164 protein-coding genes, 3 tRNA genes and 1 pseudogene (1 of these 168 cut by a window edge) are annotated in these 194,970 nt (G+C 71.9%); 52 read left to right on the top strand and 116 right to left on the bottom strand.

The features are described from left to right. Nucleotides 1-114 precede the first annotated feature (114 nt). The 5 genes from ACH34S_RS36325 to ACH34S_RS36305 all read right to left on the bottom strand — a co-directional run bounded on the left by ACH34S_RS36325 (nt 115) and on the right by ACH34S_RS36305 (nt 3,437). A tRNA-Ala gene (locus ACH34S_RS36325) sits at nt 115-187 on the bottom strand. 78 nt (nt 188-265) lie between these two features. Further along, a complete protein-coding gene (locus ACH34S_RS36320) occupies nt 266-928 on the bottom strand; it encodes a histidine phosphatase family protein (protein ID WP_395957427.1) in 663 nt (220 codons plus the stop codon). Then, the gene (gene rsfS, locus ACH34S_RS36315; protein ID WP_395957426.1) at nt 921-1,334 is read right to left on the bottom strand and encodes a ribosome silencing factor; all 414 of its coding nucleotides are present in this window, start codon (nt 1,332-1,334) and stop codon (nt 921-923) included. Before rsfS ends, ACH34S_RS36320 begins: the two co-directional genes overlap by 8 nt. 169 nt (nt 1,335-1,503) lie before the next feature. After that, on the bottom strand, nt 1,504-2,097 hold the full coding sequence (gene nadD, locus ACH34S_RS36310; RefSeq protein WP_395957425.1) for a nicotinate-nucleotide adenylyltransferase: 594 nt from the start codon (nt 2,095-2,097) through the stop codon (nt 1,504-1,506). Between the two features lie 53 nt (nt 2,098-2,150). After that, nucleotides 2,151-3,437 (bottom strand): phenylacetate--CoA ligase family protein, encoded by a 1,287-nt coding sequence (locus ACH34S_RS36305; protein ID WP_395957424.1) that lies wholly within the window; start codon nt 3,435-3,437, stop codon nt 2,151-2,153. Nucleotides 3,438-3,529: 92 nt separating this feature from the next. On the opposite strand from ACH34S_RS36305, the gene ACH34S_RS36300 reads away from it, so the two are divergent. Next, the gene (locus ACH34S_RS36300; RefSeq protein ID WP_395957423.1) at nt 3,530-4,564 is read left to right on the top strand and encodes a M48 family metallopeptidase; all 1,035 of its coding nucleotides are present in this window, start codon (nt 3,530-3,532) and stop codon (nt 4,562-4,564) included. Nucleotides 4,565-4,681: 117 nt separating this feature from the next. Here the strand turns inward: ACH34S_RS36300 and ACH34S_RS36295 are convergent, their stop codons facing one another. The 19 genes from ACH34S_RS36295 to ACH34S_RS36205 all read right to left on the bottom strand — a co-directional run bounded on the left by ACH34S_RS36295 (nt 4,682) and on the right by ACH34S_RS36205 (nt 28,471). Continuing rightward, entirely contained in the window at nt 4,682-6,415 is a 1,734-nt protein-coding gene (locus tag ACH34S_RS36295) for a TIGR03767 family metallophosphoesterase (RefSeq protein ID WP_395957422.1), read from the bottom strand. Nucleotides 6,416-6,513: 98 nt separating this feature from the next. Beyond that, nucleotides 6,514-7,770, bottom strand: coding sequence for a glutamate-5-semialdehyde dehydrogenase (locus tag ACH34S_RS36290; RefSeq protein WP_395957421.1), 1,257 nt, complete (start codon nt 7,768-7,770; stop codon nt 6,514-6,516). Beyond that, complete coding sequence (proB, locus tag ACH34S_RS36285; RefSeq protein WP_395957420.1) at nt 7,770-8,906, bottom strand: glutamate 5-kinase; 1,137 nt, start codon at nt 8,904-8,906, stop codon at nt 7,770-7,772. Before proB ends, ACH34S_RS36290 begins: the two co-directional genes overlap by 1 nt. Continuing rightward, nucleotides 8,903-10,300: a GTPase ObgE gene (gene obgE / locus ACH34S_RS36280; protein WP_395957419.1), complete on the bottom strand. Its 1,398-nt coding sequence runs from the start codon at nt 10,298-10,300 to the stop codon at nt 8,903-8,905. Before obgE ends, proB begins: the two co-directional genes overlap by 4 nt. Before the next feature lie 82 nt (nt 10,301-10,382). Continuing rightward, nucleotides 10,383-10,640, bottom strand: coding sequence for a 50S ribosomal protein L27 (rpmA, locus tag ACH34S_RS36275; RefSeq protein ID WP_395957418.1), 258 nt, complete (start codon nt 10,638-10,640; stop codon nt 10,383-10,385). Between the two features lie 12 nt (nt 10,641-10,652). Continuing rightward, a complete protein-coding gene (rplU, locus tag ACH34S_RS36270; protein WP_132178495.1) occupies nt 10,653-10,967 on the bottom strand; it encodes a 50S ribosomal protein L21 in 315 nt (104 codons plus the stop codon). Between the two features lie 323 nt (nt 10,968-11,290). Beyond that, nucleotides 11,291-14,317, bottom strand: a complete 3,027-nt coding sequence (locus ACH34S_RS36265; protein ID WP_395957417.1) for an Rne/Rng family ribonuclease — start codon at nt 14,315-14,317, stop codon at nt 11,291-11,293. A gap of 207 nt (nt 14,318-14,524) precedes the next feature. Beyond that, nucleotides 14,525-15,385, bottom strand: a complete 861-nt coding sequence (locus ACH34S_RS36260; protein WP_395957416.1) for a TIGR03936 family radical SAM-associated protein — start codon at nt 15,383-15,385, stop codon at nt 14,525-14,527. A gap of 198 nt (nt 15,386-15,583) precedes the next feature. Beyond that, entirely contained in the window at nt 15,584-15,925 is a 342-nt protein-coding gene (locus ACH34S_RS36255; protein ID WP_395957415.1) for a hypothetical protein, read from the bottom strand. A 444-nt stretch (nt 15,926-16,369) separates the two neighbouring features. Then, nucleotides 16,370-18,292 (bottom strand): TIGR03960 family B12-binding radical SAM protein, encoded by a 1,923-nt coding sequence (locus tag ACH34S_RS36250; protein ID WP_395957414.1) that lies wholly within the window; start codon nt 18,290-18,292, stop codon nt 16,370-16,372. Nucleotides 18,293-18,348: 56 nt separating this feature from the next. Next, entirely contained in the window at nt 18,349-19,533 is a 1,185-nt protein-coding gene (gene rodA / locus ACH34S_RS36245; RefSeq protein ID WP_395957413.1) for a rod shape-determining protein RodA, read from the bottom strand. Beyond that, nucleotides 19,530-21,605, bottom strand: a complete 2,076-nt coding sequence (mrdA, locus tag ACH34S_RS36240; RefSeq protein ID WP_395957412.1) for a penicillin-binding protein 2 — start codon at nt 21,603-21,605, stop codon at nt 19,530-19,532. The genes rodA and mrdA overlap by 4 nt, the downstream gene beginning before the upstream one ends. Then, the gene (gene mreD / locus ACH34S_RS36235; RefSeq protein ID WP_395957411.1) at nt 21,602-22,201 is read right to left on the bottom strand and encodes a rod shape-determining protein MreD; all 600 of its coding nucleotides are present in this window, start codon (nt 22,199-22,201) and stop codon (nt 21,602-21,604) included. The genes mrdA and mreD overlap by 4 nt, the downstream gene beginning before the upstream one ends. Before the next feature lies 1 nt (nt 22,202). Beyond that, entirely contained in the window at nt 22,203-23,216 is a 1,014-nt protein-coding gene (mreC, locus tag ACH34S_RS36230; protein WP_395957410.1) for a rod shape-determining protein MreC, read from the bottom strand. A 110-nt stretch (nt 23,217-23,326) separates the two neighbouring features. Further along, nucleotides 23,327-24,361 carry a rod shape-determining protein gene (locus ACH34S_RS36225; protein WP_117401930.1) on the bottom strand — a complete coding sequence of 345 codons (1,035 nt, stop codon included), beginning with the start codon at nt 24,359-24,361 and terminating at the stop codon, nt 23,327-23,329. A 348-nt stretch (nt 24,362-24,709) separates the two neighbouring features. Then, a complete protein-coding gene (ndk, locus tag ACH34S_RS36220) occupies nt 24,710-25,120 on the bottom strand; it encodes a nucleoside-diphosphate kinase (RefSeq protein WP_132171694.1) in 411 nt (136 codons plus the stop codon). 45 nt (nt 25,121-25,165) lie between these two features. Next, complete coding sequence (locus ACH34S_RS36215; RefSeq protein WP_395957409.1) at nt 25,166-26,623, bottom strand: hypothetical protein; 1,458 nt, start codon at nt 26,621-26,623, stop codon at nt 25,166-25,168. Nucleotides 26,624-26,750: 127 nt separating this feature from the next. Next, nucleotides 26,751-27,095 (bottom strand): DUF4233 domain-containing protein, encoded by a 345-nt coding sequence (locus ACH34S_RS36210; RefSeq protein WP_395957434.1) that lies wholly within the window; start codon nt 27,093-27,095, stop codon nt 26,751-26,753. 5 nt (nt 27,096-27,100) lie between these two features. Then, complete coding sequence (locus ACH34S_RS36205) at nt 27,101-28,471, bottom strand: bifunctional folylpolyglutamate synthase/dihydrofolate synthase (protein ID WP_395957433.1); 1,371 nt, start codon at nt 28,469-28,471, stop codon at nt 27,101-27,103. A gap of 107 nt (nt 28,472-28,578) precedes the next feature. Here ACH34S_RS36205 and ACH34S_RS36200 point away from each other — a divergent pair, with 107 nt between their 5' ends. Beyond that, nucleotides 28,579-29,781 (top strand): hypothetical protein, encoded by a 1,203-nt coding sequence (locus tag ACH34S_RS36200; RefSeq protein WP_395957408.1) that lies wholly within the window; start codon nt 28,579-28,581, stop codon nt 29,779-29,781. On the opposite strand, the gene ACH34S_RS36195 is transcribed toward ACH34S_RS36200, so the two are convergent. Together ACH34S_RS36195 and ACH34S_RS36190 are read right to left on the bottom strand one after the other, a co-directional pair. Then, the gene (locus ACH34S_RS36195; protein WP_395957407.1) at nt 29,753-30,730 is read right to left on the bottom strand and encodes a hypothetical protein; all 978 of its coding nucleotides are present in this window, start codon (nt 30,728-30,730) and stop codon (nt 29,753-29,755) included. The two genes, ACH34S_RS36200 and ACH34S_RS36195, sit on opposite strands and share 29 nt — an antisense overlap. A gap of 27 nt (nt 30,731-30,757) precedes the next feature. Then, nucleotides 30,758-33,391: a valine--tRNA ligase gene (locus ACH34S_RS36190; RefSeq protein WP_395957406.1), complete on the bottom strand. Its 2,634-nt coding sequence runs from the start codon at nt 33,389-33,391 to the stop codon at nt 30,758-30,760. A gap of 153 nt (nt 33,392-33,544) precedes the next feature. Between ACH34S_RS36190 and ACH34S_RS36185 the strand changes: the two genes are divergently transcribed. Both ACH34S_RS36185 and ACH34S_RS36180 read left to right on the top strand, forming a co-directional pair. Next, nucleotides 33,545-34,339 carry a sensor histidine kinase gene (locus ACH34S_RS36185; RefSeq protein WP_395957405.1) on the top strand — a complete coding sequence of 265 codons (795 nt, stop codon included), beginning with the start codon at nt 33,545-33,547 and terminating at the stop codon, nt 34,337-34,339. Continuing rightward, nucleotides 34,340-35,002: a response regulator gene (locus ACH34S_RS36180; RefSeq protein WP_395957404.1), complete on the top strand. Its 663-nt coding sequence runs from the start codon at nt 34,340-34,342 to the stop codon at nt 35,000-35,002. 63 nt (nt 35,003-35,065) lie between these two features. On the opposite strand, the gene clpX is transcribed toward ACH34S_RS36180, so the two are convergent. From clpX to tig, 4 genes are all read right to left on the bottom strand, one after another. After that, on the bottom strand, nt 35,066-36,340 hold the full coding sequence (clpX, locus tag ACH34S_RS36175) for an ATP-dependent Clp protease ATP-binding subunit ClpX (RefSeq protein ID WP_395957403.1): 1,275 nt from the start codon (nt 36,338-36,340) through the stop codon (nt 35,066-35,068). Nucleotides 36,341-36,514: 174 nt separating this feature from the next. Next, the gene (locus ACH34S_RS36170; protein WP_395957402.1) at nt 36,515-37,198 is read right to left on the bottom strand and encodes an ATP-dependent Clp protease proteolytic subunit; all 684 of its coding nucleotides are present in this window, start codon (nt 37,196-37,198) and stop codon (nt 36,515-36,517) included. A gap of 87 nt (nt 37,199-37,285) precedes the next feature. Further along, the gene (locus ACH34S_RS36165) at nt 37,286-37,918 is read right to left on the bottom strand and encodes a ClpP family protease (RefSeq protein ID WP_395957432.1); all 633 of its coding nucleotides are present in this window, start codon (nt 37,916-37,918) and stop codon (nt 37,286-37,288) included. Between the two features lie 206 nt (nt 37,919-38,124). Further along, nucleotides 38,125-39,636, bottom strand: a complete 1,512-nt coding sequence (tig, locus tag ACH34S_RS36160) for a trigger factor (RefSeq protein WP_395957401.1) — start codon at nt 39,634-39,636, stop codon at nt 38,125-38,127. A 309-nt stretch (nt 39,637-39,945) separates the two neighbouring features. Between tig and ACH34S_RS36155 the strand changes: the two genes are divergently transcribed. Beyond that, nucleotides 39,946-41,112: a hypothetical protein gene (locus tag ACH34S_RS36155; protein ID WP_395957400.1), complete on the top strand. Its 1,167-nt coding sequence runs from the start codon at nt 39,946-39,948 to the stop codon at nt 41,110-41,112. Here the strand turns inward: ACH34S_RS36155 and ACH34S_RS36150 are convergent. Continuing rightward, on the bottom strand, nt 41,109-43,613 hold the full coding sequence (locus tag ACH34S_RS36150) for a Tex family protein (protein ID WP_395957399.1): 2,505 nt from the start codon (nt 43,611-43,613) through the stop codon (nt 41,109-41,111). The two genes, ACH34S_RS36155 and ACH34S_RS36150, sit on opposite strands and share 4 nt — an antisense overlap. Before the next feature lie 16 nt (nt 43,614-43,629). Then, nucleotides 43,630-44,073: a DUF6210 family protein gene (locus ACH34S_RS36145; protein ID WP_395957398.1), complete on the bottom strand. Its 444-nt coding sequence runs from the start codon at nt 44,071-44,073 to the stop codon at nt 43,630-43,632. A 156-nt stretch (nt 44,074-44,229) separates the two neighbouring features. Between ACH34S_RS36145 and ACH34S_RS36140 the strand changes: the two genes are divergently transcribed. Both ACH34S_RS36140 and ACH34S_RS36135 read left to right on the top strand, forming a co-directional pair. Continuing rightward, nucleotides 44,230-45,540: a sensor histidine kinase gene (locus ACH34S_RS36140; RefSeq protein WP_395957397.1), complete on the top strand. Its 1,311-nt coding sequence runs from the start codon at nt 44,230-44,232 to the stop codon at nt 45,538-45,540. After that, complete coding sequence (locus ACH34S_RS36135) at nt 45,492-46,136, top strand: LuxR C-terminal-related transcriptional regulator (RefSeq protein WP_395957396.1); 645 nt, start codon at nt 45,492-45,494, stop codon at nt 46,134-46,136. Before ACH34S_RS36140 ends, ACH34S_RS36135 begins: the two co-directional genes overlap by 49 nt. 5 nt (nt 46,137-46,141) lie before the next feature. Here ACH34S_RS36135 and ACH34S_RS36130 read toward each other — a convergent pair whose 3' ends face one another. Beyond that, a complete protein-coding gene (locus ACH34S_RS36130; protein WP_395957395.1) occupies nt 46,142-46,561 on the bottom strand; it encodes a cupin domain-containing protein in 420 nt (139 codons plus the stop codon). Nucleotides 46,562-46,622: 61 nt separating this feature from the next. On the opposite strand from ACH34S_RS36130, the gene ACH34S_RS36125 reads away from it, so the two are divergent. Next, on the top strand, nt 46,623-47,117 hold the full coding sequence (locus ACH34S_RS36125) for a MarR family winged helix-turn-helix transcriptional regulator (protein WP_395957394.1): 495 nt from the start codon (nt 46,623-46,625) through the stop codon (nt 47,115-47,117). Between the two features lie 192 nt (nt 47,118-47,309). Then, the gene (locus ACH34S_RS36120; protein ID WP_395957393.1) at nt 47,310-49,121 is read left to right on the top strand and encodes a glycosyl hydrolase family 18 protein; all 1,812 of its coding nucleotides are present in this window, start codon (nt 47,310-47,312) and stop codon (nt 49,119-49,121) included. A 219-nt stretch (nt 49,122-49,340) separates the two neighbouring features. On the opposite strand, the gene ACH34S_RS36115 is transcribed toward ACH34S_RS36120, so the two are convergent. Together ACH34S_RS36115 and ACH34S_RS36110 are read right to left on the bottom strand one after the other, a co-directional pair. Next, the gene (locus ACH34S_RS36115; protein ID WP_395957392.1) at nt 49,341-51,935 is read right to left on the bottom strand and encodes an ATP-binding protein; all 2,595 of its coding nucleotides are present in this window, start codon (nt 51,933-51,935) and stop codon (nt 49,341-49,343) included. A gap of 116 nt (nt 51,936-52,051) precedes the next feature. After that, nucleotides 52,052-52,630, bottom strand: coding sequence for a YceI family protein (locus ACH34S_RS36110; RefSeq protein WP_395957391.1), 579 nt, complete (start codon nt 52,628-52,630; stop codon nt 52,052-52,054). 122 nt (nt 52,631-52,752) lie between these two features. On the opposite strand from ACH34S_RS36110, the gene ACH34S_RS36105 reads away from it, so the two are divergent. Beyond that, on the top strand, nt 52,753-53,139 hold the full coding sequence (locus tag ACH34S_RS36105) for a winged helix-turn-helix transcriptional regulator (RefSeq protein ID WP_395957390.1): 387 nt from the start codon (nt 52,753-52,755) through the stop codon (nt 53,137-53,139). Nucleotides 53,140-53,148: 9 nt separating this feature from the next. On the opposite strand, the gene ACH34S_RS36100 is transcribed toward ACH34S_RS36105, so the two are convergent. Then, nucleotides 53,149-53,595 carry a hypothetical protein gene (locus tag ACH34S_RS36100; RefSeq protein ID WP_395957389.1) on the bottom strand — a complete coding sequence of 149 codons (447 nt, stop codon included), beginning with the start codon at nt 53,593-53,595 and terminating at the stop codon, nt 53,149-53,151. Nucleotides 53,596-53,800: 205 nt separating this feature from the next. On the opposite strand from ACH34S_RS36100, the gene alaS reads away from it, so the two are divergent. Continuing rightward, entirely contained in the window at nt 53,801-56,413 is a 2,613-nt protein-coding gene (alaS, locus tag ACH34S_RS36095; RefSeq protein ID WP_395957388.1) for an alanine--tRNA ligase, read from the top strand. 24 nt (nt 56,414-56,437) lie between these two features. On the opposite strand, the gene ACH34S_RS36090 is transcribed toward alaS, so the two are convergent. After that, a tRNA-Pro gene (locus tag ACH34S_RS36090) sits at nt 56,438-56,514 on the bottom strand. 140 nt (nt 56,515-56,654) lie between these two features. Between ACH34S_RS36090 and ACH34S_RS36085 the strand changes: the two genes are divergently transcribed. Then, nucleotides 56,655-56,725 (top strand) — tRNA-Gly (locus tag ACH34S_RS36085). A 56-nt stretch (nt 56,726-56,781) separates the two neighbouring features. On the opposite strand, the gene ACH34S_RS36080 is transcribed toward ACH34S_RS36085, so the two are convergent. The 16 genes from ACH34S_RS36080 to ACH34S_RS36005 all read right to left on the bottom strand — a co-directional run bounded on the left by ACH34S_RS36080 (nt 56,782) and on the right by ACH34S_RS36005 (nt 72,344). Continuing rightward, the gene (locus tag ACH34S_RS36080) at nt 56,782-57,351 is read right to left on the bottom strand and encodes a thiamine pyrophosphate-dependent enzyme (RefSeq protein ID WP_395957387.1); all 570 of its coding nucleotides are present in this window, start codon (nt 57,349-57,351) and stop codon (nt 56,782-56,784) included. Then, entirely contained in the window at nt 57,348-57,863 is a 516-nt protein-coding gene (locus tag ACH34S_RS36075; protein ID WP_395957386.1) for a thiamine pyrophosphate-binding protein, read from the bottom strand. The genes ACH34S_RS36080 and ACH34S_RS36075 overlap by 4 nt, the downstream gene beginning before the upstream one ends. Continuing rightward, the gene (locus ACH34S_RS36070; RefSeq protein WP_395957385.1) at nt 57,845-58,354 is read right to left on the bottom strand and encodes a hypothetical protein; all 510 of its coding nucleotides are present in this window, start codon (nt 58,352-58,354) and stop codon (nt 57,845-57,847) included. Before ACH34S_RS36070 ends, ACH34S_RS36075 begins: the two co-directional genes overlap by 19 nt. Continuing rightward, entirely contained in the window at nt 58,351-59,313 is a 963-nt protein-coding gene (locus ACH34S_RS36065) for a nucleotidyltransferase domain-containing protein (RefSeq protein WP_395957384.1), read from the bottom strand. The genes ACH34S_RS36070 and ACH34S_RS36065 overlap by 4 nt, the downstream gene beginning before the upstream one ends. Then, entirely contained in the window at nt 59,310-60,272 is a 963-nt protein-coding gene (locus ACH34S_RS36060; RefSeq protein ID WP_395957383.1) for an isocitrate lyase/phosphoenolpyruvate mutase family protein, read from the bottom strand. Before ACH34S_RS36060 ends, ACH34S_RS36065 begins: the two co-directional genes overlap by 4 nt. 55 nt (nt 60,273-60,327) lie before the next feature. Then, the gene (locus ACH34S_RS36055; protein WP_395957382.1) at nt 60,328-61,338 is read right to left on the bottom strand and encodes an SDR family oxidoreductase; all 1,011 of its coding nucleotides are present in this window, start codon (nt 61,336-61,338) and stop codon (nt 60,328-60,330) included. Then, complete coding sequence (locus ACH34S_RS36050) at nt 61,335-61,775, bottom strand: type II toxin-antitoxin system RatA family toxin (RefSeq protein WP_395957381.1); 441 nt, start codon at nt 61,773-61,775, stop codon at nt 61,335-61,337. The genes ACH34S_RS36055 and ACH34S_RS36050 overlap by 4 nt, the downstream gene beginning before the upstream one ends. A gap of 87 nt (nt 61,776-61,862) precedes the next feature. Beyond that, entirely contained in the window at nt 61,863-62,471 is a 609-nt protein-coding gene (locus ACH34S_RS36045) for a hypothetical protein (RefSeq protein ID WP_395957380.1), read from the bottom strand. Beyond that, nucleotides 62,468-63,445: a hypothetical protein gene (locus ACH34S_RS36040; RefSeq protein ID WP_395957379.1), complete on the bottom strand. Its 978-nt coding sequence runs from the start codon at nt 63,443-63,445 to the stop codon at nt 62,468-62,470. The genes ACH34S_RS36045 and ACH34S_RS36040 overlap by 4 nt, the downstream gene beginning before the upstream one ends. Continuing rightward, nucleotides 63,442-64,725, bottom strand: a complete 1,284-nt coding sequence (locus ACH34S_RS36035) for an aspartate aminotransferase family protein (protein ID WP_395957378.1) — start codon at nt 64,723-64,725, stop codon at nt 63,442-63,444. The genes ACH34S_RS36040 and ACH34S_RS36035 overlap by 4 nt, the downstream gene beginning before the upstream one ends. Then, nucleotides 64,722-65,906: a hypothetical protein gene (locus ACH34S_RS36030; protein ID WP_395957377.1), complete on the bottom strand. Its 1,185-nt coding sequence runs from the start codon at nt 65,904-65,906 to the stop codon at nt 64,722-64,724. Before ACH34S_RS36030 ends, ACH34S_RS36035 begins: the two co-directional genes overlap by 4 nt. After that, complete coding sequence (locus ACH34S_RS36025) at nt 65,903-66,976, bottom strand: hypothetical protein (protein ID WP_395957376.1); 1,074 nt, start codon at nt 66,974-66,976, stop codon at nt 65,903-65,905. The genes ACH34S_RS36030 and ACH34S_RS36025 overlap by 4 nt, the downstream gene beginning before the upstream one ends. A gap of 84 nt (nt 66,977-67,060) precedes the next feature. Continuing rightward, entirely contained in the window at nt 67,061-67,846 is a 786-nt protein-coding gene (locus ACH34S_RS36020; protein ID WP_395957375.1) for a class II aldolase/adducin family protein, read from the bottom strand. Nucleotides 67,847-68,302: 456 nt separating this feature from the next. Beyond that, a complete protein-coding gene (locus ACH34S_RS36015; RefSeq protein ID WP_395957374.1) occupies nt 68,303-70,678 on the bottom strand; it encodes an MMPL family transporter in 2,376 nt (791 codons plus the stop codon). A gap of 35 nt (nt 70,679-70,713) precedes the next feature. Beyond that, complete coding sequence (locus ACH34S_RS36010) at nt 70,714-71,475, bottom strand: ABC transporter permease (protein ID WP_395957373.1); 762 nt, start codon at nt 71,473-71,475, stop codon at nt 70,714-70,716. Further along, the gene (locus tag ACH34S_RS36005) at nt 71,472-72,344 is read right to left on the bottom strand and encodes an ATP-binding cassette domain-containing protein (protein WP_395957372.1); all 873 of its coding nucleotides are present in this window, start codon (nt 72,342-72,344) and stop codon (nt 71,472-71,474) included. Before ACH34S_RS36005 ends, ACH34S_RS36010 begins: the two co-directional genes overlap by 4 nt. A gap of 63 nt (nt 72,345-72,407) precedes the next feature. Here ACH34S_RS36005 and ACH34S_RS36000 point away from each other — a divergent pair, with 63 nt between their 5' ends. After that, nucleotides 72,408-72,992, top strand: a complete 585-nt coding sequence (locus ACH34S_RS36000) for a TetR/AcrR family transcriptional regulator (protein ID WP_395957371.1) — start codon at nt 72,408-72,410, stop codon at nt 72,990-72,992. A gap of 101 nt (nt 72,993-73,093) precedes the next feature. Here the strand turns inward: ACH34S_RS36000 and ACH34S_RS35995 are convergent, their stop codons facing one another. Next, nucleotides 73,094-73,657 (bottom strand): dihydrofolate reductase family protein, encoded by a 564-nt coding sequence (locus ACH34S_RS35995; protein WP_395957370.1) that lies wholly within the window; start codon nt 73,655-73,657, stop codon nt 73,094-73,096. 595 nt (nt 73,658-74,252) lie between these two features. Here ACH34S_RS35995 and ACH34S_RS35990 point away from each other — a divergent pair. Next, nucleotides 74,253-75,173 carry an alpha/beta hydrolase family protein gene (locus ACH34S_RS35990; protein ID WP_395957369.1) on the top strand — a complete coding sequence of 307 codons (921 nt, stop codon included), beginning with the start codon at nt 74,253-74,255 and terminating at the stop codon, nt 75,171-75,173. A 162-nt stretch (nt 75,174-75,335) separates the two neighbouring features. Here ACH34S_RS35990 and ACH34S_RS35985 read toward each other — a convergent pair whose 3' ends face one another. The 4 genes from ACH34S_RS35985 to ACH34S_RS35970 all read right to left on the bottom strand — a co-directional run bounded on the left by ACH34S_RS35985 (nt 75,336) and on the right by ACH34S_RS35970 (nt 84,850). Next, entirely contained in the window at nt 75,336-75,617 is a 282-nt protein-coding gene (locus ACH34S_RS35985) for a hypothetical protein (RefSeq protein WP_395957368.1), read from the bottom strand. A 551-nt stretch (nt 75,618-76,168) separates the two neighbouring features. After that, entirely contained in the window at nt 76,169-81,136 is a 4,968-nt protein-coding gene (locus ACH34S_RS35980; protein ID WP_395957367.1) for a class I SAM-dependent DNA methyltransferase, read from the bottom strand. Beyond that, nucleotides 81,133-83,967 carry a DEAD/DEAH box helicase gene (locus ACH34S_RS35975; RefSeq protein WP_395957366.1) on the bottom strand — a complete coding sequence of 945 codons (2,835 nt, stop codon included), beginning with the start codon at nt 83,965-83,967 and terminating at the stop codon, nt 81,133-81,135. Before ACH34S_RS35975 ends, ACH34S_RS35980 begins: the two co-directional genes overlap by 4 nt. 229 nt (nt 83,968-84,196) lie before the next feature. Further along, the gene (locus tag ACH34S_RS35970; RefSeq protein ID WP_395957365.1) at nt 84,197-84,850 is read right to left on the bottom strand and encodes a DUF4360 domain-containing protein; all 654 of its coding nucleotides are present in this window, start codon (nt 84,848-84,850) and stop codon (nt 84,197-84,199) included. A 438-nt stretch (nt 84,851-85,288) separates the two neighbouring features. On the opposite strand from ACH34S_RS35970, the gene fdh reads away from it, so the two are divergent. Then, a complete protein-coding gene (gene fdh, locus ACH34S_RS35965; RefSeq protein WP_395957364.1) occupies nt 85,289-88,540 on the top strand; it encodes a formate dehydrogenase in 3,252 nt (1,083 codons plus the stop codon). On the opposite strand, the gene selA is transcribed toward fdh, so the two are convergent. Next, nucleotides 88,537-89,847, bottom strand: a complete 1,311-nt coding sequence (gene selA / locus ACH34S_RS35960) for an L-seryl-tRNA(Sec) selenium transferase (protein ID WP_395957363.1) — start codon at nt 89,845-89,847, stop codon at nt 88,537-88,539. The two genes, fdh and selA, sit on opposite strands and share 4 nt — an antisense overlap. Before the next feature lie 66 nt (nt 89,848-89,913). On the opposite strand from selA, the gene ACH34S_RS35955 reads away from it, so the two are divergent. The 4 genes from ACH34S_RS35955 to ACH34S_RS35940 all read left to right on the top strand — a co-directional run bounded on the left by ACH34S_RS35955 (nt 89,914) and on the right by ACH34S_RS35940 (nt 93,582). Beyond that, nucleotides 89,914-90,444, top strand: a complete 531-nt coding sequence (locus ACH34S_RS35955) for a MarR family winged helix-turn-helix transcriptional regulator (protein WP_395957362.1) — start codon at nt 89,914-89,916, stop codon at nt 90,442-90,444. Next, entirely contained in the window at nt 90,441-91,283 is an 843-nt protein-coding gene (locus tag ACH34S_RS35950) for an EamA family transporter (protein WP_395957361.1), read from the top strand. Before ACH34S_RS35955 ends, ACH34S_RS35950 begins: the two co-directional genes overlap by 4 nt. A 161-nt stretch (nt 91,284-91,444) precedes the next feature. Further along, complete coding sequence (locus ACH34S_RS35945) at nt 91,445-92,653, top strand: family 2 encapsulin nanocompartment cargo protein terpene cyclase (protein ID WP_395957360.1); 1,209 nt, start codon at nt 91,445-91,447, stop codon at nt 92,651-92,653. Between the two features lie 74 nt (nt 92,654-92,727). Next, nucleotides 92,728-93,582, top strand: coding sequence for a geranyl diphosphate 2-C-methyltransferase (locus tag ACH34S_RS35940; protein ID WP_395957359.1), 855 nt, complete (start codon nt 92,728-92,730; stop codon nt 93,580-93,582). Here the strand turns inward: ACH34S_RS35940 and ACH34S_RS35935 are convergent. After that, the gene (locus tag ACH34S_RS35935; protein ID WP_395957358.1) at nt 93,560-96,547 is read right to left on the bottom strand and encodes a BTAD domain-containing putative transcriptional regulator; all 2,988 of its coding nucleotides are present in this window, start codon (nt 96,545-96,547) and stop codon (nt 93,560-93,562) included. The two genes, ACH34S_RS35940 and ACH34S_RS35935, sit on opposite strands and share 23 nt — an antisense overlap. Before the next feature lie 80 nt (nt 96,548-96,627). On the opposite strand from ACH34S_RS35935, the gene ACH34S_RS35930 reads away from it, so the two are divergent. Further along, the gene (locus ACH34S_RS35930) at nt 96,628-97,497 is read left to right on the top strand and encodes an NAD(P)-dependent oxidoreductase (RefSeq protein WP_395957357.1); all 870 of its coding nucleotides are present in this window, start codon (nt 96,628-96,630) and stop codon (nt 97,495-97,497) included. Between the two features lie 7 nt (nt 97,498-97,504). Here ACH34S_RS35930 and ACH34S_RS35925 read toward each other — a convergent pair whose 3' ends face one another. Continuing rightward, the gene (locus ACH34S_RS35925) at nt 97,505-98,239 is read right to left on the bottom strand and encodes a hypothetical protein (RefSeq protein ID WP_395957356.1); all 735 of its coding nucleotides are present in this window, start codon (nt 98,237-98,239) and stop codon (nt 97,505-97,507) included. 181 nt (nt 98,240-98,420) lie between these two features. Here ACH34S_RS35925 and ACH34S_RS35920 point away from each other — a divergent pair, with 181 nt between their 5' ends. Further along, a complete protein-coding gene (locus tag ACH34S_RS35920; protein ID WP_395957355.1) occupies nt 98,421-99,872 on the top strand; it encodes a hypothetical protein in 1,452 nt (483 codons plus the stop codon). Between the two features lie 19 nt (nt 99,873-99,891). On the opposite strand, the gene ACH34S_RS35915 is transcribed toward ACH34S_RS35920, so the two are convergent. After that, nucleotides 99,892-100,686: an IPT/TIG domain-containing protein gene (locus tag ACH34S_RS35915; protein WP_395957354.1), complete on the bottom strand. Its 795-nt coding sequence runs from the start codon at nt 100,684-100,686 to the stop codon at nt 99,892-99,894. Between the two features lie 185 nt (nt 100,687-100,871). Here ACH34S_RS35915 and ACH34S_RS35910 point away from each other — a divergent pair, with 185 nt between their 5' ends. The 3 genes from ACH34S_RS35910 to ACH34S_RS35900 all read left to right on the top strand — a co-directional run bounded on the left by ACH34S_RS35910 (nt 100,872) and on the right by ACH34S_RS35900 (nt 104,016). Next, nucleotides 100,872-102,566, top strand: a complete 1,695-nt coding sequence (locus ACH34S_RS35910) for an ExeM/NucH family extracellular endonuclease (RefSeq protein ID WP_395957353.1) — start codon at nt 100,872-100,874, stop codon at nt 102,564-102,566. 104 nt (nt 102,567-102,670) lie between these two features. Beyond that, the gene (locus tag ACH34S_RS35905) at nt 102,671-102,982 is read left to right on the top strand and encodes a hypothetical protein (RefSeq protein WP_395957352.1); all 312 of its coding nucleotides are present in this window, start codon (nt 102,671-102,673) and stop codon (nt 102,980-102,982) included. 38 nt (nt 102,983-103,020) lie between these two features. Then, entirely contained in the window at nt 103,021-104,016 is a 996-nt protein-coding gene (locus ACH34S_RS35900; RefSeq protein WP_395957351.1) for an LLM class flavin-dependent oxidoreductase, read from the top strand. On the opposite strand, the gene ACH34S_RS35895 is transcribed toward ACH34S_RS35900, so the two are convergent. The 7 genes from ACH34S_RS35895 to gabT all read right to left on the bottom strand — a co-directional run bounded on the left by ACH34S_RS35895 (nt 104,017) and on the right by gabT (nt 112,489). Continuing rightward, complete coding sequence (locus ACH34S_RS35895; RefSeq protein ID WP_395957350.1) at nt 104,017-104,808, bottom strand: SDR family NAD(P)-dependent oxidoreductase; 792 nt, start codon at nt 104,806-104,808, stop codon at nt 104,017-104,019. Between the two features lie 10 nt (nt 104,809-104,818). Then, entirely contained in the window at nt 104,819-105,523 is a 705-nt protein-coding gene (locus ACH34S_RS35890) for an ABC transporter ATP-binding protein (RefSeq protein ID WP_395957349.1), read from the bottom strand. Continuing rightward, on the bottom strand, nt 105,520-107,217 hold the full coding sequence (locus tag ACH34S_RS35885; RefSeq protein ID WP_395957348.1) for an ATP-binding cassette domain-containing protein: 1,698 nt from the start codon (nt 107,215-107,217) through the stop codon (nt 105,520-105,522). Before ACH34S_RS35885 ends, ACH34S_RS35890 begins: the two co-directional genes overlap by 4 nt. Beyond that, a complete protein-coding gene (locus tag ACH34S_RS35880; RefSeq protein ID WP_395957347.1) occupies nt 107,204-108,061 on the bottom strand; it encodes a branched-chain amino acid ABC transporter permease in 858 nt (285 codons plus the stop codon). Before ACH34S_RS35880 ends, ACH34S_RS35885 begins: the two co-directional genes overlap by 14 nt. After that, the gene (locus ACH34S_RS35875; protein WP_395957346.1) at nt 108,054-109,235 is read right to left on the bottom strand and encodes an ABC transporter substrate-binding protein; all 1,182 of its coding nucleotides are present in this window, start codon (nt 109,233-109,235) and stop codon (nt 108,054-108,056) included. Before ACH34S_RS35875 ends, ACH34S_RS35880 begins: the two co-directional genes overlap by 8 nt. A gap of 1 nt (nt 109,236) precedes the next feature. Next, nucleotides 109,237-110,943, bottom strand: coding sequence for an amidohydrolase (locus ACH34S_RS35870; protein WP_395957345.1), 1,707 nt, complete (start codon nt 110,941-110,943; stop codon nt 109,237-109,239). A gap of 184 nt (nt 110,944-111,127) precedes the next feature. Then, nucleotides 111,128-112,489 carry a 4-aminobutyrate--2-oxoglutarate transaminase gene (gene gabT, locus ACH34S_RS35865; protein WP_395957344.1) on the bottom strand — a complete coding sequence of 454 codons (1,362 nt, stop codon included), beginning with the start codon at nt 112,487-112,489 and terminating at the stop codon, nt 111,128-111,130. A gap of 91 nt (nt 112,490-112,580) precedes the next feature. On the opposite strand from gabT, the gene ACH34S_RS35860 reads away from it, so the two are divergent. Both ACH34S_RS35860 and ACH34S_RS35855 read left to right on the top strand, forming a co-directional pair. After that, nucleotides 112,581-114,062, top strand: a complete 1,482-nt coding sequence (locus ACH34S_RS35860; RefSeq protein ID WP_395957343.1) for a PucR family transcriptional regulator — start codon at nt 112,581-112,583, stop codon at nt 114,060-114,062. A gap of 4 nt (nt 114,063-114,066) precedes the next feature. Next, nucleotides 114,067-115,494, top strand: coding sequence for an aldehyde dehydrogenase family protein (locus tag ACH34S_RS35855; RefSeq protein ID WP_395957342.1), 1,428 nt, complete (start codon nt 114,067-114,069; stop codon nt 115,492-115,494). On the opposite strand, the gene ACH34S_RS35850 is transcribed toward ACH34S_RS35855, so the two are convergent. Both ACH34S_RS35850 and ACH34S_RS35845 read right to left on the bottom strand, forming a co-directional pair. Beyond that, a complete protein-coding gene (locus ACH34S_RS35850) occupies nt 115,491-116,519 on the bottom strand; it encodes an alpha/beta hydrolase (RefSeq protein ID WP_395957431.1) in 1,029 nt (342 codons plus the stop codon). The genes ACH34S_RS35855 and ACH34S_RS35850 overlap by 4 nt on opposite strands. A gap of 1 nt (nt 116,520) precedes the next feature. Further along, nucleotides 116,521-117,963, bottom strand: coding sequence for an MFS transporter (locus ACH34S_RS35845; protein ID WP_395957341.1), 1,443 nt, complete (start codon nt 117,961-117,963; stop codon nt 116,521-116,523). A gap of 130 nt (nt 117,964-118,093) precedes the next feature. Between ACH34S_RS35845 and ACH34S_RS35840 the strand changes: the two genes are divergently transcribed. Beyond that, a complete protein-coding gene (locus ACH34S_RS35840) occupies nt 118,094-119,071 on the top strand; it encodes a sigma-70 family RNA polymerase sigma factor (protein WP_395957340.1) in 978 nt (325 codons plus the stop codon). Nucleotides 119,072-119,081: 10 nt separating this feature from the next. Here the strand turns inward: ACH34S_RS35840 and ACH34S_RS35835 are convergent, their stop codons facing one another. Together ACH34S_RS35835 and ACH34S_RS35830 are read right to left on the bottom strand one after the other, a co-directional pair. Continuing rightward, a complete protein-coding gene (locus ACH34S_RS35835) occupies nt 119,082-120,335 on the bottom strand; it encodes a cytochrome P450 (protein ID WP_395957339.1) in 1,254 nt (417 codons plus the stop codon). Between the two features lie 20 nt (nt 120,336-120,355). Continuing rightward, nucleotides 120,356-121,699 carry a glutamine synthetase family protein gene (locus tag ACH34S_RS35830; protein WP_395957338.1) on the bottom strand — a complete coding sequence of 448 codons (1,344 nt, stop codon included), beginning with the start codon at nt 121,697-121,699 and terminating at the stop codon, nt 120,356-120,358. A 158-nt stretch (nt 121,700-121,857) separates the two neighbouring features. Between ACH34S_RS35830 and ACH34S_RS35825 the strand changes: the two genes are divergently transcribed. The 3 genes from ACH34S_RS35825 (at nt 121,858) to ACH34S_RS35815 (ending at nt 124,301) form a co-directional block, all read left to right on the top strand. Next, on the top strand, nt 121,858-122,643 hold the full coding sequence (locus tag ACH34S_RS35825; protein ID WP_395957337.1) for an acetoacetate decarboxylase family protein: 786 nt from the start codon (nt 121,858-121,860) through the stop codon (nt 122,641-122,643). Between the two features lie 105 nt (nt 122,644-122,748). Beyond that, nucleotides 122,749-123,324, top strand: a complete 576-nt coding sequence (locus ACH34S_RS35820; protein WP_395957336.1) for a MarR family winged helix-turn-helix transcriptional regulator — start codon at nt 122,749-122,751, stop codon at nt 123,322-123,324. A 38-nt stretch (nt 123,325-123,362) separates the two neighbouring features. Further along, nucleotides 123,363-124,301: a TIGR03619 family F420-dependent LLM class oxidoreductase gene (locus tag ACH34S_RS35815; RefSeq protein WP_395957335.1), complete on the top strand. Its 939-nt coding sequence runs from the start codon at nt 123,363-123,365 to the stop codon at nt 124,299-124,301. Between the two features lie 44 nt (nt 124,302-124,345). Here the strand turns inward: ACH34S_RS35815 and ACH34S_RS35810 are convergent, their stop codons facing one another. From ACH34S_RS35810 to ACH34S_RS35800, 3 genes are read right to left on the bottom strand one after another with little or no spacing between them, the layout of a single operon-like run. Next, entirely contained in the window at nt 124,346-125,191 is an 846-nt protein-coding gene (locus ACH34S_RS35810; RefSeq protein WP_395957334.1) for a fumarylacetoacetate hydrolase family protein, read from the bottom strand. Further along, nucleotides 125,191-126,093: a 3,4-dihydroxyphenylacetate 2,3-dioxygenase gene (locus tag ACH34S_RS35805; protein WP_395957333.1), complete on the bottom strand. Its 903-nt coding sequence runs from the start codon at nt 126,091-126,093 to the stop codon at nt 125,191-125,193. The genes ACH34S_RS35810 and ACH34S_RS35805 overlap by 1 nt, the downstream gene beginning before the upstream one ends. Next, a complete protein-coding gene (locus ACH34S_RS35800) occupies nt 126,081-127,529 on the bottom strand; it encodes an aldehyde dehydrogenase (RefSeq protein WP_395957332.1) in 1,449 nt (482 codons plus the stop codon). The genes ACH34S_RS35805 and ACH34S_RS35800 overlap by 13 nt, the downstream gene beginning before the upstream one ends. 107 nt (nt 127,530-127,636) lie before the next feature. Between ACH34S_RS35800 and ACH34S_RS35795 the strand changes: the two genes are divergently transcribed. Next, on the top strand, nt 127,637-129,106 hold the full coding sequence (locus ACH34S_RS35795; RefSeq protein WP_395957331.1) for an aldehyde dehydrogenase family protein: 1,470 nt from the start codon (nt 127,637-127,639) through the stop codon (nt 129,104-129,106). After that, nucleotides 129,103-129,786, top strand: coding sequence for a gamma-glutamyl-gamma-aminobutyrate hydrolase family protein (locus tag ACH34S_RS35790; RefSeq protein WP_395957330.1), 684 nt, complete (start codon nt 129,103-129,105; stop codon nt 129,784-129,786). The genes ACH34S_RS35795 and ACH34S_RS35790 overlap by 4 nt, the downstream gene beginning before the upstream one ends. On the opposite strand, the gene ACH34S_RS35785 is transcribed toward ACH34S_RS35790, so the two are convergent. Further along, complete coding sequence (locus ACH34S_RS35785; RefSeq protein ID WP_395957329.1) at nt 129,758-130,477, bottom strand: type 1 glutamine amidotransferase; 720 nt, start codon at nt 130,475-130,477, stop codon at nt 129,758-129,760. The two genes, ACH34S_RS35790 and ACH34S_RS35785, sit on opposite strands and share 29 nt — an antisense overlap. Before the next feature lie 189 nt (nt 130,478-130,666). On the opposite strand from ACH34S_RS35785, the gene ACH34S_RS35780 reads away from it, so the two are divergent. After that, entirely contained in the window at nt 130,667-130,942 is a 276-nt protein-coding gene (locus tag ACH34S_RS35780) for a hypothetical protein (RefSeq protein WP_395957328.1), read from the top strand. A gap of 9 nt (nt 130,943-130,951) precedes the next feature. Here ACH34S_RS35780 and ACH34S_RS35775 read toward each other — a convergent pair whose 3' ends face one another. Both ACH34S_RS35775 and ACH34S_RS35770 read right to left on the bottom strand, forming a co-directional pair. After that, the gene (locus ACH34S_RS35775; RefSeq protein WP_395957327.1) at nt 130,952-131,569 is read right to left on the bottom strand and encodes a class I SAM-dependent DNA methyltransferase; all 618 of its coding nucleotides are present in this window, start codon (nt 131,567-131,569) and stop codon (nt 130,952-130,954) included. Further along, on the bottom strand, nt 131,566-133,041 hold the full coding sequence (locus ACH34S_RS35770; RefSeq protein ID WP_395957326.1) for a carboxyl transferase domain-containing protein: 1,476 nt from the start codon (nt 133,039-133,041) through the stop codon (nt 131,566-131,568). The genes ACH34S_RS35775 and ACH34S_RS35770 overlap by 4 nt, the downstream gene beginning before the upstream one ends. Nucleotides 133,042-133,076: 35 nt before the next feature. On the opposite strand from ACH34S_RS35770, the gene ACH34S_RS35765 reads away from it, so the two are divergent. After that, nucleotides 133,077-134,540 (top strand): amidase, encoded by a 1,464-nt coding sequence (locus tag ACH34S_RS35765; RefSeq protein ID WP_395957325.1) that lies wholly within the window; start codon nt 133,077-133,079, stop codon nt 134,538-134,540. Between the two features lie 10 nt (nt 134,541-134,550). Here ACH34S_RS35765 and ACH34S_RS35760 read toward each other — a convergent pair whose 3' ends face one another. Then, nucleotides 134,551-135,921, bottom strand: coding sequence for a sensor histidine kinase (locus ACH34S_RS35760; protein WP_395957324.1), 1,371 nt, complete (start codon nt 135,919-135,921; stop codon nt 134,551-134,553). 453 nt (nt 135,922-136,374) lie between these two features. Between ACH34S_RS35760 and ACH34S_RS35755 the strand changes: the two genes are divergently transcribed. Further along, nucleotides 136,375-137,484 (top strand): serine/threonine-protein kinase, encoded by a 1,110-nt coding sequence (locus tag ACH34S_RS35755; protein WP_395957323.1) that lies wholly within the window; start codon nt 136,375-136,377, stop codon nt 137,482-137,484. Here ACH34S_RS35755 and ACH34S_RS35750 read toward each other — a convergent pair. Then, complete coding sequence (locus ACH34S_RS35750; RefSeq protein WP_395957322.1) at nt 137,468-138,586, bottom strand: PP2C family protein-serine/threonine phosphatase; 1,119 nt, start codon at nt 138,584-138,586, stop codon at nt 137,468-137,470. The genes ACH34S_RS35755 and ACH34S_RS35750 overlap by 17 nt on opposite strands. Before the next feature lie 141 nt (nt 138,587-138,727). Between ACH34S_RS35750 and ACH34S_RS35745 the strand changes: the two genes are divergently transcribed. Continuing rightward, nucleotides 138,728-138,961: a hypothetical protein gene (locus tag ACH34S_RS35745; RefSeq protein WP_395957321.1), complete on the top strand. Its 234-nt coding sequence runs from the start codon at nt 138,728-138,730 to the stop codon at nt 138,959-138,961. An 18-nt stretch (nt 138,962-138,979) separates the two neighbouring features. Here the strand turns inward: ACH34S_RS35745 and ACH34S_RS35740 are convergent, their stop codons facing one another. From ACH34S_RS35740 to ACH34S_RS35705, 8 genes are all read right to left on the bottom strand, one after another. Then, entirely contained in the window at nt 138,980-139,447 is a 468-nt protein-coding gene (locus ACH34S_RS35740) for a ribose-5-phosphate isomerase (RefSeq protein WP_395957320.1), read from the bottom strand. A gap of 47 nt (nt 139,448-139,494) precedes the next feature. Beyond that, nucleotides 139,495-140,562: a hypothetical protein gene (locus tag ACH34S_RS35735; protein ID WP_395957319.1), complete on the bottom strand. Its 1,068-nt coding sequence runs from the start codon at nt 140,560-140,562 to the stop codon at nt 139,495-139,497. Nucleotides 140,563-140,605: 43 nt separating this feature from the next. Further along, nucleotides 140,606-141,577 carry an ATP-binding protein gene (locus ACH34S_RS35730; protein WP_395957318.1) on the bottom strand — a complete coding sequence of 324 codons (972 nt, stop codon included), beginning with the start codon at nt 141,575-141,577 and terminating at the stop codon, nt 140,606-140,608. Between the two features lie 247 nt (nt 141,578-141,824). Continuing rightward, nucleotides 141,825-142,610 (bottom strand): energy-coupling factor ABC transporter ATP-binding protein, encoded by a 786-nt coding sequence (locus ACH34S_RS35725; RefSeq protein WP_395957317.1) that lies wholly within the window; start codon nt 142,608-142,610, stop codon nt 141,825-141,827. Then, nucleotides 142,607-143,383, bottom strand: coding sequence for a cobalt ECF transporter T component CbiQ (cbiQ, locus tag ACH34S_RS35720; protein ID WP_395957316.1), 777 nt, complete (start codon nt 143,381-143,383; stop codon nt 142,607-142,609). Before cbiQ ends, ACH34S_RS35725 begins: the two co-directional genes overlap by 4 nt. Further along, nucleotides 143,383-143,733, bottom strand: coding sequence for a PDGLE domain-containing protein (locus ACH34S_RS35715; RefSeq protein WP_395957315.1), 351 nt, complete (start codon nt 143,731-143,733; stop codon nt 143,383-143,385). The genes cbiQ and ACH34S_RS35715 overlap by 1 nt, the downstream gene beginning before the upstream one ends. A gap of 11 nt (nt 143,734-143,744) precedes the next feature. Then, the gene (locus tag ACH34S_RS35710) at nt 143,745-144,458 is read right to left on the bottom strand and encodes an energy-coupling factor ABC transporter permease (RefSeq protein ID WP_395957314.1); all 714 of its coding nucleotides are present in this window, start codon (nt 144,456-144,458) and stop codon (nt 143,745-143,747) included. A gap of 136 nt (nt 144,459-144,594) precedes the next feature. After that, complete coding sequence (locus tag ACH34S_RS35705) at nt 144,595-145,209, bottom strand: DsbA family protein (protein WP_395957313.1); 615 nt, start codon at nt 145,207-145,209, stop codon at nt 144,595-144,597. A 219-nt stretch (nt 145,210-145,428) separates the two neighbouring features. Between ACH34S_RS35705 and pepN the strand changes: the two genes are divergently transcribed. Together pepN and ACH34S_RS35695 are read left to right on the top strand one after the other, a co-directional pair. Further along, nucleotides 145,429-147,966, top strand: a complete 2,538-nt coding sequence (gene pepN, locus ACH34S_RS35700) for an aminopeptidase N (protein WP_395957312.1) — start codon at nt 145,429-145,431, stop codon at nt 147,964-147,966. A gap of 113 nt (nt 147,967-148,079) precedes the next feature. Beyond that, nucleotides 148,080-149,078 (top strand): hypothetical protein, encoded by a 999-nt coding sequence (locus tag ACH34S_RS35695; protein WP_395957311.1) that lies wholly within the window; start codon nt 148,080-148,082, stop codon nt 149,076-149,078. On the opposite strand, the gene malQ is transcribed toward ACH34S_RS35695, so the two are convergent. Continuing rightward, nucleotides 149,059-151,212, bottom strand: a complete 2,154-nt coding sequence (malQ, locus tag ACH34S_RS35690; protein WP_395957310.1) for a 4-alpha-glucanotransferase — start codon at nt 151,210-151,212, stop codon at nt 149,059-149,061. The genes ACH34S_RS35695 and malQ overlap by 20 nt on opposite strands. Nucleotides 151,213-151,240: 28 nt before the next feature. Then, the gene (locus ACH34S_RS35685) at nt 151,241-152,665 is read right to left on the bottom strand and encodes an amidase (RefSeq protein ID WP_395957309.1); all 1,425 of its coding nucleotides are present in this window, start codon (nt 152,663-152,665) and stop codon (nt 151,241-151,243) included. Between the two features lie 324 nt (nt 152,666-152,989). Here ACH34S_RS35685 and ACH34S_RS35680 point away from each other — a divergent pair, with 324 nt between their 5' ends. From ACH34S_RS35680 to ACH34S_RS35670, 3 genes are all read left to right on the top strand, one after another. Further along, the gene (locus ACH34S_RS35680) at nt 152,990-153,757 is read left to right on the top strand and encodes a nuclease-related domain-containing protein (RefSeq protein ID WP_395957308.1); all 768 of its coding nucleotides are present in this window, start codon (nt 152,990-152,992) and stop codon (nt 153,755-153,757) included. Between the two features lie 323 nt (nt 153,758-154,080). Next, nucleotides 154,081-155,943 (top strand): dihydroxy-acid dehydratase, encoded by a 1,863-nt coding sequence (gene ilvD / locus ACH34S_RS35675; protein ID WP_395957430.1) that lies wholly within the window; start codon nt 154,081-154,083, stop codon nt 155,941-155,943. Nucleotides 155,944-156,028: 85 nt separating this feature from the next. Continuing rightward, nucleotides 156,029-156,379 (top strand): DUF1330 domain-containing protein, encoded by a 351-nt coding sequence (locus tag ACH34S_RS35670; RefSeq protein ID WP_395957307.1) that lies wholly within the window; start codon nt 156,029-156,031, stop codon nt 156,377-156,379. On the opposite strand, the gene ACH34S_RS35665 is transcribed toward ACH34S_RS35670, so the two are convergent. Further along, nucleotides 156,376-156,597 carry a zinc ribbon domain-containing protein gene (locus ACH34S_RS35665; protein ID WP_395957306.1) on the bottom strand — a complete coding sequence of 74 codons (222 nt, stop codon included), beginning with the start codon at nt 156,595-156,597 and terminating at the stop codon, nt 156,376-156,378. The genes ACH34S_RS35670 and ACH34S_RS35665 overlap by 4 nt on opposite strands. A gap of 149 nt (nt 156,598-156,746) precedes the next feature. Beyond that, the gene (locus ACH34S_RS35660; protein WP_395957305.1) at nt 156,747-157,256 is read right to left on the bottom strand and encodes an HNH endonuclease; all 510 of its coding nucleotides are present in this window, start codon (nt 157,254-157,256) and stop codon (nt 156,747-156,749) included. Between the two features lie 278 nt (nt 157,257-157,534). On the opposite strand from ACH34S_RS35660, the gene ACH34S_RS35655 reads away from it, so the two are divergent. Together ACH34S_RS35655 and ACH34S_RS35650 are read left to right on the top strand one after the other, a co-directional pair. Further along, the gene (locus ACH34S_RS35655) at nt 157,535-159,637 is read left to right on the top strand and encodes a prolyl oligopeptidase family protein (RefSeq protein ID WP_395957304.1); all 2,103 of its coding nucleotides are present in this window, start codon (nt 157,535-157,537) and stop codon (nt 159,635-159,637) included. Beyond that, nucleotides 159,634-160,410 carry a class I SAM-dependent methyltransferase gene (locus ACH34S_RS35650; protein ID WP_395957303.1) on the top strand — a complete coding sequence of 259 codons (777 nt, stop codon included), beginning with the start codon at nt 159,634-159,636 and terminating at the stop codon, nt 160,408-160,410. The genes ACH34S_RS35655 and ACH34S_RS35650 overlap by 4 nt, the downstream gene beginning before the upstream one ends. A 92-nt stretch (nt 160,411-160,502) precedes the next feature. Here ACH34S_RS35650 and ACH34S_RS35645 read toward each other — a convergent pair whose 3' ends face one another. Together ACH34S_RS35645 and ACH34S_RS35640 are read right to left on the bottom strand one after the other, a co-directional pair. Next, nucleotides 160,503-161,114 (bottom strand): GNAT family N-acetyltransferase, encoded by a 612-nt coding sequence (locus tag ACH34S_RS35645; RefSeq protein WP_395957302.1) that lies wholly within the window; start codon nt 161,112-161,114, stop codon nt 160,503-160,505. Nucleotides 161,115-161,120: 6 nt separating this feature from the next. After that, nucleotides 161,121-162,767, bottom strand: coding sequence for an XRE family transcriptional regulator (locus ACH34S_RS35640; RefSeq protein WP_395957301.1), 1,647 nt, complete (start codon nt 162,765-162,767; stop codon nt 161,121-161,123). 374 nt (nt 162,768-163,141) lie between these two features. On the opposite strand from ACH34S_RS35640, the gene ACH34S_RS35635 reads away from it, so the two are divergent. The 4 genes and pseudogenes from ACH34S_RS35635 to ACH34S_RS35620 all read left to right on the top strand — a co-directional run bounded on the left by ACH34S_RS35635 (nt 163,142) and on the right by ACH34S_RS35620 (nt 166,794). Continuing rightward, nucleotides 163,142-163,423, top strand: a complete 282-nt coding sequence (locus tag ACH34S_RS35635) for a hypothetical protein (protein WP_395957300.1) — start codon at nt 163,142-163,144, stop codon at nt 163,421-163,423. 308 nt (nt 163,424-163,731) lie between these two features. Beyond that, nucleotides 163,732-164,775 carry a mechanosensitive ion channel family protein gene (locus ACH34S_RS35630; protein ID WP_395957299.1) on the top strand — a complete coding sequence of 348 codons (1,044 nt, stop codon included), beginning with the start codon at nt 163,732-163,734 and terminating at the stop codon, nt 164,773-164,775. Between the two features lie 60 nt (nt 164,776-164,835). After that, nucleotides 164,836-165,201: pseudogene (locus ACH34S_RS35625) on the top strand (globin); the annotation flags it as partial. 24 nt (nt 165,202-165,225) lie between these two features. Further along, nucleotides 165,226-166,794 (top strand): glycoside hydrolase family 13 protein, encoded by a 1,569-nt coding sequence (locus ACH34S_RS35620; RefSeq protein WP_395957298.1) that lies wholly within the window; start codon nt 165,226-165,228, stop codon nt 166,792-166,794. Between the two features lie 96 nt (nt 166,795-166,890). On the opposite strand, the gene ACH34S_RS35615 is transcribed toward ACH34S_RS35620, so the two are convergent. The 19 genes from ACH34S_RS35615 to ACH34S_RS35525 all read right to left on the bottom strand — a co-directional run bounded on the left by ACH34S_RS35615 (nt 166,891) and on the right by ACH34S_RS35525 (nt 188,145). Further along, nucleotides 166,891-168,297, bottom strand: coding sequence for a S28 family serine protease (locus tag ACH34S_RS35615; protein ID WP_395957297.1), 1,407 nt, complete (start codon nt 168,295-168,297; stop codon nt 166,891-166,893). Nucleotides 168,298-168,460: 163 nt separating this feature from the next. Then, nucleotides 168,461-168,682, bottom strand: a complete 222-nt coding sequence (locus tag ACH34S_RS35610; RefSeq protein ID WP_131967403.1) for a hypothetical protein — start codon at nt 168,680-168,682, stop codon at nt 168,461-168,463. Between the two features lie 143 nt (nt 168,683-168,825). After that, nucleotides 168,826-169,425 (bottom strand): GNAT family N-acetyltransferase, encoded by a 600-nt coding sequence (locus tag ACH34S_RS35605; RefSeq protein WP_395957296.1) that lies wholly within the window; start codon nt 169,423-169,425, stop codon nt 168,826-168,828. Continuing rightward, nucleotides 169,422-169,859 (bottom strand): acyl-CoA thioesterase, encoded by a 438-nt coding sequence (locus tag ACH34S_RS35600; protein ID WP_395957295.1) that lies wholly within the window; start codon nt 169,857-169,859, stop codon nt 169,422-169,424. Before ACH34S_RS35600 ends, ACH34S_RS35605 begins: the two co-directional genes overlap by 4 nt. An 86-nt stretch (nt 169,860-169,945) precedes the next feature. Then, nucleotides 169,946-170,647, bottom strand: coding sequence for a hypothetical protein (locus tag ACH34S_RS35595; RefSeq protein WP_395957294.1), 702 nt, complete (start codon nt 170,645-170,647; stop codon nt 169,946-169,948). Beyond that, on the bottom strand, nt 170,644-171,192 hold the full coding sequence (locus ACH34S_RS35590; RefSeq protein ID WP_395957293.1) for an RNA polymerase sigma factor: 549 nt from the start codon (nt 171,190-171,192) through the stop codon (nt 170,644-170,646). The genes ACH34S_RS35595 and ACH34S_RS35590 overlap by 4 nt, the downstream gene beginning before the upstream one ends. A gap of 483 nt (nt 171,193-171,675) precedes the next feature. Next, nucleotides 171,676-173,340 carry an energy-dependent translational throttle protein EttA gene (ettA, locus tag ACH34S_RS35585; RefSeq protein ID WP_395957292.1) on the bottom strand — a complete coding sequence of 555 codons (1,665 nt, stop codon included), beginning with the start codon at nt 173,338-173,340 and terminating at the stop codon, nt 171,676-171,678. 372 nt (nt 173,341-173,712) lie between these two features. Next, entirely contained in the window at nt 173,713-175,002 is a 1,290-nt protein-coding gene (locus ACH34S_RS35580) for a GGDEF domain-containing protein (protein WP_395957291.1), read from the bottom strand. A 285-nt stretch (nt 175,003-175,287) separates the two neighbouring features. Further along, nucleotides 175,288-175,752 (bottom strand): single-stranded DNA-binding protein, encoded by a 465-nt coding sequence (locus ACH34S_RS35575; RefSeq protein WP_395957290.1) that lies wholly within the window; start codon nt 175,750-175,752, stop codon nt 175,288-175,290. An 88-nt stretch (nt 175,753-175,840) separates the two neighbouring features. Continuing rightward, the gene (locus tag ACH34S_RS35570; protein WP_395957289.1) at nt 175,841-177,541 is read right to left on the bottom strand and encodes a GTPase family protein; all 1,701 of its coding nucleotides are present in this window, start codon (nt 177,539-177,541) and stop codon (nt 175,841-175,843) included. Beyond that, nucleotides 177,538-179,769, bottom strand: a complete 2,232-nt coding sequence (locus tag ACH34S_RS35565; RefSeq protein ID WP_395957288.1) for an AAA family ATPase — start codon at nt 179,767-179,769, stop codon at nt 177,538-177,540. Before ACH34S_RS35565 ends, ACH34S_RS35570 begins: the two co-directional genes overlap by 4 nt. After that, a complete protein-coding gene (gene cobA, locus ACH34S_RS35560) occupies nt 179,766-181,004 on the bottom strand; it encodes a uroporphyrinogen-III C-methyltransferase (protein ID WP_395957287.1) in 1,239 nt (412 codons plus the stop codon). Before cobA ends, ACH34S_RS35565 begins: the two co-directional genes overlap by 4 nt. Before the next feature lie 150 nt (nt 181,005-181,154). Then, nucleotides 181,155-182,405 carry a nicotinate-nucleotide--dimethylbenzimidazole phosphoribosyltransferase gene (locus tag ACH34S_RS35555; RefSeq protein ID WP_395957286.1) on the bottom strand — a complete coding sequence of 417 codons (1,251 nt, stop codon included), beginning with the start codon at nt 182,403-182,405 and terminating at the stop codon, nt 181,155-181,157. 27 nt (nt 182,406-182,432) lie between these two features. Continuing rightward, nucleotides 182,433-183,491, bottom strand: coding sequence for an Rv2231c family pyridoxal phosphate-dependent protein CobC (gene cobC, locus ACH34S_RS35550; protein WP_395957429.1), 1,059 nt, complete (start codon nt 183,489-183,491; stop codon nt 182,433-182,435). Nucleotides 183,492-183,578: 87 nt separating this feature from the next. Further along, nucleotides 183,579-184,859: a precorrin-6Y C5,15-methyltransferase (decarboxylating) subunit CbiT gene (locus ACH34S_RS35545; RefSeq protein ID WP_395957285.1), complete on the bottom strand. Its 1,281-nt coding sequence runs from the start codon at nt 184,857-184,859 to the stop codon at nt 183,579-183,581. A gap of 19 nt (nt 184,860-184,878) precedes the next feature. Continuing rightward, nucleotides 184,879-185,397, bottom strand: coding sequence for a hypothetical protein (locus tag ACH34S_RS35540; protein ID WP_395957284.1), 519 nt, complete (start codon nt 185,395-185,397; stop codon nt 184,879-184,881). Further along, nucleotides 185,394-186,053, bottom strand: coding sequence for a GNAT family N-acetyltransferase (locus tag ACH34S_RS35535; RefSeq protein ID WP_395957283.1), 660 nt, complete (start codon nt 186,051-186,053; stop codon nt 185,394-185,396). The genes ACH34S_RS35540 and ACH34S_RS35535 overlap by 4 nt, the downstream gene beginning before the upstream one ends. Continuing rightward, a complete protein-coding gene (locus tag ACH34S_RS35530) occupies nt 186,050-187,471 on the bottom strand; it encodes a cobyrinate a,c-diamide synthase (protein WP_395957282.1) in 1,422 nt (473 codons plus the stop codon). The genes ACH34S_RS35535 and ACH34S_RS35530 overlap by 4 nt, the downstream gene beginning before the upstream one ends. A gap of 80 nt (nt 187,472-187,551) precedes the next feature. Continuing rightward, a complete protein-coding gene (locus tag ACH34S_RS35525) occupies nt 187,552-188,145 on the bottom strand; it encodes an ATP-binding protein (RefSeq protein ID WP_395957281.1) in 594 nt (197 codons plus the stop codon). Nucleotides 188,146-188,335: 190 nt separating this feature from the next. On the opposite strand from ACH34S_RS35525, the gene ACH34S_RS35520 reads away from it, so the two are divergent. From ACH34S_RS35520 to ACH34S_RS35505, 4 genes are all read left to right on the top strand, one after another. Next, nucleotides 188,336-189,181 (top strand): helix-turn-helix domain-containing protein, encoded by an 846-nt coding sequence (locus tag ACH34S_RS35520; RefSeq protein WP_395957280.1) that lies wholly within the window; start codon nt 188,336-188,338, stop codon nt 189,179-189,181. Then, nucleotides 189,178-189,378, top strand: coding sequence for a DUF397 domain-containing protein (locus ACH34S_RS35515; RefSeq protein ID WP_395957279.1), 201 nt, complete (start codon nt 189,178-189,180; stop codon nt 189,376-189,378). The genes ACH34S_RS35520 and ACH34S_RS35515 overlap by 4 nt, the downstream gene beginning before the upstream one ends. Before the next feature lie 173 nt (nt 189,379-189,551). Next, entirely contained in the window at nt 189,552-190,571 is a 1,020-nt protein-coding gene (locus tag ACH34S_RS35510; RefSeq protein WP_395957278.1) for an LLM class F420-dependent oxidoreductase, read from the top strand. Nucleotides 190,572-190,690: 119 nt separating this feature from the next. After that, on the top strand, nt 190,691-192,415 hold the full coding sequence (locus tag ACH34S_RS35505) for an acetolactate synthase large subunit (RefSeq protein WP_395957277.1): 1,725 nt from the start codon (nt 190,691-190,693) through the stop codon (nt 192,413-192,415). 14 nt (nt 192,416-192,429) lie between these two features. On the opposite strand, the gene ACH34S_RS35500 is transcribed toward ACH34S_RS35505, so the two are convergent. Continuing rightward, the gene (locus tag ACH34S_RS35500; RefSeq protein WP_395957276.1) at nt 192,430-193,227 is read right to left on the bottom strand and encodes a methyltransferase domain-containing protein; all 798 of its coding nucleotides are present in this window, start codon (nt 193,225-193,227) and stop codon (nt 192,430-192,432) included. A 139-nt stretch (nt 193,228-193,366) separates the two neighbouring features. Next, nucleotides 193,367-193,582, bottom strand: a complete 216-nt coding sequence (locus ACH34S_RS35495; RefSeq protein WP_395957275.1) for a hypothetical protein — start codon at nt 193,580-193,582, stop codon at nt 193,367-193,369. Nucleotides 193,583-194,000: 418 nt separating this feature from the next. Here ACH34S_RS35495 and ACH34S_RS35490 point away from each other — a divergent pair, with 418 nt between their 5' ends. After that, nucleotides 194,001-194,970, top strand: the 5' portion of a protein-coding gene (locus tag ACH34S_RS35490; protein ID WP_395957274.1) for a sensor histidine kinase. It continues 221 nt past the right edge of the window; 970 of the gene's 1,191 nt are visible here — the first part of the coding sequence; it begins with the start codon at nt 194,001-194,003; its stop codon lies off the right edge, out of view.

The raw sequence follows: 194,970 nt of genomic DNA, 5'->3' as shown, positions 1-194,970 counted from the left end.
ATGTGGGGGGCGGAGCCCCCCACATCGGGGGTCCGGGGGTCGCCCCCGGGTCAACATGACGAAGGAGTGGCGGGAAGGAGCCCCGGCTCCGACCACACCACTCCCAACTCCGAGTGGAGCTATGGGGATTCGAACCCCAGACCTCCTCCATGCCATGGAGGCGCGCTACCAACTGCGCCATAGCCCCGCCGCTGCGTGGACGTTCATCCCGCAGCGCCCCGCCAGTGTATCGGACGGGGCGGGCGCGGCTCGAATCGTTTGCGGGTCAGGTTCCGGCTTCGGGGCGGTCGTCGCTGAGGACGGGTTCGGGCAGGGTGCCGGCGTTGTGTTCGGCGAGGCGCCAGCCGCCGTCGCGCATCTCGGTGACGACGGACCAGCAGCAGTTGGCGAGGCCGCCGAGGCGTTCCCAGGTCTCTTCGGGGAGGCCGAGGAGGTGGGACATGCCGAGGCGGAGCGCAGCGCCGTGGGAGGCGACGACGAGCTGCCCGGTGGGCGGGAGGTCGTCGAGGGCGCGTTCGAGGGCGGCGCCGACGCGTTTGGCGACCTGGGCGCTGGTCTCGCCGCCGGGTGGCTGCCAGGCGGCGTGTTCGGCCGGGTACCGTTCGCGGATCTCGCGGTTGGTCAGGCCCTCCCAGACGCCGCCGCCGCGTTCGATGAGGTCCCGGTCGTAGCGGACGGGGAGTCCGGTGATGTCGGCCAGGGCCTGGGCGGTGTCGGCGGCCCGGCGGAGCGGGGAGGCCAGGAGGGCGGTGGGGCGGAGCCCGGCGAGGAGGCGTGCCGCTCGCCGGGCCTGCTCCAGCCCGGTGTCGTCGAGGGGGACGTCGGTCTGGCCCTGGAAGCGGTGTTCGAGGTTCCAGGTGGTCTGACCGTGTCGCCAGAGCACGAGCCGCCGTTTCCCCGGCTGGCGGGTGGGGCCGGCGTCACTCACTCGCGCTCCCGACGGCCCGGGCGCGGTGGTCCTGGTGGGCGGTGACATGGTCCGGCAGGTCGATGAGGGGGCAGTCTTTCCAGAGCCGTTCGAGCGCGTAGAACATGCGGTCTTCTTCGTGCTGGATGTGCACGATGATGTCCGCGTAGTCCAGCAGCACCCAGCGGCCTTCGCGCTCGCCTTCGCGGCGGACGGGCTTGGCGCCGGCGTCCTCGCGGAGGCGTTTCTCGACTTCGTCGACGATGGCGCGGACCTGGCGGTCGCTGGGGGCGGAGCAGAGCACGAAAGCGTCGGTGATGACGAGCTGCTCGCTCACGTCGTAGGCAAGAATGTCGTCGGCCAGCTTGTCGCCCGCCGCCTCTGCGGCGATCCGGACGAGCTGTGCCGCCCTCTCGGATGCGGTCACGATGCGCTCGCGATCCTCCCTGTAGGGGTCGTCTCCGCTACCACCTTCTCACGCGCGGCGGACAACGGCCCCCCATGTTTTCGTTCGGCCGCATCGGTCCCGCGGCCCTTCCCCTACCAGGGTATGTCCCAGGACCGGGCGTCCGTTTCGTCCCGCGCCGCGACCGGGGTCAGCTCCGGTAAAGGTCGCGTTTGTTGATGTACTGGACGATCCCGTCCGGGACGAGATACCAGATGGGCTCGCCGGAGTGGACGCGGTCGCGGCATTCGGTCGAGGAGATCGACAGGGCGGGGACCTCCATGAGGGAGACCCGCCCGTTGGGCAGGCCGGGGTCGGCGAGCCGGTGGCCGGGGCGGGTGACGCCGATGAAGTGCGCGAGCTCGAACAGCTCGTCGGTGTCGTGCCAGGTCAGCATCTTCTCCAGGGCGTCGGCGCCGGTGATGAAGAACAGGTCGGCGTCGGGGCCCTGGATCCGCCGCATGTCGCGGAGCGTGTCGACGGTGTAGGTGGGGCCGGGACGGTCGATGTCGACGCGGCTGACGGAGAAGCGCGGGTTGGACGCGGTGGCGATCACGGCCATGAGGTAGCGGTCCTCGGCGGCGGCGACCTTGCGTCCCTCCTTGTGGGACGACAGGCCGGTGGGCACGAACACGACCTCGTCCAGCGAGTAGAAGTGCGCGACCTCGCTCGCGGCCACGAGGTGCCCGTGGTGGATCGGGTCGAACGTGCCGCCCATGATCCCCAGCCGGCGCTTTTGCGTCATGGCGACGAGAATAGTCAGCGGGGCCGGGGCGCGGAACGGCCGGGCCCCGAAGCTCAGCCGAGGCCGGGGAGGGGCGCGGCGCCGTCCTCCCAGGTCACGACGCGGACGGCCTTGCCGACCTCGACGCGCGGCACGGTGCCGCCGGGCAGCACGAACACCTCCGCGGTGAGCCCGAGCGTCTCGTGCAGGGCGTGGACGAGCTCGGTCCGGGGGTTGCCGGCGAGGGCCTCGCAGGCGACCAGGAGGCGGACGGCGGGGCTGCGGCGGTCGACGATGAGCTGGTAGTGCGGCCGGACGAGCCCGGACCCGAGCAGGACGCGCTCGACCTCGCTCGGGTACACGTTGACGCCCCGGACGACGAGCATGTCGTCGGCGCGCCCGAGTACCTTGCTCATCCGGACGAGCGTCCGCCCGCAGTTGCATTCGCCGCGGGTCAGGGACGCGATGTCGCCGGTGCGGTAGCGCAGCAGCGGCAGCGCCTGCTTGGTCGGGGTGGTGAACACCAGCTCGCCGGGCGTGCCGTCCTTGACGGGCTCGCCGGTGGACGGGTCGACGGTCTCGACGATGAAGTGGTCCTCGTTGACGTGCAGGCCGTCCTGTTCGAGGCATTCGGTGGCGACGCCGGGGCCGATGACCTCGGACAGGCCGTAGATGTCCATCGCCTTGATCGGCAGGACGTTCTCGATGGCGGTGCGCAGCTCCTCCGACCAGGGTTCGGCGCCGAAGAGGCCCGCCTTCAGCGCGGTCGGTTCGACCCCGGCGTCCGCGAGCGCCTCGCCGAGCCGGAGGGCGTAGGCGGGGGTGCAGGTCAGGACGTCGGCGCGGAGGTCGGCGAGCATCCGGACCTGCCGGTCGGTCATGCCGCCCGACATCGGCACGACGGTCGCGCCGAGCGCGACGGCGCCCTGGTGGATGCCGATCCCGCCGGTGAACAGGCCGTAGCCGTAGGCGTTGTGGACGATGCTCCCCGGCGAGGCCCCCGCGCACGACAGCGAGCGCGCGCACATGGCCGCCCACAGGTCGAGGTCGGCCTTGGTGTAGGAGACGAGGGTGGGGCGGCCGCGCGTCCCGCTGGAGCCGTGCACGGCGGCGACCTGGTCGCGCGGGACGGCGAGCATCCCGAACGGGTAGTTGTCCCAGAGGTCCTGCTTGGTGGTGAACGGGAGGTTCGGGAGCCCGGCGAGGGTGACGTCGGCGCCGCCGCCGACGCCGGCGTCCTTCAGCCGGCGGCCCTGGACGCCGTCCGCCGCGAGAAGCCGGTCGACCAGCCCCCAGAGACGGTGCCGCTGCAGCGCGGCGCGCTCGTCGAGGGACATCGCCTCGGCTTTCGGGTCGAACATGGATCGCCTCCCGGGCGCGGCCGGAGCCGGTCGAGGGATCCACGGCGGGGAACCCAGCGACACGGTGGTTCGTCGGAACTACCATGCCAGACATGACGGAGAACACACCGGATCGAGCACGGACGCGGTTCCCGGGGATCAGTTCCCGGGCCTACGAACACCCGGCGGACCGATCGGCGCTCGTGGCGCTGCGCTCGCTGTCCGGGTTCGATGTCGTCCTGCGCAAGCTGTCGGGGCTGATCAACGAGCGGTCGCTGCGGCTGATGTTCCTCGGCGGGACGGTACGCGTCGGCGAAGACCAGTTCCGCAACATCTATGACATGGTCCGCGACGCGGCGTACGTCCTGGACATGCCTGAGGTGCCGGAGCTGTACGTCCGGCAGGACCCGACGCCCAACGCGATGGCGCTCGGTTCCGACCACCCGTTCATCGTGCTGAACACCGGCCTGATCGACCTGCTGGACGACGAGGAGCTGCGGTTCGTCGTCGGCCACGAGGTCGGGCACATCCTGTCCGGGCACGCGGTGTACCAGACGATGATGCAGATCCTGCTGCAGCTCGGGTCGCGGCTGGCGTGGCTGCCGCTCGGCAACATGGGCATCGCGGCGATCATCATCGGGCTGCGGGAGTGGTTCCGGAAGGCGGAGCTGTCGTCCGACCGGGCGGGGCTGCTCGCCGGGCAGGACCTCGACGCCGCGAAGCGCGTGATGATGAAGCTGGCCGGCGGGACGCGGCTCGGCGAGATGAGCAGCGAGGCGTTCCTGGCGCAGGCCCGCGAGTACGACGCGGCCGGCGACGTCCGGGACGGGCTGCTGAAGTTCCTGAACCTGCTCGGGCAGTCGCACCCGTTCGCGGTGATCCGGTTCGCGGAGATCGACCGGTGGGCGCGCAGCGGCGAGTACGAGCGGATCCTCGCCGGCGAGTACCCGCGCCGCGACGACGACGGCCGCGCCTCGGTCACCGACGAGGTCAGGGAGGCGGCCAGGTCGTACCGGGAGTCGTGGGAGCGGACGGCCGACCCGTTCGTGGGCAAGGTGCGCGACATGGCGGACGCGGCGGCCGGTGCGGCCGGCGGGATCTTCGACCGGTTCGCCCGCCGCGACAACGGCCCGACCGACGGCAACTAGCCCGGCAGACGGCGACCAGCCGAAGCAACGACGACCAGCTGGAGCAACGACAACGGGGAGCGACCGCCAGGCCGCCGCGACATGGGCGCGGCGGCCTTTCTCGTTCTCTGCGCGGTGCTAGAAGGGGGCGGGCAGGAGGAGTTCGACGTTGCGGTCCTCGGCGTCGCCGCGGCGGTCCTCCTCGCGGGACTGCCAGTCGTTGCCCGCCAGCTCGCGGGACAGCGACGCCAGCCGGACGGGGTCGTCGAGGCGGCCACCGTAGGACGCGGGACCGGCCGAGTCGAGGATCGTCCCGAAGATCGACAGGGTGCCGTCGCCGTTGTCGGCGAGTTCGATGATGCGGCTCTGCTGCGGGAAGTCGATGTGCGCGGCCGTGTTCACCTCCCAGAACCCCCCGCCACTCGTGCGGGTGTGCGGGATCACATGGTTGCGGTGCGTGTGGCCGTTCACCCACAGGATCACGTTCGGGTAGCGCAGCAGCAGCGCCTTGACCTCGTCGCCCAGGACGCGGTCGCCGCCGAGGCCGTTGTCCAGGGAGCCGATCGGGTGGTGGCTGAACAGGACGAAGAGCCGGTCCCGCACCCGCTGCCCGACGACGGAGCCGTCCGGGGCGAAGTAGCGGCTGCTGCCCGCCTTCAGCTCGGATTCCAGCCAAGCGAGCTGCTGCCTGTCGAGCGAGCCCTCGGGCTGCCCGTTCGGGTTGACGGTGTCCAGGACGAGCCCGCGGACGAGGCGCCTGCCGAACGCGTAGTAGGCCGTCCCTTCGCGGAGGTTGCCCCGGGTGAAGCCGTGGCCGCGCAGCCGCGCCGCCGTGTTGAAGTGCTCGGCGACGACCTCCTTGCGCGACAGCATGCGGCGGTCCGGGTCGGGCGTCACGCGGCGGAACAGGCCGTCCGCGGTGCCATGCTCGCGGATGAGCTGCAGGAGTCCCGCGGCGTCGCCCGTGGCCAGGATCCGGGCGAGGGCCTGGGCCTGGGCCTCGTTCGCCGGGACGCCGACTTTGATGTCGCCGGTGGCGAGGCCCGAGATGAGCGGGTTGACGGGCATGTTCCCCTGGGCGAGGCCGTCGTGGTTGCCGAACACGGCGAGCCATGGGGCGTCCAGCCCGGTCGCCTCGAAGGGCCTGCGCGCGGCGTCGATCAGGCCCTGCACGCGCGGGAAGCCGAACGCGGTGATCGGGATGTCGGCGTCGGCGCCGGGCGGCGGGCCTTCGGGATGCCAGAACGCGCGGTCGTAGGACGCCCAGTCCATGACGCCCTCGTACCGGCCCGGGTCGCCGGAGTCGGGGCTGATGCGGCGGCCGTCCAGCAGGTCGATGATCCAGCGGGTCTCGTTGAACTGGACGTTGTCGGCCGCGTCGCCGGTGTTGATGGCGAACGCGAGCGGCAGCCCGGTCGCCGGGCCCCGCCCGACACGGTTCATCGCCCGGACCATCGCCTCGGCGACCTGCATGGACAGGATCTCCTGCGGCCGGTACGCGCTCTGCACGGGCACGTTCATGACCTGCTTGAAGCGGTCGAGGAACTCGACGCGGGCCGGGGACTGCGCGTCGACGACGTGCACGTCGGTGAGCTGGCCGAACGCCAGGAGGGGACGGCGCCGCACGGCGCGCCGCGCGGACGCGGCGCCGCCGAGGTCGCGGCGGAGGATGTGCGGCTCGCCCGGCCCGGTGATCACCGGACGGTAGCCGCCGGCTCCGGCGGCACCGAGCAGGTACGTCCGGGCGAGGGTGGTGCCGTCGACGGGTCCGCGGAGTGCGGGGGCTGCCGCTGGTGCGGCGGAGGCAGGGCGCGAGGGGAACGCCACGAGTCCGGTGGAGGCGAGCCCTGCGCCGAGGGCGGCCCCCTTCAATACGCGGCGGCGAGTGTACTCACGAGTCACAATCGCGAATCACACCACGCCCCACGACGTGACATCAATGGTCAAATTGTCACAGATCGCCCCTTGCGCTAGCCGCGCAGGTGGCCCTCGCCCGTCACCACGTACTTGGTGGACGTCAGCTCCGGCAGCCCCATCGGGCCGCGGGCGTGCAGCTTCTGCGTCGAGATGCCGATCTCCGCGCCGAAGCCGAACTCCTCGCCGTCGGTGAAGCGCGTGGACGCGTTCACCATCACCGCGGCCGAGTCCACCAGGGCGACGAAGCGCTTCGCGGCGGGCTGCGACGTCGTGACGATCGCCTCGGTGTGGCCCGAGCCGTACTCGCGGATGTGCGCGACGGCGTCGTCCAGCGAGTCGACGACGCGGGCGGCGATGTCGAGGGACAGGTACTCCGCGCGCCAGTCGTCCTCCGTCGCCGCGACGACGTCGTCCCCGTACGACCGGATGCGGTCATCGCCGTGGACCGTGACACCCGCGTTACGGAGCGCCTCAAGCGCGCGCGGGACGAACACGTCGGCCACGTCGGCGTGCACCAGGAACGTCTCCGCCGCGTTGCACACCGACGGGCGCTGCGTCTTCGCGTTCAGCAGGATCTCGACGGCCATGTCGACATCGGCGGCGGCGTCCACGTACACCGCGCAGTTCCCGACGCCCGTCTCGATCACCGGGACCGTCGACTCCTGCACCACCGAGTTGATCAGCGAGGCGCCGCCGCGCGGGATCAGCACGTCCACCAGGCCGCGCGCCCGCATCAGGTGCTTCACCGACTCGCGGGACGTGCCCGGGACGAGCTGCACCGCCTCCGCCGGGACCCGCGTGTCCGCCAGAGCCCGCTGCATCACCCTGACCAGCGCCGTGTTCGAGTCGTGCGCCGACGACGAGCCGCGCAGCAGCGCCGCGTTCCCGCTCTTCAGGCACAGCGCGGCGGCGTCCACGGTCACGTTCGGGCGGCCCTCGTAGATCATCCCGACGACGCCGAGCGGCACCCGCACCTGCCGCAGCTCCAGCCCGTTCGGCAGCACGTTCCCGCGCACGCTCTCCCCCACCGGGTCCGGCAGCGCGGCGACCTTCCGGACGGCGTCGGCGATCGCGGCGATCCGGCCCTCCGACAGGCTCAGCCGGTCGATCATGTACTCGGACGTGCCGTTCTCCCGGGCCCGCGCCACATCGGCCGCGTTCGCCTCGACGAGCTCCGGGACGGCGGCGAGCAGGGCGTCGGCGATGCGGTGCAGCGCCGCGTCCTTCGCCGTCCGCGGCAGCGGGGCCAGCCCCGCCGCGGCCTCCCGGGCGCGCCGCGCCACCCGCACGAACTCCTCGGCCTCGCTCATCACACGTCCCCTTCGGATAGAACCACCAGGTGATCGCGGTGGATTATCTCGCGTTCGTATTCGGCGCCGAGCTCCCGGGCCAGCCATCGGGTCGAGCGGCCCATCAGGTCGGGGATCTCAGCGGCGTCGTAGTTCACCAGCCCGCGCGCCACGACCCGGCCCGCGGTGTCGCACAGGTCGACGGGGTCGCCCGCGGCGAAGTCGCCGGACACGCCGGTCACCCCTGCCGGGAGCAGCGACTTGCGGCGCCCCACGACCGCGTCGACCGCGCCGGGGTCGAGCGTGACGCGGCCCTGCCCGGTGGTGGCGTGGGCGAGCCACAGGTTCCGGGTGGACATGCGGCGGCCGCCGGCCGGGTGGAACAGCGTCCCGACGCCGTCGCCCGCGAGCGCCTGCGCGGCGGACGCGGCGTTCGTCAGCACGACCGGGATGCCCGCGATCCGGGCCGCCTCGACCTTGGTGACCATGCCGCCGGTGCCGACGCGTCCGGACCGGCCGAGCTTGACGTCCTTCAGGTCGTCCGGACCGTGCACGTCGGTGATGCGGCGGGCGCCGGGACGGCGCGGGTCGCCGGTGTAGAGGGCGTCGACGTCCGACAGCAGGATCAGCGCGTCCGCGCGGATCAGATGGGCGACCAGCGCGGCGAGCCGGTCGTTGTCGCCGAACCGGATCTCGTCGGTGGCGACGGTGTCGTTCTCGTTCACGATCGGCATGATGCCGAGGGCGAGGAGCTGCGCGAGCGTGCGCTGCGCGTTGCGGTGGTGGGAGCGGCGCATCATGTCGTCGGCGGTGAGCAGCACCTGCCCGGCCGTCAGCCCGTGCCGCGCGAACGCCGCCGTGTAGCGGGCGAACAGCAGGCCCTGGCCGACGCTCGCCGCCGCCTGCTGGGTGGCGAGATCGCGCGGCCGCCGGGTCAGGCCCAGCGGCCCGAGACCCGCGGCGATCGCGCCGGACGACACGAACACGATCTCGGTGCCGTCGGCGCGGCGGGCCGCGAGGACGTCCACCAGCGCGTCGATGCGGCCGGCGTCGATCGTCCCGTCCGGGGTGGTCAGCGACGACGAGCCCGCCTTCACCACGATCCGGCGGGCCTTCGCGATCGCCTCGCGCTCGATGCCGACGCCGTGGTCGCTCATGGGCGTCCGCCCAGGCGTCGGTCGGTGCCGCGCGGTCCGGGGGCGCCGTCGCCCGCCGCGACCTCGGGCTCCCAGTCGAAGACGACCGACTCGTCCGGCGTGCCGATCAGGACCGTGGCGCCCGCGGCCGCGCCCGCCTTGGCGAGCGCCTCCTCGACGCCGAGCCGCGCGAGCCGGTCGGCGAGGTAGCCGACGGCCTCCTCGTTGGCGAAGTCGGTCTGCCGCAGCCACCGGACGGGCTTCGTGCCGGTGATCAGGTAGGTGTTGTCGCCGAGGTCCCTGACCTCGAAGTCGGTGTCGCCGCCGACCGGCTCGGGCCGGATGACGATGCGGGTCGGCTCCGCCTGCGGCAGCGACGCGCGGTACTCGCCCACCATCGCCGCCATCGCGAACGACAGCTCCCGCAGGCCCTCGCGCGTCGCGGCCGACACCTCGAACACCTTCAGGCCGCGCGCCTCGAACTCGGGGCGGACCATCTCGGCGAGGTCGCGCCCGTCCGGGACGTCGATCTTGTTCAGCACGACGATGCGGGGCCGGTCCGACAGCGGCCGGTCGCCGAGCACCCGGTCGTAGGCCTGCAGCTCGCGCTCGATGACCTCGAAGTCGCTGACGGGGTCGCGTCCCGGCTCCATCGTCGCGCAGTCGAGGACGTGCGCGAGCGTGGACGAGCGCTCGATGTGGCGCAGGAAGTCCAGGCCGAGGCCGCGGCCCTCGCTGGCGCCCTCGATCAGGCCCGGGACGTCCGCGACGGTGAACGTCGTGTCGGCCGCCTCGACCACGCCGAGGTTCGGGATCAGCGTCGTGAACGGATAGTCGGCGATCTTCGGCTTGGCGGCGGACAGCGCGGCGATCAGCGACGACTTGCCCGCGCTGGGGAAGCCGACGAGCGCGACGTCCGCGACGCTCTTCAGCTCCAGGACGACGTCGCGCGCCTCCCCCGGCTCGCCGAGCAGCGCGAACCCGGGGGCCTTGCGCTTGGCCGTCGCGAGGGCCGCGTTCCCCAGCCCGCCGTTGCCGCCGCGCGCGATCACGAACCGGGTGCCCTCGCCGACCAGGTCGGCGACGACCTCGTCGCCCTCCTTGACGACGGTGCCGTCCGGGACGGGCAGGACCACGTCGCCGCCGTCCGCGCCCGTCCGGTGGCCGCCCTGCCCGGGACGGCCGTTGCCCGCCTTGCGGTGCGGGCGCCGGTGGTACTCCAGGAGGCTCGCGGCGTTCGCGTCGACGACCAGGACGACGTCGCCGCCCCGCCCGCCGTTCGCGCCGTCCGGGCCGCCGAGCGGTTTGAACTTCTCCCGGTGGATCGACGCGCAGCCGTTGCCGCCGTTGCCGGCGGCGACGTGCAGCACCACCCGGTCGACGAACTGCGCACCCGATCCCGCTCCAGCGGCCACGGTGATCTCCTCGATGGAAACGGCGAAAGGGCGGACCGACGACGGTCCGCCCTTTCGACAAAAAGTCTCTGTACCCGGCGGACTACTCCACCGGGGGGACGACGCTCACGGCGTTGCGGCCGCGGTAGCGGCGGAACTTCACCGAGCCCGCGACCAGCGCGAACAGCGTGTCATCGCCGCCGCGCCCGACACCGGGACCGGGGTGGAAGTGGGTGCCGCGCTGCCGGACGATGATCTCGCCGGCGTTGACGACCTGGCCGCCGAACCGCTTCACACCGAGGCGCTTGGCGTTGGAGTCACGGCCGTTGCGGCTGGACGACGCGCCCTTCTTGTGTGCCATGTGACCGCTCCCTTACTTCCCGGCCTTGATACCGGTGATCTTGACCTCGGTGTACGGCTGACGGTGCCCCATCCGCCGCTTGTACCCGGTCTTGTTCCGGTAGTGCATGATGTTGATCTTCGGGCCCTTGACCGCGCCGAGGATCTCGGCGGTCACCTCATAGCGCGCGAGGTCGGCCGAGCCGCTGACGACCGTGTCACCGTCGACGACCAGCACGGCCGGGAACGTCACGGTCGAGCCGACATCGCCGGCCAGCTTGTCGACGGTCAGCACGTCATCGACGGCGACCTTCTCCTGCCTGCCGCCTGCGCGGACAATCGCGTACACCGCGGAAACCCTTCGTCTTCGCGCGCTTCCGGACTGAACCGGTCCCGCGCGTGGCTACACCAGCCCCCGGATGGGGGCCTACCTCCGGCTCCGGGCCGAAGGCGGCACACCAGAGAAACCCTGGTGCTCTCTGCTGGACCCCACCGGATCGGCGAGGTGCGCACCGAACGCCCCCGGAGGGATTCGCGGTGCAGATCGAGACGGCCTGTACAAGACGCGCCGATGTACAAGCCTACCGGATGCCTCAGCTGGAACGCACCCTGACTCAGAAGGGGCGCCCCCGGCGGGCGGGCGCGGGACGCGCCTGCCCGCCGGACGGGTCGCTACTCGGCTTCCGCTTCGGCGGTCTGGGCCGCTGACGCCGCGGTGGTGCGGCGGGCGCGGCGCCGGGTGACCGGCGCTTCCTCGTCCTTCGCCTCGGGCTGGGCGGCGTCCGCGGGGGCGCCGTTCGGCTCGGGGGCGGCGGGCGCGGAGCCGTTGAGGTCCTTGCCGGCCGGCTCGGTGCCGTTGGACGTGACCGGGACCGGCTCGGCGGAGTCGAGCGCGGCCGGGGACGTCCCGGCGGTCTCGGCCTCGGCTTCGGCCGCCTCGACGGCCGCCTGCGCCGGGGACTCTTCGGCGTCGAACTCCGGCGGCGGACCGGCGGGCCGCTTGGCCGGGCCCGACCTGCGACGGCGCGCACGCACCACCGGCTCGGCGGGCTCGGGGGCCTCGACGGGCTCGGACGCCACGGTCGGCTCCGGCTCCGTCGGCTCCGGCGCGGGCGGTTCGGCGGGCTCCGCCGAGCGCGTCTCGTGCTCGGCCAGCTTCTCCTCGACGGCCCTCTCGACCTCGCCCTTGCGCCTGCGGCGGCGGCCGCTCTCCTTGCCCGCCGCCTTGTCCGCCTTCGGCTCGACCGGCGACAGGTGGACGTGGATGCCGCGTCCGCCGCACGACTCGCAGGTCTCTGAGAACGCCTCCAGCAGGCCCTGGCCGACGCGCTTGCGGGTCATCTGCACCAGGCCGAGCGAGGTGACCTCGGCGACCTGATGCTTGGTACGGTCCCGCGACAGGCATTCCACGAGGCGGCGCAGGACCAGATCGCGGTTGCTCTCCAGCACCATGTCGATGAAGTCGATCACGACGATGCCGCCGATGTCGCGGAGCCGGAGCTGGCGGACGATCTCCTCGGCCGCCTCCAGGTTGTTGCGGGTGACGGTCTCCTCCAGGTTGCCGCCCTGCCCGGTGAACTTGCCGGTGTTGACGTCGATGACCGTCATCGCCTCGGTGCGGTCGATCACCAGGGAGCCGCCGGAGGGCAGCCACACCTTGCGGTCGAGGGCCTTGGCGATCTGCTCGTCGATGCGGTACGCGGTCAGGGCGTCCTGCTTCCCCGTCCAGCGCTCGACGCGCTCGGCGAGGTGCGGCGCGACGTACTCGACGTACTCGGAGACGGTGTCCCAGGCGCCCTCGCCGGACACGACGAGCTTGGAGAAGTCTTCGTTGAAGATGTCGCGGACGACGCGGATCGTCAGGTCGGGCTCGCCGTACAGCAGGGACGGCGCGGAGGCCGTCTTCACCTTCTTCTGAATGTTGTCCCACTGGGCGGCCAGGCGCGAGACGTCCCGGGACAGCTCCTCCTCGGTGGCGCCCTCGGCGGCGGTCCGGACGATCACGCCGGCGTTCTCCGGCATGACCTTCTTCAGGATCGCCTTGAGGCGGCTGCGCTCCTTGTCGGGGAGCTTGCGGCTGATGCCGGTCATCGAGCCGTCCGGCACGTACACGAGGTAGCGGCCGGGCAGCGAGACCTGGCTGGTGAGACGGGCGCCCTTGTGGCCGAGCGGGTCCTTGGTGACCTGGACGAGCACCGACTGGCCCGACTTCAGCGCCGACTCGATGCGGCGCGGCTGGCCCTCCAGGCCGGAGGCGTCCCAGTTGACCTCGCCCGCGTACAGGACGGCGTTGCGGCCCTTGCCGATGTCGACGAACGCCGCCTCCATGGACGGCAGGACGTTCTGCACCTTGCCCAGGTAGACGTTGCCGACGTAGCTCTGGTGGGTGGCGCGGTTGACGTAGTGCTCGACGAGGACGTCGTCCTCCAGGACGGCGATCTGCGTGCGCTCGCCCTCCTGCCGCACGACCATGACGCGCTCGACGGCCTCGCGGCGGGCCAGGAACTCGGCCTCGGTGATCACCGGCGGGCGGCGGCGGCCCTGCTCGCGGCCCTCCCGGCGGCGCTGCTTCTTGGCCTCCAGCCGGGTCGAGCCCCGGACGGACTGGACCTCGTCCTCGGCGGCGGCACGGGCCTCGCGGGCGGTGCGGACGTGGACGACGGTGTTCGGCGGGTCGTCGGTGGTCCCGCCCTCGCCGTCGGTCCCGGAGCGGCGCCTGCGACGGCGCCGGCGGCGGCTCGACCCGCCCTGCCCGGCATCGTCGTCGTCCTCGTCGTCGGCGGCCTCGCGCTCGCCCTCCTCCGCCTTGGGCTCCTTCTCCTTGCCCTTCTTGGCGGACTTGGTGTCCTTCTTGGGCGCTTTGTCCTTCTTGACGGCCTTGGCGGGCTCCTCGTCCTTCTCCTCGGGCTCCGCCTCGTCGCCCTGTGCCTCGTCGTCGGCGCCTTCCTTGCCGCTCCGCCCGCGGCCGCGGCCGCCACGGCGACGGCGGCGGCGGGACGGGCGGTCGTCGGACTCGTCCTCGTCGGAGCCCCGCTCGTCGCTCTCCTCGTCGGAGTCTTCGGCGGGCTCGTGCTTCGGCTCGTCCTTGGGCCGGGTGGAGGTCTCGGCCGGCTTCGGCTGCGGCGGCTGGAACACGACCATCGGCGGCTGGAACGTCACGCCCGGGACGCCGACACCGCTGGCGGGCTCGGTCTCCGACACCTGCGCCTGCTCGGCGGAGGGCACGTCCGGCACCTGCGGGACGGCGGGCACGGCCGCCTCCGCGGACGCGGCCGGACGGCGGGTGCGCGTCCGGGTCCGGGTACGCGGCGCGGGCGCCTCCTCGGCGGGCTGCTCGGTCTCCGGCGCGGCCGGGGGCTCGGTCTCGGTGTCCGGGGAGATCTCGGCGCCGGTCATCGGGACGGGCTCGGGCGTCTCGGCGGCCTTCCCGCTCCTGGTGCGCGTGCGCGTCCTGGTGGTGCGCTTCGGCGGCTCGGGGGCCTCCTCGGCCGACGCGGCCTCCCCCGCCTGCTCGGCGGGCTCCGCCGCAGCGGAAGCGGCCTCCGGCGGCGGTCCCGCCGGACGGCTGGCGCGCCGCGCGCGCGACGTCACCGCCGCGCCGTTCCCGCCCTTCGCGTCCGCGCTCTCCGTGCCGGTGTTCTCGGCGTTCTCGTTCTCTGTGCCATCGGCGTTGGCCGAATCGGCTTCGTTCTCAAGCATCCGGGCAATCTCCCGTCAGGCTCCCGGGCGCGTCCGCACGCTCCGCCGAGGGGCGAATCGATGCGGTGCGCCGCACGGGAGCACTCCATCAGTCGTCGGTGCCGTCACCGCCGGACGGTGGTCCGGCCATGACGACGAAGTCGTCGGGGGTGCGCCCGCCGTACCCTGCGGGACCGGTTCCGTGTCGCCACGGCTTCGGTCTCACGGTCAGGCGCTGACGGCATCCACGCTCGCGGCGTCCCCGGGCAGCGGCCGCTCCTGGCCGCGGGCCGTATCGGCGTCTTCGCCGGACGGCGGTCCGATCTCCCGGTCGGGTCCCAGAGGATCCGCGAGGCCACCGGAGTCCGCGTCGAGGGGCCCCTGCGCCAGCCTGGTCACCAGTGGAGGTGACGGCGGCGCGAGGTCGGCGACCTGGCGCAGTCCGGTGAGGATGTCGTCGGGTCGTACGGCAGGTGTGGTATGCCGAACAACCATTCGAAGTATCGCACAAGGGGCATCCACCGCGTCCGCGGCGCGCCGGTCCAGCTCACAGGAGGACACGGCGGCGCGCACGTCGAAACGGCGCAGCCCCTTCTTCGTGAGGCGTTCCACCTCGACCTCGTCGGCGCCCATGAAGGCGGCCACGGCGGCGGCTGCATCGTCGGATGACACGCCGTCCAGCCGGATCCGCCACTCGGACGCCTCGAGCCGATCGGCGAACGCGCCCGCCTTCGGCTGCGCGTCGCCGTCGCGTCCCGCTCGTACCGGCACGACATCGACGATGTCGAGCCCGGGAGGCAGGGCCGCGTCGAGATCGGCCCGCACCCGCGCAGGGTCGCGCGGCGCGGTGAGCCCGATCTCCAGGTATTCCGCCTCACTGGCCACCCCTGTCGCCGCCGCACCCGAATACGAGATCTTCGGGTGAGGCGTGAACCCGCCGCTGAACGCGACAGGGATCCCGGCGCGCCTGACGGCGCGTTCCACGGCCCGGGAAATGTCGCGGTGGCTCGTGAACCGCAGCCTGCCCCGCTTGGCATAGCGGACGCGCAGTCGCTGGGTCACGGGGGCCGGCGGCGGACCCTCCGGCATGGGTGCCAGGGTTCTGGTCCTTCCTACTCGCGTCGAGTCGAAATCAAAGGTCTCCCTATAGAGTACGTCCCCCCGCCCACCCCCGCGCCCACCCCATGCCCCAGCAGCCCCGCATCCCCTACACCAGAGGCCTTCCCGCCCCGCCGCCCCTGGCCACGCGATGGTCGAGCGGCCGCCCCGGAGAAGCTCGGGCCCCGGCTAGCAGTCGAGCGCGATCCAGCCTGCGTCGATGCAGGCGAGGAGGAGTTTCGCCTCCTTCTTCCGCGTGCCGAGCTCGTCCACGATCGCCTGGAGCATCGGCCTGGCCGCGCTCACTCGCTCCATGATCGCCGGCACGGTCTGCATGACGGTGCCGTCCGGAAGTTCGAACTCTTCAAAGCCGGGCTCTGCCTGAAACGTGCCCCACCAGTCCAGGATGATGTTCAGCGCCAGCTCACGAGGCGGCCCGGGGACGTCCCGGACGATCTCCAACAGCCGCTCTACCGCCATGACGGCGGCCGGATAGAGCGTCCCACCGTGATCATTCCCCACCACCGTCATCAGATCGGCGCCTCGACCACGACCGGAGCCACTGGTATTACGCACGCTCAGCAGAGCGTCCTCAACCGCCCCCGGGTCATAAAATTCAGGACCGGGAAAATCGTCCCACCGGCATTGTCGTAGCATTTCCCGTCATCCCTGCCGCAGTTCTCGGGAAGGTGGGCTGCCGCCATGGCAACGGCCGCCTGCGGGCTGAGGCCGTCGCCCAGCACCTCTTTGTAGCTGTTTCCTCCCAGAGCGAGAGGACCAGGGCGTACAGCGCCGGTTGCCTTGGGTCCGGATCAGTTGCCGTAGGCGGTTTCTACGGATTCCTCGATCATCTGAAACCAACTCACCGGGTATGGGAGCGGATGAGGGCGCAGAGTGTGTCATAGGCTGCCCCGCCATTTCGGTATGGCGCGCAGCGTTACCGCGTGAGGCAGGGGCCGGAGGGCGTCGTCGGGGTTATACGACTGATAGGGGGAGGAGTTTCTTGCCGGTGGGGCCTATCTGGATTTCGGTGCCCATGGTGGGGCAGACGCCGCAGTCGTAGCAGGGGGTCCAGCGGCAGTCTTCGACCTCGGTCTCGTCCACGGCGTCCTGCCAGTCCTGCCAGAGCCACTCGCGGTCTAGGCCCGCGTCGAGGTGGTCCCACGGGAGGACTTCTACCTCGTCGCGTTCGCGGATGGTATACCAGGCCAGGTCTACGGGTTCCTCGGCCAGTGCCTTCTCGGCGGCGGACGTCCAGCGGTCGTAGGAGAAGTGCTCGCTCCAGCCGTCGAAGCGGCCGCCGTCCTCCCAGACCGCGCGGATGATCTTGCCGACGCGGCGGTCGCCGCGGGAGAGGAGGCCCTCGACGATGGACGGCTGGCCGTCGTGGTAGCGCAGGCCGATGGCGCGGCCGTACTCCTTGTCGCCGCGCAGGGCGTCCTTGAGGGCGTGCAGGCGGCGGTCGACGGTCTCGTGGTCGCACTGGGCGGCCCACTGGAACGGGGTGTGCGGCTTGGGGACGAAACCGCCGATGGAGACCGTGCAGCGGATGTCCTTGCGGCCGGTGGCGTCGCGGCCCGCCTGGATGACGCGTTTCGCCATGTCGGCGATGGCGAGGACGTCCTCGTCCTCTTCGGTGGGCAGGCCGCACATGAAGTAGAGCTTGACCTGGCGCCAGCCGTTCTCGTAGGCGGTGGTGACGGTGCGGATCAGGTCGTCCTCGGTGACCATCTTGTTGATCACCTTGCGCATGCGTTCGGAGCCGCCCTCGGGCGCGAACGTCAGGCCGGAGCGGCGGCCGCCGCGGGAGAACTCGTTGGCGAGGGTGATGTTGAACGCGTCCACGCGGGTGGACGGGAGCGAGAGGGAGGTGTTCGTGCCCTCGTAGCGGTCGGCGAGGCCCTTCGCGACGTCGCCGATCTCGCTGTGGTCGGCGCTCGACAGGCTGAGCAGGCCGACCTCCTGGAAGCCCGATTCCTTGAGGCCCTGCTCGACCATGTTGCCGATGGTGGTGATCGACCGCTCCCGGACCGGACGGGTGATCATCCCGGCCTGGCAGAACCGGCAGCCGCGGGTGCAGCCGCGGAAGATCTCCACGCTGAACCGTTCGTGGACGGTCTCCGCGAGCGGGACCAGGGGCTTCTTCGGGTACGGCCACTGGTCGAGGTCCATGACCGTGTGCTTCTCCACCCGCCACGGGACGCCGGGGCGGTTCGGCGCGACGCGCTGGATGCGGCCGTCGGGCAGGTAGGTGACGTCGTAGAAGCGCGGGACGTAGACGCCGCCGGACGCGGCCAGGCGGTGGAGGAGTTCGTCGCGGCCGCCGGGTTCCGACTCGGCCTTCCATTCGCGGATCACTTCCGTGATCGCGAGGGCGATCTCCTCGCCGTCGCCCAGGACGGCCGCGTCGACGAAGTCGGCGATCGGCTCCGGGTTGAACGCGGCGTGCCCGCCCGCGATCACGATCGGGTGGTCGTCCGTGCGGTCGGCGGCGTCGAGGGGGATCCCGGCGAGGTCGAGCGCGGTCAGCAGGTTCGTGTAGCCGAGTTCGGTGGAGAACGACACGCCGAGGACGTCGAACGCGGCGACGGGGCGGTGCGCGTCGACGGTGAACTGCGGGATGCCGTGCTCCCGCATGACGGCCTCCATGTCGGGCCACACCGAGTACGTCCGCTCGGCGAGGACGCCGTCGCGCTCGTTCAGGATCTCGTAGAGGATCTGGACGCCCTGGTTCGGCAGCCCGACCTCGTAGGCGTCCGGGTACATCAGCGCCCAGCGGACGTCGGCCTCGTCCCAGTCCTTGATCTGGGAGTTCAGCTCGCCGCCTACGTACTGGATCGGCTTCTGTACGCCCGGGAGCAGCGGTTCCAGGCGCGGGAAGAGCGACTCGACCGGCATGACGGAATCCTCCGGGCAGGGGACGTGGAATGAACATCCACTCTACCGGCGCGGGACTAATCGAATGGTCGGCGGCGGACGTGCACGGCCTGCAGAAGGCCGAACGCGATCATGTTGGCGAACGTCGCGGAACCGCCGTAGGACACGAACGGGAGCGGGAGGCCCGTGATCGGCATGATGCCGATCGACATGCCGACGTTCTGGAACGTCTGGAAACCCATCCAGCACACGACGCCGGTCGCGACGAGCGTCCCGAACAGGTCGGCGGCCTGGGTGGCGATGCGCAGGCCCCGCCACAGCACGACGCCGAGCAGCGCGATGATCACGGCGCCGCCGACGAAGCCGAGCTCCTCCCCCACGACCGTGAAGATGAAGTCGGTCTGCTGCTCGGGGACGAAGTGCCCGCCTGTCTGCTCGCCCTGGAACAGGCCCTTGCCGAACACGCTGCCCGACCCGACCGCGATCCGCGCCTGCTGAGCGTTGTAGCCGGCGCCGCGCGGGTCGGCCTCCGGGTCGAGGAACGCGGTGAACCGGTCGATCTGGTAGTCCTCCAGCAGGCCGAAGAACCACACCGCTGCGGCCGCGGCCGCGCCGCCGCCGACCAGGCCGAACAGCCACCGCTTCTGCGCGCCGGAGATCGCCAGCATGCCGAGGACCACGGCGATGAACACCAGCGTGGTGCCGAGGTCGGGCTGCATCATGATCAGCACCGCGGGCACCCCGGCGAGGACGAGCGCGAGCAGCACGTCGCGGCGGCCGGGGCCGATCTCCCCGTCGCGCGGCTCGCCGAGGATCATCGCGAGCAGCACCACCAGGCCGACCTTCGCGAACTCCGACGGCTGCACCTGGAAGCCGCCGCCGAGCACGATCCACGAGTGCGAGCCGTTGATCGTCTCGCCGAGCGGGGTCAGCACGGCGACGAGCCCCACGCACGCGACCCCGTACAGGATCGGGACGTACGCGCGCAGCAGCCGGTAGTCGAGGACGGTGACCAGGCCGCCGAGCGCGAACCCGATGAACAGGTTCAGGACGTGCCGCTTGACGAAGCCCTCCGGGTCCTTGCCCTGCTCGGTCAGCAGCTGGAACGTGGCGGAGCGGACGAGCAGCGCGCCGATGACCGACAGCGCCAGCACGGCCAGGAACAGCGGCCAGTCGAGCCGCCGCAGCCCGCCGAGCCGGCTGCGCACCCCGCGCCGGGACGCGTACGCCTCGACGCTCCCGGCGCCCGTCCCGGTGATCACGGCGCGGTTCCCTCGACGCCGGGCAGCGCGGGCAGCTCGGACGGGAGCCTGCCGTCCTTGAGGAGGGGCGGGCGGTCCTTCGTCCCGTACATGGCCTCCCAGATCTCCCGGACGGCCGGCGCCGCCGTGGACGCGCCCGTCCCGCCCTGGGAGACCATCGCCACCACCGCGAACCGCGGCTTCTTCATCGGGCCGATCGAGGCGAACCAGGAGGTGTCCTCCTTGCCGTACACCTCGGCGGTGCCGGTCTTGCCGCCCACCTCGACGGTCTTGGTGTCGAACCCGCCGAACGCGCCCGCGGCCGTGCCCTGCTTGGTGACGTCGCCGAGCGCCTTGCGGATGTACTTGATCACCTTCTGGTCGACGGGCAGCCGCGGGGCGGGCGGCGCCTCGATCCGCTGCACGACGGTGCCGTCCGGCCGCATCACCGCGACCCCGAGCCGCGGCACGACCAGCCTGCCGCCGTTGGCGATGGCCGCGTACGCGCGGACGAGCTGCAGCGGCGTCACCAGCACGTCGCCCTGCCCGACGGAGAAGTTCGCGGCGTCACCGGGACGCCACACGAACCCCTCGGTGCAGTTCTCCGTCGCGACGGCCTTCAGGTACGCGGCGCGCCCGGGGTCGGTCTTCGCGACCTGCGGGTAGCCCTCCTTGGCGCCCTTGCAGTTGGCGGCCTTGGTGGCCTCCCAGTAGTCCTTCTTCCACGCCCGGTCCGGGATGCGGCCCTCGCTCTCGCTGGGCAGGTCGATGCCGGAGCGCGAGCCGAACCCCCACTCGCGCGCCATCTTCACCATCGGGTCGGACGGGTTCTTCTTCGGCTTCATCCCGCCGTCGCGCTGCCACTCCTGGTACGCGAACCGGTAGAAGATCGTGTCGCAGGACACCACGAGGGCCCGGTGCAGGTTCATCGGGCCGTGGCCCTGGCCCTCGAAGTTCCGGAACGCGCGGTTCCCGACGTTGTACGAGCCGGGGCACGGGTAGATGCCGTTGAGGTCGTTGCCGTCCTTCACCGCGGCGGCGACCGAGGAGACCTTGAACGTGGAGCCGGGCGCGAACTGCCCCTGCGTGACGCGGGAGATCAGCGGCTCGCCCTTCTTCTTGCCGAGCAGGGCCTCGTACTGCTCCTGGGAGATGCCGCCCGTCCAGATGGCCGGGTCGTAGGTCGGGTAGCTGGCCATCGCGACCATCCGGCCGGTCTGGACGTCCATCACGACCGCGGCGCCCGCGTCCGCGGGACGGCCCGCCTTGCGCGCGCCGTCGATCGCGTGCTTGAGCGCGTTCTCCGCGGCGCCCTGCACGCCCGCGTCGATGCTGGTGACGAGGTGGTTGCCGGGGATGGGCGCCTGCTCCTCGGCGGTGCCGGTGACACGTCCCTGGCTGTCGACGAGGACCTTGCGGAACCCGGTCTCGCCGCGCAGCACCGCGTCGTACTGCGCCTCCAGCCCGGCGCGTCCGACGAGGTCGACGCCGCTGTAGCCGGTGACCTTGAGGCCGGTGCGCTTGTCCATCTCCTCCTGCGTGATCGGCTGGAGGTAGCCGAGGACCTGCGCGGGCTTGGCGCCCTCCGGCTCCGGGTAGTGCCGGATGGCCTGGACCTGCGCCGTGACGCCGGGGAACTCCTCCTGCCGCTCCATGATCTGGAGCGCGCGCTTCGGGTCGACGTGGTCTTCGACGGGGATCGGCTGGTACGGGGAGCCGGGCCAGCAGGGCCGCTTGATGCCGGGCCCGCACAGCCGGATCCGTTTGGTGATCTCGTCTTGGCTGATGCCGAGGACGGCGGACAGCTTCTTCAGGATGTTCTCGCCGCCGTCCTTCTGCCGCGACAGCGTCGTCCGGTCGACGGACACGACCAGCGCGCTGGTGTTGCGGACGAGGGGCTTCCCGCGATCGTCGAGGATCATGCCGCGGACGGCCGGGACGACGATGTCGCGGGTGCGGTTCTGCGCGGCGATCCCCCGGTAGTGCTCGCCCTCCAGGACCTGGAGCGTCCACAGGCGTCCGACGAGGACGAGCAGCAGCGCGCCGACCAGCACGTACAGAACGACGAGGCGGAAGTGGGTGCGCGGGTTCACAGGCTCCCGCCCCGTCCCGACATGGCCCGGTAGCGGGCGGCGGGCACGGAAAGGGTGTCGCTTCGGGGACGTTCCCCGCGTTCGTAGCGGCGGGTGGCGCGCAGCACCGCCCAGACGACGAACGGGCTCGCGATGACGTCGTACAGCACCTGCAGCGGCACCATGCTCGACACCGTCGCCCACTCGGCGCGCGGGTCGCCGAGGATCATGCCGGTGCCCGCGTACAGGACGGTCCCGGCGAGCGCCCCGGCGGCGACGGCGAAGAACGGCACGACCGACTGCCGGTCCATCTCGTCGGACGCGACGCCGCACAGGTAGCCGATGAGGCAGTAGACCAGCGCGTACCGGCCGATGGTGTGGTCGGCGGGCGGGATGATGTCGGCGGCGAGGCCCGCGAGGAACCCGGTGACCATGCCCGTCATCGACCCGGCGACGAGCGCCAGCGCGACCACGACCAGCAGCACCAGGTCGGGTTGGACGCCGCCGGGCAGCGGCAGCCGGTTCGCGACCGACACCTGGAGGATCAGCGTCACGGCGATCACGACGGCGGCCACCACGCTGCGGCCTGCCGGCGACGCCTCGGGCGGGTTCAGCACGTCAGTCCCCCCGGCTCGGATTCGTGGACGGGCTTCCCGAGCCGCTCGGCCGCGCGTCCGGGCGCCCGCTGCCGGACGGGCTCGCGGACGGGTTCGGGCTGGTGCTCGGCGTCGGCGTCGGCGTGGGCGGCGGTTTCGGCTTCGGCGGCAGCACCGCGTCGCGCGGGTCGGTCTTAGGCGGGGCGACGACGACGGCGACGACGTCCAGGCTGGTGAACTTCACGAACGGCCGGACGTAGGCGGTGCGGGTCAGGCCGCCGGAGGAGCGGTCGATCCGCTCGACGACGCCGATGGGGACGCCCGGGACGTAGGGCCGCTGGCCCTGCGAGCCGAGCGTGACGAGCCGCTGCCCGACCTGGACGGGGGCGGCGGCGTCCAGCAGCTGGAGGCGCAGCGGCGTGGTGCCGTGCCCGCCAAGGCCGCGGCGCCCGCGGCCCTGCACGATCCCGATCTCCTTGGAGCCTTCGAGCCGGGACCCGATCGACGAGGTCTGGTCGGTGGCGAGCAGCACGGTCGCCGTCGCGGGCCCGACGCGGGTGACGCGGCCGACGAGCCCGTCCGCGCTCATCACGGTCATGTCCCGCTTGATGCCGCTGCGGCTGCCGGCGTCGATGGTGACGGTGTCCTCGAAGCCCTGCCCGGCGGAGATCACCTGCGCGGCGAGGATCTCGTAGCCGCCCATCCCGGCGGTGCCGAGCAGCCGCTGCAGCTGGGCGGACTTGTCCTGGTCGAGACGCATGGAGCGGAGCCGCTCGCGGAGCTGCTGGTTCTGCCGTTCGAGCCGGTCGGCGCGGCGCCGCTCGCCCGGCGCGTCGGTGATCGCGTCGAGGGTGTTGCTCACCGGCCGGACGACGGACGCCGACACCCGCTCCACCGGCCCGAACACCGACGCGCCGAGGCTGCGCAGCCCGCGCAGCGGCGACTGCGATCCGCCGCGGTAGTCGATGGTGATCATCGCGAGCGCCACGACGAGCAGCACGCCGAGCATGACGCGGGTACGCCGGGTGTCCTTCACCCCGCCGACCTCCCGTTCCCTAGTCCGCCGGGGGGTATCTCAAGTGAATAACTTTCATCCTCGGTCCCACCACAAGTCATGCCACAGCGAACAGGCCGGATGAAAACTATTCAGTGTCGCGGCTCCGGCACCAGCACCTGCCGGAGTTCCTCGAAGTCTTCGACGCACTTGCCGGTGCCGAGCACCACCGAGTCGAGCGGGTTGTCCACCAGGTGGATGGGCATCCCGGTCTCCTCGCGGAGCCGCTCGTCGAGGTTCTTCAGCAGCGCGCCACCACCGGTGAGCGCGATCCCGCGGTCCATGATGTCGCCGGACAGCTCGGGCGGGCACTTGTCGAGCGTGGTCTTCACCGCGTCCACCACGGCGTTGACCGGCTCCTCGATGGCCCGCCTGACCTCCTCGGCGGAGATCACGACGGTCTTCGGCAGCCCGCTGACGAGGTCGCGGCCGCGGATCTCGGCATGCGGCTCCTCGTCGCCGCCGGGGTAGGCGGACCCGATCGCCATCTTGATCTCCTCGGCCGTACGTTCCCCGAGCATCAGGGAGTACTCCTTCTTGGAGAACGAGATGACGGCCTGGTCGAGCTCGTCGCCGCCGACGCGGACGGACTGGCTGGTGACGATCCCGCCGAGCGAGATGATCGCGACCTCGGTGGTACCGCCGCCGATGTCGACCACCATGTTCCCGGTCGGCTCGTAGACGGGCAGCCCGGCGCCGATCGCGGCGGCCATCGGCTCCTCGATGATGTACACCCGGCGGGCGCCGGCCTGGTAGCCGGCCTCCTTCACCGCGCGCTGCTCAACACCGGTGATGCCGCTCGGCACCGCGACCACGATTCGCGGCTTGGCGAAATGCCGACGTTTGTGCACCTTCTGGATGAAATAGCGGAGCATCCGTTCGGTGACGTCGAAGTCGGCGATGACGCCGTCCTTCAGCGGGCGGACCGCGACGATGTTGCCCGGCGTGCGGCCGATCATCCGCTTCGCCTCGATGCCCACCGCGACGATCTTCCCGGTGTTGGTGTTGATCGCAACCACGGACGGTTCGTTCAGGACGATGCCACGCCCGCGCACGTACACCAGGGTGTTGGCGGTACCAAGATCGACCGCCATGTCACGGCCGAGAAACGACAGCTTGTTACCCATGAAGAAAGGGAGCCCTTCAAGATTGACGGGCGTGTATAGCGGCGCGTCCATCGTAACGTGCACGGACGCCCCCGGGCAGTCACCCGGGCCCCGCAAGTCGATCAAAAACGACCCTGTGAGCGGCCTGCATTCACCAAAAGCCGAGCGGGCGGCGGATCAACCGCCTCGGCCCCGGCGGGACGAACCTCAGCCGGGGCCACGGGTCGTGCGGCCGGAGGGCGCCCAGCGCCCGGAGGTCGCACGACCCGACGGTCGGCGGGCCGTTTCACGAGACGCGCCAGCGGCTCGGGAAACGGCCCACCGACCGCAACGGGGGTTCCAGGGGGTCGCCCCCCTGGGTAAACAGGGCTAACCGAGTTCGGGGAAGAAGAGCTTGATCTCGCGGTCGGCGGAGTAGGTCGAGTCGGAGCCGTGGACGATGTTCTCGCCGATCTCCAGGGCGAAGTCGCCGCGGATGGTGCCGGGGGTGGCGCTGACCGGGTCGGTGGCGCCGGCGAGGGCGCGGAAGGCCTCGATGGCGCGCGGGCCCTCGACGACCATGGCGACGAGCGGGCCGCCGGTGATGAACTCGACGAGCTCGCCGAAGAACGGCTTGCTCGCGTGCTCCTCGTAGTGGGCCTCGGCGGTCTCGCGGGCGAGGGTGCGGAGTTCCAGCGCGACGAGCTTCAGGCCCTTGCGCTCGATCCGGGAGATGACCTCACCGATGACACCGCGGCGGACGCCGTCGGGCTTGACGAGGACGAGAGTGCGCTCGGACACGGGTGGTTCTCCTTGGGAAACTTCGGAATATGCGGCCCGCGAATCTTACCGGGCTCCCGGGCCTGCGGCGCTCTTGCGGGACGGTCGCGCCGTGGCGGCGGCGAGGAGCACGGCGGCGGCTCCGGCGGCGATGAGCCAGACGTCGTAGCCGTCCCGCAGCGCGTCGATCCGGTCGGCCTCGGTGACCGGGCGCAGCCGTTCCAGCCGCGACGCCTGCAGGGACAGGACGAGGAGCTGCCCGGCCAGCACGGCGGGGAAGCAGAGGGACAGGCCGAACAGCGCGGCGCCGACGCCCGCGTCGCGGAGTGAGGCGGCGAGGGCCAGTCCGGCGCCGGTGCCGAGGAGGGTGAGCGGGACGAGCATCGTCCAGCGGCCGTCGAGGTGGGTGAGCAGGCCGAGCGGCAGCGCCGCGATCACCAGGGCCTGGCCGGTGTGGACGGCGTGGCGCGCTGGGGCGAGGACGGAGGCGAGCGCCCCGGCCATCGCGGCGAGGGCGGCGGCGGCGAACGGGAGCAGCGGCACGACGGCGGCGCCGCCCCGGTCGTGGGCGTCGGCGGCGGCGAGCCCCGCGAGCGGGCCCGCGACCGGGTAGCAGAGCAGGCCGGTGGCGATCATCACGGCGGCGCAGCCGAGCGGGCTGCCCGCGATCGAGTCCCGGCCGGCGGCGAGGGCCAGGCCGAGCAGGGCGGGCAGCGCGAAGGCCGCGACGATGAGCCGGGCGCCGGGCGACCAGCCGGCCGCCGCGACGACCGCGAGGAACGCGAAGCCCGCCGCCGGGACGAACGGGAGGAGCAGCTGGCCGCGTTCGGTGTGCCGGGACACGGGCAGCGACGACGGGCCGCGTCCGCGCAGGAGCACGTGGGCGAGCGCGGCCACGGCGGCGGCCACGGCGGCCCACGGGAACGGGACGAGCGCGACACGCCAGTCAGGGACGGCCAGCTCGTCGGCGGGCATCGGGACGGCCGTCAGCGCCAGGGGCATCGCCAGGAGAAGCGCGCCGACGAGCGTGCCCGCGAAGGCGGCGGCCAAGGTGTGGTTCCGGCGTTCCCAGACCAGGATGAGGCAGGCGGGGAGCATCATCCCCGCGCCCACGCCCTGGACGGCGCGGACCGTCCCGACCAAGGGCACGGTGTCGGCGAAGGTGACCGCGCCGAGCCCGGACAGCAGGACGGCGAGGCCCGCGGCGAGGACGGGCCACGCGGAGAACCGGCGCGCGGCCACGGCGGCGAGCGGCACCGCGACGACGAGCGCGGGCAGCGACAGCCCGGTGGCGCGCAGCAGCCCGCCGATCCCGGAGTCGCCGAGGTCAAGGGCGCTCGCGACGGCGGGAACGACGTTGACGACGGCGTCCGGCACCGTGAGGACGGCGGCGGGCACGGCGGTGAGCGTCAGCAGCAGCGCGCCGGCCGCCGCGAGCCGGCGCCGTGCGCGGCTCTCCGGGCGCGCTGCCGGAGGTGCCTGGACGGGGACGCCGGGTGCATGTCCGCGTGCGTGCAGGGACACGGCCTGCTCCTTCGCAGGGTCGTCATCCACCGCACGAGCATTTCCCAAATGAGAATAATGTCGGATTCAGGGAAAAGGCTGGAATTGCACAGGATCGGCAGATGAATGAATGCGTTCCCTCGCGAACTTAGCGCGGCCGGGCGCGTTCCGCCTTGCGTCCCAGCCAAAATGCCGTCGCCCAAAGCGCCCCGAACACGACGCCGAGGAAGAACATGGCCGGCACCATGAACCCGGTCGCGACGATCGCCAGCTGCAGGACGCTGCCCGCCGCGAACGCCCACGGGAACCGCAGCAGGCCCGCCATCAGCAGGCACGCGACGGCCAGGCCGCCGCACACGGCGCCCGCGGTCGCGCCGTCGACGTCCAACGTGGTCACCGCCACCGGGATCGCGAGCGCGATCACGATCGCCTCGCAGCCGAGGACGGTCGCGAACAGCCTCCGGGCCGGATTCGCGGCGGCGCCCGCGCTCATACCGGTCACCGGCCTTCCCCGACGCGCAGCAGGATCCGGGCGTCGCCCGCGGTGACGACCGAGCCGGTGATCAGGACCCCGGCGCCGCGGTACTCGCCGGTCTCCTCGGCGAGGCCGATCGCCCGGTCGATCGCGTCGTCCAGGCGCTCCTCGACATGGACGCGCTCCGGGCCGAACACGCTCTCGGCGAGCTCGGCGAGCTCCTCGGGCGGCATCGAGCGCGGCGAGGAGTTGCGCGTCACGACCAGCTCGGCGAGGACGGGTTCGAGCTGGTCGAGGACGCCGGCGACGTCCTTGTCCGCGGCGATCGCGAGAACCCCGGCGAGCCGGGTGAACCCGAACGACTCGGTGACCGTGTTGACGGTCGCGGCCATCCCGGCCGGGTTGTGCGCGGCGTCCAGCAGGACGGTCGGGCCCGTCCGCACGACCTCAAGGCGGCCGGGCGAGGCGGACTTGGCGAGGCCGCTGCGCACCAGCGCCGGGTCGAGCTGGCCCTCGTTCCCGCCGAGGTAGGACTCGCCGGGCGCGATGCGGGTCGCGGCCTCCAGGTTGGGCTCTCCCCTGGTCGGCGTGCCGCTGGCGAACGCCTCCACGGCGGCGAGGGCCGTCGCGGCGTTGCTCGCCTGATGGTCGCCGAACAGCGGCAGGAAGACCTCGTCGTACACGCCGTGCAGGCCCTGGAGGCGCAGCTGCTGGCCGCCGAAGGCGACGTCGCGGCTGAGCACGCCGTACTCGATGCCCTCGCGCGCCGCCGCGGCGCCGGTCTCCGCGACCCGCCGCAGCAGCACCTCGGCCGCCTCGACCGGCTGCTGCGCCAGCACCACGACCGACTCCGGCTTGATGATCCCCGCCTTCTCGGCGGCGATCTCCTCCAGGGTGTCACCGAGGTAGCGGGTGTGGTCGAGCCCGATCGGGGTGATGACGGCGACGGCGCCGTCGGCCACGTTCGTCGCGTCCCACGCGCCGCCCATGCCCGTCTCGATCACGGCGACGTCGACGGGCGCGTCCGCGAACGCGGCGTACGCCATCGCGGTGAGGACCTCGAAGAACGACAGCCGCGCCTCGTGCTTGCCGTCGACCAGCTGCGCGAACGGGAGGACGTCCTCGTACGCGGCGACGAACCCCTCCTCGCTGATCGGCTCGCCGTCGATCGCGATCCGCTCCCGCAGCGTGGTCAGCTCCGGGCTGGTGAACAGGCCCGTGCGCAGGCCGCGCTCGCGCAGCAGCGCCTCGATGAGCCGGGCGGTGCTGGTCTTGCCGTTGGTCCCGGCGATGTGGATCACCGGGTAGGCGCGGTGCGGCTCGCCCAGGACGTCGACGAGGTCGCGGACGCGGTCGAGGGTGGGGTCGATCTCCCACTCCACCCCGCGGGCCATGATCGCGCCGACCGCGCGCCGGTAGTCGGACGCCTCGGTTACCTGGTTCACGATCTCAGAGCCTACTCGGCGGTCCGGGGGGTTCCGGACAGCCCCACACTTGAGTCATGGACGTGTTCTACCGGGAATGGGACCGGCGGGCTCCAGGCGCGTCCCGCGATCTCGGGCGGGCGCGGGCGCTGGCGTCCGTCCTGGGCGTCCTGGGCCCGGAGGTGCCGGTCCTGACCGTCGTGGGGTCAAAGGGGAAGGGGACGGCGGCGACGTACGCGTCCGCCTATCTGGCCGCTGCTGGTCTTCGGGTGTGCACGGTCACGAGCCCTGCTCTGCGCAGCGACCGCGAACGGATCAGGGTCGATGGGCGTGCGGTCTCTGAAGAGGAACTGGCTTTCCTGGGGAGCGTGCTGGACGAGGCCATCGCCGCGCTACCGGCGCCTGCGGGTGGATATCTGTCGCCTTCTGGGTTGTTCACGATCGCGGGTGTCGTGCATGCGCGACGTGTCGGGGCGGATGTGATCGTCCTGGAGGCGGGCATGGGCGGGCGGTCCGACGAGGTCTCCCTCTTCCCGCCCGCCGTCGTGGCGATCACGCCGATCTTCCGTGAGCACGCCGGGGTGCTCGGGGACACCCCGGCGGAGATCGCGGAGGAGAAGCTGGGCGTGGCGGGGGCAGCGACGATCGTGCTGTCCGCTCCTCAGCCGGCCGAGGTCAGCAGGGTGCTCGGTGACGTGGAACAGGTGGAAAACGGTGGTAGCGGGCTCGTGGCGGAGTTGCTGCCCGGCGGGCTGGTGCGCGGCAGCGCCGAGCTCGGCGTCGCCGCCGCCCGCCGCGTTCCGGGCGTCACCGAGCCGCCGAGCGGGCGGCTGCGCGAGGTGCTCGCGTCGGTCGTGCTGCCGGGGCGGCTTTCCTGGCACGAGGTGCCGGGATCGGCGACGCGGCTGCTCGTCGACTCCGCCGTCGACGGGACGGGAATCGCCGCCGCCCTCACCGCCGCGCGGCACGCCTGGGGCGCGATCGACCACGTCGCCGTCTGCCTCCCCGACCACAAGGACCTGGACGGCGCCGTCGCCGCGCTGGACGGGCTGCCGGTGACGTTCGTCCGGCTGCCGCTGCCTCATCTGCGCTTCACCCGCCCGCTGCCGCCCGGCTGGGACGTCGTCGGCGCCGACGCCGTCACGCCCGCGTTCCTCGCCGCGCTCGGGCGCCGCGTGGTCGCCCTCGGCACCGTCTACTTCACGGGGCTCGTCCTGGACGCGGTCGGCGCCGGCACCGAGCGGCTCTTCGTCACCGCGGCTTCTCGACGTCCTTCCTGATCCGCCGCATGATGTCGGCCATCAGCGCGAACCGCGGGTTGAACGAGGGACGGTTGGAGGCGACGACGCCGTAGGAGTCGGCCGTCGCCCATGCGCAGTACGTGTGGGTGTCGGCGAGGACGGCGAACGTCCCGCAGACGGCCTTCCCACCGTTCGCGCCTGGGTCGGCGCCCTGCCCGATGATGAACGTCGTCGGCCGCGCCTTCTGCAGGAAGCCCTCAGGGTCGCCGACGTTGCCCGTCCCGCCGACGAACAGCACGTTGATCGGCCGGGCGGGTTCCTCGCTGTACACGGCCTTGCCGCGCTCGGCGATCGGGACCCCGGCCGCCTCGACCGCGGTGGCGACGAACGCGTACGCCGCGCTGGCCTCGGGGGCGGTCAGGCCGTCCATGCGCAGGCCGCCGGCGGTCGCGCCGGCGCTGATCACCGTCGTGGGCGCGGGGGCACCGGCGGCGCGGGCGTCCCGCCCGCCGGGGGGCTTCTTCTCGCCGCCGTCGATGACGCCGGTGTCCGTCCGGAACGCGAGCATGCCCGCCATGACCACGACGGCCCCGACCGCGGCGACACCCCAGACGAGCAGGACCTTCGGGAACCGCTTCGCCCCGCCCGCGGACGGCCGCGCACCGGGCAACGGCGGCCTGGGCAGCGGCGGACCGGGCAGCGGCGGGCCCGGCGGGCCGGGGACCATGGGCAGCGGGCCCGTGCCGTCCGGGACGATCGGATGCCCGCCCGACGCGTCCCGGATCACGATCTGCGGGCCCGTCCCGTCCGGGATGATCATGCGTGGGCCCGTCCCGTCGCCGGAATCGGCCCACCACGGGCGCGCGTCGCCCCAGGGGCCGGCCGCGGCGCCCTCCGGGAGGTCACCCTGCCCGGCGGGCCGGGGCGCGTTCGGGTCATCGCCGGACGAGGAGTCCGGCCTGTCGGACCGAGGGGGTGATTCGGCCATGGCACTCCCGATGGTTCTGCTGCCGTGTCAGCCCGCAGGCAACGCGGTCAGCTGTGACTCCAGCCGCCTGATGTCCGCCTCGGCCTGCGCGAGCCGGTCCCGGTTCTTGGCGACGACGGCCTCGGGCGCCTTCGCCATGAACGCCTCGTTGCCGAGCTTGCGGCCGACCTGATCGACCTCCTTGCGCGCGGCGGCGAGGTCCTTCTCCAGCCGCTTGCGTTCGGCGGCGACGTCGATGGCGCCCGCCGTGTCGAGCCGGACGGTGACGTCCTCGACCGGCAGGGACGCGGTCGCCGCGAAGCCGTCCCCCGGCGCGGTGAGGCGCAGCAGCGCGCGGACGCCCTCCTCGTGCGCCGCGAGCGGCGAGCCGCCCCACTCCAGCACGGCCGCGACCTTCTGGCCCGGCTTGAGGCCCTGGTCGGCGCGGAACCGGCGGACCTCCGTCACGAGCCGCTGCAGCGACTCGATGAGGGCCTCGGCGTCGCGGTCGGCCCGTGCGGGCTCGGCGGACGGCCACGGCGCGGTGACGATCGTCTCGCCGCCCGAGGTGGGTTCGGGCGGCGTAATGCATAGAGCCGTCCACAGCTCCTCGGTCACGAACGGGATCACCGGGTGCAGCAGCCGCAGCAGCTTGTCGAGGACCTCGCCCAGCACGCGGCGCGTCGCCTCGGCCCGGTCGTCGGCCAGCTGGACCTTCGCCAGCTCGACGTACCAGTCGCAGACCTCGTCCCACGCGAAGTGGTAGAGCGTCTCGCACGCCTTCGCGAAGTCGTAGGACTCCAGGTGCGCGTCCACCTCGGCGATGACCGTCTGGAGGCGCGACAGGACCCACGCGTCGACGGTCGTCACCTTCTCGGGCATCTCGCCGCGGACGTGCGCGCCGTTGATCAGCGCGAACCGCGTCGCGTTCCACAGCTTGTTGCAGAAGTTGCGCGACCCCTGCGCCCACTGCTCCGCCACCGGGACGTCGCCGCCGGGGTTCGCGCCGCGCAGCAGCGTGAACCGGGTCGCGTCAGCGCCGTACTCGTCGATCCACTCGAGCGGGTCGATCACGTTCCCGAACGACTTCGACATCTTCTTGCCGAACTGGTCGCGGACCATTCCGTGCAGGGCGATCGTGTCGAACGGCTGGACGCCGTCCATCGCGTACAGGCCGAACATCATCATCCGGGCGACCCAGAAGAACAGGATGTCGTACCCGGTGACCAGCACGGACGTCGGGTAGAAGCGCTTCAGGTCGTCGGTCTCGTCGGGCCAGCCGAGCGTCGAGAACGGCCACAGCGCGGAGGAGAACCAGGTGTCGAGGACGTCGGTGTCCTGCGTCCAGCCGGCGGGCGGCTCCTCGTCCGGGCCCGGGCAGACGACCTCGCCGTCCGGCCCGTACCAGACCGGGATGCGGTGCCCCCACCACAGCTGGCGGCTGATGCACCAGTCGTGCATGTTGTCGACCCACTCGAAGTAGCGGGCCGCCATCTCCGGCGGGTGGATCTTGACGCGGCCGTCGCGGACGGCGTCGCCCGCCTCCCGCGCCAGCGACTCGACCTTCACGAACCACTGCAGCGACACGCGCGGCTCGACGACCGTCGCGCACCGCTGGCAGTGCCCGACCGAATGCTTGTAGGGGCGGACCTCCTTGACGATCCGGCCCTGCTCGCGCAGCGCGGCCACGACCGCCGGGCGCGCCTCGAACCGGTCGAGGCCCTCGAACGGCCCGGACGCGGTGACGACGCCGCGCTCGTCCATGACCGACAGGGACGGCAGCGAGTGCCGCCGCCCGATCTCGAAGTCGTTCGGGTCGTGCGCCGGGGTCACCTTGACCGCGCCCGTGCCGAACTCGGGGTCGACGTGCTCGTCGGCGACGACGGGGATGCGGCGGCCGGTCAGCGGAAGCTCGATCTCCCGCCCGACCAGGTGCGCGTACCGGGCGTCCTCTGGATGAACGGCAACGGCGGTGTCGCCGAGCATAGTCTCCGCCCGCGTGGTCGCGACGACGATCTCGTCATCGCCCGATCCGTACCGGAGGGAGACCAGCTCGCCGTCGACGTCCTCGTGCTCGACCTCGATGTCGGACAGGGCGGTCAGGCAGCGCGGGCACCAGTTGATGATGCGCTCGGCGCGGTAGATGAGCCCGTCGTCGAACAGCCGCTTGAAGATCGTCCGGACGGCACGGGCACGGTCGTCGTCCATGGTGAACGCCTCGCGGGACCAGTCGACGCTGTCGCCGAGGCGCCGCATCTGGCCGAGGATCCGGCCGCCGGACTCCGCCTTCCACTGCCACACCCGCTCCACGAACGCCTCGCGGCCGAGGTCGTGCCGCGACACGCCCTCCTTGGCCAGCTCGCGCTCCACCACGTTCTGGGTGGCGATGCCCGCGTGGTCCATGCCCGGCACCCACACCGTCGCGTGGCCCTGCATACGGCGCCGCCGGACGAGGGTGTCCTGGATGGAGTGGTCGAGCGCGTGGCCCATGTGGAGCGAGCCGGTGACGTTCGGCGGCGGGATCACGATCGAGAACGGGGGGCCGTCCTGGCCCGCGGTGAACAGCCCCGCCGATACCCACCGCTCGTAGAGGCGGCCTTCTACGTCCGCCGGGCGGTACTGGGTGGGCAGGTCGACGTCTGCGGCGGCCCCCTGGCCGCGCTGAGTGCTGGGCTGTGTCACGGCGGCGATTCTACGGGGACCGGAGAGCCTCCCGGCCCCGGTGGCCGGGCGTTTCCCGCCGCGGTCGGGACACAGGTCACCTGACACCGGGTCGCCCCGCCGGAAAGGGTTGCGGGGAAAACCCGAAACGGCGAGGCGGAGGGGAGGGACGGGATGCGAGCGGTACTGGCACGTGCAGCGGTGCTGGCCGGCGCGTTCACCGCGGGGGCCGTGGCGGCGCGTGCCGCGACCATCCCTCACCTCCGCCGCCTCACCGCCGACCTGCAGCGATCGCGGGAACGGATCCTCGCCAGCAGCGAGGAGGAGCGCCGCCGGCTGCGGCACGACCTGCACGACGGGCTCGGGCCGACGCTCGCCAGCCTCGCCATGTCGCTGGACGCGGCGCGCATCACGCTCGCCTGCGAACCGGAACGTGCCGATCCGCTGCTCGCCGACGTCCGGGACCGGCTGGCCTCCGCCGTCGGCGAGATCCGCGACCTGGCGCACGGCCTGCGCCCGCCCGCCCTCGACGACCTCGGGCTCGTCGCGGCCATCGAGTCGTTCGCCGAGGGCTGCTGCGAGCGCGTCGACGTGCGGTTCGACGGCGCGCACCTGGAGCTGCCCGCCGCCGTCGAGGTCGCGGCGTACCGCATCGCGCAGGAGGCGCTGACGAACGTCCGGCTGCACGCGCCCGCGAGCACCGCGATGGTCCGGCTGACGCGCGACGCCGAGCTGCACCTGATGGTGGCCGACACCGGCCCCGGGCTGCCCGACGCGTCCCGCAACGGCGGGCAGCCGATGCGGCGCGGGATGGCGGCGATGAAGGAGTGGGCCGCGGAGGTCGGCGGCAGCTGCGCGATCACGTCCCGCAACGGCGGCGGAACCGTCGTCACCGCCCACCTGCCGCTCGCCGCCGCGGCGGCGGCCGCCGGGTACCATCGTCCTTCCATGGGAAGAGGCGGGGCGTAGATGGCGGAGACGATCCGGGTCCTCATCACCGACGACCATCCGGTGTTCAGGCAGGGCCTGAAGGGCCTGCTGCAGGCGCTGGGCGTGGACGTCGTCGGCGAGGCGGAGAACGGCCCGGACGCGGTCCGGCTGGCCGCCGAGCTCCAGCCGGACGTCGTCGTGATGGACCTGCACATGCCGGGCGGCAACGGCATCGAGGCCACCCGCACCATCACCCGGACGAACCCGCGCATCGGCGTGCTGGTGCTGACGATGTTCCGCGACGACGACTCCGTCTTCGCGGCGATGCGCGCCGGCGCCCGCGGCTACCTGCTGAAGGAGTCCGGCGCCGAGGAGATCGCCCGTGCGGTCCGGGCCGTCGCGGCCGGCGAGGCCATCTACGGCCCTGAGATCGCCCGCCGCGTCCTCACCTACTTCACGGACATGCCCGACCCGCGCCGCGCCGCGTTCCCCGAGCTCACCGACCGGGAGCGGGAGGTGCTGGGGCTGATCGCGCAGGGCCGCAGCAACGCCGACATCGCCGGGACGCTGTTCCTCAGCCAGAAGACCGTCCGCAACCACGTCTCGAACATCTTCATGAAGCTGCACGTCGCCGACCGCGCCCAGGCCATCGTCGTGGCCCGCGAGGCCGGTCTCGGCGAGTCGTCGAAGACCCGCCACTGACGAGGCTGCCCCCGGAACGCCGAACGCCCCCGACCGTGAGGTCGAGGGCGTTTCGTCGTTCGCCTAAGCCGACTTTTCGCGCGGTTCGCGCTTCGGGCGGTCGCGCGGGACGAGGGTCGGGTTGACGTGCTCCAGCACCGCCTCGCGGGTGATGACCACGCGGGCGACGTCCTGGCGGCTCGGCACCTCGTACATCACCGACAGGAGGACCTCCTCCATGATGGCGCGCAGGCCGCGGGCTCCGGTGCCGCGCAGGATGGCCTGGTCGGCGATGGCCTCCAGCGCGTCGTCGGTGAACTCCAGGTCGACGCCGTCGAGCTCGAAGAGCCGGTGGTACTGGCGGACCAGCGCGTTCTTCGGCTCGGTGAGGATGTTGATCAGGGCCTCACGGTCGAGGTTGTGCACCGACGTCATGATCGGCAGCCGGCCGATGAACTCGGGGATCATGCCGAACTTCAGCAGGTCTTCCGGCATGACGTCGCCGAGGACGGCGGAGGACTCCTCGAAGTCGGACTTGGAGCGGATCTGGGCGCCGAAGCCCATGCCCTGCTTCCCGACCCGCGACTCGACGATCTTCTCCAGGCCGGCGAACGCGCCACCGCAGATGAACAGCACGTTGGTGGTGTCGATCTGGATGAACTCCTGGTGCGGGTGCTTGCGGCCGCCCTGCGGCGGGACGCTCGCGGTGGTGCCCTCCAGGATCTTCAGCAGCGCCTGCTGGACGCCTTCGCCCGACACGTCCCGGGTGATCGACGGGTTCTCGCTCTTGCGGGCGACCTTGTCGACCTCGTCGATGTAGATGATCCCGGTCTCGGCCTTCTTGACGTCGTAGTCGGCCGCCTGGATGAGCTTGAGGAGGATGTTCTCGACGTCCTCCCCCACGTACCCGGCCTCCGTCAGCGCCGTCGCGTCCGCGATCGCGAACGGCACGTTGAGGAGTTTGGCGAGCGTCTGCGCGAGAAGCGTCTTACCGGATCCGGTGGGGCCGAGCAGCAGGATGTTCGACTTGCCGATCTCGACCGGGTCTTCCCGGCCGGTCTCGCCCGACTGGATCCGCTTGTAGTGGTTGTAGACGGCGACGGACAGCGCCTTCTTCGCCGTCTCCTGCCCGATCACGTAGGAGTCGAGGAACTCGTAGATCTCCCGCGGCTTGGGCAGGTTGTCCCACTTGAGGTCGGAGGTCTCGGAGAGCTCCTCCTCGATGATCTCGTTACAGAGATCGATGCACTCGTCGCAGATGTACACGCCCGGACCCGCGATGAGCTTCTTGACCTGCTTCTGGCTCTTTCCGCAGAACGAGCACTTCAGCAGGTCACCGCCGTCGCCGATGCGTGCCACCCAACTGTCTCCTTTTCGTGGGGCCGCCCGCCATGGAGATTGCGGCGCAGCTCGGTTGCGTCCCGAAGGCTCTCGACGTTGGTTTCGACGTTACCGCCTCCAACGGACTTGGGAAGCCCCTCGCCCGGAAGTGTGACGCCCGGGCTCGGGGGTCTCCCTCGTCCTGGTGCCGTCTCAGGACGACACTACCTCGGCCTTGCGCTTCCTGCTGGCGAAGACGTCGTCGATAAGACCGTATTCCTTCGCCTCGTCCGCCGTGAGGATCTTGTCGCGCTCGATGTCGCGGCGGACCTGCTCGATGCTCTTGCCGCTGTGCTCGGCCAGGATCGTCTCCAGCAGCTCCCGGATCCGCATGATCTCGCGCGCCTGGATCTCGATGTCGCTGGACTGGCCGTAGGTGCCCTCGGTCGCGGGCTGGTGGATCAGCATCCGCGCGTTGGGCAGCGCGGCGCGCTTGCCCGGCGTCCCGGCGGCGAGCAGCACCGCCGCGGCGGAGGCCGCCTGGCCGATGCAGACCGTCTGGATGTCCGGCTTCACGAACTGCATCGTGTCGTAGATCGCCGTCATGGCGGTGAAGGATCCGCCGGGCGAGTTGATGTAGATGCTGATGTCGCGGTCCGGGTCGATCGACTCCAGCGTGATCAGCTGGGCCATCACGTCGTTGGCGGACGCGTCGTCGATCTGGATCCCGAGGAAGATGATCCGCTCCTCGAACAGCTTGTTGTACGGGTTCATCTCCTTGACCCCGTACGTGGTGCGCTCGACGAACGACGGGATGATGTACCGGCTCTCGGCCGGGGCCGGGCCGCCGCCCGCCTGGACGCCGGGCCTGCTCCCTGTGGGGGGACGACCCCCCACGCCCCCCGGAAGGGGCCGAGTCAGATCGGTGAAACCCGGTCGGATGAGGTCGCTCACTTGTCTGCCTCCGAAATTCTGGTCAGGTCGTCAGGAGACCGTGCCCTCGGAGGGCACCTGGGTGGCGCTGAGCACCACGTGGTCGACGAATCCGTAGTCCTTGGCCTCGTCGGCGGTGAACCAGCGGTCGCGGTCGGAGTCGCGCTCGATCTGCTCGAGCGGCTGGCTCGTGTGCTCGGCGATCTTCTCGGCGAGCGTCCGCTTGACGTACAGCATCTGCTCCGCCTGGATCTTGATGTCGGAGGCGGTGCCACCGATGCCGCCGGACGGCTGGTGCATCATGATCCGCGCGTGCGGCAGGGCGTAGCGCTTGCCGCGCGTCCCCGCGCACAGCAGGAACTGCCCCATCGACGCGGCGAGGCCCATGCCGACCGTGACGACGTCGTTCGGGACGTACTGCATGACGTCGTAGATCGCCATACCGGCGGTGACGGAGCCGCCTGGCGAGTTGATGTAGAGCGTGATGTCGCGGCGGCCGTCCTCGGCCGAGAGGAGCAGCAGCTCCGCGCAGATGCGGTTCGCGATGTCGTCGTCGACCTGCTGGCCGAGGAAGACGATCCGCTCGCGCAGCAGCCGCTGGAACAGCTGGTCACCCAGAGGCAACATGGGCGCCTCGGCGACCCGCGCCTGGATCCGTGACGACTCGTCGAAAGTCGGAGGCATGCTCACCGGTGTTCCTCCGGTCCTTTTATCGGTTCGGATGATTGGACATTAACGCGCTCACGGGCCCGCTTAAGCCCGTGGGGGCGGCTTTTCGCCAGGGGCGTACCCGCTGGCGACCGGGTGTGTCGTGGGAATACGCGACACGCCCCGCACCCGGTGTCCGGATGCGGGGCGTGCTCGGTGCTGTGCAGAACGTCCAGAGCGCCTTAGGAGGACTTGCCCTGGGGCGCCTCCGGCTCCTCGGCCGGGGACTCCTCAGCGGCGGCCTCAGCCGCCTCTTCGGGCGTCTCATCGGTCTCGGCCGCGGCCTCCGCGTCCGTTTCGTCCGTGGCCTCGGTGCCGGTGGCCTCGGTGGCCTCGGTGGCCTCGGCTTCGACGGTCTCGCCGGTCTCGCCGCTCAGCTCGCGCTGGACGGCCTCGACGTCGATGACGTTGCCCGACTCGTCCTTGACCGTGACGTGCTCGACGACGAGGTTCAGCGCCTTGCTGCGCAGCACCTCCGAGACGATCGCCGGGAGCTGGTTGTTCTCGGTGAGGTACTGGGCGAGCTGCTGCGGCTGGACGCCCATCTGCATCGCCTGCGTGACGACGTACTCGCTGAGCTCCTCGTTCTCGACGTTCAGCTCCTCCTGGACGGCGAGCTGGTCGAGGACGAAGCCGCCCTTCACCGCGAGCCGGGCGGCGTCGGCGACCTCGGTGTCGAACTCCTCCGCGGACTTCTCCTCGTCCTTGAGGTAGTCGTCCTTGGTCATGCCGGCCATCTGGAGCTGCTGCTCCAGCTGCTGGTTGCGGCGGCCGATCTCCTCGTCCACGACCGCGTCGGGGAGCGGGATGTCGATCTTCTCCAGCAGCGCCTCGAGGGCCTTGTCGCGCGCGTCGGACAGCTGCTGCGCCTTCACCTGCCGGCCGAGCCGCGTCCGGACGTCGTCGCGGAGCTCGTCGATCGTGTCGAACTCGCTGGCGAGCTGGGCGAACTCGTCGTCCAGGTCGGGCAGGTTCTTGATCTTGACGCTCTGCACGGTGGCCGTGATCTCGGCCTCCTCGCCGGCGTGCTCGCCGCCGGTCAGCGCGCCGGTGAAGGTGGCCTCCTCGCCCGCGGCGAGGCCGATGAGCGCGTCGTCCAGGCCCTCGACGGAGGTCTTGCTGCCGACCTCGTAGGAGTAGCCGGTGGTGGAGGCGTCGGCGACCTCCTCGCCGTCGATCCGCGCGACCAGGTCGACGGTGGCGAAGTCGCCCTCCTCGACGGCCCGCTCGGCGGTGGTCAGCGAGGCGAACCGCTCGCGCAGGTTGCCGAGGGTCTCCTCGACCTGCTCGTCGGTCACCTCGGCGTCGTCGACGACGACCTCGAGGCCGTCGTAGTCGGGCACCTCGAACTTCGGCCGGATGTCGACCTCGGCGGTGAACGCGAACTGGGTGCCGTCCTCCAGCTCGGTCACCTCGACGTCGGGCTGCCCGAGCACGAAGAGCTCGGACTCCTCGACGGCGCGGCCGTACAGCCCGGGAAGCGCGTCGTTGACCGCCTCCTGCAGCACCGCGCCCCGGCCGACGTACTTGTCGATCAGCGGGGCGGGGACCTTGCCGGGCCGGAAGCCCTTGATCCGCACCTGCTGCGAGATCTCCTTGTACGCCTTGTCGAGGTTCGGCTTGAGCTCGTCGAACGGAACCTCGACGGTGAGCTTGACCCGCGTGGGGGTCAGCTCCTCGACATCGGTCTTCACTGGGGTCGGTCTCCTTGATCGGGCGCTTTCTCGCCGCGGCGTTCGACGCGTGCGTCTGGGTGCTGCCTGCGAGGCCCTCGGCCCGCGCGGACGGCCGCCATCGCGTCGGCCCGCCCGTGTCGTCCATCGGCCGGTCGGTCTCTCGGCGGCGCGGGCACGCCGGACACGGCTCCGCGCCTTCGCGCGGCCAAGTCTATGGGGTAGCGGCGCCGGCTGCGGACATCGGAGGCTCCCCGGACCGCCGAATCAGCGTCAGCAATTCGGTACAGGCAGTGACATCCAGCACCAGAACCCCCATACTCGTCCGGGATGAACGGGATAGCTGCGGCCTTCAGTGCGACCGGTCTCTACTACCTCGGGTTCGCCTTCTTCAAAGTGGCGGCGGACCGGATGGCCCCGCTCCGGGGCAACCGGATCCTGCACATGACCTGGACGATCGTCACCAACTGGATCTTCCTGATCGCGCTCGGGTTCGTGCTCGGCGGGCTCAGCCTGCAGATCCTCGCGCTCAGCAGGCTGCCGCTGTCCACGGCGGTGCCGATCTTCATGTCGGGGATCGTGCCGCTGCTGCTGATCGCGCTGGTGTTCTTCGGCGAGCGGCTCACCCCGCGCGAGTGGCTGAGCCTGCTGCTGATCGGCGGCGCGATCCTGCTGCTCACCGCCTCGCTCAGCGGGGACGAGCCGATCGGCTCGGCGGACGCGCCGCTGTGGAAGATCGCGGTCGTGGTGGGCCCGGCGGTCGCGGTGCCGGTGCTGATCCTGGTCCTCGGCGACTACCGGCCGGACGGTCGGCACGCGCGGCCGGTCACCGGCATCGCCTACGGGCTGAGCTCGGGTTTCCCGGTCGGCACCGCGGAGCTGGCGATCAAGGGGTGGAGCGACCACGCGGACGCCGCCCGGCCGGAGATCGCCCTGACCCCGTGGCCGTACCTGACGGTGTTCTCGGCGGCGATCGGGTTCGGGATCATGGTCATGGCGTTCCAGCGCTGCCGGGTCTCGATCGTCTCGACCGTGATGACGGTGACGGCGAAGACGTACCTGCTCACGATGGGGACGTTCCTGTATGCGGAGCAGTGGCCGCAGGACATGGCGCATTCGGGGATGCGGCTGGGCGCGCTGGCGCTCGGCGTGATCGCCGTCCTGCAGTTCCCGCGCCACCGGCCCATCGAGGACGAGCCGCGGGAAGCGTCCCATGAGGCAGTGTCGTCGGCGCAGGAACCGGTGAGGAACCCGCTGCTGCGGGAACCGGCGCTCAGCGAGCACGGGGTGCCGCTTGCCGCGCCGGTACCGGAATCCGCGTCGGTACCGGAATCCGCGTCGGTGCCGCCGCAGCGTTCACCGCACGCGCAGGATCTGCTCGGGCAGGGGCCTTACAACCGTCCGGAGCCGACGCCGCCGCGGCGGCCCGTCCGTCCGCAGAATCCCGCTCCCACGGAGACCGGGGCGGACGGGCGCTGGCGCGGCTTCACCGACTAGCGCTTCTTACGGTCCTTCCGCTCGTTGCTGGGCAGGCCCTTGTCCAGGCCGGCGCGGCGGAGGGCGTCGGCCATGGCGCCTCCGCCGCCCTGCCCGCTCTGCGCGGGCTGGCCGGATTGGCCACCTCTGGCGCCGCCGCCCTGGCCGCCGCCCTGGCCGCCGCCCTGGCCACGGCCTTCGCCGCGCGGTTTCTGGCCCCCGCCGCGGTTCGGGCGGCCGCCGCCCTCGCGCCGGTCGCCGCCCTGGCGGCCCCGCTGCCGCCCGGCGCCACCCTGCTGGTCGCGGCCGGGCTCGTCGTCCAGGCGGAGCGTCAGCGAGATGCGCTTGCGCTGCAGGTCGACGTCCATGACCTTCACGCGGACGATGTCGCCGGGCTTGACGACCTCGCGCGGGTCGGAGACGAACTTGTCGGACATCGCGGAGATGTGGACGAGCCCGTCCTGGTGGACGCCGACGTCCACGAACGCGCCGAACGCGGCCGCGTTGGTGACGACGCCCTCCAGGATCATGCCGGGCTGGAGATCGGCGAGCTTGTCGACGCCCTCCTTGAACGTCGCGGTCTTGAACGCGGGGCGCGGGTCGCGGCCGGGCTTCTCCAGCTCGGCGAGGATGTCGGTGACGGTCGGCAGCCCGAAGGTGTCGTCGACGAACTCGGCGGGCTTCAGCGAGCGCAGCGCGGCCGTGTTGCCGATGAGGGCCTTGATGTCGTTGCCGGCCGCGTCCAGGATCCGCCGGACGACCGGGTACGCCTCCGGGTGCACGCTGGACGCGTCGAGCGGGTCGTCGCCGCCGGGGATGCGCAGGAACCCGGCGCACTGCTCGAACGCCTTCGGGCCGAGGCGCGGGACGTCCTTCAGCCCGCCGCGGCTGCGGAACGGGCCGTTGGCGTCGCGGTGCGCGACGATGTTCTCCGCGAGCCCCTCGCCGATGCCGGACACGCGGGTGAGCAGCGGCGCGGACGCGGTGTTCACATCGACGCCGACGGCGTTCACGCAGTCCTCGACGACGGCGTCGAGCGAGCGGGACAGCTTCACCTCGGACACGTCGTGCTGGTACTGGCCGACCCCGATCGACTTCGGGTCGATCTTGACGAGCTCGGCGAGCGGGTCCTGGAGGCGGCGGGCGATGGAGACGGCGCCGCGCAGCGACACGTCCAGGCCGGGCAGCTCGCGTCCGGCGTACTCCGACGCCGAGTACACCGACGCGCCCGCCTCCGACACCATGATCTTGGTGAGCTTGAGGTCGGGGTGCCGGGCGATCAGGTCGGCGGCGAGCTTGTCGGTCTCGCGGGACGCCGTGCCGTTGCCGATGGAGACGAGGTCGACGTTGTGCTCGCGGGCCAGGCGGGCGAGGGTCTCGATCGACTCGTCCCACTTCCGGCGGGGTTCGTGAGGGTAGATCGTGTCGGTGGCGACGACCTTGCCGGTGGCGTCCACGACGGCGACCTTGACGCCGGTACGCAGGCCCGGGTCGAGGCCCATGGTCGTGCGGGTCCCGGCGGGGGCGGCGAGCAGGAGGTCGCGCAGGTTCGCGGCGAACACGCGGACGGCCTCGTCCTCGGCCTCCTGGCGGAGCCGGGTGCGCTGGTCGATGCCGAGGTGCACCAGGATCCGGGTGCGCCACGCCCAGCGGACCGTGTCGGCGAGCCATTTGTCCGCCGGACGGCTCTGGTCGGTGATCTGGAACCGGCGCGCGATCTCGACCTCGTAGGAGCTGCGCTGCCCGGGTTCCGGTTCGTCTTCGGGTTCCAGGTCGAGGTCCAGCACCTCTTCCTTCTCGCCGCGGAACAGGGCGAGGACGCGGTGCGAGGGCAGCTTCGCGAACGGCTCGGCGAACTCGAAGTAGTCGGAGAACTTCGCGCCCGACTCCTCCTTGCCCTCCCGGACGCGCGAGACCATCCGGCCCCGGTTCCACATGCGCTCGCGCAGCGCGCCGATGAGGTCGGCGTCCTCGGCGAAGCGCTCGACGAGGATCGAGCGGGCGCCCTCCAGGGCCGCGGCCGCGTCGGCGACGCCCTTCTCCGCGTCGACGTACTCGGCGGCGGCGGTCTGCGGGTCGTTCGACGGGTCGCCCAGCAGGAGGTCGGCGAGCGGTTCGAGACCGGCCTCGCGGGCGATCTGCGCTTTGGTGCGCCGCTTCGGCTTGTACGGCAGGTAGATGTCCTCGAGCCGCGCCTTGGACTCGGCCGCCACGATCTGGGCCCGCAGCTCGTCGGTGAGCTTGCCCTGCGACTCGATCGACTCCAGGATCGCGGCGCGGCGCTCGTCCAGCTCGCGCAGGTAGCGCAGCCGCTCCTCCAGGGCGCGCAGCTGCGCGTCGTCGAGCGTCCCGGTCGCCTCCTTGCGGTAGCGGGCGATGAACGGGACGGTCGCGCCGCCGTCGAGGAGTTCCACCGCGACCCGGACCTGCCCCTCCCCCACGCCGATCTCCGCGGCGATGCGCTGGGTGATGGGCGGCGGTCCGTCATGCCCGGCGGACGTCTGGCTCTTGGTCGCTGTCACAGCTCGTATTTCGCTTTCAGTCTGAGTTGTCCCACAGGAGGACCCCGGGTCCGTCCGGGGTGTGGACGGGGATCCACGCCTCGTCCAGCTCGCCGGCACGGCTCTCGTCGAGCCGCAGCGGAACGTGGTCGGGGACCCATTCGCCGGTCCGGCCGGACGTCCAATAGTGGATCACGCCGACCGCCGACCGGACGCGTTCGAGCAGATCGGCGGAGAGCCCGCCACCGGCGCGGCCCGCTCCCCGCATGGCCTTCTCAAAGATCTCACGGAGTTCGAGAAGCCCGTCCCGCCCGCTCGCCCGGTTCGTGCCGCAGAGGGGGACGAGGTATCCCTCCACACCGCCGAGCAGGTTCGCGGTACCGCCGTACTGCTGCTGATAGACGATCCCCGTACCGGCGCGGACGACGACGTACAGCCAGTCGCGCTGCCCTCCGTCCGGGTCCAGGAACACGTATCGCACGAAGGAAGGGTAGGTCTAAGCCCACCTCCACCGCCGGTGAGAGGGGGCCTAACACCACCGAGCCTCGGACGACCGTCGCCCACAATGGGGACGAGGCCGGGATGTACCGGACATAGGAGCCGGGATTCACCGGGCAGAGAATTCGTGGAGGTACAGGTGAGCGACCGTGAGCTGGTCATAGGGCCGCGTCTCGGCGTGTACGGGCGGCGTGCCTTCACCAACCTCGTCCGCGCGGTCGTGCAGATCGTCGTGGCGTACGTGGCGAACCTGCCGCTGTTCATCCTCGCGGTGCTGTCGATCGCGTTCATCCCGCTGGGCGTCGGGGTCGTGCTCACGCCGGTGGTGTTCCAGGCGATCCGCGGGATCGCGAACCAGCAGCGGGTGTGGGCGGCGGAGTGGTCGGGCGTGGAGATCGCCGTCCCGTACCGGCCGGAGCCGCCGGGCGGGCTCGGGCCGTTCGGGCGGCTGAAGTGGCTGTTCTCCGACCCGGCGACGTGGCGCGACCTGCTCTGGACGTTCCTGAACGTGCCGCTCGCGCTCGTCCTCGGGATTCTCGGCGGGCTGCTGAGCGTCTACGGGCTGGAGGGCATCGTCCTCGCGCCGTGGCTCGGGCAGATCACCGGATACGGGTGGGGCCCGTTCTGGCCGCTGGACGACTACGGCGTCTTCGGAATCGTCGGGTCCGTCGTGCTCGGTGCGGTGCTGCTGGTGGTTTCCGTCCCGGTGGGGCCGTTCTTCCTGAAGGCGCACGCGCTGTTCTGCCAGTCGCTGCTCGCGCCGACGCGGGGCGCGCTGACCGAGCGCGTCCAGCGGCTGACGGAGACGCGGTCGGAGACGGTGGACGCGTCGGCGGCCGAGCTGCGCCGCATCGAACGGGACCTGCACGACGGCGCCCAGGCCCGGCTCGTCGCGCTGAGCATGAACATCGGGCTCGCCGAGGAGATGATGAAGCACGACCCGGAGACCGCGCAGCAGCTCCTCGCCGAGGCCCGCGCCGCGAGCGGGACGGCGCTCACCGAGCTCCGTGACCTGGTGCGGGGGATCCATCCGCCGGTGCTGGCCGAGCGGGGGCTGGACGGGGCCGTCCGGGCGCTGGCGCTGGGGCTGCCGCTGCCCGTCGACGTCCAGACCGACCTGCCGGGACGTGCCGACGCGCCGGTCGAGTCGGCGGCGTACTTCGCGGTCGCGGAGATGCTCGCGAACGTCGTCAAGCACTCGGCCGCCCGCCGCGCGTGGGTGCAGATCGAGCACGACGGGGCCCGGCTGCTGATGATCGTCGGGGACGACGGGACGGGCGGCGCCGACCCCGCGCACGGGTCCGGCATGCGGGGGATCGAGCGCAGGCTGGCCGCCTTCGATGGGACCATGGCCGTCACGAGCCCGCCCGGCGGGCCGACCGTCGTGACCATGGAGCTGCCGTGCGCGTTGTCATCGCCGAAGATCTCGCCCTCCTCAGGGACGGACTGATCCGCCTGCTGGGCGCGTTCGGTTTCGAGGTCGTCGAGGCCGTCGACAACGGGCCCTCGCTGCTGCGGGCGCTGACCACGCACCGCCCGGACGTGGCGGTCGTGGACGTGCGGCTCCCGCCCACGTTCACCGACGAGGGGCTGCGGGCCGCGCTGGAGGCCCGCCGCGAGATCCCCGGGCTGCCGGTGCTGGTGCTGTCGCAGCACGTCGAGCAGCTGTACGCGCGGGAGCTGCTGTCCGACAGCACGGGCGGCATCGGCTACCTGCTGAAGGACCGCGTGTCGGACGTCAAGGTGTTCGTGGAGGCGGTCCGCCGGGTCGCCGACGGCGGCACCGCCCTCGACCCGGACGTGGTGGCGCAGCTGCTGACCCGGCACGCCCGCGAGGAGCCGCTGCAGCAGCTCACTCCCCGCGAGCGCGAGGTGCTCGGGCTGATGGCCGAGGGCCGGTCGAACGCGGCGATCGCGGGGAAGCTGTTCGTCACCGAGAAGGCGATCAGCAAGCACACCAACAGCATCTTCGCCAAGCTCGGGCTGCCGCAGTCGGAGGACGACAACCGCCGCGTCCTCGCCGTCCTCGCCTACCTGGGCGCTTGAGGCGTCTACTTCGCCCAGGGCGGGACGAGCCGCTCGTCACCTTGTGGGGCGATGTCGCATTTCGTGTCGTCGACGACGGCGTCCGGGTCGTAGGCGAGGCAGCCGGCGTGGGCCGCGACGACGGCGGTGAACCCGGCGTCCGGGCGCGAGGTCATCTGGCGCGGGACGCCGGCGGGCAGGACGACGGTGTCGCCGGGGCCCGCCTCCAGCTTGCGCCCGTCCAGGTCGATGGTGGCGGTGCCGTCCAGGAACGTCCAGATCTGCTCGGTGTCGAAGGCGTGCAGCGGCCCGGTCCTGCCGGGCGCCATGTCGACGCGCCAGAGCGCGATGCCTTCGGTGCCGCCCTGGGTGGGCGTCGCGAAGGTGGTCATGGTGCCGTTCGGTGTGCCGGTGCGGCGGCTTTCGGCGGCGCGGATGAGCGTCATGAGCCCCGATCCCCTAAGTTAGACAATGTGGTTGTCCATATAGTCAACGAGGTTGTCTTTTATGTCAACTGATGAGCCCCCCGCCGGGCCCGCCGACGCGCCGGGGTACGAGCTGCCGCTGCGGCTGTTCCTCGCGTTCCGCGTGATCATCGACGAGGTGCACGCCGAGCTGGCCGAGCAGGGGCATCCCGGCCTCCGCCCGATGCACGGCTTCGTCTTCCAGGCCATCGGCCCCGACGGCACGACCGCGGTCGAGCTCGGCCGGCGGCTCGGGGTGTCCAAGCAGGCCGCGGGCAAGATGATCGAGTCGCTGGAGCGCGCCGGGTACGTCGAGCGCGCCGCGGATCCCGCCGACGCGCGGCGCAAGCTCGTCCGGCTGACCGCGCACGGGGTCGACTCGCTGGCCCGCTCCGCGCGGATCTTCGACCGCGTCCGGGACGACTGGGTCGAGCGGCTCGGCGCCGGCCGCGTCCGCGCCCTGGAGGACGATCTCCGCAGGGTCACGCCGGACGATCCGTGGCGGCTCGACGTCCCCGGCTGGTTCGGCTCCGCCTGAAAATTCTTCGACGGTTTGAGCCCGTATGTGCCCAGGCAGCCGCTTAGACCACCTGCACCGATGCGTCCAACCTGCCCAGAAGCTCTTGAACGCACCGTTCCACCCGGTTACGATCCACCCAATTCTTAGGAAAGTTTCCTAAGAATTGAGCGGGGATTCCTGTTTGCTCGGGGGCCGAACGAACGGAGAATCATGTCAAGACCGGGCGGACGGCGGGCCACGGTGCTCGCCGGCGCAGCAACCCTGGCGGTCGCGGCCGCCCTGCTGGTGGCGCCTCCGGCGTCGTCGGCAGGGACGGTCACCGCCGAGTGTAAGAAGACGCAGGACTGGGGCACCGGCTTTGGCGGCTCGTGCACGATCACCAACGGGACGAACGCCCCGCTGAGCGGCTGGAAGCTCGAAGCCGACCTGCCGGCCGGGACCAGCGTGACGTCGGTGTGGAACGCCAACCGGGCCGTTTCCGGGAACCACTACACCTTCACCAACCCGACCTGGAGCAACACGCTCTCGGCGAACAGCACGACCAGTTTCGGGTTCAACGGAACCGGTTCCGGCTTCTTCACCGGTTGCAAGATCAACGGCGCGTCCTGCGACGGGGGCGGCAACGGCGAAGAGGACCTCGAGGCTCCCACCACCCCCATGGGCCTCCGCCTCGTCAACAAGTCCGCCACCACCGTCGGGATCGCGTGGGACGCGTCCACCGACGACGTGGGCGTGACCAGCTACGACGTCTTCCAGGGCACCAGCAAGGTCGCCTCGGGAAGCGAGACCGGCGCCAACATCACCGGTCTCACGCCGAAGACCGCTTACACCTTCACGGTCAAGGCGAACGACGCCTCTGGAAAGAGCTCCCCTGCTTCCGCTCCCCTCCAGGTCACCACCGACGAAGGCGGCAACGGCACGGCCGGCAAGGTCATCGGCTACTTCGTCAACTGGGGCGTCTACCAGCGGAACTACCACGTCAAGAACATTGACACGAGTGGCTCCGCGCGCAAGCTGACCCACATCAACTACGCGTTCGGCAACGTCCAGGGCGGCCGGTGCACCATCGGCGACGGGTATGCCGACTACGAGAAGGCGTACGGCGCGGACCAGAGCGTCGACGGCGTCGCCGACACGTGGGACCAGCCCCTGCGCGGCAACTTCAACCAGCTCCGCAAGCTGAAGAAGAAGTACCCGAACCTCAAGGTGCTGTGGTCGTTCGGCGGCTGGACCTGGTCCGGCGGCTTCGGCCAGGCCGCGCAGAACCCGGCGGCCTTCGCCGAGTCCTGCTACAACCTGGTCGAGGACTCGCGCTGGGCGGACGTGTTCGACGGCATCGACATCGACTGGGAATACCCGAACGCCTGCGGTCTGACCTGCGACACGAGCGGCCCGGCCGCGTTCACGAACCTGATGAGCGCGCTGCGGACCAAGTTCGGCTCGAACAACCTCGTGACCGCGGCGATCACCGCTGACGCCAGCTCGGGCGGCAAGCTCGACAAGGCCGACTACAAGGGCGCGTCGCAGTACGTCGACTGGTACCTGCCCATGACCTACGACTACTTCGGGGCATGGGACGCGCAGGGACCGACGGCGCCGCACTCGCCGCTCACGTCCTACCCGGGCATCCCGCAGCAGGGCTTCAACACGGCGGACACCATCGCCAAGCTGAAGTCCATGGGCGTCCCCGGCAGCAAGCTCCTGATGGGGCTCGGCTTCTACGGCCGCGGCTGGACGGGCGTCACCCAGAAGGAGCCCGGCGGCACCGCCACCGGACCCGCACCCGGCAAGTACGAGCAGGGCATCGAGGACTACAAGGACCTCAAGGGACGCTGCCCCTCGAACGGCACCATCGCCGGGACCGCCTACGCCCACTGCGGTAACCAGTGGTGGAGCTACGACACGCCTGCCACGATCGGCAGCAAGTCGGCCTGGGCCGGATCCGAAGGCCTCGGCGGCGCGTTCTTCTGGGAACTCAGCGGTGACACCGCAAATGGCGAGCTCATCAACGCCATCCGATAGCCGTCTCGGCTGAGCTGTTCGCAGAGGGGGTCCTCCCAGCCCCTGAAGACAGCCGAGACATCGGGCCCCTGACCAACCGGACGCCGGTCAGGGGCCCGCCCTTGGCCGCACCCCGGCCACGGGCCCTGGCCCTTTCCCGGCGCCCCCCGCCGCCGGGAAAGGGCCCTTATCGTTCTCCGGCTCAGTTCTCGGATCAGTTCTCCGGATCAGTTCTCCGGATCAGCTCTCGGCGCGGGTCTCGGTACGGGCCAGAACGGCGCGGGCACGGGCCTCGCCGGACGCGTTGCCAAGGCTGCGGTACAGGTCGAGGGCCTCGCGGGCGGGGGCGGCGGCCGGTTCGCGGTGGCCCGCGTCCAGCAGCACCTCGGCGAGGGCGCGGCGGCTCCGGGCCTGCCACCAGCGGTCGCCGAGCTCGTCGAACGCCTCGACCGCCCGCCGCAGCGCCTCGGCCGCCTCGTCGTGCCGCCCCAGCCGGCCGAGGGCGCGGCCCTCCGAGATGCGGGTCCGGGCCAGGCCCCAGGTGTCGCCGAGCGCCTCCAGCGTCCGCGCGGACTCGCGGACGAACCGCAGCTCCCGCAGCCCGTTGCGCGGGTCGCCGGTCTCGCCCGCGGCGCGCAGGCAGCGGGCCGCCTCCCACTGCTCGCCGCGCAGCCGGAACGCCTCGATCGCCCGCTCCAGCGTCGGCGCCGCCAGGCTGTGCTTCACGTCCGCGGCGGCGATGTCGCCGGACGCGCGGAGCGCCCGCGCCTCGGCGGCCAGGACCTCCCCGAGCGCGCGGAGCGTCTGCGCCTCCGAGTACCGGTTGCCGTTGCGCTGGAAGACCCCCAAAGCCTGTTCGAGGAGGCCGCGGGCCTCCTCGTAGCGGCGCTGGGCGAGGCGCAGTTCCGCGAGGTTGCGCTGCGTCCTGGCCCGCCACCAGGCGTCGCCCTCATCCGCGAACGCGTCGATCGCCTCGATGAGGTAGTCCTGTCCCTCGTCGACGTTGCCGGCGTCGCGCAGGCACATGCCGGCGGCGCGCAGAGCGCGGGCGCGCCACCACATCTCCCTGCCGCCGGTGAAGATGCGGAGGGCTTCGGACGCGTCGTTGTACGCGCTCTCCATGAACCCTTGGTTTCCCTGGACGGACGACCGTTCGAGCAAGGCGATCCCCACGGCCTGGTCGTCGTCCATGTGGGTGGCGACCGTGTAGGTCAGTTCCGCCGCCGCCCGCCACTCCGGCCAGAACACGCGCAGCGAATGGAACAGCGAGCACGTGGCCCGGCCAAGCCGCCACACCAGACTCCACATCTCATGCTCCGCGCCTTGCGCGAGCAACGCGAGAAGGGCGGGGCGTTCGCTGGTCAGCCAGTCGAGCGCCGAGTACTCGGAGACGGGCGCCTCCCCCGCCCGGCGGTGCCAGTCCTGGGGCCAGCGGCTCGCGGCGACGCGTTCGGCGCGCTCGCGGTAGCCGTCGAGGACGCGGTCCAGGGCGGCGTCGCGCTCGTTCTCCGCGTCCTCGACCTCCGTCCGTTCCAGCGCGTACAGGCGGACGAGGTCGTGCAGCCGGTACCGCATGTGCCCGGTCGCGTCGGTCCCGGAGCACTCGACGAGCTGCGCGTCCACCAGGGCCTCCAGCTGGTCGTCGCCCTCCAGGTCGGACACGCCGAGCAGCGCGCCCGCCGCCCACGCCTGCACGTCGGGCGCGTCGAGCATGGCCAGGGTGCGCAGCAGGCGGCGCTGCGTCCGGCTGCAGTCGTCGTAGCTGAGCGCCAGGCTCGCCCGGACGCTGGTGTCGATGTCGCGGGCGGTCTCCAGCTCGTCGAGGCGGCGGCGCCGCTCGTCCTGGAGCCGGTCGGCCATCGCGCGCGGCGTCCACGACTCGCGGGCGGCGAGCCGGCCGCCGCAGATGCCGATCGCGAGCGGCAGGTACCCGCACAGCTCGGCGATCTCGGCCGCCGCCACCGGGTCGAGCGCGATCCGCTCCGGCCCGGCGAGCCGGCCGAGCAGCTCCACCGCGCTCTCGCCGGTGAACTCCCGCAGCCGCCGGTCGACCGTGTTGCGCAGGTGCAGCGGCTGCCGCGACGTCACGATCACGGCGCAGCCACCGACCGGCGGCAGCAGCGCCCGCACCTGGTCGGCGTCGCGGGCGTTGTCGAGCAGGACGAGGATGCGGCGGCCCTTCGTCCACGTCCACCAGAGCTTCTGCAGCTCCGGCAGGCCGCCGGGATCGGTGGACAGCCGGACGCCGAGCGCCTGCAGGAACCCGATCAGCACCTCCTCCGGCGCGACCCGCGCGTCGGCCGTGCCGCGCAGGTCGAAGTACAGCGCCCCGTCGGGGTAGCCGGCGGCGATCTCGTGCGCGAACCGGGCGGCCAGCGACGACTTGCCGACCCCGGCCGGGCCGTGCAGCGACACGACCAGCGGCGACGCCGGGGAGCCGGTCCCGTCGGCGGCGGCGCGGCGCAGCAGGGCGAGCGATCCGTCCCGCCCGGTGAAGTGCGCGATCACGGGCGGGAGCTGCGCGGGCGTGACGCCCTGCTCGATCTCGTCCCGCCCGGCGGGACGGTCGCCGGGCCCGCCCTGCTGGGTGGTGCCCCACGCCGCGATCCCCGCCAGGAGGGCGACACCGCCGGTGACGACGACCTGGACGGGGGCGGCGAGGTCCAGCGCGTCCAGGGACGTCGTCACCGCCGTGATCACCGCGGTGAGCCCGCCCACGATCCACGGCGCCGCCAGCCGCGCGCGCCTGGGATCCTGCCCGTCCGGCAAGGGTCTCGCCGCCCCGGTGGACGTCTCGTCCGGCATCCGGTCCCACCGCCCTCCGCCCTCGGTCACGTCCCGGATCCCCACGATCGTGGGGGTTCCGATCCGTTTCCACCCCTTTACGAATGATCACTCATCCCGGGGAACGGAAGATGAACGGAACGTGCGGCCGGGCGGGTGCGGACGACTCAGCCGGTCTGCAGCACCGCCTCGATCTCCAGGACTATCTGGACCTTCTCCCCCAGCCCCAGCGCGCCGCCCGGGACGGTGGCGCGATCGCCGATGCCGAACTCCAGCCGGTTGATCTCGCCGGTCGCGGTGAACCCGGCGCGGGCGCCCTTGAACGGATCGTCCTGCCGGAACGGGTCGGGGCCGAAGCCTTCGACCTCCAGGGTGAGCGGCACCGGCCTGGTCGTCCCGTGCAGGGTCAGCTCGCCGTCCAGGACGTAGCCGTCACCGTCGCGGCGCAGGCCGGTGGAGCGGTAGGTCATGGTCGGGTAGGCGGCGACGTCCAGGAAGTCCGCCGACCTGACGTGCTCGTCACGCTGCGCGTTGCCGGTGTCGATCGAGGCGAGGTCGATGGACGCGGTCACCGTGGAGCCGAGGGGGTCGTCGCCGGTCACGACGGTCCCCTCGAACGTCCCGAAACGGCCGCGGACCTTGCTGACCATCAGATGCCTGATCGTGAACCCGACGCCGGAGTGGACGGGGTCGATGGTCCAGGTGCCCGCGATGTAGCCGGGAACCTCGACAAGCTCGGTCGTCATCATGTCTCCTGGGGTTATGAAAGGTAAGGCGGTTCCGATCGGGAACCGTCTCCATGGTGCGGACACCCTCGGAGTCGGCACAAGAAGGCACTTTTTTCTGCCTCGGTCACCTGGAGAGAACCATGGGATTGCACCCGCACGCGGCGAGCTGCCGGGCCCGCGAGATCCTCGACCGGGTCGGCGACAAATGGTCGCTGCAGGTCATCGCGCTGCTCGGCGAGCGCACCAAGCGGTTCACCGAGCTCAAGCGCGAGATCGAGGGCATCAGCCAGCGCATGCTCACCGTGACGCTGCGCGGCCTGGAACGCGACGGAATCGTCAGCCGGACCGTGTATCCGGTGATGCCGCCACGCGTCGACTATTCGCTCACCCCACTGGGCGCGACGCTGATGGACGCGGCCAACGCCCTCGTCATGTGGGCCGAATCCCACCTGGACCAGATCGACGCCGCCCGCGCCGACTACGACGCCCGGCTCGCCGAAACCGAAGCGCTGAAACAGACGTCCTGAGCCTGGCCACTACGGCGCGAGATCTGCGTCACAGAAGACGCAGACGTAATGCTCGTCCTTAACAACATTGAGTTCTCTGCAACCAGCACAGTGCCGGAAAACGAAAAGGGCGGTGAAGCCGTCCGGCCTTTCCAGTCCGGCGCGATCGAGCGCGTCCGCCACGGCAGGCCAGGATTCCGCACCGGGACAATAGCCCGTGGACTGGTTGCTGACCTCCGTGACGCTTCTACCCTCAAAGCTGATTTCGCCCGCCGCCAGGACGTTCCGCCCACCGGCACACGCGACATGTTCGCTCCGGCGCGGGGCGACCCGGAGCATCCCGTCGAGACCGACGACATAGGTGAACGGCTCGTCCTGCGGCAGCCGCTCCACATCCGCGGCCGACCCGATGGGCTCGCCCTCCAATCCTGGGCGCACCCGCGCGAGCAACTCCGCAGGCCCCACATAGGCGTACATGCAATCCACGGTAAGACGAGCGCGTTCGCACGCGCGATGGGAAATCCGTGTGCCCCCACCTCCCGCCGCGAGGTAGCGTGGTCGGCGATGGACCTTCACGAGGTGGGACGGCGAGCTAGCCGCGCCGAGCTGGGGAACGAGCAGTCGTGCCCGGCCCGGCTCGGCGGTGTGCGCCGTCATCCCATCGACCTCGTGAGGCCGTTCCATGCGCTCTGCTGACATTCGTTCGACATTCCTGGACTTCTTCCAGAAGCGCGACCATCGCGTCGTGCCGTCCAGCCCGCTCATCCCGGCAGACCGCACGCTTCTGCTGACGAACGCGGGCATGAACCAGTTCAAGCCGTACTTCCTAGGCGAGACGACGCCTGACCATTCCCGTCTGATGACCGTGCAGAAGTGCGCGCGGACGTCCGACATCGAGAACGTGGGCCGCACCACGCGGCACTCGACGTTCTTCGAAATGCTCGGCAACTTCTCCTTCGGCGACTACTTCAAGGCCGAGGCGATCTCCTGGGCATGGGAGCTCTTCACCCGCCACTACAACCTCGACCCGGAACGAATCTGGGTCACCGTCTACCTGGACGACGACGAGGCCGAACGGCTCTGGCGGCGCGTCGGCGTTCCCCCAGCGCGGATCCAGCGGCTCGGAATGGAGGACAACTACTGGTCGATGGGCGTGCCCGGCCCATGCGGACCGTCCTCCGAACTCCACTACGACCGGGGCCCGTCCTTCGGACGCGAAGGCGGACCTGCCGTCGACGGCGAGCGCTACCAGGAACTATGGAATCTCGTCTTCATGCAGAACCTCCGCGGCGAGGGAACCGGCAAAGGCGACTACCCCGTCATCGGCGAACTGCCCGCGAAGAACATCGACACCGGCCTCGGCCTGGACCGTCTCGCCACGATTCTGCAGGACGTCGACACGGTATGCGAGACGGACCTCCTGGAGCCCACTTTCCGGCTCGTCCAGGAAATGGCAGGCCGCGAATACCCGGGACGCGACGGAAGCGACGATTCCACCTCCATCCGCATCGTCGCGGAACACTCCCGGTCGATCGCGTTCCTCATCGCCGACGGCGTCCTGCCCGCACGCGACGGCCGCGGCTACGTGCTGCGCCGCCTGATGCGCCGCGCCATCCGCCACGCGCGCAAACTCGGCATGGACGACCTGACCCTGCCCGCCCTGACGACCAGCGTCATCGACAACCTGGGCGAGACCTGGCCGGAACTGAGAAGCCAATCCAGCCTGATCCACCAGGTCGTCACGGCCGAGGAAGAGAGCTTCGAACGAACACTCCGCCAGGGTTCCCAGATCCTCGAATCGGCGATCGGCCGCGCGCGGACCACCATTCCCGGACGCACCGCGTTCGAACTGCACGACACCTACGGTTTCCCGATCGACCTGACCCTCGACGCCGCGCGCTCGGCGGGCCTCACGGTCGACGAGAACGAATTCGCGGAACTCCTCGAAGCCCAGCGCCGCCAGGCGCAAGAAGCAGGCCGGAACCGAAGGGGCGGCACCGTCGCACGCCAGGACATCTACCGCCAGATCACCGCGGAACACGGCCCCAACACGTTCGTCGGCTACTCCACCACAACAACGGAAACAAGAATCCTCGCCCTCCTCGGCCCCAGCGGACCGATGCAAAACGCGGGCCAAGGCTCCGACATAGACCTGATCCTGACGCGCACCCCGTTCTACGCGGAATCAGGCGGCCAGGTAGGCGACACGGGCACCCTGCACACCTCCACCGCGACACTCCAGGTCCTGGACACCCAGCCGGGCCTGGACGGGCTGCACGTCCACACGGTCCGCATTCTGGACGGCGAGGTACGTCCCGGCGACGAGGCCGAGGCGACCGTCGACGCGGACCGCCGGGCGGCCACGGCACGGTCCCACAGCGCGACCCACGTCCTCCACGCGATGCTGCGCCGGCTCCTCGGCGACCACGCGGCCCAGCGCGGCTCCCGCGTCGAGCCGGGACGCCTGCGCTTCGACTTCGCGCACTTCTCCCCCACCGACACCGCATCCGTCCAGACCCTCGTGAACGACTACCTCCTGGACGACCCCGACGTCCACATCTGGGAGGCGTCCCGCGCCGAGGCGGAAGCAGCGGGGGCGTTCGCGCTGTTCGGCGAGAAGTACGGCGACGACGTCCGCATCGTGGACATCGGCGACGCGTCCCGCGAACTGTGCGGCGGCACCCACGTCGGCCACGGCTCACAGGCGGGCCCGGTGCACATCGTCGGCGAGTCGTCCATCGGCACCGGCCTGCGCCGCATCGAAGCGCTCACCGGCGCGGACGCCCTGCGCCACTACGACCACCAGCGCGACGTCCTGCACGAACTCGCAGGACTCCTCCACGTGTCACCCGACCAGGCGCCCGCGCGCCTGCGGCAACGCCTGGAAACACTCGCGGAAACCCAACGACACCTGGAAACCCTGCACCGCGCGGAACTGGACGCACACGCCGAACGCCTCGCGTCGCAGGCCGAGAAACTACCGAACGGATGGCTGGTCGCGGCGATCGTCCCCGGCCTGACCAGCGCGGACCTCCGCACCGTCGCCACGACGATCCTGGCCCGCCGACGCGGTGGCATCGTCGTCCTGGGCACGGAATCCTCGGGCAAGGCGGCCCTGGTCGCGGCAACCGACTCCGGCGTCCGGGCCCGCGACCTCCTGACCACCGCCGCACGCGAGGTCGGCGGCGGCGCGGGCGGCAAGGGCCCCATCGCGAACGCGGGCGGCCGCAACCCCGAAAACCTGCCGACCGCGCTCCGCACCGCGGCCACCGAGGCCCGGGCCCTTCTCGGCTGACGAGTTCCGCCGGCCCGGCTGATCTGGTCGGGCTGGCGGGATTTGAACCCACGACCCCTGGCACCCAAAGCCAGTGCGCTACCAAACTGCGCTACAGCCCGCACGCCACCGACGCATGCGATGACCCGAGAAGTCTAGTCCCGATCAGCCCCGCTCCGCGCAACCCCGGCATGACACGTCCGTCCCCGGGACCCTGTACGCTACGGGATGGCGATCGAGGTCCCGCGGGCCTCATCCGCTCGCGGGCGTAGCTCAATGGTAGAGCCCCAGTCTTCCAAACTGGCTACGCGGGTTCGATTCCCGTCGCCCGCTCCCCACGACAAAGGCCCAGGCAGGAATCGTGTTTTCCTGGCCTGGGTCTTGCCGTCTCAGTTGGGTGCGTTTGTCCAGTGGCGGAAGCGGGCGGTGAAATCGGTCATGGTGAGCGCGGACCGGGGGGCGGGCGGGTCGCCCATGGCGCCGATGACGTGGATGAGGGTCGGGCCGTCCGTGTTCGCCGCGCTTGTCAGGGCTTCCTGTAGGGCGGCGGGGTCGTCCACGGTCTCTGTGGTGGCGTAGCCGAAGGTCGCGCCGACGTCGTGTGCGCGGCCGGGGTCGACGACGCGCTGGCCCCCGGTGCTCTCCCATCCGCCGTTCCAGTGCACGATGTGGGTCAGGGGGATGCCGGCGAGTCCGATCGTCGCGGTGCCCGACAGGCCCATGAGGTGGTTGCCGTCGCCTTCGAGCGCGGCGGCGGGACGGCCGGCGAGTGTCATGCCCGCCGCCACGGCCGGGGCCAAGCCCATCCCGGCCAGCAGGTGGACGACATGGTCGCCGTCCCCGGCGGCCACGACCTCGCGGGACAGGAAGCCGTTCCCCACGACGAGGGGGCGGCCGGTGTCGGCCGTCCAGGCGAGCACGGTGGAGGCGAGGGCCGCTCGGGAAACGTGGCGGGTCACGGCTCCACCAGAAGGGCGTAAGGGCGGCGCTTCGTGCGGCAAGCGGCTGCCCGGGTCCGGCATCGGGACGGGTCGGCGCCGTCCTGGGGCACTATGTCGTGTTCGATGCCGACCGCGGTCAGCAGGGGCAATGTTCGGTCGCCCATCACCGTGTGGTGGGGCAGCTTGTCCGCTCCGGCGCCTGCCCAGCCTATGACGAGGGTGAGGGGGACGTCGGCGCCGAAAGCGAGCGAGACGATCGCGTCGAGGGACGTGCCCAGGCCGGCGTTCTTCATGAAGACGGCGTAGCGTTCGCCGGCCAGGTCCGCGCCGACCGCCATGGCGACGGCCACGTCCTCGCGGGCGGTGAACGTCACCGGCATCCGCTCGGACATGGCGTCCAGGACGGCGGCGAGCTGGGAGTCGGGGACGCCGACGGCGCGCCGGATCCCGGCGTGCTCCAGGGCCGCGACGACCGTGGCGGCGGCCGTGGGGGCGGGACGGGTGGGGGCGTTCACGACAGGTTCGTCCACCAATCCCACTGGAACGGGCCGAGCCCTACGGACTTCCGCAGCTGTTCCAATGTCGCGGCCACGCGCAGCGACGGGTAGAAGCCCTCCGGGGTGCGCATCGGCAGCACGTCGATCGGGATGCGGTCGCGGACGTGCTCGTCCGCGGTGGCCAGGCAGGCGAGTGCCGCTTCGGCGGTCGCGCGGTCGATGTCGGCGGCGGCTTCGGCGCGGAGCCGCTGGAGTTCGCGGAGCCCGTCGGTGACGGGCGTCGGGGCCGTGCCGAGCGCCAGCAGCAGTTCGGCCTCGCGGGGGGACGCCGCCCGGCCGTCGAGGACGAGTTCGCAGAACGCCAGCCGTTCGGCGGTCAGCAGGCAGGCGAGCAGGCAGGTGGCCCAGTCCTCGGCGTCGGCGGCGGCCTCCGCGTCCTCCAGTCCCGGCTGCACGAGCAGGGCGTGGCTCCAGGAGGCGGCGGTGGCCTTGTCGGCGAACCAGCGCGCGTCGATGGCGGTCATGCCAGCCTCCCGTCGACGGCCGCCGGGTCGGCGGCGAGGGCGATGGCGCCGTAGGTGATCGCCTCGGCGAGGGCCGCCGCGTCCACTGCTTCCAGCGCGTCGTCAAGGGAGTCTGTGCTGAGTTTCAGCGGGTGCAGGAGGTGCTCGCCGACGAGCTGGAAGGTGGTGTCGCCGAAGGTGAAGTCGGGCGTTTCGGCGGGGGTGAGCCGCACCAGCGCGGCCGGGTCGCCGATGCGCAGGCCGAGCCGGTCGGCGTAGCGGGCGAAGTCGGCGGCCGTCGTGACGCGGCGCGCGTCGGCGAGGAGCGCCGGTGGGAAGCCGCAGCGGCGCGCCTTGGCGGGCAGCCACTTGTCGCCGACGAAGATCTCCCCGCGTGCCCGGACGGCCGCCTCGACCGCGCGCTCTGCGGCTCGGGACCAGGCCAGGCCGGCGAGCGGGGCCCTCGCGGCCGCCATGACGACCGCGAGGGCCGCGGCACGCACCGCGATGTCGACGGCCAGGCGGACGAGCGCCGCGGCGATCCGCGCGGTCTCCTCCGCGGTGAAGATCGGCGGGGCTCCGTCGTACAGGGGGACGGCGGTCGCCCACCGGCTGAGGCGCTTCATGTCCGTCATGGGTGGGACGGGGCCGAGCGCGCATCGTCCGCCGAGCAGGGCGACGTCCCGGACGGGCGTCCGCGCGAGCGCGGTGGCCGGGGTGCCCGACTCGTAGTGCACCAGGTCCAGCCGTGTCCGGTCGGCGAAGAACAGCATCGGGACCACGCCCTCGGCCCGTTCCTGGACGAAGACGTGCAGGTCGACGTCGCTGCCCGCGTTCCCGAGCCCGGCCGCGAGCGATCCGACCAGGTACACCTCGTCGCCCTCCAGGCAGCTCCCGAGCACGTCGATGACCTCCTCGGGGCGCAGGCTCACCGGCCGCAGTGCGGCCCGGACCGCGTCCCCGCACATCAGCGCCTTCATACCGGCTGCCCCGTCCGGCCCGCTGCCTGCACTGTCTGATCCGCAGGTTGCACTGTCCGGCCCGCAGGTTGCCCCGGCCGGCCGGCCGGGTGTCCCGGCCGACCGGTGCGGCGGAAGTCCTCGCTGAGATCCAGGAGCTCGCCCATCGGGGCGATGCGGCGCTCCAGCTGGGTGAGGCCCTCGCCGCTGCGGATCGCCGCCAGGGTCTGGTCGAGCGTCCACACGGTGGCACGCAGCAGCTGGTTCGCGTAGATCGCCATGCGGTAGCCGAGCCGGCCGAGCGCGCGCAGCGAGATGTGCGGGTACGCCGTCGGGATGCTCACCAGCGGCGCCGGATGCGTCCACCGCCGGGCCACCTCCAGGGCCTCACCGCCGTCCTTCTGCCGCGTGTGCAGCAGGACGAGGTCCGCGCCCGCGTCGGCGTAGCGGACGGCGCGGGCCAGCGCCGCGTCCATGCCCTCCTGCGCGATGAGCGCCTCCGTCCGCGCGATCACCAGGAAGTCGGGGTCGAGCGTGGCGCGCCGCGCCTCGGCGATCTTCTCCGCGAAGCTCTCGACGTCCTCCAGGTCCCGCGGGCCGCCGCCGAGGAAGCTGTTGCGCTTCGGGAAGGCGCTGTCCTCGACGCAGACCCCGGCGATGCCGCTGCCGCTGAAGTCCCGGACGGCCCGGATCCACGTCTCCACCGTGCCGTAGCCGTTGTCGGCGTCCACCACGAGCGGCAGGTCCGACGCCGCCGCGATGGACCGGGACGCGGCCAGCATCTCCGCGAACCCGAGCAGGTTCCGGTCGGGCAGCCCGTGGACGGCGGACACCTCCAGGCTGCTCGCCCACCCGCCGTCGAATCCCGCCCGCTCCGCCAGCCGGCTGACCAGCGCGTTGTGCACCCCGACCAGGGCGACCGGGAGCTCACCCCCGGCCATGACGGCGCGGCGCAGCCGCGTGGAAGGTCTCGTCCCCATGTCGTCTCCTCGTTCGGAACTCGCTGGATCGTCCGCGGCCCCCGGTCCGGATGCGTCAGGCGGCCCACGGGCGCGGTTCGGCCGACGCGACCCGCGAATTCGCGTCGGCCCAGAAGGACAGTGAGAGGGCCAGGGCGTCATGGACGGCGGGCAGGAGCACGGTCGGCTCCGGGGCCTCCGCCATCGACACGTACGGGACGAACTCGCTCAGCAGCTCGATGACCCGCAGCTGCCGGCCGGTGAGCGTCGTCCGGGCGAAGGGCAGGAAGAACCGGTCCCAGCGCTCCGCCGAGATGATCGGCGGCGGCGCCAGCCGTGACGCCCCGTGCCGCGCCCGCCATCCGTTGATCGCCGTGAAGGAGGCCTGCACCAGGTCCTCGGTGGTCAGCGCGGCGGTGCCGGTGCCGAGCACGACCGGCCCTGCCCGGTCCGCCGCGGGACCGGCGTCCAGGGCGGCGAGGACGGCGTCCGCGACGTCGTCCACGGGCACCATCTCGACCGTCCCCTTCGGCTCGCCCACCATCGCGGGCGCCAGGCCCGTCACGCAGGCGCGCGCGAAGGTGTACAGGCCGGAGAAGCGGGCGATGTGGCCGTCCGTCCGGCGGCCGATGATCAGCGGCGGGCGGACGACGGTGCACCGTGAGTGCTCCGTGACCAGGCGCTCCGCCGCGGCCTTCGACCATTCGTAGGAGTTGCGGTAGTCGGACAGCCGCGCCGACGACGTGTCGCCGCGCAGGCCGACCGCGAACGCCGTCGACACGTGCACCAGATGGGTGTCGTCACCGACCAGCTCCAGGACCGCCTCGGTGCTCTGGACGTTGCCCGCCCACGCCTCCTCGGGATCCTGGTTCCAGCGTGTCGTCGCGGCCGCGTGGACGACCGCGTCGAACCGGCGCGGCAGCTCGTCCGGCGGCGGCTCGGCCCCCATCCGCCAGCGCAGCACGCCCTCGTCCGGCGTCCCCCGCCGGCTGACGGCCACGACCTCGGCACCGCGGCGGCGCAGCGACCCGAGCAACTCCGAGCCGAGCACCCCCGTCGCCCCGGTGAGCAGTACGCGCGTCATCATCCGGTGACCGCCCTGCGTTCCAGCCCGCGGAGCATTTGCACGCTGTTGTCGCGGATCGCCCGCACCGCCACCGGGTCGAGCATCTGCGCGAGCAGCGGGATGCCGATCTCGAATGCGATGTCGAGCTCGACCCGGGTGCGGCCCGCCGGCTCGGACGTGACCTGCCAGTGGCCGTCGAACCGGTCGAGGTCCCCGTCGAGCTGGTTGAACTCGATCCGGCGGCGCTTCTCGTCGACGCGCTCGGCCTCCGTCCATTCGAGGACCGACCCCTTCAGCAGGACCGACCACGCCGTCGTCCGGGACGTCCCGTTGTCGGCGACGATCTCGACGCTTCGCACGCTTTCCATGTACCGCGGATACGCCTCGACCGCGTGGACGGCCTGCCAGACCGCGTCGGCGTCCGCGGCGATGCTGAGCTCAACCTGAACCTGCGGCATGCCGCCCTCCTTGCCCCTTCGCGTTCATCCGAGGCCCCTTCGCGTTCGTCGGGAGCTGCCTCGCGTTCGTCCGTGGCTCCATCGCGTTCATCCGATCCATGCCTCCCAGTCGAAGAGCGGGAGGCCGAGCCGGTGCCTGAGCCGTTCGAGCTGCGAGACGGTCTCCGCCGCCGGCTGGTTGCCGGTCGGCGTGCGCCGGACGGGCATCCGGAGCGGCAGGTCGGCGCGGAGACCGGCGTCCGCGGCGGCCACGGCGGCGGCGGCCCGCTCCGCGTCCGCCCGGGTCACGATCGTGCTCGGCGTCATGGACCGGATCGCCTCCAGCGGATCTGCCGGGTCGGCCTGGTCTGCGGGGTCCGCCGGGGCCGGTGCGGCCGACTTGCCCGTTTCGCGTGGCACGGGCGGTGCGGCCGGTGGGCCGGGGCGGCCGCCTCCCGCGATCAGGAGGTCGACCTCCAGGCCCGTCCGCGCGGCGCTCCCGCCACCGAGGACCTCCCGGCACAGCGCGATCCACCGCAGGCACTCGCCCGCCGCGGCGAGCGCGCGCGGCCAGTCGTCCCGCTCGATCGCCGCCGTGACGTCGTCCCGTCCGGGCTGGACGAGCATCGCGTGCGCGACCGCCGCGGCGATCCCCTCCGCCGCGTACCAGTGGGCGTCCCGCTCGGTGCTCGTTCTCGCGTCCCGCTCGGTGCTCATGGGGCCGGCTCCAGCCGGGGCGCGAGGCCGCCGACGTCGACCGTCCAGCGCAGCGCGCCGTTGACGAGCCCGGCGAACACCGCCGCCGCGTCCCCGTCCAGGGCGGCGGCGACCGTCGCGGGCACCGCCGACACCGCCGGAACGAGGCGGCGGCCCGCGACCAGCAGGAACGGCTCGCCCGCCAGCGTCCACCGCTCGGCCTCCGGACTGACCCGGAGCCCGACGCGGCCGGACGCCGCGGCCGGGTCGACGCCCAGCCCCCGCAGCACCCCGTCAAGGTCGGCGGCCCGGCGGGCGGCCCCGGCGGCCCGGGCGAGCGCGGCCACCTCAGGGGCGGCCGAGCGCGCAGGCAGCCACCGTTCGCCGAGGTGGTACTGGCCCGACAGGACTGCTGCCAGCTCCCAAGCGGCGGTCCCGGCGCGGCGGCACAGGTACCAGGCGCGGTCGGCGCCCGCCCGTTCCGCGAGCGCCGCGAACGCCGCCAGCGCGGTCAGGTCCGCCAGCAGCGACGTGGTGATCAAGCCGACCGCCCGGGCCCGCTGCCCGTCGTCCAGCAGCGGCGGCGCCCCGGAGCGCAGCGGCACCGCGTTGAGCCACCGGCTGAGCAGCCACGCGTCACCGCGGCCCGCGGGGCGCGCGCCCTGGCCCGGACGCCGGCCGCCGACCACCCGGTCGATCGTGCACCGGTCCAGGTACCGGACGTCGACGCAGGTGCCGGCGGGGGTGAAGGCCAGCACCGGGCCGTCGAACGCGGCCGGCCGGTCGCCGGACACCACGTGCACGTCGATGTCGGACCGGTGGTCGCCGAGCCCGGCGGCCAGCGAGCCGACCAGGTACGGCTCGCCGTCGTACAGCGTCACCGCGTCGAGGACGTCCTCGACGCGGGTGTCCACGGCCTTGAGCGCGATCTCCGGCGCCACGGCGTGCGGCCGGGGCGCCGGACGCGGCGCGGGCGGGGTCGTCGGCTGCGTCATCGGTGCTGCCCTCCAGGGCTCGGCGCGGTGCGGTGGGTGGCCTGAAGCGCCGCGCCGAGCCGCGCCTCCGCGATGTCCAGGTCGGTGTCGGAGAGGATCGCCGGAGGCAGCAGCCGGATCACCTCGGGACGGCCGAGGCACGGCGACACGATCACGCCGGCCGACGCCAGCTCGACCAGCAGCGCGCCCGCGAGCTGCGCGTCGCGCAGCTCGACGCCCCAGAGATGCCCGCGGCCGCGCACGTCCGCGATCAGCTCCGGGTGGGCGCGGCGGAGCCGTGCCAGCATCGCCGCGAAGGCGGGCCCCCGGTCGGGCAGCCCTTCCGCGACGTCCAGCGCGGCCAGCGCGGCGGCGGCCGCGAGCGGATGGCCGCCGAACGTTGTCGAGTGCAGGAACGGGTCGCGCAGGAGCGGCGCGAAGAGGTCGTCGGTGCCGACCACGGCGGAGATCGGCGCGACGCCGCCGCCGAGCGCCTTCCCGAGCAGGACGGCCGACACCGGCGCGCCGGCGTCCAGCGCGACGGACATGCCGCCGCACCTGCGGAACCCGGTCTGCACCTCGTCGGCGATGAAGTGGCAGCCGTGCCACCGGGCCAGCTCGCCCCAGCCGACGAGGACCTCGGCCGGGACCGGACGGACGCCGCCCTCCCCCTGCACAGGCTCCAGGATCAGCGCGGCGACATCGCCCGCGGCGAGCTCCCGGTCGAGCGCGGCGAGGTCGGCGGCGTCGACGTGCGTCGTCGCCGCGAGGTGATCGGTGAACGGGCGGCGGTACCGGTCGTACCAGGTGGCGCTCAGCGCCCCGAGCGTCTTCCCGTGGAACGCGCCCACGGCCGCGACGACCCGCGGCCGGCCCGTCGCCGCCCGCGCGAGCTTCAGCGCGAGGTCGACGGCGTCCGCGCCGTTGCAGCCGAACCAGCAGCGCCGCAGCGGCCCCTGGCCGAGCGCCTCGACCAGGCGGGACGCGAGCCGCGGCGTCACCTCGTTCGCCAGCGACCGGGTGCTCGTGGGCAGCCGGCCGAGCTGCGCGGCGACGGCGGCCGTCACGGCCGGATGCCGGTGTCCGAGCAGCGTGACGCCGTAGCTGCCGAGGTCGAGCAGGCGCCGCCCGTCCGAGAGCGTCACCCAGGCGCCGTCGGCCTCCCGCTCCCACGCGCCGCCGCCCGCCATCCGGTGCGCCAGGGCGAGCCCGGGCGACAGGTGGTGGCGCTCGGCGAGCAGCGGATCGAACGGCGTGGCGGTCGGGCCTCCGGCCGGCGCCACGGCCGGTGTCACGTTCATGAGCGCAGGTCCAGCGAGAGCGGGCGACCGGCGCCGGCGGCGGCGATCAGCGACTCGCACAGCGGCAGCGACGGCGGGTGGTGGTGCGCGGCCAGCGCGTCCAGGACCCGCGCCGACGCGGGGGCGCCCGCGGTGTACGCGGCGGCGCCGAGCACCGGCCGCAGCTCCGCGAGGACCCGGTCGGTGACCGCGCTGAGCTGCAGCCGCAGCGCCGCCGCCGAGACGAGCGCCGCGTCACCGGCGACGAGGCCGCTCGCCCAGGCGTGCCCCAGGCCCTGGGCGGAGGAGCCGAACGCGCGCAGCTCGCCCGCGGCCGCTGTCAGCGCCGCCTCCCGCACCCGCTCCGGCAGGCGCGGCGGCGCGGCGGCGGCGAGCTCGACCAGGCCGCTCATGACCCCGTGGTACGTCGCGCTGATCAGCACGGCGAACCAGACCAGCCCGCCGATCACGACGTCGTCGATCGTTCCGGCCGGGGCCTCGTGGAAGACCAGGCGCCGGTCGATCTCGACGTCCGTCAACTCCACCCGCGCCGTGTCCGACGCGCCCATGCCGAGCGACGGCCATCCCCCGGTGACCTTCAGCCCTGGCGCCTGCGCCGGGCAGAGCGCGACGATCGTCACGTCCTCCCCGACCACCTGGGCGGAGAGGCAGAAGAGCTTCGCCGTCGTGGACAGCGAGCAGGGGAACTTCACGCCCGTCAGCCGGAAGCCGCCGTCCGTCCGCTCGGCGCGCGTCGTGCTGCGCAGGATGTTCGGGCTGCCGCCCGGCTCGGCGAACGCGGACGCGACCAGCTCGTGCCCGGTGGCGATGGCCTCCAGCAGCATCCAGGACGTGTCCCGTTCCCGCCGCCAGTGGTCGGTCATCAGGCCCACCGACAGCATGTGCATGTTCAGCGCGACCGCGATCGAGGGGTCGGCGAGCGCCATGTTCCGCTGGACCGACGCCGCCCGCAGGAGGTCGCCGCCGCCCCCGCCGAACTCCTCGGGGATCGGCAGGACGGCCGGGTCGCCGGCCGCCGCCGCCAGGATCCGCTCGGCGGCGGTGAGCCCCGCGTCCGGCGGTGGCAGCTCGGGCGGCGCGGGCGCTGCGGGCCAGCCGGCGGCGAGGACCTCGCTCCACCCTCCGGGGCCCGCGTCCCGTCCCGGACGGCTCGGGTCGCCGTGGTGCACGGATCCGCTCATGACTCTTCCCCGTCCTGGCGCGGGCTCGCCGCGCCGGTCTCGGGCCTGCTGCCGGCCAGAGACTCTGGTCTGAGTTCGGCCGACGGCTCGGGCCGGATGTCGGCGAGGGGCTCGACGCGCTTCTCGCCGGGCGTGGGCAGCTCCGAGACGTCCGCGCACAGGTCGAGCATCGCCGTCCACAGGTCGGGCGGAAGCCGGACGGCCCCGCCGCCACCGCCCCCGTGGTCGGCGGGCAGTTCGTCGGCGGGGACGTGGTCGGCGGGCAGGTGGTCGGCGAAGGCCGCCTTCATGAGGAGGGCGCGCCGCCACAGCGAGTCGCCGGGCGCGCCGACCGGGCCGCCGCCGGGCAGCGAGTCGTCGACCCGGGCGACATCGGACAGCCGGGCCGGATCGATCCGCAGCGGCGCGGGCGGCCCGTCCAGGGTCCGCGTGAGCAGCCGGACCATCTCGGCCCGGTCGAGCATGATGGACAGGTCACGGATGATGTCGGCGGGCTCGTCCGGGATGTGGACGTACGTCACGAGGCGGCAGGGCGCGCCGAGCTCGCGGCGCAGCTGGCCGGGCCGCTGCCGGGCCGGCATCGCCGGGCCCTTGAGCCTCGCCAGCCGCACGGACGCGGGCGTGCCGGCCACCGGGGCGGTGTCGTGGAGCAGGAAGCCGTACAGGGGGCCGAGCGACAGGAGCAGCTCGCTCAGCTCGATCCGCTCGACCGGGGCGATGTTCCATTGGTAGCGCCAGATCTCGCGGATCATGATGGGCGTGAGCCGGCTGCGGAACATGCCGACGATCTCGAATCCGTGCCGGGGCAGGAAGGCGGCGACGCGCGGGAACACCCCGTCGATCCAGCCCTCCGGCTTGACCGCCAGGATCGCGTAGCGCTGCAGCGAGTCCACGACCGCGGGGCCCACTTCGGCGAGCAGCCTGCAGCAGGCGACCTTGAAGCAGGGTTCGTCCCGGTATAGGTCCCATTTGCGCGGGCTCATGGTGAGCTTGGAACTAAAACGGTCGGCCTCGGACGGGTCGACCGCACCGAACGGGCGGTTCCCCGCCATGACCATATTGGTGGACACGATGCCCCCTTAGTGTTCCGGTCAGGACTCGACGCAATTCCCCTGATCGCGTCCCCCGCAGTCCCGTCGCCGTCGCCGCGGCCATCAGCCCCCGTCGAGGCAATCCGGCTGAGTGGCGATGATGTAGTCGAATATGGGTTGTGCGCTGTACCAGCCGGCCAGTGGGAATCCGACGTGACCGCGAATGATCCGGGCGGTCTCCGGCGGGATCAGCTCGGGCTTCCCCGCGACCGAAGCGGTCAGTTCCGCCTGGCACGAATGCTCCATGCTGATGAACCAGAAGACCGCCTCGTCGACGGATTGGCCGACGGTGAAGATTCCGTGGTTGCCGACGAGCGCGGCTTTGTTGCCGCCGATCGCCTCGGTGATCCGCTTGCCCACTTCTTCGTTGTTCGCGACGCGTCCGGCTTCGTCGGTGCCGACACCGTGGTCCTCGAAGAATATGCACGCGTCCTGCGTGATGGGACGGAGCGGGCGATGCAGTGAGGCGAACGTCTTTCCGTACATCGAGTGGGCGTGGGCGACGCACAGGACATCGCTGCGCGCCGCGTGCACCTGTGAGTGGATCATGAGGGCGGAGCGGCTCACCGGCCAGTCGCCGACCAGCACGTTCCCGTCCGAGTCGACCAGCTGAAGATCACGGACGCGGACCAGCCTGAAGCTCATCGGGAATGGGTTCACCCAGAAGCAGTCGGTGCGTTCGGGGTCGCGTACCGTGATGTATCCGGCGGCGCCTTCGTCGAACCCGTAGTGCGCGAAGACACGAAAAGCCACGGCGAGCCGCTGCTTTCGGTACAGCCTTTCCTCGGCTGGTGTCCGCGCCACGAACGGTTCGTGCGGAGTACGCGCTCCGGTAGTCGATTCGATCATCTCGGGCCCCCTGGCTCCGACCGCCTTCAACTCTTCGTGTCTGGCAAGCTAACTTCTCCGAAACTTTGCGTCAAGATATGGGTTGACCACATCCTGCCAAGATTCTGACTTTCCATCGTTTCGGACGCGACTCGATGACCAAAAAGAGCCCGCACAGACGTGAATGCGAAGCATATTCAGGGCTCTGTCCAGGCGTTTCGCCGGGCTTCCGGAGAGCAGCGGACAGATTACCGCCATAATTACCATCCGAAAAGTGGTCCCCTACAGCAACCACATGTCCAGGACGGGCCGCCGCACAAATCGCGGCGGCATGACTATTCCTCCCGAAATTTCCCTGGCCCGAGCCTGCATTTCGGACATCAACAGAAAATTCGATACTTGTCAAAAGTCGACGAATTGAGCCGCCCGGCGCGGAATGCGGTCGCGCGGTGACGCGGCGGGATCGTCAGGCGCCCGTCACGGATTGGCGTTGCGCGACGGCGCGGGCGGCGGCGCGGCAGGCGTGGGCGCGGCAGGCGTGGGCGCGGCAGGCGTGGGCGGTGCCGCGGACGTCTCGTCAGCGGAGCAGGCCGCTGACGAGAGCGCCGCGGGCGGGGACGCGTCCTCCACCGGAAGGCGCACCCGGCGGAGCCGGCGGGGCGTCCACCACGCGGCCCGGCCGAGGAGCCGCATCGTCGCGGGCACCAGCAGCGCCCGGACGACGGTCGCGTCGAGCAGCACCGCGATGATCATGGCGATGCCGATCAGCTTCACGAACGCGATCCCGGACGCCGAGAAGGCCGCGATCACGACGATGAGCAGCAGCGCGGCGCCGGTGATGATCCGCCCGGTGTGCTGGAGACCGGTCGCGACGGCGTCCTCCGGGTCACCGGTGGCAGCGTACCGCTCGCGGATCCGCGACAGCAGGAACACCTCGTAGTCCATGGACAGGCCGAAGACGATGGCCAGCACAAGGATCGGCTGCGTGGCGTCGAGCGTCCCCGTCGCCGTGAAGTCCAGGAGCCCGGACAGGTGGCCGTCCTGGAAGATCCAGACGACCGCGCCGAAGGACGCGCCGAGCGAGACCACGTTCAGCGCCAGCGCCTTCAGGGGCAGCAGCGGCGCCCCGAAGGCCAGGAAGAGCAGCACGAACGTCACCCCGGCGATGATCAGCAGCATCCAGGGCAGCCGGGCGCCGAGATCGTCCAGCATGTCGGCCACCTCCGCCGGCTTGCCGCCGACCAGCACTTCGGCTCCCGGCGGCGGCTCCACCGCCCGGACCTGCCGCACCAGATCCCGCGAGTGCACCGACGGCTGGTCGCTCCGGTACTCGACGGTGATCCGGGCCGTGTCGCCGGCCGCCCCGCTGACCTCCGCCTCCCGGACGTCCGGCAGACCGGCGATCGAGGCGGTGTACGCGGCGAGCGCGGCCTTCCCGGCCGGGGCCGTGGCGTCTCCGGCGAGCCTGACGACCACCTGGATCGGGGAGTCCGCGCCGCCGCCGAAGTCCCGGACGATGCGCTCGGCGACCTGCCTGCTCTCGGTGGACGCCGGGAGCGCCCGGTAGTCGACGCCGCCGAACTCGACGCGCAGGAACGGCAGCCCGAGCGCGATCAGCACGGCGGTGATGGCCACGGCGAACAGCACCGGCCGCCGCATCACGGCCCGCGCGAGCCGGTACCACCTGCCGTCCTGGATGCCGCCCCTTGTGCCGTCCTCGATGCCGTCCCTGGCGCCGTCACCGGCCGGGCCGCCGGCTTCGCCTCCGTCACCGGCCCCGGCTCCGGCCTTCCGCGCCCCGCCCCCGCGTCCGGTGCCGCGGCGGGCGGCGAACGGGAGGCGGACGGCGAGCGCGTCGACCCGGTGCCCGAGCGTCCCGAGCAGCGCGGGCAGCACGACGACCGCGGCGAGGACGGCGATCAACACCGCCGCCAACCCGCCGAAGCCCATCGACCGGAGGAATCCCTCCGGGAAGATGAGCAGGCCGGACAGCGAGATCCCCACCGTGACCCCGGAGACCGCGATCGTCCGCCCCGCGGTCGCCGAGGTGCGGGCCACGGCCTCCTCGACCGGCAGACCTCTGCCCAGTTCCTCCCGGAACCGGCTGACCATGAAGAGCGCGTAGTCGATCGCGAGGCCGAGCCCGAGGATGGTGACGATCTGCACGGAGTACACCGAGACGGACGTCACGTAGGTGAGCGCGTGCAGCGCGCTGAACGCGCCGAGGATCGCGGCCGCCCCGATGACCAGCGGCAGCGCGGCCGAGACGAGGCCCCGGAAGATCAGGACGAGCAGCACCAGCAGCACCGGCGCCGACAGCAGCTCGGACCGCGCGATGTCCTCGGCGACCTGGTCGTTGATGTCGCGGTCGATGGCTTCGAGCCCGCCGATCTGCGTGTCGAGGCCGGGCACGCGCAGGCCGGCCTCGATGCGTTCGAACTCGTCCTCGCGCCGCTCCTCGTCCCCGCGCAGCGTGATCGCCGCGTAGGTCGCGCGGCGGTCGGCGCTCACCAGGTCGGCGGAGCCGCTGTTCCAGTAGGTGACCGCGCGCTGGACGGCGTCGGGCGGCAGCGCGCCGACGGCGGAGACGACCGCGCTCCGGAACCCGGGATCGTCGACGGTGACGCGGTCGCTGCGGTACAGGACGAGCACGTCGGCGTCATCGCGGCCGAGCCGGTCCTCGATCGCCTGGGCGGCGCGGACGCTGTCGCTGTGCGGGGCGTCGAAGCCGCCGCCGGCCAGGGCCGGGAAGACGCGGGTCCCCCACACGCCCGCGAACACCACCGCCCCGAGGGCGCAGCCGAGCACGAGTCTCCGGTGGCGGTGCACCCACCTTCCCAGCCGCTCGAACATTGGCCTCTCTTCCGGGAGCGTCGTCTAGATGTCGTCTAGATGGAGTAGCGTTCCTTGCGCGGATCGAGCCGGGCGACGGCGACGGCGGTGAACACCGCCCCGAACAGGACGAGCAGCGCCGAGCTCTCCAGCACGACGCTCCACCGTCCGGCCCCGAGGGTCGCCTCGTCGACGGCCCGCATCGCCCAGTAGTGCGGGGTCGCGTACCCGGCGGTCTGCGACCATTCCGGGAGTTGCGGCGAGGCGACGATCGCGCCGCCCAGCGCCCCGAGGACCATGAGGATCAGGTACGTCAGCGAGAAGAACAGCTCGGCCCGCCTGATCATCGTGTAGAGGAGCGCGCCGGTCGCCACGCCCGTGATCGTGAACGGCACCAGGACGAGGACGAGCTGGGCCGTCCCGGTCCAGGTGCCCGCCCGCAGCGGCAGGTCGAGCACGGTGACGGCGAAGGCCGCGAACACGGTGAGCTGGCCGATCCCGATGGTGAGCACCGGGAGGCACTTCCCGAGCAGGTACGCGACCTTCCGCGGCGCGGCCGTGGCGGTGCGCCGCCACGTGTGGGAGTCGAACTCGCGGTAGAGCGCCCGTCCGACGTAGTTGACCGTCATGTAGGAGAACATGACGCCGAACCCGACGGTGACGCGTCCGGTCGCACCGGCCTGGCTGAGCCCGGCGACCGCCGGCCCGAGGATGGCGCTGGACACGGCCGGCAGCAGCACGAACCACACGAAGGGGAACTTGGCCCGGACGAGGGCGCGGTACTCGATCTGCGCGAAGCTGCCGATGACGGCGATCACCGGGGGTCCTCCACGACGGCGGCGCGCAGCGACGGGTCGCGCCGCAGCAGGTCGCGCAGCGAGGGCGCCTTGACCTGGACGGAGTGCAGCGCGTCGGCGCCGCCGATCCCGGCCTCCGCGGCGGCGCGCTGGAGGTCGTCGATGGAGCCGAGCGGGCTGTGCAATTCGGTCAGCTTGACGGCGCCGTCATCGGTCACGTGCTCGACGTAGCCGAGGCGCCGCTGCCGGGCCAGGTAGCCGCCGAGCGGGCCGAGGTCGTACGTCCGCCCGTCGCTGAGGACGGTGATGGACGAGCACAGCTCCTCGACGTCCTCCGGGTAGTGCGCGGTCACCAGGATCGCGACGTCCTGCGCACGCCATTCGCCGACCAGGCCGATGAGTTTCTGCCGGGTCTCGAAGTCGAGGGCGGTCGTGGGCTCGTCCAGCAGCCGGACCGCGGGACGGTGGACGAACGCGCACGCCAGGTGGACAAGCCGCCGCTGCCCACCCGACAGGAACCGGGCGGGTCGCTCCCGGAGCGCGCCGAGGTCGAAGTCGTCGATCGCCCGCTCCACGAGTTCCGCGATCCGCCATCGGCGCGTCGCGAGCCGGGCCGCGTGCGTCAGGTTCTCGGCGACGGTCAGGTGCTGGTAGAGGGCGACGTCCTGGGTGGCGTAGCCGATGGGCCCCGCCGCGTCCGGGTCGGCCTCGACCAGGCCCTCCCGCTTCCCCTCGATCGAGTCGGTGACGGCGCCGAGCAACGTGGACTTGCCGCTGCCGTTGGCGCCGAGCAGGCCCACCGCCAGCCCGGGCTCCAGCCGCAGTGAGGCTCCGCGCAGGACGGGCGCCCCGCCCGGGTAGCCGAACCAGAGGTCCTCGACGGACAGCATGAGAGCAGGCTAGAACATTGACCGACAGTCGGTCAACGAACGGAATGGGGCTATCCTGGCGCTGTGCGGCGCAAGGAACAGGCGGAGGCATCGCGGGCGGGTCTCCTGGAGGCGGCCCGGCGGTGCTTCACCGAGCAGGGCTACAAGGCCACCACGGTGTCGGCGATCCTCGACCGGGCCGGCATGGCGCGCGGCGCCCTCTACCACTACTTCCCCGGCGGCAAGCGCGAGATCTTCGCCGCCGTCTTCGAGATGGTGGACGAGGCGTTCCACGACCGCCGCGACGCCCTGTTCGCACTCGACTCGCCCCTCGCGCGGATCCGGGCCGGCATCCGGCTGTTCCTCGACCTGTGCGTCGAGGACGACTTCGCTCGGATCATCCTGATCGACGCCCCCGAGATCTTCCCCGGCCAGGCCGACCGCGGCAGCTCCTACGCGCTGCTCCACGCCCAGCTCAAGGAGGCCACCGCCACCGGCGAGGTCCGCGCCTTCCAGCCGGAAGTGATGGCGGCCGCCCTCTACGGCGCCGTCCGCAGGGCGGGCGAGGTCGTCATCTCGGCCCCCGACCGCCTCCAGGCCGCCGACCAGGCCGCCCACGCCCTCGACGTCCTCCTCGACGGCCTCGCCGCCAAGCCCCATTCCCCTTGACCTGCCCGTCGCGGCGGAGGACGTCGGCGACGCGGGCCGCGCTCGGCTCCCCCACCGGCGCGAGTGTCGTCCTGGGAAAGCCCCTCGCGAAGGGATCGCGCTCAGCGCCTTGTCTTGTACCTGGTCAAGGTCACGCCGCCGGGGAACGTCCGCGTCTCGACCAGGTCCAGTTTCACCCAGCCTTCCAGCGCGGTGAAGAACGGTGCGCCGCCGCCCACGAGGACCGGATGGGTGACGATCTCGTACTCGTCGACCAGCCCGGCCCGCATGACCGGCCCGGCGAGCGTCGCGCCCCCGACCCTCATCGGCCCGCCGTCCCCGGCCTTGAGCCGGGTGATCTCGGCGATCGCGTCGCCGGTGACAAGGCGAGCGTTCCAGTCGACCTTGTCGATCGTTGAGGAGAACACCACCTTCGGCGTGTCCCGCCAGTTCCGCGCGAACTCGATCTGCGCCGGGGTGGCGCCCGGCTGCTGGTCGCCGGTCGGCCAGTAGGCGCTCATGTTCTCCCACAGTCGGCGCCCATACAGGAACAGGCTGATCTCCCGCTCCTGATCGAGCCAAAACTGGAAGAGCTCATCGCTCGGCTCGCTCCAGCCGAGGTCGTCGCCGGGCGCGGCAACGTAGCCGTCCAGGGACAGGTTCATGCCGTAGATCAGTTTCCGCATACCGCCATGCCTTCCGTCAGCCGGTCTCGGAAGACTAGACCAGCCGAGCGAAGGAAACTGATCGGTGCGCTACCCGTTGATACTGACCGGCTTCTGACCCTCGCTCAAGACTCCCGGCCCACTCGTCTCGTACACCTTGGCTCGTGACGGCACAGCCCTCATGACGGCACACGGGACATACGCGGGACGGTCGATGCCCGCAACGACGGCCTGCACCGTCCAAAGCTGGCAGTGAGCAGTTCCGCCGTTGGTTGCCTTTTTGGCTTCAATGACTCGCGTGGGTAGCGAACGCGGTCGACGTCGCGATTGCGAGGATCGAGGACCACAATCACGAGCACCACACTGCAGAGTTGCGTGAGTCAATCTTGCCAGTCATGATCACTCCATGGAATTACGGACACGAGCCCTCGCAACCCTTGTCGGGCTCCTCACCCTCCTGACCGCGCTGACACCGACGGCCTCGTTCGCCACCACCTCCGCCGAGCTCTATCTTTCTTCGCCGACCGGGCCCTCGCGGGTCGGCGCCACCTCTCTGCATCTCAAGGACACCTCCCGGGCCGACCCGTGGGTGCCGTCCGTCGAGGCGCGGGAACTCATGGTCTCGATCTGGTATCCGACGAATGCCCAGGATGGGCAGCTTGCCCAGTACATGACGCCGAAAGAGTCGGAGCTTCTCCTGCGGGAGAAGGGCATTCCCGCTCCCCCCGATGCCCTGAGCAAGGTGCGGACGAACGCCTACAAGGACGCCGCCCCGGCCGGAGACCTGCGCGACCTGCCGCTCGTGGTCCTGTCTCCGGGTTTCATGTGGCAGCGCACGTCGCTCACGTCCCTGGCCGAGGAACTGGCCAGCCGTGGCCATGTGGTCGCGGCGATCGATCACACCTATGAGAACTTCGGCCAGTCCTTCCCGGACGGCCGCGTGACCGAGTGCGTCGCCTGCGAAGGCCAGGGCGAAGACGTTTACACGCGAGCAGTCAAGGGCCGGGCGAAGGACGTCTCCTTCGTGCTCAATCAGCTCCTCTCCGGCCACGCGCGCTGGAAGGGCGCTGCGCTGATCGATCCCTCACGTGTCGCAATGGCGGGGACGGAGCTCGGAGGCGCGACCGTCTCGGAGACCATGCTCCAGGACCGCCGGGTGCGCGCCGGGGTCAACTTGGACGGCCACCAGGAGGTCCCGATTCCACAGGACGGCCTGAAGCGCCCGTTCATGTTCCTCGGGCAACCGACGGACTACAACACGTGGACCCGTGACTGGCCGCAGTTGAAGGGCTGGAAGCGGTGGCTCGGGGTCGAGGGGGCGGTCAGTCTCTCCTTCTACGACTACGACGCGCTGCTCCGGCAGGCCGGCGTCGACCTGGGAAGCGACCTCCCCGGCGATCGCTCGGTGGTCATCACCAGGGCCTACGTCGGGGCCTTCATGGACCAGCACCTGCACAACCGTTCTCAGCCCCTGCTGGACGCGCCGTCCGCCGACTTCCCAGAGGTCAAGTTCAAGGCCACGGCTTCCCGCCCGTGAACGGCTGACCGTCCACCGATCCGCGATGACCGGGGCGCCGGCACCGCTGAACATGGTGCCGGCGCCCGGCCATCGGGCATGTGGAAAACCTCGTCTTCACCGGCCGGGAAATCACCGCGAGCCCGTTCCCATTCCTATGGGGCCTCTTTGAACGGACCAGCGTCAGGCTTCGGTGGCGAGTGCTTTGTTCACACGTTCCACGAACTGTGTGAGAACCTCGAACGGCACCTCTTCGTGCTCATTGAAGAAGGCCACGGAATGCATCTCCTCGGCCGGGTGGTAGACGAGGACGGTCACGGCAGTGGGGCCCGGCATGAGCACGTTCCGTCCGGTCGTGGCCGTCATAGTACGGGCCACACTCAACTCAAAGTAGCGTCCCTCATCATTAAGTGTGACGAGCATGCACCAGTGGTCGCCGTCGTGCTCCCAGGTTGTGAGGGCCATCCGATGATTATCGGCGATTTCTTGCCCAATCTCACGTTGAGGATCTGTGACTGGGACCCGTGATTCCCCAGGCCCTCGCGGTGGGAGCGGCGGCGGGTGGTCCTTCATGGGAGGCACTCGCTCTTCGCGCCGTGCCAGGTGATGACGGCGTTGTCGCGCGCTCGGGCGACGGCGACGAACAGGAGGGAGCGTACGGTCCGCAGGTCGCGGCGGTGGCGCAGCGGGTCCTCGTCGCGGAATCGGGGTACTTCGTCGTGCAGCGAGCCGGACGCGGGCAGAGTACGGCTGCGAGTTCTTCAGCTGCTTGAACCGCAAGCCTTGTTGCCCGAGTCGTTGCCTATTTGTGCTGGAAGTCGTAGATCGCGTCCTTCACCGCGCGTGGGAGCTTCACGATCTCTCTCGGCTCGGTCGAGCACTCGCAGCGTCGCCCCGCTTACTTCTCTCCAATTCGCTCGTCCATGCGCGACTGGTCGTCCTGTTCATCCGCCATTTTGATCCTTCGTGGTTGTGACGTGATGTGACTCCGCCATAGCCTGTGCTGGCTTCACGTCTCAGGTTCTGGCATCGCTAGACGGAATGGGGCCACTCCGTCTGGACGTGTGGAGGCGCTTGGCGAATGCCGTGTGGGCGGTCCGGTATTCGGCTTCGCGGTCTGGTTTGTAGAAGGGTGCTTCGTAGCCGTTAGGGGCGGGGGCGTTGATCTCGGGGTCTAGGTGGTCTTGTAGCTGTTTGAAGTGCTCCCTTGTCTGGCCGTAGCCGTGGGTGTTGTGGTTGCCGGCGAGTTTCCGTCCGTTGGCGTCGAACCAGGTCTGCGCCTCGTAGTCGGAGAGGACGGGGTACCGGGATCGGTAGATCGCGACGAGCTGCTCGGCCGTCATCCCGAGCCAGAGTGCGACCATCGCGTCCAGCTCGACCAGCGCGGCCCGGCGTTCGCGTTCGGTGCGGAGTGGTGTGCCGTAGTGCCACTCGGGCGTTAGGGCGGTCGGGGTGTTGAGCGGCGCCAGGCCTGGCCAGTCCACCGCCCAGTCCTCGTCGGTCCAGACGGGGTCGTACAGGTCTCGCCAGAGGTCGGCGTACGCGCTGGTCAGGCAGTTGAGCCGCAGCGTCCGGAGCAACAGCGCGGGCGCGAGGGGATGGCTGGGATCGGCGGCCGGCATGGCTCTGGCATCTGCGGCTACGAAATTCGCCTTGCCGGCGATTCGCAGGAGGTAGTCGAGCGGGAGCGCGGCGAAGAACCCCGCGGCCATTGCGGTACCGAGATCGTCGGCAAGCGCCATGGACGAGACTGCGTCTATATGTGCAGGGCCGGGTGGGATCAGAGCGGCGAACAGTGAGCGTTCGGTGGCGAACGGGATCATTTTACGCCAGGCGAGACGGTAGAACTCGGTGTAACGACGGTTACTGCCGTCGGGAGCTTTCCAAATGTCTTGGGCCGTAAGATATTCTTCTTTTGTTGACGCTCGAACGTAGTTGCTCACTGGTACGGCGTCAGCGGGCAGGCTAACGATGTCCCACGGGGACCAGTCGACGTGACTCTTGCAGGGGATGTTCGGGCGCTTGCTGAACAGTGTTGCCTGTCCCAGATGAGGGCCCTGCAGGATTGCAGAATCCATGTTTTTGGGCGCGCCTGTTTTCCATCTAATCAGGCCAGTGTCCTTGGACATTTTTTCGTGGTAGCCGAGGCTGATTCGTGGTTTTTCTGCGGCCAGGCGGTGTGGATAGGTGGCCAGCGTGCTGATGGCGCCGACCTCGGCGGTCGTCACCGGAGAGAGCAGTACGGTCTCTTCGATCGGCAGTCCGGTGGAGCCGGTGAGTGTCTGCCATTCTGCGAGTCGTGCTTCATCGACCCATACAAGGCGGCGCTTGTGTGGCCGTACCTCCCACTTCCCGGCGTGTTTGATGCCTGGAATCTCGCCTTCGCCATCGTGGTCAAGTGAGGCGGCCAGCGTCGTTGGGCTGAAGAGCCAGCTCATGCTGTTGAATCCGATGGGCCCTGGCCGTGCGTACACGTGAATCCCGAATGGGCGTGCGTGGCCGATTTCGAAGAAGCGGAGTTCGTTGACGAAGTGCGCATGCAACTTAAGATGCTTATATGCGGCCGCGCGTAGCCGCCCATCTTTGACGCCGCCGAAGTGGCCGTTCGGGTGAATCAGCCCGACGATTCCCGCAGGGTGCAGGTTTGCCCAGCTCCGCACCATGAAGGCTCGGTAGAGGTCGGGCTGCGTCCCCGCGAGTATCGGATACACCGCTGCGGAACCGAGGAATTCGGATACGCCGGCATTCTTTGCTACTTCGTTGAAATAGTAGTTCCAGGCGTCCTTGAGGACTTTGGCCTTCTCTTCTTGCCAAGCTGCGATGGTCGGTCTGTCCGCGAGCTTGAACCATGGCCGCACACCGGCCAGTACGGCTCCCTCTTGCCAGGTGGGCTGAACCCATGGCGGGTTGCCTACTTGGAGGTCGAAGCCGCCGTTCCTGAAGACCTGGGCGAACATGAGCTCCCAGTGGAAGAAGCCCTGTTCCTTGGCGATGTTCTCGACGGTGGTGAGCCAGGGGAAGCGCTCGGTGAGCCGGAAGGCGTCATCCATGCCCGTCCAGCGTGGGAGCTGGTTCTCGTACTCCTCTAGTTCTGCCAGGCCGCTGAAGTGGTGAGCCAGGGAATCTTCCGGCACGTCCGCTCGGCCAAGGACGGCTTCGGTGAAGTCGAGCCAGTCGTCCAGGTCGGCCAGCGCGATGACGCGACGTACCCTGTCCAGGTTCGGCTTGCGGCCCGTGGCCTGCCTCCATTTCGCGCCGCCGCCGGTTGCGGCCTTCGCTTCGGCGACCGCACCCGCCAGGTCGAGTTGCTCAGGTTGCGCGCCGAAGGGCGAGTCGGTCACGTAGACCTGTGAAAGGCCGTGGTCCGGGATGAGGTGTACGGGTACCAGGTCGCCCGTTGTGGTTCCGTACTCGTTGCCGACGCCGGTCAGCAGGCCGGCCTTGTCGAGTGGCCAGAACCAGAGCGCGCACCAGGCGTCCATGACCGTTTTCAGCCGCCAGTACGGCGTGCCGGGGGCGGTCAGGTCCGCGGAGACCTTCTCCTTGGTGATGGCATGTTCCGGCTGGTCGATCCAGTCCGCGCCCCAGACGTCAATGGCACGGCTGATCTCGTATTCGGAGATGGTGAAGCGCTGGATCACCAGTTCCCAGAGGTGCTCAACCCGCTTCGACAATGCCTGAAGGCGCTGAAGCCGGGTCGGCCTGCGACCCTTGTCGGAGACCTTGGCCTTCATCTTCTTGCGCCAGGCGGCGAGTTGCTTGACCTGGTCGGGGGCCAGGTTCTTGGCCGCCTTGGCACCGGAGACGGCTCCCCAGCCCTCGGCCGGCAACAGGAAGTGGTGGACCTTGCCGGATGGGATCTCGCCGTCGCGGAACGGGATCTCCTCCGGGGCTTCCTTCAGCCAGGTGCCCGCCTTGAGCTGGGCCGGGTCGTAGACCTTGCGGCCTGCGCCGATGAGGGAGTTGCCTCGGCGTAGGTGGAGGCCGAACCACGGGGCCCGCAGGCCGGGGTGCATGACGTTCAGCCAGAGGGAGACCTCGGCCAGCTCGATCGCGGTGTCGTTGAGGTCGACGCCGTACGAGTTGTGCAGCGCGATGTACGCCTTGGCCCGCTGCAATTCCTCCTCGTACTTCTCCGGGTCGATGTCCTGGCCGAGTTCCTTTTGACGGCGCTTCAAATATTCGGCGGCCACCTGGTTGATCGCCTCGTTGAGGAACGCGCCGGAGCCGAGGGCGGGCTCGCAGATCTTCCAGCCGAGGATCTCGCGGGCCGTCGTGGTCGTCCCGTCCTGGTCGAGGCGGTGCTTGAGCGCCAGCTGGACGGTGACCTGCGTCAGTGACTCGGGCGTGTAGTACGACGCGGACGTCTCGCGGTCGCGGCCGGCGAGGCGGTAGACGAACGAGCCCTTCTCGTACCGGGCGAACTCGTCCTCGATCCGGTGCGGGTCGTCGTCGGTGCGGCGCACGAAGACGTCCTGCGGGTAGTCGTCCACCTTGGAGGCGGGGATCATCCACGAGCCGTCCTTCGGGTCGCCGTTCTTGGCGACCTCGTACAGGTCCTCGTCGGCGATGAACCCGGTGTAGGACATCAGCCCCTCATACACCGCGCCCAGCTGGTTGATGCCGAGCTGCGCGTACGAGATGAACCCGCCGCGCTCCTTGCGCCGTCCCTTGGTGAGCATGAGGCGGCGCAGCGCCCGGTGCAGCGTCTCGTTTCGGAGGCGGGTGTCGATGACGCGCTCGTCGTCGTCCACCGAGATGGAGCCGATCAGCTTCACCGACTCCGGCTCGAACAGGTCGGAGCGGAGCGGCTCGAAGCGGAGGCCCTCGCCGTCCGGGGCGTCCTCGGTGCGGGTGGTGCGGGGGCGGTAGCCCTGGTTGACCATCCGGAACAGCAGGTCGAGCGACTCGTACAGGTGGAACGAGCGGCGGGCCTGCTCGCCGGTGAGGTCGCGGACCACCAGGTCGCCGAGGCGGGCGAGGCCGTAGCCGCGCACGTAGTCCTGATCGTTGGTGGGGAGGATGCCGAGTTCGGGCCGCGCCTCCGCGTACAGCAGGAACAGGATCCGGTACAGGTACCGCAGCGACTCGCGGCCGAGCCGGTCGGCCAGCTCGCGCGACTCCATGACGTCCTCGGGGTCGGCGCCCTGCTCACGGAGGCGGTTGAGGACCTCGTTGGCGATCAGCTCGACGGACTCCTTGAGCCCGTCCCTGAGCTCCTTCGAGACGCCCACCGCGTGGTCGCGGGAGCCGGCGAGGAGTTCGGCGAGCGGCTCGTCCCCGCCCTCGGCCGGTGGCAGCAGCGAGTCGGCGCCGAAGAGTGCGGCGATGACCTCCAGCTCGGCGCTGTCGTTGCGGCCGAGTGCGACGTCGAGGCTGACGGCGATGTACCGGCCCTCGCCCCAGCTCGCGCGGTCGGCCAGGATCGCGACGCCGCCGGCGAGGATCAGCACGTAGCGGGGCGGCTCGTCGGTGGTGAACAGCCAGGACGCGAGCTTCGTCGCCTCGGCGATCTCTTCGTTGGGGGCGAGCTGGAGCGGGTGCAGCAGGGCGGAGTTCATCGCGGCGTCGACGTCGGCCGCCCAGCCGCATTCGATGGCGATGAGGTGCGCGCCGGCATAGGCGACCTGGACGGTGTGCTCCTCGTCCGCCCGCCGGACGGTCAGCGCGCGCGGCTCCGCCTCGTACCCGAGGGCGCGCAGGATCGTGCCGTGCAGCTCGCCGAGCCGCTTGCGCCATTCCGGCAGGTCGGCGGGGACGAACTCGTCGTCGCGGAGCCGCTCGGCGAAGTCGGCGAAGTCCTTGCGGTCGGCGAAGTACGGCTTGCCGAGCGCGCGCAGCCCGCGGCGCGGGGTGACGCGGCCGTCCTTCTCCTCGTCCGTCCAGCGGGCGCAAAGGCCCCGCTTGAGGTCCTTCGGCAGCACCTCGGCCAGGTAGTGCGCCGAGAAGTAGTCGCCGCGGTTGACCAGCGAGTCGAGCCTCACCGCGTCGCCTCGGGGACGACGACGGCGAGGACCCGCAGCAGCGGCTCCCCCGTGGTCTGCAAGGAGTCGAGCAGGCGCCGCTGCCGCTCGACGGTGTCGTCCACCCGCGCCTCGGCCCGCTTCTGGTGGGACGCGGGCGTGCCGTCGAGGGCGAGCTGCCGCCACGACTCCAGGTGGTCGCGGTACTCGGCGAGCGGCGCGACGATCTCGGCGTCGAAGTGGGCGCGCCGTTCCTCAAGGTGGCGGCGCGCGGTGGCGACGGCGTCCGGGATGCGGGCGGTGAGCGGGCCGAGGTCGATGGGGCGGCCCGTGTTCGTCATGTCCGGGCCGACTCCGGCGGCCGTCAGGATGCCGGGCATCTTGCCGGGCAGCACCCGGCCGGACGCGACCGCCATCCATTCGACGACGGTCGGCCGGCCGAAGTGGTTCGAGTACGCGCCCTGGACCAGGTACGTCGGCTCGTCCACCCGCGCGACGATGACCGGCGCGGTCTGCCGGCCGAGCTGCACCAGCACCTTGTCCGTCACCCAGTCCACGAGGGGATGGAGGTCGGACAGGTAGGCGGTGTCGGGCCACAGGGTCTTCTGGTCGCGGGCCTCGGCGAGCTTGCGCCTGGCGAGGTCCATGTCGAAGGTGACCTTCATCCGCTTCTTGACGTCGTGCGTGCGGAGATAGTCGGCGGGCAGCGCGGACAAGCGGTGCACGAGGTCCCTGGGCGGGACGAAGGCGAGAAGCGCGCCGTCGTCCTCCAGGCCGGGCAGCAGGTTCAGGGTGTCGACGGCCTCGCCGACGAACTCGCGCGTGCCCGCGAACAGGCGGGGGACGTCCGCGCGGGCCGGGGCGCCCTCGGACACCTGGCCTTCGACCGGGCCGAGCAGGTCGCCGATGGGGACGTCCGGGACGGACTCCTCGACGGTCTTCCCGGCGAGCAGATCCTGGATGAGGCGCCGCTCCTCCGCCTCCGGCCGGTACTCGCCGGTGATGGCCTCGGCGGTGCCGAAGGCGCGGTGCGCGGTCTCCTCCTTCTCAAGCAGCTTCGCCGAGACCGTCCGGTCGTCCTTGGCGCCGTCGACGCGGGAGGTGAGCAGGAGTGCGGAGAACCGGGGCTGGTGGTTCTGCCCGTACCGGTCGATGCGTCCGTTGCGCTGCTCGATCCGGATCAGGCTCCACGGCACGTCGTAGTGGATCAGGTGGTGGCACTGCCGGTGCAGGTTGACGCCCTCGGAGGTGACATCGGTCGTGATCAGCAGCCGGACGTCGCTGCCGCTCAGCCCGAACCGCTCGATGATCGCCAGCTGCTGCTGGTCGGTCATGCCGCTGCCGAGCATCGTGTCGACGGCGCCGGTGGGCAGTTTCAGCCGGTCCGGCAGGACGTCCGCGAGCCAGTTCACCGTCTCGACGCTCTCGGAGAACACCACGACGCGGTTGCCGTCCCGGACGCCGATCTTCTCCAGCTCGGTGACGAGCGCGGCCAGCTTGGACGAGTCCTTGTCGGTGATCTGATCGGCCAGCTCTTTCAGGGTGGTGAGGGCCTGGATCTCGCGGTCTTCCCTGGCGTTTCGCAGCCGGTTCTCGACCGTGCTCCGCAGCGCGCGGTGCGACGACAGGAACGCCTTCAGCAGCGTGTACGGGAACAGCCGGTTGCGGGAGTCCACGACCGGGCCGCCGGGGCGCTCGTCCCCCGCGAGCCACACCCGGGTCAGCTCCTCGAAGACCTTCTCCTCGGCAGGCGTGGCCTGGCAGGTGATCGGGACGGACGGCCCCCGGTCCGGCCACCTGGCGCCCATCTGGTCCCGGACCTCCGGGCTGACCTTCGTGCGCCGGATGTAGAGGTGATCGATCTGCTTCGCCTCGTATCGCTCCTCGTCCACGATCGCCGTCGGGTCGAGCATCCGGATCAGCTCGGCGAACGACCTGGCCTTGCCGTTGTGCGGGGTGGCGCTGGCCAGGAGCAGCGCGTCGGTGCGGCGGGCCAGCAGCTTCGCCAGCCGGTTGCGGAGCGTGCTCTCCCCGATCAGGTTGTGCGACTCGTCGATGACGACCGCGTCCCACTGCATGTGCTCCAGGTGCTGCCCGTACCTGCCCTCGTTCTTCAGCGTGTCGACCGAGACGATGATCCGCTTGTAGTGCGTGAACGGGTTGCGCCCGGCGGGAAGCTCCCGCTGGATGCGCTCGATGCCGAGCGAGTCGAGCCGGATGAGCGGGATCGCGAACCGCGTCCACAGCTCCCGCTGGAACTGCTCCAGGACCTGCTGCGGAGTGACGACCAGGATCCGCTCGCCGCGCCCGCGCCGGATCAGCTCCGCCAGGATCAGCCCGATCTCCAGCGTCTTGCCGAGGCCGACGACGTCCGCGATGAGCAGCCGGGGGCGGACGCCTCGCAGCGCCAGTTCGGCGGGACGCTGCTGGTAGACGAGCGGGTCCAGCAGGAAACTGTCGGATAGTGCCAGGCCGCGTTCCGTCTGGGGAAGCGGGGTGCGGCGCAGGACCGCTTCGATGAACAGGCGGCTCTTGGCGAACCGTGGCGTGGCGTCCTGCTCCAGGACGGTCTCCTCAGGGCGGAGCAGGCTCACCTTTTCCAGGCCGGTGAAGAACACCGCCTCCTCGTCCTGGACGAACTCCGACGCGCCCACCGCCGTGATCTTGTGGCCGTCCGCGACGGGCACGCAGGTGCGGACGATCCACTCCGCGTCCCGGACCTCGATGCGGGCGCCGGGCGGGTACGAGGGGCCGGACGGGTAGGAGGGGCCGGGCGAAGAGGAGGTACCGGGCAGGTAGGAGGGGCCGGTCACGACGCGGTCGTGGATCCGCCGCGGATCAGACCGGTCCAACGCCTCCACGCTCACCCGCCTCGCCGTCGCCGCTCGCCGTGGACGCCGCCAGTTCGTTGGAGCAGGGTAGCCCGCGAGACGACATGTCGGCACGCAACCGGCATCCCCGCGTCCGGCGCATGGCCTGCGCCGCCGGGCTGGGCGGCGTGTGACCGGGCCGTGCCTTCCCGGAGGGGGCAAGGCCCGGTCGCAGCGGATCAGGTTTGGGGACCTGGTTCAGACGGGGTGCTTACTGGCAACGCTTCCAGGAGTAGTGGTAGGTCGTCTTGATGCTGCCGTCGGTGGAGTCGATGCCGATGAAGCTGACCTTGGACGCGTCCGTCGTCTCAATTCGCAGGTCGGTGTTGACGTTGAAGTTCCGCTGCTCGCCGCACGGAGACCATACGAGCTGGGACACGTCCACGACGTCGGTGTTCTGCCAGTAGTCGCTGAAGGGGGCCTTCACGGGATACGTGTAACGCCGGGTGCGGGGGTCGCCTTGGAAGTAGTAGCTGGCGGTCTGCTGGGCGCTCGCCCCGGGCTTCAAGTCGGCGTAGCCGCGATAGTCCGTCGACGAGACGGCGTAGGTGAAGCCCTGCGGGACGTGCACGATCATGTTGATCTGGCAGTTCTTACGGGCGTCGGTGGGCTTGGACGAGCCGCCCACCTGGGCGATGTACTGGCTGTAGGTCACCGTGAACGCGTCGTTGGTCTTGTTCAGGGCGATCGCGGCGGTGTCCTTCGGACACCCGGAGCCGTTGATGGTCGCGACCTCGATGGTGACACCGTCGGGGCCGCGTTCGAGGATTTCCCCGTAGGGCCCTGACGCGGCCGCGGGGGTGACGGACACCGCGGTCATGGCGAGCGCGGCGGCGGCGGCAGAAATGGCGATCCCTTTACGCATGCGATTCCTCTGCTCGAAGTAGGCGCCACGGCTTTTTCGGCGGCCGAAGAGGTGGCGCCTGATGTCTGGAGTGAACGAACGCCATCAATGGCAATAGACCCGGAATCCAAGAAAATGCTAACCTCCGTCATTAAGTGGTGTCAATCAATGATTTTCAACTTTTCGATTCACTTACATTAACAAGTGGCGGACACTTTACCTACCTTGATCATCGATCTTCGACCGTCAATGGCGAATCGTTGACAAGCACCGTTCCAACGAGCTTTTTGTGCGTTGTCCAAGGCGATGATCAGGAATGTTGGACGAACTGGAATGGCCGGAAACGGCCGTCCCGCCGCACGGTTTCCCGGCCGGGCGAGCCGCTCTGCCGCGGGTGTGTTTTACCGGGCGGGGGCCGGGTAGGGGCAGCGGCGCGCCGTTGGTGAGGGGTGGTGTGACGTGGGCGTTCGCACTTGGATCGGGTCGTGGCCCGTCTACCGCCAGTTCACCGGCGACGACCCGCTCGGGCGGGGGGCCGCGGCGAAGAGCGCGGGAACCGGGCGGATCGAGGCGCGGGTGAGTGCGGCCGACCGGGTCGTGAAGTCCGTCTGCCCGTACTGCGCGGTCGGCTGCGGGCAGGACGTGTACGTCCAGGACGGCGAGGTCACCCAGATCGAGGGCGACCCGGACTCGCCGGTCAGCCGGGGGCGGCTGTGCCCGAAGGGCTCGGCCAGCCTCCAGCTGACCACCGGGTCGGCCCGCGAGTACGGGGTGCTGTACCGGCGGCCGCACGGCACCCGCTGGGAGCGGCTCGACCTCGGCACCGCGATGGAGATGATCGCGGACCGGGTGATCGAGGCGCGCCGGCACGGCTGGCAGTGGGAGGACGAGGGCGTCCCCGTGCGCCGGACGCTCGGCGTCGCGAGCCTCGGCGGCGCCACCCTCGACAACGAGGAGAACTACCTGATCAAGAAGCTGTTCACCGCGCTCGGCGCGGTGCAGATCGAGAATCAGGCGCGCGTTTGACACTCCTCCACCGTTCCCGGTCTGGGAACCTCGTTCGGACGCGGCGGCGCGACCACCTTCCAGCAGGATCTGCAGAACGCGGACTGCATCGTCGTCCAGGGCTCGAACATGGCGGAATGCCACCCGGTCGGGTTCCAGTGGGTGATGGAGGCGAAGGCGCGCGGAGCGAAGCTGATCCATGTCGATCCCCGGTTCACGCGGACCAGTGCGCTTGCTGATGTGCATGTGCCGCTGCGGGCCGGGAGTGACATCGCGTTCCTCGGCGGGATCGTCAATTACGTCCTGCAGAACGAGAAGTACTTCCGGGAGTATGTGCGGGCTTATACGAACGCTTCGGTGATTCTGTCGGAGGATTTCCGGGACACCGAGGATCTGGACGGCGTTTTTTCCGGGCTGAATACCGAGACCCGCGGCTATGACCACGCGACGTGGCAGTACGCGGGGATGAACGTCCAGTCCGCCGCCGGGGAGCGGGACATGCAGTGGGACCAGCGCGTCGAGTCCGTGGCGGAGGCGGGACGCGGTGAGGCGCACGGGTCCGGCGGCGCGGCGATCGGTGAGGGCGACCCGGAACGGGATCCGGAGCTGCGGCATCCGAGGTGCGTGTTCCAGGTGCTCAAGCGGCATTACGCGCGGTACACCCCGGAAATGGTGGAGCGGATCTGCGGCGTCCCGCCGGACCGGTTCCTCGAGGTCTGCGAAATGGTCACGGAGAATTCGGGCCGGGACCGGACGACCGCGTTCGCGTACGCGGTCGGGTGGACGCAGCACACGGTCGGCGTCCAGTACATCCGGACGGCCGCGATTCTCCAGGCGCTGCTGGGCAATATCGGGCGCCCCGGCGGCGGCATCCTGGCGTTGCGCGGGCACGCGTCCATCCAGGGGTCGACCGATATCCCGACACTGTTCAACCTGTTGCCCGGCTACATCCCGATGCCGCACGCGCACACCAACGAGGACCTCGACGCGTTCGTCCAGGCGGAGTCGGCGCGCAAGGGGTTCTGGGGCAACATGCGCGCCTACCTCGTCAGCCTGCTGAAGTCGTACTGGGGCGACGCGGCGACGGAGGACAACGACTACTGCTTCGACTATCTGCCGCGGCTGACCGGCTCGCACAGCACGTACGAGACGGCGATGGCGCAGATCCACGGGGTGTGCAAGGGCTACTTCCTGATGGGCGAGAACCCGGCGGTCGGGTCCGCGAACGCGAAGATCCAGCGGCTGGGGATGGCGAACCTGGACTGGCTCGTCGTCCGCGACTTCTCGCTGATCGAGTCGGCGACGTGGTGGCAGGACGGCCCGGAGATCGAGACCGGCGAGATGCGCACCGAGGACATCGGCACCGAGGTGTTCTTCCTGCCCGCCGCCGCGCACACCGAGAAGGACGGCAGCTTCACCAACACGCAGCGGATGCTGCAGTGGCACCACAAGGCGGTGGAGCCCGCCGGGGACGCGCGCAGCGACCTGTGGTTCATGTACCACCTGGGCCGGATCATCAGGGAGAAGCTGGCCGGGTCGTCCGACGAGATGGACCGTCCGGTGCTCGACCTGACGTGGGACTACCCGACCGAGGGGCCCCTGGACGAGCCGGACGCCGAGGCGGTGCTGGCCGAGATCAACGGGTTCGACGGGGAAGGGAACCCGCTGTCGTCGTACACGCAGCTCAAGGACGACGGTTCCACCAGGTGCGGCTGCTGGATCTACTGCGGCTGCTACGCGGACGGCGTCAACCAGCCCGCCCGCCGTAAGCCCGGCCAGGAGCAGCACTGGGTGGCGCCCGAGTGGGGCTGGGCGTGGCCCGCGAACCGCCGCATCATCTACAACCGCGCGTCCGCCGACCCGGACGGCAACCCGTGGAGCGAGCGCAAGGCCCTCGTCTGGTGGGACGCGGACAAGGGCACGTGGACGGGCCACGACGTGCCCGACTTCATCGCCGACCGGCCGCCCGGCCACAAGCCGCCGCGCGACGCCACCGGGCCGGACGCGCTCGCCGGCGACGACCCCTTCATCATGCAGGCGGACGGCAAGGCGTGGCTCTACGCGCCCGCCGGGCTGACCGACGGGCCGCTCCCCACGCACTACGAGCCGCAGGAGTCGCCGTTCTCGAACCCGCTGTACGGGCAGCAGCGCAATCCCATCCGGCACTTGCTGGAGCCGCATCCCGACAACCGGTACGGGCCGAGCAACGGCGAGCCGGGCGCGGACGTGTACCCGTTCGTCGCCACGACCTACCGGCTCACCGAGCACCACACGGCGGGCGGCATGTCGCGGTGGCAGCCGTACCTGGCGGAGCTGCAGCCGGAGTTCTTCTGCGAGGTGTCGCCGGAGCTGGCGGCGAAGCGGAGCCTGGAGCACGGCGGCTGGGCGACGATCGTGAGCCCGCGCGGTGTCGTCGAGGCGCGGGTCCTGGTCACCGAGCGGATGTCGCCGCTGGTCGTGGACGGCCGGACGCTGCACCAGGTCGGTCTCCCCTACCACTGGGGCCCGAACGGCTACAGCCGCGGTGACGCCGCGAACGAGCTGCTGCACCTCTCCCTGGACCCGAACACCCACATCCAGGAGGCGAAGGCCCTGTCGTGCGACATCCGGCCGGGGCGGCGTCCGCGCGGGCCCGCCGCGGCGGCGTTCGTCCGCGAGTACCGCGAACGGGCCGGGATCACCGAACGGACCGGCACCGAGATCTAGCGCGCAACGCGGAGGACGGCTTCGGCCAGGTCGTCGTCCTGGTGCGGCGGGACGGAGCGGAGGTCGAGGAGGCAGCGGCCGTCCTCGACGCGTCCCATCACGGCGGGTGCCCCGCGCCGCAGCCGGGGCGCGTACGGCTCGGGCAGCGACACGGCCGCGCTCGGCAGGACGACGCCGGGCGCACCCCCGCCGCCGACCGCCGACTCGCTCTCGACCGCCCGCGCGTCCAGCCCCGCGTCCCGCAGGCCGGCGGCCAGGCGTCCGGCGCGCTCGCGCAGGGTGTCCGCGTCCGCGTGGAGCGCCTCGTCGGTCGGGGTGCGCGGGCCGCGGACGGTCGCCTCCAGCGCGGCGAGCGTCATCTTCCCGACCCGCAGCGCGCGGGCCAGCGGATGCCGCGCGAGCCGCCGCACCAGATCTTCCGCGCCGAGGACGATCCCGCACTGCGGCCCGCCGAGCAGCTTGTCCCCGCTGGCCGTGACGAGGTGCGCGCCGGCCTTGAGCTGGGACGAGGCGTCGGGCTCGTCCGGCAGCAGCGGGTCGGGGGCGAGGAGGCCGGAGCCGATGTCGGCGACGACGGGGACGCCGAGCCCGGTCAGCTCGGCGACGTCCGCGCCGCGCGTGAACCCGGTCATGCGGAAGTTCGACGGGTGGACCTTGAGGATGAAGCCCGTCTCGTCGCCGATCGCGGCGGCGTAGTCGTCCGGCGAGGTGCGGTTGGTGGTGCCGACCTCGCGGAGCCGCGCGCCGGTCGCGGCGAGCAGGTCGGGGATGCGGAAGCCGTCGCCGATCTCCACCATCTCGCCGCGGCTGATCACGATCTCGCGGCCGGCGGCGAGCGCGGTCGCGGCCAGCACGAGCGCCGCGGCGCCGTTGTTGACGACGTGCGCGGCCTCCGCGCGCGGCACCCGCTCCAGCAGGGCGGCCAGTGCCGACCGCCCGCGCTTCGCCCTGCGCCCGGTCTCCAGGTCGAGTTCGACGTCGGTCGCGCCGGACGCCACCGCGACGGCGTCCCGCGCGGCGTCCGACAGCGGGGCCCGGCCGAGGTTGGTGTGCAGCAGGACGCCGGTCGCGTTGATCACGGGGCGCAGCCCGGACGCGGTCGGCGGCAGCGCCGCCACCGCCGTGTCGGCGACCGCGTCCGGCGGGATCTCCCCCGCCCTGGCGCGCCGCTGCGCCGCGACGACGGCCGCCTTCACGACGCCGCGGCCGATCCGTCCCGCCGCCGCGGCGAGCCGCGGATCGGCGAGCAGCACGTCGGTGCGGGCGATCCGCCGCCGCCCGTCGGCGGGTGGGGCGTCACGATCCATCGGCTGACCTCCGGGTTCTCCGGGCGCTGTGCAGCCAGCATCCCATGGAGGTATCATGCATGAGTCATGCATGAGACGCGCTTGGCGAACCTGCTCGGCGCCGCCTCGCTGGCGGTGACCGATCTCGTCCTGGCCGGCGCCACCGGAGCCGGGCGGGTGAGCCCGAGCGGCGCCGCCGCGCTGATCGTCCTGGCGGACGCGCCGGACCTCGGCGTCACCGAACTGGGGCGGCGCGTCCGGCTCACGCAGTCGGCGGCGGCGCGGATGGTGGACGGCCTGGAGGCCGCCGGTCTCGCAAGTCGGCGTCGCGGGCGGGGCCGTGCCGTCCGCGTGCGGCTCACGGAGGCGGGCGAGGACGCGGTCCGCGACATGCTGGACGCGCGCGGCGCGCCACTGGCCGGGGTGCTGGACGTCCTGGACGACGAGGAACGCGCGGCGTTCACCGTCCTGCTCGCCAAGCTGCTGGCCCGCCTGTACGCGGAGATCGGCGACGCGGACGTGATGTGCCGCCTGTGCGACCGGCGGTGCTGCGTCGCCGGCGCCGTCTGCCCGGTCGGCCAGGCCGAGCGCGACGCGGAGGCGGCGGGGGGCGTGTGACGGGAGTCGTCCTGGCACTGGCCTCGGCGCTCGCCTACGGCGTCGCGGACGTGGCGGGCGGTCTGCTGTCGCGCCGCGCGGACTTCAGGGCGGTGGCGCTCCTCGGGCAGGCGGGCGGGCTGGTCTGCGCCGTCGCCGCCGCGCTGGTCGTGCCCATGGACGGGACGATGGACGCGGCGTCCCTCGGCTGGGGCGCGCTGTCGGGCGTCGGGACGGGCCTCGCGATGGTGTTCCTCTACCGGGGCATCGGCCGCGGCGACATGAGCGTGGTCGTCCCGGTCAGCGCGGTCGGCGGGGTGGCGCTGCCCGTCGTGGCCGGTGTCGCGCTGCTGGGCGACCGCCCGTCGGTGCCCGCGTGGGCCGGGATCGCGGTGGTGCTGCCCGCGCTGTGGCTCGTGTCCCGGTCGGGCTCGGACGAGCACGGCAGGGTGCGCGCGGCGATCGGCAACGGGCTCGTCGCGGGCGCCGGGATCGGGATCCAGTACCTCGCGCTCGCCCAGGCGGGCGACGGCGCGGGGATCTGGCCCGTCGCGGCGGGACGCGTCGCGGCCGTCCTCACGATCGCGCCCATGCTGTGGACGCCCGGTTTCCGCCTTCCCACCGGAAGGCTCGCGTTCTGGTCGTTGGCGAACGGGGGCCTCGCGGCGGCGGCGCTCGTCTGCTACCTGCTGGCCACGCGGGAACAGCTCGTCGTCATCGCGGTCGTCCTGTCGTCGCTGTATCCGGTCGTGCCCGTCCTGCTCGGCGTCACCGCGCTCCGCGAACGGCTGTCGGCCGCGCAGGCGGCCGGGCTCGTGGGCGCCCTGGCGGCCGTCGTGCTCCTCACCGTGCCCGTCTGACGGCGGATCACCGTCGCGCGGACGGCGGTTACATCCTGTCACCGTGAGGCAAGGTCATAGCCGGTTGTAGCTGACGTAAAGCTGTGAGTAACTGTTCCCCGGAGCCCCACGGCTCTCCGGAGAGACACCAGACCACGCCTTGATCAGCGAGGGGACCGACGATGGACGAACTGCTGGCGGAGCGGGTCAACCGGCTCCTGTCCGGCCCGACCGGCCTGGGCACGTCGGCGGCGCGCGTGGTGGACGCGCTGGTCGCCAGGCCCGAGCCGGCGCCGAAGGCCGAGCCCGTGCCAGGGGCCGGGGCCGTCGTCCCGCCCGCGCATGACGCGGTGGTCCCGTCCGCGTCCCGGCTTCCGAGTCCCACGCGCAAGGGCGGGCATTTCTCGCCGGGGTACGCGGAACGGGAATGGGGCGACGGCTCGTTCCCCCCGCTCTACTGCCCGCTGACGGCGCGCGTCGACGACGACCTTGCCTGCGAGGTCAACGACCGGCTGGTCGCATGGGCCGGCGAGATCGGGATCTACGCCGACCAGCTCGACAAGTTCCGCGACACCGGGTTCGGGCGCCTGGCCGTGCTCGCCCACCCCGACACCGACGACGTCGACCCGCTGCTGTTCGCGGCCAAGATGAACGCGGCCTGGTGGGCCTGCGACGACTACTACGCCGACGAGAGCGACCTCGGCGCCACCCCGACCGAGCTCCCGCCGCGGCTCGCGCTGGTGATGTCCGCGATGGACCCGCCACCCGCCGCCGGGAAGTACACCGACCGGCTCGAGGACGCGGTGCACGCCGACCCCGTCCTGATGGCGCTGCGGTCGGCCGCCGGGCACCTGCGGCGGCTCGCCGGGCCGTCCCAGGTCATGCGGATCTGCAACACCACCTTCCAGATGTACGTGAGCTGGACCGCCTACGCCGCCTGGCGGCACCTGGGCGAGCTGCCCCCGGTGTGGCGGTACCTCGCCGCGCGGCAGCACGACAGCTTCTACACCTCGATGACGCTGATCGACATCGTCGGCGGCTACCAGCTCGACGCGAACCTCTTCTACGAGCCGCGCGTGCACCGCGCGGTGATGCAGGCCGGCACCGCCTCCGTCCTCGTCAACGACCTGCACTCGGCGGAGAAGGAGGCGGCCGACGACCTGCCCGACTGCAACGTCGTGCTGCTGATCGCCGAGGAGGAGGGCTGCGAGCTGCGCGAGGCGGCCGAGACGGCCATCGAGATGCACAACCACTTCGTCCGGGGGTTCGAGGCGAGCCAGAAGGAGCTGGCGGCGGTCCCGTCCCCCGAGCTCCAGCGGTTCCTGCTCGGTGTGCAGGGCTGGATGGCAGGCGGCTTCGAATGGCACGGCTCGTCCGGCCGCTACAAGTGACCCCGACCCACCGAACGACCCGACCGACCGATTGACCCGACCACGCATCCCCCGTCGAGAAAGGATCATCGGATATGGGCTCAACCCAGGGCGCCGCGGTTCTCAACAGCCTTTACCAGCACTCGGTCGCCGACTACTGGAACGCCGAGAAGAACCCGGTCAACCTCCGCCTGGGCGAAGTGGACGGGATCTACCACCACCATTACGGCATCGGCCCGGTGGACTGGACCGTCCTCGACGGCCCGGCCGAGACCCGCGAGGAGCGGACGATCGCCGAGCTGCACCGGCTGGAGACCGCGCAGGCCGACCTGCTGATGAGCCATCTCGGCGCCGTCCAGCCGACCGACCGGCTGCTGGACGCGGGCTCCGGGCGCGGCGGCTCCAGCCTGATGGCCCACCAGCGGTTCGGCTGCCAGGTGGACGGCGTGTCGATCTCCGAGTCGCAGGTCGCGTTCGCCAACGCGCAGGCCGAGCGGCGGAACGTCGCCGACAAGGTGCGCTTCCACTTCAAGAACATGCTCGACACCGGATTCGAGCCCGGCGCGTTCCAGGCCATCTGGAACAACGAGAGCACGATGTACGTCGAGCTGGGCCTGCTGTTCGCCGCGCACGCCCGGCTGCTGCGGCGCGGCGGCCGGTACGTGTGCATCACCGGCTGCTACAACGACGCCTACGGGCTGCCGTCGCGGGCCGTGAGCGAGATCAACGCGCACTACATCTGCGACATCCACCCGCGCAGCACCTACTTCAAGGAGATGTCGGCGAACCGGCTGGTCCCGGTGAGCGTGGTCGACCTCACCTCCGCGACGATCCCGTACTGGGAGCTGCGCGCGAAGTCCACGCTGGCCACCGGCATCGAGGCGGCGTTCCTGGACGCCTACAAGGGCGGCAGCTTCCAGTACCTGCTCATCGCCGCCGACCGCGTCTGAGGCGGGCCTCGATCCGGTCGACGTCGCCGCGTTCCGCCTCCGGCAGCGGAGCCCCGGCGGCGTCCCGGGCGGCGGACGCGCCGTCCAGCGCGGCCACGGCCTCCTCGTCGCGGCCCGCCAGGGACAGCGCGCCCGCCGTCCCTTCCAGCGCCAGTGCGATCGCCCGCGGGTTCCCGGTTGCGCGGGCGGCGGCCAGGCCCTCGGCGTGCAGGCCGAGGGCCTGGTCCGCGTCTCCACGCAGTTCGGCGATGAAGCCGAGCTCGGCGAGCAGGAACGCCATGCCGGGGCCGCCGTCGATGTCGCGGACCCAGCCGAGCCAGCGGCGCAGGATCGTCTCCGCCTCGTCCAGCCGGCCGCAGCGGCGGGCCGCCAGCGCCAGCCCGATGTCGGCGAAGTTCTCCATCCGGCGATTCGACTCGCGGCCGGCGAGCCGCCTGCCGCGCCCGTGCAGGTCGTCGGCGCGGTCGAGGTCGCCGGTCAGCAGCGCGATGCGGCCGAGGCGGGACAGGACGCCGGACGCCTCCGTCCAGAGCCCGAGCTCTTCGGCGTCGCGGAGCCCGCTCTCGTGGAGCCGGGCCGCGCGGGCGTAGTCGCCGGTCACCTCGGCGAGAACGCCCAGGGTTTCGGTGGCCTGGAGGCGCCCCCAGCGGTCGCCCGCCGTGCGGAACAGTTCCATGGCCCGCTCTCCGTCGCGTCCCGCCCTGGGGAGGTCGCCTGCGGAGAGCGCCTGCGCGGCGCGGGTGGCGAGCGCCGCGGCCTCGCCCCATGTGTCGCCGGCGGCGCGGAAACCCTCCAGGGCGCGGGCGGTGAGCTCCTCGATCGCGTCGAGGTCGCCGAACCCGGCGCGGACGAAACCGAGGAACCATTCGGCCCACGGGTCCTTCTCGTCGTAGGCGGCCAGGGCTTCGCGGCAGCGTTCGTCGCGGTCGTGGCCGTCGCCTTCGAGCATCGCGAAACCGGTGTGCCAGGTCTTGGCGATGGCGGTGCGGGCCGGGTCGCCGCCGGGGACGGCCAGGGCGCGTCCGAACGCGTGGCGTGCCTCGCCGGGGCGGCCCCACAGGAACCAGGCCCAGCCCATCGCGTTGACCAGCCGCAACGCGAGGTCGGCGGCTCCGTCCTCGATGGCGGCGTCGAGCGCGGTCCGCAGGTTCCCCGACTCGGCCCGCAGCGCGCTCAGCGCCTCCCGCTGGCCCGGGCCGCGCAGGTCGGCGCGTTCGGCGAGCGCCGCGTAGTACTCGGCATGGCGACGGCGCACCGCCGCGTACTCCCCCGCCTCGCGGAGCCGCTCGACGCCGTACGCGGCGATCGACTCCAGCAGGCGGTAGCGCGGACCGTCCGCGGCCACGACCAGGGACCGGTCGACGAGGCTCGCCAGCACGCGGATGTCCGCCCCGCAGACCTGTTCGGCCGCTTCGAGCGTGCAGCCGCCCGTGTGCGCGGCCAGCCGCCGCAGCACCGCACGCTCGGATGCGGCGAGCGGCTCCCAGCTCCAGTCGATCAGCGCGCGGAGCGTCCGCTGCCGCGCGGGCGCGTCGCGGGCGCCGGACGACAGCAGCCGGAACCGGTCGTCCAGCCGCGCAGCCAGGCCCTCGACGCCGAGCGTCCGGACGCGGGTCGCGGCCAGTTCGAGGGCGAGCGGGATGCCGTCCAGCCGCGCGCAGATGTCCGCGATGGCCGGTGCGCCGGGGGTGATGCCCGCCCGTCCGGCGAACAGTTCGGCGGCGTCGGGGCCGGCCAGCGGCGGGACGTTCCACAGCCGCTCCCCCGAGATCCCGATCGGCTCGCGGCTCGTCGCGAGGACGCGCGGTTCGGCGGCGTCCCGCAGCAGGCCCGCGACCAGGCGGGCGACCGGCTCGACGACGTGCTCGCAGTTGTCCAGGACGAGCAGCATCCGCTTCCCGCGCAGCGCCTCGCCGAGCCTGCCCGCCGGGCCGCCCGCGATGCCCGCGTCGTCGCGCAGCCCGAGGACACCGGCCACGAACGAGGCCACCTCGTCGGCGGACGCGCCCGCCTTGAGGCCCTCGTCCAGCGCCACCAGCCAGACGCCGCCGGGGTACCGCTCCCGCACGCGCCGCGCGACGGCCACCGCCAGCCGCGTCTTCCCGACCCCGCCCGGCCCGGTCAGCGTCACCATCCGGGCCGGGCCGGTCAGGACGTCCGCGAGCTCGGCCAGCGCCGCGTCCCGGCCGATCAGCGGGGTGACGTCGGCGGGGAGGTTCCCGGACGCGGGCAGCGTGCCGCGGAGGATGGAAAGGTGCAGGCCGGCCAGGGCCGGGCCGGGGTCGGCGCCGAGGTCCGCGGCGAGCCGGTGCCGGAGGTCCTCGTAGGTAGTGAGCGCTTCGGCGGGACGGCCCGCGCCGTAGAGGGCGCGCATGTAGGACGCGCGGAGCCGTTCCCGGAGCGGATGCTCGCCGACGGCGGCGTGCAGTTCGGCCGCCAGGGCCTCGTGCTCGCCGAGTTCCAGCCGTGCTTCGGCTTGGGCTTCGAGTGCCGCGAGCCGCAGTTCGTCCAGGCGGGTGATCTCGGGGGCCGTGAACGGCGCGTCGGCGAAGTCGGCGTAGGCGGGGCCGCGCCACAGGGACAGCGCGTCCGCGAGCAGCGCGGCGCGGGTCGCCGGGGCCTCGGACGTTCGCGCCTCGGCGAGCAGTTCCTCGAAGCGGGCGGCGTCGTCGGGGCGGGCGTTCAGGCGGTAGCCGGGCGGGGTCTTCTCGACCAGGGCGCGGGCGCCGGGTTCGGCGTCGTCCAGGGTGCGGCGGAGCTGGGAGACGCGGGCCTGGAGGGTCGCGGACGGGTTGGCGGGCAGCCCGGCGCCCCACAGATCGTCGATCAGGCGATCGGCCGGGACGGCCCGCCCGGCGTGCGCGAGGAGGTCGGCGAGAAGGGCGCGGACCTTGCGGTCGGCGACCTTGACCGGCGTGCCGTCCCCCGTCCGCACCTCCAGCGGGCCGAGCACCCCGAAGCGCATACCGCCACCGTAATGCGGCCCGAAGGGTTCCCGAAGCCGCGGGCGGCAGGCTCGGTCTTCTAAGGGAAAGGGGAATCGTCATGACGGAATCGACATCAGTGACCGTTCTCGGGCTGGGACTCATGGGGACGGCGCTGGCGGAGGCGCTGCTGAAGAACGGGCACTCCGTGACGGTCTGGAACCGTTCGCCCGGCAAGGCGGAGCCGCTGGTGGCCAAGGGCGCTCGGCGGGCGGCGACGGCCGCGGAGGCGATCGCGGCGAGCCCGCTGGTGATCGTTTGCATGTCCGTGTACGGCAACGCGGACGACGTCCTTACCGGGGAGGCACCGGCCGGGCGCACGGTCGTCCAGCTCACCAATGGGACGCCGGGCCAGGCGCGAGCGCTGGCCGAGCACGTGACCGCGCGCGGCGGGCGGTACGTCGACGGCGGCATCATGGCCGTCCCGCAGATGATCGGCGGGCCGGACGCGCTGATCCTCTACAGCGGCGACGAGGCCGCGTTCGAGGAGAGCCGGACGCTTCTCGACGCGTTCGGCACGGCACGGTTCCTGGGCGCCGACCCGGGGCTCGCGCCGCTGTTCGACCTCGCGCTGCTGGACGCCATGTACGGGATGCTCGCCGGGTTCTTCCACGCGGTGGCGCTCGTCCGGTCGGAGAAGGTGCGGGCGGCGACGTTCGCGCCGATGGCCACCGCGTGGCTCACCGCGATGATGGAGGGATTCCCCGGATACGCGCGGGCCTTGGACGACGGCGAGTTCGGCACCGACGTCTCCAGCGTGGCCACCAGCCAGGTCGCGTTCCCCGGCCTGCTGGACACCAGCCGCGAGCAGGGCGTGGACCCGGCTCTCCTGCTCCCGCTGCGCGACCTGCTCGACCGCGCGGTGGCCGAAGGGCACGGCGAGGACGGGCTGGTCCGGCTGGTGACGCTGCTGGAGCGTCCCGCGTCCTAGCCGGCGGTCAGCCCTGCGCGGAGCGGGGCGGGGGTTCGGGCGACGGGGACGGGCGGTTCAGGTCGGGCAGGTCTGGAAGGCCCGTCTCCGGCCGCTGCGGGACGGCGTCCGGGGAGCGCGGCGCGGGCTCGGCGCCGGCCTCGGCCGGACGGGCGGGCTCGCCGGCGCGGCGGGCGGCACGGCCGGACGGCTCCGCCTCCGCGAGGAGGCCGGAGTCCTCCAGGTACTGGCGGCCGCGGGGCGTCAGGTCCCATGCGTTGTGCCGCCACTCCTTCCTGCGCCACACGACGCCCGCGGAGAGCAGCTTGCGGCCCACGCGGCTGATCTCCGTCTCGTCGGTGTGGAGCTCGGCGGCGAGGTCCTTGTTGGACAGGCCCTGGCGCCGGTAGACGGCGAGGAGGAAGCGCGCGGCGTAGCCGTCGGGCTGGAGCGCGAGCTGCAGCCCGGACGGGAGCCGCTTGAGCGCCCAGTGCACGACGTCGATCAGCCCGAGGATGCGGCCGCGCTGCTCGCGCTGCGCGCCGTCGAGGGCGTCGTGGTCGAGGTAGTGGCGGTGCAGCCACTGGAGCCCGTCCTGGCATTCCACCAGGGCGGGCTCGTCGGCGCTGAGCGAGGCGTCCGTGATCAGCATGCCGAGGGCGCTGAAGTGGCCGTCGCTGATGACCTTGGCGTGTTCCATGGAGTCGATGAGGCGCCGGACCTCCGTCCGGCGGTCACGGGCAGGGGCGGGAACAGCGCTCATGGTCACTCTCCAAAAGGTCGACGAGCACCGCCGGGATCCCTCCAGCATGAGCGGGTGCCAAGTGAATGTCAAGTGATGAGACCCGCCGGCTCTGTAACCAAGGACACTGAAACGTCTCCCCGCGGGAGTTAGCATCAATCCACCACCTGTAACCGCGTGTGTCAGAACCCCGGGGGCGCTTATGACGGATCAGTTGGCCCCAGCCGGCCACCCGGCCGAACCAGCTGATCTCTTCGTCCGGCTCTACGACTCGATCACGGACGGCGTCTTCCAGGACTGGACCGCAACGCGCTGGTACGCCGACGAGCAGGTCCGCCGGCGGGCCGGGGAGATCGCCGAGATCGTGCTGGACCACGGCGTCCTCGACCCCGCCGCCACCGCGGAGATCATCGCCGCGGGCGGCGACCGCGGCCGGTTCACCATCATGCTCGGGCTCGACATCGCGCTCGCCCACGCCAGCCCCTACGGGCCCTATCACGGCTCCCCCGCGCTGGCCCCGGTGCTGGTCAACTACCTGACCGAGGGGAAGCTGAACGGGCAGGGCACGAGCGGGGCGCTACTCCCCCGCTGCGCGTTCCCCGGACGGCCCCGCGGGCTGCGCACCAAGGCGGAGTTCTTCGGCGTCCACCGCGTCCCGCAGGCGGTATGGGACAAGATCGACCACCGGGTGCTGCCCGCGGTGAACGACCCGCACTTCGGCCGGGACGAGCCGGTCTCGGTCGGGTGCGCGCCCGTGCTGGAGACCTTCGACGACGTCGACATCGAGTTCGAGGACCTTGGCGGGATGACCGTGTACCGGCTCCGGCCGATGGACTCCTCCGGGATCCGCAGCCGCGTCAAGGCGATCGTCCGGCGGCTCGACGAGTCGGGCGCGCAGCTCGCCGTGATGCCGGAGGCGTCGCTGTCGGACTCGCTGCTCGAACTGTGGAAGGAGGTCGCGTTCGACACCGCCGGGCGCGACCGGGACCGCAGGCCGCTGCGGTTCCTGCTGCTCGGCACCGGCCCGCTCGGCGAGGATGACCCGCCGCCGAACCGCGCCGTCCTGCTCGACCGCTGGACGGGGCAGGAACTCCTCGTCCAGGACAAGCTGTCCGGCTTCACGCTGACCGCCGACCAGATGCGGCTGTGGCGGCTGCCGGACGCGCCGCCGTCCGGCACGGCCGTGGAGTACGCCAAGCCCGGCACGCGGATCAGCCTGCTCGACTCCTCGCTCGGCCGCCTCGCCGTCCTGATCTGCGAAGACCTCGGACGCTCGATCGGCTGGGAGCGCGAACTGGAGGCGTGCGGCGTCTCCCACCTGCTCGTCCCGATCTTCTCCAAGCCGATCCTGGAGCACCGCTGGGAGGACCAGGGCGCCGAGCGGCAGGTCGCGGGCCTCGGCACGTGGGTGGCGGTGTCCAACAGCCTCGCGGTCGGCGCCGCCATCCCCGACGACGAGCTCCCCGGCACCCGCTACACCTGCCTCGTCTCCGGCCCGAAGACGCTGCGCCGCGAGGCGTACGCGACCGAGCGCCAGTTCGGCGTGTCCAGGACGGGCGCCGAACTCGGGCGGCTGCCCACGTCGGAGCTGCCGCGCGTCTTCCCGGGCGCGGCGTACGACGTCTGGCACGAGCACTGGCAGGACGACAAGTAGTCCTCGCCCGGCGGGCGGCTCACTCCACGGTGAAGGGCTGCGGGCTGGTGGCGGTGCCGTCCGGGGTGTTCACGATCGGGGGCCCCGAGGTCGCGCCCGCGGGGACCGTCGCCCGCACGAGCGTGTCGGTCGCGTCGGTGATCGACGCCCGCACCCCGCCGAACCGGACGTCCGTCGCGGACGCCAGGCCGCTGCCGTGCAGGGTGACCGCGGCGCCGACCGGCCCGCTGACCGGGTCCAGCCCGCTGATCGCCGGCGCGGGCGCGTGGTCGCGGCCCGGCCGCGCGGGCGCCAGCAGGGTCGCGAACACGGCGCGGAACTTCTCCGCCGTCTCGCGGGAGAACTGCCCGACGAGCGCGGCGATGGCCGCGACCCCGTACGGGTTGACGTCGGACGGCCCGCCCAGCGGCGAGGTCAGCCCGCCCCGCACGACGAGGTAGACGACCAGCCCGAACAGCGCCCCGATGAACGGCAGCAGCAGGTACATCATCAGCCAGCTCCGGCGCAGCGCGCGGTTCCCGACGTACCAGTAGAACGAGCGCAGGACGTGCGCGATCGAGCCGAGCGCGCCCGCCGCCATCACGACCACGAACAGGCTCGTCTCGCGGGACATGGCCGCCGACCACCCGGCCAGATGCAGGGTCTTGGACGTCGGCACGATCTCGGTGCGCCCGTCGGGCCCGAGCTGCGGCCCCGGCGGCCACGCCTGGACCAGGACGATCACCAGCACCGCCGTGAGGATCATCAGCACGGCGAACACGACCACGATGTCGCGGGTGCGGGCGTACTCGGATCCGACCGGCGACTCCGTCACGGGCTCTCCCCCCCGGGTGTGTTCTCTTGTGCTTGCGGTTCCTGCCGGATATCGAGGACGCGCCGGTCAGTGTTTCTTTATGCCCCGATCAAGCGCGTCCCAAGAATCCGACAATCCATTGCAAATTGGTGGAGTCTTCATTAATGGTTCGCGGATCGCCGAGTACGCGACCGTACTCTCCCGCCATGCGCCGAACAGCAGCAGCACTCGCGGCCGTCCTGACCAGCGCCGGCCTCGCGGCCGGGGTGCCGGCGGCCGCCGCGGCGGAGCCGTCCGCCTGCGACACCCCCGCCGACCACCGGATCGCCGACGTCCAGGGCGGCGGCGACACGAGCCCGGTGGCCGGGACGACCGTCCGGGTCGAGGGCGTCGTCACCGCGGACTTCCAGCGCTCAGACCAGCTCAGGGGCTTCTTCGTCCAGGACCCGGCGCCCGACCGTGACCCGCGGACCTCCGACGGGATCTTCGTGTACTCGACGCAGGAGGTCGCGGCGGGCGACCGGGTGCTCGTGACGGGCAAGGCCGTCGAGTACAACGGGCTCACCGAGCTGTCGCCGGTGTCCGCCGTGGACGTCTGCGGCACGGGGAACCGGGTCGCTCCAGCGCGTGTCCGGCTCCCGCTGCGGGACGGCGCGACCCTGGAACGGTACGAGGGCATGCTGCTGCGGTTCGAGCAGCGGCTCACCGCGACCGAGACCTACACGCTCGGACGGTACGGCGAGGTCACCGTCTCCGCCGGCGGCCGCCTCTTCCAGCCGACCGACGGGCACGGCTCGACGCAGGAGCGCAACGACGCGCTGCGGCTGCTCGTGGACGACGCGTCGAGCGTCCAGAACCCGGAGACGATTCCCTACACCGACCCGCGCGTCCTGCGGCTCGGCGACTCGACGTACGGGCTGACCGGCGTCCTGAACTACGGGTTCGGCAAGTACCGGCTGGAGCCGACCCGGACGGCGCGTTTCGCCCGCACGAACCCGCGCCCGGTGAAGCCGCGGCACGTCGGCGGCGACGTGCGCGTCGCGAGCTTCAACACGCTCAACTGGTTCACGACGCTGAACAGGCGCGGCGCGGACACGGCGGAGGAGCAGGAGCGCCAGCTCGCCAAGCTGACCGCCGCGCTGAAGGGCCTGGACGCCGACGTCGTCGGGCTGATGGAGGTCGAGAACAACGGCGACACCGCCGTCAAGGCCCTCGTCGACCGGCTGAACCAGAGCGCGGGCGCCGGGACGTACGCCTGGGTGCGGCACCCGTACCCGGGGACGGACGAGATCCATGTCGCGCTCATCTACAAGCCCGCGAAGGTGACGCCGTCCGGTGCGGCGCGCTCCTCGGAGGACCCGATCTTCGACCGGCCCCCGCTGGTGCAGACGTTCCGCCCGGTGCGCGGCACGACGCCCGTCACGGTGATCGTGAACCACTTCAAGTCCAAGGGCTGCGACGGCGCCCAAGGGCCGGACAAGGACCAGGGCGACGGGCAGGGCTGCTACAACGCCCGCCGCGTCGCGCAGGCCAAGGCGATCGGCGCGATCGCGGCCGGCGCGCAGAACCCCCTCGTCCTGGGCGACCTCAACGCCTACACGTCCGAAGACCCGGTGGACGTGCTGAGGGGCGCCGGTCTCGCCGGGCAGACGGAGCGGTTCGTCCGTCCGGGCGAGCGGTACTCCTACGTTTTCGAAGGGCAGGCGGGCGAGCTGGATCACGTGCTGGCCGGACGGGCCCTCTCGCGGCGCGTGACCGGCGCGACGATCTGGCACATCAACAGCGACGAGCCCGTGTTCCTCGACTACAACACAGAGTTCAATCCGGCCCGGTTCTACAGCCCGGACGCGTTCCGCTCGTCCGACCACGACCCGGTCCTGCTGGGGCTGCGGCTGCGTTGAATCTGTTGGCCGGTCGTCCAAGAAAAAGGGCGGCCGGCCCCTCGCGCACGGCGATCACGAAGCGTATGATCTACATCACTTTCGCTAGTGATCGGTGTGTTCGCATGACAGAAGCAGTTTCCGCCGCCTCCGTCCCCGCGTCCGCCCCCGGTACCGCGTTCGGCATCGGCGCCGACGGGACCTACACCCGGCTCGGCCAGGTGGCCGCGTTCGTCGGCGGCGTCCTCACGATGTTCGCGTTCCTGCCGCTGCTCGTGGTCGCCGCGATGCTCTACACGAAGTCGGAGACCGTGTTCGCCGAAGACCCCGCGCGGGCGCGGAGGCTGGTGAACTGGTCGTGGGTCAGCATCGGGGTCCCCTCGGTGATCGCCGTTCCCGTGCTGACCTTGGTCGTTGTCAACCTGCTGCTCGGGTAGCGGGAAGACGACGGGCGCGCCGGGGGTTGTCGCTCGTTATGAGCGTTTCCTTCTCCGTCCTTGATCTCGCGCCCGTCGTCAGCGGCTCCACGTCCGGCCAGGCGCTGCGCAACACCCTCGGCCTGGCCCGGCACGCCGAGCGGCTCGGCTTCCACCGGTACTGGCTGGCCGAGCACCACGCGATGCCCGGCATCGCCAGCTCGGCGACGGCGGTGCTGATCGGGCAGGTCGCGGCGGTGACGTCGACGATGCGGGTCGGGTCTGGCGGGGTGATGCTGCCGAACCACGCGCCGATGGTGGTCGCGGAGCAGTTCGGGACGCTGGAGGCGCTGTATCCGGGACGCATCGACCTCGGGCTCGGCCGTGCGCCCGGCACCGACCAGGCGACGGCGCTGGCGCTGCGGCGCTCCCCCGAGGCCCTGTCGGTGGACGACTTCCCCGAGCAGGTCGCCGAGCTGCGCGGCTACTTCGCCGCGGACGGCAAGGTGACCCCGGCGGCGGGCAACGAGCCGCCGGTATGGCTGCTCGGATCCAGCGGATACAGCGCGCGGCTGGCGGGGCTGCTCGGGCTGCCGTTCGCGTTCGCGCACCACTTCAGCGCGCAGAACACCGTCCCGGCGCTGCACCTGTACCGGGAGTCGTTCCGTCCGGGGGCGCTGGACGAGCCGTACTCGATGATCGGCGTGTCGGTCACGGCGGCCGACACCGACGAGCGGGCGCTGGAGCTGGCGCAGCCGCAGGCGCTGGCGTTCCTGCGGCTGTGGCGGGGCGCGCCCGGCCCGCTGCCGTCGCCGGAGGAGACCGCGGCCTACCCGTACACGACGCTGGACCGGCAGATGATCGACGCGCGGCTCGCCGACCAGGTGGTGGGCGGGCCCGAGACCGTCCGGGCGCAGATGGACGCGCTGATCGAGCGGTCCGGCGTGGACGAGGTCATGGTGGTGACGCAGGTGTACGACCACGCCGACCGGCTGCGTTCCTACGACATCCTCGCCGATCTCTACAAGGACAGCTTCGCGCCCAGCCCGATCTGATCAGCGCGGTGTGACCTGGAAGTTGAACGGGATGGTGCCGGGGTCGGGCAGGACGGTGCCGCCGTCGACGCTCAGCACCGCGCCGTTCACGTAGGACGACTCCGGGCCGAGCAGCCACATGACCGCCGCCGCGGCCTCGGCGGGGGTGCCCGCGCGGCCCTGCGGGACGAGCCGGGTGACCTCGCCGTACGCCTCCTCCTGCGAGAGGCCGTGCGGCTCGCCGAAGTAGCCCATCTCCATGTCGGACATCTCGGTGCGGATCCAGCCGGGGCACACGACGTTGGCGCGGACGCCCCGCGGCCCGTAGTCCACCGCGATCGTCTGGGTCAGCATCGTCAGCCCGGCCTTGGACGTGGCGTAGGCGGCGCAGTCGAACGGGACGCGCAGCGACGCCACCGACGACACCGCGACGAGCGCCCCCTCCGTCTCGATCAGGTGCGGCAGCGCGGCCTTGGCCAGCAGGAACACCGAGGTCAGGTTGGTCTGGACGGTGACGTTCCAGTCGTCGAGCGACAGGTCGAGGACGCCGCCGTTGCGGAGAACGCCCGCGTTGGCGACGACGCCGTCGAGCCGCCCGTGCGCGGCGACGACGCCGGACACCAGATCGGTGACGGCCTCCGGGTCGGACACGTCGCAGACGCGGGGCTCGGCCCCGGTCTCGGCGGCGACCCGTTCGAGGGACTCCTTGCGCCGCCCGCAGATCACGACGGTGTCGCCGCGTCCGGCGGCATCGGCCGCGACGGCGGCGCCGATCCCGCTGCCCCCGCCCGTGACGATCAGAACCCGTTGCATGTCCGTCTCCTCAATCCTTGATCGCCGGTTCACCGAGATAGGCCGCGTGCAGCACGTCGGGGGCCTTGCGCAGCGGCGCCGCCGGGCCGCTGTGGGTGAGCCGCCCACCGGCCAGGACGTGCGCGGTGTCGCCGATCTCCAGGGCGAGCGTCGCGAACTGCTCGACCAGCAGGACCGCCGCGCCGCCGTCCGCGAGGGCGCGGACGGCGGGCAGCAGCCGCTTCACGATCACCGGGGCGAGGCCGAGCGACATCTCGTCGATCAGCAGCACCGACGGCGACATCGACAGCGCGCGGGCCAGCACGACCATCTGCTGCTCGCCGCCCGACAGCAGCCCCGCCTGGACGTCCATGCGCTTGGTCAGCTCGGGGAACAGTTCGAGCGCGCGGTCGCCGCCGGTGCCGCGCCGCGCGACGCGCAGGTTCTCCGCGACGGTGAGGCCGCTGAAGACCGTCCGGCCCTGCTCGACGAGCGCGATGCCGCGCTTGGCGCGCGTCACCCGGTCGAGCCCGGTGAGGTCGTCGCCGTCGCCGGTCAGCTTCCCCGAGGTGATCGGCAGGACGCCCGCGATCGCTTCGAGGAGGGTCGTCTTCCCGGCGCCGTTCGGGCCGAGCAGGACGGTGACCTCCCCGGTCGTGACGGTCAGGGTCACGTCCCGCACGATCGGGGCGCCGCCCCGGCCGACCGACACGTCCTCCAGCTTCAGCTCTTTCACGTGAGGGCCACCTCGTCTCCCAGGTAGGCGCGGGCCACTTCGGGCTTCGCGAGGACCTCGGCGGGCGGCCCCGCCGCGATCACCGTGCCCGCGTCGAGGACGACGATCGTCGCGCAGGCCCGCCGGACCATGTCCAGATCGTGCTCGATGAGCAGCACCGACGCGCCGAACTTCGCCGGCACCTCGATGAGCCGGTCGGCGAGCGCGAGCGACTCGGCGTGGGCGAGCCCGGCGGCGGGCTCGTCCAGCACGATCAGCTTGGGCCGGGCGAGGATCGCGGCGGCCACCTCCAGCAGGCGGCGGCTGCCGACGTCCAGGTCGAGGACGTGCGCCTCCATCGGCGGGCAGCCGAGGAAGTCGCGGACCTCCTCCAGCTCGTCCCGCGTGACCGTGCGGTGCGCGGCGAAGCGCAGGTAGGCGCCGACGGTGAGGCCGGTCGGGACGCGGTCCTGCTGGAAGGTGCGGCGCAGCCCGGCGGCGGCGCGGCGGTGCACGGGCATCCCGTCCAGGCTGCGGCCGTCGAGCGCGACGGTCCCGGTGGCGTCCCTGAGGAAGCCGGACAGCGCGTCGGTGAGGGTCGACTTGCCCGCGCCGTTCGGGCCGATGAGGCCCATGACGGTGCCTTCGGGGACGGTGAGGTCGACGTCCTGCAGCGCGGCGACCTGCCCGAACCTGACCGTCAGGCCTTCGGCCTTCAGCAGCGGCTTGTCGCCGAGCGGCGGTGTGCCACCCTCCGACGTCTCGCGCGGCGGCGGGGTGGGTGTGGGCCTTCGCAACCGCAGCCGCCTGGCCAGCCCCTCCATGATGCTGCTGCCCTGCGACAGCGCCTGGACGGCGCCGACGCCGAACAGCACGTTCGCCCAGTCCTGCGAGATCCCGGCGCGGCGGAAGAACTCCGGCACGAACATGATCAGGAAACCGCCGAACATGGCGCCGAAGATGAACTCGCTGCCCGCCATCACCGCGACGACGAACAGCGCCAGCGACGCGATCACCCCGAAGTTCTGCGCGGTGATCATGCCGACCTGCCCGGCGAGCAGCCCGCCCGCGAGGCCCGCCGCGAACGCGCTGAGCGCGAACGCCGACAGCTTTGCGCGGGCGACGCTCGTCCCGGCGGCGGCCGTGGCGCGCTCGGAGAACCGGACGGCCCGCCACGCCGCGCCCATCCGGGTGCGGCCGACCCATTCGACGCCCAGCGCGAGGACGACGAACAGCAGCCCCGCGTAGACGAAGTACTGCCGGTCGGTCGCGATGAACTCGGGCCGCAGCACCTGCTGGTAGGTGTCGACGCCGGGGAAGTTGACCGCGGAGACGACGACGGCCGCCGCCGCGGCGAACCCGAGCGTGACGACCGCGAGGTGCACGCCCCGCAGCCGCAGCGCCGGAAGGCCGATCAGGATCCCGAACGGCGTCGCGACGACGCCGCCCGCGATCGTCCACAGGATCAGCGTCCCGGGGGCGTTCCACACGTTGAGCTGCGCGACCGTCCAGGCGCCGACCGCGGCGAACGACAGCTGGCACAGCGAGTTCATGCCCGCGCGCCCGACGATGCCGAGGCCGAGCAGCGCGACCGCCGACACCAGCGCCGACGTCGCGAGGAACAGCCAGTACTGCGGCACGGCGACCGCCGCGACCACGACGACCAGCAGCGCCAGCAATGGTTGCCGTACAAAAGTGAGATCAACGCGCCGCATCCCACACCTCCCGCCGCTGGGACCAGATCAGGATCGCGAGGATCGCCAGGAACGGCACCGTGTCGCGGTACTGCTGCAACTCGGACACGTGCGCGAGCGCGCCCTGCAGCGCGCCGAGCCCGAGCCCGCCCGCGACCGTGAGGCCGAGGCTGCGGAAGCCGCCGACGAGCGCGGCGGCCCCCGCAGGAATGATCATCAGGGCCAGCGACGTCTGGTCGCTGGTCTGCTGCGGCGCGATGACCAGCAGCACCGCCGCCGACAGCAGCCCGGTGACCGCCCACATCAGCACGCCGAGCCGCCGCGACGGGATGGCGTGCAGCTCCGCGGTCGTCGGACGTTCCGACAGCGCGCGGAGCCGCAGCCCGAGGACCGTCCGGGTGAGGACGAGCCACGCCCCCGCCGCCACCGCGATCGACCCGGCGGTGCACACGGCAGCCGCCTGGGTGATCGTGATGTCGTTGACGGTGAAGAGCGAACCGCCGAACTGGCCGGGCATGCGGCGCGGGTCCGTCCCGAACGCCAGGTAGGACACGGCGAGCAGGCTGACCAGGAACGCGATCGAGATCGCGGAACGCTGGTCGGGGCCCGCCTCACCGAACCATCTGCCCATCACCCAGCCGAGCAGGGCGGCGCAGAGCGTCGCGGCGAGCAGCCCGGCGAGCGCGGCGAGGCCATAGGGCCAGCCGTGCTCGGCCAGGGCCGCCATCGTGTACACGCCGATCACGCCGATCGCGACCTGCGCGAAGTTGACGACCCTGACCAGCCGGAACATCAGCGTCAGGCAGAGGCCGAGCGCGGCGTACGCACCGCCGCCGGCGAGTCCTGCGATCGCTCCCTCAACCATTGGGCAGTTTGATCCAGTCGTCGGTGAGCACGGTCCAGCCGCCCTTGCCGTCCGGCTGGACGAACTTGGCGGCGAGGTTGGAGGCGTGGGCGTTGCCGGACCCGAACGCGAACGGCAGCCCGGTCATCTCCGAGGGCAGCGGCTTGAGGTTCTTCATCGCCTCGGTGACCGACTCGCGGGTGATGTCGCCCTTGATCGAGCGCAGCACCGTGACCAGGTGCTGGGCGGCCAGGTACCCGCCCTGCGCGAACGAGGTGAGCGGCAGCTTGTGCCGGGTCATGGTGTCCCGCCAGTCCTTGTTGGCCGGGGACTGCTCGTCGGTGTACGGCTCGAACTCCGACAGTGCGTTGATGTCCTTGCCGGCGCCACCGAGCGCCTTCGCCACCTCAACGCTGTAGGCGGGCGCGAGGAACAGCCACTTCATGCCCTTGACCTTCTGCGCCTGCGCGGCCTTCACCCAGCCGATCACCATGGGCTCGACGCCGTTGAACAGGACCGCCTCGCAGCCCGCGTCCCGCGCCCGCAGGATGTAGGGCGTGAAGTCGGTGGTGTTCGCCGACAGGCTCAGGTCGGTGATCAGCAGCTTCTTTCCGGTGATCTTGGACCAGCGGTCGACGCCCTCCTTGTAGGCGTTCGCGGTGCTGCCGATGATGACGAAGAACGCGCAGATCTTGTTCAGCTTCAGCGTCTCGGACGCGTAGTACAGCGACACCGTCGAGCCGAAGAACGGGCCGGTGTTGACCGGCGAGATGTTCGGCGAGCTGAAGCAGCCCGGGTCCACCCCGATCCCGCGCACGTCGGTGATCTTGTTCTGCTGGTAGAGCGGGCCGTTGACCTGGCAGTCGACCAGGCTGGCGCCGCCGGCGAGGGCGACGGCCTTCTTGTTCTGGATGACGTCGCGGGCGGCGAGCGCGGCGCTGGCCGGGTCGCCCTTGTCGTCGGCCGCGGTGTAGGCGATCTTGCGTCCGTTGATGCCGCCCTTGGCGTTGACGTCGTCGAACACGGCCTTGGCCGCGGCCGACGCCTCGGGGAAGGTGACCGGGCCGCTCAGCGTCGACACCGACCCGATGTTGATCGGCCCGTCGGACCCGGTGCCGGAACCGGAGCCGCAGGCGGCCAGGGGCAGGGCGAGGACGGCGGCGGCGAGGATACGTGCGATATGTGAGGTTCGCATGTCAGAGACCTTCGGTGCTGTGGACGACACCGCCGTCGAAGACGGTCATCGCGACGGGGACGTCCGGGAGGTCGTGCGGGTCGAGCGAGGTGATGGTGCCGTCGAGGACGGTGACGTCGGCGACCCTGCCGGGTTCGAGGGTGCCCTTCCAGTCCTCGGCGAAGTCCTGCCAGGCGGCGTTGACGGTGTAGGCCCGGACGGCGTCGGGCAGCCCGACGCATTCCTCCGGCCCGTACACCCTGCCGCTGGCCTTCGACTCGCGCAGCATCATCGCCGCGATGCCCTGCCGCCAGTTCGGGTAGGTGACGGGGGCGTCGGAGCTGGCGGTGACGGGGATGCCCGCCTCCAGCGCCGAGCGGACGGGGTACTGGTAGGCGGCCCGTTCGGGGCCGAGCATCTCTGCCAGCATGTCGACGATCGTCCATTTGATCGCCGGGTTCATGTTCGCGCCGAAGCGGTGCTCGGCGAGCTTGCGGAGGCTCTGTGGCCCCGGGAGGTCGGCGTGGATGACGTAGTGCCGCGGATCGTCGCGGGGGTGCTGGATCTGCGCGGCCTCCAGTGCGTCCACGACGGCGTCGAGGGAGCGGTCGCCGGTGACGTGCACGCCGAGCTGGTGCCCGGCGATGTGCGCGAGGCGGATCATCTCGTTCAGTTCGGTGGTGCGGTGCGCGTCGGACGCGCCGTGCACGCAGAGGCAGCCGAAGCCGCCGCCGGTGTACTCGTCGCGCATCCACGCCGTCTTGTTGGGCGGGGTGCCGTCGGCGAAGAGCTTGACGCCGATGACGCGGAGGAGGCGCGGGTCGACGTCCTCCGGGACGCGGGCGCTGGCGAGGCCCTCGGCGATCTCGGCGACCGAGCCGCCCATGCCGTGGAGCATCAGCAGGACGCTGACCCGGGCGCCGAGGTCGCCGGCGCGGGCGAGGTCGCCGTAGACGTCCAGGGTGAGCTGGTCGGACGCGCCCGCGAACAGGCTCTTGCCGCCGGGGCCGAGGCCGGGCTCGGTGTAGCTGGTGATGCCCTCCCGGTGCAGGACGGCGACGTTCTCCCGGATGGCCTGCTCGATCTCCGCGCGGGTGAAGGCGGGCAGGCGGCCCTGGATCAGCTCCTGCGCGCCCTCGGCGAGCAGCCCGGTCGGGTTGCCCGCGCCGTCGGTGTGGACGACGCCGCCCTCGGGGACGGCGGTGTCGCGTGTGACGCCGGCCAGTTCGAGGGCGCGGGAGTTGACCCAGGTGAGGTGGCCGGTGAAGTCCTGGAGGTAGACGGGGTGGTTCGGGGCCACGGCGTCCAGGTCGGCGCGGTCGGGCATCCGGCCGCCCTCACCGCACTCGGACAGGTAGCCGGGGTCCCAGCCGTAGCCGCGGATCCACTCGCCCTCCGGGATGCGGGACGCGGCCTCCTTCACCGACTCCTGGATGTCGGCGATCGACCGCACGGTGGGGAACGCGACGTCGATCGCCAGCGGCGGCCGGGTCGTGCCGAACGCGGCGCCGTGCAGGTGCGAGTCGTTGATGCCGGGGAGCGCGGTGCGCCCCCGCAGGTCGACGATCTGCGTGCGCGGCCCGGCCAGCGCGCGGATCTCGTCGGTGCCGCCGACCGCGCTGATGGTCCCGCCGGTGATCGCCAGCGCCCGCGCCTTGGAGAACTCCGCGTCGACGGTGAGGACCTCGCCGTCCAGCAGCACCAGGTCCGGGGTCGCGTCCATAGCCATCCCTCGCACTCCGTCCCTCGCCCCTCGGGGGTGAAAATTTGGGCCCAAACGTATTGCGAACGTACGGGGCCCGATATCGGGGGGTCAATAACGGACGCGTAACGGAGTGACGCCGTTCACAGGTACCCGGGCATGCCGGAACCGCCGGCCCCCGCTGGGGGCCGGCGGTCATCGTTCGCGCAGGTCAGCCCGTGAACGCCGCCTCAAGGACGGCGAGGCCCTCGGCGAGCAGTTCCTCCGGGATGACGAGCGGCGGCAGGAAGCGGACGACGTTCCCGTACGTCCCCGTCGTCAGCACGAGCAGCCCCGCCGCGTGGCAGCGCGCCGCGATCCGCGCGGTCAGCTCCGGATCGGGGTCCTTCGTGCCCGGCCGCACCAGCTCGATCGCGATCATCGCGCCGCGGCCGCGGACGTCCCCGATCTCGGGATGCTTCGCGGCGAGGGCCCGCAGCCGGGGCAGCATGATCTCGCCGATCCGGCGGGCGCGCTCGGTGAGCTTGCGCTCCTCGATCTCCTCCAGCACGGCCAGCGCCGCCTCGCAGGCCAGCGGGTTTCCGCCGTAGGTGCCGCCGAGCCCGCCGCCGTGGACCTTGTCCATGATGTCGGCGCGGCCGGTGACGCCGGCGAGCGGCAGCCCGCCCGCGATGCCCTTCGCCGTCGCGACGAGGTCCGGGACGATGCCCTCGTGCTCGCAGGCGAACATGTCGCCCGTCCGGGCGAAGCCGGTCTGCACCTCGTCGGCGATGAACAGGATGCCGTTGGCGCGGCAGAACTCGGCGAGCGCGGGCAGGAACCCGGGCGCGGGCTCGATGAACCCGCCCTCGCCCTGGATCGGCTCGATCAGCACGGCCGCGACGTTCGTCGCGCCGATCTGCTTGCCGATCTGGTCGATCGCCTGCGCCGCCGCCTCCGGCCCGCAGTTCTCCGGCCCGGTCGGCCAGCGGAACGGGTAGGCCAGCGGCATCCGGTAGACCTCGGGCGCGTACGGGCCGAACCCCTGCTTGTACGGCATGTTCTTCGCGGTCAGCGTCATCGTCAGCAGCGTCCGGCCGTGGTAGCCGTGGTCGAACACGACGACCGCGTCCCGGCCGGTGGCGTACCGGGCGATCTTGACGGCGTTCTCCACGGCCTCCGCGCCGCTGTTCACCAGGAACGAGCGCTTCTCGTGGTCGCCGGGCGTGATCCGGTTGAGGTTCTCGCACACCGCGACGTACGACTCGTACGGCGCGACCATGAAGCACGTGTGGGTGAACCGGTCCGCCTGCGCCTTCACCCGCTCGGCGACCCGCGGGTTGGCGTTGCCGACGCCGGTGACCGCGATGCCGGAGCCGAAGTCGATCAGCGAGTTGCCGTCGGCGTCGACGACCACGCCGCCGTCCGCGTCCGTCACGTACACCGGCAGCACGCTGCCGACGCCCGGCGGGACGGCCGCCGTCCGGCGCTTGTGCAGCTCCTGGGAGCGCGGGCCGGGGATCTCGGTCACGACGCGGCGCTCCTGCGGGAGGCGCGTGCCGGGTGCGGTCGGGGCAGGGTCCTGGCTGGTCATGGCCTGAACATAGGTCCGCGGCGGCCTACGATGAACCGTACGGGACGGCGAAATCCGCCCCTTGGGATAGACACTTTGCACAGGGATTGCGATGCCGCCCACTCTGGCCACCGTGGCCGCCCTCCCGCAGCTCGGCCTCCGGTCGCTGACCGGGCCGCTGCCGGACACGCCCGTCGTGTGGGTCGCGGTCAGCGAGCTGGAGGACCCGACGCCGTTCCTGGAGGGCGGCGAGCTCGTCCTCACCACGGGCATGCGGCTGAGCGGGGCGAACGCCGCCGGATACGTGTCCCGGCTGGTCGGACGGGGTGTGGCGGGGCTCGGGTTCGCGGTCGGCGTCATCCACGACGACGTCCCGCCCGAGCTGATCACCGCGGCGCGGGACCAGGGCCTGGTCCTGCTGGAGGTGCCGCGCCCGACCCCGTTCATCGCGATCGGCAAGGCCGTGTCGCGGACGCTCGCCGCCGAGATGTACGAGGACGTGACCCGCGCGTTCCAGGCGCAGCGCGAGCTGACCCGCGCCGCGCTGACCGGCCCCGGCGCGCTCGTCGCCCGGCTGGCGCGGCTGCTCGGCGGGTGGGCGCTGCTGCTGGACGCGTCCGGGGCCGTCCTGCACGCCGAGCCCGCCGCCGCCCGGACGCGCGCCGACGCCATCGCACCGGAACTGGCTCGCCTGCGCCGAAGCCGTCCCGCCGACGGGGGCGCGGCGGCGAGCGTGGCGCTGGCCCTGCCGGACGATCACATCGTCGTCCAGCGGATCGGGCTCGGCGGGCGCCCGCGCGGCTTCCTCGCCGTCGGGACGGGCGCGCCGCTCCCCCACGTCGCGCACACGATCGTCGGCGCGGCGGTCGCGCTGCTCACGCTCCAGTCGGAGACGCCGCGCACCGGCCGCGCGCTGCGGGCCTCGCTCGCGGCGCTGCTGCTCGGCCGTCCCGGCGACGCGCCCGCGGTGCCGCGCGGGCCGGTGCGCGTGCTGGCCTGCGCGGGCGGGCCCGCCGTCCTCGACGTCCTGGAATCCGACCCCGCCGGGGCGAGGTGCCTGACGCTCCCCCTCGACGGGCGCGCGGCCGTGATCGTCCCGGACGAGGTGATCAACACGGTCGAGCCGCTCCTGGCCGCCACCGGCCCGATCGGCGTCTCCGACCCCGCCGCCGGCGACCTCGGAACCGCCCTGCGCCAGGCCGAGGAGGCCCTCGCGGCAGCCACCAGATCGCACCAGGACGCCGTCCACTACTCCGCGCTGCCCGGCCAGGGCGTCCTCCGGCTCCTGGACCCGGGCCTGGCACACGCCTTCGCCGACACACTCCTCGCACCCCTCCGCGAGGAAGACCTGGTCGAGACCGTCCGGGCCTACGTGGCCGCCAACGGGCAGGGCGAGGCGGCGGCGCGGGCGCTCGGCGTCCACCGGCACACGCTCCGGTCCCGGATGCGCAAGGCCGCGGAAGTACTCGGGCGTGACCCGGACGACCCGGCCGTCCGCGCGGAACTGTGGATCGCGCTCGCCATCGCGTCCAATCCCGGCGACCGGATTGGACATCGTGGAGACTCGCATACGCGCCCGCCGGGGATAGCGTGAAGCCATGAACGTGACCCCATTCTGGCTGGCCGGCCGGCCCGAGACCGGTGACGGTGAGCTGACCGTTACGCATCCCTATGACGGCCGCGTGGTCGGGACGGCGGCCGTCCCGACCCCCGGGCAGGTGGAGGAGGCCGTCGCCGCCGCGCACGCGATCCGCGCGCAGGCCGCCGCGCTGCCCCTGCACGTGCGGGCCGAGGCGCTCGCGCACGTGTCCGCGCGGCTCGCCGAGCGGGCCGAGGAGGTCGCCCGGCTGATCACCGGCGAGAACGGCAAGCCGCTGCTGTGGGCGCGCGGCGAGGTGACCCGCGCGATCTCCACGTTCCGGTTCGCCGCCGAGGAGGCCCGCCGCTTCAGCGCCACCACCCAGCGGCTCGACACCGACCCGGCCGCCGAGGGCCGGCTGGCCTACATCACCCGCGTGCCGAGGGGCCCGGTGCTCGGCATCTCGCCGTTCAACTTCCCGCTGAACCTCGCCGCCCACAAGATCGCCCCGGCGATCGCGGCGGGCACGCCGATCGTCCTCAAGCCCGCCCCGGCGACGCCGCTGTCCGCGCTGCTGCTCGGCGAACTGCTCGCCGAGACCGACCTGCCCGCCGGGATGTTCTCCGTCCTGACGGTCCCGAACGACCGGGCGTCCGCGCTGGTCGACGACCCGCGCCTGCCGATCGTGTCCTTCACCGGATCGGTGCCCGTGGGCTGGGCGATCAACGACCGGGCGCCGCGCAAGCACGTCACGCTCGAACTCGGCGGGAACGGCGCGGCGGTCGTCCTGCCGGACGCCGACCTCGACTGGGCCGCCAAGCGGATCGGCCTGTTCTCCAACTACCAGGCCGGGCAGAGCTGCATCGCCGTCCAGCGCGTCTACGTGGACCGCTCCGTCTACGACGAGTTCCTGCCGAAGCTCGTCGAGACGGTCGGCTCCCTCGTCACCGGCGACCCGTGGGACGACAAGACCCAGGTCGGGCCGCTCGTCAGCGAGGAGGCCGCCGAGCGCGTCGAGTCCTGGGTGGACGAGGCCGTCGCCGCCGGGGCGAAGGTCCTGACCGGCGGCACCCGCGAGGGCGCCGCGTACGCGCCCACGGTCCTGGCGGACGTGCCCGCCGACGCCAAGGTGTCCCGCGAGGAGGTCTTCGGCCCGGTCATGTTCGTCCAGGCCGTGGACGGTGTCGACGACGCGTTCGCGAAGGTCAACGACTCCAAGTTCGGGCTCCAGGCGGGCGTGTTCACCCGCAACCTCGACATCGCGTTCCGCGCGCACCGCGAGCTGGACGTCGGCGGCGTCGTGATCGGCGACGTCCCGTCCTACCGCGCCGACCAGATGCCCTACGGCGGCGTGAAGGACTCCGGTGTCGGCCGCGAGGGCCTGCGCTCCGCGATGGCCGACTACACCGAGGAGAAGGTCATGATCCTCACGGGCCTCCCCCTCTAGCTCCGCCGCCGGGGCCCTGCGCACAATCCCGTGCGCAGGGCCCCGGCCGCTTCGGACAGCGCCTCCTGGAAGCGTCCGCCCAGCGACCACATGTTCACGAAGCCGTGGACGAGGTCGTCCTGCCGCCGCGCCGCGACCGGCACCCCGGCCTCCTCCAGCCGCCGCGCGAACGCCTCGCCCTCGTCCCGCAGCGGGTCGAACCCGGCGGTGACGAGGTAGGTCGCCGGGAATCCGCTCAGATCCTGGGCGAGCAGCGGGGAGGCGGCAGGGTCGGCGCGCCGCTCCTGCGGGCAGTAGTGGTCGCTGAACCAGATCATGTCGGCGTCGGTGAGGTAGAAGCCGTCCGCGAATAGCTCCCGCGACCGCCGCCTGACCGTCATGTCGGTCGCCGGGTAGAACAGCAGCGCGAAGTCGGGCCTGCGCTCGGCGAGCAGGCCGACGACGGCCGCGAGGTTGCCGCCCGCGCTGTCGCCACCGACCGCGACGGCCGCCGGATCGGCGTCCAGCGTCCCGGCGTTCGCCACCGCCCACGTGTAGGCGGCCACCGCGTCCTCGGTCGCCGCCGGATACCGGTGCTCAGGGGCGAGCCGGTAGGCCACCGACAGCACCCGCACGCCGGCGTGCACGGCCAGGTACCGGCACACCGTGTCGTGCGTGTCGAGGTCGCCGATGACCCATCCGCCGCCGTGGTAGAAGACGAGCAGCGGAGACCCCTCCGGCAGCCCCTTCGGCGTGTAGAGGCGCGCTGGGACGCCGCCCGCGTCGACGTCCCGCGTCCGCACCGGACGTGCGGGTACCCGGTCGAGATAGCTCTGCCCGCGCCGGAGACCGCGCCGGGCCTCCTCCACCGTGGGCGCCGACAGGTGCCCGCCCTCCAGCCGCGTCATCCGCAGCAGGAGCTGGGCGTCCAGGTCGAGGCGCTGCCCGTCCAGCCGCACCGGCGCGCCCGCGATCAGCCGCTTGACCGGCCCCGGCAGCCCGAACACCGCGCGGAGCAGGCCCCGTGTGACCGGGGGCGGCACCATGTCACTCAATCGCGGCATATTTCCTCCGGGGGTCGCTGCGGCGCCGCCGATCGTAGCGCCCGGTCCCGGCCGTCCGGAGTGCCCGGTCGGGGCGCGGGATCAGCAGGCCGGCGAGGGCGCCGGCCAGGGACAGCGCGCCGCTCACCGCGATGGCGGGGGCGAAACCGTCGGCGAAGGTCTGCGCGGTGCCGTAGCCGCCCCGGGCCGAGAACACCGCCGCGAGGATCGCCACGCCGAACACGCCGGCGAACTGCCGCACGGTGTTGAAGACGCCGGACGCCTTGCCGATCTCGGGCGGCGCGACGGCGTTGATGATCGAGGTCTGCGCGGCGGGCATCGCCATGCTGACCCCGGCGCCCGCGAGGATCATCGGCGCGATGAGCTGCGTGTAGGCCATCGACGGGGCGGCGACGAGCCCGATCCAGATCATCCCGGCGGCCTGCATGGCCAGCCCGGCGGAGGTGAGCGTCCGGGACCCGACACGGTTCACCAGCGCCCCCGCGACCGGTGCCACCACCGTCACCGTCGCCGTCCACGGGACGAGGTGCAGCCCTGTGGCCAACGGTCCCTTCCCCAGTCCCGCCTGGACGAACTGCGCCAAAAAGAACAGCGAGCCATACAGCGACGCGTACATGAAGAGCCCGGCGGCGTTGGCCGCGGAGAAGCCGCGCGAGCGCAGCAGCCGCATCGGCACCATCGGGTGCGGGACGCGCAGCTCCCAGGCCACGAACGCCGCCAGCAGCACCGTCCCGGCCACCAGCGCGCCGACCACCTCGAACGCGGCCCAGCCCGCGGCGTCCGCGCGGATCAGGCCCCAGACCAGCCCCAGCGCGCCGCCGGTCACCAGCACCACGCCGCCGAGATCGAACGAGGCCCCCGCGCCGTGGCTCTCCGGGACGCGCCGCGACACCAGCGGGATCACGGCCAGGCCGATCGGCACGTTGAGCCAGAAGATCCACTGCCAGGCCAGGCCCTCGGTGACGATCCCGCCGACCACCGGCCCGGCCACGACCGCCAGCCCGGTCAGCCCGGCGAAGATGCCCAGCGCCTTGGCGCGCCGCTCGGGCGGGAAACCGTTGCTGAGCAGCGCCATCGCCAGCGGCATCACCAGCGCCGCCCCGCCGCCCTGGACGGCCCGCGCGGCGATCAGCCAGCCGATCCCGGGGGCCAGCGCGCACGCCGCCGACGCGGCCGTGAACAGTCCGAGCCCGGCGGCGAACATCCGCCTGCGGCCGAGCCGGTCGCCGAGTGCGGCCCCGGTCATCAGCAGTGCGGCGAAGGTCAGGCTGTAGGCGTTCACCGTCCATTCGAGCTGTTCGAGGGTGGCGGACAGGTCCTGCCGGATGCTGGTCAGCGCGGTCGCGACCACCGTCGCGTCCAGCGCCACCATCAGCGACGCCGTCGCGGTCAGGCCGAGCAGCCAGCCGTTTGTCCTCTGCGCCATGCGCGCTCCTCCGGATTCTCGGGTGTTTCACCGGTCGCCTGTACAAACCGGCGGGAACGCGAGAATCAGCGGAGGGAACCCGACGACTTCGGGTGCCGTCGCCGGTCAGTACATGGGGAGGTACGTCCTGATGAAGACCGATGAGAGAGGGGCCGAGGAGTTCGCCCGGCTGACCGACCCTTTCCGGCGCGAACTGCTGGCCTACTGCTACCGCATGCTCGGTTCCGTCCACGACGCCGAAGACCTGGTGCAGGACATCTACCTGCGCGCGTGGCGCTCCTACGACGCGTTCGACGGCCGGGCGTCGCTGCGGACGTGGCTGTACCGGATCGCGACCAACACGTGCCTGAACGCGTTGCAGCACAGCAGCCGGCGGGTGATGCCGTCCGGGCTCGCCGCACCGGCGGACGATCCGCCGCCGCCCGGCAACTTCGCCCCCGAGGTGACCTGGCTGGAGCCGTTCGCCGGGCGGCTGACCGGCCGCGTCCCGGACGACCCGGCGGCGATCGTCGCGTCGCGGGCCGGGCTGCGGCTGGCGCTGATCGCCGCGCTGCAGTACCTGCCGGGCCGCCAGCGGGCCGTGGTGATCCTGCGCGACGTGCTGGCCTGGCCCGCCGCCGACGTCGCCGAGCTGCTCGGCATGACCGGCGCGGGGGTGAACAGCACGCTGCTGCGCGCCCGCGCCCGGCTGGCGCGGCTCGTCCCGGCCAGCGACGAGATCACCGAGCCGGACGACCCGGCCCGGCGCGAGCTCCTCGACCGGTTCGCCAAGGCCTTCGAGGCGGCCGACATCCCGACGATCACCCGGCTGCTGACCGAGCAGGCGGTCTGGGAGATGCCGCCCGTCCCGCAGTGGTTCGCCGGACGGGACGCCGTCGCCCGCCTGCTCGGCGTGCGGCTGTCAACCGTTCCCGGCAGCATCCGGCTGATCCCCACCGCCGCGAACGGCCAGCCCGCCTTCGCGATGTATTTGCGGCGTGATGACGGCGTCCTGCGCGCGCACTCCATCCAGGTGCTCGCAGTGTCCCGCTCAGGCATCACCCACGTTTCGAGCTTCATCGACCAGGAGTTGTTCGCCTATTTCGAGCTGCCCCTCGTGCTCCCGTGAGGGGGTTCGGTCAGGCGAGGGTGATGGTCACCGGCATCTGTTTTATGCCGTTGACGAAGTTGGAGCGGACGCGGGTCACGTCGCCGGCCAGGCGGATGTCGGAGAGGCGGGGCAGCAGTTCCTCGAACATGATGCGCATTTCCAGGCGGGCCAGGGCTGCGCCCAGGCAGTAGTGCGGGCCGCCCTTGCCGAAGGAGATGTGGTCGTTCGGGCTGCGGGTGATGTCGAAGCGGTGCGGGTCGGTGAAGACCGCCTCGTCGCGGTTGCCGGACGCGAACCACAGGACGACCTTGTCGCCCGCGGCGATCGGCGTCCCGTTCACCTCGGTGTCGCGGGTCGCGGTGCGGCGGAAGTGGTAGACGGGCGAGGCCCAGCGCAGGAACTCCTCGACGGCCGTGGGCATCAGGTCCGGCTCGGCGCGTAGGCGTTCGGCCTGGTCGGGGTGGTCGATCAGGGCGCGCATGGCGTGGGTGATGGCGTGCCGGGTCGTCTCGTTCCCGGCGACGACGAGCAGCAGGAAGTAGTTGTCGAAGTCGCGGGCGGAGAGGGGCTCGCCGTCCACGGGCGTCTGGTTGACGAGGCGGCTGATCAGGTCGGTGCCCGCGCCGCCGCGGCGGCGGGCGGCGAGCTCGCGGCCGTACTCGAAGACCTCCAGCGACGCGGGGCTGCGGAATGGCAGGTCGCGGTACCGCTCGCTCTCCGCGCTGTTCAGCAGGACGTCGGCGTACTCGGGGTCGGTGTTGGCGATGATCCGGTTGCCCCAGTCGATGAGGCGGCGGGTGTCGCCGTCGGGGACGTCCAGCATGCGGGCCAGCACGTTGATCGGGAAGTCGGCGGCGATGTCGGCGACGAAGTCGAACGTGCTGCCCGCGAGCGCGGCGTCGAGGGTGCGGGCGGTGAGGCCGCGCAGGAACATGGCGTAGCCGGCGACGGCGCGGGGCGTGAACTCGCGCGACAGCAGGCGGCGCATCGCGAGGTGCCGGGGGCCGTCCATCTCCAGCATGGAGCGGCGGATCTCGGCCTGCCGCTCGTCCACCTCTTCGAGGTTGACGAACTTCTCGGACGTGAACGTCGTCGAGTCGCGGTCGGCGGCGACGATGTCGGCGTGCCGGGTGAGGGACCAGAAGCCGCTGCCGCCGTCGGGTTCGGGGTTCCAGTGGACGGGCTCGGTCCGGCGCAACGTCTCGAACATCCGCCACGGGGTCGCGTCGTCCATGAAGTTGTCGAGGTCGGCGAGGTCGACGGCCAGGGTCTCGTTCGGCAACGGGCCTCCTTACGAGGGGCTCAGAGGTGGTACGCGTATTCGCGGAACTCCCAGTCGGTGACGTGGCGGCGGAAGCGCGCGACCTCGTCCCGCTTGTAGGTGAGGAAGGCGGTGACGAACTGCTCGCCGAGCACGTCCTTGAGGGCCTCGTCGGCGGCGAGGGCGTCGAGCGCGGCGGACAGGTCGCCGGGCAGGACGGGGGACTTGGCGGCGTCGTAGCCGTAGCCCTCCAGGGGCGGCGGGGCGGACGCCTTGTCGCGGACGCCCAGGTAGACGGCGGCGATCAGGCCCGCGATCCCCAGGTAGGGGTTGGCGCTGGCGTCCCCGAGCCGCACTTCGAGCCGGGCCGCCGCGCCGCGCTCCGGCGGGATCCGGACCATGGCGCTGCGGTTGTCCAGGCCCCAGTCGATCAGCCACGGGGCGAGGCTGTCGGGCCCGAACCGCTTGTAGGAGTTGATGGTCGGGTTGAGCAGGGCGGCGAGGGCGGGCGCGTGCTCCAGGATCCCGGCGATGGCGTGGTGGGCGGTCTCGGACAGGCCGTCGTCGCCGTCGGGGCCGTCGAAGACGTTGCGGCCTTCGGCGTCCTGGCAGGACAGGTGGACGTGGAAGCCGGAGCCGTCCTGGTCGTTGAACGGCTTGGCCATGAACGTGGCCATCCGCCCCTCGCTCCGCGCGATCTCCTGGACCGACGACTTGAACCGGAACGCCCGGTCGGCGGCGTCGAGCGCGGCGGAGTGGTCGATGTTGATCTCGAACTGGCCGCCGCCGAACTCGTGGTTGCCCATGGTGACGCCGAGGCCGAGGTCGCGCAGGTGCCGCAGGACGCGCAGGACGTGCCCGTCCGGGTCGCCCTTGCGCCCGGAGGTGTAGACGTTGCCGGGCGCGTCGGCGTAGCGGCGCCAGCCGGCGGGCGAGGACGGGTCGGGCTCGCAGAGGTAGTACTCGAACTCGGGCCCGGCGACGGCGTGCATGCCGAGCTCGCCCAGCTTGGCGATGGCGCGGCGCAGCACCTCGCGGGGCCCTTCGGGGCAGAGGTCCTCGCTCGCGGGCTCGTAGGCCTCGCCCAGGCAGGACGCGACGCCGTCCTCCCACGGGATCTTCGCCAGCGTCGACAGGTCGGGGCGGACGCAGATGTCGGGGAGCCCGGCGTCCATGCCGCCGGGAACCTCGACGGTCTCGCCGCCGGGGGTCGTGTGGTAGACGGCCCGGCAGAACGACAGCCCGTGGTCGACGACGGCCGGCAGCCGCTCGACGAGCACGTCACGGGCGCGTTCGATGCCGATCAGGTCGGGGTAGGACACCCGGACCACGTCGATCCCGTCGGCGGCCAGTTCCCTCACCACGTCCTCGACCGGTCGGCTCACGCGCACTCCCTCAAGTCATTTGGGTTCAAACCATATGGTGGACGGGCACTCCTGACAACACTTCACGGGAGAACGTGCTGATCACCAGGGTCCCGGGTGGCGATTATGCCTGGAAGGCACTATCGTACGGGCCCAAACAATCTGCCGGGAGGAACGTGGTGGCGACCGTCCAAGGCTTCCTGCACCCCAAGACCGCGACGGGCCGCTCGTCGCTGATCCCGAGCCCGCCGTGGCACTACTCCGGCGACCTGCTCACCGTCGAGTACCGCACGGACCCCGCGCGCGTCGCCGAACTGCTCCCCGAGCCGCTCGCCCCCGCCGCCGACGACCCCGGCGCGGTCGCGATCATCTGGGCCGACTGGCAGTCGTGCTCGGAGTCGGGCGAGGAGCTGCTCGACCCGGTCCGCGCGCAGTACAAGGAGTGCTTCGTCGTCGTCCGCTGCTCCTTCGAGGGGCGGACGTACTCCCGCTGCGTCTACATCTGGGTCGACAAGGACTTCGCCATCGCCCGCGGGCTGCACCAGGGCTATCCGAAGAAGCTGGGCTCCATCCACCAGACGCGTCCGCACCCGTACGGCCCCGCGCCGCGCCTGGGCGCCGGGAGCCGGTTCGGTGCCACGCTGGCCGCCGCCGACCGCCGCCTCGCGGAGGCCGTGGTGACGTTGCGGGAGCCGTCGGAGACGAACGGCTTCGTCAACGGCCACCCCATGGCGCACCACCGCTACCTGCCGTCCGTCGAGAACGGGCGGGGCCCGGCGCTGGACGAGCTGATCGAGTCCGGCGCGGCCGGCTTCGAGGCGGGCCAGGCGTGGCGGGGCGAGGCCGACCTGCGCCTGTTCGACGCCCCCACCGAGGAGCTCTCGCTGCTGACGATCGAGGAGCCCATCGCCGCCTACTACCGTCAGGTCGGCGTCATCTGGAACGGCGGCCGCCGCCTCGCCTGACCGCTCCGCCCGCTCCTGCCGGGTCGGACCAGGCCCGGCAAGGGTAGATTCGCCTTCCGGCCCCGTGACAGGGTCGTCAGCGCAGGGCCCCTTGGAGGACGCACCGTGACCGGGCACCACACACTGCAAGAGACCGAGCAGGCCATCCAGCGGCGGCTCGGCGACGTCCCGCTGCGGCACGACGCGATGATGGCGGTCTCCAACATCTACCGGGCGGCCGCCGCGATCCGGCAGCACTTCGAGAGCTCGGTCCTGCGCGGCGCCGACCTGACGTGGACCGCGTTCGTCGTCCTGTGGGTCGTGTGGATCTGGGACGAGATGGAGACGCGCCACGTCGCCGAGGAGGCGGGCATCTCCAAGGGGACGCTCACCGGGGTCGTCAAGACGCTGGAGGGGCGCGGCCTGATCGAGCGCGGCTCGCACGCCACGGACGGCCGCCTCGTCCTGCTGCGCCTGACCGTCAAGGGGCAGGAGCTGATGCGGGCGCTGTTCCCGGCGTTCAACGCCGAGGAGGCGTTCGTGGTGGACCGGCTGAGCGCCGACGACAACCGCGGCCTCGCGCAGACGCTCCGGTCGATCATCGAGCATCTGGAGGAGGAGGGCGACGAGCGGCGCGCCTCGCTGCGGGCCGAGTCGCCCCCGCCGCCGCGCCGCTCCGGCCGCCGCGCCTCCCGCGCCTGACCCTTGCCGCGCTTCGTTTGGGCCCATACGATATCGGGATGACACCACCGCCCCGCTTCGTGCTCGTGCTCAGCGAGAACTGGACGCTCACCACCGGCCGCGACCTGCCCACCCTCGTCCGGTGGGCGCGCGAGGCCGAGGACGCCGGCTTCGACGCCGTCATGGTCAGCGAGCACATCGTGCTCGGCCCGGACGCGGGCGCCAAGGGCGTGATGGGCAACCCGCGCGACTACGCCTACCCCGGCAACCAGGACCCGTTCACCCCCTGGCCCGGCTCGCTGATGCTGCTCGGCGCGATCGCGTCCGTGACGACGCGGATCAGGCTGGCGGCGGCGGCCGTCCTCGCCCCGCTGCGGCACCCCCTCGCGCTGGCCCGCGACATCGGCACGCTCGACCTGCTGTCGGAGGGGCGGCTCGTCGTCCAGCCGACCGTGAGCTGGAGCCGGGACGAGTACGCGGCGCTCGGCGTCCCGTTCGGCAAGCGCGGCGCGATCCTGGACGAGCAGCTGAAGATCTGGGACCTGCTGTGGCGCGGCTCCCCCGTCTCCTACGGCGGCACGCACTTCTCCTTCGAGGACGTCTACTTCGAGCCCCGCGCGTACCGTCCGGACGGGCCGCGCATGTGGTTCGGCGGGCAGCACCTCCACGACAGGCTGCTCGACCGGCTCGTGAAGTACGGGCACGGCTTCCACCCGCTGGGACGTCCCACGCCGGAGGAGACCGACCGGCTCGCCGCCGCGATGGCCGCCGCCGGCCGCGACGCCGCCGACCTGGAGATGATCGGCGGCTGCCGTCCCGTGTTCCCCGACGACGACTCCGTGTCGCCGCTCGAACCGGCGCTGGAGACCATCCCGTCGCAGCTGGAGCAGGGGTTCACGACGTTCTGCATCAAGCCGTCCCAGTTCACCGACGACCCGGACGGCGTCGGAGCGTTCTGCCGCGAGGTCGTCCGCCGCACCGAGACCCTGGTGTCCTGACCGCCGTCTGCGCGGGCCTCCCCGCCCGCGCAGACGCCCGAGGGTCAGCGGCGCGGGGCGCGGATGCCGCGGAACTCCCAGTCGCCGCCGAACGTCGTGGAGATGACCTCCTCCGACTCGGTGGGCTGGGCGCCGCAGTCGTCCCGGATCGGCACCGGGCCCGCGACGATGTGGTTGCGGAGCCGTCCGAGCCCCTCCGCCTCGACCTCCACGACGTCGCCCGGCTGGACGGGACGCGAGTTCGCCGGCGTCCCCGACAGCAGCACGTCACCGGGGTAGAGCGTGATGGTGCGGGCGATGTCGGCGACGAGGTAGTGCATGTCCCACTCCATCTCGTCGGTGCTGCCGTCCTGCACCAGCTCGCCGTTCACGTACGTCCGCAGGTACTTGCCGTGGAAGTCCCAGTCGGTGACGAGGCCGGGGCCCAGCGGGCAGAGGGTGTCGGAGCCCTTCACCCGGAGCATCGACCCCGCATCGGTGTCGCGGAAGTCGTGCAGGCCGTAGTCGTTGGCGACCGTGTAGCCCGCGATGTAGTCGCCCGCCTCCTTCGGGGAGACGTTCCGGGCCGTCCGCCCGATGACGATCGCGATCTCGCCCTCGTAGTTGAGGTACTTGCACCGCTCCGGCCGGACGACCGCGCCGCCGTGCGCGTTCAGCGCCGAGATCGGCTTGTGGAAGTACGTGGGAGCGGGCGGGAGCGTGGTCTGGAACTCCTCGACGCGGCTGCGGTGGTTGAGGTGCACCGCGACGACCTTGGACGGCTCGCACGGCGGCAGGTGGACGGCCTCACCGGCCCGCACCCGGCGGCCGTCCGCGCTGACGAGGTCGTCGCCGTCCCTGATGACCTGGGTGGCGGCGCCGTCGAGCAAGATCCGCCGGTATTCGGGCATTACGCGGTCCATCCGTTCTCAGGGCGGTCGAACCAGATGTGCACCTGGCCCGTCCCGACGGAGTTCTCGTACTCGCTGTAGAGGCGTCCAGGGGCCGTGCAGGCGTGCTCGCCCAGGGCGCCGATCATCATGAGGTAGTGGCCGAAGCGGGCCTCCGGCTTGAAGGTCAGGAACTCCGGCATGGTGTCGAGCACCCGGCCATGGTCGCCCGCGCGGAGCCAGGCGATGCGCTCCTCGTCGGCGGCCCGCGCCGCGGGCGTGAAGATGTGCTCGGGCCCGGACGCCTCGTGGTCGCGGATCACCCGCAGCGGCCAGAACGTGTGCGACAGCGCGCCGGACGCGATCAGCAGCACGCGCCGGTCGGTGGCCGCGATGGCGTCGCCGAGGGCACGGCCGAGGCGCAGGAAGTCCTCGGTGTCGGCGGTCTGGCACACGCCGATCGACATCCACCGCTTCCCGGGGTCACCGAGGTACGGATCATCGGGCACGCCGAGGTGCGTCCACAGGTTGACGGTGGCGTAGTAGATCGGCAGGTACGGGTCGTCGATCGGGGTGATCCACGTGCCGTGCTTGCCGGCGTAGCGCGCCACCGCATGGGCCAGTTCGGGGTCGCCGGGGAAGTCGTACGGCATCCGGCACATGCCGCGCGGCAGCTCCTCGGACGTGTACAGCCCCGCCCTGCGCTCGTGCGCGGTCGTGACGAACTCGACCGTCGTCGCCCAGTGCGAATCCAGGACGACGACGGTGTCGTAGTCGTCCTTCTCGAAGACGTCCTTGCGCAGCCTGTGCAGGCCGGGGACGAGCGTGGTGTCCTCGCCGTTGTTCAGCTCGCGCCGCGTGACCTCGGGCAGGACGATCGTGGGAACGTGCGCGAGGAGTCCCGCGCCGACTATCTCGCCCATGGGGCCGTCACCGTGTTCTTTAGGTCGCAGTAGAAATCGAAACTCCAGTCGCCGCCCTCGCGGCCGACCCCGGACTGCCGGGACCCGCCGAAGGGGGCCTTCAGGTCGCGGACGAAGAAGCAGTTCACCCAGACCGTCCCGGCCACGAGCCGCTCCGTCACGCGCCGCGCGCGCTCTGGGTCGCCGGTGGCGAGCGTGGCGCCGAGCCCGAACCGGGTGCCGTTGGCCATGGCGATGGCCTGCTCTTCTGTGTCGAACGTCTGAAGCGTGAGGACGGGCCCGAACACCTCTTCCGTGAGGATCTCAGCCCCTTCCTGAGCGTCCGCGAAGAGGGTCGGCCGGTAGTAGAGACCGCCCAGCTCCTCGTTCGGGCCGCCGCCGATGAGCGCGCGCGCCCCCGCCTCCTTGGCCCGCTGGACGAAGCCGTCCACGCGTTCCAGATGGCGGCGATGGATCTGCGGCCCGATGTCGGTGCCCTCGTCGCGCGGGTCGCCCTGCTTGATCCGCGCGGCCTTCTCCAGGAAGCGCGCGGTGAACTCGTCCGCGATGGACGACTCGACCAGCAGCCGGGTCGCCGCCAGGCAGACCTGCCCGGCGTTGTCGTACTGCTCGACCGCCAGATCGACCGCGAGATCGAGGTCGGCGTCGGCGAACACGAGCAGCGGCGACTTGCCGCCCAGCTCCAGCGACAGCGGCGTCAGGTTGGGCGCCGCCGCGGCCGCGATCGTCCGGGCCGTGGGAACCGACCCGGTGAAGCTGATCCGGTTGACGTCGGGATGGGCGGTCAGCGGCCCGCCGACCTCCGCGCCGTATCCCTGGACGACGTTGAACACGCCGTCCGGCAGCCCGGCCTCGGCGGTGATGTCGGCCAGCAGCGACGCGGTGAGCGGCGTCCACTCGGCGGGCTTGAGCACCACGGTGTTCCCGGCCGCCAGCGCGGGCGCGATCTTCCACGTGGCGAGCATCAGCGGAGCGTTCCACGGGGTGATGAGCGCCGCGACGCCCGCCGGATCCCAGCTCACGTGGTTGGTGTGGCCCCGGGTCTCGAAGTCCTCGTGGCCGAGTTTCAGCAGCCAGTCGGCGAAGAACCGGAAGTTGTGCGCGACCCGGGGCATCACCCCGCGCCGGTGGGAGCGGATCAGCGCGCCGTTGTCGGCCGTCTCGACCTGGGCGAGCTCCTCGATCCGCTTCTCGACGCCGTCGGCGATGGCGTGCAGCAGCCGCGCCCGCTCCTCCCGGCTCGTCCTGGCCCAGGCGGGGAAGGCCCGGCGCGCGGCGCCGACGGCGGCGTCCGCCTCCGCCGCCCCGCCCCGGGCGATCTCCGCGATCGGCCGCTCGTCGATCGGCGAGACACTGGTGAAGGACTCGGGGGAGCCGGTGCGCTCGCCGCCGATCCAGTGTCCGGGCTCGACGGTGACGCCCGCGACGGTTGCCATCGCTCCACCTCCATTTTGTTTGGTCCCAAATAATCTAGGAACCCGGATGGCGGCGGTCAAGCCGCCGGGGTTACTGTTCGGGTGCAAACGACTCTAGAGGAGGGTTCGTGACCGACGTCCCGTACGAGGAATGGCGGGCCCGTGCCGCCGGGCTCGTCCCGCACACCGGCCACCACATCGACGGCGAGTTCACCGGCACGGCCTCGACCCCCGTCGTCTCGCCCCGCGACGGCAAGACGATCGCCCGCATCGCCTCCGCCGGGCAGCCGGAGGTGGACGCCGCCGTCGCCGCGGCCCGCCGCGCGTTCGACACCGGCCCCTGGCCGCGCCTCGCACCCGCCGAGCGCAAGGCGGCCCTGCTGCGCTGGGCCGGCCTGATCGAACGCGACCGCTCGACGATCGCCCTCCTGATCAGCCTGGAGATGGGCAAGCCGATCAGCGAGTCCTACGGCATCGAGCTGCGCGCCGTGATCAACTGCATCCGCTGGTACGCCGAGGCCGCCGACAAGCAGCTGGACGAGTCGCCCCGCACGGGCGGCTCCTCCCTGGCCCTGGTCACCCGCGAACCCGTCGGCGTGGTCGCGGCCGTCGTGCCATGGAATTTCCCGCTCACCATGGCCGCCTGGAAGATCGCCCCGGCGCTCGCGTCCGGCTGCACGGCCGTCCTCAAACCGGCCGAGGAGTCCCCGCTCTCCGCCCTGCACCTGGCCGCGCTCGCCACCGAGGCGGGGCTGCCGCCCGGCGTGTTCAACGTCGTCAACGGCCCCGGCGAGGTCGCCGGGCGGGCGCTGGGCGAGCACCCGTCCGTGGACGTCCTCGCCTTCACCGGCTCCACCGACGTCGGACGGCACTTCCTGCGCTACGCCGCCGACTCCAACCTCAAGCGCGTCTGGCTGGAGCTGGGCGGCAAGTCCCCCAACATCATCCTCCCGGACGCCCCCGACCTGGACGCCGCCGCCGACACCGCCGCCTGGGGCATCTTCTTCAACGCGGGCGAGATGTGCACGGCCCCGTCGCGGCTCCTCGTGCACCGCTCGATCGCCTCCCGGGTGGTCGACCGCGTCGTCGCCCGCGCCGAGGCGCTCCGCACGGGCGACCCGCTGGACCCGTCCACCGAGATGGGCCCGCTGGTCTCGCTCGCCCACCACGCCCGCGTCATGTCGCACATCCAGGCGGCGAAGTCGGACGGCGCCCGCCTGCGCACCGGCGCCACGGCGGACGGCCGCTACATCGCCCCCACGGTGTTCGACCAGGTCAAGCCGGACATGCGGCTCGCCCGCGAGGAGGTCTTCGGGCCCGTCCTGGCGGTCCTGGAGTTCGACACCCTGGACGAGGCGATCACCCTCGCCAACGACACCGACTACGGCCTGGCCGCCGCCGTCTGGACGTCCGACCTGTCCACCGCGCACCGGGTCTCCCGCTCCCTCCGCGCCGGGACGGTCTGGGTCAACTGCTACGAGGAGGGCGACATGAGCGTCCCGTTCGGCGGCGTCAAGCAGTCGGGCCACGGCCGCGACAAGTCGCTGCACGCCCTCGACAAGTACACCGACCTCAAGACCACGTGGATCGAGTTGTGACCCGTCCCCTCATCGCCCTTCCGGCCCGCTTCTCCACGTCCGCCTCGGCCCTCCGCTACAGGGCCGAGGTCGCCGCCCGCGCCCTCGTCGAGGCGGTGTACCGGGCGGGCGGCGAGCCGTTCATCATGCACCCGGCGGACCCGTACGAACCGTCCCGCCTGACCCGCTGCGACGGGCTCCTCCTGCCGGGCGGCGGCGACATCCACCCCCGGCACTACGGCGCGGACACCGAACACGAGTCCCTCTACGACGTGGACGACGAACAGGACGCCTTCGACCTGGCCCTGGCCACCCACGCCCTGGAAGCGGGCATCCCCACCCTGGCCATCTGCCGCGGCTTCCAGATCGTGAACACGGTCCTGGGCGGCAGCCTCACCCAGCACATGCCTGAAGACCACCGCCACAAGCTCCACCCCGTGAGCGTGAAGGCGGGCACGCTCCTGGCGAAGTCCCTGGGCGGCGAGGAGACGACCGCATCCTGCTACCACCACCAGGCGACGGCGACGCTGGCTCCGTCCCTGACTCCCACGGCCCACGCCGCCGACGGCACCCTTGAGGCCGCCGAGATGGCGAACCCCGGCCCGTGGTTCCTGGCCGTCCAATGGCATCCCGAGGACACGGCCGCCACCGACCCCGCTCAGCAGGCCCTGTTCAACGCCCTGGTTCGAGCTTCCGGGTAGCGACCCGGTCCAGGAAGGCGTCGACGAGGGCGTGGGTCCGCCGGGCCGCCTCTGCCTCCGTCCGCTCGACCTCCGCCATGACGGCGTCCGGGTCGATGCCCCGCTCGCGAAGGTGCCGGGCGGCGCCGTGCGCCAGCCATTGGCCGAACTGCGCGGCCGTGATCTCGGGATGGAACTGCAGGCCCATCGACCGTCCCACCACGAACGCCTGCGAGCAGACGGCGCTCCGCGCGATCTCGACGGCACCGGGCGGCAGCACGAACCGGTCGAAGTGGAACTGGAACCAGGGCCCGGTCCCGACCAGCCCGGGATCATCGGTCTCGACCGCGACCCACCCCATCTCCGGCCGCGGGGCCTGCTCCACCCGCCCGCCGAGCGCCGCCGCGAGCGCCTGCCCGCCAAAGCAGACTCCGAGCACCGGCACTCCCTGCTCCTGCGCCGACGCGAGCATCCGCAGCTCTGGCTGGACCCAGGAACCGACGACGGAGTCGTTCACCGACCAGGGCGCTCCCATGGGGACCAGAAGATCCCACTGCCCCGGGTCAGGGAACTCGAACGTCACACCCGGCGTACGGTGCCGCTCCTCGGGCACCACCACCATCTCGGTGACGTCGAATCCCCGCTCGGTGAGCCGCTCCCCCACCGGCCCGGGCGGCGATACATGATCATGCTGCACGACGAGCGCCCGCACAGAACCTCCTTACGACTCCCCAAATCGTAAGCCCCCAAACGACCTGTTCACCACCATCCGTATACCCGGCCATGGGTGGCTGAACGTGGCCGGTCATCCAGGTGACGGTCATGCGACGGGTGGTCGTTACATGACATGCTGTCACCGGCATTTAGGGCCAGCCAATCCGGAGCAAAGAAAGCGAACGACATGGCGGACAAGACCGTCGCGGGCGACCCGCACCTGATCGTCTCGGATCCGCCGGGCCGGCGGACCATCCGGGGATGTACCGGCCCGAAGATCGTGGCCTGGGCCCTCGCCACGCTCGTCGCCGTCGCGGCGGCCGCGGCGCTCGCCGCCTGCCTGCCGCGGGGCGGGCACCGCCGCGGCACCCGCCGGATCCACCGCCGGCGCCCCTGGCATCGGGCTTGGCACGGCGCTCCGGCACACGGCCGGGACGACGAGGCCGACAAGCGCCAGGGCTGACGCCCGCAGTCACGGTTTACGGAGCAGCAGGTGCCCTGCGGGGAAGCGTTCCTGCTCCGACGGTTCGCGGTGGAGGCGGGCGATCTCGGTGAGGCCGGCCCGCTGCAAAAGGCCGGAGAGCGGGCTCAGCGGCCAGCGGTAGGCGAGGGCGACCCTGTGGTCGAAGGGCTGTGGCGCGTCTCCCTCGCAGGCTTGGAAGGCGATCAGCAGGTGGCCGCCCGGGGCGAGGACGCGGTGGAACTCGGAGAACACCCGCGGCAGATCCTCCGGGGGCGTGTGGATGGTCGAGAACCAGGCCAGGACGCCGCCCAGGCTCTCGTCCGCGATGTCGAGGGCCGTGATGGTGCCCTCGTCGAAGCGCAGGCCGGGATGCTCCCTGCGGGCCTGCGCGATCATCTCGGGTGACAGGTCGACGCCGAAGACGGGGAGCCCCAGGGACGCGAGGTGCCCGGTCAGGCGGCCGGGCCCGCAGCCCAGATCGGCGACCGGGCCGGAGCCCCGGGTCAGGTCGGCGAACGCGGCGAGCAGCGCGCGGTCGAGCGGCATGTCGTCCAGGAAGTCGCGGAACATGTCGGCGTAGAGAACGGCGACGGAGTCGTACGCGGATCGGGTGGCGGCTTCGGTCATGGGGTTGGACGGTAGCGGGCCGCGCGGACGGCCGGAGTGCCCGGGGCGAGGCCGCACAGGCCCCGCTCGACGGCGGCGGCGGCGCGGCGGCAGAACGGCTCCGGCTCGTCGGCGGCGTCGGGGTGCTCGTCCACCAGCACGTCGGCCAGGCCGTCCCGGAGCAGGTCCGCAGACCGGACGCCCTGCGACGCCGCAATCTCGTCCGCCCGGGTCGGGGTCCGGTGGACGATCAGCGACGCGCCCTCCGGCGGGAGCGGCGACAGCCAGGCGTGCCGGGCCACGAGCACGCGGTCGGCGGGGAGGAGGGCGAGCGCCGCGCCGCCCGTGCCCTCGCCGAGCAGGAGGCAGAGCGTCGGCGCGGGGAGCGGGATCAGGTCGGCGAGGCAGCGGGCGATCTCACCCGCGAGGCCGCCCTCCTCCGCCTCGGCGGACAGGGCCGCGCCCGGCGTGTCGATGACCGTGACCAGCGGGAGCCCCAGCCCGGCGGCGAGGCGCATCCCGCGGCGCGCCACGCGGAGGGCCGCCGGGCCGAGGGGGTGGCCGGTGCGCTGGCTCTGCCGGTCCTGGCCGATCAGGACGCAGGGCGCCGCACCGAAGCGGGCGAGGGCGAGGAGGAGCCCCCGTCCCGCCTCGCCCTCGCCGGTGCCGGAGAGCGGGGTGACGTCGGACGCGCCGTACCGGAGCAGGTCACGCACCCCCGGACGCCCCGGCCGCCGCGATCGTTCGATCGACTCCCAGGCCGTCGTCTCCGGCGCGGCACCGGACGGAGGCCCCGGTTGAAGGGCCGCGGGTGGCCTCTCGCAGAGGACGTTCAGCGTGCGCGACGCCACCTCCGCCAGGTCGTCGACGGCGACAACGGCGTCCAGCAGCCCCTTCGCCGCGAGGTTCTCGGCGACCTGGACGCCGGGCGGGAACGGTTCGCCCTGCAGTCCCTCGTACACGCGCGGCCCCAGGAACCCGATGAGCGCGCCCGGCTCGGCGGCCGTGACGTGGCCGAGCGAGCCCCAGGAGGCGAAGACGCCGCCGGTGGTGGGATGCCGCAGGTAGACGAGGTACGGGAGCCCGGCGGCACGGTGCGCCATGACGGCGGCGGCGATGCGGGCCATCTGCACGAACGCGGCCGTCCCCTCCTGCATGCGGGTGCCGCCGGACGCGGGCGCGGCGAGCAGCGGCAGGCGCTCGGCGGTGGCGCGCTCCACGGCCGCGACGATCCGGTCGGCGGTGGCGAGGCCGATCGATCCGGCGAGGAAACGGAACTCCGACACGACGAACGCGACGCGGCGGCCATGCAGGCGGCCTTCGCCGGTGATGACGGCCTCGTCGCATCTACTGCGCTCGCGGGCGGCGGCGAGATCCCGGCCGTAGGGCGAGGACGGGTCGGGCCCACCGGCGGGCGGGGTGTCCCAGGACGTCCAGCCGTCCGCGTCAAGGACGCGACGCAGCAACTCCCGGGCCCCGGCTCGTTCCGTCACCGACCCATCATGACCACACGCGCAGGTCGACCCGGATGCCAGGGGTGGACACTGGGAGCGCAGTCCGGGAGAAGGGGAGCACGGTGTCAGAGGAGATCCACTTCGCGTCCGCGCGGGAGCTCGCCCGCCGGATCCGGGCGCGGGAGCTGTCGGCCCGCGAGGTCGTGCAGGCCCATCTCGACCAGATCGAGCGGACGAACCCGCAGGTCAACGCCATCGTGACGCTGGTCGCCGAGCGGGCGCTGGAGCAGGCGCGGGAGGCCGACGACCGGCTCGCGGGCGGCGCGGACGCCGGGCCGCTGCACGGGCTGCCCATCGCGCACAAGGACACGCACGCCACCGGGGGCATCCGCACGACCTCCGGTTCGCCGATCTTCGCCGACCTCGTCCCGGCCGCCGACGAGCTCGTCGTCGAGCGGATCCGCGCCGCCGGGGCCATCACGATCGGGAAGACGAACGTGCCGGAGTTCGCGGCGGGCTCGCACACGTTCAACCCGGTGTTCGGCCTCACCCGCAACCCCTACGACCTGTCGCGGTCGGCGGGCGGCAGCAGCGGCGGCGCGGCGGCCGCGCTGGCGTGCGGGATGCATCCGCTCGCGGACGGCAGCGACATGGGCGGCTCGCTGCGCAACCCCGCGTCGTTCTGCAACGTCGTCGGGTTCCGGCCGTCGCCGGGGCGGGTGCCGTCGTGGCCGGTGCCGGCGGGCTGGTCGACGATGGGCGTCCAGGGCCCGATGGCGCGGGACGTGGCCGACGCGGCGCTGCTGCTGTCGGTGCTCGCCGGTCCCGACCCGCGCAGCCCGATCGCGCTGGAGACACCGGGATCGGCGTTCGCGGGCCCGCTCGGCCGGGACGTCACCGGCCTGCGGCTCGCCTGGTCCCCCGACCTCGGCGGCCGGGTGCCCGTCGACCCGGCGGTCACCGGCGTCCTCGAACCGGCGGTGAAGGCGTTCGAGGAGCTCGGCTGCGCGGTGGACGAGGCGTGCCCCGACCTGTCGGGCGCGGACGAGGTCTTCCGCACGCTGCGCGCCTGGCACTGGGACCTCGCCCTCGGCCCCCTCCTCGACGAGCGCCCCGCCGACTTCAAACCGTCGCTCGCCGCCAACATCGAGGCGGGCCGTGCCCTCACCGGCAGCGACGTCGGACGGGCCGAGACGCTGCACACGGCGCTGTTCCACCGGGTCAGGGAGTTCTTCGGACGCTACGACGCGCTGCTCCTGCCGGTCAGCCAGGTGCCGCCGTTCGACGCCGCGATCGAGTACCCGGACGAGGTCGCCGGGCATCCCATGCCCGACTACCTGGAGTGGATGCGCTCCTGCTTCCTGGTTTCGGCGACCGGCTGCCCGGCCCTGTCGGTCCCCGCCGGGTTCACCGAGGACGGCCTGCCGGTCGGGCTGCAGATCGTCGGGCGGCATCGCGCGGACCTCGCCGTCCTGCAGCTCGGGCATGCCTTCGAGCAGGCCACGGGGCACGGGACGCAGCGTCCGCCCATCAGTTGAGAGTCCGGCATCAGCTTTCCGACCTGTCGAGCGGGATGCGCAGGACGAGCCGCGCGCCCTTGTCGCTGTCGGCGGCGATGAGCGTGCCGCCGTGCGCGCGGGCGATGTCGCGGGAGATCGTCAGGCCGAGGCCGGTGCCGCCGCGGTCGCGCTCGCGGCCCTCGGGGAGCCGCTGGAACCGCCAGAAGATCCGTTCGCGGTCCTCGGGGGCGATGCCCGCGCCGTCGTCCAGGACTTGCAGGACGGCGTCGTCCTCGTCCGTGGTCACGGTGACCCACACCCCCGAGGCGGCGTGCCGCTCGGCGTTGTCGAGCAGGTTCGTCAGCAGCCTGACGAGGTGGTGCGCCGTGGCCTGCACCACGACCCCCTCGGCCGCGTCGACCTCCACCGGCACCCGCCGGGGGCGCCGCGCCGTCTCCGCGCGGACCAGCTCGCCGAGGTCGATCCGCTCCCGCGCGACGTGCACGCCCGCGCCCAGCTTCGCGAGGATCAGCAGGTCGGAGACGATGCTCTGCAGCCGGTCGGCGTCGGCGAGCGCGGCGCGGGCGACGGCGGGCCAGTCCTCGTCCTCCGGCCGCTCCAGCGCGACCTCCAGCTGCGCGCGCAGCCCGGTGAGCGGGCTGCGCAGCTCGTGCGAGACGTCCGCGACGAACCCGCGCTGCCGGGCGAGCACGGCCTCCAGCCTGCTCAGCGTCACGTTCACCGACTCGCCGAGCTCGGACACCTCGTCGTCGGGCCCGGGGACGGTCACCCGGCGTCCCGTCCCCCGGCCGGTGATCTCGGCGAGCTCGGCGCTCATCACCCGGACCGGCCGCAGCGCCCGGCGCACCGACAGCGACACGATCCAGCCGACCGCCATGGTGGCGAGCAGCACGGACGCCGCGAGCATGCCGATGAACGGGACCCGGTACTGGGTGAAGCCGCCGATGGGGGCGCCGGTGTGCACGATCCGCCAGCCGTGCGGGGTCCACACGCTTTCGGTGACCAGGTAGACCGCGCCCTTGCCCCGGATGTCGAGGGTGCGGTGCTCAGAACGGCCCGGGACGCGCGGGGCGGGGACGTCCAGCGGGCCGCGCCCGTGCAGCGACTCGCTCGACGCGACCAGGCCGCCCTCCGCGTTCACGACCTGGAGGAGCGTGAAGTCAGGGTCTTCGACGGGCAGCGTGCCGTGCGGGTCGGTGGTGCGCACGAGCGTGGTCAGGTCAGTGCTGACGAAATCGCCGCGGTCGCGCAGGTCGCGGTACACGGTGCCGCGGACGGCCTGGTAGAAGAGCACGACGCCGGCGGTCAGCAGGATGAGGACGATGAGGGTGGCGGCGGCCGTCACGCGGGTCCGCACCGACCAGCACGACGGTGACAGCCTGCCCCCGGATATGCGCACCCCGGTGCCCCTCCCCCTTTCCGGTTCGCACGCGGCACCGGGCCCGCGCCGCGTTCCAGCGCCCGGGGGGAGAACGCAGGACTGGATGTTACCTGCTCATTGCCCGGCGAAACATCGCCCGAGAAGGGCAGCTGACGGGGCCCGAGAAGGGCGGGCGATGGGGGCCTGAACAGCACAGATGCCCGCACGGACGGCGCCTCCCACCCCTGGGGAGCCGCCCGTGCGGGCACCAGGTCCGGCGCCGCCCGCCACCCGCGCGCCGAGGAGGAAAAAAATCCGGCGGGACCGGGCCGTGCTTGCCGAACCGCTTCCCACTCTGCCGTGCCCAGGTGCACAGGGCGCGACATCGACATGACGATCACGTTTCCGGCACTTCCTGCGAAGACACCCCAATAATCCGCCGCCGAACGGGGATGCACGGGGGCGAGGACAGCAAGGGGGCCGGAAAGACCCATGAACGGAGACATCAGGCCGCTGGAACCCGCCGACCCGCGCGAGGTCGGCGGGCACACGCTGCTCGGCCGGCTCGGCTCGGGCGGCATGGGCACCGTCTACCTCGGTACCGACCCGGTGTCCGGCGGGCGCGTCGCGGTGAAGACGATCCATCCACATCTCGCCGGCGACCCGTCCTCCCGGCGGCGCTTCCTGGACGAGGCGTACCTCGCGGGCCGCGTCGCGTCGTTCTGCACGGCGCGGGTCCTCGCGCACGGCGAGGAGGAGGGCCGCCCCTACCTCGTGACCGAGTACGTGGGCGGCGTGTCGCTGCACGACCGGCTCGTCGACGACGGCCCGCTCCCGGCCGCCGACCTGCACGGCGTCGCGGTCGGGGTCGCGTCGGCGCTCGCCGCGATCCACGCGGCGGGCTTGGTGCACCGCGACCTGAAGCCCGCCAACGTGATGCTGACCCTGTCCGGCTGCCGCGTCATCGACTTCGGCATCGCCCGCAGCCAGGACTCCATCAGCGTGACGGCCGCGACCGGCAAGGTCCTCGGCACCCCGGGCTGGATGGCGCCGGAGGTGCTCATCGGCGGGCCCGCGACACCGGCCGCCGACGTGTTCGCCTGGGGCTGCCTCATCGCCCACGCGGGGACGGGACGGATGCCCATCGGCGGCGACCCTGCGACCCTGCGGACGGCGTCCGACGAGCCCGACCTGTCCGGGCTGCCGGAGTCGCTGGTCCCGTCGGTGCGGGCGGCGCTGGCGCGGAACCCGGTGGACCGGCCGACCGCGTCCGACCTGCTGCTCGCGCTCGTGGAGCAGCCGCCGTCCAACGCCTGGCCCGCGTCCGGCCGGGCGCCCGCGCTGGACCTGGCGCCCGTCCAGATGTCGGTCTGCGCCGCGCCCAGGCAGCACGATCCGTCGGGCTCGGCCCTGCCGGACGAGCGCGTGGAGACCGACACCAGGGCGTTCACGCCGCTCGGGATGGCGGGCGCCATGTCGTCCACGCGGGCGCGCCTGCTGGCGGGCCTCGGCGCGGCCGCCGGGACCGTGGTGATCGGGGCCATCCTCGCCGGACGCGCGCAGAGCAAGGAGGCGGGAAAGGGCGTCAGACGCGCCAGATGACCACGAGGGCGCAGTCGTCGTCGCGGGCCGCGGCCATCGTCTCCACCAGTTCCCGCGCGCCGCTGCCGAACCCCTGCGGGACGAGCCGCTCAGCCTCGCCGAGCAGCCGGTCGATGCCGGCGTCGAGGTCGCTGCCCGGCGACTCGACCAGCCCGTCGGTGTAGAGGAGCAGCGCGTCGCCGGGCCCCAGCGTGCCGTGCTCGGGGACGCATTTCAGGTCGGGCACGACGCCGAGCACCACGCCTTTGGCGGAGCTGACCCGCCAGGCGCCGCTGCCCGCGTCGAACTGGACGGCGGGCGGATGCCCCGCCGACTCGACCGTGTACTCCCCCGTCGCCAGGTCGACGACGACGTGCACGGCCGTGACGAACCCCTCGTCCCAGCGCTGGCGCTGCAGGTAGGCGTTGCACGCGGGCAGGAAATGATCAGGCTGGACCGATCCAAGGAGCCCGCCGAACGCACCGGACAGCATCAGCGCCCGTGTGCCCGCGTCGGTGCCCTTGCCGGACACGTCGACCAGCGCCACCTCCAGCGAGTCGCCCTGGTAGGACGACACGACGAAGTCGCCGCCGAACGACGACCCGCCGGCCTGCAGCAGCACGACCTGCGTGCCCCAGCCGTCCGGCAGCTCGGGCATCTCGCCCTGGCGCTGCAGCCGGTCGCGGAGCTCCAGCAGCATCGAGTCGCCGCGCAGGCCCTGCACGCCGAGCTTCTGCCGCGTCCTGGCGAGCGACAGCGCCAGCACCGCGGTGATCGACAGCGTGGCGACCATCCCGGGCCCGATCGCGGCGACGTCGTGCAGGGCGTTGTAGGCCGTCACCGCCACCACCACGCCGAGCAGCGCGACGAGGCTGCGCACCTTCAGCAGCAGCCCGCCGCCGACCACGATCAGCACCAGCGCGCCGGACGGGGCCAGCCCGCGCGAGTCGGTGGACGTGGCGAGCCCGATCGCGATCGCGAGGACCGCCAGCGCCGCGAAGACGTAGCGCTCCCGGGTCAGCTTCCCCCGCCTGAGCCAGCGATAGAACGCCACGAGCAGCGGAATCTTCCGCAGCACGTCGCGCACTCGCGGCGGTAGCAGCTGCACCAGTCGTTGAAGCATGACCCCGGCACTGTATCGAGCAATCACGGCCGCCGGTCGGCATCCGGACCACGGGTGACCTGTTGCACCGGTCCAGCTCCGTATTATCCGGAGACGGGGCGACATCCGGATGAACGGCTCAGCGGGCGAGGAGGCGGGTCGATGGGACAGCCGGGGATGCGGGTCACGGTGGACGCGGCGATGCGGGCACGGGACGTCTCCCGTCCCGCCCCGGACGGCGAGCAGGCGACCGGCGCCGACCAGGGATCGGGAAACGGCCCGGAGCCGGGCGCGGGGCCCGCCGAGCCCGCCCGGCGGACGAAGGCCGCCAAGAACGAGCGGCGCCGCCTCGGCAAGCGCGGCGCCCGCAAGCCCGCTCCCCCGGACGGGGTCTAGCCAGGACGGAGCGCCGGGTCAGGGCAGCGGCGGGAGCTCGCCGGTGTTCTCGTAGTCGCCGAGCATCGTGATCCGGCGGGTGTGGCGCTGCTCCCCGGAGTACGGGGTCTCGATGAACAGCTCCAGGAACCGCGTCGCGGTGGCCAGGTCGTGCTGCCGGGCGCCGATGCTGATGACGTTCGCGTCGTTGTGCTCGCGGGCGAGCCTGGCGGTGTCCTCGTTCCAGACCAGCGCGGCCCGCACGCCCTTCACCTTGTTGGCCGCGATCGCCTCGCCGTTGCCGGAACCGCCGATCACGACGCCGAGCGTGCCCGGCTCCGCGGCCGTCCGCTCGGCGGCCCGCAGGACGAACGGCGGGTAGTCGTCCACGGCGTCGTACGCGAACGCGCCGCAGTCGACGGCCTCGTGCCCGTTCTCCTTCAGCCAGGAGACCAGGTGCTCCTTCAGTTCGAAGCCGGCATGGTCGGTCCCAAGAAACACGCGCATGGGCCCGATTCTCGCAGGCCCCACGCGGTGGTCGCGCAGCGGTGCGGCTAGTCCTCGCTGCGGCCGCGGTCGACGATCGTCCGGTCCGCCAGGTTCAGGTCGTCGTCCTCCGGGGTGTCCGCGGGCGGCTCGGGCTCGGCACCGGACCCGGCCGCGGGCTCGGCCTCGGACGGCTCGGGGTCGTCGGCGGCGGTCTCGGGCTCGGCCGGCTCGGCGGTCTCCGGCGCGGGGGCCGGCTGCTGCGGCGGGACGGGCGGCGCGCCGAACTGCTGCGGCACCGACGTTCCCGGCTGCTGCGGCACGGGGACGCCGGGCTGCTGGGGTGCCGGGGCACCGGGCTGCTGCGGGACGGGCGCGGCACCCCACGCCTGCTGCTGCGGCTGCCCCTGCGGCGGGACGTACGGAACGGCCGACGGATGCGGCTGCTGCATCTGCTGTGGCGGCATTCCAGGCGGCATCTGCTGCGGCATCGGCTGCTGCGGCATCCCCTGCGGGGGCATCCCCGGCTGCTGCATCGGCATGCCGGGCTGCTGCGGGGCGAACGGCGGACGCTGCGGGTACTGGAGCTGGCTCCCCTGGGGCTGCCGGGCCCCCGTGCGCGAGCCGGAGATGGCGAAACCGCCCAGGGCGCCGAGCCCCGCGATCCAGCCGAACAGGGCGCCGGCGGTCGCGCCCTCGCTGATGGCGAAGAAGATGGTCCGGGATGCGGACGCGGACGCGAAGTCGAGCGTCCAGTGGGCGAGGGGCCCGTACACCAGCCCGGAGACCGCCCCGGCGACGATCGCGGCCCACCAGCCGACGATCACGGCGCCCAGCGGCCCGCGGTTCGGGTCGATGATCCGGGCGCCCGCGACCACGAGCAGTCCGAGCAGGACGAAGAACAGCAGGACGGCGAAGTCCGTGACCAGGACGTAGGTCCACTCCGCGCCCGGGCGCGGGGTGAACCGCCAGGCGAGGGCCTGGGAGTAGGACACCAGCGGCCCGATGCCCTCGTCGTACTCGAAATCGCTCTCCCTGATGGCGTCGACGACCCACTGGTTGTCGAAGATCAGGGCGATCACGGCGACCGGGAGCACGGCACCGGCAGCCATCATGATTATGCGCCGCATCGTCATGACCGCAGGGTAGTGCCGATCACCGGTCGCCGGTAGCCGTTCGTCACCCGGCGTAGGCGGCCGGGAAACGGAATTCCGGATCGACCTGCTCTTCCAGGTTCTCGCCCGTCGCCTTGTTCGCCCAGCTGCGGGCATTCTTGATGTGGAATTCGACGGCCTGGCGGTGGAATTTGTCCCAGTCCTTTACGCGGGAGTCCACCTCGGCGCGCATGCGGTCGAGCGCGGCGAGGTTGCCCTCCTCCAGCGGGACGCCCTGCCGGCCCTGCTCCAGCGCGCGGACGGCGGCCGACTGGCCGACCCAGGTCAGCAGGTCGCTGCCGACGTGGTCGCGCAGGTAGGCGACGTCCTCGTCGATCTGCACCTTGTTCCCGACGACGCGGATGGCGACGTCGTAGTTGCGGGCGTACTCGGTGTACTGCCGGTAGACGCCGACGCCCTTGCGGGTGGGTTCGGCGACCAGGAACATCAGGTCGAACCGGGTGAACAGCCCGGACGCGAACGTGTCGGCTCCGGCGGTCATGTCGACCACGACGTACTGGCCCGGCTCCTCCATGAGGTGGTTGAGGTAGAGCTCGACCGCGCCGGTCTTGGAGTGGTAGCAGGCGACGCCGAGGTCGTCGTCGTTGAACGGGCCGGTGGCGAGGAGCGTGATGCCGGCTCCGTCCGGCCCGAGGCCGACGCCGACCTCCTGGCCGGCCTCGTGGATGGGGTCGTCGCCGCGGAAGCGCAGCAACCGGGAGCCGGCCCCGGGCGGCGTGGTCTTCACCATCGCCGACGCCGAGGAGATCCGGGGGTTGTCGCCGCGCAGGTAGTCCTTGATCTCGGGGAGCCGGTCGCCGAGCGCGGGGATCTTGGCGGCGCGGCCCTCGTCCAGGCCGAGGGCGACGCCGAGATGCTGGTTGATGTCGGCGTCGACGGCCACCACGGGGAGCCCGCGCCCGGCCAGGTGCCGGACGAAGAGCGCCGACAGGGTGGTCTTGCCGCTGCCGCCCTTGCCAACGAACGCAACCTTCACGAAAACCCCATTTCGGTGATGAAAACCATTACCATTCCCTCTGGTCGACCTGAGTCTGGCAAGGCTCCGGGACCGGCGCAAGCCGAAACCCCGAACCGAAAATTCACCTCACCGAGCGTTCGGCGCGAACGCCCACGAGCGGCGCCCGCGCCTGTGAAAGACCCGTCAACCCCGGAACGTGACGTCAGTCAGCGCTTATGGTCAGCAGGCGGGCACGGCGGGGGTCGGCCGGCGGACGCCGCGGAGGTCAGCGAAGTGTGGCGGCGGGGTCGAAGCCGAAGGGGAGCTCCAGGCGGTGGGTCTTGAGGAGCCCGGGGTCGGTCAGCACGTCGCGGGTCGGCGCGTCGGCGGCGATGACCCCGCCGGACAGGATCACCGACCGCGGGCACAGCTCCGCCGCGTACGGGAGGTCGTGCGTGACCATCAGGACGGTCACGTTCAGGCTCAGCAGGATCTCGGCCAGCTCGCGGCGGCTCGCCGGGTCCAGGTTGGAGGACGGCTCGTCCAGCACCAGGATCTCCGGCTCCATCGCCAGGACGGTCGCGACGGCGACGCGGCGCCGCTGCCCGAACGACAGGTGCTGCGGCGGGCGGTCGGCGACGTCCTGCATGCCGACGCGGGCCAGCGCGTCCCGCACCCGGCGGTCCAGGTCGGGGCCGCGCAGGCCGAGGTTGGCGGGGCCGAACGCGACGTCCTCGCGGACGGTCGGCATGAACAGCTGGTCGTCGGGGTCCTGGAACACGATGCCGACACGGCGGCGGATCTCCCGCAGCGCCTTCTTGTCCTTCGGGTCGACCGCGAGGCCGCCGACCCTGACCTCGCCGAGGCCGCCGTGCAGGATCCCGTTGAGGTGCAGGACGAGCGTGGTCTTCCCGGCGCCGTTCGGCCCGAGGAGCGCGACCCGCTCGCCGCGCCCGACCGTCAGGTCGACGCCGTAGAGGGCCTGCGTGCCGTCCGGATAGGCGTAGGCGAGGCCCTGCACTTCGAGCGACGGCACTTCGAGCGAGGGCACGCCGGGCGAAGGCGCGGTCATGGGGTCATCCAAGCAGCCAGCGTCACCAGCGCGGCGGCGAGGGGCAGCGCGGCGGCGGCCGTCCACTGCGCGGCCGTGGCGCCCACGTCGTGCGTGACGGGCATGCGCCCGTCGTAGCCGCGGCTCAGCATCGCCAGGTGAACGCGCTCGCCCCGCTCGTACGAGCGCAGGAACAGCGCCCCGACCGACTTGGCGAGCACGCGGGTGGCGCGCAGGTCGCGGGCCTCGAACCCGCGGGACGCCCGCGCCACCTTCATCCGGCCGAGCTCGGCGGCGACGACGTCCCCGTACCGGAGCATGAACGTCGCGATCTGCGTGATGAGCTGCGGCATCCGCAGCCGCTCGATGCCGAGGAGCAGCAGCCGCGGCTCGGTGGTGGCGGCCAGCAGGATCGAGGCGACCACGCCGAGCGTGCCCTTGGCGAGGATGTTCCAGGCGCCCCACAGCCCGTTCTCGCTCAGCCCGACGCCGAGCACGGTCGTCTCCTCGCCGGTCGCGACGAACGGCAGGAGGAACGCGAACGCGACGAACGGGACCTCGATCACGACCCGCTTCACGACCGTCCCGAACGGGATCCGGGCGGTGGCCGCGACGCCCGCGAGCAGCAGCGCGTACACGCCGAACGCCCACATCCGCTCGCGTGGCGTGGCGACGACCAGCAGCACGAACGCCAGGACGGCGACGAGCTTGCACTGCGGCGGCAGCCGGTGCACCGGCGAGGCGCCCGGCACGTAGAGCCGGTGCGTCACACCCGCCGCGTGGCCCCCGCCCATCAGCCCTTCGCGGACGCCCCGGACGCCGCGCTCTCCTCCCGCTCCTGGCGCTCGGAGGCCGAGCCGCGCCGCCGGACGCCCCAGAACAGCCCGCCGCCGACGAGCAGGACGGCGCCGACCCCGATCACGCCCGACAGGCCGCCGGACAGCCGGGCGTTGTCGACCCCCTTGACGCCGTAGTCGCCGAGCGGCGAGTCCTTGAGGGCGTGGTCCTTCTCCTCAGCGCTGATGCCCTTGTCCTCGGCGACCTTCTCCAGGCCGTCGGGGTGGGCGCTGGCGTAGAAGCTCACGATCCCGGCGAGGATGAGCGAGACGGCGAGGAACCCGACGAAGAACTTCTTGGTGGTCATGTCGTCCTCCCTCAGGCCCGCGACGGCTCGGCCGGGCCGCCGGCCTGCGGCTTGGCGGTGCGCAGCTCCAGCGGCTTGATCAGGCCGCGCGCCCCGTGCACCAGGTCGGGCCGGACGGCCAGCACGCTCGACACGGTCACGGCGGTGATCAGCGCCTCGCCGATCCCGATCAGCACGTGCACGCCGACCATCGCGGTGGCGACCTTCGCGATCGACACGTCCGCGGTCCCGCCGACGGCGTAGAGGAGCGTGAACGCGACGGCCGAGGCGGGCACCGAGAGCACGGCGGCGGCGAACGCCGAACCGGCCACCGACGCCCTCGACTTCGGCAGCACCCCCAGCAGCAGCCGGAACGTTCCGTATCCGACGATGACCGTGACGAGCCCCATCACGGTGATGTTGACGCCGAGGGCGGTGAGGCCGCCGTCCGCGAACAGGAGCGCCTGCATCAGCAGGACGACCGAGACGCACAGGACGCCCGTGAAGGGCCCGACGAGGATCGCCGCCAGCGCCCCGCCGAGCAGGTGCCCGCTCGTCCCGGACGCGACCGGGAAGTTGAGCATCTGCGCGGCGAACACGAACGCGGCCGTCAGCCCCGCGAGCGGCGCGGTGCGGTCGTCCAGCTCCCGCCGGGCGCCGCGCAGCGCGACCGCGACGCCGGCCACCGCGACCGCGCCCGCCGCGATCGATACCGGCGCATCGATGAATCCGTCCGGTACGTGCATCCTTCACCGCCCCTAACCGTTTTCTGCGTCAGGGACATTTTGAAGCCTGCGCATCGCAGTTGCAAGATTCTTGCAATAACGTGCCCGTGCAATAACCTGCACCCACGCCGCTCAGACGCCCCGCTCGCCCGCCCGCTCAGTCGAAGCTGGGCTCCCTGGTCCGGGTGCGCTTGAGCTCGAAGAAGCCGTCGGTGGCCGCGACCGCGACCACGCCGTCCCAGAGCTTGACGGCTGCCTCACCCCGCGGGATCGGCGTCACGACCGGGCCGAAGAACGCGCTGCCCTCGACCTCGATCACCGGGGTGCCGACCTCCTGGCCGACGCGGTCGATGCCGTCCTTGTGGGACGCCCGGACGGCCTCGTCGAAGTCGGTGGTCTCGGCGGCGTCCGCGAGGGCCGGGTCCAGCCCGGCCGCCGACAGCGACGCCTCGAAGAAGGCCCGGTCGAACTTCTGCCGCTCGTGGTGGCGGCGCGTGCCCATCTCGGTGTAGAGGCGTCCGAGCACCTCGTTCCCGTACTTCTGCTCGGCGGCGATGCAGACCCGCACCGGGCCCCAGGCGTCCTTGAGGCCGCGGCGGTACTCCTCCGGGACGTCCTTGTCCTCGTTGAGGACGCTGAGGCTCATCACGTGCCAGCGCACCTGGATCGGGCGCTGCTTCTCCACTTCCAGGATCCAGCGGGACGCGATCCATGCCCACGGGCACAGCGGATCGAACCAGAAGTCCACCGGTGTGACAGCGTCCTTGCTCAACGTCGCCTCCTAGGGCGCGATTAGGGGTGTCTTCCCGATAATCGGGATTTTCTTCCCGCTAAGGGGTGCCTTCCTGCGACAACCCGGCCCCCGCCGCCCTGATTCCCGGGCGTGAATACCCGCGGTGCGAAGTCACGCATGCCGTGGCGGACGGGCCGTTTCGGCGCCGGGTTGGTAGACATGGGGGCACCAAGCGATTAAGCCGACCGAGGAGTTCATGTGGCAGGCAACCTCACGCGCGAGGAGGCGCGGGAACGGGCCCGGCTGCTCACCGTCGAGTCGTACACGGTCGAACTGGACCTGACGACGGGCGGCGACGAGCGGTTCGGGTCCACCACGGTGGTGCGGTTCGGGAGCACCGAGCCTGGCGCGTCCACGTTCATCGACCTGCACGGCGCCATCGTGCGGGACGTGACGCTGAACGGGAAGGCGCTCGACCCGGCGTCCTACGACCCGGACAAGGGCCGGATCCCGCTGCCCGATCTCGCCCGGGAGAACGAGCTCCGGGTCGTGGCCGACTGCGCCTACTCGCGGTCGGGTGAGGGCCTGCACCGGTTCGTCGACCCGGTCGACGACAGCGTGTACCTGTACTCGCAGTTCGAGACGGCCGACGCGCACCGCATGTACACGTGCTTCGACCAGCCCGATCTCAAGGCGACCTTCGAGCTGACCGTCAGGGCGCCGGAGAACTGGGAGGTCGTCACCAACGAGGCCCCCGAGACGGTGAGCGGCGGAACGTGGCATTTCCTGCCGACGCCGCAGGTCTCCACCTACATCACCGCGCTCATCGCCGGGCCGTACCACGTCGTCCGCGACGAGTACCGCCGCGACGACGGCACCGTCATCCCGCTCGGCGTGTTCTGCCGGGCGTCGCTGGCCGAGCACCTCGACGCGGACGCCATCGTCGACGTGACCCGCCAGGGCTTCGCCTACTTCGAGGAGGTCTTCGGCCGCCCGTACCCCTTCGGCAAGTACGACCAGCTGTTCGTCCCCGAGTTCAACGCGGGCGCGATGGAGAACGCGGGCGCCGTCACGTTCCTGGAGGACTACGTCTTCCGGTCCCGGGTCACCGACGCGGCCTACGAGCGGCGCGCCGAGACGATCCTGCACGAGATGGCGCACATGTGGTTCGGCGACCTCGTCACCATGCGCTGGTGGGACGACCTGTGGCTCAACGAGTCGTTCGCCACGTACATGAGCGTCCTGTGCCAGGCCCAGGCCACCAAGTGGACGGGCTCCTGGACGACGTTCGCGAACCTGGAGAAGGCGTGGGCGTACCGGCAGGACCAGCTGCCGTCCACGCACCCGATCGCCGCCGACATCCCCGACATCCGCGCGGTGGAGGTGAACTTCGACGGGATCACCTACGCGAAGGGCGCGTCCGTCCTGAAGCAGCTCGTCGCGTATGTCGGGCTCGACAACTTCATGGTGGGCGTCCGGCGGTACTTCGACCGGCACGCGTGGGGCAACACCGTCCTGACGGATCTGCTGGGCGCGCTGGAGGAGACCTCCAGCCGCGATCTGACGACGTGGTCGAAGGAGTGGCTGGAGACCGCGGGCGTCAACACGATGCGGCCCGAGTACGAGGTCGACGCCGACGGGAACTTCACGTCGTTCGCCGTCCTCCAGGAGGCGAAGCCCGACTACCCGACGCTGCGCTCGCACCGCCTCGCGATCGGCCTCTACGACAGGACGGGCGAGGGCATCGTCCGGCGGGAGCGGGTCGAGCTCGACGTCGTCGGCGCCCGGACTGAGGTTCCGCAGCTCGTCGGGCAGAAGCGGCCCGACCTGGTGCTGGTCAACGACGACGACCTCACCTACGCCAAGATCCGTCTCGACGAGCATTCGCTGGCGACGCTGATCGAGCACATCGGCGAGGTCAAGGAGAGCCTGGCGCGGGCGCTGTGCTGGTCGGCGGCCTGGGACATGACCCGCGACGCCGAGATGGCGACGCGCGACTACGTCCGGCTCGTCGCGAAGGGCATCGGCGGCGTCACCGACATCTCCGTCACGCAGACGCTGCTGCGGCAGGCGCGCACGGCCGTCCAGCAGTACGCCGACCCGGCCTGGCGCCGGGAGGGGCTGGCGCTGCTGGCGGACACGCTGTCGGGGCTGGCCCGCGACGCCGCCCCCGGCTCGGACCTCCAGCTGGCCTACACGCAGGCGTTCACCGCGTCCGCCGTGTCGGACGAGCACCTGGCGTTCGTGCAGGGCCTGCTGGACGGCTCCGAGGTCCTCGACGGCCTCACCGTCGACACCGACCTGCGCTGGTCGCTGCTGCGCCGGCTCGTCGTCACCGGCAAGGCGGGCAAGGCGGAGATCGACGCCGAGCACGAGCGCGACAGGACCGCCGCGGGCGAGCGGCACGCCGCCGCCTGCACGGCCGCGCTCCCGTCCGCCGAGGCGAAGGCGGCGGCGTGGGAGCGGATCGTGTCCGGCGACCTGCCCAACGCCGTCTACCGGGCGACGCTGGGCGGCTTCGTGGAGCCCGACCAGACCGATCTGCTGCGCCCCTACGTCGAGAAGTACTTCACCGAGGTCGGACGCGTGTGGAAGGAGTGGAGCAGCGACATGTCCCAGACGTTCGCCGAAGGCGCCTACCCCTTCCTGATGGTCGAGCAGCCGACGATCGACCGCACCGAGAGGTACCTGGCCGACGAGCGTCCGCCGCCCGCGCTGGCGCGGCTGCTGTCGGAGGGCCGGGACGGCGTGGCCCGCGCCCTGCGCGCCCGCGCAAAGGACGCCGCGTCCGCCTGACGCCGCCTCCCCGGCAGGCCGGCTCACCCCCGGGTCTGACCAGTGGGGTCTGACCCTGTGCACGATCCCCGTGACCGTGCGACCATCGCATGGTCACGGGGAGGGGGTTCGGTGTGGAGACGGCGAAGGACGTCCTCACGGCACTGGCTCGGCGCCACGCGTTCGGGGACCTGGAGGCGCTGATCTCGCAGGGCACGCTCGTCCCGGACGTCCATGCGAAGGCCATCGCCGCCCTGTGCGCGTTCGGGCAGCGCGTCCTCGACCTGGACGCCGAAGACTTCGGCGAGCCCGAGGCGGTCGGCGAGGTCCCGCAGGACCTCCTCGACCGGGCCCGCGCGAGCCGCATGCCGCAGGCGCCGCGGGAACGGCCCCGGGGCGCGCTCGCCAGCCTCCGGCCCGCCTACCGGCTGCTGCTGGAGGTCATCGCGGTCCGCTGGCACCGCCGCGACATGGCCGCGCTGGTCGCGGCCGTCCACATCGCGGGCGAGTACCTGCCGATGCTGGCCTGGGAGCCCGTCCTCGGCCACGCCGGTGACCCGGCGCTGATCGGCGCGTCGGTGGAGGGCGAGGGCAGCCGGTTCGGGGCTCCGCTCGAGCCGGGCGCGGCGCGGATGTGCGAGCACACGCGCCCGGAACGGTCCGCGTGCGACCGGACGCTCCGCGTGGCGAAGGAACCGCCGTCCGGCTGGCGCAACTACCTGGACCGGCAGCACAGCCAGGTCGCGTCCGCGCTGGGCGACTGCGCGGCCCGCTGCCGCACCCCGTGCACGGTCATGACCCGCCTGGACGACCTCGTCCGCGCCGACCTCACCGAACGCTGCAAGCTCGCCACCGACTTCACCGACGGCGCCCTGGTCAAGCTCCGGCACGCCGCCCCGGTCGGGCACGGCTTCGGCGTCCCGTCGCCGGACGAGGTGCAGCGGGCCTGGGCCCGGGCCCGCAAGTCGCTGTCGCACCAGCCGCTCGGCAAGGCGGCGCTGGCGGGCGCCGACGACGACCCCTATCCGCTGCCCGGCCTGCCCGCGCTGTTCTCCGCGATCGCGGCGGACGACCTGCGTCCCGACACGCTCCTGCACGACGTGACGAAGCGCATCACATCGACCCTCGCCTGAAGAGCCGCAGCGCGCCGCCGTCCTGAAGATCCTCCAGGAGGACCGGGACCCCGTCGGCGTCGGCGAGCGGGACGCGCCAGTTCGGGTACTCGTCGACGGTCCCCGGCTGGTTCTGGGTACGGCGTTCGCCGACGGCGTCGGCCAGGGAGATGCCGACGAGGCGGGCCGGGGTCAGGGTCAGGAAGTCGTGCAGGGCCGTCACGATCTCCTCGTCATGGTCGGAGGAGCTCTCCGCCAGCGCCCGCATGATCTGGTCGGGCGGGGTGCCGAGCAGGTTCTCGGCGTGCAGCAGCGCCAGCCACCCGGACAGGATGCGGTGGTGATCGTCCTCCTCCTCGGCGCGGGAGTGGGCGAGCAGGCCGAGCCGGTCGCGCAGGTCGATGTGGTCGCCGTGGACGAACCCGGTGATCGGCGGCATGTCGTGCGTGCCGACCGTCGCCAGGGACAGCTCGCGCCACTGCTTCGCGGGCTTGGGACGTTCGTCCGCGCCGCGCTCGAACCAGAGCAGGGACGTGCCGAGGACGCCATGGTCGGCGAGCGCGTCCCGGACCTCGGGTTCGACGGTGCCGAGATCCTCGCCGACGACCACGCCGCCGAACCGCTCCGCCTCCCAGGCCAGGCAGGCGAGCAGCGCATCGCGGTCATAGCGGACGTAGGTGCCCTCGTCCGGGGAGGCGCCCTCGGGGATCCACCACAGCCGCGACACCTGCATCGCGTGATCGAGGCGGATGCCGCCGCCGTGCCGCAGCGCGGACGCCGCCATCTCGCGGAACGGCCGGTAGTCCTCGACGCCGGGGTCACGCCACCGCCACGGCTGGAGCCCCCAGTCCTGGCCGCGCTGGTTGAACTCGTCGGGAGGCGCGCCGACGCTGACCCCCTGCGCGAGCGCGCCGCCGTACACCCAGGCGTCCGCGCTGCCGTGCGGCGCCCCGACCGCCAGGTCGTGGACGATCCCGACCGGCATCCCGGCGTCCCGGGCCGCCCGCTGCGCCGCCGCGAGCTGCCCGTCCAGCCGCCACAGCAGCCATTCGTAGAACCGGGCGCGGTCGCGGTACCCCGCGCTCCTGCGATCCCGCAGATGGGCGGGCCAGCGCCGCCAGTCCGCCGTGCCCTGCTCCTCCGCGATGGCGCACCACACGGTGAACGCCTCGGCCGCCTCGCCCTCGCGCCTTCGGAAGGCGGCGAGCTCCGGTTCGCCGCGGTGACCGCGCTGCCGGTACATCGCCTCGAACGCGGCCATCTTCGCCGTCCAGACCGCGTCCCGGTCGAGGAGCCCTTCGCGTGCGCGCAGGCCGGCGGCCATGGCGGCGAACCGCTCCCGCTCCTCCGGGGGCAGCGCCGCGTACTCCGGCATGTCCTCGACCCGGAGGTAGATCGGCGAGGGGAACCGGCGGCTCATCGGCGCGTACGGCGACGGCGCGACCGGCGGGACGGGCTCCCCCGCATGCAGCGGATTCACCAGGACGAAGCCCGCCCCCAGCTCCCGCCCGCTCCACGCCGCCAGCTCCGCCAGGTCATGCAGATCGCCAAGCCCCCAGGACGCGCGGGAGCGCACCGAGTACAACTGCGCCGTGAACCCCCACGTCCGGGGCGGAGGCGCCAGCGAGGCCGGGGCCACAAGCACCGTCGCGGACATCGCCCGGCCCACCCGGACGCGGCCCCGGAGCCGCCCGGACGGCGAATCCGCGGCCCCTCCCCGCGGCTGGAACGTCCCCTCGGTCCAGATCCCGGCGCGGAGCCGGTGCCAGCCGGGCGGCACGTCCGCGAGCCCCGCCAGCGGCCGGAACCCGGTCTCGGCCCCCGGCGGCGAGAGGACCTCCGCCGCACCGGGCTCGATGTCCACCTCGAGGTGCTCGCCCGGCCGCAGGCGGCTCCGCAGCGCCGTGACGATCTGGTCGGCGACACCGCCGTCCGTCCGGCGGACGATGAGGGCCGGCCACCCGGAACGCCGTCCCTCCCGGTGACGCTCCAGCCCGTCGCGGACGGCGGACGGGGACGACGCGTCCACGCCGAGCGCCCGCAGCACCGCGATCAGGGTGTCGCGGGAGACCTCGACCTCGCGTCCGCGCCAGTCGGCGTACCGGGTCGCCACGCCGTGCAGGCCCGCCAGCCTGGCCAGTTCGTCGTCAGCCACCCCTGCACCATGCCCAGGCCGGCACGTGTCACGCCGTCCAGATGCCGGGGGTGCGGCCGATCCAGGGCCGGGCCTCCTCAAGCTGCGCGGACAGCGAGATCAGCGTGCCCTCGTCGCCGAGCCGCCCGGCGAGCATGATCCCGATCGGCAGCCCGTCGTCGTTCCAGTGCAGCGGGACGTTCACGGCGGGCTGCCCGGAGATGTTGTACATCGCGCAGAACGGCGTGAACCGCTTCTGCCGCTCGAAGTTCTCCGCGGGCTCCTGATCATGGAAGTAGCCGACCGGGGCGGGCGGCTCGGCGAGCGTCGGGTGCAGGATCGCGTCGAACTCGTCCATCACCGGGAACGCCGCCCGCAGCCCGCCCTGCAGCGCGGCATGGGCCTGGAGGACCTGCGGCGCGGTCGTCGCCTCGCCCCGGGAGCGGAGCCAGCGGGTCAGCGGCTGGAGGAGGTGCTCGGCGCCGTCGGGGACGGGGGTGATCGTCGCCATGACGGCCCAGAGCGTCTCGAAATGCGGGACGAGATCGGGCCCGAACACCGGCGGCATGTCCACGACCTCGTGCCCCAGCTCCGCCAGCAGCTCGGACGCCGCGTCGTAGGCGGCGACGCAGTCGGGATGCACCACGGCGCCGGGCAGCGGGGACTCCCGGGTCCGCGCGATCCGCAGCCGTCCCGGCGGGCGCCCGGCGTAGGACGCGAACGTCCCCTCGACCGGCGGCGCCGCGTACAGGTCGCCGGGCATGCGGCCCGCGATCACGTCCAGCAGGAGCGCCGCGTCACCGACGGTCCGGGCGATGGGCCCGTTGGTGGACAGCCCGAAGAGCTCGGGGACGATCGGCCCGTGCGAGATCCGCCCGCGGGACGGCTTGATCCCGAAGAGCCCGCACACGCTGCTCGGGATCCGGATCGAGCCGCCGCCGTCGCTGCCCTGCGCGACCGGGGCCAGCCCGGACGCGACCGCCGCGGCCGCGCCGCCGCTGGAGCCGCCCGCCGACCTGGACAGGTCCCAGGGCGTCCGGGCGGGCGGCGCGAGGTCGCCCTCGGTGTAGCAGGGCAGCCCGAACTCGGGCACCGAGGTCTTGCCCAGGAGCACCGACCCGGCCCGCTGGAGCCGCGACACGACGTAGTCGTCCGCGAACCCGGTCAGGCCCTCGTGCACGCGCGACCCGAGGGCGAACCGGACGCCGGCCACCATGTTCAGGTCCTTGACCGGGACGGGGACGCCGTGCAGCGGCGGCAGGTCCGCGGGGTCGGCGGCGTCCTGCACGGCCTTCTCCGCCCGGCGCGCCTCATCGCGGGCGCGCTCCGCGGTGACGGTCACGTAGGCGCCGACCTGCTCGTTGAGGCGCTCGATGCGGTCCAGGTAGTGGTCGGCGAGCTCGACCGGGGATACTTCCCCGGTGCGGACGGCCGCCGCCATACGGGTGGCGCTGAGGTCATGGATCTGTGTCACGAATCGGAACGCTAGACGCCGTGTGCGCGGGCATCAAAGAGGGCAGGCACGTCTGCAGCGGCGGAGGGAGAAGAATACCTACGTACCCATCCCACACGGCAGTGAATCACCCACGGACGGCGACAAAACTATTAACCCGGCATGACTAGTCGCCATCCCCACGGATGATTACTGTGCGCACGGAGGATCATGCCCCCGATGGGAAAGGAATACGGAGCGTCACTTATGGCGATCATGGAGCGGGGCAACACACAGGGGGCCAGGGGCCAGCCCCGGGCCCGGTCAGACGCAGCGGGGTCGAACGCAGCGGGGTCGGAAGGAACCGTGTCGGAGGAAGCGCGTGAGCACCATCACCAGTCTCCGGTGACGGAGCGTCCCGAAGAGGAGCGCACCGCCGCGGCGATGCTCGACGACCCGCGGGCGCGCCGCTGGATCCAGCGCGTCGGCGTCGCCGTCGCCGCCGGTGCCGTCGCGACGATCCTGTTCGGCTGGCGGCTCGGCCTGACCGTCGCGGTCCTGGCGGTGATCGCGGACGTCGTCCGCCGGTCCCGCAAGGACTCCACCGTCACCGCCTGGCAGAAGTCCTCGGCCGCGGAACGGCGCACCGAGAAGCAGCTCAGGGCCCTGCAACGCAACGGGTACCTGGTGCTGCACGCCCGGGCCGTGCCGCGCGACGACGACGGCGTCAGCGACGGCCGGATCGACCACCTGGTGATCGGGCCGAGCGGCGTCTACGCCATCGACTCCGAGAAGTGGGACAAGCGCCTCCCCGTGCGCACCATGTCCCACCTCAAGCTCTTCCACGGCCCCTTCAACAAGAAGGACCGCCTGGACGAGGCACGCTGGGAGGCTCAGATGGCGAGCAACATCCTCGGCGAGCGGGTCGGTTTCGAGGTGCCCGTGCAGCCCTCGGTGGCGATCTACGGGCCGTCCATCCCGTGGAAGGTCATGCGGGTCAGGGACGTCGACGTCTACGCGGGCAACCGCGCGCGGGCCTACCTGCGCCGCCGTCCGACGATCCTGACGGACGGCGACGTCCAGCGGATCTTCCAGGCGGCGGAGGAGACCCTGCCGCCGACATACCCCGACTGAGAACGGCGGGCGGCCCATACTTCCCCGGGCCGCCCCGCAAACGCTCCACGACGGGGCCTTGACCCGGTGTACGCCCCGCACACCGGTGCGAAGGCCGGACACCGGCACACGGAAGCCGGGACGCCACGTCCCGGCTTTCTTCATGCCCTCCGCCCGGTTGGTACCATCGAGGGACACCGGGCGGCCGCGTGATCTCCGCCGTCGCCGGCGGCAGCGCCGCGATCCGCCGCTGCGAGCACGAGTACAGCGACTCGCCCCCGCCGCATCACGCGCGGACCGGCGACCGCCGTCACGGCACGCCCCACGTTGGAGAGGTCACCCATATGCCACCGCTCAGGTCACGCACTGTCACCCACGGCAGGAACATGGCGGGCGCCCGCGCGCTCATGCGGGCGAGCGGCGTCGAACGAGAAGACTTCGGCAAGCCGATCGTCGCGGTGGCCAACAGCTTCACCCAGTTCGTGCCGGGCCACGTCCACCTGGACGAGGTCGGCAAGGTCGTCGCGGGCGCCGTCCGCGAGGCCGGCGGCGTGCCCCGCGAGTTCAACACGATCGCGGTGGACGACGGCATCGCCATGGGCCACGACGGCATGCTGTACTCGCTGCCGTCCCGCGAGGTGATCGCCGACGCCATCGAGTACATGGTCAACGCGCACTGCGCCGACGCCCTCGTCTGCATCTCCAACTGCGACAAGATCACTCCGGGGATGATGCTGGCGGCCCTGCGCCTGAACATCCCGACGGTCTTCGTGTCGGGCGGGCCGATGGAGGCGGGCAAGCCGGTCGAGGGCGTCATGGGCGGCAACAAGCTCGACCTGATCGACCCGATCATCGCGTCCGCCGACGCGTCGCTCTCCGAGGAGAAGCTCCTCGAAATGGAGGAGAGCGCCTGCCCGACCTGCGGGTCCTGCTCGGGCATGTTCACCGCGAACTCGATGAACTGCCTCACCGAGGCGATCGGCCTCGCCCTGCCCGGGAACGGCACCGTCCTCGCCACCCACACCGCCCGCCGCCGCCTCTACGAGGACGCGGGCCGCACCGTCGTGGACATCGCGCACCGCTACTACGACAACGACGACGAGTCCGTCCTGCCGCTGAACATCGCCACCTACGACGCGTTCGCGAACGCCATGGTCCTGGACGTTGCCATGGGCGGCTCCACGAACACGATCCTGCACCTGCTCGCCGCCGCGACCGAGGCGGGCGTCGACTTCGGCCTGTCCGACATCGACGAGCTGTCGCGCCGCGTCCCCTGCGTGTGCAAGCTGGCCCCCGCCACCGGGAAGTACCACGTCGAGGACTGCCACCGCGCCGGCGGCATCCCCGCCCTCCTCGGCGAGCTGCACCGCGGCGGGCTCCTGAACAACTCCGCCCACTCGATCCACTCCGCGTCCCTTGACGAGTTCGTCGCCAAGTGGGACGTCCGCTCCCCCGACGTCCTGCCGGAGGCCGTGGAGCTGTTCCACGCGGCGCCCGGCGGCGTCCGCAGCACGTCCGCGTTCAGCCAGAGCGCCCGCTGGGAGTCGCTCGACCTCGACCGCGAGAACGGCTGCATCCGCTCCGTCGAGCACGCCTACACCGCCGACGGCGGCCTCGCCGTCCTGCGCGGCAACATCGCCCCCGACGGCGCCATCGTCAAGACCGCCGGGGTCGACGAGGAACTGTGGACGTTCACCGGCCCCGCCGTCGTCTTCGAGTCGCAGGACCAGGCCGTCGAGGGCATCCTCGGCGGCAAGGTCAAGGCGGGCGACGTCGTCGTGATCCGCTACGAGGGCCCGAAGGGCGGCCCCGGCATGCAGGAGATGCTGTACCCGACGAGCTTCCTCAAGGGCCGCGGGCTCGGCAAGGCGTGCGCGCTGATCACCGATGGCCGTTTCTCCGGCGGCACGTCCGGCCTGTCCATCGGCCACGCCTCCCCCGAGGCGGCGGGCGGCGGCATCATCGCCCTCGTGGAGGACGGCGACCGCATCGTCATAGACATCCCGAACCGGATCTTGGAACTGGACGTCCCCTCCGACGAGCTCGACATCCGCCGCGAGAAGCTCCTCGCCGACCTCGGCGGCTACCGCCCCCGCGACCGCCACCGTCCCGTCAGCGCCGCCCTCCGCGCCTACGCCGCCATGGCGACCTCCGCCTCCACCGGCGCGGCCCGCGACGTGTCGCAGCTCGACCGCCTCAACGGCTGAGCACTACCTCCGAGGTAATCGCCTTCGTTCCCCCTGCGGGGCCAGAGTGGGTCATGCCCGACCACTCGCCCCGAAGGAGATCGCGATGACCGCCTACGCCCTGGCCCACCTCCACCCGCAGCCGACGCTCCACGACGACGTCTTCACGTACATGGAGCGCATCCAGGCCACGATGGACCCGTTCGGGGGACGCTTCCTCGTCCACGGGAGCCTCCCCGAGGTCATGGAGGGCCCGGTCGAGGGAGGCTACGTCCTGATCGGGTTCCCCGACATCGACCAGGCCCGCGCCTGGTACAAGTCGGACGCCTACCAGGCGATCCTGGCGATGCGGACCGACCACATGGAGGGCACCGCCGTCCTGCTCCACGGCGTCCCGGACGGCTACGACGCCGCCACGACCGCCGAGCACCTGCGCAACGCGCAGGCCAGGGGCTAGGAGCAGCAGCCCCCACCACAACAGCCGCCGCCCCCACCCGCGGGCTTCGGCGGAGCCGCCGCACCACGGGACGTGCCCGTAACGGCGACAGTGGACAGAAGCTTCACCGTGTCATCGTGCCCGTCCGGACACCGGGCCGGATCGGACGCGTTGATCATCGGCCGAGAGACCTCAAAGGTCGACCCGCAAGCGCGACAGCGATAGTCATAACGAGGCACGACACAAAGGATACGACCTCAGCCTCTCGAGGTCCGAACAGCTCGGACCCCAGCCGAGACCACGGGCCGGGCGGCCGGAGGCGCCCAGCGCCGGAGGTCGCACGACTCGCCTGCGTCGCGACGGGGGTTCCAGGGGGTTGCCCCCTGGGCTACGCAGCGGGTTCGGTGACGTAGGCGGCCCATTGGGGATCGCCGTCGTGGATCAGGCCGATGAGGCGCCAGTGGGCGCCGCGCGGGACGCCGGGGGTGACGCTGAGCGTCCAGCCGAGTTCCTCAAGGAGGCGGTCGGCCTTGCGGTGGTTGCAGGTCATGCAGGACGCGACGCAGTTCTCCCAGACGTGCTTGCCGCCGCGGCTGCGCGGGTGGACGTGATCGATGGTCTCGGCGCGGTGGCCGCAGTAGACGCAGCGGAAGTTGTCGCGGCGCATCAGCGCGGCGCGGGTGAGGGGGACGCGGGTGCGGAACGGGATGCGCACGTAGCGGCGGAGCCGGATGACGGAGGGGACCTCGACCGTCATCGTCGCCGAGTGGAGGACCGCGCCTGAGGTGTCGTGGTGGACGATCTCCGCCTTCTCCCGAAGCACGAGGCAGACCGCCCGCCGGAGCGGGAGCGTGGTGAGTGGTTCGTACGTCGCGTTCAGGAGGAGGACTTGTCTCATCTCAGACGCCCTCCACCGGGCTGTGTTGTCGTCTGAACGCCTCGGCGGGCGCGACTGGGCGCGCCTCGCACCGAGGCCCGATTATTGTCTCCGGTACCTGCGCACTCGCCATGAGGACCTCCCCGGGGCGAACCGACCAAAATCAGTGTGGCGCCTGAGGGAGGCCGTCCGCTACCCCAATAATCCCCCTTCAGGGGCCCGCTCGAACGCAAACACGCCCTCGCGGCGGGTCGAAGTGTACGTGACGGGCAGTCCGGAACGCTTAATACAGTGCACCCATGAGGCCGTACCCGCCTGCGCGGCGCCAGGACATCGTCGAGGAGCTTCACGGTCACCGGGTCGAGGACCCGTACCGCTGGCTCGAAGATCCCGACGCCGCCGATACCAAGGCGTGGCTCGCCGCGCAGGAAAAGCTGTTCCGCAAGGTCATGGACCCGCTGCCGGGGCGGGACGGCCTGCGGCGGCGGCTCGGCGAGCTGCTCGGCGCGGGAAGCGTCGGTTCGCCGACCTGGCGGGGCGGACGGCGGTTCTTCACACGGCGCGCGCCCGGCCAGGAGCATCCGGTGCTCTACACGGCGGATCCGGACGGTTCCGAGCGCGTCCTCATCGACCCGATCGCGCTGGACGCGGAGGGCACCACCACGCTGGACGGATGGCAGCCCGACAAGGAGGGCCGCCGCCTCGCCTACCAGCTCTCCACCGGGGGCGACGAGGAATCGCTGCTGTACGTCATGGACGTCGCGTCCGGGGAGCGCGTCGAGGGCCCGATCGACCGGGCGCGGTACACATCGATCGCGTGGCTGCCGGGCGGCGAGGCGTACTACTACACGCGGCGGCTGCCCGCGCGGGACGTCCCGGCGGGCGAGGAGCAGTACCACCGGCGCGTCTACCTGCACCGCGTCGGCACCGAGCCCGACACCGGCGACGTGCTGATCTTCGGCGACGGGATGGACAAGACCAACTACTACGGGGCCTCCGTCAGCCGGGACGGCCGCTGGCTGACGGTGTCGGCGTCGCAGGGCACCGCGCCGCGCAACGACCTGTGGATCGCCGACCTGGCCGCGTCGTCGCCCGAGGCACCGGAGCTGCGCGCCGTCCAGGAGGGCGTGGACGCCGCCACCGGCCTGCGCGTGGGACGCGACGGCCGCGCCTACGTCTTCACCGACCGCGACGCGCCCCGCTCCCGGCTGTGCGTCACCGACCCCGCCGACCCGTCCTACGCGACCTGGCGGGACCTCGTCCCGCAGGACCCGGAGGCCGTCCTCACCGACTACGCGATCCTCGATGATCTCGACCGTCCCGTGCTGCTGGCCGGGTGGACGCGGCACGCGATCAGCGAGATCACCGTCCACGACCTGGAGTCGGGGGCGCGGCTCGGCACCGTTCCCACGCCCGGCCTGGGCACGATCGGCGGGATCGTCGAGCGTCCCGAGGGCGGCCACGAGGCCTGGTTCGGCTACACCGACAACGTCACGCCGTCCTCGGTCATGCACTACGACGCCCGAACCGGCGAGACGACCCTGTGGGCATCGGCTCCCGGCACGGTCGAGGTCCCCGACATCGAGACCCGCCAGGTCACCTACACCTCCCGCGACGGGACCGAGGTGAGGATGCTGGTCGCCTCCCGCCCCGGCCTGTCCGGGCCGCGCCCGGCCGTCCTGTACGGGTACGGCGGGTTCAACATCTCGCTCACGCCGTCCTATTCGGCGAGCGTCCTCGCCTGGGTGGAGGCGGGCGGCGTGTACGCGACCGCGAACCTGCGCGGCGGGTCCGAGGAGGGCGAGGAGTGGCACCGAGCCGGGATGCGCGACCGCAAGCAGAACGTGTTCGACGACTTCCACGCCGCCGCCGAGAAGCTCATCGCGGACGGCCTGACGACCCCGTCCCAGCTGGCGATCCACGGCGGTTCCAACGGCGGGCTGCTGGTCGGCGCGGCCCTGACCCAGCGTCCCGACCTGTACCGGGCGGTGGTGTGCTCGGCGCCGCTGCTGGACATGGTCCGGTACGAGCGCTTCGGCCTGGGCGAGACCTGGAACGACGAGTACGGGCGGGCCGACGATCCCGAGGAGTTCGGCTGGCTGATCGGCTATTCGCCGTACCACCACGTCCACGCGGGCACGGCGTACCCGGCCGTCCTGTTCACGACGTTCGCCGGCGACACCCGCGTGGACCCGCTGCACGCCCGCAAGATGTGCGCCGCGCTGCAGCACACCACGGCCTCCGACTCGCCCGTCCTGCTGCGCGACGAGTCCGAGGTCGGGCACGCGGGCCGCGCGGTGAGCCGCTCGATCGTCCTGATGGCGGACACGCTCGCCTTCATGGCCGCCCAGACCGGTCTCTCCCTCCCGGACGAGTTGACGCGTGATCTAATAGCCGGGTGATCACCCCGATGGACGTCTCGGCCGGCATGGACCGTGTCCTCGACCTGCTCCGCGACCCGCCCGCCGAGCCGGACGTCTCGGCGGGCTACCTCGACCTGCTCGGGCCGTCCGCGAAGCCGCCCCCGTCGCTCGCGCAGTCGGTGATGCAGTCGACGTTCCTGCCGCAGATCTACGAGCGCGTATGGCGCCCCATCGGCTTCAACGTCGCCAAGGGCTGGCCGATCGGCCCCGACACCGCGACCGAGCACGCCACGGCCCGCGACTGGCTCGGGCTCACCGGCGAACCGGCGACCGTCCTGGACATCGCCTGCGGCCCCGGCAACGTCACCCGTGCCCTTGCCAAGGGCGTCGGACGCGGCGGCCTGGTCATCGGCCTGGACGCGTCCCAGACCATGCTCACCAGAGCCGTAGCGGACACGCCCGCGGACGACATCCGCTACGTCCGAGGCGACGCCGTCGACCTCCCCTTCACCGGCGAGACGTTCGACGCCGTCTGCTGCTTCGGTGCCCTCTACCTCTTCGACGACCCCTGGACGGCCGTGGACGGCATGACCCGCGTCCTCAAACCGGGAGGCCGCCTGGTCATCCTCACCTCCCGGCGCCCGTCCCCGCTCCCCGCCACCCGGATGGGCCGCGCCCTCCTCCGCCGCGCCACCGGCCTGACGGTCTTCGGCGACCAGGAGATCACCAGAGCCCTGACCACCCGAGGCTTCAAGTCAATCCGCCGGCACCGCTACCCCCTGATGCAACTGGTCGGCGCAACCCGCACCTGATCACCCACAAGACGGCAGGTTCACCCCGAGCCGCGGGCCTTGATCTCGCCGGGCCGCGCCTCCGGCGGGACGGGCCCGCGGCTCGGGTGTCTTCAGCGGAGGCGTTTCTCGATGTAGATGTTGACGATGCCGCCGATGGTCTCGCGGCGGGTCTCCCTCCAGCCGAACTTGGCGTAGAGCGCCAGGGCGGGGCCCTGGAGTTCGGTGGTGTCGGCGCGCAGGACGCGGTAGCCGTATTCGATGGCGCGCCGTTCGAGGGCTTGGACGATGGCGGCGCCGTAGCCGCGGCGCTGCACGGCGGGCCGGACGCGGAGCCGGACCATTTCCACGGCGTCGAGGTTCGGGGCGCCGGGGGCGTAGCCGCCGTAGGCGCGGGCCCGGCCGCCGGGGACGAGGTCGGCCCTGCGCAGGCCGCCCATGGCGACGATGCGGCCGCCGAGTTCGCCGACGAGGAACTCGCCGTCGTTGCGGAGGTAGATGTCGTCCATGCGGAAGAAGTCGTGGTCGTAGTAGACGCCGTCGCCGGGGCGCAGGCCGACCTGGGCGAGCCCTTCACGGTGCAGCGCGAGGACGGTGCCGTGGTCGGCGGCGCCGTAGCGGCGCAGCCGGAGTTCCCCGAACTCCCACACGGGGGGTTCGTCGGAGAGCCGGACGAGGGCGCGGGCCGGGTGGTCCTGCCAGGGCGTGCTGTCAGGGGTGCCCATGCCGGGTCAGACCTGCTCGGCCGGCGGGACGGACGGGCGTCCCTGTGTGGGGCTCGTCACCCAGGGGCCGGCGAGGGCCTCGTTGAAGTCCTTCAGCCCCGGGATCTCGCCGTGCTTGGCGTTGACGGCCACGCCGATCTGGCGGGCGCGGTGCACGAGGATGTCGGACCGGTGGTCGGGCGGCAGGTCGAGGATGGCCTCCTGCCCGGCCGCGAGCGCGGCGTCCGGGAGGCCGGCGTGGAATTTGCACATCGCCCGGTCGAGGCGCACGAGGGTGAGGTCGACGCGGTCGGTCGGCGAGTACAGGGTCAGGGCGTGGCTGAGCACCTCGTCGCCGTGCTTGTGGTCGCCGAGGCTGGTGAAGGTGTCGCCCTCGTAGAAGGCCATCTGCCGGTCGGTGAAGCCGTAGACGAGGTCGCTGGTGTCGGCCTTGGACAGCTGGTCGAACACCGATCGGCCGCGGACGAGGGCGCGCCGGGCGCTCGGGGCGGCGTCGCCGCGGCCGCGCATCGCGAGCATGCCGAGCGCGCGGGCCTCAACGGCGGGCGCCATGGCGGCGGCGACGCCGGGCGTGCGGCCGGCGAGGTCCTGCGCCTTGCGGGCGAGGTGCAGCGCCTCGCGGGGGTCGCCGTAGTACATCGGGACGAGCGACTCCCGGACGGTCACCCAGGCGCGCAACTGCCGGTCGCCGGTCTCGTCGGCGGCGGTGCGGGCGGTGCGGAAGAACGAGCGGGCCAGCCGGTGGTCACCGAGGTTGATCATGATCAGGCCGGACAGCCCGGACAGCTGCGCCGCGATCCGGCAGAGCCGTTCCTGCAGCTCGACGGGCTGGCGCTTGTCGCACATCCGCCGGACCTCGCTGAAGTCCAGCAGGACGTCGCAGAGCATCCGCAAGGACGGGGTGGCCTGGTACTGCTGGCCGTAGCCGTAGGTGGTCTCTTCCCACTGGTCGAGCATCGTCGGCGAGACGGTCGCGCCGACGAGCGTGTCGTCCATCTTGCGGCGCAGGTTGTCTACCGCTCCAAGGAACTGACCGTCGAGCGCCACGCCCGCTCCGGCCAGAAGTTGCAGAAGGGTCCTACGAAGCACGATGTCCTCCTCTCCCACATCAATGGTCAGGGGGCCGTCAGCGCGGTTGTGGCCCCGAAGGTCGTTGAGTGTTGTCCAGGGCCGCTCTTCGGCCCTGGAGACGATCGCCCCGACCAGCGGGCCGGGGCCTGATGCCGCGTGCCGCTCCGCCGGCCGCGGTTTCGGGACGCTCACGGCGCCCGGGCGGACGGCGTGACCGCGTCCGCAGATACAGGGACTCTGGTAGTCGAGTGCGTCGGGCTCCACCCGGTAGACGGCGCACAGGTAGTGGAGGTATTCGGGGCCGGGCCTCTTGTAGCCGCTCTCGTAGGCGGACAGGAGCGTCTCCCCGAGCTTGGGGGGCGGTTTGCCGTCCACCTCGTAGAGGGCCCGTACCTGCGCCACGATGTCGGACAGCGCGACGCCGTGCGCCAGCCGGTGCGCCTTGACGCGGCTGGTGCCGAACAGCGGCCCGCACTGCTCGTGGATCTCCTGCGCGATCTCGACCGGACCGCGTCCTCGGGCCAGGGCGTGGGCGCGGATCCGGCGAGCCACGTCCGTCTCTTTCCGAGGGGGTTCCGACATCGACTCCGGCCTCCTCACCGTCGGGCCGGGACGCCGTCCCTCCGGGGGAGGGCGGTCGTCCCCGCCACGGCGACCGGTCGCTGGTTATGGCCACGACAGATAATCTCTCGCGCACGCAGCGTAACCCTCGTCACATGGCCCGCCAAGCGATTCCGGCGAAGAAGGGGCGGTCCGGAGGCGTCCCGCCCCCCACGGGTAGAGATTCTTCCTCCGGAGGGGTGTGGACTTCCTCTGAGGTGGGGTAATCCGGTACTCCGCCGGACGCGCGGTCACTTGACCAACCCCGTGAGAGTTGCAATTCTCGCCGCGAGTGATCGAACGGATTCACAGAGTTGATCAGTTGACCGGTACTCGCCGACGGAGGGGGTGCGAAGGTGGTCAGCGACAGACGCGTCGGCTACCTGGAGGCGCTGGAGCAGGCACTCGACACGCAGGGCCTGGTCGCCCGCGTCGTCAGGACCCGCTCGGGGCCGGCGTTCCTGCGCGTCGTGAACCCCGAGGCCGCGAGCCTCGCGGAGGACGTCACGTGCGCACCGGCCCCCGAGACCAAGGACCACTACTTCTGGTGGTCGTGGGGCGAGCGCATGCACCGCGTCGACGACGTGGGCGGCGCCGCGATGAAGCTGGCCCACGTCCTGCAGCCGCTCCGCCGCTGACCCCCGCCTTCCCAGACCTTCTGGGGAGGCGCCCCGGACTCCCGAGGAACATGGGCGCCGCCTGATCGGCGGCGTCCCCCGAGACCGGGCGTGTCCCGCGGGGCCGTGACCGGAAACGGCGCGGCGGCCACGGACCTCGCGGGACACGCTCGCCGGAGCCAGCCCTCCCCGGCCGGGCCGTAACACCTGCCTGACCTCGCGGACTTCGGGATGAACCGGTCGGACACGTCCCCTACGATCGGCTCCGAGCCCGCCGCGATCACGGCGCGGTGTCCAGGCACCACAATGGCCGGGGAGGGTCTGCCTTCATGTCACTTCTCGCCGCCGAGATCCTCACCGCCAGGTCTCTCGCCGCCGAGCCTCTCGCCGCCCCCGCGTTCCTGCCGTGGGCGCGGGAAGGGACCCCCGAGACCGCCTGCGGGGATCCGACGCCCAGCACCTCGTGCCGGCTCGTCTGGAACGTCTCGCACAACACCAGGTTCACGGAGTTCTTCTCGACCTGGCTCGACGGCCCCATCACCACCCTCTTCTGGATCATCGTCACGTTCGTGATCGCGCTGATCCTGAAGACCATCGCGCACCGCATGATCACCAGGGTGACGCTGCGGATGGCCGAGGGCACGATGACCGAGCGGGCCAGGGAGCGGTCCCGGACGGTCTTCGAGGGCAGCCCCGCCCTGCTCAACAAGCGGCGGGCCCAGCGCGCCCAGACGCTCGGCTCGGTGCTGCGGTCCGTCGCGTCCGTGCTGATCATGGGGACGGCCGCGTTCAGCATCCTCGGCTCGCTCGGCCTGAACCTGGCACCGATCCTGGCCAGCGCGAGCGTCATCGGCGTCGCGGTCGGCTTCGGCGCGCAGAACATCGTCAAGGACCTCCTCGCCGGGCTGTTCATGCTGCTGGAGGACCAGTACGGCGTCGGCGACTTCATCGACGTGGGCACCGCCAAGGGCACGGTCGAGGCCGTCACGCTGCGGGTCACCCGGATGCGGGACGTCGACGGCATCGTCTGGTACGTCCCGAACGGCGAGATCAAGAAGGTCGGCAACGAGTCGCAGAACTGGGGCCGGGCCGTCCTGGACATCCCGGTCGACATCAACGAGGACACCGAGAAGGTCAAGGCGATCCTGCAGTCCACCGCCGACGAGATGGCCGCGGACGAGCGGTGGAAGAACATCGTCCTGGAGGCGCCGGCGGTGTGGGGCGTGCAGGCGCTCGCCGGCGACGCCCTCGTCATCCGCGTCGTGCTGAAGACGGCGCCGGGCAGGCAGGGCGACATCGCCCGCGAGCTGCGCGAACGCGTCAAGCGCTCGTTCGACCAGGCGGGCGTGACGGTCGCCACCCCGGCGCCCTAGTGGATCATGGTGAGCGGCGGGGCGGCTCTCGCATAGGGTGGAGGCGCTATGGCTGAACAGGTGACCTTCTACGAGGCGGTCGGCGGCGAGGAGACCTTCCACCGGCTGGTCCACCGCTTCTATCAGGGCGTCGCGGGCGACCCCGACCTTCGCGACCTCTACCCCGAGGAGGACCTCGGGCCCGCCGAGGAGCGGCTGCGGCTGTTCCTGATCCAGTACTGGGGCGGCCCGACCACCTACAGTCAGCAGCGCGGGCATCCGAGGCTCCGGATGCGGCACGTGCCGTTCGTCATCGGGTCGGCCGAGCGGGACGCCTGGCTGCGCCACATGCGCGACGCGGTCGACGAGCTGGAGCTCCCCGAGCACCTGGAGAAGCAGCTCTGGGACTACTTCACGATGGCCGCGCAGAGCATGGTGAACGCCCCGACATAGGCGGGTAGATCGCCTTGTATGACGCGAATCCCGTGGTGGCGCGACGCCGTCGTGTACGAGGTCTACGTCCGCAGCTTCGCCGACTCCGACGGGAACGGTGACGGCGACCTCCAGGGGATCCGGTCCCGGCTCGGCCACCTGCGCGACCTCGGCGTCGACGCGCTGTGGCTGACCCCGTTCTACACCTCGCCGCTCGCGGACGGCGGCTACGACGTCGCCGACTACCGCGACGTCGACCCGCGGTTCGGTACCCTCGCCGACTTCGACGCCCTGGTGCGGGACGCGCACGCGCACGGGCTCCGGCTGATCGTCGACATCGTCCCGAACCACTCGTCCGACCGGCATCCCTGGTTCCGGGAGGCGCTCGCCGCACCGCCGGAGTCGCCTGCGCGCGACCGGTACATTTTCCGGTCGGGGAGGCCAGGCGAACATCCCGGCGAGGAGGGGCCGCCGACCGACTGGCCGTCCGCGTTCGGCGGCCCGGCCTGGACGCGGGTGGACGACGGCGAGTGGTACCTGCACCTGTACGCGCGCGAGCAGCCCGACTTCAACTGGCACCACCCCGACGTGCGGCGGGAGTTCGAGGAGATCCTGCGCTTCTGGCTCGACCGGGGCGTGGACGGCTTCCGCATCGACGTGGCGGCCGGCCTGTTCAAGGACCAGTCCTTCCCCGACCTGAACGGACGCCGCCGCCGCGTCGTCAACGGCCCCATGTACGGCCGTCCGGAAGTCCACGACGTGTACCGGAGGTGGCGGCAGATCCTGGACGAGTACGACGACCGCATGGCCATAGGCGAGGTGTGGACGAGCAGCCCCGAAGACCTCGCGCTCTATCTGCGTCCAGACGAGCTTCACCAGGTGTTCCAGTTCGACCTGCAACTCGCCCCATGGTCGGCCCCCGCGTTCCGTGACGTGGTGACGGCCGCGATCAAGGCCGTTGCCCCAACCGGAGCCGCGCCGACGTGGGTGCTGTCCAGCCACGACTCTGTACGCCACATCACGCGGTACGAGCAGCCGGAGAGCGTCCCTGGCATCGGACAGGCGAGGGCCAAGGCGGCACTGCTGATGCTCTTGGCGCTCCCAGGGTCGGCGTATCTGTACCAGGGCGAGGAGCTGGGCCTGCCGGAGGTGACCGACCTCCCTGACGAGGCGAGGCAGGACCCGATGTGGAAGCGCACGAACGGGCAGCGGGTAGGGCGTGATGGCTGCCGCGTCCCGCTCCCCTGGTCCGGTACTGCGGAGCCCTACGGTTTCTCGCCCGACGGCGTCGGGCCCTGGCTGCCGATGCCGGGGCGGTGGGCGGCGATGACCGTCGAGGCGCAGTCGTCGGACCCGTCCTCCATGCTGGCGTTCTACCGCGAGGCGCTGGCCCTGCGCCGCCGCCTGCGCGACGGCCTGCCCGAGGACATGGAGTGGCTCGACTCCCCCGACACGGCCGTGCTCTTCCGGCGCGGCCCGCTCACCTGCGCGCTCAACTGCGGCGAGGACCCGCTGCCCCTCCCGCCGGGCCGCCCGCTCCTGACCAGCATCCCCCTGGACGGCGACCAACTGCCCGGCAACGCCGCCGTCTGGCTCACCACCGCCTGAGAGCAGGATGCGGTGTGCCGGCCGCGTCAGGGGTCAACACACGGCCGGCACACCGCAGGTTCCGCTACAGCGGAGGTCCCTACAGGGGGGCGTTCGCTACAGCGGCGGGCGCTGGAGCTGGAGCGGGTCGTCCGCGGCCGGTCCGGTCGTGAGCGTCCGCACATCGGACTCGACGCCCGCCCAGCGCTTCACGAAGGCGATCGACTTGGCCTTCTCCTCGGGGGACAGCTTGTCGATGAGGCGCGCGCTGTGGTTCAGGCCCTGCGCGGTGAACACGGCCGAGTCGCGGCTGCCGTAGCCGAGGCGGAACGGCTCGGAGCCCCACGGGTCGGTCGAGCCGTACAGGAACAGCATGTGGTTCGCGTTCCGCTTCACCCAGCCGTCGATGTCGCGCATGGCGCGGCCGTTGTCGAAGCGCATCCGGATGTCGCTCGGGACGTAGGTGCGCGGCTGGTAGCTGCTCTCGTACCGCAGCAGCGGGCGCAGGTGCTTGAACTTCGGCGTGGGCCAGCCGAGCTCGGTGCCCGCCTGGTAGTAGTACGGGACGTACGGGGCGAGGCCCTGGTCGGTGTAGAACGAGAGACCCGCGATGCCGTCCAGCGACTTGTAGAGGTCGTCGTCGGAGGCGTCCAGCGCCGGCAGGCTCGGGCAGTCGGACTGCAGGCTGTACTGCCAGAACGCCCACTCGTAGTCCATCACCGAGTTCTCGAACGCGCGGTCCATCGTGCGCAGGATCTCGAACGTCCAGCCGCCCGCGTCGGCGGCGGCCTTGAAGCGCTCGAGCATGGCGGGCCGGCGCTTGAGGAACTCGCGCGCGAGGCTCTTCACGTGAGCGCGGCACTTGGGGTCGTTGCCGACGTTCTTGAAGAACTCGTCGTAGGCCCGGTCGTCGTTGTTGTTCACATCGTTAGGGGCCACGTAGACGACGCTGCCGTCGACGTCGTTCGGGTAGAAGCGCTTGTGGTAGACGGCGGTCATGCCGCCCTTGCTGGCACCCGTCGAAATCCACTTGGTGCCGTAAATCTTCTTCAGCTCACGGATCAGCCGGTGCTCGTCGGTGGCGGCCTGCCAGATGTTGTCCTTCGTCCAGTCCGTGGGTTCGGGACGGGACGGGGTGAAGTAACGGTACTCAAGCGAGATCTGGTTGCCGTCGACCAGCGCGGTCGGCTCGGCGGTGAACATCACCTCCGGCGTGTTGTAACCGCTGGTGTAGAGCACCATGGGCCGGTCCGTCGACTTGTGCTGCAGCATGATGCGCTGCTCAAACCACTGCCCCTTGGGGTTGCGGTGGTCGACCGGCTGCTTGTACTCAAGCCAGAACCAGCGGTAGCCGGGCAACGTCGACGTCTTCTCCGTCACCTGCATGCCGGGAATCGCCTTGAGCCGGTCAAGGATGTCGCCGGCCTGGGCCGTACCCGCCTGGGCGGTGTCCGCCCGGTCCGTGACCGCCTGCGCCGTGGTGGCGCCGGCTCCGGTCACTCCCGCGGCGAGCAGCAGTGCCATCGCTCCTCGTGAGACGCGCCGCATTTGTGCCCCTTCCACGTGGGATCTCCACATTCGCGTCGCGACACTAGAGCGAGAACTGGGTCGAAAACGGATTGCTGCCGTGCTTGTTATCTATCCGTGACGGCTCGGTTGTCACCGGCCCAGTCCGGGACGACAACGGTCAGATGGCACCACCGGTGAGGAAGTGGGCGACCAGCCAGCCGAGGCCGAGCACGAGGGCCAGCCGGCGCAGCTGCCAGCCGAGCGGCTTGCCGCGGATGGCGAAGACGTTCCAGACGAGCTCGGAGAGCGTGTCGCCGGGCTGCCGGTTGAACACGGCGGGCAGCTCGATGGCGAAGAACATCAGGATCCAGAAGATCCATGCAGCGAGATAGGGGGACATAGGACGCTTTCTCTGGGGAGGACGAACTCCTTCTTTCCGGTAATACCCGGTAAGAATGATCCCTAGACGGCGTCCGGCAGGAGGGTATGAGGGCAGGAAGGTGTGCGCGCGGCAGGGCGCCAAGTGGAGGGCGGGTGAGGGCGCTAGGCGGTGGGCGGGGTGAGGGCGATGCCGTCGTCCCAGGGGGCGAGGCGCTCGAAGAAGCGCTCGTCATGCCAGCGGCCGTCGACGTGGATGTGCCGCCGGGCCGTCCCCACGGCCGTGAAGCCGTTCCGCTCCAGCACGCGCTGGGACGCATGGTTGTCGACCCTCGTGAACGCCTCGACGCGGTGCAGCCCTAGGCCGTCGAACGCCACGTCCAGCGCCTGCCTGACCGCCTCGGTCGCGACACCGTGCCCGGCGTGCGCGCGCGCCACCCAGTACCCGACGAAGCAGGTCTGCAGTGGGCCGCGCAGGACGTTGTTGAGGGTGATCCGCCCGGCGACCTCACCGTCCAGGAGGATGACGCCCGGCCACATGTCCCCCGTCGCGTACGCCTCGATCAGGCCGTACAGGTTGTCGCGCTGCCCCTCGACGGTGAAGTAGGAGTCGTCGCGGGCGGGCTCCCAGGGACGCAGGTAGTCGCGGTTCGCCGTGTAGAGGGCGGCGAGCGCCTCCGCGTCCGCCATCTGCACGACGCGGAGCCGCACCCCCGGCTGGAGGCGCTGGTTCAGCGGGGCCGCGGGGCCGGCGAGGGCGGTCATGTCGTGGGCGCCGTGTAGCGTCCGATGAACTCCCGCTCCTCCGGCGTGAAGCGGCGCAGCCGGTTCGTCTCCTTGTCGAACGCGACGAGGGTCGAGGTGGCCTCGGCGTACACGTTCTCGTCGTCGCGCACCTCGTAGGCCAGCGTGAACGAGGCGGCGCGGGCCTCGGTCACCCACGTCTCCACCCGGATCGGGTACACGGTCGGCAGCAGCGGCAGCCGGTAGTCGATCTCGTGCCGCGAGATCACCATGCCGCGCACCGGCTTCTCCCCCTTGCGGACCGGGTCGCCGTGGAACATCTCCAGCCGCGCGTCCTCCAGGTAGCCGAGGAACTTGACGTTGTTCACATGGCCCTGGGAGTCGATGTCGCCGAACCGGACGTGGAACTCGTAGACGTGCCGGTACTCGGCCGCGGGGAGGTCGGTCTGCTGCATGTCCTCGCCTGGGGTGCGGGGGGCGTGTCCGGCTCGATGTTACCGCCAGCCATTTCCCGCCCCTGGCCACTCCCCCAGGACGCCCCTCACAGGGCGGACGTCTCATAGGGGTCGGAGATCGCGCCGGTCGGGGTCGCGGAGGCGGCCGCGCGGACGAGGTCGACGAAGTCCTCCAGGCACGACATGCACTGCGCCGCGTGCCGGCTGAGCTCGTGGATCTCCTCGTCGCTGAGCACGCCGTTCGCCGGTGCGAAGTCGCGGACGTGCGCGCAGCGGTCCGCGACGGGCTCGTCCTCGGGACGCGCCGTGCCCGGATGCGGCAGCTGCTGCCGGTGCGTGAACGCGGCGAGCATCTCGTCGATCCGGTCGGCGGCCTCCGGGTAGCCCGCCGCGTAGGCCTCCGCGTACGCCCGCGCGGCCTCGGTGATCAGGTGCAGCTCCTCACGATGGGCGCTGTAGGGACCGCTCGCCGCACACTGCTCGGCGAGCAGGTCGAGCATCCGGCCGAGGCGGAGCGCGGCGTCCGCGTGGTCGCTGCGGGCCGCGACCCGGTACCAGCGGGCCGCCTCGGCCAGGTCGCCGTCCACCTCGTGGCGGCGTCCCAGCTCGTAGGCGCCCCGGTCCAGCTCCAGGGAGTCGACGAACGCCGCGTGCCGCGCGCTGGCGATGTCGTCGTACTGCCGCCGCCGGAACTCCTCCTGCAGCCGCACGAGGTTGACCGCGAACTCGTCCTCGGGCATCCGGACGATGGCGGACGCGGCGGCGGCCAGCATGCCGTCCAGGTTCATGCCCGGCCCTCCTTCTCGACCGCCGGCTCGCGGAGCAGCTCCTCCAGCCGCCTGCGCGCCCGGTGCACGTGGGTCTTCGCCGAACCCTCGCTCATGTCGAGGATCCGGGCGACCTCCGGCAGCGGGAACTCCAGCAGGCAGTGCAGCGCGACGGCCTCCCGCTGGCGGCGCGGCAGGCTCCGCACGGCGGCCATGAGGTCGAGGCGGCCGTCGGTCCCGCGCTCCGCGGCGCTCGGCAGCCCGCCCTCCCCGCGCGTGATGATCTCGTCCAGGGACGTGCACTGCTCGCGCGCCTTCGCCTGCCAGCGCCGCAGCATGGTCGTCGCGACCCGGAACAGCCAGGCGCCCGGCTTGTCGTAGGTGACGAGCTCGTCCCACCGGCGCTGCGCGGCGAGCAGGCTCTCCTGCGCGATGTCCTCGACCCAGCGGCCGTCGGACGTCTGCGCGCGCAGGTAGCCGGTGATGCGCGGCATCCAGTAACGGTAGAACGCGGGGAACGACGACAGCGTCTCGCGGGCCTCCCGGTCCGCCCGGTCCGCGTTCACCACACCGCTCCGGAGCCGGTGGACGTGACCACCACGGCGACCTCCCACGACGGCGACTCGAACACGGGGACTCCTCGGGGTATCCGCACGATGCTGAGAGCGACTTCCGCCCCAGCAGTGTTACGCATATAACTGCCGCCAGAGGTCACAAACGTTGACATCTGTCGAAAATAACCTCACCACCTGCGCCGATATCGGAGCGTGATCGGCACACCAATGACCGCCAGGTCATTTCGGACGGGACCCCCCGTCCTTCCGACCTGGGCTGATACATGCTGTCAGCGCCGCAACAGAATTGGAAATCCGCGCACCACCGTACGGCGACGAACAGAATTCGATACGGTGCCCGGCCCCGGGAAATGATCATCCTGCCGCCTCGGCAAAAGCACGGCGGCGGCGAACACAAGGGCATGGACGGTCGGCGCACGCAGGTCACCCCCAAGGCCAGTGGGTAGGGCCCTGGGGGTGCTGAGCGGCAGCGGATCAGTCGCGGGTGAGCTTGCGGTGGGTGACGCGGTGCGGGCGGGCCGCGTCGGCCCCCAGACGCTCGATCTTGTTTTTCTCGTAGTCGGCGAAGTTGCCCTCGAACCAGAACCAGTTCGAACCCTCTTCCCACGCGAGGATGTGCGTGGCGATGCGGTCCAGGAACCACCGGTCGTGCGAGGTGATGACGGCGCAGCCGGGGAACTCCAGGAGGGCGTTCTCCAGGCTGGACAGGGTCTCGGTGTCGAGGTCGTTGGTCGGCTCGTCCAGCAGGAGGACGTTGCCGCCCAGCTTGAGCGTCAGCGCCAGGTTCAGGCGGTTGCGCTCCCCACCGGACAGGACGCCCGCCGGCTTCTGCTGGTCGGGCCCCTTGAAGCCGAACGCCGCGACATAGGCGCGGGACGGCATCTCGACCTGGCCGACGTTGATGTGGTCGAGACCGTCCGAGACGACCTGCCACACCGTCTTCTTGGGGTCGATGCCGCCGCGTCCCTGGTCGACGTAGGACACCTTGACGGTATCGCCGAGCCGCAGCTCGCCGCCGTCCGGCTGCTCCTCACCGACGATCATGCGGAACAGCGTGGTCTTGCCGACGCCGTTCGGGCCGATGACGCCGACGATCCCGTTCGGCGGCAGGTTGAACGACAGGTCGTCCATGAGGATCCGGTCGTCGAAGCCCTTCGTCAGCTTGTCCGCGACGATGACCGTGTTGCCCAGCCGGGGGCCCGGCGGGATCTGGATCTCCTCGAAGTCGAGCTTGCGGGTCTTGGCGGCCTCGGCGGCCATCTCCTCGTACCGCTCCAGGCGGGCCTTGCTCTTCGTCTGCCGCGCCTTCGGGTTCGACCGGACCCACTCCAGCTCATCCTGGAGGCGCTTCTTGCGCTTGGCGTCCTTGTTGCCCTCGACCTTCAGCCGCTCGGCCTTCTTCTCCAGGTAGACGGAGTAGTTGCCCTCGTAGGGGTAGCAACGGCCCCGGTCGAGCTCCAGGATCCACGTGGCGACGTTGTCGAGGAAGTACCGGTCGTGGGTGACGGCCAGGACGGTGCCCTCGTACTTGGCGAGGAACTGCTCCAGCCACTGGACGCTCTCGGCGTCGAGGTGGTTGGTGGGCTCGTCCAGCAGCAGCAGGTCAGGGGCTTCGAGGAGGAGCTTGCACAGCGCGACCCGGCGGCGCTCACCCCCCGACAGCTTCGACACCTCGGCGTCGCCGGGCGGGCAGCGCAGCGCGTCCATCGCCTGCTCGAGCTGGCTGTCGAGATCCCACGCGTTGCGGTGATCGAGCTGCTCCTGGAGCTTGCCCATCTCCGTCATCAGCTCGTCGGAGTAGTCCGTCGCCATCTTCTCGGCGATCTCGTTGAACCGGTCGACCATCGCCTTGGTCTCGGCGACGCCCTCCTGCACGTTCCCGAGGACGGTCTTCTCCTCGTTCAGCGGCGGCTCCTGCTGGAGCATCCCGACGGTGAACCCCGGCATGAGGCGCGCGTCCCCGTTGGACGGCTGTTCCAGACCGGCCATCATGCGCAGCAGCGTCGACTTACCGGTGCCGTTCGGTCCCAGGACACCGATCTTCGCGCCCGGAAGGAAGTGCAGGGTGACGTCGTCGAGGACGACCTTGTCGCCATGTGCCTTGCGCACACGCTGCATCGTGTAGATGTACTCGGCCATTCCTCAAGCCTAGAGGGTCCGAGTAGGTGTTCCTTGCAGTGTTCGTTGCAGTGCTCTCCTCCTTCGGGCCTTGGCGGCCCTCCATCGTCGATCACTGCGTGCGATCGCTGCATCGCTCCGTCTCGCCTGGCGGCTCGCTGCGCGATCAGGTTCTCGCTTAGCTCGAACCTGCCTTCGGACGCGATCGCGACGGCTGGGGTTGTTGCGTGGTTGCGGAGGGGGCTGGTGTCAGTGCGGACGGCTCCAACAGCGTTGCGCGGGCCCGCAGGGTTTGTGAGGCGGCGGGTAAGGCCAGGGCCGGGACGGCGGCGGAGCGCTTGTGGGGTGCTTGCCGTATGCGGGGTTGCTGGGGTGCTGGTGAGGGGGTTGTGGTCAGGCGGCGGGGGCGCCGGGGCCTTCTAGGGCTGGGAGGCAGACTCGGTCTCGGCCGGAGGACTTCGCTCGGTACAGGGCCAGGTCGGCGGCGGCCAGGAGGTCCAGGAGGTCTTCGCCGTGGGTGCGGAACAGGGCTACGCCCACGGACACGGTGACCGTCACCGTTCCTTCTTCGGCGGGGACGGCCAGGCGGCGGACGCGGCCGCGGAGGCGTTCGGCGACGCGGCATGCCTCGACGGTGTCGGCGCCGGGTAGCAGGACCACGAATTCTTCGCCGCCGAAGCGGCCCACGACGTCGTAGTCGCGTAGCTGGTGGCAGAGCGTGCTGGCCACTCCTACCAGCACCTGGTCGCCCATCAGGTGGCCGTGGGTGTCGTTGACGCGTTTGAAGTGGTCGATGTCGATCAGGAGGAGGGCCACGGCGTCGTGGGTGCGTTGGGCGCGGGACAGTTCGGTGTCGGCTTCTCGTTGCCATGCGGCGGCGTTCAGGAGGCCGGTCTTGGCGTCTGTGCGGGCTGCCGCTTGGAGTTGCTGGTGCATGAGGCTGCGCTGCAGGAGGACGACGGGTGGGAGCGCCAGGATTAGCAGGCCCAGCGACAGGGCGCTCGTGATCGCCACGAGCATGCCGACGCAGAGCTCCACCACGTCCAGGAGGAGGCTCTCGCGGGTCCACAGGACGTCGCGCCAGCGGCTCTCGGGGTTGGCGGCGTGCGCCGCGACCGCGACGATCGCCGTGTTCACGACGGTGAACAGCGCCGCGCAGCCCACGGCCGCCGGGATGCCCGGGTAGGCGTCGACGAGCCATTGGGGGGCGCCGTCCAGCGGTTCGGGGACCACCAGGTGGAAGACCACGGAGGCGCATGCTCCGGCGATTCCGTGCGCCGCGGCGACCAGTGCGCGCCGGTAGACCAGCGTCCGGCGGACCCGGAATTGCAGCAGCGCCTGTAGTGGTATCGGGATCAGCAGGACGTAGACGGGTGGCAGCAACAGTGCGACTGGCAGCCACCAGGCCGATAGGAGGTCTCGGGCGACGCCTGCCGGCATGCCCAGGCGCCGGGTCGCCTCGATGCACACCGCGCCGCACGCCAGGAGGGCGGCGAAGGTCGTCAGGTCGCCGGCCCGGAGCGGTGTGGCGGCCAGGCACGCGGCGGCCAGCCCAAGATGGACGGCCACGACCACCGGCACATAAACCACGAGCAGGGACGGACGCCCCAGTAGCGCCCGGCGCCTAGGCCTGCGGGGCAGTTCCCCGCCACGGTCCTCGGCGGACGACTGCACTGCCGTCATCCTTCCCCCTTACGCGCATCACGTTGTGTAACACGATAGTTGCAACGTGTGCGGAAGGGGCGTGAAACAGGTACGTTCGGGAACGCACGTGCGGGTGACCGTCGGATCACCACGCATCAGGGCCCGCGGATTCGCGGCCCCAAGCACATCCTGAGGGGGATACCACCATGCGCGGCGTTTCCTGGATCTGACCAGGCCGCGGAACCCGAGGGTGCGGGGGCGCCGACCGACGGCGGCTGCATCTGTAGGTCACGCCCCCGCTCCCCGACCCCGGACGTGACGTCGTCAGGCGGCCTTGGGTTCCGCCTCGTCGGCTGGGGTGCTCAGGGCCCATTCGTCGGCGGCGTCGCGGGCCAGCTGGAGGTCTTCCTCGTTGAGCGGGCCGCCGCGCTGGATGGGACGGAAGTCGGCCGTGCCACGGACCAGGTCGGGGCCGAGCGTGGTCGCCTCGACCTCGGCGGAGAAGCGCCAATGGCCGTCGCGCTCGTACTGCCGGATGCGCAGGCGGCCCGTGACCAGTACCGGGGTACCGCGCGGGAACTCGGACGCGTTGACGTTGTCGGCCAGGTTCCGCCAGCAGTTGACCGTCAGGAACAGGGTCTCGATGTCCTGCCATTGGCCGGTCTGCCGGTCGTAGCGGCGGGGCGTGCAGCCGACCCTGAGCGACAGGAACGGCGTGCCGTTGGCCGTGACGGCGTAGCGGGGTTCCGCCGCGACAAAGCCGGTGATCGTGATGTGCGCCTCGTTCATCGTGGTCCTCCGTCGGCTCGCGTGTTCGAGTCAACGGTGACGCAGGCGGCACCTGTCGCGGGTGCGGTAACGGAACTGTGGATAACTCTCAGCCGCGGCCCAGCGCGATGTCGACGTCCTTGCGGAAGCGGGCGTAGACCTGGAGGTCCTGCTCGATGGGCACGATCACCTTCTCGTGCGCGACCTTCTCGATGCCCTGGCGCATGTGGTGCTCCATCTTGTCGCCGTGTTTGGCTGACGAGAGGGCGACCAGGTTCCGGCAGGCTGAGGAGGTCAGCCAGCCCATGCCCAGGGTGCAGACCACCAGGACGGCCACGTAGGGGATGAGGCCCGCTTCTCCGACCAGGCCGCCTGGGTCTCCGCCGCCCGCGTCCAGCAGGCCGTAGGCGACGAGGAGGCCGATCCATACGAGGCTGAGGATGGCGACCAGCACCAGGAAGAACTGCCACGTCTTGACCAGCCACCACCAGCGCGGCACCTGGTTGAACGTCGGCAGCGCGTCCTTGAGGGACTCGCCGAGGGCCTCGGGGATCTCGGTCGCGTGGGAGCGGGCGGCGGCGCGCAGGGAGCGTCCCCAGTGCGCGGGGAGTTCGGGGGTGATGCCCTCGGTGACGCCCTGCAGCGCGGTGTCGACGTCGCCCTGCTGGGCGCCGATCGGGCCGGTGAAGGCGCCGCGGAGCTCCTCGCGCAGCTCGGTGAGGCGCATCCGGCGCAGCGGGTCCGAGCGGAGGCGGGCGATGATCGTGGTGATGGGCCAGCCGACGAAGTCGGCGGCGCGCAGCTCGTAGGCGCTCTCCATGGCCTCGGCGACGGCGGGCGCGCCCGCGGCGTCGGCGAAGGCCTGGACGAGGTCGTCGCGGCGGCCGTCGTCGATCGTGGCGGGCGGCTCGGTGTCGGCGCGGTAGGCGACGAAGCGTTCGGCGGCCCGGTCGACGTCGGCGGACAGCCGCTCGGTGCGGGCGCGGCGGGCGGCGACGGTGTCGACGAGGATGTCCCGGAAGCCGAAGACGCCGTCCTCGGCGACGGCGGAGGTCGTCACGATGCGCGGGTCGGTGAGGCCCTCGGCCTCCAGGAGGCGGCGCAGGTCGGCGACGCAGTCGTCGATCTCGTGCGGGGTGAGCCGGTCGACCTGGTTGAGGACGATCAGCGTCACGCCGGTGTGCCGCGCGAACGGGACGATGTAGTTGCGGTGCAGGGCGGCGTCGGCGTACTTCTGCGGGTCGACGACCCAGACGAGCAGGTCGGCGATGGTGACGAACCGGTCGACCTCGGCGCGGTGCATCGCCTGGATGGAGTCGTGGTCGGGCAGGTCGATCAGGACGAGGCCCTGAAGGGTGCTGTCGGCGCGTTCCAGGTCGAGGGCGCTGGCGCGGGCGTAGCGGTGGCGCTTGTCGACGTCCAGCCAGTCGAGGAGGGGCCCGGCGCCGTCCAGGCCCCAGACGCAGGCGTGGGCCTGGGAGGTCATCGGCCGCCGCAGCCCGGTCGGCGACAGTTCGAGCCCGCAGATGGCGTTGAACAGCGACGACTTTCCGCTGCCGGTTCCGCCGGCGAGGGCGACGACGGTGTGGTCGCCGGACAGCCGGAGCCGCTGCCCGGCCCGGTCGAGCAGCGCCCCGGCCTCGGCGAGGACGGGCTGGTCGAGCCGGCCTTCGCCCGCGCGGACGAGCCGGTCGAGGCCGTTGAGGCGGTCGGTCAGGCTGGGCGGACCGGCGGGAGCGGCGGCGGGGGTGGCGGCGTCGGGGAGCGGGATCCCCGGCGGCGAGTTCGTGGGGATGGCCGAGGTGGTCATCGGGCGACCTCGAGGTTGTAGGTGGCCTGGTACAGCTGGACGGGGACGGTCTCGTCCGGGATGCCGGCGGAGTCGAGCACCTGCTCGAACCGGATGGACTCCTCGTCGAACAGCATCCCGATGCGGCTGCGCAGGTCGGCGCGGGCCTTGGCGCCCATGCCGCGCAGCGACTCGGCGCCGAACAGCGCCTTCAGCAGCCGCTGCGGGACGGCGCTGTTGCCGCCCTCGACGGCCACGTCGGACGTGCCGTACCCGAGCAGGCCGATCATCAGGACGAGCGAGACCGCCTCGGTGTCGAACGACACCAGCTTCGCGACCGAGCGCTTGGTGACGCCCTCGGTGCGGATCAGCTCCTGGACGTGGTCCTGCCATGAGCTGACGGCCCGGGTGACGCGGCGCGACAGCTCCGGGGAGACGTGCCCGAGCTCGGCGTCCGCGGCGGCGAGGACCTGGCGTCCGGCCGGGTGGTCGCGCCAGCGGGCGATGACCTGTTCGGCGCCGTGTTCGGCGGAGGCCATGATCAGCGATTCGAGGCCGCTGCGCAGCGCCGCCTTCAGCGCGCGGACCCGGGCGGGGCTGCGGCCCCGCCGCCGCGCGGACCGGCCGCGCCGGGACCGCTGGGTGTGCAGGGAGCGCAGCAGGTCGCCGGTGCCGGCGAAGTCCTGCCAGCGGGCGAGGACCTCGCCGCGCAGCAGCGAGCCGTTACGGGTGGCCTCGTCGAGCTCGGCGAGCGCGGTGCCGTACCCGGCCGCGACCTCCGCCGACAGCTCGGTGCGCTGCTCGACCTGGGCCTCGACCTGGCGGGCGAGCTCGGGGACGCGGGTGCGGAAGCTGTCGAGGACGGCGGCGAGGGTGTCGCTGATGACGATCTCGCGGTCTTCGGCGTCCTCCGCGACGCCGGTGAGCCACTCGCGGATGTCCCCGACGGCCTCCTCGGGGAGGCGGCTGTCCTCGATCCGGGTCTCGGGGACGGTGAAGCGGCGCGCCTCGCCGACCTCGTTGTCGTCCAGCATCTCGCCGAAGTGCTCGACGATCTCGGCGCCCTGCGGCCCGGCGCCCTGCGGGACCCGGGACAGCACGACGCCGATCGTGGCGCCGTTCTCCCTGGCGCGCTGGAGCATCTGCCACACCTGCGCGTCGGCGTAGCGGGCGGCGGTGGTGACGCACAGCCACAGGTCGGCGGCGGCCATCAGCTTGGTGGCGAACTCGTAGTGGTCTTCGAAGACGGAGTCGAAGTCGGGGCTGTCGAGGAGCGCGAGGCCCGGCGGGAGGACGTCGCTGGTGATGATGACCAGCTGGTCACCGGCGATGGCGTCGGGGGCCGGGCCGCGGACGCGTCCCATGCCCGGCAGCAGCGGGCCCTCCAGGAACCACTGGGCGTGGTCGGGGTGGCAGACGAGGATCGGGCTGCTGGTGGTCGGGCGCAGCACGCCGGTGGCGCTCACGCGGGCGCCGACGAGCGTGTTGACCAGCGTGGACTTGCCCGCGCCGGTGGAGCCGCCGAGGACCACCAGCATGGGCGCGCCGGCCGCCTGGATGCGCGGGAGGACGTAGTCCTGGAGCTGGTCGCGCAGCTCGTCGCGGGCCTCGCGGGCCTCCTGCACGCCGGGGACGTCCAGGAGGAGGTCGAACGCGCCGAGCTGGTCGCGCAGGCTGGTGACGGCCCGGGTCAGCTCGCCCTGGCGCACCGTGTTGGGGGCGGAGGCGGGCCTGTTCGCGCGGCGGCGTCCAATGCCTCTGGGCTTTTCGTCCTTGGCGCGCTGCGTCTGCTTGCCCGGCTCGTCTGCCGGCGCTTCCTTGCTGGGCTCGTCGTCCTTGGCGGGTTTCGTTTCCCGGTCGGCGGGGGGTTCGGCGGCGGATTTCGCGTGCTTGCCCGTGCCCGCCTGGGTGTCCTTGCGGCGGGCGTAGCGGCCTCGCCTGGTCTCCTTGGAGGGCTGTGCGTTCGAGGGTTCGGCCGTTGCGGCGTCGTCGTCGCCCGACGCGTGCTCGGCAGGCTCGGCGGCTTCGGCGTGCTCGGCGGTCTCGCCGGTAGGACGATCTTTGCCGGATGTTCCCCGGCCCGTCTCGTCCTCGCCGTCCGCCTGGCCCTCGGGGCGGGCGGTTTCGGTGCGCCGGGCCGTCGCGGGCGCGGCGTCGTTCCCGGGGGTCGCGGAGTCATCGACCTCGCGTCCCGGGCCGGCGCCGGCCTCCTCGTCGTGGACCGCGCTCTGTTCTGCCGGGGGTGTCACGGATCCCGTCCCATGTCCGCTCGAATCATGTCGATCTCTCGTGCCACGTTGACCACGTCGCCCACGACCACGATCGCCGGGGGCCGGATATCGCCTGCGGCCATCGCGTCGGCCACCGTGCCCAGCGTCGCCGTCAGCGACCGCTGGCCGGGGAGGGTGCCGTCCTGGATCACGGCGACCGGCGTGTCGGACGATCGACCATAGCGCATGAGGGCCGGTGCGATCAGCGACATCCGTTCCACGGCCATGAGCAGGACGATCGTGCCGCTCCCGCGGCCCAGCGCGGCCCAGTCGACGGCCGAGTCGGGGTGCCCGGGAGGGACGTGCGCGGAGACGACGTGGAACTCCTGCGCGACGCCCCGGTGGGTGACCGGGATCCCCGCGGCGGACGGGACGGCGACGGCGCTGGTGATGCCCGGGACGACCGTGACGGGCACGCCGTGCCGGGCGCAGTGCAGCGCCTCCTCGCCGCCGCGGCCGAACACGAACGGGTCGCCGCCCTTGAGCCGGACGACGAAGCGCCCCTGCTTGGCGTGCTCGACGAGGTATTCGTTGATGCGGTCCTGCGTGACGGTGCGGCCGTAGGGGATCTTGGCGGCGTCGATCACCTCGACGTCGGGGGCCAGCTCGTCCAGGAGGCCGCCGGGGGCGAGCCGGTCGGTGACGACGACGTCGGCCATCGCGAGGAGCTGCCGGCCGCGGACGGTGATCAGCCCCGGGTCGCCGGGACCGCCGCCGACGAGGGCGACGCCGGCGGGCTTGCGCCGGGAGTGCCGGGCTTCGAGGGCGCCGGCGCGCAGGCCGTCGACCACGGCGTCGCGGATGCCGGCGGCGCGGCGCGGGTCGCCGCCGAGCAGGACGCCGACGGTCGCGTCCCCCGCGCGGCCGCTCGCGGGCGTCCAGGCGGGCGAGGACTCGGCGTCGTCGGCCCGGACGGCCCAGATGCGGGCGTCTTCCGCCTCCGCGACGACGTCGGCGTTGACCTTGGCGTCGTCGGTGACGGCCTGGACAAGCCAGGCGCCCGCGCAGTCACCGCTCCGGAACCCGCGCCGCTGCCAGGTGATCTTCCCGCGCTCGGCGAGGCCCTGCAGGGAGGGGGTGACGTCCGGCGAGACCAGGACCACGTCGGCGCCCGCGTCCAGCAGCGCGGGCACGCGGCGCTGGGCGACCCGGCCCCCGCCGACGACGAGGACGCGCCGGCCGCCGAGTCGCAGTCCTAGCAGGTACGGGGGCACGTGGTGTTTCTCTCGATCGGATGTGCGGATCAGCTCGCGGACTCCGGTAAGGGACTAGTGGCCTTGTGGAACAAAGGTACTCGGGTTGAGGAGTGCATGGAGAGGGCCTCCGGCCAGTCGATAGCCGAAGGTGACTCATTCCGTGATCGTTTAGTTACGCGGTCGGGCGTCCTTCTCGGTGACGCCGGCGGAGTCGAAGGTGGCGACCTCGTGCAGGACCCGCACCGAGCCCTGGACCAGCGGCAATGCGAGCAGAGCGCCCGTTCCCTCGCCGAGCCTGAGCTCCAGGTCGACGAGCGGGCGCAGGCCCAGCGCGGCGAGCGCGGCGGCGTGGCCGGGCTCGGCCGAGCGGTGCCCGGCGACGCAGGCGCCGATGGCGTCGGGGCTGAGGGCGGCGGCCACGAGGGCGGCGGCTCCGGCGATCACCCCGTCCAGGACGACGGGCACGCGCAGGGCCGCCGCGCCGAGGACGAACCCGGCGATCGCGGCATGTTCGAGGCCGCCGACCGCCGCCAGCACGTCCAGGGGGGCCGCGTCGTCGTCGGGCAGGCCGTGGCGGGCCAGGGCGGTGCGGACGATCTCGACCTTGCGAGCATGGGTGGCGTCGTCGATTCCGGTGCCGCGGCCGGTGACCTCCTCGGGCGGGCGGCCGGTGAACGCGGCGATCAGCGCGGCGGACGCGGTGGTGTTGGCGATCCCCATGTCCCCGGTGATCAGGCAGCGGGCTCCGCCCGCGCCGTTCGACGGGGGACGACCCCCCACACCCCCCGGATCGCCTTCGGCTCCGCCCGCGCCCTTCGAGGGGGGACGACCCCCCACACCCCCCGGATCGCCTTCGGCTCCGCCCGCGCCCTTCGAGGGGGGACGACCCCCCACACCCCCCGGATCGCCTTCGGCTCCGCCTTTGACCAGGTCGCGGGCCACCTCTATGCCGGTGGTGACGGCGCGGCGGGCCTCGCCGGCGGTCATCGCGGGGCCGAGCGTCATGTCGGCGGTGCCGGGGGCGATCTTGCGCTGGAGCAGGCCGGGGGCGGCCTCGAGGTCGCTTGCGACGCCGATGTCGACGACGCTGACCGCGGCGCCGACCTGGGCCGCGAACGCGTTGACGACGGCGCCGCCCACCAGGAAGTTGGCCACCATCTGCGCGGTGACCTCCTGCGGCCACGGGCTGACGCCCTGCGCGTGGACGCCGTGGTCGGCGGCGAACACGGCGACGGCGGCGGGCTCGGGCAGCGGCGGCGGGCACTGCCCGGCGAGCCCGGCGAGCTTGACCGACAGCTCTTCCAGGACGCCGAGCGACCCGGGCGGCTTGGTGAGGCGGGCCTGGTGGTCGCGGGCGTCGCGCATGGCGGCCTCGTCCAGAGGCGCGATGGCGGCGACGGTCTCCTCGATCAGGTTCACGTTGTCCTCTCCCTGGGTGCCGATCCCTTAGATGCCGAGTTCGCCGAGCACATCTAGAAGGGCGTCGTTGGAGGACCGGTCGCGCACGGTGATGCGCAGCCAGTCGGAGCCGAGCCCTGGGAACGTGTCTCCGCGCCTCACGGCATAGCCGCGCTGCCTTAGCAGTGCTCTGATGCCGAGAGCGTCGGGCACGCACAGGCACAGGAAGGACGCTCGCGCTCCCGGGACGACATAGATGCCGCGTGTGGTGAGCTCCGCGGCCAGCCGGTCGCGTTCGGCGGCGAGCGCGACGGCCCACCCTTCGGCCTCGGCGACGGCCTCCGGAGCGGAGCAGGCCTCTATGGCGACGAGCGCAGGTGTGGACACCGCCCAGAGCGGCTGCGCCTCTGCGAGCCGTTCGATCAGGTAGGGATCGGCCAGGACGTATCCGGCGCGCAGGCCCGCGAGGCCCCAGGTCTTGGTGAGGGAGCGGACGACGGCGACACCGGTGGGCAGCTTGCCGGTGAGGGTCTCGGGCTCGCCGGGGACGCAGTCCATGAACGCCTCGTCGACGATGACCGTCCGGCCGGGCGCGGCCAGCGCGGCGACGGCGGCGGCGGGGTGCAGCACGGAGGTCGGGTTCGTCGGGTTGCCGATCACGACGAGGTCGGCGTCGGCCGGGATCGCGGCGGGGTCGAGGGCGAAGTCCTTGCCCAGGATCACCCGCTCCACCGGGTGGCCGGCGGCCCGCAGCGCGGCCTCGGGCTCGGTGAACTGCGGGTGCACCACAACCGCCTTCTGTGGCGCGAGGACCCGCGCCATCAGCACGAACGCCTCCGCCGCACCGGCGGTGAGCAGCACCTCGCCGACGGCCCTGCCGTGCCGCCGGGCGACCGCGCGGCGGGCCGGGCGCGGGTCGGGGTAGGCGGCGAGGTCCGCGACGGACGCGCGGATCCGCTCGGCCAGCCAGGCCGGGGGCATGCCGGTCCGGACGTTGACGGCGAAGTCGGCGAGCCCGTCGCCGACCTCCGTGTCCCCGTGGTGCCGGAGGTCGATGTCGGGGAGGTCGGCCGGGACGGTCAACTGCGCCTCCTGCGTCGCTTCCAGGACGGATACCAGGGTTTCACGACTTGGGAGGTGTTACGTCCCGGTCTCGCCCGCCTTGCCTATCTTGCCTGCCTTGTCGGGGACGCCCTATTCGCCGGGCTCGGTCGGCAGGGCGGGGATGGTCTCGATGGAGCGGACGGTCTGGGACGGGTGCCGTCCCCACGTCTGGGCGTCCCGCTGACCCCACACGACGATCACGGAAGCGTCGGGCTGCTCTGGGCCCTCGTCCAAGGGCGTCGCTCGGAGCCGGACGGCCTCGGCGGTGAAGCCGTGCTCGGCCAGCACGTCCATCATCTCCTGCGCGATCCCGGCGTCGTCTTGCGGCGACGCAGAGGCCGCGATGGCGACGAGCCGGGACGGTCTGAGGGCGGCGCACGTCCGGACGGCGTCCGGCCCGGCCGGTCCGGCGAACCCCGGGCCGATGAACACGGCGTCGGGCTCGGGCAGGTGCCCGGCCGTGGACCGCACGTCCCCGGACGCCATCGCGACCTTGACCCCGTGCAGGCGGACGTTCTCCCGGATCCGCTCGCACGTCGTGTAGTCGCGGTCGACGGCCACGACGGCGGCGCCGAAGCGCGCGCATTCGATGCCGACCGAGCCGTCGCCGGACTCCACGTCCCACACCATGTCGCCGACCCTCGGGCCGAGCCTGGCCAGGACGAAGGCGCGGACATCCGGCCGCGGACCGGCTCCATCACCGAAGGCGTCCGAGGGCAGCGCCCATCCGGCGGGACTCGGCGCGGACCCTGAGATCCAGGTCGCGTCCCCGAGCGCGTGCCGGTTGTCCAGGACGAGCACCACATCCGGGTCTTTCCACGGACGTGTCGTGGCCTCGGCCGGACGGACATACACGACCCGCTCCCCAGGCCCGTCCAGGTCTTCGCAGACGACGAACGACCGCGGGGTCACGGGGAACAGCGCGCGCGCCAGCTCCGCTGGGCCCGCACCCGGCCCGGTCAGCACGGCCACCTTGGGGTGGGCTCGGCAGGCGTTGACGGCTTGTCTCAGGTGCCCGTCGCGGGCGGAGACGACGAGCGCGTCGTCCCAAGGCAGTCCCGCTTGGGAGAAGGCCCGCGCGACCATCGGCGCGGACGGCAGTACCTCTGGGGCATGCCCTTGTTCGAGCAGCATCCGGAGGATCCCGAAGTAGCCGGGATCGCCGTCCACGACGAGCACGACGTCCTGGTCCGTGACGTCGACGCCTCGCAGCGCCTCTGCCAGATCCCCGGTCGCGACCTTCTGGGCCTCGGCCCCAATGGGCAGATCGTCCAGGTGGCCGGGTTCTCCGAGCACCAGCGCAGCGCTTTCCAGAGCCGCCCGGGCCGCCTCGCTGAGCGGTGAACCGTTGCGGCCGACGATCGTGAGCATCGCCTACCCCGCCTAATGCCTACCGGGCCATTCGCCCGAACATGCCGACCATGCGCTCGCCCTCCGGATCGAGCATGACCACCTGCGCGGCGACCGGGCTGGCGGGCGTCCCGGCGGCCTCGGCGGCGAGCCGTTCCAGCTCACCGGCCGTCCGGCGGCACAGCTCCCGGCCGCACGGGCCGAGCACGCCCGCCGCCTCCCACCGGTCGTAGGCGTCCCGGAGCGTCGGCGCCTCCGCCACTGTCGCGGCCAGCGCGGCGTCGCCGCCCATGTCGAGGGTGACCGACTCCAGGACACCCGCGACACCGCCCGCGCCGCCGAGGAAGCGCGCCTGCTCGGCCAGCCCGGCGACCAGGACGACCTGCGCGAGCTCCGCCCTGACCGCCTCCTTGAACGCCGCGCGCAGCCGCGTGGGGCCGGGCTCGCCGGACGCCCCGGCCGGGACGAAGCGCGCGTCCGGCAGCCCCGGCAGCATCCGCCGGGCCGCCTGGTGCGCGCCCTCGCCGTAGAGCACGAGCGTCCTGTCCGCGTCGATCACCCGGGCCGTCCCTCCTCGTCCTGGGCGTCGAGCCTCTCGAAGCCGCCGCCGGACCACCGCCGCGGCGCGCCGGTGACCCCCGATCCGACCTGCGCCCCCGGCGGCGGCGGGTCGCTCGCGATCCGGCTGAAGACGATCATGTCCTGGTTGGCGCCGTTCTCGCGTTCCGCGCCCCGCGCGATGCCCTCGCGCACGTAGCCGTTCTTCTCCGCGACGCGGATGGACGCGTGGTTGGTGACCATGGCGCGCAGTTCGACGCGGAAGAGCCCGCAGTCGCGCAGCGCCCACTCGGAGATGAGCCGGAGGGCCTCGGTGGCGTAGCCGTGCCCGCGCGCCGCCGGGCGCAGCCCATAGCCGACCTCGCTCGTCAGATGCTCCCAGTTCACCTTGAACAGCCCGATGGTGCCGAGCAGGTCGCCGCCGTCGCGGCCGGTCACCGCCAGATGGATGCCCAGCCCGTAGCGCTGGACCTTGTTGACGCCCTCGCTCAGGAACCAGGCGATGGGCTCGGCCTCCAGCACGGTCGGGAAGCTCGGCGGCAGGAAGTCCTCACCGGCGCGGATCACCTCGATCAGCCCCGCGGCGTCGTCCAGCCCGAACGTCCGCAGGACGACCCGTTCCCCCTCCAGCCGGACGCTTCCGTCGAAGCCGTTCACTCGCGCTCCCCTTCTCCGCGGGCGTCTCCCCTGCGGGCGGCTTCTCCGCAGGCGTCGACCAGCCTGCTCGCGAACCAGGGCGCCCCCGCCCAATGCACGTGGAGGTAGGACGCGACACAATCGCCCTGCACGAAACCCACGGGACCGGACGCGGCCCACTGCCAGGCCGCGGTGTCCCCATGGACGGGTTCGGTGACCGTGCTGTGGAACTCGTGGCCGCGTACCCGTTCGCCCGCGCGGGCGACGACCGAGTCGGCCACCGCCACCGCGGCACGATAGCCCAGTGTCAGCCGCGAGGCCATGGTCGCCTTCACTCCGGCCAAGACGCCGCACATGGCGGCACCGTCCAACTCTTGCGCGAGATAGAGAAGGCCCGCGCATTCCGCGTACACGGGACGCGACGCCTTGCCGAAGGCGGCCAGCTCACGGCGCAGGGGCTCGTTGGACGAAAGTTCCGCCGCGTGCATCTCGGGGAACCCTCCGCCTATGACGACGCCGCTCGTCCCTTCGGGGAGTTCCTCGTCCCGGAGCGGGTCGAACCGGACGACCTCGGCGCCCGCCGCCGCGAGAAGCTCCTCGTTCTCCGCGTACCCGAACGTGAACGCGGGCCCTCCGGCGACCGCGATCCGCGGACGTTGCGATTGTTTTTCCCTGGGTCCCACCGCCTCCGCCGGGTCCCAGGGGCCGGCGGTCAGCGGGGGCGCCGCGCGGGCCAGGGCGAGGATCGCGTCTAGGTCGCAGGACGCGGCGATCAGCTCGCCGAGCCGCCGGACGGCCCGGACCGCGTCCGCCCGCCGCTCGGCCGCCGGGACGAGCCCGAGATGGCGGGACGGCGCCGTCGCCTCGTCGTGGTGGCGGAGCGCGCCCAGCACGGGCAGGCCGAGGCCCTCGACGGCGTCGCGGCACATGCGTTCGTGGCCGTCCGAGCCGAGGCGGTTGAGGATCACGCCGCCGATCCTGACCGTCCCGTAGGAGCGGAAGCCGTGGACGAGCGCGGCCACGGACCGTCCGGCCGCCGCGGAGGCGTCCACGACCAGGACGACGGGCGCGTCCAGGAGGGTCGCGACGTGGGCGGTGGACGCGTAGTCGCCGCCACCGGCCGCATCGGCGGGTCCCAGCCCAGCGGCGCCGTCGTACAGGCCCATGACGCCTTCGACGATCGCGATGTCCGCACCGTCCGCGCCATGCGAGAAGAGGGGGACGATCAGTTCCTCGGACGTCAGCCATGGATCGAGGTTGCGTCCGGGACGTCCGGTGGCGAGCGCGTGGTAGCCGGGGTCGATGTAGTCGGGCCCGGCCTTGTGCGGGGAGACCGCCAGGCCGCGGCCGGCGAACGCGGCCATCAGACCCGTCGCGACGGTCGTCTTACCGCTTCCGGTGGAAGGGGCGGCCACAACGAGCCGCGGAACGTCGAGCACGCGCCCACAGCATAGGGGCGCAGGGCGGCGCGGCTCGCCGGACGCTCCGGGCGCCGGCCGAGCCGTGGGCTTGCGGAGGGTCAGCGGAGGGCGGCGGACGCGGTGGCGCCTGGCACCGCGAACCAGACGGCCTTGCCGCGAACGGACGGCCCGAGCCGGGAGCGCGTCCGCCGCATGCCCCAGCGCCCGCCGGACAGTTCCCGGACGATGCTGAGCCCGCGCCCGCAGTCGCCGGACGTCCACGAGTAGCCGGGGAGCGCGGCGTCGGGGAACGCGTCGAAGACCGCGCACCGGACTTCGCCGCTCGCACCGTCCGGTGCCGCGCCCTCGCCTTCGCCGCCGTCGCCGCCGGGCTCGTCGTCGCTCGTCTCGTTCTCGCCGAGATACAGCCACAGCTCGTGCGGGCCGTGCTCGCCGGCGTGCTGGTGCGCGTTCGTCGCCAGCTCGCTCACCATGAGCTGCGCGTCGGCGATCGCGTCGGGCGGGACGCCCAGCGAGGCGAGCGCGTCGCGCAGGACGCGCCGGGCATGGCCGGCGCATCCGGCACCGCCCGGCAGGGCCCAGACCCAGCCGGGCCTGCTTCCCGCGGCGGCGCGTTCGTCGCCGTCACCGTCGCCGCCCGCCATCGCGTCGGCCATCGTCTCGGCCGTCAGGCCGGCTGTCGTGCTCTTCACGGGTTCCTCCCGCGTTCCTACGGGCGCGCGGCCTGCCCGCTCGTCACTGTCGGTCCCCCGGTAGTTACGGAGCCAAGCGTGTCGTGAGAATCTCACCAGCGCAACAGCCTTTGCGGAATTGCTCTACCCGACCTGCCGGGTTCGTCAATCGCGTTGTGACGCGCGTCGAGAGTGGTAAGACTCCACTCCCATGACCTACCGCCCCACCGTCCGTGGCCGCCGCCTGGCGCGGGAACTGCGCAAGCTGCGAGAGGAGCAGGGCCTGACCTTGCAGGAGGTGGCGGATCGGCTCGACTGGTCGCGGGCCACCGTCTCCCGGCTCGAGACCAGCCAGACCCGGCCCAAACCCGGCGACATCGCCGACATCCTCGATCTCTACGGTGTCCCCAGCCCCGCCCGCGACGCGCTCATCACGCTCGCCCGGCAGGCCGGGCAGCGCGGCTGGTGGACCGCCTACCAGGACGTCTTCGCGGGCAGCTATGTCGCGCTCGAGGACGAGGCGTCGCACATCCGCACCTGGGATCCGCAGCTCGTCCACGGGCTATTGCAGACCGAGCAGTACTCCCGGGCCGTGATCACGGCGGGCCGGCTGCTGCCCGGACCCGAGGACATCGAGCGCCGCATCGCGGCCCGCAAGATCCGCCAGGCACTGCTGGACCGGACGGACGCGCCGCGCCTGCACGTCGTGTTCGACGAGGCGGTGCTGCACCGTCCGATCGGCGGCGAGAAGGTGATGCGCGCCCAGCTGGAGGCCCTCGCCACCGCGGTGAACACCCGCCCATCCGTCACGATTCAGGTACTTCCGTATACGGCGCGGGAGCATGCGGGCCTCGATGGACGATTCACCATATTGTCGTATCCAGACCCCGCAGACCCCGATATCGCCTACGTAGAGGGCACCATGGGCGACGTTTACCTTGAGAGCGCTGAGGCAATAGCAAAACATAGGGATCGCTTCGATCGGATCGAGGCGATCGCCCTGTCCCCCGAGGATTCCGCGCACCTCATAGCCGAGGCAGCAAGGAGCAGCCCGTGACCAACCTGCAGCGCGAACTCACCGGTGCCGCTTGGCGCAAGTCGTCCCACAGCGGGAGCGGCGACCAGTGCGTCGAGGTGGCCGCCCTGTCCAGCGACCTTCGCGCGGTCCGCGACTCCAAGGACCCCGACGGTCCCGCGCTGGTGCTGACGCCGTCCGCCTGGCAGCGCATGCTGAGCGCGATCAAGGAGGCCTAGCGACGGCTCAGGGGCCGCGGCGACTGGTTCGCCGCGGCCCCTGACCCTTTTCGGAAAATAGAACGTGTTCTAGTATCGCGGTGCGACGATGGCCGGGCGTCACAAGGAACCGGGCGCCACAAGGAACCGGGCGCGACGACGAACGGGCGCGACGACGAACCGGAGGGTGCACCGTGACCGCGGAACTGAAGCTCGGCATCAACGTCGGCTACTGGCAGCGCGACGTCGACGACCAGACCGACACCGTCCTCTCGGCGGAGCGCTGCGGCTACGACTCGGTGTTCACCGCCGAGGCCTACGGCTCGGACGCCTTCACCCCGCTGACCTGGTACGCGGCTCGCACGTCCCGGATCAAACTGGGCACCGCCGTGGCGCAGATCTCGGCGCGCACCCCCGCCGCCACCGCCATGCACGCGCTGACGCTGGACGCGCTGTCGGGCGGGCGGGTCATCCTCGGGCTCGGCGCGTCAGGACCGCAGGTCGTCGAGGGCTGGTACGGGCAGCCGTTCCCGAAGCCGCTCGCCCGCACCCGCGAGTACATCGACATCGTCCGGCAGGTCTGGCGCCGCGAGGCCCCGGTGACCAGCGAAGGCCCGCACTACCCGCTGCCGCTGCCCGGCGGCGCGGGGCTCGGCAAGCCGCTGAAGTCGATCGTCCATCCCGTCCGCCCGGACATCCCCGTCTACCTGGGCGCGGAGGGGCCGAAGAACGTCGCGCTGTCCACCGAGATCGCGCAGGGCTGGCTGCCGCTGTTCGTCGACCCCGCGCAGATCGACGCGGTCTTCGGGGAGTCGCTGGCGAACCGCCCGGACGGCTTCGAGATCGCCGCCACCGTCGTCACGATCGTCACCGACGATCTCCAGGCCGCGCTGGAGTTCGCCAAGATCCCCGTCGCGTTCTACATCGGCGGGATGGGCGCCCGGCAGCGCAACTTCCATCTCGACCTGATCGGCCGGCTCGGCTTTGCGGAGCAGGCGGCCCGCGTCCAGGAACTCTTCCTCGCCGGACGCCGCGACGAGGCGATCAAGGCCGTGCCGGACGAACTGGCGGACGCGATCTCCCTTCTCGGCCCCCTCGGGCGGATCAAGGAGCGGCTCCAGCTGTGGCGCGACAGCCCCGTCACCACCGTGCTGATCGCCGGCGTGCGGGACGAGCCGACGCTCCGCGCCATCAAGAACATCGCCGATTCCTGAGCGAACTCCTGAGCGGATTCTGAGAGCGATCACACATCGGCGGGCAGGAATCGCGGTAGGGCCGAGGGTGCTGAACAAGACATCACCCAGCGATCAGCAGACTGGAGATGGGACACACGATGTCCACGCAGGAAGCCCCCGCGCAACAGAACGCCGCCCGGCTGCTCGTCCGGGCCCTTGAGGCGGAGGGCGTCGAATACGTCTTCGGAATTCCGGGCGAGGAGAACATCCATTTCGTCCATGCGCTGAATGACTCGTCCATTCGGTATGTCCTGGTTCGGCACGAGCAGGGCGCGGCGTTCATGGCGGAGATCTACGGGCGGCTCACCGGCAAGGCGGGCGTGGCGTCGGCGACGCTCGGCCCGGGCGCGATCAACCTCCAGCTCGGCGTCGCGGACGCGACCACCAACAGCACTCCCGTTGTGGCGATCTCCGCGCAGGTCGGCCTGGACCGCATCTACAAGGAGTCGCACCAGATCGTCGACCTGGTGTCGCTGTTCCGCCCGATCACCAAGTGGTCGGAGCTGGCCCCGCGGGCCGAGGCGCTACCCGAGATGGTGCGCAAGGCGTTCAAGACGGCGCAGACCGAGCGTCCGGGCGCCGTCTACCTGGCGATCCCCGAGGACGTCGAGGCCGCGAAGGTCTCCGCGGAGCTGAAGCCGCTGCCGGTGAACGTCGTGCGGACGCAGGAGCCGTCGCCGTCGCAGATCGCCCGCGCCGCCGACGTGCTCGCGCTCGCCGCCCGGCCCGTCGTGCTGGCCGGGCACGGCGCGACCCGCGCCCGCGCGAGCGACGCGCTGCGCTACTTCTCCGAGCACCTCGGCCTGCCGGTCGCGACCACGTTCAACGGCAAGGGCGTCTTCCCCGATGACCACCCCAACGCGCTCGGCGCGGTCGGGTTCATGCGCCACGACTACGTGAACTTCGGCTTCGACGAGGCAGATGTCCTCATCGCCGTCGGTTACGAGCTGCAGGAGTTCGACCCGGTCAAGATCAACCCGAAGGCCGACAAGAAGATCATCCACATCCACCAGTTCCCCGCCGAGGTGGACGACCACTACCCGGTCGAGGTCGGCATCCAGGGCGACATCTCCCGGACGCTCCACGCGCTGGCCGACTCCGTCCACCGCCGCTTCAACGTCAACGGCACGGACCGTCCTCCAGCCCCCACCCACCACCAATCAACGGACGAGCTCCGCTCGACTCACCACCGGATCCGCGAGATGCTCCGCGAGGAGCTGGCCGAAGGCGCCAGGGAGGACGGGTTCCCGCTGTCGCCCCGCCGCGTCGTGTCCGACGTCCGCGCCGCCATGGGCCGCGGCGACATCGTCCTCGCCGACACCGGCGCGGTGAAGATGTGGATGGCGCGCATGTACCCGACGTACGAGCCGAACACGCTGCTGGTCTCCAACGGGCTGTCGTCCATGGGGTTCGCGGTGCCGGGCGCGATCGCGGCGAAGCTCGCCCATCCCGAGCGCAAGGTCCTCGCCGCGACCGGCGACGGCGCGTTCCTGATGAACTCGCAGGAGCTGGAGACGGCCGTCCGGGAGAACATCCCGATCACCGTCCTGATCTGGGACGACTCCGCCTACGGCCTGATCAAGTGGAAGATGGACCTGGAGATCGGCGCCAGCTCCAACATCAAGTTCGGCAACCCCGACTTCGTGAAGTACGCGGAGAGCTTCGGCGCCCGCGGCTACCGCGTCGAGGCGGCCGGCGACCTCCTCCCGACCCTCCGCAAGGCCCTGGCCGACGAGGCGGTCTCAGTCATCACCGTCCCGGTCGACTACTCCCACAACCTCCAGCTGACCGACAAGCTCGGCGACCTCACCGACCCGTTCTGACCGGTTCGCCGACGCTAGACGCGGCAGAGGATCTCGCCGTGGGTGACGGAGTACCAGCCGTCGTCGGCGGCGGCCCACGCCTTCCAGCCCTCGTAGATGCGTCGCAGCTCTTCGCGGGTTGCGTGGCCGCCGTCGACGGCGTGGTCGGCGAGCGCGGAGCGGTGCAGGCGGCCGCCCCATGACTCGCTCCACCATTCGCGCTCGGCGGGCGTGGAGTAGCACCAGGACGAGGCCGACGCGGCGATGCCGGTGAACCCGGCGGCGCGGGCCCAGGAGACGAGGCGGCGGCCCGCGTCGGGTTCGCCGCCGTTGCCGCGGGCGACCTTGTAGTAGATCGGCATCCAGGCGTCCATGCCGGGCGGGTCCGGGTACCAGGCCATGGTGCCGAAGTCGGCGTCGCGGGCGGCGACGATGCCGCCGGGCCTGGCGACGCGGCGCATCTCCCGCAGCGCCTGGACGGGGTCGGCGACGTGCTGCAAGACCTGGTGGGCGTGGACGACGTCGAACGTGCCGTCGGCATAGGGCAGGGCGTGGACGTCGGCGACCGCGAATTCGACGTTGGAGAGCGCGGCGTTCTTGCGGGCCTCGTCCAGGACGGCCTCGGCGGAGTCGGTGGCGACGACGCGGCCGGGGGCGACGCGCTCGGCGAGCCCGGCGGTGATCGTCCCGGGGCCGCAGCCGACGTCCAGGACGGACGCGCCCGGACGCAGGTGATCGACCAGGTAGGCCGCGGAGTTCTCGACGGTCCGCCACGTGTGCGAGCTCAGGACGCTCTCATGGTGGCCGTGGGTGTAGGTCGCTTCAGGGGACATCGGATCGCCTCTCTGTGCCGTGCCCTCACCCTACGACCGCTTCTCACACTTTGAGAACTACGTCTTGCCATATGAGACGAAGAGGCGAAAGCGAAGGGGACCGAGGATTTCCTCGGCCCCCTTCGCTGTCGGTCTAGAGTCAGGCCGCCACGGCGATGCGGGCGGGCGCGGGCCGCAGGGACGGGGCCGCGCGCATCGGCAGCGCCTCGACGGTGGCCAGCGCGGGCGGGATCTCGGCGTAGGCGTTCAGCGACGCATGGGAAAGATCGGTGAGCCACGGCTCGACGACGGTCCGCTCGGCGGGCCCGTCCAGCCGCGGGTGGGAGAGATGGAACGTGCCGGTCGCTGCGCTCATGCCAACACCCCTTCCAAAGCCCGGTGGGCCCGCGCCAGTGCGGATCGCCACCGTCAGTCACATACCCTTTGGTACGCCTTTACAAGCCACTCGGTTCGCCATCTGTTCCCAGGTGTCGCCCGAATCACAAGGTCAACGCTACGCGTCCCCTCTGACATTCTCGAACCTTTATTCGACCGGCTCAGGACCGGCGGCGGCCGCGCAACGACTCGGCGATCTCCATGGCGGGCATCACGATGCCGCCGTAGATCACGAAGGCCGCGAACGCGAGGACGAACGGTACATAGATCAGGTACATGCCTCCAGCGTGCGCGAGGCCGCCCGGCCTCCGCATCGGGCGCGGGATCGGTCCCGGGGCGCGGAGCATCGGCCGAACGGTCGATCCGGCGGTCGGCCGCGGGTCGTACGCTCCTTGGGCGTGAGCGACATCGGGGCACGGCTGGACCGCATCCACCTGCTGGGCGGCTGCCTGGCGCGCACCGCCTACGCCGCGTTCGCCGGGATGTACCTGCTGGGCTGCCTCGTCGCCGGGCCCCCGTTCAGCCCCGCCGTGTGGCCGGTGCTCGTCGCGGCCGTGGCCAACGCCGCCGCCATCTCGGGACGGCGCTTCGAGGTGTGGGCGATCACCGCCGGGTCGCTGTCGGCGCTCGCCACCCTTCTCTTCGCGATAGAGCCGGGAGGCGCGGCCGAGGTCGCCGTCCCGAGCCTGTTCGCCGAGATCGGCGCCATGCTGATCCTCCTCGTGCGGACGGCGTGGAAGATGCCGCGGCGGCGGCTCGTCCTCACGGCCCTGCTGCTCGGCGCCGCGATCCTGTCGACGCCGCTGCGCTGGTCGGCGCTCGCGGCGGTGCTGTTCACCGCGCCGCTCGGCATCACCGTCGCGATCGCCGCCGGCATCGGGCTCTACCTGCGGGCGATGGACGCGCGGCGCGCCAGGTCCCTCGCCGCGGCGCGCCGGGACGAGCGGCTGGACCTGGCCCGCGACCTGCACGACTTCGTCGCCCACCATGTGACCGGGATCGTCGTCCAGGCGCAGGCGGCGCGGTTCGCGGCCCGGTCCGGTGCCGCGCCGCCCGGGCCGGACGAGCTGGACGACCTGTTCGGCGGCATCGAGAAGGCCGGCACGGAGGCGCTCACCTCGATGCGCCGCATGGTCGGGCTGCTGCGCGACGCCCAGCACGTCAACGCGGCCGACGGGGACGCGCGCGGGGCTGTCCACCGTCCCGTCGGGGACATCGCGCGGATCCAGGAGCTCGTCGAAGGGTTCACCCATCCGCCCGCCGCGCTGGCGATCGCGCCCGATCTCGGCACGCTGCCGCCCGAGGTGGCGGCGTCCGCGCACCGCGTCGTGCAGGAGGCGCTCACCAATGTCCGCAAGCACGCCGCCG

The organism is Actinomadura sp. 3N508 (assembly GCF_044326375.1).
In the GTDB taxonomy this organism is placed as follows: domain Bacteria; phylum Actinomycetota; class Actinomycetes; order Streptosporangiales; family Streptosporangiaceae; genus Spirillospora.
This window is presented reverse-complemented; position numbering and strand designations above follow the sequence as displayed.

Coding starts and splice junctions, on each gene's coding strand:
- ACH34S_RS36040 (WP_395957379.1), bottom strand. CDS start 63,445: ATGACGCAGCCGACGACCCCGCCCGCGCCGCGTCCGGCGCCCCGGCCG.
- ACH34S_RS35815 (WP_395957335.1), top strand. CDS start 123,363: ATGACACCACCGCCCCGCTTCGTGCTCGTGCTCAGCGAGAACTGGACG.
- ACH34S_RS36055 (WP_395957382.1), bottom strand. CDS start 61,338: ATGATGACGCGCGTACTGCTCACCGGGGCGACGGGGGTGCTCGGCTCG.
- ACH34S_RS35895 (WP_395957350.1), bottom strand. CDS start 104,808: ATGCAACGGGTTCTGATCGTCACGGGCGGGGGCAGCGGGATCGGCGCC.
- ACH34S_RS36005 (WP_395957372.1), bottom strand. CDS start 72,344: ATGCTGTCCGTCGAGGACCTCTGGTTCGGCTACCCGGGCGGGGCGCCC.
- ACH34S_RS35990 (WP_395957369.1), top strand. CDS start 74,253: ATGGTCTCGATCTGGTATCCGACGAATGCCCAGGATGGGCAGCTTGCC.
- ACH34S_RS35805 (WP_395957333.1), bottom strand. CDS start 126,093: ATGGGCGAGATAGTCGGCGCGGGACTCCTCGCGCACGTTCCCACGATC.
- ACH34S_RS36070 (WP_395957385.1), bottom strand. CDS start 58,354: ATGACCGCCATCGACGCGCGCTGGTTCGCCGACAAGGCCACCGCCGCC.
- ACH34S_RS35715 (WP_395957315.1), bottom strand. CDS start 143,733: ATGACCACCAAGAAGTTCTTCGTCGGGTTCCTCGCCGTCTCGCTCATC.
- ACH34S_RS35605 (WP_395957296.1), bottom strand. CDS start 169,425: ATGACCGCCCTCGCCGGCCCCGCGGCCCCGCTGAACCAGCGCCTCCAG.
- ACH34S_RS35940 (WP_395957359.1), top strand. CDS start 92,728: ATGGGCTCAACCCAGGGCGCCGCGGTTCTCAACAGCCTTTACCAGCAC.
- ACH34S_RS36110 (WP_395957391.1), bottom strand. CDS start 52,630: ATGACGACCGAGCTTGTCGAGGTTCCCGGCTACATCGCGGGCACCTGG.
- ACH34S_RS35910 (WP_395957353.1), top strand. CDS start 100,872: ATGCGCCGAACAGCAGCAGCACTCGCGGCCGTCCTGACCAGCGCCGGC.
- ettA (WP_395957292.1), bottom strand. CDS start 173,340: ATGGCCGAGTACATCTACACGATGCAGCGTGTGCGCAAGGCACATGGC.
- ACH34S_RS35495 (WP_395957275.1), bottom strand. CDS start 193,582: ATGAGCGCAGCGACCGGCACGTTCCATCTCTCCCACCCGCGGCTGGAC.
- ACH34S_RS35930 (WP_395957357.1), top strand. CDS start 96,628: ATGACGGAATCGACATCAGTGACCGTTCTCGGGCTGGGACTCATGGGG.
- ACH34S_RS35880 (WP_395957347.1), bottom strand. CDS start 108,061: ATGGTTGAGGGAGCGATCGCAGGACTCGCCGGCGGCGGTGCGTACGCC.
- ACH34S_RS36210 (WP_395957434.1), bottom strand. CDS start 27,095: ATGAGCGCGGGCGCCGCCGCGAATCCGGCCCGGAGGCTGTTCGCGACC.
- ACH34S_RS35660 (WP_395957305.1), bottom strand. CDS start 157,256: ATGAGACAAGTCCTCCTCCTGAACGCGACGTACGAACCACTCACCACG.
- ACH34S_RS35920 (WP_395957355.1), top strand. CDS start 98,421: ATGACGGATCAGTTGGCCCCAGCCGGCCACCCGGCCGAACCAGCTGAT.
- proB (WP_395957420.1), bottom strand. CDS start 8,906: ATGAGCGACCACGGCGTCGGCATCGAGCGCGAGGCGATCGCGAAGGCC.
- ACH34S_RS35855 (WP_395957342.1), top strand. CDS start 114,067: ATGAACGTGACCCCATTCTGGCTGGCCGGCCGGCCCGAGACCGGTGAC.
- ACH34S_RS35935 (WP_395957358.1), bottom strand. CDS start 96,547: ATGCGCTTCGGGGTGCTCGGCCCGCTGGAGGTGCGGACGGGGGACGGC.
- ACH34S_RS35745 (WP_395957321.1), top strand. CDS start 138,728: ATGGGACAGCCGGGGATGCGGGTCACGGTGGACGCGGCGATGCGGGCA.
- gabT (WP_395957344.1), bottom strand. CDS start 112,489: ATGACCAGCCAGGACCCTGCCCCGACCGCACCCGGCACGCGCCTCCCG.
- ACH34S_RS35810 (WP_395957334.1), bottom strand. CDS start 125,191: ATGCCCGAATACCGGCGGATCTTGCTCGACGGCGCCGCCACCCAGGTC.
- ACH34S_RS35600 (WP_395957295.1), bottom strand. CDS start 169,859: ATGCAGCAGACCGACCTCCCCGCGGCCGAGTACCGGCACGTCTACGAG.
- ACH34S_RS35945 (WP_395957360.1), top strand. CDS start 91,445: ATGGACGAACTGCTGGCGGAGCGGGTCAACCGGCTCCTGTCCGGCCCG.
- ACH34S_RS36060 (WP_395957383.1), bottom strand. CDS start 60,272: ATGGGGACGAGACCTTCCACGCGGCTGCGCCGCGCCGTCATGGCCGGG.
- ACH34S_RS36030 (WP_395957377.1), bottom strand. CDS start 65,906: ATGAGCGGATCCGTGCACCACGGCGACCCGAGCCGTCCGGGACGGGAC.
- ACH34S_RS35755 (WP_395957323.1), top strand. CDS start 136,375: ATGAACGGAGACATCAGGCCGCTGGAACCCGCCGACCCGCGCGAGGTC.
- ACH34S_RS36050 (WP_395957381.1), bottom strand. CDS start 61,775: ATGCCGCAGGTTCAGGTTGAGCTCAGCATCGCCGCGGACGCCGACGCG.
- ACH34S_RS35725 (WP_395957317.1), bottom strand. CDS start 142,610: ATGACCGCGCCTTCGCCCGGCGTGCCCTCGCTCGAAGTGCCGTCGCTC.
- ACH34S_RS35545 (WP_395957285.1), bottom strand. CDS start 184,859: ATGCTCACGATCGTCGGCCGCAACGGTTCACCGCTCAGCGAGGCGGCC.
- ACH34S_RS36100 (WP_395957389.1), bottom strand. CDS start 53,595: ATGTACGCCTATGTGGGGCCTGCGGAGTTGCTCGCGCGGGTGCGCCCA.
- nadD (WP_395957425.1), bottom strand. CDS start 2,097: ATGACGCAAAAGCGCCGGCTGGGGATCATGGGCGGCACGTTCGACCCG.
- cbiQ (WP_395957316.1), bottom strand. CDS start 143,383: ATGGGCGGGGGCCACGCGGCGGGTGTGACGCACCGGCTCTACGTGCCG.
- ACH34S_RS35870 (WP_395957345.1), bottom strand. CDS start 110,943: ATGGCTATGGACGCGACCCCGGACCTGGTGCTGCTGGACGGCGAGGTC.
- ACH34S_RS35500 (WP_395957276.1), bottom strand. CDS start 193,227: ATGTCCCCTGAAGCGACCTACACCCACGGCCACCATGAGAGCGTCCTG.
- ACH34S_RS36045 (WP_395957380.1), bottom strand. CDS start 62,471: ATGAGCACCGAGCGGGACGCGAGAACGAGCACCGAGCGGGACGCCCAC.
- ACH34S_RS35900 (WP_395957351.1), top strand. CDS start 103,021: ATGAGCGTTTCCTTCTCCGTCCTTGATCTCGCGCCCGTCGTCAGCGGC.
- ACH34S_RS36020 (WP_395957375.1), bottom strand. CDS start 67,846: ATGATCGAATCGACTACCGGAGCGCGTACTCCGCACGAACCGTTCGTG.
- ACH34S_RS36200 (WP_395957408.1), top strand. CDS start 28,579: ATGGACGTGTTCTACCGGGAATGGGACCGGCGGGCTCCAGGCGCGTCC.
- ACH34S_RS36195 (WP_395957407.1), bottom strand. CDS start 30,730: ATGGCCGAATCACCCCCTCGGTCCGACAGGCCGGACTCCTCGTCCGGC.
- ACH34S_RS36260 (WP_395957416.1), bottom strand. CDS start 15,385: ATGCCGGAGGGTCCGCCGCCGGCCCCCGTGACCCAGCGACTGCGCGTC.
- ACH34S_RS36105 (WP_395957390.1), top strand. CDS start 52,753: ATGGGATTGCACCCGCACGCGGCGAGCTGCCGGGCCCGCGAGATCCTC.
- alaS (WP_395957388.1), top strand. CDS start 53,801: ATGCGCTCTGCTGACATTCGTTCGACATTCCTGGACTTCTTCCAGAAG.
- ACH34S_RS36290 (WP_395957421.1), bottom strand. CDS start 7,770: ATGAGCGAGGCCGAGGAGTTCGTGCGGGTGGCGCGGCGCGCCCGGGAG.
- ACH34S_RS36250 (WP_395957414.1), bottom strand. CDS start 18,292: ATGCCGGTCGAGTCGCTCTTCCCGCGCCTGGAACCGCTGCTCCCGGGC.
- ACH34S_RS35995 (WP_395957370.1), bottom strand. CDS start 73,657: ATGCGGAAACTGATCTACGGCATGAACCTGTCCCTGGACGGCTACGTT.
- ACH34S_RS35800 (WP_395957332.1), bottom strand. CDS start 127,529: ATGGCAACCGTCGCGGGCGTCACCGTCGAGCCCGGACACTGGATCGGC.
- ACH34S_RS35640 (WP_395957301.1), bottom strand. CDS start 162,767: ATGTCGGAACCCCCTCGGAAAGAGACGGACGTGGCTCGCCGGATCCGC.
- ACH34S_RS36185 (WP_395957405.1), top strand. CDS start 33,545: ATGCGAGCGGTACTGGCACGTGCAGCGGTGCTGGCCGGCGCGTTCACC.
- ACH34S_RS36015 (WP_395957374.1), bottom strand. CDS start 70,678: ATGTTCGAGCGGCTGGGAAGGTGGGTGCACCGCCACCGGAGACTCGTG.
- ACH34S_RS35905 (WP_395957352.1), top strand. CDS start 102,671: ATGACAGAAGCAGTTTCCGCCGCCTCCGTCCCCGCGTCCGCCCCCGGT.
- ACH34S_RS35850 (WP_395957431.1), bottom strand. CDS start 116,519: ATGGTGCCGCCCCCGGTCACACGGGGCCTGCTCCGCGCGGTGTTCGGG.
- ACH34S_RS35735 (WP_395957319.1), bottom strand. CDS start 140,562: ATGACGATGCGGCGCATAATCATGATGGCTGCCGGTGCCGTGCTCCCG.
- ACH34S_RS35570 (WP_395957289.1), bottom strand. CDS start 177,541: ATGACCACCTCGGCCATCCCCACGAACTCGCCGCCGGGGATCCCGCTC.
- ACH34S_RS35985 (WP_395957368.1), bottom strand. CDS start 75,617: ATGGCCCTCACAACCTGGGAGCACGACGGCGACCACTGGTGCATGCTC.
- ACH34S_RS35885 (WP_395957348.1), bottom strand. CDS start 107,217: ATGCGGCGCGTTGATCTCACTTTTGTACGGCAACCATTGCTGGCGCTG.
- ACH34S_RS36180 (WP_395957404.1), top strand. CDS start 34,340: ATGGCGGAGACGATCCGGGTCCTCATCACCGACGACCATCCGGTGTTC.
- ACH34S_RS35845 (WP_395957341.1), bottom strand. CDS start 117,963: ATGGCGCAGAGGACAAACGGCTGGCTGCTCGGCCTGACCGCGACGGCG.
- ACH34S_RS35630 (WP_395957299.1), top strand. CDS start 163,732: ATGTCACTTCTCGCCGCCGAGATCCTCACCGCCAGGTCTCTCGCCGCC.
- ACH34S_RS35615 (WP_395957297.1), bottom strand. CDS start 168,297: ATGGCACTGCTGCTCGCCGCGGGAGTGACCGGAGCCGGCGCCACCACG.
- ACH34S_RS35575 (WP_395957290.1), bottom strand. CDS start 175,752: ATGAACGAGGCGCACATCACGATCACCGGCTTTGTCGCGGCGGAACCC.
- ACH34S_RS35645 (WP_395957302.1), bottom strand. CDS start 161,114: ATGGGCACCCCTGACAGCACGCCCTGGCAGGACCACCCGGCCCGCGCC.
- ACH34S_RS35840 (WP_395957340.1), top strand. CDS start 118,094: ATGAAGACCGATGAGAGAGGGGCCGAGGAGTTCGCCCGGCTGACCGAC.
- ACH34S_RS35655 (WP_395957304.1), top strand. CDS start 157,535: ATGAGGCCGTACCCGCCTGCGCGGCGCCAGGACATCGTCGAGGAGCTT.
- ACH34S_RS35580 (WP_395957291.1), bottom strand. CDS start 175,002: ATGACGGCAGTGCAGTCGTCCGCCGAGGACCGTGGCGGGGAACTGCCC.
- ACH34S_RS35750 (WP_395957322.1), bottom strand. CDS start 138,586: ATGCTTCAACGACTGGTGCAGCTGCTACCGCCGCGAGTGCGCGACGTG.
- ACH34S_RS35970 (WP_395957365.1), bottom strand. CDS start 84,850: ATGCGTAAAGGGATCGCCATTTCTGCCGCCGCCGCCGCGCTCGCCATG.
- ACH34S_RS36255 (WP_395957415.1), bottom strand. CDS start 15,925: ATGACGGTGGTGGGGAATGATCACGGTGGGACGCTCTATCCGGCCGCC.
- ACH34S_RS35765 (WP_395957325.1), top strand. CDS start 133,077: ATGCCAGGGGTGGACACTGGGAGCGCAGTCCGGGAGAAGGGGAGCACG.
- ACH34S_RS35710 (WP_395957314.1), bottom strand. CDS start 144,458: ATGCACGTACCGGACGGATTCATCGATGCGCCGGTATCGATCGCGGCG.
- ACH34S_RS35670 (WP_395957307.1), top strand. CDS start 156,029: ATGACCGCCTACGCCCTGGCCCACCTCCACCCGCAGCCGACGCTCCAC.
- ACH34S_RS35595 (WP_395957294.1), bottom strand. CDS start 170,647: ATGAACCTGGACGGCATGCTGGCCGCCGCCGCGTCCGCCATCGTCCGG.
- ACH34S_RS36225 (WP_117401930.1), bottom strand. CDS start 24,361: ATGGGTAACAAGCTGTCGTTTCTCGGCCGTGACATGGCGGTCGATCTT.
- ACH34S_RS35620 (WP_395957298.1), top strand. CDS start 165,226: ATGACGCGAATCCCGTGGTGGCGCGACGCCGTCGTGTACGAGGTCTAC.
- ACH34S_RS36300 (WP_395957423.1), top strand. CDS start 3,530: ATGACGGAGAACACACCGGATCGAGCACGGACGCGGTTCCCGGGGATC.
- ACH34S_RS35520 (WP_395957280.1), top strand. CDS start 188,336: ATGACCTACCGCCCCACCGTCCGTGGCCGCCGCCTGGCGCGGGAACTG.
- ACH34S_RS36205 (WP_395957433.1), bottom strand. CDS start 28,471: ATGGCCCGCGGGGTGGAGTGGGAGATCGACCCCACCCTCGACCGCGTC.
- ACH34S_RS36305 (WP_395957424.1), bottom strand. CDS start 3,437: ATGTTCGACCCGAAAGCCGAGGCGATGTCCCTCGACGAGCGCGCCGCG.
- ACH34S_RS35505 (WP_395957277.1), top strand. CDS start 190,691: ATGTCCACGCAGGAAGCCCCCGCGCAACAGAACGCCGCCCGGCTGCTC.
- ACH34S_RS35610 (WP_131967403.1), bottom strand. CDS start 168,682: ATGTCCCCCTATCTCGCTGCATGGATCTTCTGGATCCTGATGTTCTTC.
- ACH34S_RS36120 (WP_395957393.1), top strand. CDS start 47,310: ATGTCAAGACCGGGCGGACGGCGGGCCACGGTGCTCGCCGGCGCAGCA.
- ACH34S_RS35775 (WP_395957327.1), bottom strand. CDS start 131,569: ATGACCGAAGCCGCCACCCGATCCGCGTACGACTCCGTCGCCGTTCTC.
- ilvD (WP_395957430.1), top strand. CDS start 154,081: ATGCCACCGCTCAGGTCACGCACTGTCACCCACGGCAGGAACATGGCG.
- ACH34S_RS36125 (WP_395957394.1), top strand. CDS start 46,623: ATGTCAACTGATGAGCCCCCCGCCGGGCCCGCCGACGCGCCGGGGTAC.
- ACH34S_RS35955 (WP_395957362.1), top strand. CDS start 89,914: ATGCATGAGACGCGCTTGGCGAACCTGCTCGGCGCCGCCTCGCTGGCG.
- ACH34S_RS36035 (WP_395957378.1), bottom strand. CDS start 64,725: ATGAACGTGACACCGGCCGTGGCGCCGGCCGGAGGCCCGACCGCCACG.
- ACH34S_RS35740 (WP_395957320.1), bottom strand. CDS start 139,447: ATGCGCGTGTTTCTTGGGACCGACCATGCCGGCTTCGAACTGAAGGAG.
- ACH34S_RS36165 (WP_395957432.1), bottom strand. CDS start 37,918: ATGCCTCCGACTTTCGACGAGTCGTCACGGATCCAGGCGCGGGTCGCC.
- ACH34S_RS35925 (WP_395957356.1), bottom strand. CDS start 98,239: ATGAGCGCTGTTCCCGCCCCTGCCCGTGACCGCCGGACGGAGGTCCGG.
- ACH34S_RS35780 (WP_395957328.1), top strand. CDS start 130,667: ATGGCGGACAAGACCGTCGCGGGCGACCCGCACCTGATCGTCTCGGAT.
- selA (WP_395957363.1), bottom strand. CDS start 89,847: ATGGATCGTGACGCCCCACCCGCCGACGGGCGGCGGCGGATCGCCCGC.
- ACH34S_RS36130 (WP_395957395.1), bottom strand. CDS start 46,561: ATGACGCTCATCCGCGCCGCCGAAAGCCGCCGCACCGGCACACCGAAC.
- ACH34S_RS36155 (WP_395957400.1), top strand. CDS start 39,946: ATGAACGGGATAGCTGCGGCCTTCAGTGCGACCGGTCTCTACTACCTC.
- ACH34S_RS36265 (WP_395957417.1), bottom strand. CDS start 14,317: ATGCTTGAGAACGAAGCCGATTCGGCCAACGCCGATGGCACAGAGAAC.
- ACH34S_RS36065 (WP_395957384.1), bottom strand. CDS start 59,313: ATGAAGGCGCTGATGTGCGGGGACGCGGTCCGGGCCGCACTGCGGCCG.
- ACH34S_RS35875 (WP_395957346.1), bottom strand. CDS start 109,235: ATGCGAACCTCACATATCGCACGTATCCTCGCCGCCGCCGTCCTCGCC.
- rpmA (WP_395957418.1), bottom strand. CDS start 10,640: ATGGCACACAAGAAGGGCGCGTCGTCCAGCCGCAACGGCCGTGACTCC.
- ACH34S_RS35860 (WP_395957343.1), top strand. CDS start 112,581: ATGCCGCCCACTCTGGCCACCGTGGCCGCCCTCCCGCAGCTCGGCCTC.